General features: G+C 41.3%; 202 protein-coding genes, 3 tRNA genes and 49 pseudogenes (2 of these 254 cut by a window edge). 77 read left to right on the top strand and 177 right to left on the bottom strand.

Annotation, left to right across the window (positions count from 1 at the left end):
* From rfbB to recR, 7 genes and pseudogenes are all read right to left on the bottom strand, one after another.
* Positions 1-378: pseudogene (rfbB, locus tag ACSLFW_RS07600) on the bottom strand (dTDP-glucose 4,6-dehydratase) (it extends 666 nt beyond the left edge of the window).
* A gap of 15 nt (positions 379-393) precedes the next feature.
* Positions 394-1,786: pseudogene (locus ACSLFW_RS07595) on the bottom strand (UDP-glucose 6-dehydrogenase).
* Between the two features lie 31 nt (positions 1,787-1,817).
* Positions 1,818-3,089 (bottom strand): nucleotide sugar dehydrogenase, encoded by a 1,272-nt coding sequence (locus tag ACSLFW_RS07590; RefSeq protein ID WP_436555268.1) that lies wholly within the window; start codon positions 3,087-3,089, stop codon positions 1,818-1,820.
* Positions 3,086-4,082: pseudogene (locus ACSLFW_RS07585) on the bottom strand (SDR family oxidoreductase). Before ACSLFW_RS07585 ends, ACSLFW_RS07590 begins: the two are co-directional and overlap by 4 nt.
* Positions 4,083-4,118: 36 nt before the next feature.
* Positions 4,119-6,596: a polysaccharide biosynthesis tyrosine autokinase gene (locus ACSLFW_RS07580; RefSeq protein WP_436555267.1), complete on the bottom strand. Its 2,478-nt coding sequence runs from the start codon at positions 6,594-6,596 to the stop codon at positions 4,119-4,121.
* Positions 6,597-6,606: 10 nt separating this feature from the next.
* Positions 6,607-7,398, bottom strand: coding sequence for a polysaccharide biosynthesis/export family protein (locus ACSLFW_RS07575; protein ID WP_436555266.1), 792 nt, complete (start codon positions 7,396-7,398; stop codon positions 6,607-6,609).
* A 60-nt stretch (positions 7,399-7,458) separates the two neighbouring features.
* Positions 7,459-8,079, bottom strand: a complete 621-nt coding sequence (recR, locus tag ACSLFW_RS07570; protein ID WP_436555265.1) for a recombination mediator RecR — start codon at positions 8,077-8,079, stop codon at positions 7,459-7,461.
* A 148-nt stretch (positions 8,080-8,227) separates the two neighbouring features.
* On the opposite strand from recR, the pseudogene ACSLFW_RS07565 reads away from it, so the two are divergent.
* Positions 8,228-9,732: pseudogene (locus ACSLFW_RS07565) on the top strand (sodium:solute symporter).
* A 114-nt stretch (positions 9,733-9,846) separates the two neighbouring features.
* Here ACSLFW_RS07565 and ACSLFW_RS07560 read toward each other — a convergent pair.
* A complete protein-coding gene (locus tag ACSLFW_RS07560; RefSeq protein WP_436555264.1) occupies positions 9,847-10,212 on the bottom strand; it encodes a CoA-binding protein in 366 nt (121 codons plus the stop codon).
* Positions 10,213-10,415: 203 nt separating this feature from the next.
* On the opposite strand from ACSLFW_RS07560, the pseudogene ACSLFW_RS07555 reads away from it, so the two are divergent.
* Positions 10,416-11,049 (top strand): annotated as a pseudogene (locus ACSLFW_RS07555) (MarC family protein).
* A 48-nt stretch (positions 11,050-11,097) separates the two neighbouring features.
* On the opposite strand, the gene ACSLFW_RS07550 reads toward ACSLFW_RS07555, so the two are convergent.
* The 4 genes from ACSLFW_RS07550 to ACSLFW_RS07535 form a co-directional block, all read right to left on the bottom strand.
* Complete coding sequence (locus ACSLFW_RS07550; RefSeq protein WP_436555263.1) at positions 11,098-11,562, bottom strand: DoxX protein; 465 nt, start codon at positions 11,560-11,562, stop codon at positions 11,098-11,100.
* The gene (locus ACSLFW_RS07545) at positions 11,562-11,747 is read right to left on the bottom strand and encodes an HmuY family protein (protein WP_436555262.1); all 186 of its coding nucleotides are present in this window, start codon (positions 11,745-11,747) and stop codon (positions 11,562-11,564) included. The genes ACSLFW_RS07550 and ACSLFW_RS07545 overlap by 1 nt, the downstream gene beginning before the upstream one ends.
* Positions 11,748-11,812: 65 nt before the next feature.
* Positions 11,813-12,994: an HmuY family protein gene (locus ACSLFW_RS07540; RefSeq protein ID WP_436555261.1), complete on the bottom strand. Its 1,182-nt coding sequence runs from the start codon at positions 12,992-12,994 to the stop codon at positions 11,813-11,815.
* A 16-nt stretch (positions 12,995-13,010) separates the two neighbouring features.
* Entirely contained in the window at positions 13,011-15,134 is a 2,124-nt protein-coding gene (locus ACSLFW_RS07535) for a TonB-dependent receptor plug domain-containing protein (RefSeq protein WP_436555260.1), read from the bottom strand.
* Positions 15,135-15,240: 106 nt separating this feature from the next.
* Between ACSLFW_RS07535 and ACSLFW_RS07530 the strand changes: the two genes are divergently transcribed.
* A complete protein-coding gene (locus ACSLFW_RS07530; RefSeq protein ID WP_436555259.1) occupies positions 15,241-16,134 on the top strand; it encodes a DUF6607 family protein in 894 nt (297 codons plus the stop codon).
* A 173-nt stretch (positions 16,135-16,307) separates the two neighbouring features.
* On the opposite strand, the gene ctlX is transcribed toward ACSLFW_RS07530, so the two are convergent.
* The 46 genes and pseudogenes from ctlX to rpsL form a co-directional block, all read right to left on the bottom strand.
* Positions 16,308-17,243, bottom strand: coding sequence for a citrulline utilization hydrolase CtlX (ctlX, locus tag ACSLFW_RS07525; RefSeq protein WP_436555258.1), 936 nt, complete (start codon positions 17,241-17,243; stop codon positions 16,308-16,310).
* A 129-nt stretch (positions 17,244-17,372) separates the two neighbouring features.
* A pseudogene (locus ACSLFW_RS07520) lies at positions 17,373-18,292 on the bottom strand (dimethylarginine dimethylaminohydrolase family protein).
* 206 nt (positions 18,293-18,498) lie between these two features.
* A pseudogene (locus ACSLFW_RS07515) lies at positions 18,499-19,779 on the bottom strand (citrate synthase).
* 198 nt (positions 19,780-19,977) lie between these two features.
* Positions 19,978-20,745 carry a T9SS type A sorting domain-containing protein gene (locus ACSLFW_RS07510; protein WP_436555257.1) on the bottom strand — a complete coding sequence of 256 codons (768 nt, stop codon included), beginning with the start codon at positions 20,743-20,745 and terminating at the stop codon, positions 19,978-19,980.
* Positions 20,742-21,293, bottom strand: coding sequence for a hypothetical protein (locus tag ACSLFW_RS07505; protein ID WP_436555256.1), 552 nt, complete (start codon positions 21,291-21,293; stop codon positions 20,742-20,744). Before ACSLFW_RS07505 ends, ACSLFW_RS07510 begins: the two co-directional genes overlap by 4 nt.
* A gap of 233 nt (positions 21,294-21,526) precedes the next feature.
* Positions 21,527-22,750 carry a hypothetical protein gene (locus tag ACSLFW_RS07500; RefSeq protein ID WP_436555255.1) on the bottom strand — a complete coding sequence of 408 codons (1,224 nt, stop codon included), beginning with the start codon at positions 22,748-22,750 and terminating at the stop codon, positions 21,527-21,529.
* Between the two features lie 88 nt (positions 22,751-22,838).
* Positions 22,839-23,600 (bottom strand): LytR/AlgR family response regulator transcription factor, encoded by a 762-nt coding sequence (locus ACSLFW_RS07495; protein WP_436555254.1) that lies wholly within the window; start codon positions 23,598-23,600, stop codon positions 22,839-22,841.
* The gene (locus ACSLFW_RS07490) at positions 23,597-25,570 is read right to left on the bottom strand and encodes a tetratricopeptide repeat-containing sensor histidine kinase (protein ID WP_436555253.1); all 1,974 of its coding nucleotides are present in this window, start codon (positions 25,568-25,570) and stop codon (positions 23,597-23,599) included. The genes ACSLFW_RS07495 and ACSLFW_RS07490 overlap by 4 nt, the downstream gene beginning before the upstream one ends.
* A 150-nt stretch (positions 25,571-25,720) precedes the next feature.
* Positions 25,721-26,494: a T9SS type A sorting domain-containing protein gene (locus ACSLFW_RS07485; RefSeq protein ID WP_436555252.1), complete on the bottom strand. Its 774-nt coding sequence runs from the start codon at positions 26,492-26,494 to the stop codon at positions 25,721-25,723.
* A 3-nt stretch (positions 26,495-26,497) separates the two neighbouring features.
* Complete coding sequence (locus tag ACSLFW_RS07480) at positions 26,498-28,450, bottom strand: leucine-rich repeat domain-containing protein (protein WP_436555251.1); 1,953 nt, start codon at positions 28,448-28,450, stop codon at positions 26,498-26,500.
* Positions 28,451-28,610: 160 nt separating this feature from the next.
* A complete protein-coding gene (eno, locus tag ACSLFW_RS07475; protein ID WP_436555250.1) occupies positions 28,611-29,903 on the bottom strand; it encodes a phosphopyruvate hydratase in 1,293 nt (430 codons plus the stop codon).
* A 181-nt stretch (positions 29,904-30,084) separates the two neighbouring features.
* On the bottom strand, positions 30,085-31,182 hold the full coding sequence (carA, locus tag ACSLFW_RS07470) for a glutamine-hydrolyzing carbamoyl-phosphate synthase small subunit (RefSeq protein WP_436555249.1): 1,098 nt from the start codon (positions 31,180-31,182) through the stop codon (positions 30,085-30,087).
* A gap of 565 nt (positions 31,183-31,747) precedes the next feature.
* Positions 31,748-32,205, bottom strand: a pseudogene (gene rplQ / locus ACSLFW_RS07465) (50S ribosomal protein L17); the annotation flags it as partial.
* A 63-nt stretch (positions 32,206-32,268) separates the two neighbouring features.
* Positions 32,269-33,261, bottom strand: coding sequence for a DNA-directed RNA polymerase subunit alpha (locus tag ACSLFW_RS07460; protein WP_436555248.1), 993 nt, complete (start codon positions 33,259-33,261; stop codon positions 32,269-32,271).
* Positions 33,262-33,281: 20 nt separating this feature from the next.
* Entirely contained in the window at positions 33,282-33,887 is a 606-nt protein-coding gene (gene rpsD / locus ACSLFW_RS07455) for a 30S ribosomal protein S4 (RefSeq protein ID WP_436555247.1), read from the bottom strand.
* A gap of 90 nt (positions 33,888-33,977) precedes the next feature.
* Positions 33,978-34,362: pseudogene (gene rpsK / locus ACSLFW_RS07450) on the bottom strand (30S ribosomal protein S11).
* Positions 34,363-34,370: 8 nt separating this feature from the next.
* Entirely contained in the window at positions 34,371-34,745 is a 375-nt protein-coding gene (gene rpsM / locus ACSLFW_RS07445) for a 30S ribosomal protein S13 (protein WP_436555246.1), read from the bottom strand.
* 2 nt (positions 34,746-34,747) lie between these two features.
* Positions 34,748-34,864, bottom strand: a complete 117-nt coding sequence (gene ykgO / locus ACSLFW_RS07440; RefSeq protein WP_084139925.1) for a type B 50S ribosomal protein L36 — start codon at positions 34,862-34,864, stop codon at positions 34,748-34,750.
* 11 nt (positions 34,865-34,875) lie between these two features.
* Positions 34,876-35,091, bottom strand: coding sequence for a translation initiation factor IF-1 (infA, locus tag ACSLFW_RS07435; protein WP_007136545.1), 216 nt, complete (start codon positions 35,089-35,091; stop codon positions 34,876-34,878).
* A 3-nt stretch (positions 35,092-35,094) separates the two neighbouring features.
* Positions 35,095-36,455, bottom strand: a pseudogene (gene secY / locus ACSLFW_RS07430) (preprotein translocase subunit SecY).
* 11 nt (positions 36,456-36,466) lie between these two features.
* On the bottom strand, positions 36,467-36,919 hold the full coding sequence (rplO, locus tag ACSLFW_RS07425; protein ID WP_436555245.1) for a 50S ribosomal protein L15: 453 nt from the start codon (positions 36,917-36,919) through the stop codon (positions 36,467-36,469).
* A 12-nt stretch (positions 36,920-36,931) separates the two neighbouring features.
* Complete coding sequence (gene rpmD / locus ACSLFW_RS07420; RefSeq protein WP_436555244.1) at positions 36,932-37,114, bottom strand: 50S ribosomal protein L30; 183 nt, start codon at positions 37,112-37,114, stop codon at positions 36,932-36,934.
* Between the two features lie 11 nt (positions 37,115-37,125).
* Positions 37,126-37,644 (bottom strand): 30S ribosomal protein S5, encoded by a 519-nt coding sequence (rpsE, locus tag ACSLFW_RS07415; protein ID WP_436555243.1) that lies wholly within the window; start codon positions 37,642-37,644, stop codon positions 37,126-37,128.
* A gap of 8 nt (positions 37,645-37,652) precedes the next feature.
* Positions 37,653-38,003 (bottom strand): 50S ribosomal protein L18, encoded by a 351-nt coding sequence (gene rplR / locus ACSLFW_RS07410; protein ID WP_436555242.1) that lies wholly within the window; start codon positions 38,001-38,003, stop codon positions 37,653-37,655.
* A 15-nt stretch (positions 38,004-38,018) separates the two neighbouring features.
* A complete protein-coding gene (gene rplF, locus ACSLFW_RS07405) occupies positions 38,019-38,561 on the bottom strand; it encodes a 50S ribosomal protein L6 (RefSeq protein ID WP_436555241.1) in 543 nt (180 codons plus the stop codon).
* An 18-nt stretch (positions 38,562-38,579) separates the two neighbouring features.
* Positions 38,580-38,976, bottom strand: a pseudogene (gene rpsH, locus ACSLFW_RS07400) (30S ribosomal protein S8).
* Positions 38,977-39,135: 159 nt separating this feature from the next.
* Positions 39,136-39,403, bottom strand: a pseudogene (rpsN, locus tag ACSLFW_RS07395) (30S ribosomal protein S14).
* 3 nt (positions 39,404-39,406) lie between these two features.
* On the bottom strand, positions 39,407-39,958 hold the full coding sequence (gene rplE, locus ACSLFW_RS07390; protein WP_436555240.1) for a 50S ribosomal protein L5: 552 nt from the start codon (positions 39,956-39,958) through the stop codon (positions 39,407-39,409).
* Complete coding sequence (gene rplX, locus ACSLFW_RS07385) at positions 39,900-40,244, bottom strand: 50S ribosomal protein L24 (protein WP_436555239.1); 345 nt, start codon at positions 40,242-40,244, stop codon at positions 39,900-39,902. The genes rplE and rplX overlap by 59 nt, the downstream gene beginning before the upstream one ends.
* Before the next feature lie 11 nt (positions 40,245-40,255).
* Positions 40,256-40,623: pseudogene (rplN, locus tag ACSLFW_RS07380) on the bottom strand (50S ribosomal protein L14).
* Between the two features lie 2 nt (positions 40,624-40,625).
* Positions 40,626-40,885: pseudogene (rpsQ, locus tag ACSLFW_RS07375) on the bottom strand (30S ribosomal protein S17).
* Positions 40,886-40,898: 13 nt separating this feature from the next.
* Positions 40,899-41,090 (bottom strand): 50S ribosomal protein L29, encoded by a 192-nt coding sequence (rpmC, locus tag ACSLFW_RS07370; protein WP_436555238.1) that lies wholly within the window; start codon positions 41,088-41,090, stop codon positions 40,899-40,901.
* A gap of 11 nt (positions 41,091-41,101) precedes the next feature.
* Positions 41,102-41,527, bottom strand: coding sequence for a 50S ribosomal protein L16 (gene rplP / locus ACSLFW_RS07365; RefSeq protein WP_436555237.1), 426 nt, complete (start codon positions 41,525-41,527; stop codon positions 41,102-41,104).
* Between the two features lie 22 nt (positions 41,528-41,549).
* Positions 41,550-42,313 (bottom strand): annotated as a pseudogene (gene rpsC / locus ACSLFW_RS07360) (30S ribosomal protein S3).
* 5 nt (positions 42,314-42,318) lie between these two features.
* Positions 42,319-42,729: a 50S ribosomal protein L22 gene (gene rplV / locus ACSLFW_RS07355; RefSeq protein WP_436555236.1), complete on the bottom strand. Its 411-nt coding sequence runs from the start codon at positions 42,727-42,729 to the stop codon at positions 42,319-42,321.
* 6 nt (positions 42,730-42,735) lie between these two features.
* Positions 42,736-43,014, bottom strand: coding sequence for a 30S ribosomal protein S19 (gene rpsS, locus ACSLFW_RS07350; protein WP_436555235.1), 279 nt, complete (start codon positions 43,012-43,014; stop codon positions 42,736-42,738).
* Positions 43,015-43,020: 6 nt separating this feature from the next.
* Complete coding sequence (gene rplB, locus ACSLFW_RS07345; protein WP_436555234.1) at positions 43,021-43,845, bottom strand: 50S ribosomal protein L2; 825 nt, start codon at positions 43,843-43,845, stop codon at positions 43,021-43,023.
* Positions 43,846-43,860: 15 nt separating this feature from the next.
* A pseudogene (gene rplW / locus ACSLFW_RS07340) lies at positions 43,861-44,153 on the bottom strand (50S ribosomal protein L23).
* 7 nt (positions 44,154-44,160) lie between these two features.
* Positions 44,161-44,790, bottom strand: a complete 630-nt coding sequence (rplD, locus tag ACSLFW_RS07335; RefSeq protein ID WP_436557394.1) for a 50S ribosomal protein L4 — start codon at positions 44,788-44,790, stop codon at positions 44,161-44,163.
* Positions 44,790-45,406, bottom strand: a pseudogene (gene rplC, locus ACSLFW_RS07330) (50S ribosomal protein L3). The gene rplD and the pseudogene rplC overlap by 1 nt, the downstream one beginning before the upstream one ends.
* Before the next feature lie 292 nt (positions 45,407-45,698).
* Positions 45,699-46,003, bottom strand: a pseudogene (gene rpsJ, locus ACSLFW_RS07325) (30S ribosomal protein S10).
* An 11-nt stretch (positions 46,004-46,014) separates the two neighbouring features.
* Complete coding sequence (locus tag ACSLFW_RS07320) at positions 46,015-46,401, bottom strand: hypothetical protein (RefSeq protein WP_436555233.1); 387 nt, start codon at positions 46,399-46,401, stop codon at positions 46,015-46,017.
* Positions 46,402-46,417: 16 nt separating this feature from the next.
* Complete coding sequence (locus ACSLFW_RS07315) at positions 46,418-47,680, bottom strand: elongation factor G (RefSeq protein WP_436555232.1); 1,263 nt, start codon at positions 47,678-47,680, stop codon at positions 46,418-46,420.
* Positions 47,674-48,171 (bottom strand): GTP-binding protein, encoded by a 498-nt coding sequence (locus tag ACSLFW_RS07310; protein WP_436555231.1) that lies wholly within the window; start codon positions 48,169-48,171, stop codon positions 47,674-47,676. The genes ACSLFW_RS07315 and ACSLFW_RS07310 overlap by 7 nt, the downstream gene beginning before the upstream one ends.
* A gap of 9 nt (positions 48,172-48,180) precedes the next feature.
* Positions 48,181-48,657 (bottom strand): 30S ribosomal protein S7, encoded by a 477-nt coding sequence (gene rpsG, locus ACSLFW_RS07305; protein ID WP_436555230.1) that lies wholly within the window; start codon positions 48,655-48,657, stop codon positions 48,181-48,183.
* Between the two features lie 89 nt (positions 48,658-48,746).
* Positions 48,747-49,130 carry a 30S ribosomal protein S12 gene (gene rpsL, locus ACSLFW_RS07300; RefSeq protein WP_007136570.1) on the bottom strand — a complete coding sequence of 128 codons (384 nt, stop codon included), beginning with the start codon at positions 49,128-49,130 and terminating at the stop codon, positions 48,747-48,749.
* A 356-nt stretch (positions 49,131-49,486) separates the two neighbouring features.
* Between rpsL and ACSLFW_RS07295 the strand changes: the two genes are divergently transcribed.
* The 4 genes from ACSLFW_RS07295 to rlmB all read left to right on the top strand — a co-directional run bounded on the left by ACSLFW_RS07295 (position 49,487) and on the right by rlmB (position 56,742).
* Positions 49,487-51,124, top strand: a complete 1,638-nt coding sequence (locus ACSLFW_RS07295; RefSeq protein WP_436555229.1) for a hypothetical protein — start codon at positions 49,487-49,489, stop codon at positions 51,122-51,124.
* A gap of 171 nt (positions 51,125-51,295) precedes the next feature.
* Entirely contained in the window at positions 51,296-54,469 is a 3,174-nt protein-coding gene (locus ACSLFW_RS07290; RefSeq protein ID WP_436555228.1) for a SusC/RagA family TonB-linked outer membrane protein, read from the top strand.
* A gap of 179 nt (positions 54,470-54,648) precedes the next feature.
* Positions 54,649-55,941, top strand: coding sequence for a SusD/RagB family nutrient-binding outer membrane lipoprotein (locus ACSLFW_RS07285; protein ID WP_436557393.1), 1,293 nt, complete (start codon positions 54,649-54,651; stop codon positions 55,939-55,941).
* 66 nt (positions 55,942-56,007) lie between these two features.
* Positions 56,008-56,742: a 23S rRNA (guanosine(2251)-2'-O)-methyltransferase RlmB gene (rlmB, locus tag ACSLFW_RS07280; RefSeq protein WP_436555227.1), complete on the top strand. Its 735-nt coding sequence runs from the start codon at positions 56,008-56,010 to the stop codon at positions 56,740-56,742.
* 1 nt (position 56,743) lies between these two features.
* Here the strand turns inward: rlmB and ACSLFW_RS07275 are convergent, their stop codons facing one another.
* Positions 56,744-56,995 (bottom strand): hypothetical protein, encoded by a 252-nt coding sequence (locus tag ACSLFW_RS07275; RefSeq protein WP_436555226.1) that lies wholly within the window; start codon positions 56,993-56,995, stop codon positions 56,744-56,746.
* Entirely contained in the window at positions 56,992-57,558 is a 567-nt protein-coding gene (locus ACSLFW_RS07270) for a rhomboid family intramembrane serine protease (protein WP_436555225.1), read from the bottom strand. Before ACSLFW_RS07270 ends, ACSLFW_RS07275 begins: the two co-directional genes overlap by 4 nt.
* Before the next feature lie 174 nt (positions 57,559-57,732).
* Between ACSLFW_RS07270 and ACSLFW_RS07265 the strand changes: the two genes are divergently transcribed.
* The gene (locus ACSLFW_RS07265; protein WP_436555224.1) at positions 57,733-59,010 is read left to right on the top strand and encodes a replication-associated recombination protein A; all 1,278 of its coding nucleotides are present in this window, start codon (positions 57,733-57,735) and stop codon (positions 59,008-59,010) included.
* Here the strand turns inward: ACSLFW_RS07265 and ACSLFW_RS07260 are convergent.
* The 3 genes and pseudogenes from ACSLFW_RS07260 to radC all read right to left on the bottom strand — a co-directional run bounded on the left by ACSLFW_RS07260 (position 59,007) and on the right by radC (position 61,200).
* Positions 59,007-59,759, bottom strand: coding sequence for a hypothetical protein (locus ACSLFW_RS07260; RefSeq protein WP_436555223.1), 753 nt, complete (start codon positions 59,757-59,759; stop codon positions 59,007-59,009). The two genes, ACSLFW_RS07265 and ACSLFW_RS07260, sit on opposite strands and share 4 nt — an antisense overlap.
* A pseudogene (locus ACSLFW_RS07255) lies at positions 59,760-60,445 on the bottom strand (YjjG family noncanonical pyrimidine nucleotidase). It lies immediately after the preceding gene.
* A 74-nt stretch (positions 60,446-60,519) separates the two neighbouring features.
* Entirely contained in the window at positions 60,520-61,200 is a 681-nt protein-coding gene (radC, locus tag ACSLFW_RS07250) for a RadC family protein (RefSeq protein WP_436555222.1), read from the bottom strand.
* A gap of 104 nt (positions 61,201-61,304) precedes the next feature.
* Here radC and ACSLFW_RS07245 point away from each other — a divergent pair, with 104 nt between their 5' ends.
* Together ACSLFW_RS07245 and ACSLFW_RS07240 are read left to right on the top strand one after the other, a co-directional pair.
* Positions 61,305-61,571, top strand: a complete 267-nt coding sequence (locus tag ACSLFW_RS07245; RefSeq protein WP_436555221.1) for a DUF1287 domain-containing protein — start codon at positions 61,305-61,307, stop codon at positions 61,569-61,571.
* On the top strand, positions 61,465-61,695 hold the full coding sequence (locus tag ACSLFW_RS07240) for a DUF1287 domain-containing protein (protein WP_436555220.1): 231 nt from the start codon (positions 61,465-61,467) through the stop codon (positions 61,693-61,695). The genes ACSLFW_RS07245 and ACSLFW_RS07240 overlap by 107 nt, the downstream gene beginning before the upstream one ends.
* Here ACSLFW_RS07240 and ACSLFW_RS07235 read toward each other — a convergent pair.
* The 10 genes and pseudogenes from ACSLFW_RS07235 to ACSLFW_RS07190 form a co-directional block, all read right to left on the bottom strand.
* Positions 61,647-63,011 carry a UDP-N-acetylmuramate--L-alanine ligase gene (locus tag ACSLFW_RS07235; RefSeq protein WP_436555219.1) on the bottom strand — a complete coding sequence of 455 codons (1,365 nt, stop codon included), beginning with the start codon at positions 63,009-63,011 and terminating at the stop codon, positions 61,647-61,649. The genes ACSLFW_RS07240 and ACSLFW_RS07235 overlap by 49 nt on opposite strands.
* Before the next feature lie 130 nt (positions 63,012-63,141).
* Complete coding sequence (locus ACSLFW_RS07230; RefSeq protein ID WP_436555218.1) at positions 63,142-63,435, bottom strand: T9SS type A sorting domain-containing protein; 294 nt, start codon at positions 63,433-63,435, stop codon at positions 63,142-63,144.
* A gap of 2 nt (positions 63,436-63,437) precedes the next feature.
* Positions 63,438-64,130 (bottom strand): annotated as a pseudogene (locus ACSLFW_RS07225) (S8 family serine peptidase); the annotation flags it as partial.
* A gap of 127 nt (positions 64,131-64,257) precedes the next feature.
* Positions 64,258-64,938: a S8 family serine peptidase gene (locus ACSLFW_RS07220; RefSeq protein ID WP_436555217.1), complete on the bottom strand. Its 681-nt coding sequence runs from the start codon at positions 64,936-64,938 to the stop codon at positions 64,258-64,260.
* 329 nt (positions 64,939-65,267) lie between these two features.
* Entirely contained in the window at positions 65,268-65,444 is a 177-nt protein-coding gene (locus tag ACSLFW_RS07215) for a hypothetical protein (RefSeq protein WP_436555216.1), read from the bottom strand.
* 34 nt (positions 65,445-65,478) lie between these two features.
* Positions 65,479-66,042 (bottom strand): hypothetical protein, encoded by a 564-nt coding sequence (locus tag ACSLFW_RS07210; RefSeq protein WP_436555215.1) that lies wholly within the window; start codon positions 66,040-66,042, stop codon positions 65,479-65,481.
* A 44-nt stretch (positions 66,043-66,086) separates the two neighbouring features.
* Positions 66,087-67,577, bottom strand: a complete 1,491-nt coding sequence (locus ACSLFW_RS07205) for a RagB/SusD family nutrient uptake outer membrane protein (protein ID WP_436555214.1) — start codon at positions 67,575-67,577, stop codon at positions 66,087-66,089.
* Positions 67,578-67,588: 11 nt separating this feature from the next.
* Positions 67,589-68,419 (bottom strand): hypothetical protein, encoded by an 831-nt coding sequence (locus ACSLFW_RS07200; RefSeq protein WP_436555213.1) that lies wholly within the window; start codon positions 68,417-68,419, stop codon positions 67,589-67,591.
* Between the two features lie 10 nt (positions 68,420-68,429).
* On the bottom strand, positions 68,430-70,355 hold the full coding sequence (locus ACSLFW_RS07195) for a SusC/RagA family TonB-linked outer membrane protein (RefSeq protein ID WP_436555212.1): 1,926 nt from the start codon (positions 70,353-70,355) through the stop codon (positions 68,430-68,432).
* Positions 70,321-70,800 carry a carboxypeptidase-like regulatory domain-containing protein gene (locus ACSLFW_RS07190; protein WP_436555211.1) on the bottom strand — a complete coding sequence of 160 codons (480 nt, stop codon included), beginning with the start codon at positions 70,798-70,800 and terminating at the stop codon, positions 70,321-70,323. Before ACSLFW_RS07190 ends, ACSLFW_RS07195 begins: the two co-directional genes overlap by 35 nt.
* Before the next feature lie 317 nt (positions 70,801-71,117).
* Between ACSLFW_RS07190 and ACSLFW_RS07185 the strand changes: the two are divergent.
* Positions 71,118-71,811, top strand: a pseudogene (locus ACSLFW_RS07185) (ribonuclease HII).
* On the opposite strand, the pseudogene lipB reads toward ACSLFW_RS07185, so the two are convergent.
* A pseudogene (gene lipB / locus ACSLFW_RS07180) lies at positions 71,707-72,433 on the bottom strand (lipoyl(octanoyl) transferase LipB). The pseudogenes ACSLFW_RS07185 and lipB sit on opposite strands and share 105 nt — an antisense overlap.
* Positions 72,434-72,555: 122 nt before the next feature.
* Between lipB and lysS the strand changes: the two are divergent.
* The 3 genes and pseudogenes from lysS (at position 72,556) to ACSLFW_RS07165 (ending at position 75,100) form a co-directional block, all read left to right on the top strand.
* Positions 72,556-74,261 (top strand): annotated as a pseudogene (gene lysS / locus ACSLFW_RS07175) (lysine--tRNA ligase).
* A gap of 132 nt (positions 74,262-74,393) precedes the next feature.
* On the top strand, positions 74,394-74,732 hold the full coding sequence (locus ACSLFW_RS07170) for a hypothetical protein (protein WP_436555210.1): 339 nt from the start codon (positions 74,394-74,396) through the stop codon (positions 74,730-74,732).
* Positions 74,618-75,100 carry an STM3941 family protein gene (locus ACSLFW_RS07165; protein WP_436557392.1) on the top strand — a complete coding sequence of 161 codons (483 nt, stop codon included), beginning with the start codon at positions 74,618-74,620 and terminating at the stop codon, positions 75,098-75,100. The genes ACSLFW_RS07170 and ACSLFW_RS07165 overlap by 115 nt, the downstream gene beginning before the upstream one ends.
* A gap of 186 nt (positions 75,101-75,286) precedes the next feature.
* On the opposite strand, the gene ACSLFW_RS07160 is transcribed toward ACSLFW_RS07165, so the two are convergent.
* From ACSLFW_RS07160 to ACSLFW_RS07150, 3 genes are all read right to left on the bottom strand, one after another.
* The gene (locus ACSLFW_RS07160) at positions 75,287-76,225 is read right to left on the bottom strand and encodes a transporter (RefSeq protein WP_436555209.1); all 939 of its coding nucleotides are present in this window, start codon (positions 76,223-76,225) and stop codon (positions 75,287-75,289) included.
* 1 nt (position 76,226) lies between these two features.
* Positions 76,227-77,024: an MbnP family protein gene (locus tag ACSLFW_RS07155; protein ID WP_436555208.1), complete on the bottom strand. Its 798-nt coding sequence runs from the start codon at positions 77,022-77,024 to the stop codon at positions 76,227-76,229.
* Between the two features lie 85 nt (positions 77,025-77,109).
* On the bottom strand, positions 77,110-77,481 hold the full coding sequence (locus ACSLFW_RS07150; protein ID WP_436555207.1) for a hypothetical protein: 372 nt from the start codon (positions 77,479-77,481) through the stop codon (positions 77,110-77,112).
* A gap of 119 nt (positions 77,482-77,600) precedes the next feature.
* Here ACSLFW_RS07150 and ACSLFW_RS07145 point away from each other — a divergent pair, with 119 nt between their 5' ends.
* The 3 genes from ACSLFW_RS07145 (at position 77,601) to ACSLFW_RS07135 (ending at position 78,506) form a co-directional block, all read left to right on the top strand.
* On the top strand, positions 77,601-77,732 hold the full coding sequence (locus tag ACSLFW_RS07145; RefSeq protein ID WP_436555206.1) for a hypothetical protein: 132 nt from the start codon (positions 77,601-77,603) through the stop codon (positions 77,730-77,732).
* Complete coding sequence (locus ACSLFW_RS07140) at positions 77,701-78,039, top strand: hypothetical protein (protein WP_436555205.1); 339 nt, start codon at positions 77,701-77,703, stop codon at positions 78,037-78,039. The genes ACSLFW_RS07145 and ACSLFW_RS07140 overlap by 32 nt, the downstream gene beginning before the upstream one ends.
* Before the next feature lie 89 nt (positions 78,040-78,128).
* Positions 78,129-78,506 carry a hypothetical protein gene (locus tag ACSLFW_RS07135; RefSeq protein WP_436555204.1) on the top strand — a complete coding sequence of 126 codons (378 nt, stop codon included), beginning with the start codon at positions 78,129-78,131 and terminating at the stop codon, positions 78,504-78,506.
* 48 nt (positions 78,507-78,554) lie between these two features.
* Here the strand turns inward: ACSLFW_RS07135 and hemL are convergent.
* The 4 genes and pseudogenes from hemL to ACSLFW_RS07115 all read right to left on the bottom strand — a co-directional run bounded on the left by hemL (position 78,555) and on the right by ACSLFW_RS07115 (position 81,988).
* A pseudogene (gene hemL / locus ACSLFW_RS07130) lies at positions 78,555-79,839 on the bottom strand (glutamate-1-semialdehyde 2,1-aminomutase).
* Between the two features lie 49 nt (positions 79,840-79,888).
* Positions 79,889-80,764 (bottom strand): annotated as a pseudogene (locus ACSLFW_RS07125) (glucosaminidase domain-containing protein).
* Entirely contained in the window at positions 80,757-81,662 is a 906-nt protein-coding gene (locus ACSLFW_RS07120) for a 1-aminocyclopropane-1-carboxylate deaminase/D-cysteine desulfhydrase (protein WP_436555203.1), read from the bottom strand. Before ACSLFW_RS07120 ends, ACSLFW_RS07125 begins: the two are co-directional and overlap by 8 nt.
* A 38-nt stretch (positions 81,663-81,700) precedes the next feature.
* A complete protein-coding gene (locus tag ACSLFW_RS07115) occupies positions 81,701-81,988 on the bottom strand; it encodes a hypothetical protein (RefSeq protein ID WP_436555202.1) in 288 nt (95 codons plus the stop codon).
* Between the two features lie 28 nt (positions 81,989-82,016).
* On the opposite strand from ACSLFW_RS07115, the gene ACSLFW_RS07110 reads away from it, so the two are divergent.
* The 15 genes and pseudogenes from ACSLFW_RS07110 to ACSLFW_RS07040 all read left to right on the top strand — a co-directional run bounded on the left by ACSLFW_RS07110 (position 82,017) and on the right by ACSLFW_RS07040 (position 96,282).
* Positions 82,017-82,202, top strand: coding sequence for a DUF5522 domain-containing protein (locus ACSLFW_RS07110; protein WP_436555201.1), 186 nt, complete (start codon positions 82,017-82,019; stop codon positions 82,200-82,202).
* A 276-nt stretch (positions 82,203-82,478) separates the two neighbouring features.
* Positions 82,479-84,252, top strand: a pseudogene (locus tag ACSLFW_RS07105) (hypothetical protein); the annotation flags it as partial.
* Positions 84,253-84,255: 3 nt separating this feature from the next.
* Entirely contained in the window at positions 84,256-84,423 is a 168-nt protein-coding gene (locus ACSLFW_RS07100; RefSeq protein ID WP_436555200.1) for a hypothetical protein, read from the top strand.
* Positions 84,424-84,530: 107 nt separating this feature from the next.
* Positions 84,531-85,072 (top strand): annotated as a pseudogene (locus ACSLFW_RS07095) (DUF4136 domain-containing protein).
* A gap of 320 nt (positions 85,073-85,392) precedes the next feature.
* Positions 85,393-87,153 carry an aromatic amino acid hydroxylase gene (locus ACSLFW_RS07090; protein ID WP_436555199.1) on the top strand — a complete coding sequence of 587 codons (1,761 nt, stop codon included), beginning with the start codon at positions 85,393-85,395 and terminating at the stop codon, positions 87,151-87,153.
* 130 nt (positions 87,154-87,283) lie between these two features.
* A complete protein-coding gene (locus ACSLFW_RS07085) occupies positions 87,284-87,934 on the top strand; it encodes a PAS domain-containing protein (RefSeq protein WP_436555198.1) in 651 nt (216 codons plus the stop codon).
* 142 nt (positions 87,935-88,076) lie between these two features.
* On the top strand, positions 88,077-89,612 hold the full coding sequence (locus ACSLFW_RS07080; RefSeq protein WP_436555197.1) for a sensor histidine kinase: 1,536 nt from the start codon (positions 88,077-88,079) through the stop codon (positions 89,610-89,612).
* Positions 89,605-89,739: a hypothetical protein gene (locus tag ACSLFW_RS07075; protein WP_436555196.1), complete on the top strand. Its 135-nt coding sequence runs from the start codon at positions 89,605-89,607 to the stop codon at positions 89,737-89,739. Before ACSLFW_RS07080 ends, ACSLFW_RS07075 begins: the two co-directional genes overlap by 8 nt.
* A complete protein-coding gene (locus ACSLFW_RS07070; protein ID WP_436555195.1) occupies positions 89,739-90,233 on the top strand; it encodes a hypothetical protein in 495 nt (164 codons plus the stop codon). The genes ACSLFW_RS07075 and ACSLFW_RS07070 overlap by 1 nt, the downstream gene beginning before the upstream one ends.
* Before the next feature lie 31 nt (positions 90,234-90,264).
* Entirely contained in the window at positions 90,265-90,681 is a 417-nt protein-coding gene (locus ACSLFW_RS07065) for an ester cyclase (RefSeq protein WP_436555194.1), read from the top strand.
* 323 nt (positions 90,682-91,004) lie between these two features.
* The gene (locus ACSLFW_RS07060; protein ID WP_436555193.1) at positions 91,005-92,054 is read left to right on the top strand and encodes a hypothetical protein; all 1,050 of its coding nucleotides are present in this window, start codon (positions 91,005-91,007) and stop codon (positions 92,052-92,054) included.
* A gap of 5 nt (positions 92,055-92,059) precedes the next feature.
* Positions 92,060-93,496, top strand: a complete 1,437-nt coding sequence (locus ACSLFW_RS07055) for a T9SS type B sorting domain-containing protein (protein ID WP_436555192.1) — start codon at positions 92,060-92,062, stop codon at positions 93,494-93,496.
* Positions 93,497-93,650: 154 nt separating this feature from the next.
* Positions 93,651-94,124, top strand: coding sequence for a hypothetical protein (locus ACSLFW_RS07050; RefSeq protein ID WP_436555191.1), 474 nt, complete (start codon positions 93,651-93,653; stop codon positions 94,122-94,124).
* Between the two features lie 20 nt (positions 94,125-94,144).
* Positions 94,145-94,654, top strand: coding sequence for a hypothetical protein (locus ACSLFW_RS07045; protein WP_436555190.1), 510 nt, complete (start codon positions 94,145-94,147; stop codon positions 94,652-94,654).
* 44 nt (positions 94,655-94,698) lie between these two features.
* The gene (locus tag ACSLFW_RS07040; protein WP_436555189.1) at positions 94,699-96,282 is read left to right on the top strand and encodes a T9SS type B sorting domain-containing protein; all 1,584 of its coding nucleotides are present in this window, start codon (positions 94,699-94,701) and stop codon (positions 96,280-96,282) included.
* A 104-nt stretch (positions 96,283-96,386) separates the two neighbouring features.
* Here ACSLFW_RS07040 and ACSLFW_RS07035 read toward each other — a convergent pair whose 3' ends face one another.
* The 32 genes and pseudogenes from ACSLFW_RS07035 to alaS all read right to left on the bottom strand — a co-directional run bounded on the left by ACSLFW_RS07035 (position 96,387) and on the right by alaS (position 124,737).
* Complete coding sequence (locus ACSLFW_RS07035) at positions 96,387-97,217, bottom strand: T9SS type A sorting domain-containing protein (protein ID WP_436555188.1); 831 nt, start codon at positions 97,215-97,217, stop codon at positions 96,387-96,389.
* Positions 97,202-97,486, bottom strand: a complete 285-nt coding sequence (locus ACSLFW_RS07030) for a hypothetical protein (protein WP_436555187.1) — start codon at positions 97,484-97,486, stop codon at positions 97,202-97,204. The genes ACSLFW_RS07035 and ACSLFW_RS07030 overlap by 16 nt, the downstream gene beginning before the upstream one ends.
* Positions 97,444-98,295 (bottom strand): FG-GAP repeat domain-containing protein, encoded by an 852-nt coding sequence (locus tag ACSLFW_RS07025; protein ID WP_436555186.1) that lies wholly within the window; start codon positions 98,293-98,295, stop codon positions 97,444-97,446. The genes ACSLFW_RS07030 and ACSLFW_RS07025 overlap by 43 nt, the downstream gene beginning before the upstream one ends.
* Positions 98,255-99,973 carry an FG-GAP repeat domain-containing protein gene (locus ACSLFW_RS07020; RefSeq protein WP_436555185.1) on the bottom strand — a complete coding sequence of 573 codons (1,719 nt, stop codon included), beginning with the start codon at positions 99,971-99,973 and terminating at the stop codon, positions 98,255-98,257. Before ACSLFW_RS07020 ends, ACSLFW_RS07025 begins: the two co-directional genes overlap by 41 nt.
* Positions 99,974-100,116: 143 nt before the next feature.
* A complete protein-coding gene (locus tag ACSLFW_RS07015) occupies positions 100,117-103,485 on the bottom strand; it encodes a T9SS type A sorting domain-containing protein (RefSeq protein ID WP_436555184.1) in 3,369 nt (1,122 codons plus the stop codon).
* Positions 103,436-105,868: a PKD domain-containing protein gene (locus tag ACSLFW_RS07010; RefSeq protein WP_436555183.1), complete on the bottom strand. Its 2,433-nt coding sequence runs from the start codon at positions 105,866-105,868 to the stop codon at positions 103,436-103,438. The genes ACSLFW_RS07015 and ACSLFW_RS07010 overlap by 50 nt, the downstream gene beginning before the upstream one ends.
* A gap of 72 nt (positions 105,869-105,940) precedes the next feature.
* Complete coding sequence (locus tag ACSLFW_RS07005) at positions 105,941-106,321, bottom strand: hypothetical protein (RefSeq protein WP_436555182.1); 381 nt, start codon at positions 106,319-106,321, stop codon at positions 105,941-105,943.
* Positions 106,276-106,848, bottom strand: coding sequence for an SUMF1/EgtB/PvdO family nonheme iron enzyme (locus tag ACSLFW_RS07000; protein WP_436555181.1), 573 nt, complete (start codon positions 106,846-106,848; stop codon positions 106,276-106,278). Before ACSLFW_RS07000 ends, ACSLFW_RS07005 begins: the two co-directional genes overlap by 46 nt.
* The gene (locus ACSLFW_RS06995; protein WP_436555180.1) at positions 106,793-107,389 is read right to left on the bottom strand and encodes a hypothetical protein; all 597 of its coding nucleotides are present in this window, start codon (positions 107,387-107,389) and stop codon (positions 106,793-106,795) included. The genes ACSLFW_RS07000 and ACSLFW_RS06995 overlap by 56 nt, the downstream gene beginning before the upstream one ends.
* Positions 107,390-107,578: 189 nt before the next feature.
* Positions 107,579-108,235, bottom strand: coding sequence for a response regulator (locus tag ACSLFW_RS06990; protein ID WP_436555179.1), 657 nt, complete (start codon positions 108,233-108,235; stop codon positions 107,579-107,581).
* 18 nt (positions 108,236-108,253) lie between these two features.
* Entirely contained in the window at positions 108,254-108,598 is a 345-nt protein-coding gene (locus ACSLFW_RS06985) for a hypothetical protein (protein ID WP_436555178.1), read from the bottom strand.
* On the bottom strand, positions 108,595-108,726 hold the full coding sequence (locus tag ACSLFW_RS06980) for a hypothetical protein (RefSeq protein ID WP_436555177.1): 132 nt from the start codon (positions 108,724-108,726) through the stop codon (positions 108,595-108,597). Before ACSLFW_RS06980 ends, ACSLFW_RS06985 begins: the two co-directional genes overlap by 4 nt.
* 78 nt (positions 108,727-108,804) lie before the next feature.
* A complete protein-coding gene (locus tag ACSLFW_RS06975; protein ID WP_436555176.1) occupies positions 108,805-110,757 on the bottom strand; it encodes a tetratricopeptide repeat protein in 1,953 nt (650 codons plus the stop codon).
* Entirely contained in the window at positions 110,758-111,405 is a 648-nt protein-coding gene (locus ACSLFW_RS06970) for a response regulator (protein ID WP_436555175.1), read from the bottom strand. It lies immediately after the preceding gene.
* Between the two features lie 10 nt (positions 111,406-111,415).
* Positions 111,416-112,963 (bottom strand): tetratricopeptide repeat-containing sensor histidine kinase, encoded by a 1,548-nt coding sequence (locus tag ACSLFW_RS06965; RefSeq protein WP_436555174.1) that lies wholly within the window; start codon positions 112,961-112,963, stop codon positions 111,416-111,418.
* Between the two features lie 3 nt (positions 112,964-112,966).
* A pseudogene (locus tag ACSLFW_RS06960) lies at positions 112,967-113,071 on the bottom strand (hypothetical protein); the annotation flags it as partial.
* Entirely contained in the window at positions 113,056-113,355 is a 300-nt protein-coding gene (locus ACSLFW_RS06955; protein WP_436555173.1) for a hypothetical protein, read from the bottom strand. The gene ACSLFW_RS06955 and the pseudogene ACSLFW_RS06960, both read right to left, overlap by 16 nt.
* 58 nt (positions 113,356-113,413) lie before the next feature.
* Positions 113,414-113,698, bottom strand: a complete 285-nt coding sequence (locus ACSLFW_RS06950; RefSeq protein WP_436555172.1) for a hypothetical protein — start codon at positions 113,696-113,698, stop codon at positions 113,414-113,416.
* A 158-nt stretch (positions 113,699-113,856) separates the two neighbouring features.
* Positions 113,857-114,387, bottom strand: coding sequence for a DUF6252 family protein (locus ACSLFW_RS06945; protein WP_436555171.1), 531 nt, complete (start codon positions 114,385-114,387; stop codon positions 113,857-113,859).
* An 84-nt stretch (positions 114,388-114,471) separates the two neighbouring features.
* A complete protein-coding gene (locus ACSLFW_RS06940; RefSeq protein ID WP_436555170.1) occupies positions 114,472-115,119 on the bottom strand; it encodes a response regulator in 648 nt (215 codons plus the stop codon).
* Positions 115,120-115,224: 105 nt separating this feature from the next.
* Positions 115,225-116,043, bottom strand: coding sequence for a sensor histidine kinase (locus ACSLFW_RS06935; protein ID WP_436555169.1), 819 nt, complete (start codon positions 116,041-116,043; stop codon positions 115,225-115,227).
* Entirely contained in the window at positions 115,998-117,023 is a 1,026-nt protein-coding gene (locus ACSLFW_RS06930) for a tetratricopeptide repeat protein (RefSeq protein ID WP_436555168.1), read from the bottom strand. The genes ACSLFW_RS06935 and ACSLFW_RS06930 overlap by 46 nt, the downstream gene beginning before the upstream one ends.
* Complete coding sequence (locus ACSLFW_RS06925; protein WP_436555167.1) at positions 117,020-117,838, bottom strand: sensor histidine kinase; 819 nt, start codon at positions 117,836-117,838, stop codon at positions 117,020-117,022. The genes ACSLFW_RS06930 and ACSLFW_RS06925 overlap by 4 nt, the downstream gene beginning before the upstream one ends.
* Entirely contained in the window at positions 117,784-118,386 is a 603-nt protein-coding gene (locus ACSLFW_RS06920) for a tetratricopeptide repeat protein (protein WP_436555166.1), read from the bottom strand. Before ACSLFW_RS06920 ends, ACSLFW_RS06925 begins: the two co-directional genes overlap by 55 nt.
* Positions 118,387-118,442: 56 nt before the next feature.
* Entirely contained in the window at positions 118,443-118,964 is a 522-nt protein-coding gene (locus ACSLFW_RS06915; protein ID WP_436555165.1) for a tetratricopeptide repeat protein, read from the bottom strand.
* Between the two features lie 65 nt (positions 118,965-119,029).
* Positions 119,030-119,317: a hypothetical protein gene (locus ACSLFW_RS06910; protein WP_436555164.1), complete on the bottom strand. Its 288-nt coding sequence runs from the start codon at positions 119,315-119,317 to the stop codon at positions 119,030-119,032.
* 233 nt (positions 119,318-119,550) lie between these two features.
* Entirely contained in the window at positions 119,551-120,105 is a 555-nt protein-coding gene (locus ACSLFW_RS06905) for a hypothetical protein (RefSeq protein ID WP_436555163.1), read from the bottom strand.
* Between the two features lie 159 nt (positions 120,106-120,264).
* Complete coding sequence (locus tag ACSLFW_RS06900; RefSeq protein WP_436557391.1) at positions 120,265-120,891, bottom strand: GSCFA domain-containing protein; 627 nt, start codon at positions 120,889-120,891, stop codon at positions 120,265-120,267.
* The gene (locus tag ACSLFW_RS06895; protein WP_436555162.1) at positions 120,815-121,210 is read right to left on the bottom strand and encodes a GSCFA domain-containing protein; all 396 of its coding nucleotides are present in this window, start codon (positions 121,208-121,210) and stop codon (positions 120,815-120,817) included. Before ACSLFW_RS06895 ends, ACSLFW_RS06900 begins: the two co-directional genes overlap by 77 nt.
* Before the next feature lie 29 nt (positions 121,211-121,239).
* Complete coding sequence (locus ACSLFW_RS06890; RefSeq protein ID WP_436555161.1) at positions 121,240-121,968, bottom strand: hypothetical protein; 729 nt, start codon at positions 121,966-121,968, stop codon at positions 121,240-121,242.
* Between the two features lie 142 nt (positions 121,969-122,110).
* Positions 122,111-123,451 (bottom strand): alanine--tRNA ligase-related protein, encoded by a 1,341-nt coding sequence (locus tag ACSLFW_RS06885; RefSeq protein WP_436555160.1) that lies wholly within the window; start codon positions 123,449-123,451, stop codon positions 122,111-122,113.
* Positions 123,375-124,737: pseudogene (gene alaS, locus ACSLFW_RS06880) on the bottom strand (alanine--tRNA ligase). Before alaS ends, ACSLFW_RS06885 begins: the two are co-directional and overlap by 77 nt.
* Before the next feature lie 176 nt (positions 124,738-124,913).
* Between alaS and ACSLFW_RS06875 the strand changes: the two are divergent.
* The 5 genes and pseudogenes from ACSLFW_RS06875 (at position 124,914) to ACSLFW_RS06855 (ending at position 128,119) form a co-directional block, all read left to right on the top strand.
* Positions 124,914-125,886 (top strand): annotated as a pseudogene (locus ACSLFW_RS06875) (M23 family metallopeptidase).
* Positions 125,886-126,218 (top strand): MerR family transcriptional regulator, encoded by a 333-nt coding sequence (locus tag ACSLFW_RS06870; RefSeq protein ID WP_436555159.1) that lies wholly within the window; start codon positions 125,886-125,888, stop codon positions 126,216-126,218. Before ACSLFW_RS06875 ends, ACSLFW_RS06870 begins: the two are co-directional and overlap by 1 nt.
* 60 nt (positions 126,219-126,278) lie before the next feature.
* A complete protein-coding gene (locus ACSLFW_RS06865) occupies positions 126,279-126,860 on the top strand; it encodes a LemA family protein (RefSeq protein ID WP_436555158.1) in 582 nt (193 codons plus the stop codon).
* A 3-nt stretch (positions 126,861-126,863) separates the two neighbouring features.
* Positions 126,864-127,301 carry a TPM domain-containing protein gene (locus ACSLFW_RS06860; protein ID WP_436555157.1) on the top strand — a complete coding sequence of 146 codons (438 nt, stop codon included), beginning with the start codon at positions 126,864-126,866 and terminating at the stop codon, positions 127,299-127,301.
* Positions 127,298-128,119, top strand: coding sequence for a TPM domain-containing protein (locus ACSLFW_RS06855; protein ID WP_436555156.1), 822 nt, complete (start codon positions 127,298-127,300; stop codon positions 128,117-128,119). The genes ACSLFW_RS06860 and ACSLFW_RS06855 overlap by 4 nt, the downstream gene beginning before the upstream one ends.
* 118 nt (positions 128,120-128,237) lie before the next feature.
* Here the strand turns inward: ACSLFW_RS06855 and ACSLFW_RS06850 are convergent, their stop codons facing one another.
* The 4 genes and pseudogenes from ACSLFW_RS06850 to der all read right to left on the bottom strand — a co-directional run bounded on the left by ACSLFW_RS06850 (position 128,238) and on the right by der (position 134,103).
* A complete protein-coding gene (locus tag ACSLFW_RS06850) occupies positions 128,238-131,027 on the bottom strand; it encodes an outer membrane beta-barrel protein (protein WP_436555155.1) in 2,790 nt (929 codons plus the stop codon).
* 208 nt (positions 131,028-131,235) lie between these two features.
* Positions 131,236-131,907 (bottom strand): alpha/beta hydrolase-fold protein, encoded by a 672-nt coding sequence (locus ACSLFW_RS06845; RefSeq protein WP_436555154.1) that lies wholly within the window; start codon positions 131,905-131,907, stop codon positions 131,236-131,238.
* Positions 131,843-132,604: an alpha/beta hydrolase-fold protein gene (locus ACSLFW_RS06840; protein WP_436555153.1), complete on the bottom strand. Its 762-nt coding sequence runs from the start codon at positions 132,602-132,604 to the stop codon at positions 131,843-131,845. The genes ACSLFW_RS06845 and ACSLFW_RS06840 overlap by 65 nt, the downstream gene beginning before the upstream one ends.
* 189 nt (positions 132,605-132,793) lie before the next feature.
* A pseudogene (der, locus tag ACSLFW_RS06835) lies at positions 132,794-134,103 on the bottom strand (ribosome biogenesis GTPase Der).
* A gap of 260 nt (positions 134,104-134,363) precedes the next feature.
* Here der and ACSLFW_RS06830 point away from each other — a divergent pair.
* Positions 134,364-135,059, top strand: a complete 696-nt coding sequence (locus ACSLFW_RS06830; RefSeq protein WP_436555152.1) for a hypothetical protein — start codon at positions 134,364-134,366, stop codon at positions 135,057-135,059.
* A gap of 70 nt (positions 135,060-135,129) precedes the next feature.
* Here the strand turns inward: ACSLFW_RS06830 and era are convergent, their stop codons facing one another.
* A complete protein-coding gene (gene era, locus ACSLFW_RS06825; protein WP_436555151.1) occupies positions 135,130-136,011 on the bottom strand; it encodes a GTPase Era in 882 nt (293 codons plus the stop codon).
* Between the two features lie 59 nt (positions 136,012-136,070).
* Positions 136,071-136,143, bottom strand: a tRNA-Met gene (locus ACSLFW_RS06820).
* A 239-nt stretch (positions 136,144-136,382) separates the two neighbouring features.
* Between ACSLFW_RS06820 and ACSLFW_RS06815 the strand changes: the two genes are divergently transcribed.
* A complete protein-coding gene (locus ACSLFW_RS06815; protein WP_436555150.1) occupies positions 136,383-136,853 on the top strand; it encodes a DUF1761 domain-containing protein in 471 nt (156 codons plus the stop codon).
* A gap of 67 nt (positions 136,854-136,920) precedes the next feature.
* Positions 136,921-138,069, top strand: coding sequence for an 8-amino-7-oxononanoate synthase (locus ACSLFW_RS06810; RefSeq protein WP_436555149.1), 1,149 nt, complete (start codon positions 136,921-136,923; stop codon positions 138,067-138,069).
* Positions 138,070-138,158: 89 nt separating this feature from the next.
* Here the strand turns inward: ACSLFW_RS06810 and ACSLFW_RS06805 are convergent, their stop codons facing one another.
* The 5 genes from ACSLFW_RS06805 to ACSLFW_RS06785 all read right to left on the bottom strand — a co-directional run bounded on the left by ACSLFW_RS06805 (position 138,159) and on the right by ACSLFW_RS06785 (position 141,772).
* Complete coding sequence (locus tag ACSLFW_RS06805; RefSeq protein ID WP_436555148.1) at positions 138,159-139,292, bottom strand: hypothetical protein; 1,134 nt, start codon at positions 139,290-139,292, stop codon at positions 138,159-138,161.
* Entirely contained in the window at positions 139,243-139,857 is a 615-nt protein-coding gene (locus ACSLFW_RS06800) for a glycosyltransferase (protein ID WP_436557390.1), read from the bottom strand. The genes ACSLFW_RS06805 and ACSLFW_RS06800 overlap by 50 nt, the downstream gene beginning before the upstream one ends.
* A gap of 14 nt (positions 139,858-139,871) precedes the next feature.
* Positions 139,872-140,582 carry a hypothetical protein gene (locus ACSLFW_RS06795; protein ID WP_436555147.1) on the bottom strand — a complete coding sequence of 237 codons (711 nt, stop codon included), beginning with the start codon at positions 140,580-140,582 and terminating at the stop codon, positions 139,872-139,874.
* Between the two features lie 315 nt (positions 140,583-140,897).
* Positions 140,898-141,359, bottom strand: a complete 462-nt coding sequence (locus ACSLFW_RS06790) for a diacylglycerol/lipid kinase family protein (RefSeq protein WP_436555146.1) — start codon at positions 141,357-141,359, stop codon at positions 140,898-140,900.
* Positions 141,360-141,364: 5 nt separating this feature from the next.
* A complete protein-coding gene (locus ACSLFW_RS06785) occupies positions 141,365-141,772 on the bottom strand; it encodes a diacylglycerol/lipid kinase family protein (protein ID WP_436555145.1) in 408 nt (135 codons plus the stop codon).
* A 60-nt stretch (positions 141,773-141,832) separates the two neighbouring features.
* On the opposite strand from ACSLFW_RS06785, the gene ACSLFW_RS06780 reads away from it, so the two are divergent.
* Positions 141,833-142,141, top strand: coding sequence for a hypothetical protein (locus tag ACSLFW_RS06780; RefSeq protein ID WP_436555144.1), 309 nt, complete (start codon positions 141,833-141,835; stop codon positions 142,139-142,141).
* Positions 142,092-142,793 carry a phosphatase domain-containing protein gene (locus tag ACSLFW_RS06775; protein ID WP_436557389.1) on the top strand — a complete coding sequence of 234 codons (702 nt, stop codon included), beginning with the start codon at positions 142,092-142,094 and terminating at the stop codon, positions 142,791-142,793. The genes ACSLFW_RS06780 and ACSLFW_RS06775 overlap by 50 nt, the downstream gene beginning before the upstream one ends.
* Before the next feature lie 65 nt (positions 142,794-142,858).
* On the opposite strand, the pseudogene ACSLFW_RS06770 reads toward ACSLFW_RS06775, so the two are convergent.
* Positions 142,859-144,765: pseudogene (locus ACSLFW_RS06770) on the bottom strand (ABC-F family ATP-binding cassette domain-containing protein).
* A 152-nt stretch (positions 144,766-144,917) separates the two neighbouring features.
* Here ACSLFW_RS06770 and ACSLFW_RS06765 point away from each other — a divergent pair.
* Entirely contained in the window at positions 144,918-145,229 is a 312-nt protein-coding gene (locus ACSLFW_RS06765; protein ID WP_436555143.1) for a DUF983 domain-containing protein, read from the top strand.
* Here ACSLFW_RS06765 and ACSLFW_RS06760 read toward each other — a convergent pair.
* From ACSLFW_RS06760 to topA, 7 genes and pseudogenes are all read right to left on the bottom strand, one after another.
* Positions 145,218-146,276 carry an NAD(P)/FAD-dependent oxidoreductase gene (locus tag ACSLFW_RS06760; RefSeq protein WP_436555142.1) on the bottom strand — a complete coding sequence of 353 codons (1,059 nt, stop codon included), beginning with the start codon at positions 146,274-146,276 and terminating at the stop codon, positions 145,218-145,220. The two genes, ACSLFW_RS06765 and ACSLFW_RS06760, sit on opposite strands and share 12 nt — an antisense overlap.
* Positions 146,277-146,337: 61 nt before the next feature.
* The gene (gene gldN, locus ACSLFW_RS06755) at positions 146,338-147,330 is read right to left on the bottom strand and encodes a gliding motility protein GldN (protein WP_436555141.1); all 993 of its coding nucleotides are present in this window, start codon (positions 147,328-147,330) and stop codon (positions 146,338-146,340) included.
* Positions 147,331-147,377: 47 nt separating this feature from the next.
* Complete coding sequence (gene gldM / locus ACSLFW_RS06750) at positions 147,378-148,913, bottom strand: gliding motility protein GldM (protein WP_436555140.1); 1,536 nt, start codon at positions 148,911-148,913, stop codon at positions 147,378-147,380.
* A gap of 51 nt (positions 148,914-148,964) precedes the next feature.
* Positions 148,965-149,608, bottom strand: a pseudogene (gene gldL / locus ACSLFW_RS06745) (gliding motility protein GldL).
* A gap of 53 nt (positions 149,609-149,661) precedes the next feature.
* The gene (gene gldK, locus ACSLFW_RS06740) at positions 149,662-151,071 is read right to left on the bottom strand and encodes a gliding motility lipoprotein GldK (RefSeq protein ID WP_436555139.1); all 1,410 of its coding nucleotides are present in this window, start codon (positions 151,069-151,071) and stop codon (positions 149,662-149,664) included.
* Positions 151,072-151,215: 144 nt separating this feature from the next.
* Positions 151,216-152,367 carry a formimidoylglutamase gene (locus tag ACSLFW_RS06735; protein ID WP_436555138.1) on the bottom strand — a complete coding sequence of 384 codons (1,152 nt, stop codon included), beginning with the start codon at positions 152,365-152,367 and terminating at the stop codon, positions 151,216-151,218.
* 3 nt (positions 152,368-152,370) lie between these two features.
* A pseudogene (gene topA / locus ACSLFW_RS06730) lies at positions 152,371-154,917 on the bottom strand (type I DNA topoisomerase).
* Between the two features lie 361 nt (positions 154,918-155,278).
* On the opposite strand from topA, the gene ACSLFW_RS06725 reads away from it, so the two are divergent.
* The 9 genes and pseudogenes from ACSLFW_RS06725 to groL all read left to right on the top strand — a co-directional run bounded on the left by ACSLFW_RS06725 (position 155,279) and on the right by groL (position 163,038).
* A complete protein-coding gene (locus tag ACSLFW_RS06725; RefSeq protein ID WP_436555137.1) occupies positions 155,279-155,731 on the top strand; it encodes a hypothetical protein in 453 nt (150 codons plus the stop codon).
* Positions 155,732-155,865: 134 nt separating this feature from the next.
* Positions 155,866-157,312: pseudogene (gene miaB / locus ACSLFW_RS06720) on the top strand (tRNA (N6-isopentenyl adenosine(37)-C2)-methylthiotransferase MiaB).
* Between the two features lie 95 nt (positions 157,313-157,407).
* Positions 157,408-157,794, top strand: coding sequence for a GxxExxY protein (locus ACSLFW_RS06715; RefSeq protein WP_436555136.1), 387 nt, complete (start codon positions 157,408-157,410; stop codon positions 157,792-157,794).
* Positions 157,795-157,854: 60 nt separating this feature from the next.
* Positions 157,855-159,120, top strand: coding sequence for a sigma-54 interaction domain-containing protein (locus tag ACSLFW_RS06710; protein WP_436555135.1), 1,266 nt, complete (start codon positions 157,855-157,857; stop codon positions 159,118-159,120).
* A 36-nt stretch (positions 159,121-159,156) separates the two neighbouring features.
* On the top strand, positions 159,157-159,666 hold the full coding sequence (locus tag ACSLFW_RS06705; protein WP_436555134.1) for an LptE family protein: 510 nt from the start codon (positions 159,157-159,159) through the stop codon (positions 159,664-159,666).
* Between the two features lie 18 nt (positions 159,667-159,684).
* A complete protein-coding gene (locus tag ACSLFW_RS06700; RefSeq protein ID WP_436555133.1) occupies positions 159,685-160,542 on the top strand; it encodes a tetratricopeptide repeat protein in 858 nt (285 codons plus the stop codon).
* Positions 160,543-160,552: 10 nt separating this feature from the next.
* Positions 160,553-160,957, top strand: coding sequence for a preprotein translocase subunit SecG (gene secG / locus ACSLFW_RS06695; RefSeq protein ID WP_436555132.1), 405 nt, complete (start codon positions 160,553-160,555; stop codon positions 160,955-160,957).
* A 143-nt stretch (positions 160,958-161,100) separates the two neighbouring features.
* Entirely contained in the window at positions 161,101-161,376 is a 276-nt protein-coding gene (locus tag ACSLFW_RS06690; RefSeq protein ID WP_436555131.1) for a co-chaperone GroES, read from the top strand.
* A 34-nt stretch (positions 161,377-161,410) separates the two neighbouring features.
* Positions 161,411-163,038 (top strand): annotated as a pseudogene (gene groL / locus ACSLFW_RS06685) (chaperonin GroEL).
* A 100-nt stretch (positions 163,039-163,138) separates the two neighbouring features.
* Here groL and ACSLFW_RS06680 read toward each other — a convergent pair.
* The 6 genes and pseudogenes from ACSLFW_RS06680 to xrtF form a co-directional block, all read right to left on the bottom strand.
* On the bottom strand, positions 163,139-163,828 hold the full coding sequence (locus ACSLFW_RS06680; RefSeq protein WP_436555130.1) for a DedA family protein: 690 nt from the start codon (positions 163,826-163,828) through the stop codon (positions 163,139-163,141).
* A gap of 103 nt (positions 163,829-163,931) precedes the next feature.
* Positions 163,932-164,252, bottom strand: a complete 321-nt coding sequence (locus tag ACSLFW_RS06675) for a heavy-metal-associated domain-containing protein (protein ID WP_436557388.1) — start codon at positions 164,250-164,252, stop codon at positions 163,932-163,934.
* 76 nt (positions 164,253-164,328) lie between these two features.
* Positions 164,329-166,364 (bottom strand): annotated as a pseudogene (locus ACSLFW_RS06670) (TonB-dependent receptor plug domain-containing protein).
* Positions 166,365-166,408: 44 nt separating this feature from the next.
* Entirely contained in the window at positions 166,409-166,834 is a 426-nt protein-coding gene (locus tag ACSLFW_RS06665; protein WP_436555129.1) for an HYC_CC_PP family protein, read from the bottom strand.
* A gap of 45 nt (positions 166,835-166,879) precedes the next feature.
* Positions 166,880-167,329, bottom strand: coding sequence for an exosortase F system-associated membrane protein (locus tag ACSLFW_RS06660; RefSeq protein WP_436555128.1), 450 nt, complete (start codon positions 167,327-167,329; stop codon positions 166,880-166,882).
* Positions 167,304-167,819, bottom strand: coding sequence for an exosortase family protein XrtF (xrtF, locus tag ACSLFW_RS06655; protein ID WP_436555127.1), 516 nt, complete (start codon positions 167,817-167,819; stop codon positions 167,304-167,306). Before xrtF ends, ACSLFW_RS06660 begins: the two co-directional genes overlap by 26 nt.
* 110 nt (positions 167,820-167,929) lie before the next feature.
* Between xrtF and ACSLFW_RS06650 the strand changes: the two genes are divergently transcribed.
* The 3 genes and pseudogenes from ACSLFW_RS06650 (at position 167,930) to ACSLFW_RS06640 (ending at position 171,215) form a co-directional block, all read left to right on the top strand.
* Complete coding sequence (locus ACSLFW_RS06650) at positions 167,930-168,385, top strand: GAF domain-containing protein (RefSeq protein ID WP_436555126.1); 456 nt, start codon at positions 167,930-167,932, stop codon at positions 168,383-168,385.
* A gap of 140 nt (positions 168,386-168,525) precedes the next feature.
* Complete coding sequence (gene rpsO / locus ACSLFW_RS06645; RefSeq protein ID WP_436555125.1) at positions 168,526-168,795, top strand: 30S ribosomal protein S15; 270 nt, start codon at positions 168,526-168,528, stop codon at positions 168,793-168,795.
* A 150-nt stretch (positions 168,796-168,945) separates the two neighbouring features.
* Positions 168,946-171,215: pseudogene (locus ACSLFW_RS06640) on the top strand (polyribonucleotide nucleotidyltransferase).
* A 210-nt stretch (positions 171,216-171,425) separates the two neighbouring features.
* On the opposite strand, the gene ACSLFW_RS06635 reads toward ACSLFW_RS06640, so the two are convergent.
* Together ACSLFW_RS06635 and ACSLFW_RS06630 are read right to left on the bottom strand one after the other, a co-directional pair.
* Complete coding sequence (locus ACSLFW_RS06635; RefSeq protein ID WP_436555124.1) at positions 171,426-171,938, bottom strand: hypothetical protein; 513 nt, start codon at positions 171,936-171,938, stop codon at positions 171,426-171,428.
* Positions 171,939-172,192: 254 nt separating this feature from the next.
* Positions 172,193-173,695, bottom strand: coding sequence for a choice-of-anchor J domain-containing protein (locus ACSLFW_RS06630; RefSeq protein WP_436555123.1), 1,503 nt, complete (start codon positions 173,693-173,695; stop codon positions 172,193-172,195).
* A gap of 263 nt (positions 173,696-173,958) precedes the next feature.
* On the opposite strand from ACSLFW_RS06630, the gene ACSLFW_RS06625 reads away from it, so the two are divergent.
* Both ACSLFW_RS06625 and ACSLFW_RS06620 read left to right on the top strand, forming a co-directional pair.
* Positions 173,959-174,303, top strand: coding sequence for a hypothetical protein (locus ACSLFW_RS06625; protein ID WP_436555122.1), 345 nt, complete (start codon positions 173,959-173,961; stop codon positions 174,301-174,303).
* Complete coding sequence (locus tag ACSLFW_RS06620) at positions 174,258-174,716, top strand: T9SS type A sorting domain-containing protein (RefSeq protein ID WP_436555121.1); 459 nt, start codon at positions 174,258-174,260, stop codon at positions 174,714-174,716. Before ACSLFW_RS06625 ends, ACSLFW_RS06620 begins: the two co-directional genes overlap by 46 nt.
* A gap of 285 nt (positions 174,717-175,001) precedes the next feature.
* Here ACSLFW_RS06620 and ACSLFW_RS06615 read toward each other — a convergent pair whose 3' ends face one another.
* From ACSLFW_RS06615 to ACSLFW_RS06600, 4 genes are all read right to left on the bottom strand, one after another.
* Positions 175,002-175,922, bottom strand: coding sequence for a hypothetical protein (locus ACSLFW_RS06615; RefSeq protein WP_436555120.1), 921 nt, complete (start codon positions 175,920-175,922; stop codon positions 175,002-175,004).
* A gap of 4 nt (positions 175,923-175,926) precedes the next feature.
* Positions 175,927-176,694: an AAA family ATPase gene (locus ACSLFW_RS06610; RefSeq protein WP_436555119.1), complete on the bottom strand. Its 768-nt coding sequence runs from the start codon at positions 176,692-176,694 to the stop codon at positions 175,927-175,929.
* Positions 176,695-176,720: 26 nt separating this feature from the next.
* A complete protein-coding gene (locus ACSLFW_RS06605; RefSeq protein ID WP_436555118.1) occupies positions 176,721-177,665 on the bottom strand; it encodes an AAA family ATPase in 945 nt (314 codons plus the stop codon).
* Positions 177,666-177,754: 89 nt separating this feature from the next.
* On the bottom strand, positions 177,755-178,126 hold the full coding sequence (locus tag ACSLFW_RS06600; protein ID WP_436555117.1) for a helix-turn-helix domain-containing protein: 372 nt from the start codon (positions 178,124-178,126) through the stop codon (positions 177,755-177,757).
* Positions 178,127-178,595: 469 nt separating this feature from the next.
* Here ACSLFW_RS06600 and ACSLFW_RS06595 point away from each other — a divergent pair, with 469 nt between their 5' ends.
* From ACSLFW_RS06595 to rpe, 8 genes and pseudogenes are all read left to right on the top strand, one after another.
* Entirely contained in the window at positions 178,596-179,480 is an 885-nt protein-coding gene (locus ACSLFW_RS06595; protein WP_436555116.1) for a hypothetical protein, read from the top strand.
* Between the two features lie 367 nt (positions 179,481-179,847).
* Positions 179,848-180,726, top strand: coding sequence for a hypothetical protein (locus tag ACSLFW_RS06590; RefSeq protein WP_436555115.1), 879 nt, complete (start codon positions 179,848-179,850; stop codon positions 180,724-180,726).
* Positions 180,692-181,147, top strand: coding sequence for a hypothetical protein (locus ACSLFW_RS06585; protein ID WP_436555114.1), 456 nt, complete (start codon positions 180,692-180,694; stop codon positions 181,145-181,147). Before ACSLFW_RS06590 ends, ACSLFW_RS06585 begins: the two co-directional genes overlap by 35 nt.
* A 48-nt stretch (positions 181,148-181,195) precedes the next feature.
* Positions 181,196-181,744, top strand: a complete 549-nt coding sequence (locus ACSLFW_RS06580; RefSeq protein WP_436555113.1) for an RNA polymerase sigma factor — start codon at positions 181,196-181,198, stop codon at positions 181,742-181,744.
* Positions 181,734-182,528 (top strand): hypothetical protein, encoded by a 795-nt coding sequence (locus tag ACSLFW_RS06575; RefSeq protein ID WP_436555112.1) that lies wholly within the window; start codon positions 181,734-181,736, stop codon positions 182,526-182,528. The genes ACSLFW_RS06580 and ACSLFW_RS06575 overlap by 11 nt, the downstream gene beginning before the upstream one ends.
* A 195-nt stretch (positions 182,529-182,723) precedes the next feature.
* Positions 182,724-183,242, top strand: coding sequence for a hypothetical protein (locus ACSLFW_RS06570; RefSeq protein WP_436555111.1), 519 nt, complete (start codon positions 182,724-182,726; stop codon positions 183,240-183,242).
* A gap of 152 nt (positions 183,243-183,394) precedes the next feature.
* A pseudogene (locus ACSLFW_RS06565) lies at positions 183,395-184,259 on the top strand (sigma-70 family RNA polymerase sigma factor).
* Between the two features lie 694 nt (positions 184,260-184,953).
* Positions 184,954-185,610 carry a ribulose-phosphate 3-epimerase gene (rpe, locus tag ACSLFW_RS06560; RefSeq protein WP_436555110.1) on the top strand — a complete coding sequence of 219 codons (657 nt, stop codon included), beginning with the start codon at positions 184,954-184,956 and terminating at the stop codon, positions 185,608-185,610.
* Positions 185,611-185,657: 47 nt separating this feature from the next.
* Here rpe and ACSLFW_RS06555 read toward each other — a convergent pair whose 3' ends face one another.
* The 17 genes and pseudogenes from ACSLFW_RS06555 to ACSLFW_RS06475 form a co-directional block, all read right to left on the bottom strand.
* Positions 185,658-186,383 (bottom strand): T9SS type A sorting domain-containing protein, encoded by a 726-nt coding sequence (locus tag ACSLFW_RS06555; RefSeq protein ID WP_436555109.1) that lies wholly within the window; start codon positions 186,381-186,383, stop codon positions 185,658-185,660.
* Positions 186,384-186,697: 314 nt separating this feature from the next.
* Positions 186,698-187,327, bottom strand: a pseudogene (locus tag ACSLFW_RS06550) (zinc-dependent peptidase); the annotation flags it as partial.
* 289 nt (positions 187,328-187,616) lie between these two features.
* Positions 187,617-187,688 (bottom strand) — tRNA-Arg (locus ACSLFW_RS06545).
* A gap of 48 nt (positions 187,689-187,736) precedes the next feature.
* Positions 187,737-188,189 carry a GatB/YqeY domain-containing protein gene (locus ACSLFW_RS06540; protein ID WP_436555108.1) on the bottom strand — a complete coding sequence of 151 codons (453 nt, stop codon included), beginning with the start codon at positions 188,187-188,189 and terminating at the stop codon, positions 187,737-187,739.
* Between the two features lie 204 nt (positions 188,190-188,393).
* Positions 188,394-190,325 (bottom strand): annotated as a pseudogene (gene ftsZ / locus ACSLFW_RS06535) (cell division protein FtsZ).
* 92 nt (positions 190,326-190,417) lie between these two features.
* Positions 190,418-191,821, bottom strand: a complete 1,404-nt coding sequence (gene ftsA / locus ACSLFW_RS06530; RefSeq protein ID WP_436555107.1) for a cell division protein FtsA — start codon at positions 191,819-191,821, stop codon at positions 190,418-190,420.
* A 6-nt stretch (positions 191,822-191,827) separates the two neighbouring features.
* The gene (locus tag ACSLFW_RS06525) at positions 191,828-192,562 is read right to left on the bottom strand and encodes a cell division protein FtsQ/DivIB (RefSeq protein ID WP_436555106.1); all 735 of its coding nucleotides are present in this window, start codon (positions 192,560-192,562) and stop codon (positions 191,828-191,830) included.
* On the bottom strand, positions 192,549-193,898 hold the full coding sequence (murC, locus tag ACSLFW_RS06520; RefSeq protein ID WP_436555105.1) for a UDP-N-acetylmuramate--L-alanine ligase: 1,350 nt from the start codon (positions 193,896-193,898) through the stop codon (positions 192,549-192,551). Before murC ends, ACSLFW_RS06525 begins: the two co-directional genes overlap by 14 nt.
* 125 nt (positions 193,899-194,023) lie before the next feature.
* Positions 194,024-195,124 carry an undecaprenyldiphospho-muramoylpentapeptide beta-N-acetylglucosaminyltransferase gene (gene murG, locus ACSLFW_RS06515; protein ID WP_436555104.1) on the bottom strand — a complete coding sequence of 367 codons (1,101 nt, stop codon included), beginning with the start codon at positions 195,122-195,124 and terminating at the stop codon, positions 194,024-194,026.
* Between the two features lie 51 nt (positions 195,125-195,175).
* Complete coding sequence (locus tag ACSLFW_RS06510; RefSeq protein ID WP_436555103.1) at positions 195,176-196,534, bottom strand: FtsW/RodA/SpoVE family cell cycle protein; 1,359 nt, start codon at positions 196,532-196,534, stop codon at positions 195,176-195,178.
* Positions 196,535-196,565: 31 nt separating this feature from the next.
* Positions 196,566-197,901: pseudogene (gene murD, locus ACSLFW_RS06505) on the bottom strand (UDP-N-acetylmuramoyl-L-alanine--D-glutamate ligase).
* Positions 197,901-199,123 (bottom strand): annotated as a pseudogene (mraY, locus tag ACSLFW_RS06500) (phospho-N-acetylmuramoyl-pentapeptide-transferase). The pseudogenes murD and mraY overlap by 1 nt, the downstream one beginning before the upstream one ends.
* A gap of 3 nt (positions 199,124-199,126) precedes the next feature.
* Positions 199,127-200,590: a UDP-N-acetylmuramoyl-L-alanyl-D-glutamate--2,6-diaminopimelate ligase gene (locus ACSLFW_RS06495; protein ID WP_436555102.1), complete on the bottom strand. Its 1,464-nt coding sequence runs from the start codon at positions 200,588-200,590 to the stop codon at positions 199,127-199,129.
* A pseudogene (locus ACSLFW_RS06490) lies at positions 200,587-202,592 on the bottom strand (penicillin-binding protein). Before ACSLFW_RS06490 ends, ACSLFW_RS06495 begins: the two are co-directional and overlap by 4 nt.
* Positions 202,583-202,930 carry an FtsL-like putative cell division protein gene (locus ACSLFW_RS06485; protein ID WP_436555101.1) on the bottom strand — a complete coding sequence of 116 codons (348 nt, stop codon included), beginning with the start codon at positions 202,928-202,930 and terminating at the stop codon, positions 202,583-202,585. Before ACSLFW_RS06485 ends, ACSLFW_RS06490 begins: the two are co-directional and overlap by 10 nt.
* Before the next feature lie 43 nt (positions 202,931-202,973).
* On the bottom strand, positions 202,974-203,882 hold the full coding sequence (rsmH, locus tag ACSLFW_RS06480) for a 16S rRNA (cytosine(1402)-N(4))-methyltransferase RsmH (RefSeq protein ID WP_436555100.1): 909 nt from the start codon (positions 203,880-203,882) through the stop codon (positions 202,974-202,976).
* A complete protein-coding gene (locus ACSLFW_RS06475) occupies positions 203,857-204,330 on the bottom strand; it encodes a division/cell wall cluster transcriptional repressor MraZ (RefSeq protein ID WP_436555099.1) in 474 nt (157 codons plus the stop codon). The genes rsmH and ACSLFW_RS06475 overlap by 26 nt, the downstream gene beginning before the upstream one ends.
* A 435-nt stretch (positions 204,331-204,765) precedes the next feature.
* Here ACSLFW_RS06475 and ACSLFW_RS06470 point away from each other — a divergent pair, with 435 nt between their 5' ends.
* Both ACSLFW_RS06470 and yihA read left to right on the top strand, forming a co-directional pair.
* Positions 204,766-205,530 carry an alpha/beta fold hydrolase gene (locus ACSLFW_RS06470; protein ID WP_436555098.1) on the top strand — a complete coding sequence of 255 codons (765 nt, stop codon included), beginning with the start codon at positions 204,766-204,768 and terminating at the stop codon, positions 205,528-205,530.
* Between the two features lie 83 nt (positions 205,531-205,613).
* Complete coding sequence (yihA, locus tag ACSLFW_RS06465) at positions 205,614-206,234, top strand: ribosome biogenesis GTP-binding protein YihA/YsxC (protein WP_436555097.1); 621 nt, start codon at positions 205,614-205,616, stop codon at positions 206,232-206,234.
* An 82-nt stretch (positions 206,235-206,316) separates the two neighbouring features.
* On the opposite strand, the pseudogene gldC reads toward yihA, so the two are convergent.
* Together gldC and gldB are read right to left on the bottom strand one after the other, a co-directional pair.
* Positions 206,317-206,649 (bottom strand): annotated as a pseudogene (gldC, locus tag ACSLFW_RS06460) (gliding motility protein GldC).
* On the bottom strand, positions 206,646-207,605 hold the full coding sequence (gene gldB / locus ACSLFW_RS06455) for a gliding motility lipoprotein GldB (RefSeq protein ID WP_436555096.1): 960 nt from the start codon (positions 207,603-207,605) through the stop codon (positions 206,646-206,648). Before gldB ends, gldC begins: the two are co-directional and overlap by 4 nt.
* Before the next feature lie 192 nt (positions 207,606-207,797).
* Here gldB and nadE point away from each other — a divergent pair, with 192 nt between their 5' ends.
* On the top strand, positions 207,798-208,595 hold the full coding sequence (gene nadE, locus ACSLFW_RS06450; RefSeq protein WP_436555095.1) for an NAD(+) synthase: 798 nt from the start codon (positions 207,798-207,800) through the stop codon (positions 208,593-208,595).
* 106 nt (positions 208,596-208,701) lie between these two features.
* The gene (locus ACSLFW_RS06445) at positions 208,702-209,331 is read left to right on the top strand and encodes a LuxR C-terminal-related transcriptional regulator (RefSeq protein WP_436555094.1); all 630 of its coding nucleotides are present in this window, start codon (positions 208,702-208,704) and stop codon (positions 209,329-209,331) included.
* On the opposite strand, the pseudogene dnaG reads toward ACSLFW_RS06445, so the two are convergent.
* The 7 genes and pseudogenes from dnaG to rlmN all read right to left on the bottom strand — a co-directional run bounded on the left by dnaG (position 209,328) and on the right by rlmN (position 216,285).
* Positions 209,328-211,304, bottom strand: a pseudogene (gene dnaG, locus ACSLFW_RS06440) (DNA primase). The gene ACSLFW_RS06445 and the pseudogene dnaG overlap by 4 nt on opposite strands.
* A gap of 213 nt (positions 211,305-211,517) precedes the next feature.
* Positions 211,518-212,099, bottom strand: a complete 582-nt coding sequence (locus ACSLFW_RS06435) for a hypothetical protein (protein WP_436555093.1) — start codon at positions 212,097-212,099, stop codon at positions 211,518-211,520.
* Positions 212,071-212,550 (bottom strand): hypothetical protein, encoded by a 480-nt coding sequence (locus tag ACSLFW_RS06430; RefSeq protein ID WP_436555092.1) that lies wholly within the window; start codon positions 212,548-212,550, stop codon positions 212,071-212,073. The genes ACSLFW_RS06435 and ACSLFW_RS06430 overlap by 29 nt, the downstream gene beginning before the upstream one ends.
* A 30-nt stretch (positions 212,551-212,580) precedes the next feature.
* The gene (locus tag ACSLFW_RS06425) at positions 212,581-213,288 is read right to left on the bottom strand and encodes a hypothetical protein (protein ID WP_436555091.1); all 708 of its coding nucleotides are present in this window, start codon (positions 213,286-213,288) and stop codon (positions 212,581-212,583) included.
* Positions 213,275-213,834 (bottom strand): annotated as a pseudogene (locus tag ACSLFW_RS06420) (RNA polymerase sigma factor). Before ACSLFW_RS06420 ends, ACSLFW_RS06425 begins: the two are co-directional and overlap by 14 nt.
* A gap of 311 nt (positions 213,835-214,145) precedes the next feature.
* Positions 214,146-215,123, bottom strand: coding sequence for a polyprenyl synthetase family protein (locus tag ACSLFW_RS06415; protein WP_436555090.1), 978 nt, complete (start codon positions 215,121-215,123; stop codon positions 214,146-214,148).
* A 118-nt stretch (positions 215,124-215,241) separates the two neighbouring features.
* Positions 215,242-216,285, bottom strand: a complete 1,044-nt coding sequence (rlmN, locus tag ACSLFW_RS06410; protein WP_436555089.1) for a 23S rRNA (adenine(2503)-C(2))-methyltransferase RlmN — start codon at positions 216,283-216,285, stop codon at positions 215,242-215,244.
* A gap of 148 nt (positions 216,286-216,433) precedes the next feature.
* On the opposite strand from rlmN, the gene ACSLFW_RS06405 reads away from it, so the two are divergent.
* Positions 216,434-217,075: an O-methyltransferase gene (locus ACSLFW_RS06405; RefSeq protein ID WP_436555088.1), complete on the top strand. Its 642-nt coding sequence runs from the start codon at positions 216,434-216,436 to the stop codon at positions 217,073-217,075.
* On the opposite strand, the gene ACSLFW_RS06400 is transcribed toward ACSLFW_RS06405, so the two are convergent.
* The 5 genes from ACSLFW_RS06400 to ACSLFW_RS06380 form a co-directional block, all read right to left on the bottom strand.
* Positions 217,034-218,086 (bottom strand): phosphatase PAP2 family protein, encoded by a 1,053-nt coding sequence (locus ACSLFW_RS06400; RefSeq protein WP_436555087.1) that lies wholly within the window; start codon positions 218,084-218,086, stop codon positions 217,034-217,036. The two genes, ACSLFW_RS06405 and ACSLFW_RS06400, sit on opposite strands and share 42 nt — an antisense overlap.
* 83 nt (positions 218,087-218,169) lie before the next feature.
* Positions 218,170-218,964 carry a hypothetical protein gene (locus tag ACSLFW_RS06395; protein WP_436555086.1) on the bottom strand — a complete coding sequence of 265 codons (795 nt, stop codon included), beginning with the start codon at positions 218,962-218,964 and terminating at the stop codon, positions 218,170-218,172.
* Positions 218,948-219,706 carry a hypothetical protein gene (locus ACSLFW_RS06390; RefSeq protein WP_436555085.1) on the bottom strand — a complete coding sequence of 253 codons (759 nt, stop codon included), beginning with the start codon at positions 219,704-219,706 and terminating at the stop codon, positions 218,948-218,950. The genes ACSLFW_RS06395 and ACSLFW_RS06390 overlap by 17 nt, the downstream gene beginning before the upstream one ends.
* A 42-nt stretch (positions 219,707-219,748) precedes the next feature.
* A complete protein-coding gene (locus ACSLFW_RS06385) occupies positions 219,749-220,507 on the bottom strand; it encodes a hypothetical protein (protein ID WP_436555084.1) in 759 nt (252 codons plus the stop codon).
* The gene (locus tag ACSLFW_RS06380) at positions 220,504-221,214 is read right to left on the bottom strand and encodes a hypothetical protein (protein ID WP_436555083.1); all 711 of its coding nucleotides are present in this window, start codon (positions 221,212-221,214) and stop codon (positions 220,504-220,506) included. The genes ACSLFW_RS06385 and ACSLFW_RS06380 overlap by 4 nt, the downstream gene beginning before the upstream one ends.
* 170 nt (positions 221,215-221,384) lie before the next feature.
* Here ACSLFW_RS06380 and pepE point away from each other — a divergent pair, with 170 nt between their 5' ends.
* Positions 221,385-222,092: a dipeptidase PepE gene (pepE, locus tag ACSLFW_RS06375; RefSeq protein ID WP_436555082.1), complete on the top strand. Its 708-nt coding sequence runs from the start codon at positions 221,385-221,387 to the stop codon at positions 222,090-222,092.
* Between the two features lie 149 nt (positions 222,093-222,241).
* On the opposite strand, the gene ACSLFW_RS06370 is transcribed toward pepE, so the two are convergent.
* Positions 222,242-222,314 (bottom strand) — tRNA-Gly (locus ACSLFW_RS06370).
* A 168-nt stretch (positions 222,315-222,482) separates the two neighbouring features.
* Between ACSLFW_RS06370 and ACSLFW_RS06365 the strand changes: the two genes are divergently transcribed.
* Positions 222,483-222,923 (top strand): GNAT family N-acetyltransferase, encoded by a 441-nt coding sequence (locus ACSLFW_RS06365; protein WP_436555081.1) that lies wholly within the window; start codon positions 222,483-222,485, stop codon positions 222,921-222,923.
* On the opposite strand, the gene ACSLFW_RS06360 is transcribed toward ACSLFW_RS06365, so the two are convergent.
* Positions 222,907-223,614, bottom strand: coding sequence for a murein L,D-transpeptidase catalytic domain family protein (locus ACSLFW_RS06360; protein ID WP_436555080.1), 708 nt, complete (start codon positions 223,612-223,614; stop codon positions 222,907-222,909). The genes ACSLFW_RS06365 and ACSLFW_RS06360 overlap by 17 nt on opposite strands.
* Positions 223,615-223,802: 188 nt before the next feature.
* On the opposite strand from ACSLFW_RS06360, the pseudogene ACSLFW_RS06355 reads away from it, so the two are divergent.
* The 5 genes and pseudogenes from ACSLFW_RS06355 to ACSLFW_RS06335 all read left to right on the top strand — a co-directional run.
* A pseudogene (locus ACSLFW_RS06355) lies at positions 223,803-226,228 on the top strand (DUF5916 domain-containing protein).
* 147 nt (positions 226,229-226,375) lie between these two features.
* Positions 226,376-227,894, top strand: a pseudogene (gpmI, locus tag ACSLFW_RS06350) (2,3-bisphosphoglycerate-independent phosphoglycerate mutase).
* A 25-nt stretch (positions 227,895-227,919) separates the two neighbouring features.
* Positions 227,920-228,204 carry a hypothetical protein gene (locus ACSLFW_RS06345; protein WP_436555079.1) on the top strand — a complete coding sequence of 95 codons (285 nt, stop codon included), beginning with the start codon at positions 227,920-227,922 and terminating at the stop codon, positions 228,202-228,204.
* Positions 228,205-228,255: 51 nt separating this feature from the next.
* Positions 228,256-229,041 carry a hypothetical protein gene (locus ACSLFW_RS06340; RefSeq protein WP_436555078.1) on the top strand — a complete coding sequence of 262 codons (786 nt, stop codon included), beginning with the start codon at positions 228,256-228,258 and terminating at the stop codon, positions 229,039-229,041.
* A gap of 188 nt (positions 229,042-229,229) precedes the next feature.
* On the top strand, positions 229,230-230,686 hold the 5' portion of the coding sequence (locus ACSLFW_RS06335; RefSeq protein WP_436555077.1) for a T9SS type B sorting domain-containing protein. 814 nt of this gene lie beyond the right edge of the window; only the first 1,457 of its 2,271 coding nucleotides appear in the window; its start codon is at positions 229,230-229,232; the stop codon falls past the right edge of the window.

Genomic DNA, 230,686 nt, shown 5'->3' with positions numbered 1-230,686 from the left:
AAAACGTTTCCCTTCGCTGTTGTCTTTCCATTGCTTTTTAGCGGCATTGAGCAGGTTTACTGTTCCGATGATGTTGGTTTTCACGAACGCTAAAGGATCTTCAATCGAACGGTCAACGTGAGATTCGGCAGCCAGATGAATGACGCCGTGAAATTCATGTGTGCTGAATAATTCATTGATGAATGACTCGTCAACGATATTTCCTTTCACGAAAGTGTAATTCGGGGCGTTTTCAATATCAGCGAGATTTTCAAGATTTCCGGCATAAGTAAGCGCATCAAGATTGAAAATTTCGTAATCCGGATAATTTTTCACAAACCTTCTCACTACATGGGAACCGATAAAACCAGCGCCTCCTGTTATCAATATTTTTTTCATTGTATGGAATTTTTTCTATTTGCCTACCGATTGGAAAATAAATCCGTAAGACTTCATTTCATCTGAATTCAGGATATTGCGGCCATCAAAAATAAAGGCCGGTTTTTGCATATTGTCGTAAATCTTCTGCCAGTCGTACGATTTGAATTCGTCCCATTCGGTAAGAATCGCGATAGCATGAACGCCTTTACAGGCCTCATACGGATCGTTATGTACTGTTACAGCAGCTTTATTTTCCGACTCGCTTCTTGTGCCGAGATAATCTAAATCGGCCAAAACGTTTTTCTCTTTTACCTGCGGATCGAAGACCATCAGGCTCGCCTGTTCATTCAGGAGATAATCTGCTACGTAAATCGCTGCCGATTCGCGTGTATCATTTGTATCTTTCTTGAAAGCCCAACCCAGGAAAGCGATTTTTTTTTCCGGAAACGGTATTGTATAATGTCTGTACGATATTGGCGGCAAACCTTCTCTTCTGGTGGTCATTCATGACAACGACCTGTTCCCAGTAATCGGCAACTTCATTTAGTCCATAAGATTTGGCAATGTACACCAGATTGAGGATGTCTTTCTGAAAACAAGAGCCGCCGAATCCGACTGAGGATTTCAGGAATTTTGGGCCAATTCTGCTGTCCATCCCAATGGCCCGCGCCACTTCGTTAACATCGGCGCCTGTTTTTTCGCACAATTCAGACATCGCATTGATAGAAGAAACCCTTTGTGCGAGAAACGCATTTGCTGTTAATTTTGACAATTCGGAAGACCATAAATTGGTCGTAAGGATTTGTGATTTCGGTACCCAGTTGGCGTAAATTTCCACGAGGGCGTTGATTGCCTCAAGACCGTCGTCAGTTTGATCGCCGCCGACAAGCACGCGATCCGGATTCAAAAGATCTTCGACCGCCGTTCCTTCGGCTAAAAATTCCGGATTGGAAAGGATGCTGAATTTCACGCCGTTTCCTGTGTTTTCAAGAATATTTTTGATGGCTTCAGCTGTCCTTACGGGAAGCGTTGATTTTTCTACTACAATCTTGTCATCTTTGGCGATAGACGCAATTTGTCTGGCGCAAAGTTCAATGTATTTCAAATCGGCGGCCATACCTTTACCCAAACCATAAGTTTTGGTAGGCGTATTCACTGATATGAATATCATCTGGGCTTCGTCGATTGCTTTTTCTACTTCAGTTGAAAAGAAAAGATTCCTGTTCCTGGCTTCCGCAACCAAATCGCTTAATCCCGGTTCATAAATCGGAATGTTTTTGACATCAGCGTCATTCCACGCCGCAATTCTTTCTGCATTCAAATCGACAACCGTCACTTTAATATGCGGGCATTTTTGTGCAATAACTGCCATTGTCGGGCTTCCGACGTATCCTGCACCTATACAGCAAATATTTGTAATTTTCATAATTCGCTTTCGTAGCTTCTGCTAATTGTGTTTATAATTTTCCGTCAGCTTTACTGCCTAAAAATCCTTTGACATCGTAAATAACGGCATTTCCTTTTTTTATTGTTTCGAAATCTAAATCGGCAAACGCCGAATGTGCCACACCAAGAACTATTGCATCGAATTGTTGCTGCGGCAGTTCGTTTATTGTTTTCAATCCGTATTCATGGATTACTTCTTCTGTTTTTGCCCACGGATCAAAAATAGTGACATTCACGCCATAATCCGATAATGAGGCGATTACATCTACAATTTTTGTATTGCGCACATCGGGGCAATTTTCTTTGAATGTAATTCCGAGCATCAATAAATCGGCATTTTTTACTGCGATTTCATTTTTTATCATCAGTTTTACGACTTGTGATGCGACATATTCGCCCATACTGTCATTGAGTTTTCGCCCGGCAAGTATGATTTCCGGATTATATCCTGACTGTTGTGCCTTCTGTGCCAGGTAATACGGATCTACACCAATGCAATGACCGCCTACCAATCCGGGTTTGAACGGAAGAAAATTCCATTTTGTGCCGGCCGCTTCAAGGACATCCTGCGTATCGATTTCAAGGATATTGAATATTTTGGCCAATTCGTTGACAAAAGCAATATTGATATCGCGTTGCGAATTTTCAATTACCTTGGCTGCTTCTGCTACTTTTATGTTTGGTGCCAGATGTGTTCCGGCTGTGATTACAGATTGGTATAACTGGTTAACTTTTTGTCCGGTTTCCGGGGTTGAACCTGCGGTAACTTTAAGGATTTTATCAACTGTGTGTTCCTTGTCTCCCGGATTGATGCGTTCCGGTGAATAACCTGCGAAAAAATCGACGTTAAATTTCAGTCCGCTTATTTTCTCGAGAACCGGAATGCATTCTTCTTCGGTTGCTCCCGGATAAACTGTAGATTCGTAAATCACGATATCGCCTTTTTTCAAAACTTTCCCGACCGTTTCGCTTGCTTTGTAAAGCGGGGTTAAATCGGGTTTGTTGTTTTTATCTACGGGCGTTGGAACGGTTACGATATAAAAATTACAATCTTTTATATCGTTTATTTCTGAAGTACAGAACAATCCTTTCGCTTCATTATTGTTATTAACAAGAACCGATTCGAGTAAGTTTTGTTCGATTTCAAGTGTATTATCAAAACCTGATTGCAGTTCGTTAATCCGGTTTTGGCTGATGTCAAAACCGATGACCGCATATTTCGTCGCAAATAATCTTGCTAACGGAAGCCCGACATATCCCAAACCAATAACCGCTATTTTCATGAATGTTGTGGTTTTAAATTTTCCCAATACCATTTCACGGCCTGGGTTAGTCCGTCGCGCACAGAAAACTGCGGGTCGTAACCCAAAAGATTTTTTGCTTTTTCGATGCTGGCGAGCGAATGCGGAATGTCGCCTTCACGATTCGGTTCCGTAAGTAATTTCTGCTTTTGCAATTTCCGAATCAAATGCTGACAACAATTGCTTCAATATTGAAACCAGTTCATTCAGCGTAGTCGATTCCCCAAAAGCTGTATTGTAAACCGTGTTCAATGCTTCAGGATTTGCAGCATTTATGGCCAACTCATTCATCTGGATTACATTATCGATATAAGTAAAATCGCGTGAATTGCTTCCATCGCCATTAATTTTCGGACTTTCATGCTGCATCAGTTGCATGACGAATTTCGGGATTACGGCTGCATAAGCGCCATTCGGATCCTGTTTCCTTCCGAAAACATTAAAGTAACGCAGGCCGATGGTTTCAATTCCATACGTTTTACTGAAAATACCGGCGTATAATTCGTTGGCATATTTGGTAATGGCGTATGGCGAAAGTGGTTTCCCGATGACATCTTCAACTTTCGGAAGATTTTTGGAATCGCCATAAGTGGAAGAACTCGCCGCATAGATAAATCGTTTGATGCCGGCTTCTTTGGATGCAGAAAGCATATTCAGGAATCCGCCAATGTTCACATCGTTGGTTGTAACAGGATCTTTAATCGAACGCGGAACTGAGCCCAAAGCTGCATGGTGCAGCACGAAATCAGCGCCAGCAACGGCTTTTTGGCAATCTTCAATATTCCGGATATCGCCTTCAATCAGTTCAAAATTAGGATTTTCGGCAATCGATTGGAGGTTGTGGCGGTAACCTGTCGAAAAATTATCGAGGCAAACGACCTTGTAATTTTGGGCAATAAAATAGTCGCACAAATTAGAACCGATAAAGCCCGCACCGCCGGTGATTACAATCTTGATGCTTGATTTTACTGACATTCTTTGATTTTTGAAATGCAAAGGTAAGATTATATTTTAATCGCGGTTGTGCTTTTTCTTCTTAAAAAAGGCCTTATAAATCCGCGTGAAGATACTTTTCGGTTTGTCGTCTTCGTGGTATCCTGCAGAATAAGCACCATAACCGTAACCATAGCCATAGTTATAACCATAACCGTAGCCATATTTGGCTTTACTTTCAAATCCGTTGAGGATGATGCTTACGTTGTCGAGTTCGCCTCTTTCAAGTCGGTTATTTAACAACGAAATCATATCTTTTTTGGTAAAATTCTGTCGTACCACATATAAAGTGACGTCGGCATAATTGGCCAGTTCGAGTGCGTCAGATACGAGTCCGACCGGCGGTGTATCTAGTATTATGTAGTCATATTGCTGCTTTAGCGAGGTAAGCAAATCGTGCATGCCATCACTCATAATCATTTCGGCTGGATTTGGCGGAACGAGCCAGAGGATTACATCTAAATGCGGAATATGCGTTTTCTGGGTGATTTGTTTCAGTGATCTGTCGCCCATAATGTAATTGACCACACCGACTTCGTTGCTGATATTGAAATCTTCAAAGATTCTTGGTTTCCTTAAATCGAGTCCGATGATGAGTGTCTTTTTTTCGCTCAGGGCAAATACGGTCGCGATATTGATGGAACAGAAGGTTTTTCCTTCACCGCTTATCGACGAAGTCAGCATCAGTGTTTTTGCGCCATCGACATGTTGTTTTTTATATAGAAACTGAAGCGACGAACGAATGGCGCGGAACGATTCAGAAAGTGCCGATTTTGGTTTTTCAAAAACGGAAAGATTGCTGTCGTTGTGTTTTTTTCCGATCACCCCGATTAAAGGCAGGCTCGTAAGCTTGGCAATATCATCGGTATTCTGAATGGAATTGTTGATGAAGAAAATTCCGAAAACGAACAATAACGGGAAGAGGAACCCCAAAAACAACGCCATTACATAATTGACACCGGTTTTTGGCCAGACCAATCCGCCGCCGACATCTTTTGCCGGATCGATGAAATGGATATCGGAAACGTTGGATGCTTTTACAATATTCGCCTCACTCTTTTTTTCCATAAAAGTGTTGTAGATATTGTTGCTGAGCTCATATTTCCGTTGGATTTTAATAAGCTCCTGCTTGTCTTCGGGCATCTTTTTAATATCGCCTTGTGCCTTGCTTATATTGGCATTGATCATGTTAAGATCGTACAGCAACCCTTCTTTGGAGGTCTCAATATTCACCAGCAATACATTTTTTACGGCAGTCATTTTACTGTCGAAATCCTTGTATATCTTTTCGCTTTTTACGGCATATTGTTTTTGCGAGCGCTCAATCGACAATGAAATTAATTTTGATACGTTCACCACAATGTTCGGATCGTCAATATTGGCAACAGCCGGCGCTGGTAATTTAGAATAATCGACACTGTTTTTAAGGTATTTTTTCAGATTGTCGTAATAGGCAATTTTGCGTGTCACTTCATCGCGGGCAGCGTCAAATTCGAAAAGTTTCCCTGTAAGCATCGCTCCGCCTTCTTCAATCTGCTGGATATTTTTGTCTTTAACGAAAGCCTTCATTTCACCGCCGGTTTTCTTCAGGCTGTCCGACATTGCTGCCATTGTACTGTCGATGAAATTGATTGTGTTGGTTGCAAATTGGTTTTTTGCCGCAAGCTGGTTGTCTTTCAGCACCTGAACAGTCGTGTTAAGGTATTTGACCATACGGGCTTTGTTGGTACCCTGAAGTGACAATTTCAGTATAGAACTTCCTTTGGCATCAGTATCAACATTGATACCCTGATAGCCGCCAACGACGCCATCAAAACCGTTGAACCTTACGTAATATTCATTGCCTTTGTAGATGCCCGGACTGTCGTTAATTTCAAGCTGCCAGTTCAGGAAAGGCAATACGACATGCTCACCAACATGATACCTGTAGATTTTCTTGGTATTTTTCGGTACTGAAGTTGTCGTAATATTATTATCTGAATAATGGATTAGCGAAGCGGAATCACTTTCAAATTCAACGGTAATCTCATAAATATTTTCGGTTATGAACTTGATCTTCAAAGGAATTCCGGCCAATTGCCCTTCGCGTTTATCGATGGTCACATAAAACGGCACTTCGCCGTAGGCATCGACAAAATTGTATTTTCCCTGTTTCAGATAATCGATATAATAACTCAGCCTTTCCACCACGAGTTCGTTATGGGAACGTGATTTGAGGGTCGAAGCAATAGTTTGCACCTGATCTGAAGTGCCTCCCCAGTTAAAGACAAGACTCGTATTGGAAGTAAAAAAAGGATTGCTTTCTTCTTTAACCGAGATGGTGGTTTCCATCGAATAAATCTTTTCCTTGCGAACGTTTGTCTGATAGGCAATCGTAAAAGCAATAATCCAGCTTACCAGGAACCATTTCCAATAACTTGCCGTTTTTATTAAAAAGCCTTTGAAATCGAAACTGTTCTGATTTTCGAAAAAAGAAAAATCTTTCGTATCAATCATTGTCTACATTTTAGTTTTTGAGCAATAAAAATACAGTTGTGGCAAGTGAAATAAGCGTCACGATAGAACCAATCGACTCGACACCCGTCCTTCCGGTTCCCCAGGATTTCTGCTCCAGCGGTTTTACATAAATATAATCATTGGGCTGAAGATAGTAATAGGGCGATTGCATGGCCTTGATGTCGGTCAGGTCAATATCGTGCATTTCCGTGCCATGCGAGTATTGCCGTATAATGGTTACGTGTTTTCGGTCGCCGGTAATAAGGATATCTCCTGAATTGGCCAAAGCTTCAAGTATGGTAACCTTATCCTGAAATATTGTTTTTGTACCGGGAGCGCCAACTTCGCCATTTGCAGTGAAGCGCAATCCCGCCAGCTTTACACTAACGAAAATATTGGCCTCCTTGGTGAAATATTCGGTGAGCAATTGTTTTTCGATCTTGATCCTGGCTTCGTCAACGGTATAACCGAGCACATTGATTTCGCCGATAATTGGCATCCTGATGTTGCCGTGATCGTCGATTGTGAATCCGTTAAAGTATAAATCCTGTTCTGACTGCGCTTCCTGTCCGCCGCCCGCCTTCGGATTAAATATTTCTGCCAGTGACTGGTCGCTGGCTTTTATCGAAATACTGAGGATGTCATTTGTCTGTAATCTGTAGGGCTTTGAAACAATCGGGTTTACCGGGCTTTCAATCGCATCTTTATCTTTTCGCTGCAGATAGGTCATGTCTTTGGTCGAGATGCACGAGGTTAGCGATAACAAGACCAGGATGGCAGGAAAAACAATGCGTAATTTCATTTCGGGTTTATTAGTAAACAAATATAGTTTTTACTTTAGAATTATAAAAAATTCGGGCTGCTAATTGTTTTTGAATGAATTTTCGAAAGGCACACGCTGCAGGATACTCCTTCCGAGTGTTACCTCATCGGCAAATTCAAGCTCATCACCCACAGAAATCCCGCGTGCAATTGTCGACGTAATGATGTCGCAATCTTTAATCTGCCTGTAGATGTAGAAATTCGTCGTATCACCTTCCATTGTTGAACTTAATGCGAAAATCAGCTCGCGGATATTTCCCGATCTTACTTTATCAACCAACGAATTGATTTTCAGCTGGCTTGGGCAGACGCCGTCAATCGGAGAAATCTTGCCGCCTAAAACGTGGTAAATGCCTTTGAATTGTCTCGTATTTTCAATCGCCATCACATCGCGGATGTCTTCAACAACGCAAATCAGCGCGTGGTCGCGGTTGTGATTGGCGCAGATCTCGCAAACGGCAACGTCGGAAATATTGTGGCAGCTTTCGCAGAATTTGATATCGCCTCGCATATTGACGAGTGCTTCGGCCAAAAATCCGGTTTGCTCTTTGGGTTGCTTCAGCAGGTGCAATACGAGCCGAAGTGCCGTTCGCTTTCCGATTCCGGGCAATTGCGACATTTCGTTTACGGCTTTTTCCAATAATTTTGAAGAGAATTCCATGCTGCAAATGTACTTAATTAGATGATGGGAAAATTAGATAATTAGAAAATGCCAACAGAGCTATTAAACGTAGTTTTTACATTTTCTAATTTTCTCATTACCAAATTTTCTAATTCCTTTTTTGTATTTTGCCGTCAAATAAGCCAACATGAACTCGACCACAATCCTTATCATTATCATTATTTACTTCGGGATTCTTTTCCTGATTTCGCATTTTGTAAGCCGGAAAAACAGCGGAAATGACGCCTTTTTCAAAGCCAATAAAAACTCAAAATGGTATTTGGTGGCTTTCGGAATGATCGGGACGGCGCTTTCGGGCGTTACTTTCATTTCTGTGCCTGGAGAAGTCGGCTCACCCAACGGCGAACAATTCAAGTATTTTCAATTCATTATTGGTAATGCGATTGGGTTTATTATTGTGGCGAAGATGTTGCTGCCGTTATACTATCGCATGAATCTTACTTCGATTTACGGCTATATTGAACAGCGGCTTGGCACAGTCTCTTACAAAACCGCAGCGTTGATTTTCCTGATCAGCCGCACGATTGGCTCGGCTTTCAGGCTGTATCTGGTCGTGATCGTTTTGCAGCGTTTTGTTTTTGATGATTTCGAAATTCCGTTTGCCGTTACGGTGTTGATTTCGCTGGCGCTGATATTTGCTTATACTTATCGCGGCGGACTCAAAACCATCATCATCACTGACACTTTGCAGACATTCTTCCTTGTAACTTCTGTTTTCCTGACGATTTTCTTTATTTGCAGAAGTCTGGATTTAAGTGTTTTCGAAGCTTTCGAACAGGTAAAAAACAGCAATTATTCCAAAGTATTTTTTTATGACGATTTCTTGGGAAGCAAATTCCATTTCGTCAAGCAGATTCTCGGCGGGATTTTCACCACAATCGCCGTTGTCGGGCTTGATCAGGATTTAATGCAGAAAAACCTCAGCTGTAAAAACATCGGCGAAGCCCAGAAAACATGTTCACTTTCACCGGGATTTTTGTCATCATCAATATATTTTTCCTGAGTGTCGGCGCGCTGCTTTACATATACGCCAATAAAAACGGAATCGAAATACCACCAGATTTAGTCACCGGAAAACCGCGAACCGATTTACTTTTCCCTGAAATTGCATTTCATCATCTGGCGATAATTCCGGCAGTAGTTTTTCTTTTAGGATTGACAGCCGCCACATTTGCCACCACAGATTCGGCTTTGACGGCTTTGACCACTTCTTTCTGCGTTGATTTTTTGGGAATGGATAAAACCGAAAATCAAAATAAACCGAATGTCGTCAGGACGCGCCATTTCGTTCACATCGCGTTTTCCTTCCTGATGCTTTTGGTGATTATTATCTTCAATTCGATTAACGACAGTTCTGTAGTCGGAATGATTTTTCGCGTCGCAGGTTATACTTACGGTCCGCTTTTAGGATTATATTGCTTTGGATTATTTATAAAAAAACGTACGGTTCGCGACAATTTCGTGCCAATAATTTGCGTGCTTTCGCCATTACTGACTTTCCTTTTGAGCGAAAATTCAAAAGCACTTTTCAATTATGTTTTTGACAACGAACTCATTATCGCCAACGGACTGATCACGCTTTTGGGATTGCTTTTGATCAGTAAACCGGCAACGCAGCAAACGGAGTTTTAAATTGCAATATCAAAAATCAAATTCAATAGCAAAAAATCAAATCTTGAATCAAAATTTGCAATTGATTTTTTTGGTATTGACATTGAGATTGATTTTTGACATTGAGATTGCCATTTAATATTGTCTGGTTTGCAATAAAACCAACGTACAAGCCACTTCAACTTCAATTCCGTTAAGTTTTAACAACTGATAAAATTCAGGATTTTCAGTTCCCGGATTGAAGATAACGCGTTTTGGCTCAAGTCCGACCACATAATTATAATAATCCCTTTGTCTTTGCGGATTTAAGTATAAAGTCACAGTATCGACATTGGTAAACGGGATTTGCTTGGTTTGTATTTTTACGCCAGCGACTTCGCCTTCCTTTTGTCCGATAGCAACAAGTGAATGTTCCCATTTCGTGAGGCTGTTGATTGCCATAAACGAATATCTCGCCGGATTGGTGGATGCGCCAAGCACTAGTGTCTTCTTATTTTTCATGGATGGATTTTTGGTAAAATTACGGCTTTTGCAGTAAATCGTATCATTTATTAACGGTATCTTAAATATTGAATTTTGGCGATTTGGTCAACTTCCGTTGTTTCAGAAAGATATATTGATTGGAAAATCATCGCTTTTAATGATTATTTATTCCTAAATTTACGAAACGCCTGCGTGCCTAACCTTAACTTTGTAAGAAAATCATGGAGCTTTTCATATATATTTTCGCAGCACTTTTCTCTGTTTTGAATCCGATTGGAACTGTTCCGATTTTTGTCGGATTGACAATGGATGACGACAAAAAAGAATGTTCGCGCGTTTCATTATGGACGGCGATTGACGTTTTCCTGATATTGATCATTTCTTATTTTATCGGGCAATATGTGCTGACGTTTTTCGGCATCAGTATCGACGCATTGCGCATTGCCGGCGGAATGATCATTGTCAGTTCCGGATTTTCGCTGCTTTCCGGAAAATTCAGCAAAGAACGCGGTATCAACAAAAAAGTTGAAACTGAAGTGCAAAACCGCAATGATATCGCCTTAACGCCACTCGCCATTCCGATGCTTGCCTGGACCGGGTTCTATTTCATTGCTGATTGCCTTTTACCAGGAGCACCATGCGACAAACGATATTATTATCGCAGTGCTGGCGATTATGACGGTATCGTTTTCGATTTTTCTGATTTTGAAAAGTGCGCATTACCTCGCCAAGATTCTAGGAAGTTCGGGAATTGTAGCCATTTCGAGAATTATCGGCTTTATTGTTATCGCCATCGGAATTGAATATATCGTAAGGGCCATCATCAACATCATCAAAACCAACCTGATGCAATAAAAAAGACCTTCCGGAGAAGGCCTTTCTAACAAACAATATAAAACAAAATTAACCAAATTTAATGATGGTTTTATCGAAAAGCATTGGTTTCCAGTATTTGTAACCAAAGCTGATGAGCAGCAGGTTGATCACTAAAAGTCCGGTCATTTCAATCAATTCGCTAGTTTCATGCGGTTCGAGATACATGTGAAACAGGAAAATATTAATGGTAAGCGGCAAGGCGATAATGGCGCCAATCAAAGATGCCACCTGGCTGATTAGCAGGATTCCCGCAAGTAATTCTACTATTCCTAAAAACGGCCAGAAATAGTCGGTTTGCTTCATCCCGAAAATGTAATTTTTTATTTTCAGGACTTCGGTGCTTGGCGCTACTTCTTCGCCGCTTTTTACTTTTTCAATGATTTCTGTCGGCGATGGCGTTGGTTTTTCGAATTTCTTGATACCTCCGAAAACCAGCATTCCGCCCAAAATCAAATTGAAAATTATCCTGAGGATTTTAAAGGAAGTGCTCATTATTGCAATAATTTGTATTCAAATGAAACGTGCCCTCTTTCGCCTTCGGCGTTTTGCATGGCGGTGAATTTGAGTTTGTAAACATTTCCGGCAACGTCTTTAATCACATAAAAACGATCTGTTTTTAATGCCAACGGCACTGTCGCTCTCCAGTTCGAGCCGATTACTCTTTGGTCTTTCGCCAAATCCGTAAGGAAATTATCAGCAACAACATTGCTTAGGCTGAAACTATCATAATTGAAATCTGATGTTAAACCTGGTAAGCACGCGTTCCCGCTTTGGTGTTTGTTACTGCAAAATCCGGGTAGAAATAAGCGCCCATCGGCGTCTGTTCCTGAAAGACTTCGTTGGTAAAAGTCGTGATGTTCAAATCCCATTTGTCTTTTTGCGGCTCAGCCTGAACTACAGCATTTGTATCAAAACTGAAGAAAGTAAAGTTGAATGCAGTATTTTTCGAAATCGTAATTTCAGAATGCGTCGTTGCATTGATGTCTGCGTATTGCAATTTGTAGTCATTTCCGCTTCTTAAGATCCTGATTTTTTTCCAGCCTCTTGCATCTCCAGTCAATGCTACTCCGGTTGCAGTTCCCGGCGCTACCGTTGAAACTTTGTTGCCAAGATTTACAAGATATACTTTGTTATCAGCATCTGTTGCAGCAATTTCTGCAATGGCGGTTCCATGGGTAATAGTTGTTGTCGGCGCTAAATTTCCGTAAGGAGAATCAACATACGCTAAATTATTCACGTCAAAATTTCCGGTAGTTACATTTGCATCTTCTGCCTGCACTTCGTCGATATTGGTTGTATTGAGTTGTTTTACTGCGAATTTATTGATAGCTCCGTTAGAAACTACGCGGAATTCTGAACCAGAGTAAAATCCGAAATCCCAGCTTGTTCTCGGCACATTTGTTGTCGCGCCCGAACTCAAATCGATGTACACCTGATTTGGCAGTTTGTTGCCGCCGTTTTCAGGACTTACAGCATTATTTACAATAGCCGTTTCATTGAAATTCAATTGCGTAGCATTAGTCGCTTCCGGAATCGTAATACCGTCAAAAGACACTGAGGCAATAGTGAATTTTACGTTTTTCACCTGTCCTTCAATCGCATCAATCAGTTTTGTAAAAGTGAAAGCCGCAGAAGAAGCACCTGCTTCAAACGGAATCGTAATCGTATTGCTTACAACCGCAGGATTCGTCGTAAAATCAGTTCCGTAAACCAAATCAGTCGTAACAACATTCAAAACCACAGTACCGGCAGCAGTTACAGGAGCAGAGAAAACAACATTTACAGTCGTCTGGGCATCGGTTACATTAACCGTCTGGTTGGCAAAAGCGGCAGCAACTGTTTCGGCAGCCGTGCTATCGTCGTCATTACATGCGCTTACGGCAATAAGAACGAAAGTGAGAAGGAACAAAAGATTTTTTTTCATGATTGTGTTTATTAAATTAAAAATTAAGGTTATACGTGAGTTTTAAAAAGTAGGAGCGGCCGTATCCGAGCAAAATGTCTGTTGTAGCAGTATGTGCGCCACCGGTCGCAATGCCCTGTTGGATATTGGTTACATCGAAAATATTCCTTGCGCCGATTGTGGCATCGAATTGCCTTTTAAAGAAAGACTTCTTCACCGAAGCATCGAGAAAACTATACGATCCGATTTCCGAAAGCTTATAAACCGCTTCATCATTTTCTGTTGTCGCGACAAATTGCTGCTGTTCGCCGTTATATTTGTAATACACAGAAAACTGCAAATCCTGTTTCGAAAAGTTATACGAAACGTTTGCGTTGACCTGAAATCCATAGAGGAATTTATCATCCGAAACCGCTTCGCCATTATCAATCACCCTTGAAATGCCGACCAATGACGCACCAGCCTGAAGCGACCAATTGTTGTATTCGAATTGATTGTTGCTCGCAATATTCCACATTTTATATGAACTGATGTTGATGTATTGGTAAACCGGATCGGTCGTTCCTTCTGCAAAACCGACCAAAGCCATGTCGATTTTGTCGTTGACATCGAGGTAGGCGAGTGAAATCGCGTTGTACAGCTTCTTCCCTTCCCCCAAAATCGAAGTCCGTTTGATATTGAAATCGTAAGACGTACTCGTTTCCGGAATCAGGTTTTCATTGCCATAAAAGTTATGGCCTGAGAATTTGATTTTTGAATAGAGTTCTTCAAAATCAGGTGTACGGTAGGATTTTCCGAGTGATGTTCTGAGTTCGATGTTATTTTCAAGCAAATACCTGAAGCCCAATGACGCTGCATATTGATTGTCGAATTGTGACTGTAATGAAAATCTCGCGCCGGGGCGCACCCAAAATGCATTGGTGACTTTTATTTCACTAGCTGCAAAAAAGTCATAGTTATTAAAGGTTTTTGTAATTGGAACTGATGTTTGATTTTCGCCGTCAACAATTGCAAAGCCTTTATTATTAATTATTTCGTAACCTAGTTGAAGGTCGGCCATTTTATCTTTGAAAAAGTTGGTGACGGTTCCTGTTGAATAGAGGATTTCGGTAGATTGATTCTCGGTTTTTTTATTTTCAGATTCAGATTTTGTATTCAAATCGTATTTGAAATCATCGGTATTTCTCGTTTGTTTTTGATAAGAAAAGGAAACATTGTAATGCAATTGTCCCAGAAATCTTCCGTCTAAATTCAGGTGATTGTACAATCTTTCGGTGATATATCGCTTGTCATACGCAAATCTTTCAGCTTCAAACGGCGGGATGATGGTGACAATCACTGACGGATTATAATAATTGATATTTTCGTTCAGGTAATCGAATTTATAGTAAGCCCTGAAGTTCCCTTTGTTGTAATTAATAGTTGCGTTGCCAAGATATTGCTGCTTCGGAAGCCACGTAAATCCGCGTTTCAAATCGGTATCAGTATAATCTTTTCCTTTTCTTTGATCGAGATAGCCCGAGAAATCATTGCGGTTAAAACCTAACGAGACAAACCAGTTTTCTGAAAGTGTATGCGAAACTTTCAGCGCCTGGATGTGTCTGCCTTTGTTGAACATCGCATATTCCTCGCCTACGGTTTCCTCCTGTAAAGTGGTTGTGATTTCCCATTTGTGCATCGAAGATTTTTTGGTGATGATATTCAGTATTCCCGAAACGGCATTCGCCCCGTGTGTCACGCCCATCGAGCCTTCAATGATTTCAATCTGCTCTATATCGTCAAGATTGATTTGCGTCAAATCAACATTATTCCCAACGCTGTTATCACTTACAACCGGAATATTATCAATCAGGATTTTAAAATATTGCCCGTCAAGTCCGAACATCGAAACCGTTGAACGACCCGTTCCCGAACTTGGCGTAATGGTGATATTGAGGTATTGGTTCAATAAATCCGAAAGATTATTGGCGGCCTGGCGTTCGATGTCCTTCCGTGTAATCTTATTGACATTGAAAACCGACTTTCTGATTGACTGTGGTTCTAATTGTCCTGTAACCACAACTTCCTGTAAAGGATTCGCTACAGAATCTTTTGTAACTTCCTGCGCTGAAACACAGTTTATTAGCAGTAAAAAGGCAATAATGGGTAGTTGTTTTTTCATTATTTAGATTTGTTCTTAATAATTTTCAGCAAATATAAATTGTTATTTTTAATTATTCTAAATAAAAATATTATTATTTTTGCAGCACAATTAAACACCATCAAACATGAAAAACGGAATTTTAGGCCTGCTCCTTTTGGTTGCATTCGGCAGTAACGCGCAGGACAAGAAAAGCGAAGACATTAAATCGATCAAATCAATGTGCGGCTGTTATGAAGTCGAATTTAATTTCGCTGAGACCTTTCAGTATTCAAAAGATCCGAACTACAAACCATCCAAAACCAAATACGAATACGGTCTGGAATGGGTTGAATTGGTTGAAGACACACCGAATAAAATCGCAATGCAGCACTTGCTCATCGTAAGCGATTCGATGATTATCAAACACTGGCGTCAGGACTGGGAATTCGAGAACACCAAATTCTACCAGTTCTACAAAGACAAAACCTGGAAATTCGTAACATTGCCAAAAAGCGCCGTAAAAGGCCAATGGACGCAGCGCGTTTATCAGGTGGATGACAGTCCGCGCTACGAAGGCACTGCGACATGGCTTCACGTTGACGGCCGCAATTACTGGACGAATACCACCGATGCACCGCTTCCGAGAAGAGAATATACGACACGCGATGATTACAACGTTTTGAAACGCACCAACACCCACGAAATCACAAAAGAAGGCTGGATCCACGATCAGGATAACGAAAAACTTATTCGTGATGATGCAGGGAAAGACGTGCTTTTAGCTAAAGAAAAAGGTTACGATGTTTATAAAAAAGTAGCCGATTCAAAATGCAAATCAGCTCAGAAATTCTGGGCAGAAAATGCGCCTTTGTGGAAAAACGTCCGTACGAAATGGGCTTCGGTTTTCGCACGTGATAAAGATTTGAACTTAGAAACTTTAGTTGACAAACAGCAATTGTACGAGCATTTATTCGATTTGAAACCGACTGCATCTAAAGCGGAAAGCGATAAAATTATTGATAGTTTTGTGAAAAAGTGATTTTTTTAAATTCCAAAAATCAAATCATAAATAACAAATAATATCCAAATCTCAAAAATTTGGATTATAAATAAAAATCCCAAATTCTCACATGAAGAGTTTGGGATTTTTTTATCGACACCAAGCTTGGATTTTGGTATTTATTTGTTTTTTGAAATTTAAAATATTGGAATTTATTCTTTCGGCAGAAAGATTTCCGCCATCATACAACGCGCACTTCCACCGCCGCAGGCTTCAATCGTATCAAGGCTGGAACTTAAAATTTCGGCATGTTTTTCGAGTTGTGCGATTTGTTTTTCGGTTAAAGATTGATGCGCCACAGCGCTCATCACGAGATATCTTTTGTCATCAGTTCCGCGCACTTCGAGCATATTCCCCGCGAAATTATTAACCTGGTCTTCTGTAATCAGAATGATTTCCTTGCCATCCTGCTTCAAACTGTCAAGTACCATTTTGCGCTCCTTTTTATCATCGATGCAATCGGCACAAATTACGGCAAAAGTCTCGCCTATGCACATCATTACGTTGGTGTGGTAAATGAGTTTTCTGTCGCCCTCAACGGTTTGGAATGCTTCAAAAATAATCGGATTCAAATCAAAATCTTCACAGAATTCAATGAACAATTCTTCGTCGGCACGCGGCGAAAGCGCACAATAAGCCTTAGAATTGGCGCGGTCTAGGATAATGCTTCCAGTGCCTTCCAAGAAATAATTGTCCGTTTCAGCCTCAGTATAATCAACGATGTTATCAATGCGGAAACCTTTGTCTTCAAGCAAATCGAGAATCTCCTCACGACGCTCCAAACGCCTGTTTTCAGCAAACATCGGATACAAAGCCACATCGCCATTTTCATGAAAAGAAATCCAGTTGTTCGGAAAAATCGAGTCGGGCGTATCAGGATTTAGCGTGTCGTCAACAACAATCACATTCACACCAACAGCCTGTAATTTTTGCACAAACGCATCAAATTCCTGCTGCGCTTTCGCATTTACAGTCGCCGGCAGCAAACCATCCAGCACTTTTTGGTAGTAATTATTTACGGCAGTCTGTTCGTTCATCCGGAATGCAACCGGACGGATCATCAATATCGAATTCGTAGTCTGTTTCATTGTTTTTTATTTTGGGCGTTTCCCTGCGGGTCGGGCTTTCGGCTCAATCTTTTTGTTTGGAACTTTCCTGCTTCAATTCAAATTTTCGCAAAAACAAAAAGGATACCGCCTCAATCCCTAACGCGGCATTTAGTCTCTGATTAATGGTAAAGTGGAACATCGCAACAATCCTTCCTGTTTCGCGATTTCGGCATACGGAATTTCCTCCACCGTAAATCCGTTGTCACGAAGCCAGTTGTTCAATCTCGTGAAATGTTTTTCTGAAACGACAACATCAGGCGCAATCGAAAATACATTTGAGAACATATTGTACATTTCATCTCTTGTAATATGGAATAAATTGTCCATTCCGAATAAATCAACCAATTGCTGGTATTCCTTTTCATCGCGGAATCCGCCTTTGTAAATAATCGCTTTGTCAGTTCCAACCGGTTGAAAACAGCAATCAAGGTGCAGTGCATTGTCGCGCGCATCTTCCCATGATTTCACCAAATCAAACGTCAGCACTTTTTTGTGCGGGAATAAATTTTTGACAAAATCAATTCCGGCCTGATTGGTTCTTGCGGTTTTAATTTGTGGATAATCCGGCGCTTTGTAGGTTCCTATGAAAATATAATCATTCCATAAAAGCACGTCGCCGCCTTCAATATGGATGTTTTCTTTGTCTTCGATACGGACGAATTTCTTAGGATCAATCTGCTCAACGACGTGGCTGATTGCGGGAAATTCCTTGTCGCGTTCGGGTAAAATTCCTGCTTCGATAAAAATATCGTCGATTACGAAAGCAATATCGCGCGTGAAAATCTGGTTTTCGTTATTAATAATCTGCGGACGAAAAACCTTCACATCGTATTTTTCAAAAACTTTATTGAAAGCCTCCATTTCTTCGCACATATCGCATTCCTGCGGATACGTTCCGGCAAGAATGTGTTCTAATGATTTTGGATCGTAAGCATTTTTGCGTCGGGTGTTGGTCCGTTATTTACAGCTGTACCAAGCACAACCGCGCGCAATCTGGAAGTTTCATTCTTAATATTCAATGACAACATAAAATAGTGTTCAGTGTTCAGGGAACAGTCACAGACTGCAGGCTGCAGGCTGCAATCTGTTATCTGAATGCATTTGGGCAAAGATAGAAAAACGGACTTGTATTTTGAAATATTCTTATATTATTACTTCTTAAATTATGGATTAAATAATTATTCACAAAAAAAGCCCCACTAAATTGTGAGGCTTCGTTTAATAAGAATATTGATTATCGCTTATCCATCGGCGTGAAATCACGCAAAGGATGACCGGTATAAATCTGTCTCGGACGCCCGATTGGTTCTTTGTTCTCACGCATTTCCTTCCATTGCGCGATCCAGCCCGGAAGTCTTCCGATGGCGAAAAGAACCGTGAACATATCCGTTGGAATGCCTAATGCGCGGTAAATAATTCCGGAATAGAAATCAACGTTCGGGTATAATTTTCTCGATACGAAATAATCGTCAACCAAAGCAGATTCTTCCAATTTCTTGGCGATTTGCAAAACCGGGTCGTTTACACCTAAAGTATTCAATACCTCATCAGCTGCTTTCTTGATGATTTTTGCACGCGGATCAAAGTTTTTGTAAACACGGTGACCAAAGCCCATCAAACGGAACGGATCGTCTTTGTCTTTTGCTTTCGCTAAATATTTATCGGCATCGCCGCCATTTTCTGGATTTCCTCGAGCATTTCCAAAACCGCCTGATTGGCTCCACCGTGAAGCGGAGCCAAAGCGCAGAAACGCCGGCAGAAATCGAAGCGAACAAACCCGCATGCGACGAACCTACCATTCTCACCGTAGAAGTCGAACAGTTTTGTTCGTGGTCGGCATGAAGGATGAACAATTTATCCAGAGCTTTTACAATCACCGGATTGATTTCGTAAGGACCGGTTGGCAAAGCAAACATCAGGTTCATGAAATTCTCCACGTAACCTTTTGTGTTGTCATAATAATTTAATGGATAACCTGACGATTTGCGGAATGTCCAGGTGGCCAAAACCAGGAATTTACCCATGGTTTTTACAATCGCTTCATACATTTCGTCTTTGTTCTCCACATTCACCACTTTCGGGTTGAAGGCGGTAAGCGCACTTGTCAATGAAGAAAGAACGCCCATCGGATGTGCTGTTTTGGGGAAGCCGTCGATAATATTCTTCATCTCTTCGTTGACTAAAGAATATTTGCGGATATCCTTTTCAAACTGCTCCAACTGCGCTTTGGTTGGCAATTCGCCAAAAATAACGAGATAAGAAACTTCAAGGAAATTGGCTTTTTCGGCCAAATCTTCGATGGCATAACCGCGGTAACGCAAAATTCCTTCCTCACCGTCGAGGAAAGTGATGTCGCTTTTGCAGGAACCCGAATTTTTATAGCCGGGATCCATAGTAATGGCGCTGAAAGGTCGCGTAGTTTGTTGATATCGATGGCGACTTCGTTTTCGGTTCCGACGATTACCGGGAACTCATACTTTTTGCCGTCGAGTTCAAGTATTGCTGTTTTTGACATAATATAACTGGGTAATTAATGCTGAAATAATAATTTAACAAACTTAGGGAATTCCACCTTAATTAAAAAACGAATATTGCAACGAAATGGTTAATTATTGCATAAATCTTTCAAAATTTTCAGCGGTTGTCGTTTTCTTCAAGACACAAAAAAACCGCGAAGTAATTTCGCGGTTTTTTTCAACTAAAAATAACTATCTTATTTTTTGACGATTTTCTCAATTTTGATTCCTTTTTCGGTTATGATTTTCAAGAAATAAATACCGCCTGAATGTTTTGAAATATCCATTATCGTTTCGTTTTCGCGGGAAAGATGCGTTTGCAATAACCTTCCCCGGCCATCGAATAATTGTGCCGATTGAATTGCATTATTGGCTTTGACGTTGATTTTTTCAACAGCCGGGTTCGGGTAAACGCCGATTGAAACATCGAGCGGATTATCACCAATTCCCAAATCCTGAAAAATAGTTGTGGCAATATTGGTCGCAACCGGAAGATTATAATCAAAGAAAATATCGCCTTTCGCAGCAACCGAATTTCCGCTTACCAAAGTATCATCAGATTTAATTTTCAGTAAAACATTACCATGACCGCCCGTGTCGAGGTTGACATTCTGGAAGATGAGTTCGAGGATATTCCCCGTCAGTCTTGCATCTACTGCATGCGAAGCACTTAATAACTGTAAGGATGAAATATTAAATTTCGCCGGATCAATTTCATTTCTGATTACAATATGCTGCGCCGCAGCGGTTCCCGTATTTTCAAAATTGATGATGTAATGCAGGTATTTTCCTATTTCACTCGTGGATACGGTTTCGCCTTGGATACAGGTGATATCGTTCGGGTCGAATGAACCTGTTACGGTTTGATGAAATTGAAAAATATTGTCTGTCGGACTCTCGTCGGTGCCGGTTAACGAAATATTGGCTGTCAATAAAAGCACGTCGCCAATATTTACCGGATTCAAATCTGTTGGCGCGTTGATGTGAAAAGCAGCGTAAATACATCGGGATTCAAACGGAAGCAGGTTTTCATAACTCCACGTAAGCGACCCGAACCGATTGTTTCCGGCGTTATATCAGCTGACACATACGTCATCAGGTTCTGGTCAGTGAACAATGAAACACCATAAGGCTGTGACAGCACCTGATTTCCTTTATTCTTATATGTGATTTTATAAACTGCATCAAAACCCGGACGCGCGGGAACCGTTGGCGCAACAACGATTTCAAGATCAGGATGTACGCCATTGGCCGTAATACATAAATTTTGTGTTGCCACCGAACTATTTTCCAAAGGGAAATTTACTACGGCATTTGCTGGATTAACGGTAAAAAATTCGGCATTTTCAAAATCAGGTGTTAGCGTGAAATTTCCGGTGCCTGTGTAAAAAGTATAATTCCCTGACGAATCTGTAAATGCAGCTCCCTGTGTCGTGCCATCGTTAACGTTAATTCTTAAATACGGGTTAGCATCTGTTGCATCACAGCCGTTATTATCAGCATCGTAAAGCATCGTTCCGGTTATGGTGTTATAATTATTTGCCGGAGTAAAGCTGCAATAGGTATTTACTGAAACATTTTCTGCAAATAACGGTTTTAGTAGCGCAAGTTCATTTTCATCAACGCAAACATATTTCAGCGCCGTAAGTCCTTCAAAATCGGCAGCACTTACGAATGTAATGGGCGCACTGTAGCCAAAACGAGTGCCGTTTTTAAAATTGATGATTTCTAAATTAGGGTTCGGACTTATATTGATATTAAAAAGAACAAGACCCTGGTTAGTAAAGTGTAAAATAACCTAAGGGGGCAATGCGAAAAATCGAGTGTTGTAAACAGATTATTTTTACATGTAAATATCTGAAGACTGCTCAACGTTGATAAATCAATTTCCGTTAGCTGATTGTTCTGGCAAAACACGCGAACAAGACTGGTACAGCCTGATAAGTTTAAAGAAGTGAGCGCACAGAATTGTACTGATAAATATTTCAGATTGGATAAATTTTCGAAATCTAAACCGGTAATCGGGTTTACGGAACAATTTACATCGGTAAGCGCATTGCAACCTGTTACATTCAAAACAGTAATGGCATTACTTTTACAATTGAGCGTTTCAAGATGCACCATTCCACTAACATCCAGTGATGGCAGGTTGTTATTATCTAAATCTAAATTAACGAGGTCAGTCATCCCTTCTATATTTAGGTTGTTCAGCCCGTTATCGTTGAGATTCAGTACTTTCAGCGTAGTAAATGGAGTTGCATCGAATGTGTTGACTGTATTCCCGTTCAAGAGCAACCGCTCAAGCACTGGCAAATTGTTTAAATTCAGTAAAGTTATCTGATTTAAACTGGCATCAATCCACTTTAAAAATGCCAGGCCGCTTATCGTTAATGCCGTAAGGGTATTGCCAGAACAATACAAATATTGAAGCTGGTGCAGCACATTTATGTCTAATGAAGTAAGATTATTGCTCTCGCATTGCAATACCTCAAGTTGCAGGGTTTCGTTCACATTGATGTTTGCCAGGTGATTTGATTTGCAAAAAGCCGTTTTTAGCGATGGAAGTCCGGTCAGGTCTAAAGCCGCAAGTCCGCAAGAAGAACAATCGAGCAAATTTATCAGCGGCAAATCACTTAATGTGAGCGTAACCAGGTTAGGGTTGCCGGTACAGTTGAGTAAAATGAGATTCGGAAAACCCGAAAGTGTAAGGTTTGTAAACGTATTAGACCCACAATACAATTTGCTGATGTTTACAAAAGCCTCGATTCCTGTCATGTCGCTGATATTGCTGCCTGCGACATTAAGATCACCTGAAAAAGCCTGTGCCTCTGACTGCTGAATCTGCCCGTCTGCATTGCTATCAAGCCCGAGGCTGATGAGTTTACTTTTAAGATTCGCGTCGGGAATATTCACAACCTGTGCATGTAAAACCCCGGTAAACATTAGCACTATAAGTAATATTTTTTTCATCTTGTCTGGTTTGGTTGATTAAAAGTAAAACCGGTTTCCCTATTTTTTACGTCGCAATGAGCATTCGCCTGTTTTTAATTAGAATTTGCTACAACGTCTTCAAAAGTTCCTGCAAACGCTCTTTCTTTCGTTGCGAAATAGGCAGGTTACTGTTGTCTGACATAATCACGTAACCGCCGTCTTTCTTTATATAGGATTTCAGATAAGAAAGATTGATCAGATGTGATTGATGGATGCGCTCAAAACCATGTTCGGTCAGTAAATCTTCATATTCCTTGAGCGTTTTTGAAATCAGGACGGGCTTGTTGTTCCTGATGTAAAACTTCGTATAATTGTCTTCGCTTTCGCACCTGATGATGTCGCTGATTTCAAAAAGATGGATGCCTTCGGCGGTGGAAAGTGCAATTCTCTTGAAATTATCGACTTTCTTCCGGATATTTTCGAGCAATAAATCGATATGCGCATAATCACGGGTGGATGCCAAAACGCCATTGATTTTCTCAATCACTTTTTGCAATTCTTCAGGATCGACAGGCTTCAGTAAAAAATCGAGCGCACTAAACCTGAAAGCTTTGATGGCATATTGTTCGTGTGCCGTAATGAAGACGATGTGCGAAGACGATTTCCCGTTTTTCACCGCCATTTGCTCGAGAATATCAAAACCGGTTCCGTCGCCGAGCTGAATGTCGAGAAAAACTACCTGCGGTTGCAGGTTTTGCATTTTTTCAACACCGGTTCTGACGCTGTCGGCTTCACCGATAATTCTGATTTCAGGTGCGTATCTGTCGAGGAAAGACCGCATTCCGGTGCGTAAATTCGCGTCGTCGTCTATTAATATTGCTGTGATCATGATTGTTTTGTAATGTATTGGATGGGTAAATTGACAACAACGCGTGTTCCTGAAACGGCATCAGCGGCAACAATCTCTCCGATGCTTACATTGGCCGTTTTCGAGGTATAGGCTTCCATCATTTCGAGGCGTTTTTTGGTAATATCGAGCGCCATCGATTTGTGCACCGATACCAGGTTTTCTTTAAGTTTTTGCGATTCCATATAACCGATTCCGTTGTCAGTAATTTGGCAAACAAGACTATTGCCTGCCACAGAAAAATCGATATTAAGCGTTCCTTTTTCTGTCTTCGGAATGAGTCCGTGGATGATGGCATTTTCTACAAATGGCTGCAGTAAAAGCGGCGGCAGCGCCATGTCGTCTTCAATTTCATCACTTTTGCAAATACTGAAATCGAATTTCTGGTCGAAACGCAGTTGTTCGAGTTCGAGGTAATTTTGCAAACTTTCAATTTCCTTATCAATCGGGATCAGCGATTCTTTTGAATATTCCAAAGTCAGCCGCATTAATTTTGAGAATTTCGACAGGTATTTGATGGCCGAATCCGTACTGTTCTGTACAATAAAACTCGAGATTGAACCCAGGCAATTAAACACAAAATGCGGATTCATCTGCAAATGCAATGCTTTCTGCTCATATTCTGCCAGTTCCTTCTGCAATGTGAGCGTTTTTTTAAGCTGTCTGCGATTGCTGATCAGGAAGACGATTCCGAAAATAAGCAATATGAAAAGAACAATAAATAGTATTTGCTGCTGGTGTCTTTTGGAAGCTTCGTTAAAAATCAGTTCCCTTTTTTCCTGTTCTTTCTTTTGAAGCGCTTCTTTCTTTTCAAACTCGAAATTCATTTCGGCACGAATGCCATTGCGCATGTTTTCACTATTGTTGATACTGTCTTTGGCAATGTTATACAACTTATAATGCAGCAATGACAACTGCGGATTATTCATTTTTTCATAAATGACGCTCAGGTTCTTTTCGGCATTCCTGATTTGTTCCATTACGCCAATTGCTTTGGCCAGCGCCAGGGATTTATTGGTATTGTCGAGTGCGGCGGCATAATTGCGTTGTTCCAGATAAATTTCGCCGATGAAATAATAAGTGTCGGCAACGCCAAATTTATCATCAATCGAAGCAAAAGAACCGACAGCTTTTGAATATTGCTCCAATGCCTGACTCAGTTTTCCGGTATTTTTGTAGTAAAGCCCGAAATTGTTGTAAAGTTCGCCTTCTCCCCTTGCATCGGGATATTTTTCAAACAACTTTTGTGCTTTCGAATAATTCTCAAAGGCTTTCGGATAGTTTTTCTGATTGAGATAAATATTGCCGATGTTCGTTGTAATCACGCCAATCGTTGCATCACCGGTTTTTTCCTGGATTTTCTGGCATTTTACAAAATATTCAAGCGCCCTGAAATCCTGTCCGAGCGATTTATACACGATGCCGATGTTGTTGTAAAGCCGCGCAGATTTATCTAATTGTCCGGTTGCTTCATAAATTTTCACGGCTTTCAAATCATATTGTAAAGCTTTGCTGTAATTGCTTTGCTCGGAAAATACGATACCAATGCTGCCGTAAGCGCGGGCGAGTCCGTTTTGGATTTCAGCCGTATCAGCCGAAGTATTTCCGGATAATTTTTCGAAAATCAATTGCGCATTGTAGAAATGCTGAAGTGCAACCGCATAATTCCCGAAAATGATGTTACCGTTTCCGAGATTCAGGAATGCGTTTCCTGCTGCAAGTTTATAGCCAATCTTTTGTGACAATTGCAATGCTTTTTGTCCGTATTCCAAAACCAATTCAGGATCAGACGTTTTGTAGCAGTTGGCAATATCGTTGAGCGCTTTTGCTTTGTCAATGTCATTTTTTGCCGCTTTTAAAACAACAACCAGGGTGTCTGCGGTCTTGTTTTGGGAAAAGCACGAAGATGCGCATCCGTAAAAAATAAAAAGACTGATTATTAATTTTTTCATTGGAAAACAATTCCGGGTTATTGCTAAACAAAAATAGGATTTCCTTTCAGGTAAAAAAGTATCTAATTAGAATTCGGCGGTTTCGGATGAGAATTTGAAGCATAAAAAAACCGCAACGTTGGCTGCGGTTTCATTTTGTTGTTATTGGTTTTATTTTTTGAGGATGCGTTCTGTTTTTACGCCTTCGCTGGTCTTGATCTTTACGAAATAAACACCGCTTGAAATTGCTGAAACATCAAAATCAGAATAATTGGTGTCGGCAATTTTCGCAACTAACATCCTTCCCTGTACATCGTATAATTCTACCGATTTTATTATTCCAGCTGCTTTTATGTTTAATACATCGTTTACCGGATTCGGGGAAATTGCAATCGAATTGTCAATTTGAACATCGCCAATTCCAAGGTTTTGGAAAGTTGTAGTTGCATTATTGGTAGCCACCGGAAAATTATAATCAAAATAAATATCGGCTTTGTTGGTAACCGAATTTCCTGTTACCAGGGTATTTTTGGTCTTGATTTTAAAAACAACCCTGCCATGCGCTTCAGGTGCAAGATTGATGTTTGGAAAAATGAACTCTACTTTATTACCGGTAACTTTTGTATTCATAGCGTGAGAACTTTCTAACACCTGCAGCGAGGCCACATCAAATTTAGCACCATCGATTTCGTCTTTAACGACAATGTTTACGGCGGCCGCAGTTCCGGTATTTTCAAAATTGATTACATAATTAAGGTATTTGCCAATTTGCGATGGCACCACTGTAGTGCCATTCAGGCATATTTTATCATTCGGATCGAACGCGCCTGTTACGGTTTGCAGCAAATCAAATGAATTATCTGACGGCATTTCATCTGTTCCAGTGATACTGATCGTACTATTAAAATTGAATATATCATCAATATTGACTGCCGGTGTTTCCATTGGTCAGTTTACGTTTAGTACGATGTCGATAAACCTTGTTTCAAACGGCTGCAGGTTTGTAAAATTCCACTGCAGTAAACCTGTAGCTATGGCGTCTTGCGTCGGTGTGGCACTAACATAATCGAGTCGTGCATCGTCAAATGTAAAAGAAACTGTTCCTGCACTAACCTGATTTCCTTTGTTCTTATAAATCAAATGATAATGTGCATCGAACCCCGGCATGCAGCTTCCGTATGGGACAATCACAATCTCGATATCGTTGTGGATACCATTGGCCGTGATACAAAAATTGCGCGTTTGCGTTGAATTGTTATTTGTGGGGAAATTTACCGTTGCCGTTGCAGGCGTAAAATTAAAATAAGATGGATTTTCAATTGATGGCGTCAGTGTAATGTTAGGCATCTCGACCGGAAACGAATAATTTCCGGAAAGATTGGTATATGTTGCCCCTGAATTCACGCCGTCGCTAATACCAATGCGAATGTTACTGAAAGTGCCGTCAGCATTGTCACAGCCGTTCGCGTTAGCATCGAAACGAACCGTTCCGTTGATGGTATTATAAACATTTCCCGGTGTAAATGAGCAGTAAGAATTGACTTCTACTGGTGGCGGGTCTTCATAAAAATCATTAATTCCTTGCTTTACAAGAGCTATATTTTGCTCATTGGCACAGACATATTGCAGCGCAAGGCCATCTATATGAAAATAAGAAATGTTAGTTCCTCCGTTTTTTATATTCAGGTAGGTCAGGCTCGGCGAATTAATAGAAATATGGTCTAAGAGCGGAGATGCCGAAAGATCTAAAGTGGTAATCGTATTGCTTGACAAGGATATTGCATCCATATTTGTGAAATGACTTAAATCGATGCTAGTTGCGGCGTAGTCAGTAAGGTTTAAAAAATGGATATTCGAAATTGTCCCGAAATTTAACGCCGTTAGTTGCGAGTTGCCGACATACAGAGTCTGAAGTTGAGACAGCGTACTTACATCGAGGCTTGAAAATGTGTTGCCGGTACAATATAATGATGTCAGATTTGTCAATGGAGAAACATTTAATGTAGAAAGATTGTTCTGACTGCATCCTAGTGACTGAAGATTTATAAGGGGCGCTACATCCAGATTGCTTATCATATTAGGGCCACAGTCAAGATCAATCAGGTTTGTCAATGCCGGAACATCGAGAACACTTATCTGATTGTGATGGCATTGCAAACTTGTCAGATTGACCAGATTGGAAACATCCAGTACGGCGATTGTATTATAGGGACAAAAAAGTTTGGTCAGACTGGTCAAAGCCGAAACGTTTAACACACTGATTTGATTTTGTGAGCAGTTCAATTCTGTTAAATTGGTCAGCGCCGATACATCTAAAACAGTAATCTGGTTACCATAACAACTGAGTTTTTCAAGGTTCGTTAATGTGCTTACATCAAGTGCTGAGAGATAATTACCATCACAATTTAAAGTTTCGAGATGTGTCAATCCACTTACGTTTAATTCCAATATCCCAAAATTTTGATTTGTATTGAGATAGGTCAGATTGTTAAGTCCTGAAAGGTTTAATGCCGATAAATGATTGTAGGAACAGTTTAAATATTGCAGATTAGCAAGTCCGTTCACATTTAATGTATTCATTGAAGAGTTATCACTACAATTGAGCGTAATCAGATTACTTAAGGCAGTAACATCTAAAGAAGTAATGTTATTACCGGAACAAATCAGCGTATTAAGGTTCAGAAATGAAGCAATTCCGGTCATATCTGTAATGGAAATTTCGTAAGCCGGTATCGAAATGCTTGTCACTGCCAAAGCTTCCGAATTTTGAATATTACCATCGTTATTGGCATCAACACCAGCACTTATCAATGCCTGCTTAAAACCAGCATCCGGAATATTGACAATCTGCGCTTGTGCGAAAGCGGTCAGGAATAATAATAACAGTGTAATTTTTTTCATATCATTTAGGTTTGATTGATAATTCTGAAATATAAACAAAAATAAACTTTTAAAGCATCTTACAAGGTCTTAATTAGAATTTTGCAGTTTTGAGCGAGAATTTGCAATAAAAAAATCCGCAGTGTGTGCTGCGGATTTGTAATATATAGCTCATTTGAGTTTATTTCTGCTTAAATGCTTTTATGCCCGGAAAATAAGCCGTACTGCCCAATTCCTCCTCAATACGAAGCAACTGATTGTATTTTGCCATACGGTCTGAACGCGATGCCGAACCGGTCTTAATCTGTCCGCAATTCAGCGCTACGGCTAAATCTGCGATAGTATTGTCTTCAGTTTCGCCTGAACGGTGCGACATAACTGAAGTATACCCTGCATTGTGCGCCATGTTTACCGCTGCAATGGTTTCGGTCAAAGTCCCGATTTGGTTTACTTTTACCAGAATGGAATTCGCGATCCCTTTCTCGATTCCGGTTGAAAGACGCTCAACATTGGTTACGAACAAATCGTCTCCTACCAATTGCACTTTATCGCCAATCAGATCTGTAAGGTATTTCCAGCCGTCCCAATCGTCTTCGTACATTCCGTCTTCGATTGAAATAATCGGATATTTAGCCGCTAATTCAGCCAGATATTCTGCTTGTTCTTTAGAGCTTCTGATTTTTCCGCCTTCGCCTTCAAATTTTTTGTAATCGTAATTGCCGTTTACATAGAATTCTGAAGCAGCGCAGTCAAGTGCGACCATTACGTCTTCACCGAATTTATAACCTGCATTTTCAACCGCTTTTTTAATGGAATCTAAAGCATCTTCTGTTCCACCTGCTAGGTTTGGTGCAAATCCGCCTTCATCACCTACTGCTGTTGACAATCCGCGATCGTGTAATACTTTTTTAAGGTTGTGGAAAATCTCTGTTCCCATCTGCATCGCGTGGCTGAAAGTTTTTGCTTTTACCGGCATTACCATAAATTCCTGGAATGCAATTGGCGCATCAGAATGCGAACCGCCGTTAATGATATTCATCATCGGAACCGGCAAAGTATTACCGGAAACGCCGCCAACGTAGCGGTATAAAGGCAATCCAAGTTCATTTGCAGCCGCTTTCGCAACCGCAAGCGAAACGCCAAGAATAGCGTTGGCCCTTAAGTTGCCTTTGTTGTGCGTACCATCCAGCTCGATCATGGTCTGGTCGATTTTATTTTGCTCAAAAACAGAAGTACCAACCAATTCTTCAGCAATTGTAACATTTACATTGTGCACCGCTTTCATAACGCCTTTTCCCATGAATGCTTTTCCGCCGTCGCGAAGTTCAACTGCTTCGTGTTCTCCTGTTGACGCTCCTGACGGAACTGCCGCTCTTCCGAGCACACCGTTTTCGGTAACTACATCCACTTCAATAGTTGGGTTTCCTCTTGAATCCAGGATTTGTCTTGCGTGAATTTTGATAATGATACTCATCGTTTTTTGCTTATTTGTTATTATTTATATGTTGTTTTTTCGAAATTAGGAAATAATATCCTATCTGTAAAGCAGAACTTTATAAAGTTATAAACGCAAACGATTTAGTGCTGCCATTAATTTTAAATCGCTCGTTTTGTTGTATAAAAAAGCCTCATTTTTACAAACAAGGCTTCATTTATTATTTTAATCTTTCGACAAATTCATCAAAAAGATAGCTTGAATCATGCCTGCCCGGACTGGCTTCCGGATGATATTGTACCGAAAAGCAATTCTTCGATTTCATGCGCATTCCGGCGACTGTGCCGTCGTTGATGTGGATGTGTGTAATCTCGAAATCAGGATGTTTTTCAACTTCCTCCCTATTGACTGCGAAACCGTGATTTTGAGAGGTAATTTCACCTTTTCCTGTCAGCAGATTTTTTACAGGATGGTTGATACCGCGATGCCCGCCGAACATTTTGAAGGTTGAAATTCCGTTGGCTAGTCCGATTATTTGGTGACCCAAACAAATTCCGAATAATGGTTTGTTATTGTCTAGGATTTCCTTTGCAACCTGAATTGCGCCCGATAATGGTTTCGGATTGCCAGGGCCATTGGAAAGAAAGTAGCCGTCAGGGTTGAATTCAGCCAAATCTTTATAAGTCGCATCGTATGGAAATACTTTGATGTAGCAATCTCTTTTGGCGAGGTTGCGCAAGATATTTTCTTTGATTCCTAAATCGAGTGCAGAGATTTTATAGGTTGCATTGGCACTTCCGTAGAAGTAAGGCTCTTTTGTGGAAACTTTTGAAGCTAGTTCAAGGCCTTTCATGTCGGGAACGTTTTCTAAAAGTTTTTTGAGTTCTTCTATTGAAGTTCCGTCTGTACAGATTACTGCGTTTTTGGCGCCGTTGTCACGGACGTATGCTGTTAACGCGCGTGTATCAACATCTGAAATGCAAATCAGGTTTTGCTTTTGGAAATAATCTTCTAAACTTCCTGATGCGTCTTCTCTTGAATAGTTGAAACTAAAATTCTTGCAGACGAGTCCGGCGATTTTAACCGAATTGGATTCTACTTCATTGTCATTAACGCCATAGTTCCCGATGTGCGCGTTGGTGGCAATCATGATTTGCCCGAAGTAAGACGGATCGGTGAAGATTTCCTGGTAGCCGGTCATTCCGGTGTTGAAGCAGAGTTCACCGAAAGTTTTGCCTTCTATGCCGATTGATTTTCCGTGAAATATTGTGCCGTCGGAGAGGAGTAAGATTGCTTTTTGTCGTGTTGTGTATTTCATTCGTCGTAGTTATTGTTGTATTTCGGTCTCATGCAGTCGCTTCGCTCGTGTCATATGTTGTAGTAGTTGTGCAAATTTATGTTTTTACCGCAAAGAGCGCAAAGGTTTCGCAAAGTTTCGCAAAGTTTTGTTTGAGAAGGCGAAGTTTCCAAGGTTGTTTTGGAAACGATTCTTACTTCATAGCCCGGATTGAGGCGGTATCCTTTTTGCCGCTTCTTTAGCGGTGAAAAGATTGAGCCGAAAGCCGGAGGATGAGTTGTTATGCTCCGGATGTTATTCGCTTCAAAACAAAAAAAAAGGACAAACTAATAAAAGTTTATCCTTGATTTTTATTTGGATTGGAATACCATTATTCTTCGTCCTTTTTCTCGGTGTCTTCAGCAGGCGTTTCTGGCTCAGCTTCTGCAACCGGAGTTTCGGTTACTTCTTCTGCGGCAGGTGCTTCAACTTCAGCAGTCGGAGTCTCTTCTACTTGTGGTGCTTCAACAACCGGAGTTTCTTCAACTTCAGCAGCCGGAGCCTCGACAGTTGGTTCTTCTACGATAGCTTCAGGAGCGGCAACGGGTGCAGCTTTTGCGGCAGGAGCAGCTGTAGCAGTAGCTTTAGCTTTTCCACCACGACGGCTTCTTGATTTTTTCTCCTCTTTTTACCACCGTCGTAAAGTTCGTTGAAATCTACGAGTTCAATCATCGCCATATCAGCGTTATCTCCCAAACGGTTTCCAACTTTGATGATACGTGTGTAACCACCCGGACGGTCACCCACTTTTGCAGCTACGTCTCTGAACAGGTCAGTTACGGCATATTTGCTACGCAGGTAAGCGAAAACGATACGACGGTTGTGGGTTGTATCTTCTTTTGATTTTGTGATAAGCGGCTCAACGAATTGTTTCAACGCTTTAGCTTTAGCAACAGTAGTATTGATACGTTTGTGCTCGATTAGAGAACAAGCCATATTCGCGAGCATAGCTTTTCTATGTCCGGTCTGTCTGCTTAAGTGGTTATTCTTTTTTCCGTGTCTCATGACGTGTTTTTTAAATCTTCATCTTGCTGCAATCCGCTCTGGAGAGCAAAATATGAAGCAAATTTATTCTTTATCTAATTTGTATTTCGCTAAGTCCATTCCGAAAGTAAGGTTCTTTACAGCAACGAGTTCGTCTAGTTCTGTTAAAGATTTTTTACCGAAGTTACGGAACTTCATTAGGTCATTTTTGTTGAATGATACTAAATCACCAAGTGTTTCAACTTCAGCAGCTTTAAGGCAGTTCAATGCTCTTACTGAAAGATCCATGTCGACAAGTTTGGTTTTAAGCAATTGTCTCATGTGCAATGATTCCTCATCGTATGATTCAGTTTGTGCAATTTCGTCGGCCTCTAAAGTGATTCTTTCGTCAGAAAACAACATGAAGTGGTGGATTAGTACCTTTGCAGCTTCAGTCAAAGCATCTTTCGGATTGATCGAACCATCGGTTTTGATTTCAAAAACCAATTTCTCGTAATCTGTTTTTTGCTCAACACGGAAGTTCTCGATAGCATATTTCACGTTCTTTACCGGAGTAAAGATAGAATCTGTAAAGATGGTTCCTATGGCTGCATTTTGTTTTTTGTTTTCTTCTGCCGGAACGTATCCTCTTCCTTTTTCGATAGTAAGCTCGAAGTTAAGGTTGACTTTACTGTCCAGGTTACAGATTACCAATTCCGGGTTCAACACCTGGAAACCAGAGATGAATTTCTGGAAATCGCCGGCAGTAAGCTGGTCTTTTCCTGAAACAGAAATGGTAACGGATTCGTTATCCACATCTTCGATCTGGCGCTTGAAACGTACTTGTTTCAGGTTAAGGATAATTTCTGTAACGTCTTCAACAACTCCTGAGATAGTAGAAAATTCGTGGTCTACACCTTCAATTCTGACAGATGTTATTGCGTATCCTTCAAGAGCGGACAGCAAAACTCTTCTAAGTGCATTACCGACGGTCAATCCGTAACCAGGTTCTAAAGGGCGGAATTCGAATTTCCCTTCAAAATCGGTTGAATCGATCATGATAACTTTATCGGGCTTCTGAAAATTAAATATTGCCATAATTTCGACTAAGTCAATTATTATTTGTTGTACAATTCGACGATCAATTGTTCTTTAATGTTTTCTGGAATTTGTAGTCTTGCAGGAACACTAACGAACGTACCTTCTTTCAGGTCATTGTTCCATGTAATCCACTCGTAAACGTGAGAAGAATTAGACAAAGAACGCTCAATAGCTTCAACAGATTTAGATTTTTCACGAACAGCAACTTTATCGCCTGGTTTAAGGTGATAAGATGGGATGTTTACCAATTCACCGTTAACAGTGATGTGTCTGTGAGAAACGATTTGACGTGCAGCACGACGGGATGGAGCGATGCCCATTCTGAATACTACGTTGTCTAATCTTGCTTCGCATAATTGCAAAAGGATTTCACCTGTTACACCTTTAGAAGCAGCGGCTTTTTCAAAAAGGTTGCGGAATTGCTTTTCCAAGATACCGTAAGAGTATTTTGCTTTTTGCTTTTCCATCAATTGTACTGCGTACTCTGATTTTTTACCTCTTTTTTTAGCCATCCCGTGTTGTCCGGGTGGGTAATTTCTTTTTTCGAAGGCTTTGTCGTCTCCGAAGATCGCTTCACCGAATTTACGGGCGATTCTTGTTTTTGGACCAGTAGATCTTGCCATTTTAAATTGTTTTGGCCAGCGATTATGAATTCAGGTCAAATCCTTCGATAATCTGAATGCTGTTCCCGGTTATACTTAATATAAAAAAAATTAAACTCTACGTCTTTTTGGAGGACGACATCCGTTGTGCGGCATTGGAGTAACATCGATGATCTCTGTTACTTCGATTCCGCCGTTATGCAAAGAACGGATGGCAGACTCACGCCCGTTTCCTCGTTCCTTTTACATAAACTTTCACTTTCTTCAATCCAGCCTCTAACGCCACTTTGCTGCAATCTTCTGCTGCCATCTGGGCTGCATACGGAGTGTTCTTTTTAGAACCTCTGAAACCCATTTTACCTGCTGAAGACCAAGAGATAACTTCACCTTTTTTGTTGGTCAAAGAAATGATGATGTTATTGAAAGTCGCACTAATATGAGCTTCACCTGTAGACTCAACGATAACTTTACGTTTTTTTGCTGTAGCTTTTGCCATATTATTTATTATTTAGTTGCTTTTTTCTTGTTTGCAACAGTTTTACGTTTACCTTTTCTGGTTCTCGAGTTGTTTTTGGTTCTTTGACCACGTAACGGAAGACCCGCTCTGTGACGGATACCTCTGTAACATCCGATGTCCATCAAACGTTTGATGTTCAAAGAAACTTCAGAACGCAATTCACCTTCAATCTTGAAATAAGACACAGCATCACGGATTGCTCCAATCTGATCGTCATTCCAGTCCTGAACTTTGATATCTTCGCTTACGTTGGCTTTGGCCAATATTTCGCTTGCACGGCTTTTACCAATTCCGAAGATATAGGTCAAAGCGATAACTCCTCTTTTGTTTTTCGGGATGTCTACCCCTGCTATTCTTGCCATAATTATCCTTGTCTTTGTTTAAATCTAGGATTCTTTTTGTTGATTACATACAACCTGCCTTTTCTACGCACGATAACGCACTCGGCACTTCTTTTCTTTACTGATGCTCTTACTTTCATTGTAATATCAATTAATATCTATAAGTAATTCTTGCTTTTGACAAATCGTAAGGACTCATTTCCAGTTTCACTTTATCACCAGGCAAAAGCTTGATGTAGTGCATTCTCATTTTTCCTGAAATATGTGCAATTACAATATGTCCGTTTTCCAACTCTACACGGAACATCGCATTGGATAATGCTTCAATGATGGATCCGTCTTGTTCTATTGCTGATTGTTTCGCCATAAATTAAGCTACCGCTTTTCTGTTTTTACCGCTCTTCATCAAGCCATCATAATGCTTGTTCAATAAGTAAGAATTGATTTGCTGGATCGTATCGATGGCAACACCAACCATAATTATCAAAGAAGTCCCTCCGAAGAACATTGCCCAAGATTGTTGCACACCAAGACTTACGACAATCGCTGGGAACACAGCAATCAGCGCCAGGAATAATGAGCCAGGGAACGTGATCAGAGACATGATTTTGTCTAAGTAGTCAGAAGTTTCAACCCCTGGACGGATGCCCGGGATGAAGCCACCGCTTCTTTTAAGATCGTCTGCCATTTTGTTCGTAGGAACCGTGATGGCCGTATAGAAATACGTGAAAATAATAATCAATAATGCAAATACCAGGCAGTACCAGAATCCGAAGATGTCTTTGAAAGCTGCAGCTACAGACTGTGCTGTTTCTGATTCTTTGTTCAGACCTGCCAAAGCAGCCGGGATGAACATGATGGCCTGTGCGAAGATAATCGGCATTACACCTGAAGCATTAAGCTTCAACGGAATAAATTGTCTGTTACCTCCAAGGGCATCTTGTTCGAATTCACCTGAAACGGTTCTTCTTGCATACTGTACCGGAATTCTTCTTACCGCCATTACAAGCAATACGCAGGCAATGATTACTAACAACCAAACAATGATTTCGATAACCAATTTCATTTGGTCCAGCCGTTATTGTTAGTAATAGTTGAAGCAATTTCCTGGATGAACGCCTGAGGCATTCTGGCCAAGATACCCACCATAATCAATAGGGAGATACCGTTGCCAATTCCTTTGTCAGTAATTTTTTCTCCTAACCACATGGCGAAGATTGTACCGGTAACCAGAACGATTACAGAGCTAATCAAAAACGCCGATTGAGAGATCAATTCAGGGTGCGTAGAAGAAATGATTGCATTTGGTATGGTAGAATACAGGTTATAGATATAACCAGGTACTTGCACCAATGTAATTCCAATAGTCAGCCAACGCGTGATCTGGTTGATTTTCTTTCTGCCGCTTTCCCCGTCTTTTTGTAATTTCTGAAGATACGGAATCGCGATTCCCATCAACTGAACTACAATCGAAGCAGAGATGTAAGGCATGATACCCAATGCAAACACGGAGGCTTTCGAGAAAGCACCTCCGGTAAACATATCGAGAATCGAACCAATACCACTTTTAGTCTGTCCTGCTAAACTTTGTAATTGTGTCGCGTCAATACCTGGCAGCGTAACGTGTGCGCCGAATCGGTAAACTAAAAGCAATCCTAAAGTGAATAAGATCTTGTTTCTTAGTTCTTCAATTTTAAAGACATTGACAAATGATTCAAAAAATTTCTTCATCTTGATAGAAATTATATAGTTACAGCTTCACCACCTGCAGCTTCGATAGCCGCTTTTGCAGTAGCAGTAAATTTGTGAGCAGTTACCTTTAATTTAGCTTTTAGTTCACCACGACCCAAAATCTTAACGATTTCGTTTTTCGTAGCCAAACGATTTGCAACGAATACTGTCATATCAACAGTGTCAGTTACAATTCCGTTGTCAACTAAAGCCTGAATGGTATCCAAATTAACACCTTCGTATTCCTTACGGTTGATGTTAGTGAAACCAAACTTAGGCACACGTCTTTGAAGTGGCATCTGACCTCCTTCAAAACCAATCTTTTTAGAATAACCTGAACGTGATTTCGCTCCTTTGTGTCCTCTTGCAGAAGTACCACCTTTACCGGAACCTTCACCACGGCCCAATCTCTTATTCTGATTGTGCGTAGAACCTTCAGCTGGTTGTAAGTTACTTAAATTCATCACTATAAATTGTTATTTAACTTCCTCAACGGAAACTAAGTGTTTAACTTTGTTTATCATTCCAAGGATGGCAGGATTTGACTCATGCTCCACAACCTGGCCCATTTTACGAAGGCCTAAAGCTTCAAGTCCTCTTTTTTGTGTAAGCGGACAGTTGATTTTGCTTCTAACTTGTTTTACTCTTAACTTTGTCATATTTCCTGAAATTATCCTTTAAAAACTTTCTCTAAAGATACGCCTCTTTGTTTTGCAACAGTGTGTGCGCTTCTCATTTGCAATAAAGCATCGAATGTTGCTTTTACCACGTTGTGCGGGTTGGAAGACCCTTGGGATTTTGACAATACGTCGTGGATTCCAACTGATTCAAGAACCGAACGAACGGCTCCACCAGCAATAACTCCTGTACCATGAGATGCAGGCATTAAGAATACACGTGCTCCGCCAAATTTACCTTTTTGCTCGTGAGGAACAGACTGGCCGCTTAGTGGAATTTTCACTAGGTTTTTCTTAGCATCTTCCACCGCTTTAGCGATTGCTTCAGAAACGTCTTTTGATTTTCCTAAACCATGTCCTACCACACCATTCTCGTCGCCTACCACTACAATTGCAGAGAAACCGAATGCACGACCTCCTTTTGTAACTTTGGTTACACGATTTACACTTACCAGACGGTCTTTAAGTTCCAATCCGCTTGGTTTTACTGCTTCTATATTTCTATTTTTCATAAATATAATTAGAATTTAAGCCCAGCGGTTCTTGCGCCTTCTGCTAATGATTGAATACGTCCATGGTATAAGTAGCCTCCTCTGTCGAAGGTTACTGTATCAATTCCAGCCTTTAACGCTTTCTCTGCAACCAGTTTTCCAACTGCGGCTGCTGTCTCAACGTTTGTGCCTCTGCTTACTTCTTTTTCTCTTGAAGATGCAGCCAATAAAGTTACTCCGTTCACATCATCGATAAGTTGTGCGTAGATTTCTTTATTACTTCTGAATACAGACAATCTTGGTTTAGCAGCAGTACCGCTAACGATTTTTCTGATTCTGAATTTAATTCTCTGTCTTCTCTCAGATTTTGTTAATGACATAATCTTTATCTTTTATTAAGCGGATTTACCGGCTTTTCTTCTTAATACTTCACCTACGAACTTAACTCCTTTTCCTTTGTAAGGCTCAGGACGACGGAAACCGCGGATTTTCGCTGCAACCGCTCCTAAAAGCTGCTTGTCGAAAGAAGTTAATTTTACGATTGGGTTTTTACCTTTTTCAGAGATAGTTTCAACGGTAACTTCTGGAGCTACGTCGATGATGATGTTGTGAGAAAAACCTAAAGCCAAATCTAATTTCTGACCTTGGTTTGAAGCTCTGTAACCTACACCTACTAATTCTAATTCTTTTGTAAAACCTTCAGACACGCCAACAATCATGTTGTTGATTAAAGCTCTGTACAAGCCGTGTTTTGCTCTTTGATCTTTTTGATCAGATGATCTTTCAACCTGAACCTGATCACCTTCAACTGTTACAGTAACATCTGAATATTCCTGTGTAAGCTGACCTTTTTTTCCTTTGACAGTGATGATTCCGTCGGCTACTGAAATAGTAACACCTGCCGGAACAGTCACTGGGTTTTTACCTATTCTTGACATCTCTTCTACTCTTTTTAGTTAGTATACGTAACAAATTACTTCACCACCAACATTCAATTGTTTCGCTTGTTTTCCGGTCATAAGGCCTTTAGAAGTTGAAACGATTGCAATTCCTAATCCGTTAAGGATTCTTGGTAGGTTAGAAGCACCTGCATACTTACGTAACCTGGTTTGCTAATTCTTTGGATATCTTTGATAACTGGCTCCTTAGTATCTTTATCATACTTCAAAGCAATTTTGATGGAACCCTGAACAGAGTTATCCTCAAATTTGTAGCTCAAGATATAACCCTGATCAAATAAGATCTTGGTAATCTCTTTTTCAGATTAGAAGCAGGGATTTCAACAACCTTGTGGTTTGCAGCCACGGCGTTTCTTACCCTTGTCAAATAATCCGCAATTGGATCTGTGTACATATTTATTAAATTGCGGTTTTGGTATTCTTCCGGACCATCCGGTTGAACCTGAAACCATTAAAATTCTATTATAATTTTAACAGACAGTCGTAAGTTGCCCGTTAAAAGCGTGCAAACTTACAACTATCTGTTGAAATATCAAAATGGTAAAAAAATATTTTACCAGCTGGCTTTTTTTACACCCGGAATTAATCCGCTATTGGCCATTTCGCGGAAAGTCACACGTGAGATTCCGAACTGACGCATATAACCTCTTGGTCTTCCTGTGAGTTTGCAACGGTTGTGCATACGAACCGGAGAAGCATTTTCGGAAGCTTTTGCAAACCTTCGTAATCGCCGGCTTCTAATAATGCTTTTCTTTTCTCAGCATATTTTGCAACCGTTTTCTCTCTTTCACCTCACGGGCTTTCATTGATTCTTTAGCCATGTCTTAGTTCTTTTTAAAAGGTAAACCTAGTTCAGCCAATAACGATTTTGCTTCCTTGTCTGTTTTAGCAGTGGTCACAAAAGTAATGTCCATACCAGAAATTTTATTCACTTTATCGATGTCGATTTCCGGGAAGATGATTTGCTCAAGTACTCCTAAGTTGTAGTTTCCTCTTCCGTCAAATCCTGTAGCTTTGATTCCGCTGAAGTCACGAACACGTGGCAATGCAGAAGTAATCAATCTGTCAAGGAACTCGTACATTCTCTCACCACGCAAAGTTACCTTTGCTCCGATTGGCATTCCTTTTCTCAATTTGAAAGACGCAACGTCTTTTTTAGAGATCGTAGAAACTGCTTTCTGTCCGGTGATTTTGGTCATTTCGTCTACTGCATAATCGATCAGTTTCTTATCAGATACTGCTGCACCGACGCCACGGCTTAAAACGATTTTCTCCAATTTTGGAACCTGCATTACGTTTTTATAACCGAATTCTTCTTTAAGAGCAGACACAACGCGGTCTTTGTACTCTTGTTTTAATCTTGGTGTATATGCCATGACTATTATGCTTTAGCTTTTTTGACTCTTTCTTAGCTCCGCCCTTTGCTGGTGCATTACCTTCAACCAAAGAAAGGTTGGAGATATGGATTGGAGCTTCCTTCTTAACGATACCGCCTTGTGGGTTTTTAGCACTTGGTTTCGTGTGTTTCGATACCATGTTCACGCCTTCAACGATCGCTTTGTTTTTCTCTTTGTAAACACGTGTCACTTTTCCTGTTGTACCTTTATGGTCACCAGCAATTACTTTCACGGTGTCGCCAGATTTTATCTTTAGCTTTATCATCTTAAAATAAATTAAAGCACCTCAGGCGCTAATGATACAATTTTCATGAATTGTTTTTCACGCAATTCTCTCGCTACCTGACCAAAAACACGAGTTCCTCTCATTTCGCCGGCCGCATTCAAAAGAACACAAGCATTGTCGTCGAAACGGATGTAAGAACCATCGGCTCTTCTCACTTCTTTTTGGTACGTACAACTACTGCAGTTGAAACAGCTCCTTTTTTTACGTTACCGTTCGGAGTTGCATCTTTGATAGAAACTACAATCTTGTCTCCAACAGAGGCATACCTTCTTTTGGTACCTCCTAAAACACGGATAGTTAAAACTTCTTTTGCTCCCGTGTTATCTGCTACTTTTAGTCTTGATTCCTGTTGTACCATAATTATTTAGCTCTTTCTAAGATTTCAACTAGTCTCCAACATTTGGTTTTACTCAAAGGACGCGTTTCGTGGATCCTTACCGTATCGCCAATGTTACAGTCGTTTGTTTCGTCGTGTGCAACATATTTCTTAGTTTTCAACACGAACTTACCGTATAACGGGTGTTTTACTCTTCTTCTTCAGAAACAACGATAGACTTGTCCATCTTGTTAGAAGTAACCACACCAATTCTTTCTTTTCTTAAATTTCTTTTATCTTCCATTTTAGTAGCAGAATTATTGTTGCGCTCTTTTGCTTATTTCAGTAGCCAGTCTTGCAACTGCTCTTCTTGCGGTTCTGATCTGAAGCGGATTCTCGATTGGAGAAATAGCGTGAGCCATTTTCAGATCGGCATAAGCTTTTTTGCTTTGACTTAATTTCTCCTGCAACTCAGCTACAGAAAGATCTTTAATTTCTTTTTGTTTCATAATACTATAAATTATGCTTCGAAATCTCTAGCGACGATGAATTTGGTTTTTACCGGTAATTTCTGGGCAGCAAGACGCAAAGCTTCTTTTGCAACAGATAGTGGCACGCCACCTACCTCAAACATGATTCTTCCTGGTTTAACAACAGCAGCCCAATATTCAACGGCTCCTTTACCTTTACCCATACGCACCTCAAGAGGTTTTTTGGTGATAGGCTTATCCGGGAAAATTTTGATCCATAATTGACCTTCCCTCTTCATGTAACGGGTTGCAGCGATACGCGCAGCCTCGATTTGACGTGAAGTAAGGAACATTCCATCTTCGTGTACAGATTTGATTCCGAACATTCCGTTTGAAAGTTCATGTCCTCTGTTGGCATTTCCTTTCATTCTACCTTTCTGTACCTTGCGGTATTTTGTTCTTTTAGGCTGTAACATTTTTCTTTACTTTTTAAAAAATTTACTTTCTTTTACGGTCTCCACCAGGTTTTCTGTCCTTGTTGAAAGGCTTGCGATCTCCTCTTGGAGCATCTCCACCTTTACCACCACCTTGACCGGCTTGTTTTTTGTCCATGCCTACAAGTGGAGAAGATCTCTCTTTCCGTAAACTTCACCTTTCATGATCCATACTTTGATACCCATACGACCGTAAGTCGTGTGTGCCTCAGCCAAAGCATAGTCAATATCGGCTCTGAAAGTTGATAGAGGAATACGCCCTTCTTTGAAACCTTCTGAACGCGCCATCTCAGCACCATTCAAACGACCGGAGATTAAAACTTTGATACCTTCAGCGTTCATACGCATAGAGGCAGCAATAGCCATTTTAATTGCTCTTCTGTAAGAAATACGGCTTTCGATCTGACGGGCGATGCTAGTCGCAACTAGATAAGCATCCAATTCAGGTCTTTTAATTTCAAAGATGTTGATTTGAACCTCTTTGTCAGTAACTTTCTTAAGTTCTTCTTTCAACTTGTCTACCTCTTGTCCGCCTTTCCCGATAATGATACCTGGTCTTGCAGTAGTGATAGTAACGGTTACAAGTTTCAAAGTTCTCTCGATGATTACTTTTGATACACTAGCTTTTGATAAACGGGCGTGGATGTACTTTCTGATTTTATAATCTTCGGCGATTTTGTCACCGTAATCATTTCCACCATACCAGTTAGAATCCCAACCTCTGATGATCCCAAGTCTGTTTCCAATCGGATTTGTCTTTTGTCCCATCTTAATTAATTTGCTTGTGTGTTATCATTAGCTCCTAACACGATTGTCACGTGGTTTGAACGTTTTCTAATTCTGTGTGCTCTTCCCTGTGGCGCCGGACGAAGTCTTTTCAACATCATTCCACCGTCAACAGTGATTGTTTTTACGAATAAGCCTGCTTCTGCAACATTTCCGTCTGCATTTTTCTGCTCCCAGTTGTTGATGGCAGATAATAACAGTTTTTCTAATTTGCGTGAAGCTTCTTTAGTGCTGAACCTTAAGATGTTCAACGCTCTTTCAACTTTCTGTCCTCTTACCAAGTCAGCTACTAAGCGCATTTTTCTAGGTGAAGTAGGGCAGTTATTCAACTTTGCGAAAGCAATCTGCTTGTTAGCTTCTTTGATGCCTTCGGCTCTTTCTCTTTTACGAACTCCCATTGCTTCTTATTTTTTACCTTTATTTTTTGCTCCAGCGTGACCTCTAAAAGATCTTGTTGGTGAAAACTCTCCTAATTTGTGACCTACCATGTTTTCTGTTACGTAAACCGGTACGAACTGACGACCATTGTGAACTGCGATAGTTTGACCAACGAAGTCAGGAGTGATCATAGAAGCGCGCGACCATGTCTTAACAACTCCTTTGTTTCCTTTTTCAATATTCTCCTGAACTTTCTTGTCTAACTTATAGTGAACGAAAGGTCCGTTTTTTAATGAACGTGCCATATCTTATTATTTCTTTCTACGTTCTACAATATACTTGTTGCTCGGGTTCTGTTTTGCACGGGTTCTGTAACCTTTCGCCGGCAAACCTTTTCTTGAACGTGGATGACCTCCTGAAGAACGTCCTTCACCACCACCCATCGGGTGATCGACAGGGTTCATCGCTACCGGTCTTGTTCTTGGTCGTCTTCCTAACCATCTTGTTCTACCTGCTTTACCAGATACAACCAATTGGTGGTCTGAATTGGAAACCGCTCCGATAGTTGCTGAACAAGTCAACAAGATCAATCTTGTTTCACCTGACGGCATTTTGATCGTTGCATATTTTCCGTCTCTTGCCATTAACTGAGCGAAAGTACCGGCAGAACGAGCAATAACTGCTCCCTGACCCGGACGTAACTCGATACAAGAGATTACAGTTCCCAAAGGAATTTTACTTAGGGGCAATGTATTTCCGATTTCAGGCTGAGAGTCAGCACCAGAAACTAATTTCTGACCCACTTTCAATCCGTTTTGGGCAATAACATAAGTTTTCTCACCATCAGCATAAGCTAATAAAGCGATAAAAGCAGTTCTGTTCGGATCGTATTCGATTGATTTCACTGTAGCCGGAATTCCGTCTTTAGTTCTTTTGAAATCAATCATACGATAACGCTGCTTGTGACCACCACCCGTATAACGCATGGTCATCTTTCCTTGACTATTTCTACCTCCTGAGTTTTTTATCGGCGCTAACAAAGAGCGTTCCGGCTTATCAGTTGTAATAGCGTCAAAACTATTCACAACTCTAAATCGCTGACCCGGGGTAATAGGTTTTAATTTTCTAACTGACATAATGCTGCCTTATTGTTAAATATTATTGTAAAAATCTATTGTTTCTCCTTCTTGTACTTGTACGATTGCTTTTTTGTAAGCATTCGACTTTCCACTGATCAAACCACTTTTAGTGTATTTGGTAGTTCTGTTCCGGAACGTACATTCATTGTGTTAACAGCAACAATCGTTACTCCGTAAGCAGCTTCAACAGCTTTCTTAATTTGTACTTTGTTTGCCTTTTTGTCAACAACGAATCCGAAACGGTTAGAAACTTCACTTTCTTTGGTTACTTTTTCAGTTACTATGGGCTTAACTATAATGCTCATATCTTAATTATTTGCTTAAATTATCTTCAATTCCTTCTAAAGATCCTTCAAGAAGCACTACATTATTCGCATGTAGAATTGAGTAAGTGCTTAATTCTGAAGAAGTTACAACGCTTGAAGCCTTTAAATTGCGTGACGACAAATATACATTTTTATTTGTATCGCCCAACACGAATAAAGATTTTTTGTTTTCTAACCCTAAAGCTTTCAATACGTTAATGAAATTTTTGGTGTTTGGTGTTTCAAAATTGAAGTCTTCCAACACTACTAAATTTGATTCCTGCGCTTTCAAAGTCAACGCAGATTTTCTCGCTAAACGCTTTAGGTTTTTATTCAATTTGAAAGAATAGCTTCTCGGACGCAGACCAAATACAGTACCTCCGCCTTTGAACAATGGGTTTTTCACAGATCCCGCACGAGCCGTACCTGTACCTTTTTGTTTCTTGATTTTACGGGTAGAACCTGTAACTTCTGCCCTTTCTTTCGCTTTGTGCGTACCTTGTCTCTGGTTGGCCAAATACTGTTTTACGTCAAGGTAAACAGCGTGCTTGTTTGGCTCGATACCGAAAACTGAATCAGACAGCTGAACTGTTCTGCCAGTTTCTTTTCCCTGGATATTTAATACTTTTACTTCCATTACTTCTGAATGATTACGTAAGAGTTTTTGCAACCAGGAACACATCCTTTAACCAAAAGCAGGTTCTTATCAGAAACCACTTTCAAAACTCTTAGATTTTGCACTTTTACATTGTCTCCACCCATTCTTCCTGCCATGCGCATTCCTTTGAATACACGTGAAGGATAAGATGAAGCTCCTACCGATCCCGGCGCTCTCAAACGGTTGTGTTGTCCGTGAGTAGCTTGTCCGACACCACCAAAACCGTGACGCTTAACAACACCCTGGAAACCTTTTCCTTTTGATACACCCTGAACATCTACAAATTCGCCTTCAGCAAAAACATCAACTGTTAATACTTCACCTAATTTGTACTCGTTTTCAAATTGGAATTCAACGACTTTTTTCTTAGCTACAGTTCCAGCCTTTTTAAAGTGACCAACGGCCGCTTGAGTGGAATGTTTCTCGTTTTTGTCATCGAAACCAAGTTGCAACGCTTCGTACCCGTCGACCTCATTGGTTCTGACTTGGGTAACTACGCATCTGCTCAGCCCTCGATTACGGTACAAGGGATGTTTTTCCCGTTCTCGTCGAAGATGCTGGTCATGCCGATTTTTCTGCCAATTAACCCAGACATATAAAATTATTTATAAATTATTAATTTGAGAATAGCGCATACTATTCCCATTCGAGCGTGCAAAAGTAAGATTTTTATTTTGTTATGCAAACAATTGATTATCCTTTTTTTAAGAAATTTTATAAACTTTTTCTGAAAAGGAAAAAATGATCAAAAAACCACAACTTTTAAATCTAATTTATTCAGTTTCAACCCAATCAAAACAGCGATTTATCAGCACAAATAAATCGGGTAAAAACAAAAAAAATCCGCCGGAAAACCCGACGGATTTAGTTATAAAGTGATAAGATACTTATACTTTGATCTCTACTTCAACACCGCTTGGCAACTCTAATTTCATTAAAGCGTCGATGGTTTTTGAAGACGATGAGTAAATGTCGATCAATCTCTTGTATGACATTACCTCAAATTGCTCTCTTGATTTTTTGTTTACGTGCGGAGAACGCAATACAGTGAAAATCTTTTTGTGCGTAGGCAACGGAATTGAACGGTAACTACAGCGCCTGTACTTTTTACAGTTTTTACGATCTTCTCAGAAGATTTGTCAACCAACATGTGATCGTAAGATTTCAATTTTATTCTGATTTTTTGACTCATTTTCTTAAGAATTAAGCGTTACCTTTTGCTTTTTTGATTACAGCTTCCGAAATGTTAGAAGGCGTTTCAGCGTAGTGCGAAAACTCCATTGTAGAAGTTGCACGACCTGAAGACAATGTTCTCAATGTTGTTACATAACCGAACATTTCAGACAATGGCACATCAGCTTTGATGGTTTTTGCACCGTTTCTGTCACCCATGTCATTCACCTGTCCACGACGACGGTTGATATCACCTACGATATCTCCCATGTTCTCTTCCGGAGTGATAACTTCCATTTTCATGATCGGCTCCAAAACGATTGCTCCTGCAGCTTTAGCTACTTCTTTGTAACCCATTTTAGCAGCCAATTCGAAAGAAAGCGCATCAGAATCCACAGGATGGAAAGATCCGTCCAATAAAGTTACTTTCAAGCTATCTACCTGGTAACCTGCAAGAGGCCTCTTGTTTCATCGCTTCGCGGAAACCTTTCTCAACAGATGGGATATATTCTTTAGGAACGTTACCACCTTTTACCTCGTTAACAAACTGCAATCCTACAGGAACTTTACCGTCAACTTCGTCAGCAGGCTCTAAACGGAAAACGATGTCACCGAATTTACCACGACCACCCGATTGTTTCTTGTAAGTCTCTCTGTGTTGTGCAGATTTTGTGAAAGCTTCTTTGTACTCAACCTGAGGCTCACCTTGGTTAACTTCAACTTTGAATTCACGTTTCATACGATCCACAAGGATATCCAAGTGAAGCTCACCCATACCAGAAATAATAGTCTGTCCTGAAGCTTCGTCTGTACGCACTGTAAATGTTGGATCTTCTTCAGCCAATTTAGCCAAAGCCATACCCATTTTATCAACGTCTGCTTTAGTTTTTGGCTCGATAGCGATACCAATTACCGGCGCAGGGAATTTCATCGACTCAAGGATGATAGGATGTTTCTCGTCACACATGGTGTCACCAGTTTTGATATCCTTAAATCCAACAGCCGCACCAATATCACCAGCCTCGATGTACTCGATTGGGTTTTGTTTGTTGGCGTGCATCTGATAAATCCTAGAAATACGCTCTTTGTTACCTGAACGTGTGTTCAAGATGTAAGAACCTGCATCCAAACGCCCTGAATAAGCACGGAAGAAAGCAAGACGACCTACGAATGGGTCAGTAGCAATCTTAAATGCCAAAGCCGCGAAAGGCTCTTTTACATCCGGACGACGTAAGATTTTAGTTTGGTCTTCTTCCAATAAATCAGCATCGTCAGGGTGAATCCCTTGGATACCTTCTTTATCTAACGGAGAAGGCAAATATTTACAAACCGCATCTAGCATGAACTGAACTCCTTTGTTTTTGAAAGAAGAACCAGCGATCATCGGGATGATAGCCATGTCCATAGTAGCAGCGCGCAATGCGTTGTTGATTTCCTCTTCAGTGATTGAATCCGGATCTTCCATGTATTTGTCAAGAAGATTCTCATCGTAATCAGCTACTGCTTCGATAAGGATGTCTCTGTATTCTTTTACTTCGTCAACCATATCCTCAGGAATCGGCACGATATCGAATGTAGCACCTTGCGTTGCATCATGCCATACGATAGCCTGATTCTTCACCAAGTCAACCACACCTTTAAAGTCGATTTCATCACCGATTGGCAACGTAATCGCTACAGCGTTTGATTTCAACATGTCACGAACCTGTTGGCAAACTCCAAGGAAGTTTGAACCTTGACGGTCATTTTATTAACGAATCCCATACGTGGTACACGGTATTGATCCGCAAGTCTCCAGTTGGTTTCTGATTGTGGTTCAACACCATCAACTGCAGAAAACAGGAAAACAAGACCATCCAACACACGAAGTGAACGGTTTACCTCTACGGTAAAATCCACGTGTCCCGGGGTATCGATAATATTAAAGTGGTAAGGAAGACTCTCAGGAGTCAGTTTACCCTGCTCGGTCGGGAAATTCCACTCACATGTCGTAGCCGCCGAAGTAATGGTAATACCACGCTCCTGCTCCTGCGCCATCCAGTCCATTGTTGCAGCACCATCGTGCACTTCACCAATTTTGTGTGATTTTCCGGTATAAAAAAGGATACGCTCAGTAGTTGTCGTTTTACCGGCATCAATGTGAGCTGCAATTCCAATATTTCTTGTGTATTTTAAATCTCTTGCCATTTCTTATGATTAAAATCTAAAGTGAGAGAATGCTTTATTTGCTTCAGCCATTTTGTGAGTATCCATTCTCTTTTTAACTGCTGCACCTTCTTCTTTAGCCGCAGCCAAGATTTCAGAAGCAAGTTTCTGAGCCATAGATTTCTCATTTCTTCTACGCGCGTAAAGGATCATCCATTTCATCGCCATAGAAATTTTACGGTCTGGTCTGATTTGCATCGGAATCTGGAATGTAGCTCCACCAACACGACGGCTACGTACTTCTACGTGCGGCATAACGTTGGTCAATGCATCTTTCCACAATTCTAATGAAGATTTTTCTGCATCTTGCTTTTTAGTTTCGATGATGTCAATGGCATCATAGAATACTTTAAAAGCTGTTGATTTCTTTCCGTCCCACATTAAGTTGTTCACAAAACGGGTTACCAGTTGGTCGTTAAACCTCGGATCTGGTAAAAGGGGTCTTTTTTTGGCCGCTCTTTTTCTCATGTCTTAAAGTTTTAGTCCAAAGTCTAAAGTCTAAAGTCTAAAGATGTTTCTTTCGACTTTCGGCTTGTCACTTTCGACTGTTTAAAAATTTACTTTTTTGCTTCTTTAGGGCGTTTAGCACCGTATTTAGATCTTCTTTGCGTTCTTCCAGCTACACCTGATGTATCAAGCGCACCACGAACGATGTGGTATCTAACTCCCGGTAAATCTTTAACCCTTCCACCCCTAACTAATACTATCGAGTGCTCTTGCAGATTATGTCCTTCACCAGGGATGTAAGCATTTACTTCATTTCCATTGGTCAAACGTACACGCGCTACTTTACGCATCGCAGAGTTTGGTTTTTTTGGAGTTGTAGTGTAAACACGCGTACAAACACCTCTTCTTTGAGGACAAGAATCTAAAGCAACCGATTTACTCTTCTTAGTTATCTGAGTTCTTCCAGTTCTTACTAATTGTTGAATTGTTGGCATAATTAATACTAAAAATTACTAAAATATAAAATTCCCGCTTTTTACGGGGTTGCAAATGTAGTGATTATTTTTAATGAAACAAATCATAATTGATTAATTTTCAAGAAAGACCGTCCGCCGGAAAGAGAAAGACACACGACCGCTGCGCTGCAAGAAGAAAGACAACAGCATTGTGTTATAAAAGTGGCTTTTCTATCCTTTTTGTCTTGCAGCGCAGCGCTCTTGCATCTTTCAGTGAAGCGGTCTTTCAGCGAAGCGGTCAAAATTTCCATAGTCTATATGATTCCGCGCTTTTTTGCGTTATTTTTATCGAAATTATAATTCCGTTGAAACATTTTCTTTCCCTGATTTTTTTGATGATGGCCTGTTCCGAAATATCGGCGCAGCAATTGTACCTGAAAATCAGCGGTAATTCTGAAAAGGAAACCAAAATCATCGATTCGATTTCGTACAACCCGGTTCATCCGGATTTGAAATCAATCCAAACCGAAACTTCTAATTTGTCCGAAAAACTAACGCGGCTTGGTTTTATCGAAAATGAAATCCGCGCCAGCGAAAAAATAAACGACACACTTTTTTCGACCATCATTTCGATTGGCAGCAAAACAAAATCTATTCATATATATATAGGAGAAAATGTAAAATCGAAAACTGCCGGAATTCTTAATTTCAAAAAAGACACTTTGGAAATCGCTTTCGCGGAAACGGAAAATTTCCTTAACGGCACTTTGAGTGAATTGGAACGAAAAGGGTATTCATTGGCAAAACTGCAGCTTTTCAATTTCCGGAAGATGAGAAATTCGCTTTATGCGGAACTCAAACTCGACCTTGGGCAAAAACGACAGGTTAACGATATAGTCATTAATGGTTATGACAAATTTCCAGAAGGCCACAAAGCGAACATCAAAAGACTGTATCGGAATAAAGTTTTCAATCAGGATAACCTGAAGAAAATTCACGATGATTTTGAGCAATTTCGTTTTGTGCGGCAGACAAAATATCCTGAAATCCTTTTTACAAAGGACACGACGAAGGTTTATGTCTATTTAGAAAAAGCAAAGCCAAGTAAATTCGAAGGTTTTGTAGGATTTTCAAACGATGAGGATACGAATGTAAAACTCAATGGTTATTTGGATTTATTGCTTGTGAATGCACTAAATTCAGGTGAAGAATTTACGTTGTACTGGAAAAGCGACGGCAATGACCAGAAGACTTTCAACGTCGGATTGGAATTGCCTTACGTCTTCCGTTCGCGATTCGGACTTAAAACTTCACTCAATATTTTCAAGCAGGACAGTACTTTCCAAAACACGAAAACCGCAATCGACGTTGGTTATTATTTCAATTACAATACGCGTTTGTATCTTGGATATCAGGCAACTGAATCGAGCGATATCCAAAACCAGAATTCATCAAGCATCAGCGATTTCAAGAATTCTTATCTCACTTCGCACTTTGAATTTCTTGATTTCAACACCGATGATTTTCTTTTTCCTGAGAAAACCAGAATTATTTTAAAGGCCGGAACTGGAAAACGTGATTCAAAACTCGATTCTGACAACCAGTATTTCCTGAATTTTGATATCAAACATGCGATTTTTATAAGTGAAAAGAGCAGTTTCAATCTTAGGACACAGAATTATTACCTCAAAAGCAGTCATTACATCATCAATGAGTTGTTCAGATTTGGCGGCATTAATTCGATCCGGGGGTTTAATGAAAACAGCCTGCAGGCGAACGCATTTGCCTCGCTTTTGACGGAATATCGCTATAAAATTACGCCATCGCTTTACGCTCACACCATTTTAGATTACGGATTTTATGATGACAAAACGAGTGATTCCAATGGCAATTTACTCGGAATTGGTGTCGGATTCGGAATTTTAACAAAAAATGGTTTACTCAACCTGATTTATGCCAATGGAAGCGCTAACCGTCAGCAAATCAAACTCTCAAACTCTATTGTTCATATTAGTTTTAAGACGAATTTTTAAAGAATTTCGTTAAACATTGAAGATTTATCAACAATTATTTGGAATGTTAACGAATTATTAAGACTTTTGGGTATAACTAAATCAAATTAATATGAAACCAAAAAAATTAACAAATTACCTGGCACTGCTCTTTGTGCTATTTGTGCAATTAGGTTTTGCACAAGAAGAACCGTGACGGGTACCGTTTCGGACAGTAATGGTTTGCCGCTTCCGGGAGTAAGCATTCTGGTAAAGGGCACATCAACCGGAACGCAAACTGATTTTGACGGGAAATATTCCGTATCCGCATCGCCAACCCAAGTGTTGGTTTTTTCATTTATTGGAATGAGGACGCAGGAAGTAACCGCTTCTTCCAGCACACTAAATGTGAAATTGCTTGACGATGCCGTTGAACTTGAAGGAGTTGTCGTAACAGCACTCGGTATTACAAGAGATAAAAAATCGCTTGGATACGCTGCTCAAAAACTGGATTCCGGAGATGTAAATTCTACTCCTACCAGTAACTTCACTAACAATCTTGCCGGTAAGGTTGCAGGTCTTGAGGTCAGGAAAAATGCAAATTTTGGAGGATCTACCAATATCGTATTGAGGGGTACAAAATCGTTGACAGGTAACAACCAGGCACTTATCGTACTTGATGGTGTGCCGATTACAAATACCAACCTTAACAAGCGTGATGCTGCCAATGGACGTGACGGATTTGACTTTGGTAACTCTGCGGGTGATATCGATCCAAATAACATTGAATCGGTCACTGTACTAAAAGGCGCGGCCGCTACAGCACTTTACGGAAGTCAGGCAGCCAACGGAGCTATTATGATTACTACCAAAAAAGGAAAACAAAATACTGGTTTAGGTGTTTCTTTCAGCTCAACTTCTTCGGTAGGAATGATTGACAAAAAGACATTCCCTAGCTATCAAAATAAATATGGAGAAGGTTATGCCGGAGAAGATAGTTTTATTATCGCCGATGTGAATGGAGATGGTATCGATGACACGATGGCTTCTACGGGGGATGACGCCTCCTACGGACCTGCATTTGATCCCTCTTTAATGGTATACCAGTGGAATTCTTTTGCAGAAGGAAATCCGAATTTTGGTGCTGCAACGCCATGGGTTGCCGCAAAACATACACCGGTTGACTTTTTTGAAAAATCTTTCAGCACAGTTAACAGTGTAAATATCAATGGTGGCGATGAGAAAAACGCTTACAATTTTGGATTTACAAACAACAATGAAAAAGGTACACTTCCAAACAGCCGCCTTAATAAAAATACTATTACAGGAAATTTCACAAGGAATCTTTCAAGTAAAATTAAAACTACAGCATTCTTTACTTTTTCTGATCAAAGTGCGGTTGGCCGTAATAACTTAGGATATGGTGATAACTTTTTAGGAGGTTTCAGACAATGGTGGCCGGTAAACGTTGATATCAAAGAATTAAAGCAAGAATACTTCAGAGACCGTCAAAATGTAACCTGGAATCCTGCTGATCCTTTAGGTTTGGACCAGCTACGCCTGACTTTCGAACCAGCTTATTGGAACAACCCGTATTGGGATCGTTATGAAAACTATTCTTCAGATTCTAGAACCAGAACGATTGCAGGAGCTAATGTAAGCTACGATGTTGCAAAAGGATTCAATGTTTTGGGACGTGTAACAGTTGAAACTTCTAACGACCGTCAGGAAGTAAGAAAAGCAATCGGCAGCCACGCTGAAGAATTCGGATTGACACAGGAAACGATCGGTTCCGGTTACGGACTTTACACCAGAAGATTCCTTCAATCGACTTACGATTTCATCGGGACTTATGATACAGACCTTACCAGCACCATTGGAATGAAACTTTTGGCAGGTAGTACTTATATCAAATCATCAGTAGATGAATTTGAAGGTTCTACAACCGGAGGACTCGCTGCTCCTGGCCTTTACACACTTGCTAATTCTAACGTATTTGTTGCACCTGTAGAAGGCGAATACAAATATGAAAAAATGGGCATCTATGGTTCTGCTTCCTTTGATTTGAAAAACACTTTCTTCCTTGAGGGTTCATATAGAGTTGACGCATCAACGGCATTGCCGCAGAATAACGACACTTACAATTACTTTTCTGTTGGATCAAGCTTAGTATTTTCGGAATTTGTTAAGCAACCATGGTTATCACTTGGAAAAATTCGTGCCAGTTACGCTGAAGTAGGTAATGACCCTGCATATGGAAGACTTGGAGCAAGAGTTAATAACGGGTTAGTAAACGGAAATCCAACTTTCGGCAACTCTTCTGTATTCGTACAGTTTCAAAACTTGAAACCTGAAAAACAAAAAAGTATTGAATTTGGTTTGGAGGCTTCTATGTTCAACAGAAGACTTAATTTTGATATGTCTGTTTACAAAACCAATACTTTCGACCAGATTTTCAACGTTCCTCAATCTACTTCTACTGGTTTTGCAAGCGCCCAGATCAACGCCGGAGAGCTTCAGAATAAAGGTGTGGAAGTTTCGTTATCAGGATATCCAATTAAAACAACAGATTTTTCATGGATGATTGGCGTAAACTGGTCTAAAAATAAAAATGAACTTATTGCACTCGACGCAGGACGTTCAAACCTTCAATTGGCGACTTTCCAGGATGGTGTGTCATTGAATGCAACAGTCGGTCAAGCATACGGAACCCTGAGAGGCACAGACTATTCGTATGATGATAACGGGAATAAGATTGTTGATGCCGATGGTTATTATGTGACCGAGACTGACAAAGTAATCGGAAATATTCAGGCTGATTGGATCGGTGGTATCAACAACAAATTCAGTTATAAAAACCTGTCTTTCAGCTTCCTTATCGATATTAAAAAAGGTGGCGATGTATTTTCGCTTGACCAGGATTATGGACTTTACACCGGAATTTATCCTGAAACTGCAGGACTCAATGATTTAGGAAACCCTGTTAGAAATCCATTAACTGGCGGAGCTGATTCCGGAGGTATAATCTTACCTGGCGTAAATGAAGACACAGGCGCACCCAATACCGTTAGAATCGATGCGTCTCCAGGAGCTGGTTCAGCTTTCGGAAACGGCGTACTGCCGAATAAAGGTTTTATTTATGATGCTTCTTACGTGAAGCTTAGAGAAGTTGCACTTTCCTATTCTTTGCCTTCGAAGTTTTTAGACAGAACTTTCCTGAAATCAGTTACGCTAAGCCTTTTAGGAAACAATTTATGGATCATCCATAAAAACTTACCTTATGCAGATCCTGAAGCCGGAACATCTTCAGGTAACGTTCAGGGATATCAGTCTGGTGTGATGCCGTCTGAAAAAGTTTATTCATTTAACGTTAAAGTAAATTTCTAATATGAAAAAGATAGTGTTCTCAATAGCTTTTATGTCCCTTGTATTCACGGGATGTAATAACAATTCCGATGACTTCAATAACAATCAGGATGCACCATATGAAGTTTCCCCGGAATCTTTACTAACTAATGCGGAAAAAGAACTTGTTGATCAAATGACCACACCTAGCGTAAATTTAAATCCGTTTCGTTTTTTTCTCCCAATATTGGGCTGAAACAACTTACAACGATGAGACACGTTACAGGCTTACGACAAGAGCAGTTCCCGATAATCACTGGAATAATTTATACAGAAATGTTCTAGGAAATCTGGCATCTGCAAGAGACTACATAACTGCCGAGACAAATCCTGGTGATGTTTCGGATGCTGAGTGGACTTTGCAGCAGCAAAACAAGCAGGCAATCATCGAAATTCTGCAAGTGTATACTTTCCAGGTTTTGGTTGATACTTACGGAGACGTACCTTACACAGATGCACTGCAGCCCGCAACGATCAAATTGCCAACTTATGAAGACGATGCAGCAATTTATCCAAAACTAATTACCAGGTTAGATGCTGCACTTGCTCAGCTAACCGACGGAAGCGCTTCTTTTGCGAACGGAGAATACCTGTTTGACGGTGACGTTGCAACCTGGAAAAGATTTGCTAACTCTCTTAAAGTCAAAATCGGAATCAACCTTGCAGATGTAAGTCCGGCATTGGCACAATCGACCGTTGAATCAGGCTTTAACGGTGGCGTTATTACTGATAATAGTCAGAATGCAAGCTTTAACTACCCTGCTGCAGCGCCAAATTACAACCCAATATATGGGGAACTCGTAGCGAGCAACAGAAATGACTTTATCGCCGCAAATACGTTTATAAATGCGCTTGAAGCTATGGGTGACCCTAGAATAGATGTTTATTTCAATCCTGTCGCGGGCAGCTACATCGGTGGAAATTATGGTTTTACCAATAATCCTTATGCGGCGTTTTCACAAATTGACGAAAGATTCAGAAAGCCTGATCTGCCAGGACAGTTATTCGAAGCAACAGAAATGAATTTCTATCTTGCGGAAGCAGCTGCCAGAGGTTATGCTGTAGGAGGTTCTGCAGAAGATTATTATAATGCCGCAATTCGCGCTTCATTTGAATTTTGGGGACTTACACCTGCACAAGCTGATACTTACTTAACTAAGCCAACTGTCGCTTATGCGACCGCTGACGGAGATTTTAAGCAAAAAATTGGCATGCAGGCTTGGTATGCACTTTACAATAGACCTTTTGAATCCTGGACTTCTTACAGAAGACTTAATTATCCAGCACTTGCTGCTCCTTCAAATGCTGTAGCTTTAGCTGATGGGGAAGTTCCGAAAAGGCTAAATTATCCGGTAAACGAAAGGACGGTAAATGGAGACAATTATAATGCAGCTGTTGAGGCCATTGGAGGTACAGACAGACTCAGCGGTCATGTTTTCTGGGATGTAAATTAAAATTCATTGAAAACGTTACATATAAACCACCGGTAAAAACCGGTGGTTTTTTTATATCTTTGCGCCATGGAAAAAGAACATCAAATATTCGGAATCAGGGCCATTTCAGAAGCCATTTTAGCAGGAAAAGCAGTAGATAAGGTATTTATCCAAAAAGATATTTCCGGTGAATTGATGAAAGACCTGATGAAAGTTATGAAACGAAACGACATCAATTTTTCCTACGTTCCGGTCGAAAAACTGAACAGATTGACACCAAATAACCATCAGGGTGCCGTAGCAACCATTTCCCCTATCGGTTTCATGGACTTGGAAACGATGGTCGAAAGCGTTATCGCGACAGGAAAAATCCCATTGTTCCTAATCCTGGACCAGATTTCAGATGCACGGAATTTTGGCGCCATCATTCGAACTGCCGAATGCACAGGCGTCGATGGGATAATCGTTCAAAAAGCTGGCTCTGCCCCAGTAAACGGAGATACTGTAAAAACTTCAGCCGGTGCCGTTTTCAATGTGCCGATCTGTAAAGTAGAGCATATCAAAGATGCCATTTTTTATTTGCAAGGCTCTGGAATCAAAACAGTTGCCGCTACTGAAAAAACCGAACAAGATATTTACGATATCGCACTGAACGAAGGAGTTGCCATCATTATGGGTTCGGAAGATCGGGGCATAAATCCTTCTGTATTGAAAATTGTAGATGAGAAAGCCAAACTTCCAATGTTTGGCTCAATCGGATCCTTGAATGTTTCTGTAGCCTGCGGGGCTTTTTTATACGAAGCAGTGCGCCAGAGAAATTAATTTACTCTGATTTTTCTTCTTTCTTTTCCGGGATAAATTGGTAAACGTACCGAATCTGCGGAATTTCCGTAACCATATCTATTTCCGGTTCAGGTTCCGGCGGCGGTAAATTCACGAAATTTCCATTTTGGTCAAAACGCTGCATGAACTTATCTTCTTCCGGGTTATAATCTGGTTTTTGCCAGTCATATTTGAGGAATTTTTGGTAATCAGGAGTTTTGTAATAAATCGCAAAAGCAAATCCGGTAATCAATCCCGCCAGATGACCTTCCAGGAAATTGTTTTGTCAACTTCAGGAAAAACATACCAAATCATTCCACCATAAATCAAAACAACGGTCAGCGATAATGCCATCAAACGATAATATTTCGCGCGCAATCCTTTGAAAAAAATAAAGGAGACCAATACGTAAATCAGGCTACTCGCGCCAATATGATATGAACTGCGACCGATAACCCATGTAACCAATCCTGATAAAATGATTCCGTAAAACAGAACTTTCAGCGATAAATTGCGGTAGAAATAAATCAGTGCTGTAGTAAGGATAAATAGCGGCAATGTATTGCTTGCAATATGTTTGATGTCACCATGTAAAAACGGACTGAATAAAACACCTTGTAATCCGGATAAAGTTCTCGGGAGAATTCCGTGTTCGGAAAGACTGACGCCGAATTTATTTTCAACGAAGAAAACGCCCCAAATCAACAACAGCAAAAATGTTGGAACGATCCAGACAGAAGGCGTGAATTTAAAATGGTTGGTTTCGTCCATGATTGGTTTTTCCGGAATTATTTCAAAAATGCCGCCAAAAAACAAAACGTGCTATTTTGTCAGATTTTGTTATGGAGATAGGTGCTAGCCCGGATGGGAAGCGTTATCCTTTTGCTGCCTTCTTTAGGCAGCGAAAGATAAAGCGGACAGCCGGAAATAGCTCCTTAAAAAAATACTAATCCCAAAAAAAGCCCGTTCAAAAATTCGTAATTTTACCAAATGGAAGCACCGTTAGCAGAAAGAATCCGCCCAAAAAAATTAGAAGATTACGTCAGCCAGTTGCATTTGGTTGGTCGGCAAGGCTCATTGACGCAGCAAATCGCCAAAGGAATTATTCCGTCATTGATTTTCTGGGACCTGCCCGGGACAGGGAAGACTACGCTGGCGCAAATCATTGCCGAAGAATCGAAACGGCCGTTTTATATCTTAAGTGCTATCAATTCTGGCGTAAAGGATATTCGCGATGTTATTGATAAAGCCAAACAAAGCGGTGGACTTTTCACGGCTAAAAATCCGATTTTATTTATTGATGAGATCCATCGTTTCAGCAAATCACAACAGGATTCGCTACTGGCAGCGGTGGAAAAAGGCTGGATTACTCTGATTGGCGCGACGACCGAAAATCCGAGTTTTGAGGTCATTCCCGCTTTACTGTCGCGTTGTCAGGTTTATATCCTGAATGCGTTCTCAAAAGACGATTTGGAAGTTTTACTGAAGCGTGCAATGAAAGAAGACGTCGTGATGCGCGGCAAGAAAATAAAATTACGCGAAACCGAAGCATTGTTGCGGCTTTCTGGCGGCGATGGCAGAAAGTTACTCAACATCTTCGAACTCGTCGTAAATGCGTCGCCAGAAGGCGAAATTGTGATTACAAATGACCAGATTTTGAAACTGGTGCAACAGAACACAGTTTTATACGATAAAACCGGCGAGCAGCATTATGATATCGTTTCTGCTTTTATCAAATCAATTCGGGGAAGTGATCCGAATGCTGCGGTGTACTGGCTGGCGAGAATGGTTGAAGGCGGCGAAGATGTGAAATTTATTGCGCGCCGGATGCTGATTTTGTCGAGTGAAGATATCGGGAATGCCAATCCGACTGCATTCATCATGGCGAATAATACCTTTCAGGCAGTTTCGACAATCGGTTATCCCGAAAGCCGGATTATCCTGAGCCAATGTGCGGTTTATCTGGCAACTTCTCCGAAAAGCAATTCAAGTTATATCGCGATTGGGCAGGCGCAGCAAATTGTCAAACAGACTGGTGATTTGCCCGTTCCGATGCATTTGCGTAATGCGCCGACGAAATTGATGAAAGAATTGGGTTATGGCGAAGAATATAAATATTCGCACGACTTCCAGAATAATTTTGCAGAGCAGGAATTTTTACCGGATGCGATTTCTGGAACGGCGATTTATAATCCGGGGCAAAATTCGAGGGAAAATGGCACGCGTGAATTCTTAAAAAACCGCTGGAAAGACAAATACGGTTATTAGAATTTGATGTTGAGTTTTTCTGAAATCAATTTGTCGTCTTTGTAATAATCGAAAATCCATTCGCTATTTTTCTTGTATACAACGCCTTGCTTATTGTCACCTGTTGCCATGTAATAATCGGCCTGAGAAGTTTTTGTAAGCCTTAAAACTACTTTTGGCGTGTTGTCGACCAATTGAAATCCGTTAGCAGTTGGCTGCGCAAATAATAAATCCGGATTGACGGTGCTGGTTACTGCAATTGGTTGAGAAACTTCAGTGATTTTTACAGGATTAGTATTCGGTTGCGGAGCTTCCGGCTTCGGCTTCTGACCTGAAAATTGAGTATTGCCATTGTATTTGTAATTTAAAGCCGCGACAGATTTAAAAGCATCTTCAAGCGCCTGTGGGTAGCCTTTTTCGAATTCTTTGTCAATCCCCTTCCCGACTTCACTTGTATAAATCACTTTGCCCCAACAATCTTTAAAAACGATTTGCACTTTTACCTTGAAAGTTGAATTCACTTTCAGCACATCAATAAAAAGCTTGTCGCATTTGTCGCCGGATAATTCTGCCGGAATTGTCGTTTCATAAAAAGACTCGAACCCAAGCTTTGTCAGATAGGATTTTGTAAGCGTACTGAGTTTGTATTGATTTTGCTGTTTCTGAAAATCATATTTAACCGGAATGATGACATATTTGTAATCGTTGACACTTTGCGAAATTCCTGAAAATGTAACAGATAAAAGCAAAAAGAAGAGGATTTTTTTCATTTATAAATAATTTTTTAAAGCCGTCAGATGGCTTATTTGTTTAATTTTTTGGTCAACTTGAATATTTGCGGTATTGAAAAAAATCGCGTCGATACCGAAATTCATAGCGCCTTCAACATCTGCATCAAAACTGTCACCAATCATGATGCTGTTTTCTTTACTGGTTTTTGCAAGTTGCAGCGCATATTCAAAAATCTGCGGATTCGGTTTCTTTACACCTGCCATTTCAGAATTTGTAACCGTTGAAAAATAATGCCCGATTCTGGCATTGTTGATTTTATTGCCCTGAACTTCATGAAAACCGTTTGTAATGATGTGCAGGTTGTATTTTCCTTTCAGGTAATCAAGAATTTCTATTGTTCCTTCAAAAAGATGATTGTTCTGTGGCAGGTAATGAATATAATCCTCAGAAAGCAAATTAATCAATTCGTCTGTAACTGGAAATTCCATCAGGTCAAAAACATCCTTCAACCTTCCGTAACGCAATTCGGCGGTCGTTATTTTTTCGTGCTGGTACAATTGCCAATATTGAAAATTTATCGGATTGTAATGCCCAGGAAAACTTTAATGTCAACATCAATTTTATGTTTTTCAAAGATAGCTTCAAACGCCAATGCTGAATTCTTCTCAAAATCCCAAAGCGTATGATCTAAATCAAAAAAAACATCTGAAATCGTTGGCACCACAGCAAATTAATTTAACGCAAAGGTCGCAAAGTTTTTCTTTCAACCGACACTTCAAATTTAAATTATTGCATTTTTTACAGCAGGCCTTCATCGGCAAAACTGAAATAAGCCGTTTCTGTGACAATAACGTGGTCAAGGTTTTCTCCGGCAGCTTTGAGCTTTCGCGTGATTTGTCTGTCAGCGTCGCTGGCTGTCAAGGCGCCTGAAGGATGATTGTGCGATAAAATGATGCTTGTTGCCCCTATTTCGAGTGCCGTTTTATACACCAAACGAACATCAACCAAAGTTCCGGTTATCCCCCCTTTGCTGAGCTGTGCTTTTGAAATTACTTTATTGGAATTGTTTAAGTAAATGACCCAAAATTCTTCGTGGGGCAATTCGCCAATAACAGGCTGCATGATTTCAAAAATCGATTGGCTTGAATTGATTTTCGTTAATTCAACTGTTTCATGTTGTCGGCGCCGACGGCCTAATTCCAATGCTGCCATGATTGTAATGGCTTTTGCAGCTCCGATTCCTTTAAAATTTGTCAATTGCCTGAGCGAAAGTTTTCCGAGCGCATTGAGGTTATTGTCAACACTGAAAAGGATTCTTTGGCTTAACGCTACAGCGCTTTCGTTGCGGTTTCCCGAGCCGATAAGTATTGCAGTGAGTTCGGCATCGCTAAGGGCGCTTTTGCCTTTGAGGATTAATTTCTCGCGTGGTCTTTCGTCTTCAGACCAATAGCGGATTGAAAATGGTGAATTGTCTTCCATTTGGCGGATATTTTAGTGAATGGCTTGTAAATTTTGATAGAAAATACGATAAACTTTCGCTATGCGTTTCAATATCAAACACTAAAGTAATAAAAACAATTTGCATGCTCTTCATTTTTCTCGGATTTTATACAATTGAAACAGAAAAGAGATTTGAAGATCAATTGTCGGATGCCGCTATCAGTATCACAAATGATGAAGTCGATTATGATGCGAGTTATTTTACGATAAAATATCCGAATGGCGATATTCCGGAAAACAAAGGTGTTTGCACTGACGTTGTCATTCGTTCGTATAGAAAATTTACCACACATCGGGATTGTCACCAACAGAAAATCTGCAGATGGCAAAAGGTTTTTGCTCGTTCATAATGTTGATCGCGGACAAGTCTTGGAAGATTGCTTATTCTCTTACATCATCAAAGGCATTTTCAGTAAGGAAAATAATTATGGATTGATGAGTTGCTTGATTTCGTCAAAATTCAATCCGCCATAATTTCCTGAACTCATTAAAAGCAAGGCGATGCCTTCAGTATCATATTTCAGATGGAAAAGGTATTCCTTAAAGGCAGCAGGATTGGTATAGATAATTAAATCTTCACGGTTAAACGCCTTACCAATCTGCTCGGCAGTAACTTCTTCCAACTGCTTTATTTTAACTGCGTCAGGAGAATAGAATACAACTGCGACATCTGCAGCATCAAGAGCGCCTTGATATTCCTTTAAAAAATCAGGATTGAGACTACTGTATGTATGCAATTCGAGACAGGCAATAAGTTTTCTGTCAGGATATTGTTCTTTTACTGCTTTTGTGGTTGCCGCTACTTTGCTTGGCGAATGTGCGAAATCTTTGTAGGCAACATTGGTTTTATTTTCGGCGATTTTTTCAAGCCTTTTGGAAGCGCCTTTGAAGCTTGCTATGGCTTCGTAGAATTGGGCTTCATCGATTCCCATATTCTGGCAAATCCATTTTGCGCCGGCGAGATTATTGAGGTTATGTGCACCGAAGACCTCAATTGGCATATCACCTTCCGGCGTATTCAATAATGTAACGCCATCTTTTACGGAATATTCCGGCGTATGGTAGGGCAATTTTCTGATTGGATTGGTGGCGGCTTCGGCAATTCGTTTTACTTCCGGATCATCTTCGTTGTAAACCAAAATCCCGCCGTTAGTAATTAATTTGATAAAAGTTTCGAATTGCTCTACATAATTTTCATACGTTGGAAAAACATTGATATGATCCCAGGCAATTCCGGAAATCAATGCAATATTCGGCTGGTACAAATGAAATTTCGGACGCCTGTCGATTGGGGAAGAAAGGTATTCATCGCCTTCTAAAACAATAAAGTCATTTTCTTCGGTAAGATGCACCATCGTATCAAAGCCCTCGAGCTGCGCACCAACCATATAATCGACATCGGCATTGTGATAATGCATGACGTGAAGTATCATAGAAGTTATGGTTGTTTTTCCGTGCGAACCACCAATGACGACGCGTGTTTTATTTTTGGATTGCTCGTAAAGGAATTCTGGATAAGAATAAATTTTCAGGCCTAATTCTTTGGCTTTTACCAACTCGGGATTATCCGCTTTCGCGTGCATCCCAAGAATTACAGCTTCAATATCTGCAGAGATTCTTTCAGGAAACCAACCCATTTCGGCAGGCATCAAGCCTTTTTTTTCGAGTCTTGTTTTAGAAGGTTCGAATATGGCGTCATCGCTTCCTGTAATTTTATATCCTTTATTGTGAAGTGCCAAAGCGAGGTTGTGCATGGCACTTCCTCCGATGGCAATGAAATGTGTGCGCATTTGATTTTATTTTGTTCGAATTTAATCTTTTAATAGTTGCTTGTCAAGCTTTAACGGAAAAAGTAAAATTAAAAAAGCTTCCTTTTCAAGAAGCTTTTTTATAATGATGTTTGTCGGTCAGGCATTTTGCTTAATTCCTTACAAACTTTTTACTGATTTTTTCTGAACCATTATCCATGTTGAGCATATAAACACCTGCTGGTAATTGAGATACATCTACTGAGAAGGTTTTGTTGTTGACATTGTATGATGTGATGTTTTGGCTCGAAAGAATTCTTCCCTGAACATCAACAACATTTACATGCCAGTTATAAGAAGCATCAGAAACTGTAACATTTAAAGTAGATGATGCAGGGTTTGGCCAAAGGCCTAATACTACAGATTCGACTTTATCAACTCCCAACAATAAATTAGTACCTGACAAAATTAATGAATAAGCCTGATGCCGTTTGTTAATGTTCCTTTGTGGCTAACCGTTACTGTATAAGTACCAATTTCAGCTTCGTCGATTTCAACTTTTTCAAGGTTATCAACACTATTATTTCCTTTTATGGCGCCATCTGCAAGGTTTGAAAGGTCATTTTTCCATGGGAAATAGGTTTCATCATTGCGCGTGATTTTTAAATCAAGGTCATTAACAAGCGCAGGCGATGTACTATTGAGAACCCCTGCTTTAGAAGTCCCTTTTGGATCTAACCAACAAAGTGTTGCTTTTATAGGTGTTGTTCCGGTTGACGAAAATGTAAAGCTATACTCTGCTCCATTTGCAAGCGTCGATTCCAAAATGACTGCTTGATTCGAATTAGCTTGTGTAATTACATTTGCTGCGGCCAGTGCATCAACCAATCCGTAACCAAATTTTGAATCAGGGCCTGGAATAGCGCTGTCATCAAACGCAGTATGACATACCAAAGCTTTCAATGTTGAAGACCTCATGTAGTTAGGATGTGAATTCCTGTAATGTTGTTGTAATAAAAGAAGTGTTCCTGCAACATTTGGCGAAGCCATTGACGTGCCTGTCAAACTCATATATTCACCGTTGCCTGTGTTCCAGCTGGAAAAAAGATTTGTACCATCACCAGCAACATCTGGTTTAATCCTACCGTCATCAGATGGCCCTGGCTGCTTGAAGGATTAATAACAAGGGCAGTAAGATTACCTGTAACTGGGTGTACCGTTGGATCAGCGTTGGCTATAACCAAATTGTTTTTAGAATTTTTCTCACCTGTTAGTTTATCAAATCCTGTCAGAGACCGCCTGAGTAAGACTCATTCCCTTCATTACCGGCTGAGCATACCATCAGGTAATATGGATTGTTGTAATGCACAGCGTCCCAATCACGTGCGTCATCATTATAACAACCCGGAGACCAATTCGGCAACTGCATTTCACCATTGGAGAATATAGGTACACCATAAGAGTGATTAGACAATAAAAGTCCGTTTGTGCTGGCTTCAGACGTAACTTCAACAATATCGTCTGTCCAATCATACGATCTGAGGCTCGCTTTTGGGGACATGCCTTTAGCAGAAGCGTTCGCTCCCTTAGCGCAAATTGTGCCGGCAACGTGTGTTGCATGGCCATCTGCATCCGGAGTTGCAACAGGTGCGTCAGGGCAAGTCACCTTGGGAGTTCCTGAATTGTTGAATTCATTATGGTTGCGTAAAACCCAGCCGCCATCCCACATAGCCATGCTCATGCCATCTCCGTCAAGAGAAAGTCCAGCAGAAGCACCTGAATAAAGACGGTTTGTTTTTAGTGCTTTAGCTGCACTTGCGTTGTCAGTAGATACATATACGGGTTTACCTTCTATAATATCAACGATCTGAAATTTTGCACCTTCAGAAAAGAAAATTTCTTTATATGATGGATTTGATGATATAAAATTGTTGATTTTATTACGTCGCAAAACCTCCTTCTGAATCAATTCATTTTTCAGAGTTTGGATTTTAGGCTGATCATAACTATCGGTAATTTTTTTAATATCAGTTAAGCTTTGAGCACTAACCGATACGCTTACCAATAAAAGAAATAATAATTGTTTAAGCATAACTAAAAGAGTTGAAAAATTTAGAGCGTAAAGATATATTTATTTTAATTTAATTGAATGATTTTAACACATATAATGTACTTACGGCAAAAGGATTAAGCAAGTTTTAAACTGCAGTTGTTTGTATTATGACTAAATATATCTATAAACAAAAAAAGCTGTCAGATTTCTCATGACAGCTTTTATTCTTAAAAAATTATGGATATTTAAGGAAGGCTGAATTCAGCTGTATCACTACTTCCAAAAGTACCACCATTTCCTACTACCGTTTGAGTACCGTCAGCAGCAACTTTAGATATTTTATAGAATCCTTGTGTGGTATTGTCATACATACCATCACCAGCACTATCATAAATTACAAAAGTATAAGCTCCATCTGCCAAACAAACTTTTCTGATTTCTCCAGAACCAGCTTCATCATCGTATGGACATTCCGTTTGCAACGATGTTCAAATCCTGATCATACAATTCCCATGTAGTTTCAGAACCATAACTGTCTGTAGAGATTTCTATTAAAACCTTATTCAATGTACAAAGTTCACTTGCTTTAATCACAAATTGAGTACTTGCAGCACCATCCAAAACGTTAAGTGCTCCAATATCAGAAACAACAGCCATATTTGTATCGGCCTGTATTGCTAATCCAATATGGATTTCTTTTCCAGAAGTACCTAAATCAATCGCAGTTATTGCAACTTGAAAGCTCCCTTCGCGACTACCTGCCGGAATAGTAACAGTTGTAGGTACAGTATAATTCTCAGCATCAATAGTTGTAGTAGTTTCATCTACAATAAGTGTGAATGTACGATCCGAAGTAGAAGTATTAGATGCATAAACTTTACCCTCTACAGTTGAACTTGTACCTGCAGCAATTTCCACGTTTGCAAACGCTTGTAAGCCTACAAAGTTAGTTAATGGTGAATCTTTAGAATTATCTTCTTCACAACTCACAAATATCGCAAGAAAAAGCGACAGCGCCAAAAGGCAATATATTTTTGACAATTTCATATTATATCGAATTAAGATTAGTTTTGACTTGTAATGTATGGGTTATTAACCAATTCAAATTGCGGAATCTTAAATGATAGACGCTCATCATTATAAGGAACTGCTACACCAGCCTGAAATAAATGGTTATCTCCTCTGGTAATAGTAGCATGGTTACGTTTCATAGCCAGATAGCTTTTTCCTTCACCCCAAAATTCAATTCTGGTTTGGTGATAAATTTCGTCAATTAACGCTTGCCCTGATAACGGATTAACAAGAGCGTTGGCAGCAGTAGCTCCAGAAGTGTAACGATTCGTCAACACCTCAATCAATCTTGCTTTTGCAGCCGCATCGTCTCCTAATTTAGCAGAAGCTTCAGCATTTAGCATGTACATTTCATCTACACGCATATAAATATAATCCGCAGAAATAAATCTTTGGCCACCCGCAACACGGTTAGCGTCAAAAAACTTATTGACCGGCATGTATCCGGTAGCACCGGTGAATTGAGTTCTTCTGACGTCGCCAGCAGGAATACTAAGACGTAAAGCAGAATCAATAGATTTTTTATCACCTGCCCATGCATAACTGTAAGTAAACTGATCCATCTGACCCCACCATGAGATTAGGTTGATACCAAGAGCAGGAGTCAAATCATAACCCCACATCCATGAAGGGGTTGCAACGTTATTAAATCCGGCAGTTGAAGCACCGGCAGTTTGTCCTGCAGTAGTTAAAGGGTATTCACCTGTATTTATGATTTCATCTGTAATAGTTTTAACCTTAGCATAATCGCCCATTGCAGCATAAGTATAGGCTAAAAGTCCTTGAGCAACTGATTTATTAACCTCATTCTTTTTGGTTCTTTCGAAACCATCCAAGAGACTAATTGCATCAGTCAAATCTTTGGTAATCTGAGCGTAAACATCCGCAGTTGTACTCTTAGGCTGAGCCGGATCCGTTGCGTCAGTGTAGATTGGCAAAATTTCACTAGTTGGGTTATACTCTTTCGCATATAACTGAGCCAGATAGAAGTAAGCATAAGCTCTCAAAGCTTTAGCCTGTCCCATTAAGTAACGATTTTGCTCAAGTTCAGGCACAGCATCATTACCTCCTAAAGGAGCAATAGCTAAATTACAGGATTTGATTATCCCATAATAATAAGTCCATGCAACTTTGTTTTCAATTCTTGTAAAATCTGTAGTTACCTGGTAATTGACAAAATTTCTATACCAGTTATACGAATTGGCAGTTAGTGCCATATCACCACTTAGCATATCAGTCCAAATATCTACTCCCTTTTGACCGAAATCATTATGGTTTGTAGTACCTCCTGACCCATCTACAATCATTTGGGTATAGATACCATTTACGGTACCTGCAATAATAAGCGGATTGTTTTCCGCAGCTTCTCCTAATTGGTCTGTTGACAGCAATTCGGTTGTAGAAACTGGATCCAGGAAATCATCACTACATCCTGAAAGAATGAGTGAGAATGCAACCATTGAATAAATTAATTTTCTTTTCATGTTATTTTTTTTTAAAAATCTAGATGTACACCCAATGTGAATGTAGAAAGCGGAGAATAACGATATGTATTAGAGTTACCGCTTTCAGATGTTGAAGGATTTAAACCTTGTCTTTTACTGAAGAACAATAAGTTGTCTCCAGACAAATAAATATTAAATTTCGTGATATGTAAACTATCGTAAAAACGACTAGGAATTGTATAACCCAATCTAACATTATTTAAACCAAGGTAATCAGCCTTAGTCAGGAATCTTGTAGATGTACTACTGTTATTTGCCTCATTTCCATTTGAAAGTCTTGGCACATTAGTAATGTCACCAGGCTGTTGCCATCTGTTTCTAATGTCTTTATGCCAGTTGTTTGAACCTACTTGGTCATTATCCATTAATCCTGCATAAGTATTGTCATAAACATAACCTCCAATACTATAAGCAAATTGTGCCGTAAGGTCAAAATTCATATAGGCAGTATTAAGGCGGAAAGCACCTCTAACTTTAGGGATACCAGATTTTCCAACGAATCTGTTTGTAGCGTCAGAATAAACAGTAGTAGTAGTTTTTTGGATATTTGCATCAGGATTATTTGCCTGGAAAATAGGCATATCATCGATTTGAACATCGCCAGAATCTAATACACCATTATCATTAACATCATCATAATATTCATTCCATAAAGCAACACCCGTTGCAGGATCCACTCCAGCCCATTCTCTCATGTAAAAATCATAAATTGAATGTCCTTTCGCATAAGTACCGTCCAATGGCTTCTCTTTACCATCGACACCTAAAGGCATTCTTTTGATTTCATTTTTCAATACCTCTCCATTAACACCTAATGACAACGAGAATCCTTCAGGCTGTTTTGGCTCTATAATGCTGGGCCTGCACATCAAATTCTATACCGCTGTTTTCCAAACGTCCAGCATTTTCGTATGTAAATGCAGAACCAGTAGATGTCGGAAGCGCACGTGCAAACAATAGATTATCAGTATATTTGATATAGTAATCTAATGTAACATCAAAGCGTTTAAAGAAAGTTGACTCTAAACCAAACTGAGTAACTTTAGAAGTTTCCCAAGTAAGATTAGGATTCGCTTTTTCATCATCAGCGGTAAATGAATATTCATCTGTCTGGCCGATATTGAATTTTTGACTATTATTTAAAAGTCGGGTACCTTGATCTCCTATGATTCCATAACTAGCTTTAATTTTAAGGAAATCAACAAAACCAGCAGACTCCATGAATGACTCTTTTGAAATAATCCAAGAAGCTCCTACAGAACCAAAAGTTCCCCATTTATCATTTTGGAATCTTGACGTTCCATCACGTCTTCCTGAAGCAGAAAGGAAATATTTTTTATTGTAATCGTAACTAACCTGACCAAAATAACTTTCAGTTGCAACAATCCTTGAGAAAGAGCTTGCCTTACCAGCTGCAGTGGTATACTGGTCTAAGTCATATGTGTTGTAAAGAATTGCATTCTGCTTTGATGCACTAAATTCATTATAACTATTTTGAGTTGACTCATGCGCCACAAATGCTTCCAAACTATGGTTACCAAATTTATTAGTATAACGAAGCAACTGAAGTAAATTTTCATTAATTATACGTGAACGTGTTTTAGACAAAGAACCGAAAGTCTGAGCCGAACCTCCATAGAAAGGATTATTACGGAAATTCACATCAGCATCTTGATATTGAACACCATAACGAGTTTCAAAAGTCAATCCTTTATATAAATTCACTTCTGCAGAAAATGTTCCATTGAAATCGTGCTGATAAGTTCGGTTACTATCGTAAGTAGCATCAGCCACAGAGTTTGTAAGACCTGCAAATCCACGAGAACCAGAAGTTCCGTCACCATAATCAAACTGATATCCTCCGAAGTATGGATCAGCAATTTTATCCCCATTAACATCTCTAAGGAATAATGGATAGATCGAAGGAATGTTATCAGCAAACCAGAAAATACTTCCACTGTCTGCAGACTGCCCGTTCGTTGTATATCTCGACCCGGTATATCCTATATTAGACGACATTTTCAACCAATCTTTAGGCTTGTGTGTCAAACTTAACCTTGTAGAATAACGACGGTAGTTAGAATTGATGATATAACCTTCGTCATCGAGATAACCAAAGCTAGTTGCATAGGTAGTTTTATCACTTCCTCCGCTAAACTGAACGTTGGCTTCCTGACGATAAGATGTCTGGAACGCATAATCTGCCCAATCTTCAGGACTATATTTTCTTGTAACACCAGCACGTACCTTACCCGTTGCAGGATCGATAATCTGAGAAACATCATCAGTGTTATAGAAATTATAACCCGGGCTAATTCCGCTTCCCCCAAATAAATTTGCATTTGCATACCCAACTGGGTCAGAATCGCCAGTTGCAAGAGCCTTGCCATACACAGAACTCCAGGCAGTCTCAATATATTCATCAGGAGATTTTATTACATCATAAGTAGGGATGAGTCTCGAGTTCATACTCGTTTTAAAGTCAACTGATATTGTAGTAGCAGTATTAATTTTCCCTGATTTTGTTGTAATCAATATAACGCCATTCGCACCTCTGGAACCATAAATCGCAGTTGCAGTCGCGTCTTTAAGAATAGTCATCGATTCAATATCATTTGCATTGATTGCAGACAGGTCTCCACCATATGGAGCACCGTCCAATACATACAAAGGGGCACGATTTCCATTGATAGAACCAAAACCACGAATACGAATCGTAGCATCAGTACCCTGGCTGACCCGAAGTCTGAATAACATTCACACCCGCAACCTCACCTTTCAAAGCATTGGTTACGTTTGAGAAAGTTTTTGCCTGTACGTTTGCGGTGCTAATTTTCGCAGCCGTTCCCACATAGGCTTCTTTTGTCGTTTTACCGTAACCTACAACAACAACATCTGCCAAGATAGTCGCGTCGTCTTTCAGTTTGGCGTTGATAACGTTACTGGCACCTACTTTTTGACTAAATGTTGCCATTCCTACTAAGGAAAACTCAAGCGTTTGACCTGTTGAAGCCTGGATAGAGTATTTACCATCTATCCCAGCAGCGGTCGCCACTTTTGTTTCTTTAACGGTGATTGTTGCACTAGGCAACGGATCGCCTTTTTCATCGGTTACAATACCGGTAATCGTTTTTTGAGCAAACGAAGACTGCAGCACTAAAGCGAGCAGCAGTGTAAAAATCCATTTGAACTTAAATCTCATATCTTTAATTTGAATTAGTTATTCCGCAAACTTCTTAATAATTTCTTAATTAAACAAATAATTGTAATTAATATTGAAAAATTAACTTTTGAAAACTGCCATAATAACTTTACAATAATTATGTATTTTAATTATATGATGAAGTATTTTTAAAAAGGTTGCTTTAAAGTTGAATTTTTTTTAAAATTCTATAATTTAGCCATTTGCCGTCCGTCAGATTTTTTTTCGTAAAAAAGTTATTGTTGTGTTAACAGATTTTTCGCATCCGCATTTTACACAAAATAAACTTTACGCATCTTTGCATTTTAATTAATGTAATGCTGCTTTCTAATTTTTCTGCCCTTGTTCTTGAATCCGGCACCGACGAAGCCGGTCGTGGCTGTCTGGCTGGCCCGGTTACAGCTGCTGCGGTAATTCTTCCGCATGATTTCAGGCATGAATTATTGAATGATTCAAAGCAGCTTACCGAGAAAACCCGAACAGAACTGCTGGGCCATAATCGAAAGAGAAGCACTTACATTCGCCGTTACCCACCTCGAACCTTTAGTAATCGATGAGATTAACATCCTGAATGCTTCAATAAGGGCGATGCAGGAATGTGTTTTAAAATTAAATCCGTGTTCCGGAATTTTTAATTGTCGACGGCAACCGGTTCAAGCCAATGACTAATATTCCGCACAGCTGCATTATTAAAGGTGATGAAAAATACCTGAGCATCGCCGCTGCTTCCATTCTCGCGAAAACCTACCGCGATGAATATATGGAGAAAATCCACGAAGAATTTCCACAATATAACTGGAAGAAAAACAAAGGCTATCCGACGAAAGAACACCGCGAGGCCATCCGTGAGCACGGCAGCACCAAATACCACCGCATGTCTTTCAGGCTTCTGCCGAGGAACAATTGTCAATGGAATTTGAGGAAGACCTTAGTTTCCTGGAATTCGGCTTCAAATATTGCCGTAAAATGTTTGAGGATTTTCTGTTTCACTTCTTCGATATCAATTGTTGATACGCCAAGCTCAACATTTAAGGAGGTTACCGCTTTCCCGCGGATTCCACACGGAATGATATTATCAAAATAACCCAAATCAGCATTAACGTTAAGTGCAAATCCGTGCATGGTCACCCAACGCGAAGCCCGCACACCCATGGCGCAAATTTTCCTTGCGAATGGCGTTCCTACATCAAGCCACACACCAGTTTCACCATCGCTTCTTGTGCCTTTCAGTCCGTATTCAGCCAAGACATTGATGATGACTTCTTCAAGAAAACGAAGGTATTTGTGGATGTCTGTGAAAAAATTCTCCAAATCCAGGATCGGATAACCCACAATCTGCCCTGGCCCAGTGATAGGTAATATCGCCGCCACGATTAATCTTATAAAAAGTAGCGCCTTTCGCCTCAAGCTGCTTTTCCGACAAAAGCAAATTATCCAAATCACCGCTTTTTCCCAAAGTATAAACATGCGGATGCTCAACAAACAAAAGGTAATTCGGCGTTTGCAATTCCAGTTCCTCCCTCCTGTTCCTGATTTTCAGATCGAGGATATCCTTAAATAAAGTTTCCTGATAGTCCCATGTATCTTTGTAATCTTTCAGGCCGAGGTCTTGCAGTTGGATGGATTTGTTCAAAACTCGAAGTTTAAAGCTTAAAGTTCGTATGCGAAAAGAACCTTAAACAAATTCCCCACAAAGATACGAAACTTTGCACCTTTACAACTAATCCCTATCTTTGCACCCTTAAAAACACGTTTATGCAACTTTCGGAACAAGAAATCATCAGAAGAGAAAAACTTGACGCCCTGCGCCATCTCGGAATCAACCCTTATCCTGCCAATCTCGTAGAAGTAACACACACTTCAAAGGCAATCAAGGAAAATTTTGAAGAAGGCAGGAAAGTCAAGCTTTCCGGACGAATCATGAGCGTGCGCGACCAGGGAAAAGCCTGTTTGCAGAGTTACAGGACAGCGAAGGACGAATTCAACTTTATCTGAACCGCGATGTAATCTGTCCCGAAGAAGACAAAACCAAATACAACCAAGTCTTTAAAAAACTGACTGACTTAGGCGATTTTATCAGCATTACAGGCGAATTGTTCACTACAAAAGTAGGTGCGCAATGCGTTCGCGTAGACGAATTCGAAATCATCAGCAAAACCCTACGCCCGCTTCCATTGCCGAAAACCGACGAAGAAGGCAATGTGCACGATGCCTTTACCGATGCCGAATTGCGTTACCGTATGCGCTACGTCGATTTGGTCGTAAACCCGCATGTGAAAGAAGTCTTCGTAAAAAGGACAAAATTATTCGCTGCCATGCGCGAATTCTTCAATTCGTATGGTTATATGGAAGTCGAAACGCCGATTTTACAGCCGATTCCCGGCGGTGCGGCCGCGCGTCCGTTCATCACGCACCACAATTCACTCGATATACCTTTATATATGCGTATCGCGAATGAGTTGTACCTGAAAAGATTGATCGTCGGTGGGTTCGAAGGCGTATACGAATTCTCCAAAAACTTCCGCAACGAAGGCATGCGACCGGTACGCACAACCCTGAATTCACCGCAATGGAGATATACGTAGCCTACAAAGACTACAACTGGATGATGGATTTTACCGAAAGAATGCTCGAGCATTGCGCCATCGCCGTCAACGGTACTTCCGAAGCGACTTTTGGCGAGCACAAAGTCAATTTCAAAGCGCCGTATGCAAGGGTGACAATGACCGATGCCATCAAACAATTCACCGGTTTTGACATTTCAGGCAAATCTGAACAGGAATTATTCGACGCGGCAAGAAGCATGAACATCGATGTCGATGCTACGATGGGCAAAGGAAAACTTATCGACGAGATTTTCGGCGCCAAATGCGAAGGCAATTTCATACAGCCAACCTTCATCACCGATTATCCGAAAGAAATGAGCCCGCTTTGCAAACAGCACCGCGACAATCCTGAGTTGACGGAACGTTTCGAATTAATGGTCTGCGGAAAAGAAGTCGCCAACGCCTATTCAGAGTTAAACGACCGAATCGACCAGCGCGAACGTTTCGAGCACCAATTGCTATTGTCTGAAAAAGGCGACGACGAGGCGACGCAGTTTATCGACGAGGATTTCCTTCGTGCGCTCGAATACGGAATGCCGCCAACATCTGGCCTGGGCATCGGAATCGGACCGTCTGATCATGTTCCTGACCAACAACGCCTCAATCCAGGAAGTTTTGTTCTTCCCGCAAATGCGTTCGGAGAAAAAGCAAATACAAATCGAGCTGACCGAAGAGGAAAAGTTAGTCGTTGCCATTTTAAAAACCAATGAAAGCACAATGGAATTGGGATTACTTAAAGTAAAATCAGAACTCAGCGGCAAAAAATGGGACGCCGCGATGAAAGGATTGTCAAAACACAGTCTGGTAAAAGTGGCGGTTGACGGCGATTTGAAAACCGTAACGCTTACACAATAATCTATCTTATTATACCATACAACCAAACCTGTATATTTGTACAGGTTTTTTTATTGCAACAATGAAACGCAACTACCGAAATTTACGCCTTGATATTATTGCCATCATTTTCGTCCTGGAGGCACATTCATTATGTATACTGCATTTCGCGATAAGGCAAATTCAAGTGAACATGCTTTCATGCACGACATTGTTCTGGGAGCCGGCTGCATCTTATTTTTCGGAGGCGGTCGCTTGGTAACGAGAATGCTCACCGCTACAGATGAATCTGTTGTAAAAATTGACGAAAGCCATTATCCAATCATCATCAAAGGTGATTTCAGGAAAAACCTGTTGTTCCTTCTTGGTTCACTAATATTTACACTCGCCGGACTTGTCTTTATATTTTTCCCGAAGAATTCAGGCGTGGAAGTGACGTTTTCAAAATCACCATTGGCATTATCTGCGTATTGTTTTTCGGCGCCATCCTGATTGCTTCAGCAAGCGAATTGCTATTGGGCCGAAACGTACTGAAAATCGATGATAAAAGAATCCATTACACCGTTCCATTCGGAAAATTTACATTTGAATGGAAAGACATCGAAGCATTTTCAGAACGCAACGTAATGAACAACCCCTTCATTGTGGTGCACCTGAAAAATGAGGAAGCCTATCTGCGTAATGTTAGCGGCATCCCGGGTTTCTTTGCCAAAGCGAATGCCAGAAATTTCGGAACGCCGTTTACCATCACTTCCAAAAATTTTAAAATCAGCCACACGCAACTGCTTGATCTTTTAAAGGACAAACTCTCTGAGCACCTGCAAAATGATGGGTCATTAAAATATAAGGAACTCCGCTAAGAGTTCCTTATATTATTTTACCCGAAACCTTCCTCCGCTGCGGAGCTGACCATCGGGTAATACCCGAAACCTTCCTCCAATATGGCGGAGCCCATCTGGTGCCGCCCTGGCACTTCCTCCAATTCGGAGCTTGCCATTGGGTAGCACCCGAAAGCTTCCTCCATATTGGAGGACGTTTTCGGGTAACTATAAACTATAATTCACATTGACGCTCCAGCGGTAATTCGCCTCGACATTGCCGCCTGTTAGATTCTGGTTGATGGGAAGCATGAGGTTCATACCTGCCGAAAATTTTCCATGCCCCGCTTCCAGTCCAATTTTCCCGAAAAGTATATCGCCCGATGTGTTTGGCAATCGCTGCCCGTGCTGGTAATTGGACGCATACACCTCGCCTGCCGCACCTAATTGCGGAACGAAAGTATATTTTCCCTTTTCAACCACATAGAACAAAGTCGACGCATAATTGAACTGGTTGCCGAACTGGTACTCCTTTTTATTTTCGGTTTTGAAAACATAATTCAGCATCGAATTTAATCCCCAGTTCCTGCGGTTGATCACATATTCCGTCGCCAGAAGATAATCCCAGCTTCCGGTGCCGATCTGAAAACTCGGGTTCACCGTGCCTTCAGCCGACGAAGTGCTGTATTTCCCCGTCGGCGATTTGATGCCGCCGCCAATTTGCACCGTATGCCGATATGCCGTCGTGTCTTTATGATTTGTACGGTATAGCGTGTACATTCCCAAAAGCGTGATATCGCCAAGACCATTGATTTTCTGTTCGCCATCCGAAAGCTCACGATTGTGAAAATGATACGGAAGCAAAACCGTCAATTGTATTTTCTTGGAAACCGGAATGCGCGCCCATATCTGAACCGTATTGAAGTTTTCATCAATCCATGGGGAATTGGCGAAAATCCCGTCGCGGCTTGAATAACTTTGGTAGAAATAACGCACACCGACGAAATTCTCGTTGATCATCGAGCTGAAACCCATTCCGCCACCGCTTGCCGAACAACCACAGGCATCGCAATCAAACAGCATCTTCGCAAACGGATTGACGAGACTGTCTTTTTCGACGGCATTTGCGAATTGCGCCACTAATAGCAAGAGCAATAGTTTTCTCATCTTAATCATTGTGAACGTGTGCCACTGTGAAAACGCCGTCGAGATTTTGCGTTACCAATCCGACATTCGCTGCGCCGGTGATGTTGGCAATATTTCCGGTAACATTGCCGGCAAGGCTGATTTTATTGGTGCCATCGATAAGTTTCGATACGTCGGCAATGATGTGGATTTCGGGTGCGATGTTGGTTCGCACCAAAGCTTTTGTCGGCAGATTCAGTGTAATTTCTTTATAATTGTAATTTGCTGCGGTTTTCCCCGTAAGGATATGATAGGGCGTCGCTTCGGGATAATTGGATGCTGTGAAAGTGCCGTCGAAGCTCAAAAAGCCATAACCGTCATTCCACGAAGGCAACAATCCGGCGGTTGCGGCTTGTGCGGCAAAATCTGCCTGCGCGGCTTGCCCGAGATTGTATTGCGCTTCGTCAACGCCGATCCCGAATTTCACTTTCGTGTAATTGGCAGCAGGAACATCGTCAAGGTCGAGCACGAGTGAATTTTCATCCGATTCATCGACGATAAAATAACTTTCGTTCTTCGGATACGTAAAAGTCGTGCCGTCTTCTGCCGTCAGTACAATATTGCTGACGATATATTTCACCTGGCTTATTTTCAGGATTTCGTTGTTGGAAGTCGCGGTGTTTGCTGCGTTCAATATAAGGTCATTGCCACCAAAAGCATTGTCGAATTCGATGCCAAGCGTTCCGGTTCCGGTAATAGTTTCATTGTCGTCGTTGCCGCTGCAGGAATTCAACAGCAAGCCCATGGCCAGGATGGCCGTAATTTTTGTATGTAATTTCATTTTGATTTGTGTATGGATAAATAATTGGCGTGCGCAAAATGTCATCCGGGAACTGCGGACGATTTGCTTTAAATCTAATTTGGATTTATGCCATGCACGTCGGCGGACGACCGGAAGTTTTGTCGTTTAAATAATAATATAAATCAACGGCATAAAAAACACGTTGGCTATTTATAATATTATAAAGCCTGAATGTAAATTCCGGCAACGGTAAAAAGAAGAGGATTTCTGAATCGGAATGTGATGTTTTTTTATCAGAAGAAACGGGCGTTTCCTTTTCGGCGGCTTTGGCAAGTTCCTTCATCAGGTGGCATTTTCCGTTGCAATGCAGCTGTGGTTTTTCCTTGTTGACGCAGAGGACTTTTGAGATATAATCATAATTCGCCGCATATTCAATCACCGGAATGATCGGCTTCAGCAATAAAGTAAGGCAGGTTATGATTATGATTTTTTTCATCAGTCCAAATTTACAAAATAAAATCGGCGGCGCGGTTGTTAAACTTATTCTAAAAAACCAGGTAGGGTTAAACCATTTTTAGCGGTTATTGTCTTATCACTATAACTTTTAAATTATAGATGATGAAAAAATTGATTGCAGCAGCATTACTGATTGTCGGAATGACGGCATTTGCGCAGGAAGTGACCAAAGTGACCGCGAAAAGGAGACAGGGCAGAAATGGCAAAGTTCACTCCGGAACAACGAAATGAACTGCGCCTCAAAACGCTGACGCTGAAACTCGACCTGAATGCTTCACAGCAGAAGGAAATGGGAAAAATTGTTGCCGAAATGGATGCCAAACGCGAAGCCATGAAAGCAGAAAGAGAAGCGAATAAAGACAAAAAGCTGACTTCGGATGAAGTATTCGCCCGAAAAAACAAAATGCTGGATGAAAAGATTGCGATGAAGGAGCGCCTCAAAAAAATCCTGAATGCCGGGCAGCTCGAAAAATTCGAGAAAATGATGCAGCACAGGCAAAAGAAAATGCACGGCGGCAAACCGCATCACAGAAAGTAAAAGAATAGTTAGAAAATTAAAATAATTTGTGATTGTTATCTAAAATAATTAGATTTGACGTAATTAAAAACCATTAATTCTTATATAAAATGAAAAATTTAATCATAGCATTGTCATTATTTTTCGCTTTAGGTGCAAATGCTCAGGCAAAAAAAGCAAAAGCAACTGCAGCTCCTGCTAAAGCAATTCCTGCAACCGTGGCTCCGAAACTCACCGGCGAAGCAGCAGCAAAGAAAAATATTCAGGATTTGGCAGCTTTTGTAACACTGACACCTGAAAAACAGGCAAGCCTGACTGAACTTTTCGTTACCAAACAAAGAATGATGACTGAAGCAGGTGCTTCGGCAGAAAGAAAAGAAGTAGTCTCTGAAATCATCGGACGTAAATTAGAAGCAACGCTTGATGGCGAAACTTTTGCGAAAGTAAAAGCAAATACTACGCTTTATCAGAGTCTTATCAGACAATAAAGATAAAATCCAAATAAAAAGTCCCGCTACAACGGGACTTTTTTTATGCTATAAAGTTTTGGAAACTTTATCTATGGCGTTGATTGTAAAATCTAAATCTTCATAAGTGAGCGCATCTGTGATGAACCATGTTTCGTAAGCTGATGGTGCAATATAGACGCCTTCTGCCAGCAATCCGTGGAAGAATTTGCGGAAAGTTTCGTTATCACCTTTTGCTGCAGACTTAAAATCAGTCACAGGATTTTCATCAAAATGCACCGAAATCATTGAACCGACGCGGTTTATTGTATATACGATATTATTATTTTTTAAAACTTTATGGATTCCTGCTTCCAGATAAGCTGTTTTTCTTCGAGCCGCTTGAAAATTGCTTCATCTTCATTCAGGGCTTTTAACATCGCCAATCCAGCTGCCATTGCAAGTGGATTTCCTGATAAAGTCCCAGCCTGATAAACCTGCCCTAAAGGCGCCAATTGGTTCATGATTTCGGCACGCGCTGCGAAAGCACCAACCGGAAGTCCGCCGCCAATCACTTTTCCGAAGCAAACGATATCTGCTTTGATATTGAATAATTCCTGAACACCGCCTCTTGCCAGGCGGAAACCTGTCATGACTTCATCGAAAATCAATAGAATATCATTCTCTGAACATAATTTTCTTAATCCTTCTAAAAACCCATCTTTTGGCGGAATGCAGCCCATATTTCCCGGAACCGGCTCTACGATTATCGCGGCGATTTCATTTTTATTGGCGTCGATTAACGTGCGTACATTTTCCAAATCATTGTAAGCTGCAAGTAGTGTATCTTTTGCTGTTCCCGCCGTAACACCCGGACTGTTGGGCGATCCGAAAGTTACCGCTCCGCTTCCTGCCTGAATCAAAAATGAATCGGAGTGCCCGTGATAGCAACCGGCGAATTTTATGATTTTGTCTTTCTTTGTAAATCCTCTCGCGAGACGGATTGCACTCATACAAGCCTCTGTACCCGAATTCACAAACCTGATTTTATCAATTCCCGGAACCATGCTGACTGCCAAAGTGGCGATTTGTGTTTCTAATTCTGTTGGCATTCCGAACGAAGTACCGAGTTTGGCCTTTTCAATTACCGCGTCAACGACAGGCTGATAAGCGTGCCCGAGTACCATCGGCCCCATGAATTGATATAATCGATGAGCCTGTTACCGTCTTCGTCATATAAATAAGCACCTTTGGCGCTTTTGGCGAAAATTGGCGTTCCTCCTACTGCACGAAATGCGCGAACCGGCGAATTGACGCCGCCCGGAATTACTTTTTCTGCTTCAACAAAAAGTTGACTGCTTCTTTGGTATAACATTTTTTGGGTTTAAGATATTAGGTTCTATGGTTCTGGGTTTTATATTTCGTTAAACCCTGAGCTTTTGTCCGATGGAGATGGCATTGTCAGAAAGGTTATTTTTCTGACGCAGTTCATCAACGGTTAAATTGAATTTTTTAGAGATAGAATATAAGGTATCACCTTTCTGGACTTCATACGTATTGTCCTGAGAAATCGCGCCTGAACTGGAAGTTTTTACAGGTTGGTCAATCGGCACATATTCGAGTCCGAGTACCTGCGCGTCATACTGATGTAAATTATAGCGCTCAATGTAAGAAATCAATTTGTCCGGATATTTTGGATCGGTCGCGTATCCTGCAGCGCGTAAGCCTTTCGCCCATGCCTGATAATCGCCTTTCGGCAAATTGAAAAGGCCGGCGTAACGATTTCTTGAAGTCAGGAACAATGCGTGATCGCGGTAAGAATCTGCAGGATCTTTGTATTTCCTGAAACATTCCTGCTCAGAGTCATCGTCGTGGGTTACGGTTTCACCGGTTCAGTCGGCGTGGCATTTGATACCGAAATGATTGTTGGCGCTCAAGGCCAGATCGCCTTTCCCTGCACCAGACTCAAGGATTCCCTGCGCCAGAATGATGCTTGCGGGAATGCCGTAAGTTTTCATATTGCCCATCGCGATATCCTTGAATTTACCAACATATCCATTGACAACATCGCTGTAAACGACAGTTTTTGAAGTCGATTCAATCACTTCAGTTGTGCGTGTTTCGGTTTTTGGTGTTTGCTGCGCTACGGAAGTGTTGTTTTTCGTATTCGAAACAGGCTTTGTCCTCACCACTCTGGGTTTTGCAGGCACTTTTTTATAAGTCCTAACTACCGGTTGCGTAGAATGACAAGCCGCGAGTGACAGTAAAAACGTCAGGAGTAACAGTGTTTTTTTAAACATGGGTATTAATTAATGGTAATTTCTTATGCTTCAATTTGATGTTCATGCCTTGAATTCCCTGTAATCCACCGGTGTGGATCATCAGAATTTTTGAATTTTCAGGGAAATAATCTTTTCGGATTAAATCCATAACGCCAAAAACCATCTTTCCCGTATAAACCGGATCAAGCGGAATGTGATATTTTTCAGAAAAATCGTTGATGAACGCAATCAGATTTTCATCGATTTTTCCATAACCACCAAAATGATAGTCGTTTATCAGTTCCCAATTCGAATTTCGCGCAAATTTACAAATTTCATTTTTGAGGAAATCGCCTTTTAACGCCGGAAATCCCAAAACCTTCTGGTTTGGAGATGTGCTGTTGATGATTCCGGAAATCGTTCCGCCTGTTCCGACAGCACAACAGATGAAATCAAAATTGCGGTCGGTTTCAGTCAGGATTTCTTCGCAGCCTTTCACTGCCAAATCATTCGTTCCGCCTTCAGGAATCAGGTAAAAATTACCGAATTCTGCTTTCAGGTTTTCGATGAAATCAGTTTCTTCCTTTTGCCTGTATGCTTCCCTTGTTACAAATTTAAACCGCATTCCGTTTTGTTGCGCAAACGAAAGTGTCGGATTGTCAACAATCTTATCACCAATTTCGTCGCCGCGTATGATGCCGACTGATTCGAAATTATCGGCTTTTGCAGCAAAAGCGACCGCAGCGATGTGGTTGGAAAAAGCGCCTCCGAAAGTCAGCAAAACTTTCTTATTTTCGGCATTTGCCTGAAGCAGATTGTATTTCAGTTTGCGGAATTTATTGCCCGAAACAAACCGATGTATCAAATCTTCACGTTTGATGAAAAGCTCGATATTCGTGTCTTCGTCCCGAAAAATAAATTGGTTATCAGTTGTCATTTAAATGTATTTCAGGAAATTCCAGAATCGTCTTTGTTTTAAAAATTGCGGGTTTTTCTCATTCGCGTAAGCTTCTTTTCGAATGAAATATTGCGGTAGGCCAAATTATGATTTCCAAACCGAATCAATCCAAACAAATATTCCGCAAAATACCATAAAAAGAAAGCAATCACCAACATTTCGAGTTGCTGCCTGATGTGGATTTGTTCATGCTGCATCAAAACCAAATTTTGTTGGCTTTCACTTTCGCGTAAAACTACAAAGGGAAATACCGTCAATGCCGCATATCCTTCCGGAATTAAATATTTCGCAACGACAATATACATTCGTTATAAAGTTTATATTTTTGCTTTCATGTACGAGCAAAATAACGAAAATAAACCAATCGAGGGCGAAGATTTCTATTATACGCCCGAAGGTTACAAGTGTTTCACAGAGAAATTCCACCTCAAACGCGGTTATTGCTGCAAAAGCGGCTGCCGCCATTGCCCGTACGGATTTGACAAAAAAACAAATACAATTAGAAAATCAGATAATTAGAAAATGAGATAATGCAATGCAGCCCTTAATTCTAATCTTTAAATCTTACAATCTTTAAATCTCAACTAATGACTTTCAAAGAACAAATAAAACAAGGAATTCCATCTGTTTTACCACAGCCAAAGCCTTACGAAACCGATATCAACCACGCACCGAAACGAAAGGAAATCCTTTCTGCAGAAGAAAAAAAACTGGCAATCCGCAATGCGCTTCGTTATTTCGATGCCAAAGACCATGCCGAATTGGCTAAGGAATTTTCAGAAGAATTGAACACTTATGGCCGCATTTATATGTACCGTTTGTGTTCCGGATTATAAGATGTATGCGCGCCCGATTGACGAATATCCGGGAAAATGCGAGCAGGCGAAAGCCATCATGCTGATGATACAGAACAACCTTGATTATGCCGTGGCGCAGCATCCGCATGAGTTGATTACGTATGGCGGAAATGGCGCGGTTTTTCAGAACTGGGCGCAGTATTTACTGACGATGCAGTATTTGGCAGAAATGACCGAAGAGCAGACTTTGGCAATGTATTCGGGGCATCCGATGGGATTGTTTCCGTCGCACCGTGACGCGCCAAGGGTTGTGGTTACTAATGGAATGATGATCCCGAATTATTCGAAACCGGATGATTGGGAGAAATTCAACGCGCTTGGCGTTTCGCAATACGGACAGATGACGGCGGGAAGTTATATGTATATTGGGCTGCAAGGCATTGTTCACGGAACGACAATTACAGTTTTGAACGGTTTCAGGAAAATCAGAAAATCTCCATCAGGCTCTTTATTTGTCACATCCGGATTGGGCGGTATGAGTGGCGCGCAGCCAAAAGCCGGAAATATTGCGGGTTGTATTACGGTCTGCGCCGAAGTGAATCCGAAGATTACACACATTCGACATTCCCAAGGTTGGATCAATGAAGTTTTTGAAAACATAGACGAATTGGTGCAACGCGTCAAAAAAGCGCAGGCCGGAAAAGAAGTGATTTCGCTGGCATATCTCGGAAACGTCGTTGATGTCTGGGAACGTTTTGATGAAGAAAATTTACATATTGATTTGGGTTCAGACCAGACTTCGCTGCACAATCCGTGGGCGGGCGGTTATTATCCGGTCGGGATTTCATTTGAGGAATCGAATGAGATGATGGCTGAAAATCGGAATTGTTCCGTGAAAAAGTGCAGGAAAGTTTAAGACGCCACGCTGCAGCCATCAATAAAAATACCGCAAAAGGCACTTATTTCTTTGATTACGGAAACGCCTTTTTGCTTGAAAGTTCACGTGCCGGCGCTGATGTGATGGCTGAAAACGGTATCGATTTCAAATATCCTAGTTATGTACAGGACATTATGGGGCCGATGTGTTTTGATTATGGATTCGGCCTATTCCGGTGGGTTTGTGCATCCGGAAATCCGGAAGATTTACAGAAAACGGATGACATTGCGTGCAAAGTTTTGGAGGATTTGGCTGAAGATGCACCAAATGAAATCCAACAGCAATTAAAAGACAACATCCAATGGATCAAAGGTGCCCAGCAAAATAAACTGGTCGTTGGTTCACAAGCTCGAATTTTATACGCTGACGCTGAAGGCCGCATCAAAATCGCCGAAGCGTTCAACAAGGCAATTGCCAACGGCGAAATAGGTTATGTGATTTTAGGCCGCGATCACCACGATGTTTCGGGAACAGATTCGCCTTACAGGGAGACTTCTAACATTTATGACGGCTCAAGATTTACAGCCGATATGGCGATTCAGAATGTCATCGGCGACAGCTTTCGCGGAGCAACCTGGGTGAGCATCCACAATGGCGGCGGCGTTGGTTGGGCGAGGTCATTAACGGCGGATTTGGTATGGTTCTTGATGGCTCTAAAGAAGCGTCAAGGCGTTTGGAATCAATGCTTTTCTGGGATGTCAACAATGGGATTTCAAGAAGAAGCTGGGCCAGAAACGAAGGCGCGATCTTCGCCATAAAAAGGGCGATGGAAACGCAACCCTTATTGAAAATCACCATCCCGAATATAGTCGACGACACGCTTCTGGATTTTTAAATTATGAAAGCAAACAGCTTATCGTTAATGGTTCTGGGCGCACTGCTTTTGGTTGGCGGGATTTACCTTCCAATCAACATTTATGTAAGATACGCTTTATTGCTGGCTTCGATTATCATAAATGTGGTGGCCGTGGTTCGTAGTTTTCAGGAAAAGAGAAATAAAAATTAATATGATAAATACTATGAAATCGCCACAATAAAGAAATTTGCGCAAGCAAATACCATTAAATAAAAGGCGATAACATATATGATCACTAAAAAATAAATTTTGCATATATGAAAACAAAAACAATCCTATCGGTTCCGCTGATGCTTCTGGTACTTTTAAGCTCCTGCTGTTCGGTTCAGGTGGCACACGATTATGACAAGAAAGTCGATTTTTCGCAATTCAAAACTTATGCTTTTTACAAGGCCGGAGTTGATAAAGTCGAGATTTCCGATTTAGACAAAAAAGAATCTTGCACGCAATTGAAGATGAAATGACCGCAAAAGGTTTTACAAAAAGCGAAAAACCAGACATTCTCGTAAATATTTTCACCAAATCGCGCGAGCAGGTCGACGTGAACCAGTTCAATGCCGGTTGGGGTTATGGCTGGGGCTACGGCTGGAATCCTTATGGTTGGGGCGGACGCACGACTGTAACATCTTCAACGCAGGGAACGCTTTACATTGATTTGATTGACGCGAAGAAAAAAGAACTGGTCTGGCAGGGAGAAGGCACCGGAGAATTGACAAAAGACGTCGATAAAAAAGACAAAGTCGTGAAGGATTTTGTGGCTAAGATACTGGCGCAATATCCTCCGAATTCAAAAAAGTAATTAATAACCCCTTTTACATAGTTTGACCGGAGCAGCAATGTTCCGGTTTTTTTTGTGGTGGTTTTGAGAGACCTAACAGGTTTTGGAAACCTGTTAGGTCTTAACCGGAAATGTCATTATAAACCAGATTGCCCTAGCCCGAGCCCGGATGGCAATAGAAAGCTTTTTGCCGGCAACCCCTATTTTTTGCGGTGGAAAAAAAGCGACGCAGGAGCTCTTTTCCACCGCAAAAAATAGCGGTTGACAAAAAAACTTGGAATGGACAGCCGGAAACAGCTTCAAAAAACTTAACTTTACCATATCATAATTTACCTCAAAATATGGAAGCCGAATTTGAAAGCAACCCACTGATTGACAGATTACCGACACATTTAAAGCAGTTCATCAAGCCACAGGATTACGACGATTATACGCCGATTAATCAGGCGGTTTGGCGGTATGTGATGCGTAAAAATGTGGATTATCTGTCGAAAGTGGCGCACAGTTCGTACCTCGATGGTTTGAAGAAAACCGGACTCGAAGTCGACAATATTCCGAATATGTATGGCATGAACCGCATTTTGAAGGAAATCGGCTGGGCGGCTGTGGCTGTTGACGGGTTTATTCCGCCGAACGCTTTTATGGAATTCCAGGCTTATAATGTACTTGTGATTGCGTCTGACATCCGTCAATTGGAACACATTGAATATACGCCTGCACCGGATATCATCCACGAAGGAGCCGGGCATGCGCCGATTATCGCGAATCCGGAATATGCAGAATATTTGAGACGATTTGGCGAGATTGGCTGCAAGGCGATTTCTTCGCATAAAGATTATGAAATGTATGAGGCGATTCGATTGCTTTCGATTTTAAAGGAAGCAGAAGGCACGCCAAAAGCTGAAATCGACGCAGCAGAAAAAGCCGTTGAAGATCTGCAGAACAATATGGGTGTAATGTCTGAAATGGCGCGCATCAGGAATTTGCATTGGTGGACGGTGGAATATGGTTTGATCGGCGATTTGGAAAACCCGAAAATTTATGGCGCAGGATTGCTTTCATCAATTGGGGAAAGTGCATGGTGCATGACCGATGCCGTGCAAAAACTGCCCTATTCGATTGAAGCCGCAGAGCAGAGTTTTGACATTACAAAACCACAACCGCAACTTTTTGTAACGCCGGATTTTGCTTATCTGAGTCAGGTTCTGGAGGAATTTGCGAATACGATGGCGTTGCGCACAGGCGGGCTTTCAGGCATACAAAAACTGATTGATTCGAACGCTTTGGGTACGATTGAATTGAGTACCGGATTGCAGGTTTCAGGTGTTTTTACGAAAGTGATTGAACATGAAGGCAAACCGATTTACATACAAACAGCAGGAAAAACGGCGCTTTCTTACCGCGAAAAAGAATTGGTCGGGCACGGAACGATTACACACAAAGATGGTTTCGGAAGCCCGGTCGGGAAACTCAAAGGCATTAATCTGGCGATTGAGGATATGAGTCCGCGCGATCTGAAAGCCTACAATATTTACGAAGCCGAAAGCGTGACTTTGGAATTCGAAGGCGATATCACCGTAAAAGGCGAAATCATCACTGGTTCAAGAAATCTGCAAGGCGAAATCATCATCATCAGTTTTAAAAATTGCACTGTCACTCATGGAGAAACTATCTTATTCCAGCCGGAATGGGGCATTTATGATATGGCTGTCGGCAAGAAAGTCGTTTCGGCATTTTCTGGCCCTGCAGACGTTCGCAGTTTTGATTTGATTACGCATGTCCCTTCGAGCAAAACAATCAAAGCAAAGCAATCAGAAGAACGTACCGAACTTGAAAATCTATATAAAGCGGTCAGGAATATCCGCAATGGCGAAGGGACTTCATCTTCTTTAAAAAACATATTTTATTCTGTAAAGATTGACCATCCGAAAGACTGGCTTTTATCACTCGAAATTGCCGAATTACTCAAGGAGCATAATAACACTGAAATCATTCAGGAAGTCCTGATTCACCTGGAGAAATTAAAAGAAACACGCCCGGAAATTGCGCATTTGATTACGAATGGACTGGAATTGATTTTTGAGAATGAAAGCGTGAACTAGTGCCTTCGCATATAATTAAAGTATCCCGTCCGCATCAAAACTGACGGGATTTTTTATTTATTGCAGTTGCAAATCTGCGGCAATTTCGTTAATTTAGCTTATAGCGCTCCCCAGACATAAAATACTGCCAATGGAATTTGCCGAAAACTACGACCTGTTACAAACTGTTTTTGATACCGCACCCAACGGTATCGCTGTAATGCAGCCGGTTCATGATTCAAAAGGAAAAGTTACAGATTTCTCCATTTTACTATTTAATGCGTATACGCGCAATTGGATTGGCGATATTGATTACAAAGGCAAATTGTATGGAGATTTATTTCCTATGGTTAAAGCTACCGGCATCCTTAAAAAATTTATTGCCGTGGCTGAAACAGGTATTGCCGATAATTTTGAGCAATGGTATGATGGCGAAGGCATGAAATACTGGTTCCGATTTACGGCCGTAAAACAAGCGGAATTACTGGTAGTCACGACAGAAGATATTACCGAGCGCAAACAGGCAGAAATTGCATTAGGAGAACAAAAAAGGCTTTACGATTCGATCATTGATACTACTCCTGACTTAGTTTATGTGTTCAGTCCGTCCTACGATTTTGTTTATGCCAATAAGGCGCTGCTCGCTATGTGGGGAAAACTGCAGAAGAAGCCATTGGGAAAGGCCTGCGTGAAAACGGTTATGAAGAATGGCACGCGCTCATGCACGAACGCGAAATTGACGAAGTTGTTACAACGCAAAAAACAATCCGCGGAACAGTTTCGTTTCCGCATGCAGCATTAGGCTCGCGTGTTTATGATTATATTTTGGCCCTGTCATTAATGAAAACGGAGAAGTCGAAGCGATTGCCGGAATAACCCGCGACATCACCGAAATCAAGCAGGCTGAAGAAAAACTGCAGCAAAGCAAAACCAGCCTGAAATCGATGATTGATCAAACACCCGCCGCGACACTGGTACTTATGGGCGATAATCTGGTGATTGAGCAAATCAATATAAAAATGCTCGAATTCATAGGCCGCAGTGACAAAATTATCGGTCAGCCATTGATAGCTGTTTTACCCGAATTAGAAGGACAATACGTCTGGGAGCAGGTAAAAAAAGTATACCACGAAGGCATTGCATTCGACCAGAACGAAGTGCTTGTTCCGCATAACCGCACCGGTACAATAAAAAATTACTATTACAACCTCGCCTACCGCCCTTTGATTGAAAACGGAAAGATAACCGGCATGATACAGGTAGCAATTGACGTCACCGAACAAGTTGAAGGAAGGAAACAACTCGAAGAAAGCGAAAGGCGTTTCCGTGAAATGCTGCTGCAGGCACCAGTTGCGGCAACATTGTTTCAGGGACGGGATTTAATTATCGAAATTGCCAATGAACTTACACTGAAATACTGGGGAAAAGACGCATCAATTATTGGTAAATCCGTAGCCGAAGCTGCGCCAGAGCTGGAAGACCAACAAGTGATTGCGCTTTTGAAGGACAGGTATGAAAAAGGCGGCACGGTTAGTTTCTCAGAAGCACCTATCACATTTATTGAAAACGGTGTTTCAAAAGACGGTTATTACAGCTTTTCGATAAAAGCTTTATATGGAAATGACGGCGAAGTCGAGAGCCTGCTCAGTATCGGCGTTGACGTTTCAGAACAAGTTGAAGCGCGAAAAAAACTCGAAGAAAGTGAAAATCACTTCCGGATATTGTCTGAAACGCTGGAGCAGCAAGTCAACAAGCGTACGAAAGAATTACAACGTTCGAATGAAGATTTGCAACAATTTGCCCACGTCGCTTCGCACGATTTAAAAGAGCCAATCCGTAAAATAAAAACGTTTATCGGACGGCTTGAGCAGGAATTTGACGGCAAACTCAGTGATACGGGAACGCGCTATATTGAAAGAATCCACGTTGCTACGGCCGGCATGTTCAACATGATTGACGGCGTATTGGCTTACTCCACCACAAATGCAAGCACGCATAAGATTGAATCTGTAAACCTGAATGAAGTCATAAAAAACATTGAAACCGATCTGGAACTTGCATTGCAGGAAACCGGCGGAACAATAATGCATTCCGATCTGCCAACACTGGAAGGCGCATTGGTACTGCTTTACCAACTTTTCTACAACCTCATCAACAATTCTATCAAATTCGCGAAAGAAGGTATACCGCCGCAAATAACAATAACGTCAACGAACATTTTTGAGCATGATGAAAGTTTCTCGAAAATCATTTTAGCCGATAACGGAATCGGATTTGAACCCGAGCATGCCAATCGCATATTTGAAACCTTCAGCCGCCTTAATTCTAAAGATTCCTACGAAGGCACCGGTTTGGGATTGTCGCTTTGCAAGAAAATTGTAGAACGCCATGGCGGAAGCATCATTGCTGACGGGAGTTCGGATAAAGGTGCGGCATTCACCATAATACTTCCTTTGCAGCAGAAAGGAACAAGTGTCTGATAATGCTGATAAAACACGCACGATGCGACAACTGATTTTAGAAGAATGGCTCTCGCTTGATGGCTTCGCCGCATACGGAAACGATAAACCTGGTTTTCGTGCCAGACAGTCGCCATATAAATTGTAATGCAAAATCCAATAATTTATATCGCCGCTTATTTTCTTGCATTTTATTTTGGGCTCTTTTGCTATCATTTTTTTAAGAAACGAAACAATAAGATTATCGGGCAAAAAATTTTAAGCTCATTCTCAGACGTTGCTTTAAACCACATTGAAATTAAATTTTCAGAATCATCTTTTAATGGTTTCAGGGCCGAATCGGGCAGGTTTGTTGATGCGACGATGTACTATAATGACGAGATAATACTATTTTTATTAAAAAACAATTCCCGCCGTGGAAGTTTAAATGCTTCATTGACATTTGTCGTTTCCCTTAATAATCAACCATTACCTTATGACACCAATTATTACAGGGCAGAAAATTTATTCATTAAAAGCGATGAATACATTTTGAAGGTCAGCGGAATCAGGCTCAAAAAAGAATTGCAAATTTATTCTGACAGCCTGAATGATGAATTAAAAGCCATATTCAGGCGTTATCAGGATATTTATGGTTTATGAATTATAATAAAAGAAATCCAATCTGTACAAAATGAACAATGAAGTATTGCTGAAGGCATTCATGCAGGAAGTCTGGAATGAGAAAAACATTGCAGCCATTTCAAAATATGTCGCATCGGAATATACGATCTATCTGGATAATTCCAATCCCTGGGAAGGAAAAACAATCAATCATGAGGAATTTAAGAAACGCCTGAATTTTTCCTTTGATTCATTTCCGGATATCCATTTTGAAATAAGATCGGCCATAGCCGACGGAAATCTTGTTGCCATAACATGGATTATGACCGGAACAAATACGGGTTCAATCGGTGAAATTCCGCCCACAAATAAAAATATTGAGGCTGACGGAATAACGCTTTATCATTTCCTGGATGGAAAAATATCGGGACATACGCAGGTTTACGACAGGACAAGAATCATGAAACAATTGGGATTTATTGATTAACCATGATCGCCGGGATATAATTTGCAATGTCATGTGCAGCGGCTTACTTTCCCAAAAGCGCCTTAAAATCAAACATTTCGGCAATAATTCTTTATCTTTATTGACTTAAAGGAAAGCAATTCCCCTGAAAGACAATACGATAACATGCTCAAAATTAAACTTCTGCATGCAATGCTGATTTGCTGCCTTCCTGTAACGCTATGGGACAGGAATTTGAATGGGCGCTCCATCCGGAGAGTATTGTTGATAAAAATTGGGGAAAAGACATTCCGCAAAGCGGTTATATCATCACCACCAATAGCAACAATGAAATTTACGCGATTATGAGCGTTACAGGTTATCAAAAGATGGCATTTGCCAATCAGGTAATCGAAATTGAGCCTAACGAAAATGGACGCGTCAGCCTGCTCGTAAAATTTGACACCAATAAAAATGTAATCTGGACAAGGAAATTTGGCACAGTTGGCAATGTCGATTTTATATCTATTTGCCTGGATGGAAACGAAAACCCGCTCATTACAGGTATGGCGGGAACAGTTTTCCATTCATTATATCTTAACCCTGAGCCAGCAGATCCCAATTTCCCGGAAAATTTAACCCCTACTCAAACCAATATTACTGATGATCAGGAATATGGTTTTTTATTAAGAATGGACAGTGAAGGCCATTACATCGACAGCAGGTTGTTTAGGCGCACGGAGCTCTTTGTGGAGGCGGATCATGCGGATAATATTATCGTTTCAGGAAATTCGTACGATTTGAATGAAGATCACTTCCAGCTTCCTTATGCATTTATTAAAAAATTTGATGCAGATCTGAACCCACTTTGGGAAACATCCTATGCGCAAATTCATAAAAGCCGTTTTTGGAGACCCGCCTTTGACAGCCTGAACAACATTTATCTGCAAGGATCATATCATACGGATTTTTCTTTCGCGAACAACCTGATTGTAAACCCTGACCCGACACATGGAGTACCATTTATCGCCAAAATCATGGCAGACGGGACACAGCAATGGATTATGAATTTGCCCTGGCAAACCTTTTATGGACAGACTACGATAAAGGTAGATGCATCGGATCACATTTATTTTATTGCCAGATTTGGAGACGGACAATCTTTTGCATTTCAGAATGAAACCGTCACTTTAGACCCAGGTGAATTTTCCTCCGGCACGGTATTTTTTAAAATGGATACAAACCGCAACCATATTTGGGCCTTCCAATATTGGGGGCTGAAACAAACATCTGGGATTTTGACCTTAACAGTCACGGAGAAATCATTCTTCCTATCAGTTCAAATCGCAGAGGTGAAGTATTCATCGGAAATCAAAATACTGCCATTAACACTTATGATTCAAGAGGCCTTTTAGTAAAATTGGCTTCAGACAGCACATTGCTCGATATCAAGAGAACAGATGCTGTAAGGGTGCATGTCGATTCAAGCGACAACATATTGATTTCTGGAGGTGTCAATCAGCCAACCGACATTAACCCGCATCCTTTCGATAAGTATTTAGTTGATGTAAATTTATATCCGATTGAAACTGAGGCAGGCACAATGATGAGTCCTGAAAGTATAGGATTCGTGGTAAAATTACGCGAATGCGATACCCAGCCGTTGTTCGACGTCGACTACTATTTTTGTGCCCAGTCGACACCGAATCCTACCATTGCCGACATAGAGCCAAAAGACTTCAATATAAGCTGGTATGGTTCAATGACCGCGACTACATCTTTAGCAGGCGATTTTGCAATAATTCCCGGACAAACCTACTATTACGAAAAAGCGAACCCGGGCTGTCCTGCGCTTGGTCGCTTCCCGGTTGTGATGCTGCTTTCGCAGAAGCCTTCAGCGCCTGTTTTAGACTTGGCACAGCCGTGTTATTATGACGGTATGCGACTGTCGGACGTACTGTTATCCGGTTTGGATTTAACGTTCTACGATCCGGCAACCGGCCAATCAATCAGTTCCTCGACAATCATTGTACCCGGCACGGCATATGCTGTAAGCCAAACCGTCGGCGTATGCGAAAGCGACCGCACCACTTTAAACTCCAGCAGATGGGCACCTGAACCTGAACAAACGGTTGGCTATTGTGACAATGGCGGAGCTGCAACAGTAAAATTGTCGGATTATAACCAGGCATTATTACCCGCAACCGCCGCGCTTTCCAATTATGTTTTCAGTTACCATCATACGGCTGACGGTGCTTTCACTGATACTGACGAGATTGGAAATACCACAACATTTCCGGTAAACAATCAACCTGTTTACGTGCGTGTGACTTCGTTGATGCAATCGTGCTTTGGTGTGGTGGTAATGCATTTTTCACCGTCAACGATTCCGGCCATTGCAGAGGTTGTCGTTACTGATTTGGCGGAAAACAATTCGATTAATGTACTTACAGATGAAACAGGACTTTCCTATTCGCTTGACGGCATCAACTTCCAGCCGGAAAACTTCTTTGAAAATCTTGATACGGGACAATATGATGTTTATGTGAAAAACCAATGGGGCTGTATTGACGCGCCGAAATCGGTTTATGTGCTTGGATATCCGAAATATTTCAGTCCGAATGGTGACGGCATCAATGATATCTGGAAAATTGATTTCGCTATTTTTCAGGACGCATTAGATGTCGAAATCTTCGACCGTTACGGCAAGCTGATTACGCGGTTCAGCAAAGAGGCGCCGGGCTGGGACGGCACTTTAAACAACCGGCCGCTTCCTGCAGATGATTACTGGTTCAGGATTGTTCGGGTGGCTAACAGGGAAACTATCTCTAAAGGGCATTTTGCGCTGTTGCGATAGTTGCAATACAGCACCTTAAGAAAAAATAATTAAAAATTTTGATGTAATTCGTTAACTTTATGACTTTCGGATTTTATCTTTTGTAACGACAATTTATAATGTGGCTGAATAAACTTTCCTACCTAATCCTGATCATAATACTTCCCGCATCAATTTGGGGCAGGAGTTTGAATGGGCGCTTCATCCGGAAAGCGTTGTCAATAAGAATTGGGAAAAAGACATTCCGGCAAGCTACATTGGCCTTACCACCAACAGCAATAATGACATTTATATGCTGATTTACGTTACAGGTTACCAAAAGTTAGCATTTGCCAATCAGGAGATCGAAATCGAGCCAAACGATAACGGATATACGAACCTGCTTATCAAACTTGACACCAATAAAAATTTAATCTGGGCAAGAAAGTTTGGAACAGTTGGAAAGGTAGATCTCAGTTCTATTTGCCTGGATGAAAACGAAAACCTGCTTATTACAGGCATCGCGGGAACAATTTTACATTCATTATACCTCAACCCTGAATCACCAGATCCAAACACGCCCGACGATATTATCCCGACCCATGGGAATCTGACCGACGGCCAGGATTACGGTTTTTTACTCAGAATGGACAGCCAGGGCATTATCTGAGCAGCAAACTGTTTAATCGCATGCAGCTTAATGTGAACACCGATCATGCACATAATATTATTCTTTCGGGGATTTTGTCTTTACTTGACGCCGATCATTTTCAATTGCCTTATGGATTGATTATGAAATTTGATCAAAATCTCAACCTGTTATGGGAACTTTCCTATGCGCAAAATCAAAAATGCTTTTTTCGGAACGTTGCTTTTGACAGCCATAACGATATCTATTTTCAAGGCGTCTATATTTCACAATTCACTTTTGCAAATACAACGCTTGAAAATGATTCGACGCAAACACTTCACAACGGATCATTTTTAGCAAAAATTGAGGCCAACGGAACTCAGGCATGGATTATGGATCTGACTGTTCCGGGTTATGCAATTGGCGGTTCTTCCAATCTGGTTGTTGACTCATCAGATCATATTTATTTAGGAACAGGATTTGGGAATGGACAATCTTTTGCTTTTCAAAATGAAACTGTCACTTTAGACGCCGGTGAATTTAACGGGGCAGCGTGCTATTTAAAATAGATGCCAATAAAAATTTCATTTGGAAGCTTCCTTTTTTCGCAACATTGGGAAATGCCGGCATTTGGAATTTCGACATCAACAGTCATGACGAGCTCATTCTTCCGGTCGATTCAGATCGCAGGAGCAGCGTATTTATAGGAACTCAGAATATTCCGGTAAATACTTACGATTCTGAAGGCCTTTTAATAAAATTGACCACCGACAGCACGCTGCTCGACGTCAAAAGAACGGATGCCACATCAGTACATGTCGATTCCGCAGACAACCTATTGCTTTATGGCAATTTCAATCTGCCAACCGACCTCAACCCGAATCCTTTCGATGAATATATGGTAGATGTAAGTTTATATCCTGTTGAAACCCCGGAAGGCACCATAATGGTTCCCGAAGATAAAGCCTTCCTTGTGAAATTACGCGAATGCGACACCGAGCCATTGTTTGATAACAATTATTATTTTTGTGCGCAGTCGAATCCGAATCCGACTGTTGGCGACATTGAGCCAAACGATTTCAACATTAGCTGGTACAGTTCGATGACATCATCTACTCCACTGCCTGCCGACTTGGTATTGGTTCCCGGGCAAACCTATTATTATGAAAAAACGAACCTTGGTTGCCCTGCTCTTGGTCGTTTTCCGGTTGTGATTTTGCTTTCGCAGAAGCCATCCGCACCTGTACTTGATGTGGCACAGCCTTGTTATTTCGAAGGAATGCGGCTTTCCGACGCGGTGTTGTCAGGTTCAGATTTGACGTTTTACGACCCGACAACAGGAAAACCAATCAGTGCCTCGACAACCATACTGCCCGGCACGAATTATTCTGTAACCCAGACTGTGGGTGCCTGCGAAAGCGACCGTACAACTTTAAACTTCAACAGATGGGAGTTGCAAGCAGAGCAAACCGTCGGATATTGTGATGATGGCGGGCCTGCTACGGTAAATTTGTCAGATTATAATTCGGCATTATTGCCTGCAAATGCTGCGCTTCCCGGTTATGTTTTCAGTTATCACCTCACTGCCGATGGCGCTTTAAACAATACAAACCAGATTGTAAATACCACAACATTCCCGGTAGCCAATCAACCTGTTTATGTGCGGGTTACATCGCTCTCGCAGTCATGCTTTGGTGTAGTGGAAATGCGGTTTACACCGGCAACAATTCCTGCTGTTACTGAAATCGTGGTCAATGATCTGGCTCAAAATAATTCGATTAATGTACTTACAAACGAAACAGGGCTTTCCTATTCAATTGACGGAATCAACTTCCAGCCTGAAAATTTCTTTGGAAATCTTGATACAGGCCAGTACAATGTGTATGTGAAAAACCAATGGGGTTGTGTAGACACGCCGAAGGCTGTTTATGTACTCGCCTACCCGAAATATTTCAGTCCGAATGGCGACGGCATCAATGATATCTGGAAAATTGACTTTGCTATCTTTCAGGACGCACTTGATGTTGAAATTTACGACCGCTATGGCAAGCTGATTACACGATTCAGCAAAGAGGCTCCGGGATGGAACGGCAGTTTAAACAATCGTCCACTTCCGGCAGATGATTACTGGTTTAGGATTGTTCGGGTTGCAAATAAAGAAACTATTTCAAAAGGGCATTTTGCACTGGTAAGATAATATTCGTTCCGGCTTAACTTATTTATTTTCGTAATCCGAAAAGAAAGCAATTAAAAATCCCGACAAGATTGCCGGGATTTTTAATTGTTCCTATTGCCCAAATATTATCTTTTGATAATCTTTTGGTTTGAATATCCTGCCTCAGACTTAATCTTCAACAAGTATATGCCGGTCGTTAAATCTGACAAATCGATTCTCGCAGTGGGTGACGGCGTTTCGAAACGGATTTCTTTTAGAATCCTTCCATTGGTATCAAGCAGCACTATTTCATTAAGCGTAGTTTTGCCTTCAATGTTCAATATTCCATCAACCGGATTTGGATAAAGCGTGAACGAACCCGCTTCGTTTTCGGAAACCGACAATGTTTGCACGAACTGCGTTGTTGCGGTATTGGTCGTTACCGGCGGATTTGAATCGAAAAAAATGCGTGCCGTATTACTCACGATATTTCCAACCATTATGTCCATCGGCTTGACCTTAAAAGCGATGAAACCGTGCGATCCTGCCTCGTTAGTCGTGCTGTCAGGAAGGTTTATATTGTTAAAGGTGAAAGTAACCTCGCCTGCGTTTTTGATTTCTGTTCTTCCGTTATGACTCATGCTTTCAATTTGCATTGTAGGCCAATTCAGCTTATTATCGAGGAGCATCCTTACCGTTACGTTTGCTGCATCAGCGGTACCCGTATTTTGAAAACGAACGAGGTAGTGCAGGTATTCGTTGGCATTTTGTATCGGAACCTGGCTACCTTCAAGGCATGTAATGTCGTTAGGATCCCACGAACCTATAACCGTCTGGTGCAACTCGAAAGTGTTATCGGGTAAGGTAGCGTCTCCTGAAACCGGAGTGATGCTTACCGTAGAAATGACCTGATCGCCCAAAACAGACGCAGGCGGCGGGAAAACATGAAAAACCAGATCTATTATCCTATTTTCCAATGGGCCAAATCTGCGAAATCAAAAGACAGTGTGTTCGGGGTTTGTACGGCAATCGTCTGACTGGCAGTAAGGAAATTGAGCCTGTTATTCTCATATGCAAAACTGATCGTTCCGCTGGCAGGCGCTGTACCCATATTTCGGTAAACAATACGGTAATGCGTGTCGAATCCTGCCCTAAGATTGTTTAACGAAGGATAGGCAGCAACGCTCAGATCGTTGGCGGCTCCTACAGGTGCGACACAAAAATCGGCCTGATAGACATTGCCCATGCCCGAAAAAGTATTGATGTGCTGTGCCGGCGTTGAAACATAGTATTCCGGCAATTGATAGAAGATTGATGTGTAAAACTCGCCTTCTCCCGTTTTTGTATGGAAATTTCCGTTTTCATCGGTAAAAGTGGCCAGGTATTTCCGGCATTTCCTGAAATGACCATAATATTGCTACCCTTTACATCATCGGCGGTACAGCCATTGGCATTGGTATCAAGGGTTACTTTTCCGGTAATTTCGTTGCCTTGCTCACCCAGATTTTCAAATACCGAGACTTTGCTGAGCGTATAGTTGGCGTCGTAACCAAACACCGAAAGAACGTCCATATCATTGTCATTGTCAATATCTGCAACATTTACGCACGAAGGAACAGTATAATCGGCAACCTGCTGGATGATTTTTTGCGGACTAAAACTGCCGTTTCCTGAATTTTCATACCACGCCAACTGGCCGGTTGTGTACGGATGACCATCTGCCGTGAGTACGTCGGTATCACCGTCATTATCCAAATCGGCTGCGATAATTGACTCACCGTGTACTTCTAATGTTGTAATATCATGTTTTTCGGTGAAGTGGCCGTCACTGTTTTCGTACCAGATGACAGCATCGAAACCGCCTCCGCCCAACGCGCTTATTCCGACAATATCCCTGTCGCCATCGCCGTCAATGTCTGCAGGATAAACAGACTGCATTGCACCGAAAACAGACATGTACTGTTGTTCGAATGTTCCCAACCCGTCAGTATTTCTGTAATAAAAAGTGTCCATACTATAGGATGAGGCTATGATATTCCGGATGATCGTCGCCATCCATATCGGCGATTTCCATAGAAGTCAGTGAGCCGTTATTTCCGAAAGGTGCTGCGATTTCTTGTTCAGGGCCGAAGTTTCCATTGCCGAGATTCTTATACCAAGAAATCTTATTTGAATTGTAAACGCCTCTTACGATGTCTGTTTGTCCGTCGCCGTCAAGGTCTTTGCAGCGAATTATCGTCACACCGTCAATGGTGCTTTCGATTGCATGTTCTGTGTCGAAATTTCCATTCCCGTCATTTTCATACCAGAAAAGTACGCCCAATTTAAAGGCCGCGATATCTGTATCGCCATCGCCATCAATATCTGCAGGATATGCAATCGGCGATATATTGCCGACCTCAACACTTTCAGTGATAATATGCTCTTTGCCATAAAAACCGTGTCCGTCTGTATTTTCGAACCAGGTTAGCTTGGCATCGTGGTGCGAATTCACCAATAAATCGATGTCGTTGTCTCCGTCAAAATCAGCAGGGTAGACTTTGTCTGCGAATTTAATCCTGCGCGCAATAACCACCTGTCTTCCGTAATTGCCGTTTCCGTCGAGGTGTTTGTACCACGCCACTTTATCATCATCCTGAGAAGCAGAAATGATGTCTTTTTTTCCGTCGCCGTCAAGATCGGCAGTTATTACCGAGCGTACATTGAAAGCCTTGTTCGTTATAACTTGCGGATTGCTGAAATTTCCTGAACCATCATTGCTGAACCATCCGATTTCGTTGGTTTCTGTATAGACAATGTCATTGGTATTGTCGCCATTGATGTCGGTCACCAAAACGGAATTGGTTTCCTCGGCATTAGAAACGATAACATTCTCATCACTGAAATTTCCGAGTCCGTTTAAATTCTTATACCAAACGATCTGGTTGTCAGTCCTTAACGAAGCGATGATGTCTGTATCGCCATCATTATCCATATCAGAAGTTGTTATCGAGCTGATGCCGCCAGCTGATGAAGATATCGCAATGGCAGCGCTAAAAACACCGTTGCCCATGTTTCTTATCCACGCCACTTTGTTGTAATCTTTGTAACCGATGATGATGTCGCGGTCTCCGTCTCCGTCAAGGTCTTCGGCTTCTAACAGCGAGGTTAGGAATAAAGTTGCATTATCTGTGGTGATTACCTGTTCTGCTCCGAAGCTTCCGTTGTTATTGTTTTCAAACCACACCAATTTTCCTTCGTATGGAGAGCTGTTAAAGGCATACGAACATACGATATCCATGTCGCCATCGCCGTCAATATCTACAGGCACCACAGGTATTGTATTGTAGTTAAAGCCCAAAGTAAAAGTTTGCATCACCTGAAAGTTCCCTAAGCCGTTGGTATTTTTATATACTGTGAGCGTGTTGGCAATTACGCCTAAAATATCATTATCGCCGTCATTGTCAAAATCCATTACATATAATGCGGTGCCGACTGCGCCATTCGATTGTATGCTGACGCTGTTTTTTTCGCCGAAATCTGCTAAACCGTCTTTATTCTCATACCAGTTCAATTGCCTTCCGTAGGTAACGATGTCGAGATCATTATCGCCATCGATGTCAGCCGACCTGACCAACTCCGGACTGTAAGTGGTAAAAGATTCGCCGGTCACTTTACTTTCCAGAAAGCCAATCTGCCCGAATGATTTGACTGAACCTGCCAATAATAAAAACAGGAGTAATTTTGTTCTCATGATTTTGTATAATTTTTGCCCAAATATATAGCTTTTCATCGTTTGTAAGCAATCACTTAAAAAACTTCTCTTTAAGAAATCGTAAATTTTTGAGCAAAAAAAAACCGCCCGAAGGCGGCTTTTCCAAAAAATGGAAACGAAAACTATCGTTTGATCACTTTATAGGTCTTGAACAGATCGTCGGCGGTTACCCTTACAATGTAAGTGCCTTCCGCAAGATTGCTCATATCTACTTTAGTTGCTCCGGCATTGATCAGTTTGTTATACACAACCTGTCCTAACATATTGACTACCTCAACACGCGAAATGTTGGCGGTATATTCAATTGTCAGGATATCCCTGACCGGATTCGGATAAAGTTTAATTTCATTGCGAACGATGTCTTCAGTTCCTAAACAGGTTCCTAAAGTTACCGTTACGGCAAGTCTTGTATCGCTGCCGCAATCGCCGCTGGTCAATGAAGCGTAGTAAGTAGTTCCTGCTACCAATAAGGTGTTTTCTGCTACTTCGTTTCCGCCTGTCGCAGCGTCATACCACGTGATATCGGTTTCTGCTATTACCAGCATTCCTACAGTTTCACCTGAACAGAATTGTTGTGAGGTGCTTCCTGTTGGCGATGCCACATGGTTTACAGTCGCAATTACCGGAGTTCTTGTTACCGAAGTACAATCGCCATTCGATGCCTCAACATAATAAGTTGTTGTTGCATTGATAGAAGGCGTATTGAACGTTGCGCCAGTTGCTAAAGCAGTTCCGCCAGTTGCTGATGCATACCAGCTTAAGCCGGAAGCACTTGTCGCACTCAAGGTAACCGATCCGTTTCCGCAACGGCTGCCAGGTGTCGTCGTCAATACAGTTGCCAAAGTGTTTACGGTTGCAATTACCGGTTGTCTTACAGAGGTACAAGTACCGTTTGAAGACTCCACATAATAAGTGGTCGTTGCACTGATAGATGGCGTAGTGAATGTCGTTCCGGTTGCTAAAGCAGTTCCGCCTGTTGCTACGTTAAACCAGCTCAATGTTCCGGAAGTCGCAGTTGCCCCTAAGACAACAGTACCTGCTCCGCAACGGCTGTTTGGCGTAGTGCCTACAATCGTCGGCGTAAGGTTCACAGTTGCAATAACCGGAGTTCTTACTGATGTACAGCTTCCGTTAACCGATTCAACATAGAACATTGTCGTTGTACTGAGTACCGGAGTTGTGAAAGAACTTCCACTGCCCAATACCGTTCCGCCTGTCGGCACACCATACCAGTTTATTGTTCCTGAGCTGGCTGTCGCCGATAAGGTAAGTGTACCTGAATCACAGCGGCTTGCCGGAGCTGTAGCCGTTATGGCCGGGGTTGCATTTACAGTCGCTGTTACAGCAATTCTTGCCGATGTACAACTTCCGTTAGAAGCCTCTACGTAGTAAGTTGTAGTCGCACTGAGCGATGCCGTCACAAATGTTGTTCCTGTTGCTAAAACAGTGCCGCCTGTTGCTACGTTGTACCAGCTCAATATTCCTGAACTTGCAGTCGCACCTAACGTAACGATTCCTGCATCACATCTGCTGCCCGGAGTTGTTCCTGTAATGGTTGGCGTTGCATTTACAGTCGCTGTTACCGCAGTTCTTGTCGAAGTACAGCTTCCGTTTGATGCTTCTACATAATAAGTGGTAGTTGCACTGATGGATGGCGTTTCCAACGATGTTCCGGTTGCCAGAGCAGTTCCGCCTGTAGCCACGTCGAACCAGCTTAAAGTTCCTGAACTTGCAGTTGCAGTAAGCGTTACCGAACCTGAATCACATCTTGAAGCAGGAGTGGTCGCAGTTATGGTTGGGACTGCATTCACCGTTGCTGTTACTGCAATTCTTGGAGAAATACAGCTTCCGTTTACAGCTTCCACATAATAAGTTGTGGTGGCGCTTAGCGAAATCGTTACAAAACTAGTTCCCGTTCCTAAAATAGTTCCGCCAGTCGCAACATTATACCAGTTAAGCGTACCCGCTGATGCCGTTGCGCCAAGTGTCACAGTACCTGCACCACATCTTGATGACGGAGTTGTACCTGTAATCGTCGGTGTGGCGTTTACAGTCGCTGTTACCGCAGTTCTTGCAGAAGTACAGCTTCCGTTTGATGCTTCTACATAATAAGTGGTAGTTGCACTGATAGATGGCGTTGCGAACGATGTTCCGGTTGCCAGAGCAGTTCCGCCTGTAGCCACGTCGAACCAGCTTAAAGTTCCTGTACTTGCAGTCGCACTAAGTGTTACTGAACCTGAATCACATCTTGAAGCAGGAGTGGTTGCAGTTATGGTTGGAATTGTATTTACCGTTGCTGTTACCGCAACTCTTGCCGATGTACAGCTTCCGTTTACAGCTTCCACATAATAAGTTGTGGTGGTACTGATGGATACAGTCGTAAACGAAGTGCCGCTTCCTAACAAGATTCCGCCAGTTGAAGCGCTGTACCAGTTGAGCGTACCTGCAGAAGTCGTTGCTCCTAGCGTTACAGTACCTGCACCACATCTTGACGCTGGCGTAGTTCCCGTAATCGTTGGTGTGGCATTTACGGTTGCTGTTACCGCAGTTCTTGCAGAAGTACAGCTTCCGTTAGACGCTTCTATGTAGTAAGTTGTGGTCGCGCTAATCGATGGTGTAAGGAATGAAGCTCCGGTTGTCAAAGCAGTTCCGCCAGTTGCTACATCGTACCAACTGATAGTTCCGCCAGTCGCAGTTGCAGTAAGCGTTACCGGCCCTGAATCACATCTTGAAGCAGGCGTTGTTGTAACAATTGATGGTGTCGTATTTACAGTTGCAATAACCGCAGTCCTTCCTGAAGTACAGCTTCCGCTGACAGCTTCTACATAGAAAGTTGTGGTTACGTTGATGTTTCCGGTTACGAATGAAGTTCCGGTGCCTAATACACTTCCGCCTGACGGTAATGCATACCAGTTCAATGTTCCTGCCGAAGCAGTCGCTCCCAAAGTTACACTACCCGCATCGCATCGGCTGGCCGGTGTTGTAGCAGTGATTGTTGGAATATCATTTATCGTTGCCGTTACCGCAGTTCTTGCAGAAGCACAGCTTCCGTTAGCAGACTGTACATAGTAAGTTGCAGTCGCGCTGATGGATGGTGTAAGGAAAGTTGTTCCTGTACCCAAAACCGTTCCGCCTGTAGCCACATTATACCATGTTAAAGTTCCTGAACTTGCAGATGCGCTTAAAGTTACAACACCAGCTCCACAACGGCTGCCCGGAGTTGTCGCTGTTATCGTAGGAGTCGCATTAACAGTTGCCAGAACAGCAATTCTTGCAGACGTACAGCTTCCGTTAGTCACCTCAACATAATAAGTTGTCGAAGTTGAAATGGATGGCGTAATGAATGACGCACCGCTCGCTAAAATACTTCCGCCTGAAGCGACACCGTACCAGTTGATTGTTCCTGCAGAAGCTGTTGCTCCTAAAGTCACGCTTCCTGCGTCACAACGCGTTGCCGGTGTGGTGGCAGTAATTGTAGGTGTGGTATTCACAGTTGCGATGACCAGCCACTCTTGACGATACGCAGCTTCCGTTAGAAGACTCAACATAGTAAGTTGTAGTCGTTGCAATCGTTCCTGTTATGAATGTATTTCCGCTTCCAAGCGAAGTTCCGCCTGAAGAAACGTTATACCAGTTCAATGTTCCTGAAGAAGCAGTTGCTGATAAAGTTACACTTCCCGCGTCGCATCGGCTTGCAGGTGTTGTACCTGTAATCGTCGGCGTAAGGTTTACTGTAGCTGTTACCGCAGTTCTCGGAGAAACACAGCTTCCACTGGTCGACTGAACATAATAAGTCGTAGTCGTACTGATAGATGGCGTTACGAAATTATTGCCGCTTCCAAGCGAAGTTCCGCCTGTAGCCACGTCGAACCAATTGAGTGTTCCTGCGCTTGCAGTGGCGCTTAAAGTAAGCGTACCCGTGTCACATCTCGTTGCCGGAGTTGACGTAAGAATCGTCGGCATAACGCTGATTGTTGCAGTAACCGGAGTTCTTGGTGATGCACATGATCCGTTTACAGCCTCAACATAATAGGTTGTCGTTACTGAAATATTTCCTGTTGCGAATCCGGTTCCTGTTCCTAATACAGTTCCGCCCACGGCAATTCCGTACCAGTTAAGCGTACCCGCACTTGCAGTCGCGCCCAATGTTACCGAACCTGCTCCACATCTGCCCGCAGGCGTTGTAGAAGTTACCGATGGTGTAACAGTTACAGTCGCGATTACCGGCGTCCTTGCAGACACACAGCTTCCGTTGGTGGCGTCAACATAATAAGTTGTCGTAGCACTCAGTGAAGGTGTAAGGAAATTCGTTCCTGTAGCCAATGAAGTTCCGCCTGTCGGTACATTATACCAGTTCAACGTTCCTGCGCTTGAAGTCGCATTCAAAGTAAGTGTTCCCATATCGCATCGGCTGGCCGGAGTAGTACTTGTAATGGCTGGGGTCGGACTGGCTGTTGCCAAAACCGCTGTCCTGGTTGAGGTACAAGTTCCGTTAGTGGCTTCAACATAATAAGTCGTGTTCGCACTGATTGAAGGTGTTACGAAGCTTTCGCCTGTACCTAACACACTTCCGCCTGAAGCGACATTATACCAATTCAAAGTTGCACCTGAACTTGCAGTTGCACCTAAAGTCACACTTCCGGTGTCACATCTTGAACCAGGTGTAGTTGTTGCAACAGTTGGTACCGTATTTACAGTAGCCAAAACTGCAGTCCTAGCAGAAATACAGCTTCCGTTGGCAGCTTGTACATAATAAGTTGTATTGGTACTGATGCTTGGCGTTGCGAAGCTTGTGCCAGTTGCCAAAGCAGTTCCGCCCGTAGCGACGTCAAACCAGCTTAAAGTTCCTGCACTTGCAGTAGCACCTAAAGTCACGCTTCCTGTACCGCATCTCGCACCAGGTGTAGTTGTTGCTACGGTTGGCGTCGTATTAATCGTGGCTATGACAGCGGTTCTTGCCGAAACACAGCTTCCACTGGCAGCTTCCACGTAGAAAGTCGTTGTTGTGCTGATGATTCCTGTCGGGAAGAAGCAGGTACCAAGAATCGATCCACCTGTAGCAACGTTATACCATCTGAGTACACCCGCACTCGCAGTCGCGGCCAATTGCACACTTCCTGCATCACAACGTGAACCTGGTGTAGTCGTAGCTACTGTCGGAACAGCAGTTACGGTGATATAACTTGTTTTGGTTTCTGTATCACCTCCGTTATAGTTGGTTGCGATTAAAGAAACTGCATAAGTTCCCGGCGTATTGTAAACCACTGTCGGGTTTTGCGTCGTAGCTGTAGCAGGCGTTCCACCGGCGAATGTCCAGCTCCATACGAATGGGATATTTGTCGAAGTGTCGGTAAAATCTACCGAACCGCCTACGCAGGTTGCCGTTGCCGAAGCGGTAAAGTCGGCTTCCGGTGGTGTAACCGGGCAGCTTCCGATTTCGTCTCTTGCAAATCCGTCGCCTGATCCTCCGAAATAAGCGTAGAATGATGGCGGGATGCCGCAAGTCGCTGCATCGAGTTGGTCTTTGGCTGCACTGTCATTGATACCGCCCATGTAGGCGAAGAATGACGGCGGTGTGCCGCAGATGGTTGCGCTGAGCTGGTCTGTCGCTGCGCCGTCATTGCTTCCTCCAAAATAGGCGAAGAATGATGGCGGCGGTGCGCTGCAGCTTGTATTCATTAACAAGTCGAAAGTTGCATTGTCTTCACTTCCTCCGAAATAGGCATAAAAATGCGCCGGAATCGAGCAGGAGGTCTGACTTATCGCATCGTATACAGAACCGCGACCGGCTCCGCCATTATACTGTGCGTAAGATGCATTTCCAAAAATGAAAGTAACGAATACAATTATAAAAAATTGGATTGTTTTCTTCATCTTAATTTGATTTAAAAGTTGTTTTCATTTTTCAACATATCCGGGCTATGCGAACATGATCAAATCAGATGATTATCTTACGCCTCTTCCACCGTAAACGTAAGATCTTGCAGCATCGTAAGCAGCTGCAGCCGATCGGTCTGATGTACGTACCTTTCCGGCAGCCTCAACCCAGTCGCCACCTCTATGGCCTGCTCCTGAAGCAGTAGTGAGTGATGGCCAGCTTGATACGTTTGCATCACCGTTAGCCAATATATTTCCATCGCCTAAAGCTCCGGTGAATCCGATACCGGCAGTAGCAGCAGTAATAACGGTCTCAAGCACATTTCCGCCCAATTCCATCACACCATAATAACCTGCACCCGCAGAAGCCCTTCCTGATGAACCTGTTGCAAAAACACCAACTCTTAGTGGCCCCAGCTGGCATTGCTGCTGTTCACACCATAAGCACATGCTCCGTTAACAGCCGGCGTAAGGGTTTCGTTAGGCAAAAATTTATTGATAACGCTACCTGAGTAACTTGGCACGAATGCAATATCTGTAGTTCCCCAAGGGTATTCTCCGGCAACGCGAGGCAGCGGAGCACGACAAGATTTTTCGAATTCCAATTCGGTCATCGGGCGCAAAGCAGACCAGTCAAGGTAAGCAGCCACATCTGACCACGACATATTGTTCATTGCGATATTTGCTCCGTCATCTGTGTTGTTTTCAACGCCTGCAGTCCAGTCATTGGCATAAACAGCTGGAATAGCGGCATTATTTCCAGGTGTAAGGATGATAATTCCGTTGCGATAAGCTTGGCTGTTAAAGATTGGAAATGTTCCTGCAGCACTGATCGGATCACTCACAGTATGCGCTTTTTGCTGGTCGTAAGTAAGAGAATTCAAAAAATCAACATATTGAGATTGGGAAATCTCATTTTCATCATATAAAAAGAGTTGTAACCCATTGGATAAGCAGCCAGTAGAGCGCAGCGCCACCACCTAAAGTTGCAGCAGAAATTCCGCCAGTTTGTGATGTACCCGTTACCGTAATACTGTTGAAGGTAGAAGCCGCAGTTGCATCACCCAATTCGAAAGAGCTTTGCGGGATGTTTACCATTTCAATCCCGAAAACTTTGAAGTTATAGGTTCCTGCCGGAATTGTCATTGTTAAAGTCACTGAGGTCACAGGCACAGTTCCGCCGCCTAAAGCGCTTCTATGGATAAATACGCCTTTTCCGTCTGCTACCGCGTCAACCACTAAAGGGGATGAAGTTGAGTGATCTCCGGAAGAAGTACTCAAGCCTGCATGTGCCCACAAACGGGTGTTACAATCCTGGTATTTAATAAATACCCAAACGGCGTCGTAATTGGCCGGAGCTACGTTGGCGAACCAACTGTTGTCCCACGTGATGTCAAAGGTAATCTGGTTACCTACAACGGTCGTTCCGCTGATCTGAACATTATTTGCATTTGCATTCACTGCAAATACAAACAATAAAAAAGCAATTGCTCTTGAAAATAATTTTTTAGTTTTCATCTTATACATTTTTTAAAAGTTATGAGACAAAGCTAATTTTGAAATGCGTAGTACGAAATACGTAGAATGTCGTATTTTAACTTTTTATTTTGAAAATGAATGAGTTACAAATTATATAAGTCAATTATAGCACAAAAAAAATACGACGAATGTCGTATTTTTCTCATTGGTTAAGTAAAACAGATTTTATCAGATCAACTGATTATTTTTTGCTTTTTGGATTGCTTCAAGTTTGCTATGGACTTGTAATTTCGTATAAATATTTTCGATGTGACGACGAATAGTTTTCGGCGAAAGAAATAAATTATCAGCAATAATCATATAACTCAATCCTTTGCTGAGTTGCTCGAGCACTTCGATTTCGCGTTGCGAAAGACTGATTTCTTCCTTGCTTTTTGCATTTTCAATTGAAAACGGGTTGCGCAGCAATTTCAGTGCTCTTAATGCAATCGACGGATTCATTGCCGCACCGCCGTTGAGTGTTTCAATAATGCCTTTGTACAGCGCATCGTGTTTGACTTCTTTCAGAAAATACCCGTCGGCGCCTGCCTGAATTGCATTAAAGATATTCTCATCATTATCAAAAATCGTGAGCATGATGATCTTGATTCCGGGATATCTTGCCTTGATGATGGCTGTCGCTTCAATCCCATCGATTTCGGGCATTTCAATATCCATCAGAATCAAATTGATATCGGGATTCTTTTCGAGCTTCGCCAGCAAATCCTTGCCGTTGACCGCCTTGATTTTGCAATCGAGGTCGTCAAAGAAAGACAATTTGTCCTGAATCGCCTTGATCAGGAATGTATTGTCGTCGGCAATGGCTATCTTGATGGTTTCGCTCATGATAATTTTCGGTGCGAATTATTTCATTAATTTTTCAGTATCCTTGCTGAGCATCAGGTTGATGGCAGGATTCATCATTTTGTAGGCTTTCAGCATCGATTGTTTGGTGAATCCGCCTTCAGTCCAGAAATAATAATAGACCGAAATCGAATTGCTCGTTTCATTATAATACGATTTCACCATAATGATTTCGTCATTGAATTTATCGACTAATTCGAGTGCTTTTTGTTTCGAAACGCCATCAACGAGCAAAAACGAGCCGCTGAACGATACGAATCTGTTCTGCTTGTCAATGTCGACATAAAAATCAAAAATGTCTTTGGTTTTGATGTAATCATCTTTGGTTTCAACGACAGTAATCAAGGCGTTTCAAAAGTTTCCTTCAGAAATGCAGGTGTCACCTGATCTGCGGTGATAACAGTTTGCGCGTTTCCGCCTGCTGACACAAAAAGTAACAGCAATAGTACCGGGTAAAAGAAAAGTTTTTTCATTGTGCGAAAGGTTTAAAAATTAATTGTTCAAATATCATTCAAATTAAAGCAGTGTGAAATACGACAAATGTCCCATTTTTAAACGGGCATTTCTAAAAGTACGCGCGTGCCTTTTCCGTTTTCTGAAGTCACTTTTACTGAGGCCTTCAGTTCTTTTGCGCGTTTCTGCATATTGTTGAGTCCGTTGCCGGATTCAGCGTTTTCAGTATCGAAACCTTTTCCGTCATCGGTGATTTCAATGTTGATGGAGTTACTTTTTTTCACGATGGCAACCGCAATTTTTTTCGCCTCGGCATATTTCAATGCGTTATTGACAGACTCCTGGATAATCCGGTAAATGTTCATGCCGTCAATCGATGAAAGTGGTTTTTCATTCGTATTTCCTTCAATCGAAAATTCAAAATCGATATGTTCCTGCGATGATTTGGCGCTGTTGATGAAATTCGTAATGCGCGTTTTCAGGTCATCAAAAGTAATGTCATTCTTGTTCATCGCCCAAATCGTATCGCGCAATTCATAGATGGTATCGACTGTAAATTCGCTTACGGCATTAAGCTTTTGGTTGAGTTTCTCCTTCGGAATATCGAGTAATTTCAAAGTGTCGATTGTCGAAATGATGAAAGTCAGCTGTGCCCCGATGTTGTCATGCAAATCGCGTGAAATCTGAAGCCGCTGCTGCTGCAAATGGTTTTGCGTCTCAATTTTCGACATCGCTGCACGCAATTCATTTTCTTTTTTTAACTGGCGGTTTTTGAGTTTCTGCTGGTTGTAAAACAAATAACCAATCAGGATAAAAACCAGACAGGCGATGGCGAGGTAAATGAACTGGCTGTTTTTGCGTTTGATTTCCAACTCCCTTTCGGCAACAATGGCGCGGCTTGAAGCGAGTTCGTGTTCTTTTTTTTCTGTTTCATATTTGACCTCAAGGTCGGCGATTGCACGGGCATTATTCTTTGAAAAAAGGCTGTCCTTCAATGAAATGAATGCATCCGTGAACTTCTTCCCTTTTTCATAATCGCCCAATTGATAACTGCTTTGCGCAGCACTGAGGAAAAGCTCTTCGGAAAAACTCCTGTAATTCGGATTTTTTTTCAGTATTGCAAGTGCTTTGTTGGCATAATTCAAGGCCACTTTCGGTTGGTTCAGTGCGTTGTAAGAAGCACTCGATCCCGAAAAAACGATGAGGCGGCTTCTGTCAGATTCGGTATTTTTATCGACGACTTTCAGTGCTTCCAGATAAGCTTTAATCGATTCGCTGTATTGTTTTTTAATGAAATAAGCGTTGCCGAGATTATCGAGAATTTTCGCATAAACGATATCGTTGCGCGATTCGGCGGCGACTTTAAGTCCTTTTTTATAAGTAGAAATCGCCAGATCAAGTTGCCCAAGATTTTTATAACAATACCCCATATTGTTGAGCGAACCCGATAATTCCTTCATCGATTTGTTCTTTTCGCGAAGCTTATAAGCCTTGATATGACACTCGAGCGCTTTGTCGAACAAGCTCATTTCCTGATAAATCAGTCCGATATTGTTGAGGTTGATGGCAACGTGCTCGCCGTTTGTATCGGTTTTTTCACTGATCTTTAGCGCTTTGAAAAAATACACCAGCGCCTGGTTGAAGTTGCCTTTGTTCCAGTAAAACATGCCGAGATTGTTGATGCAAAAAGATTCGAGTTCGGTGAATTTGCTTTGCTGGCTTAACGTCAATGCCTTGCTGAAATAATATTCAGCCGAATCAGATTTCCCAACCACATCCATCAAAATGCCGTGCGTGTTGATGAGCTTGGCGTAACCAAATTTTGAATTGGCTTTAAGCGCAGCTTTTTCAGCAGTATCGAGAATTTCCTTCGCCTTTTTTACATCATTGAAAGTATAATGAAATGCAATTTTATTATAAGCGATAAACCGAATTGAATCGTTTTTAGCCGTTCTTACCACTTTGTACAAACTGTCAATCTGTTTTTTATCTTGTGCATTACAAAGACTCAAAATCAATAAAAACACCAGTATAAAATGGCTTTTCTTCATCTAAATCAGGTTATTGTTTTTTGCCTTTTGGATGGCTTCAAGTTTGTTGTGCACCTGAAGTTTCGTATAGATATTTTCGATGTGTTTCCGAACCGTACTCGGCGATAAGATGAGGTTGTCGGCGATATTGATGTAATTAAGTCCTTTACTTAAATGCTCCAAAACCTCGATTTCGCGCGTTGACAATTTGATTTCTTCCTGGTTTTCGCGACTGCCGAAATCGACGGGATTCCTGAGTAAATTCAACGCCTTATAAGCAATCGACGGATTCATCGCCGCACCGCCGTTAAACGTTTCCTGAATGCCCTGGAACAAATCTTTCGGATTGATTTCCTTCAGCAAATAACCATCAGCACCGGCTTTGATTGCGTTGAAAATATTCTCGTCATTGTCAAAAACCGTCAGCATGATGATTTTGATCTGCGGATAACGCGATTTGATGATGTTAGTTGCTTCGATACCATTCACGTCAGGCATTTCAATATCCATCAGAATGAGGTCAATATTGTGGTTGTTTTCAAGCTTTTTAATGAGGTCGTTGCCGTCGATGGCGGTAAATTTCACAACAAAATCTTCAAAAAAAGATAATTTCTCCTGAATCGTCTTGATCAGGAAATGGTTGTCGTCGGCAATGGCAATTTTAATCATTTTGAAAAATTTATAGTTCGGTGTCTTTTGGTTTCGCGATAGAAATGGTGATGGTCGTGCCTTTTCCGGCTTCAGAAACAATATCGAATTTCCCATCGATATCGTTCATGCGCTTCCTCATATTATGAAGGCCGTTGCCGGCAATGATGCTTTGCTCGTCAAATCCGTCGCCGTCATCGCTTATTGCAATCTCAATAATTTCACCCAAATCGCGCACATCGATTGCAATTTTACCGGCATTGGCATATTTGATGCTGTTGTTGATGGCTTCCTGGCTCACGCGGTACAAGTTCATTCCGGTTACCGAAGAAAGCTTGATATCATTGAGTTTTTCATCGATTTTGAAACTGAATTCCATGTCTTCGCGGGCAATTTTCGCCTTGTCGATGAAATTCATGATACGCATCTGCAAATCCTCAAAGGCAATCGCACTGCTGTTCATCGCCCAAATCGTGTCGCGCAGTTCAACAATCGTAGATTTGGTGAAATTGCTGATGCTTTGCAGTTTGCTGTCGAGTTTGGTGTTTTCCAAATCAAACGCATATTTGATATTGTCGACTGAGGAAATAATAAAAGTAAGCTGCGAACCGATGTTATCATGCAAATCGCGCGAAATACTAAGCCGCTGTTCCTGCAGTTTGTTCTGGGTTTCGATGACTGCGATGGCCGATTTGAGTTCGAATTCCTGTTCCTGCTGGTGGTTTTTGAGTTTCTGTTGGCGGTAAATGAGGTAACCGATGAAAATTGCAAAGAAAATCGAAATCGAAAGAATCAGCAGCAAAATGTTCTTTTGCTTGGCTTCGGCTTCTTTTTTAATCAATAATTTTTCCTTTTTTTCGGTTTCATATTTGGTTTCGAGTTCGAAAATCGCCTTGGTTTTTTCGGCTACAAAAAGGCTGTCTTTGCCTTTCGCATACAGATTTGAATAGGTGTAAGCCTTATCAAAATGGCCTGATTTTGCATTCGCTTTGGCGAGATTTCCATATGCTTCAACTTCAAGCAGATAAGCATCTGATTTTTTTGCCGCCGCGACGCCTTTGTCTGACATTTTGATGCTTTCGGCATAATTTTTCTGCTTTACGAGGCAATTCGCATAAGCGTTATAAGTATTGGCAACCTCGTACCAATTCTGGTATTGTTCGTGCAGCGCGACCGATTTGATGTAAGCCGCATTCGCTTTGGGAAATTCGTGCAGACTGTCATAAACCATCGCGATATTGGCGATTGGATAAGCCGCATAACTGTCATAACCGAGCTTGCGATAACCTTTCTCGGCCATTTCTGAATAGCGCAGTGATTCTTTATACCTTTTGAAGTTGATTAGCAGCGAACCAAGGTTTCCGGAAGCAATAGTTATCCCGAAATCAGCTTTCGCCTCTACATACAAATCATATGATTTTTGGTAATATTTAAGCGCTTTTGTGTATTCTTTCTGGGTTTTGTAAATGATGCCGATATTGGTGTAAGTCATCGCCAGCTTTTCGATATCCTTCTTTTTATCGTAATAAGTCAGCGCCTTAAAGTAATTCTGAAGCGCAGCATCAAACTGCCCTTTCATATCGTGGGTAATACCGATATTGTTGTAAGAATCGGCAATACCGACTGAGTCTTTTAATTTTTTCCGAACGGAAAGTGATTTGGTGTTGTATGTTAAGGCAGAATCAAGTTCGCTGCTGTTCTGGTAAGTCGTCGCGAGCGAATTGTATGCAACCGCAAGAAAGTGTCGTTCTTAACCGAACGTGCGTTGGTCAGGCATTCCTTCGCATAATAAAGCGCCTTATCCGGATTGTCTTTGCTGTACTCTTCGCAGAGCAGCATCAGGGTTTGGAATCTTCCTTTTTCGGACAGCTTTTTTTTGAGTTGCCCTTGCAGGCTGTCAATTACGGGATTCTTTTGCGAGAAGGCAAATAAAGTCGAAAACACAAAAATCAATACGTATAACTGCTTCATAATTGTACACTTGAATTATAAAAGTAGTTAAATAATGTATTCATCCGATCTTGTAAGTTTATTCCAGTAGATTATTTTTTTTCAGTATTTCAAAAAAGTCGAATTGCAGTGCTACAATATCGCGGCTGAGCTTGGAATTGGAATTCCTGATTGCTTCTTTCAATTCGTCTGCGAGTTTTATTTTTTCGTGCTGTTCCTTCTGGTCGTTGAGCAATTCGATGATCACCGATTGCAGCGACGCAACTTTGCCGGCATGCATCGCCGTAACCTTCCTCTTGTTTACCAGCAGGTAAGCAATGACGGCAGAATTAGCGATAATGATCAGGCAAAGTATAAGAATCATAGTAGATTTGGCAAATTCCCTTTAAATTGGGAAAAGTCCTTTCCAGATTTTTGAAAATGAAGTTTCGCGGAATCATTTTCTTTCTGGAAAGGACGGTAATTAATAAACCCCAAACAAAATTGGTTTTTCCTGCAGTAATACTGCAATTTTTTTATTCCTTAGTTCTGGAAGTTGATGTTGAATCCACCGTTAGTGATTTCTTTAACGTCGCTTTGGTCGCTTTGGTTTTTAGAAGTAAAGTGGAAATTTCCAACGATTTTGGTGTCAGTGATTTCAGTAATTGTTACAGATCCTGCAACGCCACCGCCATCCCACGGAGCAGCATAAATTTTTGTTGCCATTGGGTTGCTCAGGTTTACTTCAGTATAACTTGCAACGATTGCGATCAGGTTATCTCCCCCGATTTCATAAGTTCCTGTAGTTGCACCAATGCCGTTCATTACTATGTTTAGGTTTTTTCCTCCTGAATTGGTTCCGGAAAGTGAAATTGTGAACGCATTGCCATTCGCTACTTTAACTGCAGTTGTTGCTGCCGCCATAGATGTAAATCCTGAACCGCCGATTTTAGCAGTAATTGTGCCGTTTGCTGCCGTTCCGCCGCCGCCATCATCGTCACTGCCGCTGCAAGAGATTACCATAAATGCCAGAGCTAAAAAGCTCATTCTTGTAATTGAGAGAATTGTTTTCATGTTTATTAAATTTTTGTTAGTTTAACTTGGGTTCAAAATTGCGATTATCAGTCAGGCGAATCAATACGACAAATGCCCTATTTTTTAGATTATTTTGTTGTTTTTGGCCTTTTGGATGGCTTCGAGCTTGTTGTGCACCTGAAGTTTAGCGTAAATATTCTCTACGTGTTTGCGCACCGTTCCAAGTGAAAGAATAAGATTGTCGGCGATGTTGTTGTATTTCAAACCTTTGCTGAGTTGCTCGAGCACTTCGATTTCGCGCGTGGTGAGTTTTACCTCATCATTGCAACCGGGATGATCAATTTGGATAGGATTTCGGAAAAGTTTTAACGTTTTGAGCGCAATTGAAGGTGTCATTGTCGCGCCACCGTTGAGCGTTTCAATAATCCCCTGGTTCAAGTCTTTCGGATTGACGTCTTTCAGCAGATAACCATCGGCTCCCGCCTTAATCGATTTAAATATATTCTCATCATTATCAAAAATCGTAAGCATGATGATTTTGATGTGCGGATATCTCGATTTGACGATTCCGGTGGCTTCAATGCCATTCATCTTTGGCATTTCAATATCCATCAGAATAAGGTCGATGTTGTGGTTGAGCTCGAGCTTGTCAATCAGGTCTAAACCGTCATTCGCGGTATATTTGCAGGACAGGTTTTCAAAAAAAGAAAGTTTTTCGGCTACGGCCTTCTGCAAAAAAACATTATCGTCAACGATTACAACTTTGGTCATGACTATTGGTTTGGTGTGTTAGTCTGACAAATGTGGTGATATCATTGGCACGAAAAAATACGGCATATTACGTATTTTAACAAAAAACGACGAAGTTGAGTCTTTTTACAGATTTGAAGTTGGATTTGTTTTTGGTTCCGGAAGTACAATTTTGATGGTAGTTCCTTTACCAATTTCAGAAGAATAAGAGAATTTTCCGCGGATGCCTTCGATGCGTTTTTTCATATTTTGAAGGCCGTTCCCTTTTTCAGTCGTTACTATGTCGAAACCTTGTCCGTCATCGGAAATATAAATTTCAATCGTATTGTCAACGTGTTTGGTGTGGATTGAAATGTTACCCGCATGTGCATATTTAATGGAATTATTCACCGCTTCCTGAATCGCCCGGTAAATGTTCATGCCGACAATCGACGTCATTTTGAGGTTTTGAAAATCCTTGTCGATGTCAAAACTAAAGCTGATTTCCTCTTTGGCGATTTTGGCTTTTTCGATAAAATTCAGCACGCGGTTCTTGAGATCGGTAAACGTAATCGCATTATTGTTCATCGCCCAGATCGTGTCGCGCAGTTCAACAATGGTAGATTGCGCAAAATCGCTGATTGTTTTTAGTTTGTTGTCGAGCTTGCTGTTTTCGGTATTAAATCCGAATTTGAGATTATCCACAGACGAAATGATAAAAGTCAATTGCGCGCCAATATTGTCGTGCAAATCGCGCGAAATCGCCAATCGTTGTTCCTGTAATTTATTCTGGGTTTCAATTTGTGTAATGGCAGATTTGAGTTCAAATTCCTGTTCCTGCTGTTTGTTTTTCAATTTCTGCTGGCGGAAAACCAGATAACCGATCAGCGCAATAAAAAAAGCAAAAACGCCAATGATTATCAGTAAAAATCGCGATTGGCGCACCTGGATGTCTTTCTGCAGCAACTGGTTTTTGTTCTCTGCGAGTTGCTTTTCCTTTTATTGGTTTCAAACTCCACTTCCAATTCGGCGATTTTGGTGTTGGTGTCTTTGTTTAATAAACTGTCTTTAAACTGCGCATAAAGCTTATAATTCCGGAAAGCTTCATTGCCATTACCCAATAATTCATATTGTTCCGACAGCATTTTATGGCTGTTGACCATCAGGTTGATATAACTGAATTGTGTTGCGATATCCAAAGCTTTTTTATACCAAACGATGGCTTCGTTGTGGTTTTGCTGCATCGCATACAAATCGCCAAGACTGGTATAGGTTTCTGCGATTCCGATGTGCGCATTGAGTGATTGCCGGATTTTCAATACTTTTTCATAAATGGGTTTTGCCGCGGCATATTGTTCCCGCATCAGGTAAATTCCCGCAATATTATTAAGGCTGTAAGGAATACCAAGGCTGTCTTTTCCGGCTTCTTTCATAGAAAGCGCTTTGTTGTAGAAAAATAACGCGCTGTCCAACTGGTTTTGCATTTCCTTCAGTACACCGTAATTATCATAGATTTTCATCAGCGCGACATTGAATTTTCGCTTTTCAGAAATACGCATTCCGACCAACATGTATTCCTGCGCTTTTGCCATGTTGCGGCGTTTCATCATATAACCAAGCTCGCCATATTGACCCGCCAGTTTTTCCTGCTGGTTGGTTTGCTCGTAAATTTTTATGGCTTTCAGCGAATATGCAACGTTCTCGTCATATTTTCCCAGATAGTAATAAACAAGGCTCAGGTTGCTGTAACTGTCTGCCAGTTCGGATTTATAATTTATCTTTTGCGCATCGCCGGCATTTTTGAGGAAAACGGATGTCAGGCTTGCCGCTTTTGCAATCTTCACCTCAAACGGAATCCCGTTAACAGAATCAATGGCTGTTTTTGTCTGCGACCACGAAAGGTGCACGAGCAACATTACGAAAAATAAAACAGCTGATTTTTTCATCTTTTAATCTGTATTGATCTTTTCAGGAACGGCAATATCGATTTTGGTCCCGCTGCTGTCAGATTGAAGCGAAAATACTCCGCCGATATCTTCAATTCTCTTTTCATATTGAGCAATCCATTGCCGCCGCCATTGTTTTCAAGGTCGAAACCACTGCCATTGTCGGTAATTTCTATTTCTATTTTGGCATTATTACGCCTTACTTCTATCGAAATTTCACTGGCACGCGCATATTTGATGCTGTTATTGACTGCTTCCTGAATGGTTCGGTAAATATTGATTCCTTGTATGGAACTCAGTTTGATATCGCCAAGATTTTCAGCAATATTGAATTTAAAATGGATGTCTTCTTTCGCGATTTTGGCTTTTTCGATGAAATTGAAAATACGCGCCCTCAAATCCTCAAAAGAAATCTCGTTATTATTCATCGCCCAAATCGTATCGCGAAGCTCGATGATTGTCGATTTCGTAAAATCGCTGATTTTGTCAAGCCGGTTGCCAAGTTTTGTATCTTCATCTACATTAAAGCCATATTTTACGGTATCTACAGAAGATATTATAAAAGTAAGCTGCGCACCAATATTGTCGTGCAAATCCCGTGAAATGCTGAGTCGTTGCTGCTGAAGTTTATTCTGTGTCTCGATTTGTGAGATTGCAGTTTTCAATTGAAATTCCTGTTCGCGCTGGTTGTTCCTGAGCCTTTGCTGGCGCTGGATCATAAAACCGACTACGCCTAAAAATAAAATCAAAAGTGAAAGCATCACGATGGTTGTGGTTTTTTGCTTGGAATCGGCTTCATTCTCGAGCAGCTGCACCTTATTTTCTGCGAGTTGTTTTTCTTTTTCTGGGTATCGTAAACGATTTTATATTCTGCGAGCGAAGCGACTTTCTTTTCGTCAATCAGCAATTTCCATTCGTCATGAAACATCCTGTAGGCGTTGAATGCTTTTTGAAATTCGCCTTGCGATTGATAAATATCGGCTAGAATGTCATACGATTTGGCAAGGTTATGCCGGTTTTTTATCTGCTTGAGTAAATCGATGCTTTTAAAAATCTGCTCTTCGGCGGTCTTGTATTCTTTAGTAAACATTGACAGGTAAGCCAAATTGCTGTAGGAATCTGCGATTTGCTTTTTATTGCCGCTGGCGATATCAATTTTCAGGCATTCATTGAAATAATATTTCGCACTGTCAAGCGAATTGGTATACATATAACAATGCGCTTTGTTATCGAAGAATGGCGATTTTAACCGAGGCGAATTGATTTCATTTGTGATTTTGATGCATTCCTCATCGATTTTGAGAGCGGCTTTAAAATCACCTGACATACCTAGAACGTTGGCGAGGCTGTGTGCAGCGTACAAATAAATATGATTGGTCTTATTATTTTCGAGCGTTTTTAAAGCGATTTTGAGGTTGTCTATGGCCCATCCATGTCACTTCGCTGTTGAAAAACTTCACCGATATGGGCATGTGCGTCGGCAATCCCGATGCGGTCATTTATTTTTTCGTAAATTTTTAATGACTTATAGTAATTCCCGAGCGCCTTTGGGTATTCACCTGTATTTTTATAATAATTTCCTATCCCCAGCAGGCATACGGCTTTGAGCGTATCGGTTTTGGTGTTTTTGACGAGTTGGTAGGCCTTCTCAAAATCTTTGAGCGCCAGTTCGTATGAAGAGGCATATCCATGTGCCGTCCCGCTCATGATTGCGGCCAGAGCTTTGTATTCGTTTGATTCATTAACCGCTGCTTTTTTCATTTTTACGGCGTATGATGTCAGCGAATCCGTTTCCACATTCGAAGCGTCATAACGGTATTTGTACCAGTTGAGGATTTGTTGCTCATTCTGTCCTGAAACTGCGGTTTTGGGCTGTACTTTTTCCTTTTCACACGAAGAAAACAGGAGCAGCAGGGCAAACATTGCTAAAGCATTTTTCATAAGTAATTTGGCATTTAAATACGCCGTCAATTTAACGATATTTAAATTATAAAAGAAAAAAAGCATTATTTGTTGAGCAGGTTGTTGCGCGATAAGATTTCAAACATCTCGTGGTTCAGGTCGAAAATATCATTGCTGAGTGCCGTATTGACCGATTTGATTTTCTCGCGCATATCGTCAGAAAGCTGCAGCTGATTGTTTTGTATCGCGTGCTGTTTGTTAATCTGGAGGATGAAATCTTCGAGTGTTTTTATCCTCGAGTTGAATTTTCGGCGATCCATATAAAACCTGTAGTTCAGGTAAAAAATAACTCCGGTAAGCAATAGCGATAAAAAAATCAGGAAATTAAGCATGGCTCAGACATTTAGTGGATGTAATGTAAGATTCAAATTTGGCTTAAAAAATGAAGGGAACAAATACGCTGTTTTTCGTATTTTGAGAAAGTCGGGAAGATTGGAAGACAGTGAGACCGCAGGATTTTTACACCGAATCTTATATTCTCAAAATCCCAAAGCCTAAAAAAAGGCCACAGAATAAATCTGCAGCCCTTTCCAACTACCAAAACTTATTAGATTTTGATTTCTTCTTAGTTCGCGAAAGTTCCTCTGAAAGAACCATTGGTAACCACTTTCTGTGAACTGCAGTCATTTTCTTTTTTACCTGTAAAACTGAAAGTACCTTCGATTTTGGTATCGCTCAATGAAGTTACAGTCACAGTTCCTGTCGCACCATCGCAATTGTCAGTATCCCATTCAGTGTTATTGTTGCTGCCACCGCCATTGGTATTGATGGTGTAAGCCAAAATACTTTGTGAGGTCGGGCTGATCTGGTAGGTTTGTCCGGCTGCAACCTGCCCGATAAGGATAACCTGCATTCCGTTAAATTCCATATCGCCAACTGCCGAAGCATCTGTGCAGGAAATGGCAATTAACTGTTGGTCTCCGCTTCCTTGCTTGGTTGCGATACCGGCAGATTGTCCGTTGAATGAAGTAGTTTTAAACTGAACGCCGTCAACCTTTGCATTGATGTAAGTCGCCAAAGAGCTTCCGCTACCGCCGTCATCGTCACTGCCGCTACAAGCTGATAATACTAATGCCATGGCTGCGAAAGCCACAAATCCGAATTTTTTTAAATTTTTCATGTTTTTAAATGTTTGAAGTTATAGGGCAAACCTATGGCGAATTCAAACATCAGGAAATACGGCATTATTCGTATTTATCAGTTTTGCGTAGAAATTATCAAATAAAATATTTTAAAAAGCCTTTAGAAATAACGTTTTTTTAAAAAAAGAATTATTTCTTCAAAATGCAATCTGCGGGTATTTTTCCTGAATCGCATTAATTTTCTGTTGCAGTTTCGACAAAAATTGTTGGTGCTGTTCTGTTTCCGGATTGAAAGGGCGATGGAGTAATGATTTTTGGACGGCATCTATCTCGGTCGAAAAAGCCAGCGCTTCCGAAGTAAGATAATTTTCCGAAAACCTTTGCCAGATATAATCAATTGCTGTCTGGTTCGGATGCAGCATGTCTTCGGCATAAAAACGGTAATCGCGCAGTTCATCCATCATGATTTCGTAAGACGGAAAATAGTCAATTTCATCCAATACTTGCCGCGCTTGGTGAACGGCCGTAATCAGGTTGGATTTGCTCCATTGGTTTTCCGTAAAACCATCTTTGATGTGACGCACCGGTGAAACTGTAAAAATAAATCGGCAATTCGAGTTTACAGACTTTACCTTTGCTGTGATATTGACAAGACTATTTTTGATGGTTTCAGGCGAAAGCAATTCTTTGGAAAATTGCTGTTGCGGCACCTTATGGCAATTCGCAACCAGATTTTGGGAATCGATTTTACGATAAGTCCACGCCGTTCCAAGTGTAATGACAATATGAGTAGATTCGGTTATTTGTTGCTTCGCTGCCTGGATTATACGGTTGAGGTTTTCCAGAAGCGACTCTTTTCCGGATGACTGATTTCCGAATGTGCATCGAAGCAATGCCATAATTCGTTGTGAAAAAGATGTCATCTGCGCCGAATTCTTTTCCCGAAAGGGCAAAATCAATCAACTTTTCAATCGCAATCGGGTGGAATAAAATCCCAAAAGGATTGGTCACATTCTGTAATTTAAAATACCGGAATTTCTCGCCGATATTCACCGCAAAACAAGAACCCAAAGACACCACTTTTGAATCATAGCCAATCGGATTGCTACTTCTTGAAATGGGTATTTGGGTTCTGAATTGCATGAAAGTTCGTTTGCACAAACTTACTGATTTTAATAGAAATATTTGGTGGTGTACGTTTCGCCTTCTTCAGTTTCTGTTTCTGTTACCGGAAAATCATGGGAATTGTATGTAAAAGTGCTTGAGTTGTAAAGTGTCCCGTTATATCGTTCCTCAACAATATTATTCATATAATTTAAATTTTGACCGGCTGCAAAAGCGATTTTACCATATCCGGTAATGTTCATGAACGGGTTGTTCTTGCTGTCAAAAACATAAGTTGTAGTTGTGGTTGGCAAATCGGGATCAGTGCTGTATTGCTCTAATTTGTCGGCGTAGATTCTTCCTGAAAACTCAAAGGTATCCTGCGCATTCGCATCGCCGTAAAAACGATCAAAAGAAATTGTGCCGTCGCTGTTGTGCGTATATTCAAATTTTTCGCCGTAACCGTCTTCAAATTCGATATCAGTATAAGTTGTGAGTTGCCCCTGCGCATTGTATTCGAAAGTTTCGCGTTCAACAACCTGATTGCCGAAGAAAGACTCCCATTTCGTAATCAAATCGCCAGTGTAGGTAACAACGGTGTGTGTTCCATCGGAATCAACCGTTCCCGTAATTTTATGGTCATTGTACGAAATTTTCGAAGTAATAGTTGTTTCACCGTCGTTAAATACGATTTTTTTAATCAGGAAATCTTCAGTTGCGGAAGGCCCGTCATCATTGTTGCCGGTACATGATGATACAATGGCTGCGAAGCTGAACAGGTAAAGTAATTTTTTCATTTTGTTTCAGTTATGGTTTTAAGTGAGGCGAAAATAGCAATTATTTTGAATCTTCAGCAAAGTGCAAAAAAATAAAATCCCACATTTACGATTGCCGCAGATATGGGATTTTAAAAATTTATAAAATTTGATTTTGCGTCGGTTATTTTACGAAATCAATTGCTTTTTCCAATGCTTCAGGAATTCCGTCAACATCTTTTCCGCCTGCGGTTGCGAAGAATGGCTGTCCGCCGCCGCCGCCCTGGATGAATTTTCCGAGTTCTCTTACGACAGTCCCTGCATTCAAGCCTTTTGATGCCACTATTTCCTTTGAAATATAACACGTCAACATTGGTTTTTCATCGGTTGAAGTGGCGAAAACAATAAATAAATTATCACCCAAAGTGCCGAGTTCATAAGCTAAATCTTTAGCGCCCGTCGCATCTAAATCAACTTCTGTGGCGAGAAATTTTACGCCGTTGATTTCCTGTAACTGAGAGGCGAATTCACCTTTCATATTTTTAGCTTTCTCTTTGAGCAATTGTTCGATTTGCTTTTTGAGTTTCGTATTTTCATCTTGTAATGAATTCACAGCTTTCACAGCATCCTGCGGGTTTTCGAGGGTTTCCTTGATTTCACCAAGCGTTTTTTCCTGCTGGTTGAAATAATTCTTCACCGCGTCATTCGTAATGGCTTCAATCCTGCGGATTCCGGCAGCAACGGCACCTTCGCTTAAAATCTTGAAATGCCAGATTTCGGCGGTATTTTTTACGTGTGTCCCGCCGCAAAGTTCAATGCTTTCACCAAAACGGATAGCGCGAACCGAATCGCCGTATTTTTCACCGAATAAAGCCATTGCGCCTTCGTCAATTGCTTGCTGCATCGGGATATTTCTTCTCTCTACCAAAGGCAGGTGTTCCTGGATTTTTGCATTTACGAAAGTTTCAACCTGCTTTAATTCCTCATCCGTAACTTTCGCGAAATGCGAAAAGTCGAAACGCAGATAATTTGGCGAAACGAGCGAGCCTTTTTGTTCAACATGTGTACCCAGAATACTTCTTAAAGCCTGGTGCAACAAGTGCGTTGCGGTGTGATTGCTTTGCGAATGCGCTCTTGTCTCTGAATTCACTTTTGCGATAAAGCTGCCATTTAAATTCTCAGGCAATTGTTTTGCAAAATGTAAAATCAGGTTATTTTCTTTTTTTGTATCGGTGATTTCGATGGTTTCGTTAGCAGATGTGAGAATGCCGCGGTCGCCAACCTGCCCTCCTCCTTCCGGATAAAATGGCGTTGCATTCAATACAATCTGGAATAAAACACCGTCTTTTTTACTGTCGATTCTTCTGTAGCGCGTGATTCTGACTTCGTTTTCGAGTTGGTCGTAACCTACGAAAGATTCGGTGTTCCCTTCGACTAAAATCGTCCAGTCATCGGTTGAAACTTCTGATGCGGCACGCGAACGGGTTTTTTCGAGCAGACATTGCCTTATCAAAATCTTCTTCATTGAACGACATGCCTTTTTCCTTCAGAATCAGCGCCGTCAAATCTTTTGGAAAGCCGAATGTATCGTACAATTCGAATGCTTTTTCGCCTGAAACTGCTGTTCCTGAAGTTTGCGAAACGACATTTTCAAGCAGTTGTAATCCCTGCTCTAAAGTTCTTAAAAATGATGTTTCTTCCTCACGGATGACATTCGTAACCAACGATTGCTGCTGACGGATTTCCGGGAAGAAATCGCCCATTTGCTTCGCTAAAACATCAACCAATTCAAAAATGAATGGTTCTTTTTTATCCAAGAAGGTAAATCCGTAACGGATCGCACGGCGTAAAATCCTTCTGATTACATAACCGGCACCCGTATTCGACGGCAATTGTCCATCTGCAATTGCAAAAGCAACCGCACGCACGTGGTCAACGATAACACGGATCGCTATATTGATTTTTTCTTCTGCTTCTGACGCTTTTCCGGGCGTATATTTCGTTCCCGTAATCGCTTCTACTTTCGCGATAAGCGGTGTAAAACATCGGTGTCGTAATTTGATTTTGTGTGCTGCAAAACCATGCAAAGGCGCTCGAAACCCATTCCTGTATCAACGTGCTGTGCCGGTAATTTTTCGAGTGAACCGTCGGCTTTGCGGTTGAATTCCATGAAAACGTTGTTCCAGATTTCAACGACTTGCGGGTGGTCGTTATTCACTAAATCCTTCCCTGAAATTTGTGCTTTTTCTTCCGCAGAGCGGATATCCACGTGGATTTCAGAACAAGGGCAGCGCGCAAGTCGTCGCCCATTTCCCAAAAATTGTCTTTTTTGTTGCCGAGTAAAATGCGGTCTTCTGAAATTAAACTTTTCCAGATATCGTATGCTTCCTGGTCGAACGGCACGTTTTCTTCTTCGCTGCCTTCAAAAACGGTTACATATAAAATATCCTTATCGATTTTGTAGACTTCCGTCAATAATTCCCATGCCCAGTTGATGGCTTCTTTCTTAAAATAATCGCCGAAAGACCAGTTGCCGAGCATTTCGAACATTGTGTGGTGGTAGGTATCAAAACCAACATCTTCAAGGTCATTGTGTTTTCCTGAAACGCGAAGGCATTTTTGCGTATCGGCAATACGTTTACTTTTCGGCGTTCCGTTACCGAGGAAAAATTCCTTGAACTGCGCCATTCCCGAATTGTTGAACATCAGCGTCGGATCGTCTTTTAAAACGATTGGCGCAGACGGCACGATCAGGTGGCCTTTGCTTTCAAAGAATTCTAAAAACTGCTTGCGGATGTCTTGCGATTTCATGTAGTAAAGTTTAAAGTCGAAAGTCGAAAGTCGAAAGTTGCCTGTTTTGCGCAGAAGTTCCCCAACTCAAACCCCGATATTTTAATTTGTTTCCGTAAATTGAAACATTTTATAATTTTGTTCGTATAACCAATGATTGCTTTTAAAGCAGGCACAAAAATAGGACTTTTTAAAATATGTCTAAAGTAAAATATTACTACGATTCTGAAAATCTGGCATACCGGAAAATTACGGTAAAAAAAAGAAAGCGATTTGGTTATATCGCTTTGTTTTTGCTGGCTTCGGCGTTGTTCGGAACTTTGAGTTTCATCGTTTTGCTCAACACGCCATTTTTTGAAACACCGAAAGACCGTTTGCAGGCGCGTGAAATCGACAATTTGCAATACCGTTACAATCTCCTCAATAAAATGGACCAGATTGATGAAGTAATGGCGAATCTCGAAGAGCGAGACAACGATCTATACCGCGTATATTTCAACACATCGGCAATTCCGATGAACAGCGAAAAGCCGGATTTGGCGGCGTCAACCGATATAAGGAACTCGAAGGTTACAACAATTCTGAACTCGTCATCAACACTTCAAAACGCGTTGATGTACTTTCGAAAGAACTCGTCGTACAATCCAAATCGCTTGACGAAATCATGAAACTGGCGAAGGAGAAAGCGAAATTGTTATTGGCGATTCCGGCTATTCAGCCTGTAAGAAATGAAAACCTCAAAGCGATGGCTTCGGGATTCGGTTACAGAAGCGACCCATTTACCAAAATCAGGAAATTTCACGCCGGAATGGATTTTACCGCAAAGACCGGGACTCCGATTTCGCAACCGGAGATGGCGTTGTAGAACGCGCAGATAACACCGCGTCAGGTTACGGCAATCACATCGTCATCAGGCATGGCTTTGGCTATGAGACTTTGTACGGACATTTGAGCAAATACAAAGTGCGCGCCGGAGAAAGCGTCAAACGTGGCGACATCATCGGCTATGTGGGCAGCACCGGAAGATCCGAGGCACCGCATTTGCATTATGAAGTGCACAAAAACGGCGAAGTCGTGAACCCATTGAACTTTTATTACGGAAATATTTCGGCGGCAGAATACATTGCCATCTCTAAATTAGCTCACCAGGAAAACCAAGCACTCGACTAATGCAAATCAACCTTTCACCTGACAAAAGATATTACAGCATTGGCGAACTGGCCAAGGCTTTCGACGTAAATGCCTCATTGATCCGTTTCTGGGACAAGGAATTCGACATCCTGAAACCTAAGAAAAACGCCAAAGGCAACAGGATGTTCACACCTGAAGATGTCAAAAATCTGCAACTGATTTACCATTTGGTAAAAGAACGCGGCTTTACACTCGAAGGCGCAAAAACGCATTTGAAGGAAGGCCAGAAAAAAACACTTGATAAATTCGAAATTATCAGCAAGCTCGAAGGTATTAAAGTACAACTGACTAACATTAAAAATCAGCTGTAAAACTCAATATCAAAAATTCAATTTCAAATATTAAAAACAACCAGTAAATTAAATAAAATCATGAGAAAATTTTTGCCTTGGATTATCGTTGGAGGAATCGTATTAATCCTCGTTTTTTGGGTTATCAGTGTAAAAAACACAGCGTTGCAATACAGTCAGGCGACAGGAAAAGAATGGGGAAATGTTGATGCCGCTTACCAACGACGCAACGACCTCATCGGCAATCTTGTAAATACCGTAAAAGGAGCTGCCGATTTTGAAAAATCTACTTTAACCGCAGTAATCGAAGCGCGTTCTAAAGCGACTTCTGTAACGGTTGACCCAACTAACATTACTCCTGAACAACTGGCACAATACAGCCAGGCACAAAGCGGCGTTACAAGTTCATTGGGAAGGCTTTTAGTCACTGTAGAAAAATATCCTGAATTAAAAGCCAACTCTAATTTCCTGAAATTGCAGGACGAATTGGCCAGTACGGAAAACCAGATTCTTACCGCAAGAACGAGATTCAACGAGTCGGTTGAAGCTTACAACGGCTATGTTCTTAAAACTCCAAATAATCTTGTCTTGGGAAGCTATAAAGAAAAGGCGTTTTTCAAATCTGTTGAAGGTGCCGACAAACCGGTAGAAGTAAAATTCTAAACGATGTCTGAAAACAAATTTCTGACAGAAACCGAAGAATCGGAAATCGTAGCGGCCATTCGTCTTGCTGAAAAAGAAACTTCAGGCGAAATTCGCGTACACATCGAAAAAACCACTTCGATGGACACTTTTGAACGCGCCAAAGAAGTTTTCAGCTTATTGAAGATGGATGAAACTGCACTCAAAAACGGTGTTCTGATTTATCTCGCTGTGGATGACAAAGCATTCGTAGTTTGTGGCGATAAAGGCATTGACGATATTGTAGGTGATGATTTTTGGGACACAACCAAAGAAGTCATGGCCGGGCATTTTAAAAACGGTGATTTCAAGCAAGGTCTTATCGAAGGAATTGCACGTGCCGGTAAAGAATTGCAACGCTATTTTCCTTGTGAGGATGACGATCAGGATGAATTGTCTAACGAAATATCCAGAGGAGAATGATACAAAAACTAAAATATCTGTTGCTGACATTCCTTGTCAGTGCCATTTTTACTCAGGTTGCTCAGGCGCAATTCCAGATTCCTGAAATACCAAAACTACAGACAAGTCTTTATGATTATGCCAATCTGCTAAACGCTGACGAAAAAACAGCTTTGGAAGAAAAGCTGATTCGTTATTCTGATTCAACTACCACGCAAATTGTCGTTATTACTATCGATGACCTCAAAGGCGAAAACATAGATCAGCTTGCAACGAACTGGGGACAAAAATGGGGAATTGGTCAAAAGAATGAAGACAATGGTGTTTTCATACTCGTAGCCAAAAATGACAGAAAAATCGCTCTTCATCCCGGTTATGGTGCAGAGGAAAGACTTACTGCCGGTATTTGTGGTGAAATTATACGAAATACGATTACGCCAGAATTCAAGGCAGGAAGTTATTACAACGGATTGAACAAAGGCGCTGATGCAATTTTTGATGCACTTAAAGGAAAATATAAAGGCGAAAGAAAAAGTGATTCAGGCGGAAAATTCCCGTTTGCGATTTTAATCTTTATCGCGATCATCATTTTTGCAATCATCAGTCGCAACAGACGTGGCGGTGGCGGACGCGGAAATAGTTTCGGAGGGGGAGGTGATTTCCTTACCGGAATGATAATCGGTAGTCTGAAGCAGCCGTGGTTCAGGAGGTTTCGGTGGCGGATTTGGCGGTGGCTCTTCAGGAGGTGGAGGTTTCGGCGGCGGATTTGGCGGCGGAGGTTTTTCCGGCGGCGGTTCGAGCGGAAGCTGGTGATTCAGTGTTCAGTGTTTAATGTTTAATGTTCTAAATAAAAACAACAAAGCCGGAAGTAATATTGCTTCCGGCTTTTCTTTTATAAATTATTTTGAAGGCTGGTTACGGCGCCCTGTCCGATGACTGAGCACTGATTACCGAACACTACTCCTCCCCCATTTCCCAAGGGTTTTTCTTCTTCCCGCCGAATTTTTCAATTTTATACGAAAGCGAAAACATCACATAGCGTTTTAAAACGGTGTTCTGCATATCAGTAATCGCTTCCGGAGAAATGCTGCGTGTGGCATTGGTATTCTGGTTTAATATATCGTAAACCTTCACTTTTGCGAGCAATTTATCTTTGAAGAAGTTATAACCCAGACTTGCATTCAGCAGGTAAAAATCTTTCTTAAATCCGTCCGCAATGTTCGAATTGTAGGTATATCCGAAGTCATTCCCGAATACCACATGGTTCCATTTCACAGTCGTTTCTGCCTTAACAACATGCCTGAAAGTTGAAGATTTATCGATTGAATAATTAGAAAAATGCGTAATGTTATACGTATAATTATAAGATGGCTGAAATGTCAGAATCTCGCCATACTCATATGTAAGATGTGCATTCGGCTCAAAATAAAAGCTCTTTGACTGGAATAAGCTATTGTTGGTAAGGCCTTTACTCAACGTATAACCATCATTCATACCAAAATCATAAGTGAATTTATGCTGCTCTTTCTTGATTGATTTACTAAGGTTGAAACCTAAAAACACATTGAACGTATTGTCAATGTTTTTATAAGTCATCACGTTGACAAGGTTTTGCTCATCGAGTTTACTCGCCATGATGATTTCCTGCTCCTGAAAATTAGCACCTCCGTAAAAATAAGAACCCGATTTTGTCGCCCAGTCATAGTTGTTATAATTGAGGTAAATATTGTGCCTCTTCGCGGGTTTTAAATCTGCACTCCCTAAAATCTGTGACAATGGCTGCGTCTTATCAACAATAAAAAGTTGTTCAACGCTCGGCAATTCCACATCATAGTTATAATAAACATACGCCGATTTAGATTTGTCGATATTGTAATTCAACCATCCGTCTGCATCAGCATAAACATAATTTTTGTCCATCGCCGTTGTATTGCCTTTATAAAGTTGGCTTGTTTTATAAGTCGTAAAAACCGAACCAAGCGTCATTCCGAAACTATATTTTTTCTTCCTCAATGTCAACCCGACTGAAGGCGTGATATTTGTCGACTTCCCATTCAACCCATACGACAGCGTATCGACATAAGTCGTATACTGATTGGTCAAACCATCGCGATTGAACGTATTTTTGTCGACGCTGTTTTTCTTCCAGTTGAATGCCGTCCTGATAGTCACACTTAATGAATCGGTAATCGGTTCAGAGTAGCCGATGCGGCTGTAATATTCATCATGCTTCGTAGCGTCATTAGCCCGCTGGTGGCGAAAATCATCGTCTTTATCCGGATCCTGAAAATAAAATGTCTCAGAATTAATCGTCGAATTAGCATCAGATTTCTTGTTGGTATTGTTAAAAGCAACACCTAAGCTTCTGCCTTTTTTCTTGAATTTTCGGTTCAGGTACATCTCATTTTCAAAACTCTCCGAGTTATTATTCGAATCATTATCGCCGCTGCTTCGGTACACAAGCCCTATGTCATTTGTCGCCGAGCTTGCCGATACACTTTTACTTTGCGCCCTGTTCTTCAATAATTTCGGACGAATGGACAAAGTCGTCAGTGAATCTATTTTATATTGAATATCAAAATTCAGGTTATGCCCGTCGCTGAACCTATCGGAATTACCTTCTGATTCCGATATATAAGATTTAGCAGGTTCTGTTGCTGTTGCAGCAATAAACCTTTGCGTCCGGTTTTTAAAAACGTTGCTGGTTTTGGCATTCGTATAAAAATAACTGCCGCTCGTCTCGATTTTCTTGAGATAGGTGTCTGCGTAATTCAGTCCGACGATACTCGAAAGCGTAATCCCGTTTCCGGAGCCGAATTGCTGCCCGTCAATACTAAAACTGCCGTCGTTGCTCATGTATACGTTCCTTCCGCCACCCATGGAATCAAAAATCTCATCCATCGAAAAGCCGATCGAATTCACATTATTGGAACCGCCGAGAAAACTGAATTTCTGCTCATCTTTAAAATAATTGATAAGGCCACTGGCTTCGTACCGGTCGTTCGACCCTTTTCCGGCGCCGAATTTCCCGAACAATCCTTTGTTCATGTCTTTCTGGATCGTCAGGTTGATGGTTTTCGTATCGGAACTTGCCGCTTGTCCCGAAAGTTCTTCTTCTTTGGTTTTCGTATCTGTGATCTGAACTTTATCAATGATTTCAGAAGGAAGATTTTGCGTCGCAATTTTGCCATCCTTCCCGAAAAATGGCTTTCCGTTCACGAGAATATTGTTGACTTCCTTTCCGTTGACTTTTATCTTGCCTTCAGGCGAAATTTCAACGCCGGGAAGTTGTTTCAGCAAAGCTTCGACATTGGCATCATCGCGCACTTTAAATGACGATGCGTTGAATTCGAGTGTATCCTGCTTGATGCGAATTGGCGGCGCTTCGCTTTTGACAACAACTTCATTGAGGTCTTTCGCGCTTTCTTTTACGGCAATCGTACCGAAATCTTTATCGGCTAAAAGTTCAGTGATTTCCTGTTTGTAATCCTGGAAACCGACGAACGAAACCTTCAGGAAAACCGGCTGTTTGATTTTTTTCGTTGTAAGCTGGAAAGTGCCATTTTTACCCGAAATCGTATAATCAACAATCGTTGAATCCTTCGAAGAAGTGATGTAAATGGTAGCAGATTCTAAAGGGAGTTTCGAATTTTCCTCGATGATTTTCCCTTTGATGGTAATAGAACTCTGTGCGGATGAAGTAAAGGCGAGGAACAAAAATACAAGGCAGAGATAAATTCTGGTCATAGATTGGTTAGGTTTTAGGTTGTAATTATTAACCGCGAAATAAGTGATTTAGTATTTAATGAAATAATTTCTTACAGAAAGATTAACAAATTGATTTTTGCAAAAAAAAGTCGTTGCTTTTTTGTATGGAATTTGGGTTCAGGGTAAAGGGGCAGGGTTCAAGAATGTAGTTTTCCTGAACCCTATGCCTTTTACCCTAAACCAAAACCTATTTTTTTATAACCCGAACAGGTTTAACAGAAGTATTAATTAAAAGATAGCTTCCTTTCGCCAATCCATCCGGCAATTCAGAAAAACCATCAGATAACTGTATTTTTTGTACGGTTTGCCCAAGCATATCCACAATTTGAAATTGTGTTGCAGTTGGAATTCCTTCAACAAATAATTTCCCTGAAACGCTCTGCATAATTTTCGGTGTAATGACTATCGGATTTTCAACTGACAGATTCTCTTCTGCAAAAAGCCATTGGTATAAAGCGCCAAATTCGCCGCGCCAATAACTTTCGGTATGTGTGCCGTAGGTGTCGAATTTCGTATGGGCATTCGATGCAGCCAATCCATCAGCGAGTAAATCATCACGCACTGAATTGATATCAGGAACCATATCTGAATCTTCATTCGTGCCTGCAACAAAATACATACGATGGTTTTCAAGTGCTGCCACATTCGACAAATAACTTTCCATCGATGACAAAGCAAACCAATAGGCCGGACTCATCGACCCCACTTTCCTGAAAGCTTCCGGATGTTCGCACGCGCCGTAAGTCGCAATCAGCGCGCCCATCGAACTTCCAATCAAAGCATTCATCGAAGCCTCAGGTTTTGTACGATAATTTAAATCGATGTAAGGCTTCAGTGTTTCCGCCAGAAAAATCTGCATAATCATCACCGTCACCGCCGCCGTAATTCGGGTTTATCCATGGTGAATATTCGTTGAGCCTTTCGCCGCCGCCATTGTCGATTCCGACTACAATCGCACCATAATCACCGTTGGCAAATAAGGTATTGAGCGTTTCATCAACCTGCCATTCGCCTGCAAAAGACGTCATATTATCAAATAAATTCTGCCCGTCCTGCATGTACAAAACCGGGTATGTTTTGGTGGTCGAATTATAATCAGGTGGCAAATACAGCCAAATCCTGCGATTACGATCAAGTTGCGGCATATAAAAAGCGCTGTTCAGCATTTGTACATTCGAAGCTGCAGTGCTTGTTCCGGTACCGCCCGTATCTTCCCAGGATTGTATCGTAAGGTTGATGGTTTGCGGCGTTCCTGTGAAAGTAAAAGTACGGTTGGGAAGATAGCCGCCTGTCGCATTGCCTTCAACAGTGCCCCAGCTGCCGCGTGTGAATTTGAATTCTGCCGTGCCGCTGCCTTCGGGAATTACAATTTGTCGGTTGCCGAGTCCATCAGGCTGCAATATATAAGACGTATCTTCCGGATTCCACGAATTGATGCTGCCAGCGATATATACATCTGCACCGACCGGCGTATTCGACGGAATCGAAGTCACCTTAATCGTCACCTGTGCCGAAGTTATTAATGGGAAAAGAAACAAAAAGTATAGTTTTTTCATCTGCTGTTTTTTACAAATGTATTGTTTTTAGGTAAGGAAAGAAATTTTGGTTGTGAAAAGCAAAAACACGAATTAAATCTGTGGAAATTAATGCAATTTGTATTAAACAAAAAAACCGGCAATCAAATTACCGGTTTCTATATGTCAATCTGAAAAACTGATCACCGAACACTGACTGAACACCGATCACTACTTCTCCCGAATATAAATATCAATCGGAACGCCCGAAAAATCCCACTGTTCCCGGATCTTATTTTCAAGGAAACGCTTGTAAGGCTCCTTCACATACTGTGGCAAATTTGCAAAAAACACAAATTGTGGCGTTGGCGTTGGCAATTGCATGCAATATTTAATCTTCACGTATTTTCCTTTGAGCGATGGCGGCGGATAGCCCTCAATCACTTTCAGCATAAAGTCGTTGAATTTTGAAGTCGGAATCCTTTGGCTGCGGCTCTCGAAAACTTTTACGGATGCCTCAAGCGCTTTCAGCAAACGTTGTTTCGTAAGTGCAGAAACGAATAAAATCGGCACATCGGTAAACGGCATCAATTCTTCACGGATTTTATTTTCATAATCGCGCGTCGACATCGTATCTTTTTCCACCAGATCCCATTTATTGACGAGGATAACAACGCCTTTGCGGTTCTTTTCAGCCAGCCAGAAAATACTCTGGTCATGCCCTTCAAAACCACGTGTAGCATCAATCACCAGGATACAAACATCAGCGTGCTCAATAGCACGCACCGAACGCATCACCGAATAAAATTCTAAATCCTCTTTCACTTTTGCCTTACGGCGAATTCCCGCAGTATCAACTAAGTTGAATTCGAAACCAAAACGGTCAAATTTTGTATCGATGGCATCGCGCGTCGTTCCTGCAATATCGGTCACGATATAGCGATCCTGCCCAATCAATGCGTTGATGAAACTCGACTTCCCTGCATTCGGACGGCCTACAACGGCAAAACGCGGCAACTCGACTTCTTCCTGAACAGGTTCCGGCTTTACCGGAAAAGCATCAATCAGCGCATCAAGCAATTCACCTGTTCCACTTCCGGAAATACTTGCGAACGTATAATAATCGCCGAGTCCGAGGTTATAAAATTCAACGGCGTCTTTCTCGCGCATTGCATTGTCTACTTTATTCACGGCCAGTAAAACCGGCTTGGTCACTTTGCGCAGTAATTTTGCCACGGCGTCATCCATCGGCGTGATGCCTTCCTCAACGTCAACGACAAAAATAATCACATCGGCCTCGTCAATGGCGAGCTCGACCTGTTTCCTGATTTCGCCTTCGAAAACGTCTTCCGACCCGCGCACATATCCGCCGTATCGATTACCGAAAACTCTTTCCCATTCCATTCGCTCTTGCCGTAATTGCGGTCACGGGTCACCCCTGAAACCGAATCGACAATCGCTTCCCTTCTTTTGATCAGCCTGTTAAACAGCGTTGACTTTCCTACATTCGGACGGCCAACTATGGCTACTATGTTGTTCATTGTATTTTATTTACTTCGTCAGTTCGGCCTTAAATGGCCTCGTGTGGGTGCAAAGGTAGGTTTTTTTGGCGGGAGGTGAAAATTAAGTCTTTTATGAATTTCTACATGCCACAAAATACTTTTGGAAATATTTAGAAATGGACAGATAATTATTCTAAAGCCTGCAATTATTAAGCAAATTTGTTGAACGCTTAATTGTCTTCTGCATATTTACCAAAATAATCCGGCAACTTCAACGTTATAATACAAACCTAAAACCGATGAAACCAATTAAATATACCATACTTTCGACTTGTATGGCACTGCTTTCAGCCCTGCTTTTCAGTTGTTCCGCCGAAAATGACGACACACCGCAAACATTTACGACAACCGTCAAAGGCCATGTCGCCGATATGCAACGGGGTATTCCTGTAGCGAATTACAAAATCGCCGTCGAGAGTTCTAAAATTTGCCAGGGAAGCGACGGCGGTACCTACATCTGTGCCGAAATTGTTGCATCTGTACTGACAGACGCCAATGGAAATTATGAAATTACTTTTGAAGCCGCCGCCGACAAGGAATATGGCATTGACGAAAATTATGATGCACCTTACATTTCCGAAGATTCCGGTATTTCAGGCGCGATGACCAAAGGCGCGCTCAACATCCGCAACATCAACGCTTGGAAGCCCGCAATCCTGAAACTCAACCTGCACATTACCAACAATAACCATTCGCCGCTTCGTGTCGACAACGAAGTTATCGGGACTGATATTTTCGGATGGCAATCTACATTTTCAGAACCTGCACTAGATACGATTATTTATATGCCCACAAAACCTGACGCCGATGTGCAGTTACAGTTTCATTACGTCACAGGTTCGTCGAATGCCGACTTCCACATCCGGAAAGAAATACTGCACTCGAGCCTCGACACACTTAATCTTGAATACAATGTTGATTGCTCCGCTTTCTGACAAAAACAAAACATAATCCATAAAAAAGCCCGGCACAAACCGGGCTATATTATTTTCAAAAACTCAGGCATTACTGATTATACCCAAACCGCTTCAATTGCCGCTCATTGCTGCGCCAGTTCTTATTCACTTTCACATACAATTCAATATGGATTTGCTTGCCGAAGAACTTTTCAAGATCGGCACGCGATTCAATGCCTACTTTCTTCAACGCTGCGCCTTTGTGGCCGATGATGATGCCTTTCTGCGTGTCGCGTTCGACCATAATCAGCGAACGGATCCTGATGATGTCGTCATCTTCAAGGAATTCTTCCGTCTCTACTTCTACCGCATACGGGATTTCTTTGTTGTAGTTTAAGAGGATTTTTTCACGGATAGTTTCATTCACGAAAAAACGTTCGGGCTTGTCGGTCAGTGTATCTTTCGGATAGTAAGGCGGGGAAGCCGGCAACAGTTCAATGATACGGCTGAAAACCTCTGGAACATTAAAATTCTGCAATGCCGATATCGGAAAGATTTCTGCATTCGGCACTTTTTCCGTCCAGAAAGCTACTTGTTCCTCGAGTTGTTCCTGGTTCGAATTGTCAATCTTATTGAGCAACAGCAAAACCGGAATCTTCGCATGAACGATCTTATTGAAAAACGCCTCGTCTTTTAAATCCTTTTCTCCAATTTCGACCATATAAATCAATATGTCTGCATCTTCAAAAGCCGATTTCACGAAATTCATCATGGATTCCTGCATTTCATAAGCAGGCTTGATGATACCGGGCGTATCAGACAAAATTACCTGAAAATCGTCGCCATTGACAATTCCGAGAATCCTGTGGCGCGTCGTTTGCGCCTTTGAAGTGATGATAGACAAGCGCTCGCCAACAAAGGCATTCATTAAAGTTGATTTTCCTACGTTCGGGTTTCCGATGATATTGACGAATCCTGCTTTGTGATCCATAGCAACAGCTTTTAAAGAAAAAAGCCACTCATTTCTGAATGGCTTTAATGTGATTTTAGTAGCGGGAACTGGACTCGAACCAGTGACCTTCGGGTTATGAGCCCGACGAGCTACCTACTGCTCTATCCCGCGATGTTCGGGTGCAAATATACAACCAATATTTGTAAATGCAAGGGTTTTTACGAAAAATTCCAAATGACAAATCACAAACACCAAATAATATCCAAAAAGACAATTTTTAAAACGCCATATATTTGAAGTTTAAGCGTTTGTAATTTGGGATTTAAATTTTGGAATTTAAATTTCCTTAAGAAATTTCGCTACATTTGAGCAACAAACAATAAAAACATATATTATGGAAATCAACTGGATTGCTGTACTGGTTGCAGCGTTGTCAACATTTGTCGTTGGCTTTTTATGGTACGGAACTGCTTTTCGGCAAAGCCTGGATGCGCGAAAACAAATTCACCGAAGAAGAAATGAAAGGCGGTAATATGTTTAAAATCTTCGGATTTACATTCCTTTTCACTTTTATGCTTTCTTTTGTCATGCAAATGCTTACCATTCACCAATTCGGCGCGTTGGGAATGATTGGCGGCGACCCGTCACTTCCGGGCATCAAACCATCATATGCCGCTTTTATGGCTGATTATGGAGACGCCTTCCGTACATTCAAACACGGAGCATTTCACGGAACAATGTCAGGCATTTTCATCGCCTTACCTATTGTAGCTGTTAACGGATTATTTGAAAGAAAATCCTGGACGCACATTTTCATAAATGCCGGTTACTGGATTGCATGTATGATTATTATTGGTGCTATCGTTTGCGGCTGGAAATAATTATTAACGATTCATTTTTACAAAATCAATATAATCGCCCTACTTTTGCAGGGCGATTTTTTTTCATTTGAAAACAACGATTTCCCATAAAATATTTGAAACTGCCGCGGCGCTTCCTGAAAATTGGAACGCCCTATCGGACGGCAACATTTTCCTTACGCGCGATTACCTCGAAGTGCTTGAAAAATCAGCGCCGGTAAATATGACCTGTCATTTTATCGGGTTATTTGAAGAGGAACAGCTTGTTGGCATTGCGCTTTCACAATTTCTCGATTTGAATAAACTCGAATCTTTCGGCGAACGCGACCGCTGCATTCGCACTTCCGTTCGGAATTTCATCTTCAAGACTTTCGCTTCACACGTTTTATTCATCGGAAATAATATGCTGACAGGCCAGAATGCCTTTTCTTTTGATGAAAAAATCAACAAAACCGAGGCGTTATCGGCATTAAAAGCCGCATCGGAATCGGTGAAGAAATTATTCAAAAAAAGAAAACTCACCGTACATATTACGACTTTCAAGGATTTTTTGCCCGAAGAAACAGCAGGTTTCAAAAAAGCCGGATATGCTGATTATTATAAGTTTACAATACAGCCGAATATGGTTTTCACCATCGACCCGAATTGGAAATCAGAACAGGATTACATCAATGCGCTTTCGAAAAAATACCGCGACCAGTACAAACGTGCGCGCAAGAAATCTGAAGGCATCGAAAAACGAAAAATGCACCTTGAAGATATTATCGCTTTTGAGGAAACTATTTATAAATTATACATGCATGTAGCCCGGAATGCGCCATTCAATACGTTTCTGCTTGCGAAAAATCACTTCAGTACTTTCAAGCGATTGCTCAAAGACCAATTTCTTTTTTATGGGTATTTCGTCGAAGAAAAACTAATCGGCTTTAATACACTTATTAAAAACGGCAACACGATGGACACGTATTTTTTGGGGTATGATGATAGCGTGCAAAAAGAAAAAATGCTTTATTTAAATATGTTGTATGACATGATTGCTTATTCTGTCAACAAAGGTTTTTGCCAGGTAATATTTGCCAGGACAGCATTAGAAATCAAAAGCTCTGTTGGTGCACAACCGATTGAAATGTATGGTTTAATTCAACATCGAAACAAGCAAATCAACAAAAGGATTGCCAAAATATTTGATTACTTAGAACCGAAAACGGAATGGAAAGAACGCAATCCTTTTAAATAGTCGAAAGTCCAAAGTCGAAAGATTAAAGTCTATGTGCTCCTTTCGACTTTTGACTTTCAACTTTCGACTCAAATAAAAACCACCGATTCTCACCGATGGTTTTTTCTTTTCAGCGCAATTTTCTTTTTATTCAGATACAAAACATTCTTTTTCATTTTTATGGCACTAAGCGCCGGATTGGATTCAGAATATTCATCATCGTCTTCATCTTCATCGTTGCTCAGGTGTTTATTGATCATCAATCGCGCCATCAGGTAACTTATCGTCGATTCGGCGCCCTGGTTCAGGTTGACGCAATTTTCTTCGAGCCCGTCATAACAGCCTCCCGTACACGGATTGTAAATGATTTGCTGCAGGTGGTTGTTCCCCAAAAACCAATTGAAGGCGATTTCCATTTTATCAACATACATCGGATTTTTGAATATATCGTGGAATTTCCGCAAAGCGATAATCGTATAGGCCACATCAATTGGCTGTTCGCCAAAATCTTCACGTTCTTCGCCTTTCAGCATCCAGCTTCTGTTCGAAATCACTTTTATCGCATTTTCGCTGAAGGTATTTTTAAGCAAGAAATCAAATGACTCTTTTGCAATATCGCGGTAAACGAAATCACCAGTTACGGCATAGGCGCATAAAATTGCTTCCGGAATTACGCTGTTGGCGTAGGTGAGGTAACTTTCGAACCATTTCCAGTCGGCACTACTTTCGTGGCGGTACATCTGCACGATTTTATCAGCCAATACTTTTATGTATTTACGCACTTCTGTATGTTTCTCGTGGCGGTTATAATAATACAACCCTTTGATGATAAAGGCCATCGCGCGTGTTGAGTCGAAGTCGTTGCAACATCCTGAAATAGCTTTATGAAAAACCATTTTCGCTTTTATCAGGATTTCTTCCGGCAGGATGTGGCCTAATGAAATGATATATCCCAATGCCCAAATTGCACGTCCGTTTGAATCTTCTAAGCTGTCGACAGCATTTTGATCGGTGAAATTTTTATTGAAATCCACATAATTCAGGAATTTTCCATCTGCCTGCTGGCAATACTCAATAAAATCAAGATAAATATGGATGTAAGTCAAATCTGATTCTTCGAATGTCAATTTATAATGCTGCCCGATGGCAATCATCGCGCGCGCATTATCGTCAAGCGTATATCCTGAATTTACGTCAGGCTGATTGATTTTCGCAAACTGGAACATCCCGAAGTCGGTTGTCATTTTCTTGAAATGCTCGAGATTGATTTCCGGATTCCTGTAGTGTAAATCTGCTTTCTGTTTCGGAATTCTTCATCAGTTCTTCAAACAATTTCGCATGTGCTACAGCGGCATTTTCCCAAGATGTCGGCGTAATTTTATGCAATCCATTCAGGATGATTTCTTTTTTTCTTTTCACATCGAAAAGCAAAAGATTTACAGCCGCGGCCAATTGGTCGGAGTTATCGAAATCGAATAAAATTCCGGTATCACCATCTAAAACTTCTTTCGCATGCGGAATCGGCGTCGAAATAATCGGGCAGCCGCAGCTCATTGCATAAGAAAAAGTACCACTTACGGCTTGATTCGGATCTTTAGACGTAAAAAGGTAAATGTCTGTAAGTTGTAAATATTCCAACAACTCATTTAACTCGACATATTTATTGATGAACATCACATTATCCTGTAAACCCAAAGATTCTACCATCGTCTCGAGCATATTTCTATAGCTTTCGCCTTGCTCTTTCACAAGTGTCGGATGCGTTTTCCCGATAATCAGGAATAAAACTTCAGGTTTGGTACGAACAATCGCAGGAAGCGCTCTTAAAGTCGTTTCGATACTTTTCCCGGCCCTAATAATCCAAAAGTCGATAATATTTCACGACCTTCAAAACCATATTTCTTTTTCAGTGCATCTTTGTCGGCATGCGCTACTAAGTGCGTTCCGTGTGCGATTACTGTAATTTTATCATTGTCATATCCGTAATCACTTACCAATAAAGACGCTGCGTGGTTGGTCATTACGATTACCGACTGCACGTGTTTTAAAATTTCGATGACGTTTTGCTTGAAGTGCTCGTTCGGATTTGGCAATACCGTATGGAATACGATAGAAATAGGTTTTTCGAGCGCAATCAGGAAGTTGATAAAATCAGCTTCGTTTTTAGCATAAAATCCAAATTCATGCTGGATTACAACCAGCTGGATTTTATCATTCTGGTTGATTTCCGCAGCCAGATCTACAAATGAATTTTCATGTGAAGTATCTAAAATATATTCTACATCATCATTATCATAATGGTGGCGCTCATTTTCATTTTCAAGCGCGCAAATCTTAATATCGAATGAATGATGGAATTTCGCATTCATAGCCGCAATCAAATCTTCAGAATACGTTGCAATGCCACATTGTCGCGGCGGAAAGCTCGTGATGAATAAAACTTGCGGCAATTCACCTTTTCTCAGCGGAAATTTAATCTCGTTTACAGAGCGCACAGTTGAAAGTCGATTCGGTTTTATTAATGTGGTTTTCATAGTTTGCGTATTATCTTTTGTATTAATTTTTAATTGCAAAAACGACATCAACAGCTGCCGTTTTCATAATTGTAAAATTGATTCTTTTACAAAAGACTTTCGTTATACGACTTTCATAATAAGTTACACATAATGCATATTTGTCATGGGTACAGGACGCTTGATTCAGGGTATAGGGTTTGGGAGCCGGAAAAATTCGACTTTCCATGAGAAAGAAAATAATCTTGAACGAAATTTTTTAAAAACCAATTATCGGAGCCCGAAGTAAAGACAAACTTAAAAGTATTCTGACACTCTCAAACAGAGCCCTGAACCCTACTGAACCGCCACCTTCATCTGCTTATGCAAAATGTGAATGTCCAATACAGATTCCTCTCCGCAATATTCTCCGTCAATCTGAAAGCTGACCGGAATTTCTGTAGTAATTTCAGCCTTGTCTGTAGTAATGATTTCGACATCACCGGAATCTAAAGGCATATTGCCGGAAATGATTTTTCCGAAAACAATCAGGTCGAGGTTTTTGAGGATAACGATTTCAAATTTACCGTCGTCCATTTTTCCGGTTGGGTTGATGGTAACGCCGGTTCCGTATTTTTGGGAATTGGCGATGACGACCATTCGCGCAACGCATTCGGTAACAGTTCCGTTGGCTTTAACCTTTACATAAAACGGTGGCTCTGCGTCTTTTAAAGTCGTAATCGCCTGCAACGCATAACCAATCATCCCACGCACATTAGAGTTTTCGTAGTTTTTAACGAGAAGTGCATTCAACCCCAAATCGCTTAAATGCAGGCTTTTTTATTGTTGATAGAAATCATATCAATTTCCATCGCATCACTATGAAAAGCAATCGGCAGGTTTTCTGCAATGGTTGCAGGTAAATTCAAATCGACTGACAATCCGTTTGCAGAACCGGCCGGAATGATTCCGAAAATCACATCCTGATGTTGCAATGCCTCACCTGCCATTTTTATCGTTCCATCACCACCAGCAATTAAAACGCGGTGCGGGCGGTGCTTTTCGAAAAGGTTTTTGAGTGCTGATTCGTCATTTTCACCTGTAGTTTCAAAGGTGACGATTTTGATTCCGGTTTCTTCTGCATATGCTTCAACAGCCGAAATCATCTCGGTTTTATCAACGTCGCCTGAAATCGGATTGACAACAAAGATGTATTTCTTTTGTGCGTTCATAAGCTTATCTGCCGATAATTTCGTAATTTGTTATACCGAAACTCAAATGTATAAAATTTTATGAAGCCAGTTTTAAAATTATACCGCGGCTATGCAAATGAGCAGGAACTGATTGTAATGGGCAGCGTTTTTCGGCCAACGACACAGGAAGATTATGATTTCCAGAAGAAGAAATTCAAAAATGCCCGTTCTGTAATCAGGATGTTTCGGATAAAAACACAAGCAAACGCTGATGTCTATTTAGAGCACGGCGACAAGAAAATACATACCAAAACATTAGACGACGGGTTCTTTAAGTTCTGCATTCCGCTCAGTGAAGATGTCGGTTATGGATGGCACCGATTATCGCGTAAGCATTTTTTACAATAACGAAGAAATCACCGCAAAAGGCAGTTACATACGTCCATACGAAGGCAATTTGGGTTTTATTTCCGATATCGACGACACGTTTTTGGTGTCGCATACGCGGAATGCCTTCAAGAAATTATATATCTTATTGTTCCGAAATGTGAATGACAGGAAGATTTTCGACGACGTTGTGCCGCATTATCAGGCTTTAAGCACCGCCGGAAGAAACAAAAAAGACGAACAGAACGCATTCTTCTATGTCTCAAGCAGCGAATGGAACCTGTACCGTTTCATCATACAATTCACCGAACTCCACCAACTGCCAAGAGCAGTATTGTTATTAAAAGACATCAAAACCAGCCTCACCGATTTTTTTCTTACGGGAAGAGGCGACCACAACCACAAATTCGACAAGATTAAGCACATCCTCGAATTCTACCCACATTTACAATACACTTTACTCGGCGATGATTCGCAGCACGACCCTTTTCTTTACGAAGACATCTGCAAGATTTTTCCCGTAACGGTTAAGGCAGTCTACATCCGCCAGATTGGCGACTACAAAAAGAAAAAGCCATCGAAGCCATCAAAAACATGGAAAGCCTTGGAGTTTTTGCCTGCTATTTTAAAGACAGCAGCGAGGCGATTGCGCATTCTAAGAAGATTGGATTGATTTCTTGATTTCGGGCGTTTCCTGCGGGTCGGGCTTTCGGCTCAATCTGTAAGCAAAAATTAAAATTACTGCGCATCGATTTCCTCCTGCACCGCTTCCCACTCTTCCAGCAACTTATCCAAAGCAGCTTTCTTTTTATTATAAGCCGTAAAGAATGATGCATCCTCAATATGCTTGTCATAATTAGAGGCCAGTAATTTATCATCGTGCTGGATGTCTTTTTCCAGATCGCGAATCTGGTTCTCAACTTTACTCAACCGGTTTTGCAGTGCTTTTCCTTTTTTTTGGTCTTCATAGGAAACCTTGGTGTTTTCCTTTGGCGTTTCTTTCTTAACCACATCTTTCTTCTCAACCTCACGCATATTCTCCAGGTTGCGCTGCTCCAGAAAGAAATTGATATCACCCAGATATTCTTTTATCTTCTGGTCTTTAAATTCATAAACGATATTCGACATTCCCTGAAGAAAATCCCTGTCGTGTGAGACCAGCAGCAAAGTACCTTCATATTTCTGCAATGCCGCTTTCAATACATTTTTCGATTTAATGTCGAGGTGATTTGTCGGCTCATCCATTACTAAAACGTTGATCGGCTGTAGTAACAGTTTACAAAGTGCCAGACGATTTCTCTCGCCTCCTGAGAGTACTTTTACTTTTTCTCGACATCGTCACCACGAAACAGGAAAGAACCCAGCATATCGCGCACTTTCGAGCGGTTGGTGTCTGTAGCGGCGTCTTCCATGGTTTGCAACAATGTGATTTCGCCATCGAGGTATTCTGCCTGATTTTGCGCAAAGTAACCAACCTGGACGTCGTGCCCGAGTTTTATACTGCCTTCAAACGGAAATTCATGCACAATAGCTTTGATGAATGTTGATTTTCCCTGGCCATTCTGGCCAACAAAAGCAATCTTACTGCCGCGTTCCACCAAAAGCGAAATGTCTTTCAGGATGGTTTTGTCTCCGTATTTCTTAGTCACATGATCCGCTTCGATAACCACCCGTCCGGGAACTTTTGAAACCGGAAACGAAATATTCATAACCGAATTGTCGTCTTCATCAACTTCAATCCTTTCAACCTTGTCCAGTTTCTTGATAAGCGACTGTGCCATTGAGGCTTTTGAAGCTTTGGCGCGGAATTTCTCAATCAGCTTTTCGGTTTCCTCAATTTTCTTCTGCTGGTTTTTCTGCGTAGCCAATTGTTTTTCACGGATTTCATGGCGTAATTCTAAATACTGCGAATATGGCTTGTTGAAATCGTATGCCTTTCCAAGAGAAATCTCGATAGTACGGTTCGTTACATTATCGAGGAACATTTTATCGTGCGAAACGATTACGACAACTCCGGGAAAATTGCGCAGGAAACTTTCGAGCCAGATGATACTTTCGATATCGAGGTGGTTCGTCGGCTCATCGAGCAGCAAAATGTCATTCGATTGTAAAAGCAGTTTTGCGAGTTCAATACGCATCCTCCAACCACCTGAAAAAGTTTCGGTCTGGTTGTTGAAATCTTCGCGTTTGAAACCAAGTCCGAGCAGGATTTTCTCGGTATCACCAACATAGTTATAACCTCCTAATAATTCAAAACGGTGCGTCAGATCAGATAAATCTTCAATAATCTGGCTGTATTCTTCGCTTTCATAATCGGTTCTTGTGACAAGTTGGTGGTTGACAACTTCCAGTTTTTTCTCTACTTCTTTTATATCTGTAAATGCCTGGTAAGCTTCCTCGAGCACTGTCCGGCCTTGCTCAAAATCGATATCCTGACGCAGGAAACCGATGCGCACTTCTTTCTCTGTCGCGATGCTTCCGGAATCCGGGGCGAAATCTTTGGCGAGAATTTTCAGCATGGTAGATTTCCCTGCTCCGTTTTTTCCAACAAGTCCGACCCTGTCACCGGCACCTAAACGGAAAGTCACTTCCTCGAACAAATAAGTACCGCCAAAAGAAACCGATAAGTTGTGTATGTTAAGCATTTATTGTGATTTATGTGTAAATGTATTCGTAATTTTGAGCCGCAATCCGGCAACCAAATCCGGCTTAATGAAATTTTTTGCAAATGTTAAAAAAAGGATCCAAACTATATAGCATTTTAACAGGAACTTGTCCCAAATGCCAGAATGAGAGCATGTATGTCAACAAAAATCCGTATGTGCTTTCGGAAACCATGAAGATGCATGAGAATTGCAGCCATTGTGGCACAAAATATAAAATGGAACCGAATTTCTTTTTTGGTGCGATGTTCGTGAGTTATGCTGTTGCCGTTGCGGTTGGAATATTGATTTTTCTTCTTTCGTTTATGGTATTGAAGACAAATCTTAAAATGGCTTTCGTTGCCATATTTGCAGGATTGATTTTATTGATGCCCATGATAACGCGTTTTTCACGCAATATTTACATCAACATCTTCATGCATTACGACCCAAATTCAGGGAAATAAACTGCGCCGTTTCTCATACCGCCTGATGTCGGCTTCTTTATCGATTGTTGTTCCGCATTCAATGTTTTCGAATAATTCTTTTGCCATTTGCGGCCATAACATCACACCTCTTGTACCCAATCCGTTGATGACATGCAAATTGCTATACTCCGGATGCGTTCCTATTAATGGCCTTCTGTCTTTTACCGTCGGACGGATTCCGGCAAAATGCGCTATGATTTCGAAATCACAACTAAGAATTTCTTTAATTCTTTCGATTAATAATTGCTTCCCATCTTCTGTAGGCTCCTGCGTTTTATCAATCGGGTCATATGTTGCGCCAACTTTAAATAAACCATTTCCCAATGGAAGAATGAAAACACTTGTATTGACGATTAAATCGAGTTTTAATTCAGGGGCTTTGATGATGAACAATTCACCTTTTGTCCCATCGACGGGAAGATATCTGAAATACGGGTTGCTGTGTATACCGAAACCTTCAGCAAAAATGATATGTCTTGCTTCAACAAATTGATATTGAATGTAATCTTCCTTAAAAACTATCTCATTATAATCAAAGGCACCATCAATTAAGCAAGATTTATCAATTAGATAATCTTTATATTTTTCGATTAAACTGACTGTATCCACATATCCGGTATGCAATACTTCGCCATAATTAAATGGGGCGTCAATGCCATCTATTTTATCTGTAACGATTTTAGTTGAAAGAAAATCTGATAAATTGGGTTTATCCGATGCAGTGAACCAATCATTTTGTTCTTCTACTGAATAAAATTTTCTTAGGATTGGAAGTTTATAGTTAAACTTAAAATTGAGTTTTTCCTCAATTTTCTGATAAAATCCTTCCAGCAATTGAAGTTGCTCTTTTGCCCGCCAGACCTCACTAAACCTTTTCAGTATAACCGGATTGTATAAACCTCCGGCGATTCGTGAAGAACTGTTTTGATTGTGGTCGAAAACAATGATACTTTTACCTTCATCGAGCGCTTTTTCAGCGAAAGCGATTCCGGCCAATCCGCAGCCAACAATTAAATAATCTGTCATGGGTCAAAAATAAAAAAACTCCTGCCAATCGACAGGAGTTTTTGATATTAATGTTGAACTTTTAGTAATTCCACATGTCTTGTTCGAAATTACGAATCTTTTCTTTTACCCTCTCAGATTCCAGCAATTGCAACTGCGCGTTATCTTTTATATACTGGTCAATCAAACGGTCACCATAAACGTTTTCTTCTTCGTAAATTACAGAATTGAAACGTCTTGAATTCAACAGGTGATCAAAACTGATTGGCATTGCAGAGTTGCGATCATTGAAAGCATTCGCTCCGTGCAGTACATCTCTTGCTGCCGGGAAATAAATCCAGAAGAGTTCAATTACATCAGGATTTTCAGCACCTACTTCTTTAGCCTCAGGGGCTACAGGGCATAATCCTAAAAGTCTGTACTTCATTTCACCCTGGCGTTTGTCAAAATACCAGTAACCTTTGATTTTGTAACCAGAGATATCCTGCGAAGTCAAGAATCTTTCGTCGATATACTCAGCTGAAAGTGTTTTAGAGGCTGGCAAATCCTGCGCCGGAGTGGCAGCCTGGATTACTTTACCTTTTTTGTTTTTCTTTTCTGGCTGTGCTGCAACGTGACGTCCTCTGTATGATTCAGGATCAGAGTTCAATAAGTCTTTTCCAGCATCTGTTGTATCACGAAATTTAAAAGTACTTTCTAAATCACCTAAACTACGTTTTGTATTGAAATACGGGTCTGCATAAACCTCCGTGATTTTTCCTTCTTTGATATTTTTAATAAGAACATCAAACAAAGATCTTCTGTCTTTACCGATATTAGCGGTATCAACAGGGTAATATAACGGGAAGTTAATTCTTTCATCCAAATCGATGATTTCCCAAACAGCTTTACCCATCATGATATCTCTGTCATGCACATATCCATAAGGAAGTGGCTTGTCATTGTCTGAGTTCAACTGGGCAGCCGTTTTCTTACCAATCTCATCCGGAGTCTTAGCATTCAACAGATTCGATTGTGCAAAAGAAGTAAGGCTTCCTGCAAGCAAAATGGCTGATAAAAGATTTTTGCAATTCATATTTGTATATTCAATGTGTCTGACTTTATAACGCCTGACTAAATTTATTATTGTATTTCGTAAACAACGATAGCAGTTTTTCTCAAATCAATATCAGAACCTACTAATTTGGTCTTGATTTCTGAGAAAGTAACCTGGTCACCACGTGTAGTTCTTGCCAGAGCCGCTTTAGCCTGAGCATTCAATTTGTTTCCATTTACGACAACTGTAGGCTGTCCGGTAACTTTCATGCTGAACTGCACTACGTTAAGCTGCACTTCAAAATCAAAGTCTGGTAAAGCAGCACCAATAGTAGAAGCTTCTAATCTTGATCTTTGTCCTTTAACAACGCCAGAGGTTCCTCCGATTGTTCCTTCAGGATTTGGAATACTCTTGATTCTGAATACTTTAGTATCGGCTACACTTTTACCATCAGGCAATTTAGCGGTTACATTAATTTTAACCTCATTACCACTAGCAGGTTTCATATTATATTTACCGTTAGCGCCAGCCTTTACAAGGCCAGGAGCAGAAGCCGTAACATTGTTATCAGAAACACCTGCAAAAGAAACAGTAATAGGGTTTGTAACACCTCGGTAAACAACGTTCATTTTATCTGCAGATATTGTAGCAGAGTTTGGACGCGGTACAACAACATAAGCACCTTCGAATTTCAATGGAATCGTTTTTCCATCTTCAACGAATGTAAACTGACCGTTGATTTTTTGCTCTCCAACTGCACCAGCAGTTAAAGAGATAACAGCTTGACCATTCTCTAATTTACCAGGACCTTGGAATGAAGTTGGTTTAGTATTTTCGTCATAACGACCCAGTACCACTTTACCTTTAACATTTTCACCTTGGAAATATGCATTTTTCTCTAAAACTACAATTGCCTGATAGTTGCTGTAAGAAGCAGCCTGAACCGCAGCTTTACCTAAAGCAGCACTGATTACGTCAGACTCTGCTTTCTTAACATCACTTTGCCATGCAGATAATGTAGACAATGATGCAATCGCAGGAAAACCTTTGAAATGGTAGTTCAGGAATTTGTCCTTGAGACCTTCTTTGTTTGTTACATCAGAGATATCAAAAGCTTTGTTTACTTCAGCTAAAATATTTGCATATTTTTTGTCAGTAAGTGCAGCTTTCATATCAGCCTTATAGGTGTTGATAGCAGCGATAACATCATTACCTCTTTTTGTGTAATCATCACCAATGAACCAGCTCTCATCAAGATTTGCGCCTTTATCCATTTGCTCGTATGGCAATTTACCGTTTTCTCCTACCTCTACGCCTTTTTTAGTTTCTGCTTTACAACCTTCGATAAAATCGTAAAACTTTTTAGACGCAGCTTCCACCTTGTGAGCTGTAGCAGCAGCACCTGCAAATTCTCCTGCAGCCTCTGCAGCTTTTTGGTCTAATGCCGCCAACATTTGCTGGTTAGTCATTTTCGCACCAGCATTCGCTGCTTCAAATTTTTCGTTCATCAATCCAAAAGCCGATAAGACTTCTTTGGACATATTAAGTGCCAACATCGCGATGAAAACCAGGTACATCAGGTTAATCATCTTCTGTCTAGGGGTTAGTTTTCCTCCTGCCATTTTTTTCTAATTAGTTTGTTAGTGTTTAAAATATAGTCAGTCTGAAACTAATTATCCTTTGTTGTTCATTGCAGAAAGCATACCACCGTAAACATTGTTCAAAGAAGCAATGTTAGCAGTCATAGATTGCATTTGGTCTTTTAATTTACTAGCGTTATCAGCGATTTCTTTGTTGGCTTCAGCATTTCTTGAAGCGCTTTCCAACTGTACTTTGTAAAGACTGTTCAATGATTCCATTTGAGCAGCAGCCATAGACAATTCTTCGCTGTATTTTTTTGTAGCAGCAATTCCGTCAGCAGCAGGAGAGATTCCTTTAGCAGCTGATTCGAAATTTTTGATGCTGTTTCCTAAGCTTGCCATCAATTCACCATCAACTTTTGCTTCTTTAAGCATAGCGTCAAGTTTTTGCGACAACATTCCCTGTGCATCTTTAGGATCTTCTTTTTTACCTTTTTCTTTAGCTTGACCACCTGCCAATTCAGGATATACCAATGACCAGTCTAATTCATTATCTACCGGTTCGAATGCAGATAAAGCAAAGATTAATGCCTCAGTTACAAGTCCTATAGTCAACATTACGTTACCGGTTAATGGTCAAGTTCAAAGTGAATGATTTTGAATAATGCTCCTACGATTACAACTGCTGCTCCCATACCGTAAGCGAAATTCATTGCTTTTTTGCTTAAAATTGCCATAATAAAATTGTTTTTTGTTAATTTAAGATAGTTTAATAAAGTTGGTTTAATTTTTATTTTCCAGGCTGATTACCTGTGTTTGAGATTCCCATGTAATCCTGAACGGTTCTGAAACCGATGTAGCTTCTTGCGGTGTCAGCATATTCAAAATCACGTGTACTCACCTGAAGGTAATAAGAAACGTCTTTCCAAGAACCGCCTCTTACCACTTTACGTTGGTTTTTTGAATCCGGTACATTCGGGTTCATTGTAGAAACATATTCGTAAGCACCTGCATCATAAGATGAATCTGTCCACTCGGAAACGTTTCCTGCCATATTATAAAGATTGTATCCGTTTGGATCATATGATTTCGCCTCTACAGTATATAGCGCACCGTCTGCTGCGTAATCTCCTCTGTTTGGTTTAAAGTTAGCCAGGAAACAACCTCTGTCGCTTTTTGCATAATGACCTCCCCATGGATAAGTTGCAGATGCCAGACCACCTCTTGCCGCATATTCCCATTCTGCTTCCGTTGGAAGACGGAATGAATTCACAAGATCCTGGTGTTTCTTTTTAGATTTTACGTAAGTGTTTTTGTTCAAAGTTCTCCAGGCACAAAACGCTTTCGCCTGCTTCCAGTTCACCCCAACTACAGGGTATTCGCTGTAAGCCTGGTGCCAGAAATAATCATTGTGCATTGGCTCATTATAAGAGTAAGCAAAATCTTTGATCCATGTAGTAGTATCAGGGTAAACAGTCACCTGCTCCGTCTTGATGAAATCTTTTCTTTTACCAACTTTAGCCTTAGCCGCTGCGCCAATATCCATCCATGAATAACGGAATTTCAATTTGGAAACATCAATAGTTCTAAGACCGTTATATGATTCTGCAACAGGAATATACATAGAATCCATTACTTCAGTGTAATATTCATCCGGATATTTCGCTGTACTGGCAGCCAATTTAACTTTGTGATTCAATTTTCTTCCGGCATACATATCGTCATCAGTACCTACACTATAGTAGTTCTCATACATATATTTGTCGTAAGGTGTCATTTTCGCAGGGTCAGCATCGTTAAAAGCGTAATCAGCAATACTTCCGCCTGATTTTCCGCTTTTTTTGCCACCTGTTCCAGCCGAAGCACCGCCACCAACTTCATCTGCCAAAATAGCCAGACGAACCCTGATAGTTGAATCTTTAACCCATTCTACAAACTGACGGTATTCACTATTGGTGATTTCGGTTTCATCCATATAGAACGAACGAACAGTAACTGTTTTGGTCGGAGCGTCTCCAATAGCGGCCAAATCATCATCTGATTTACCCATAATAAAGGCACCACCCGGCACTAAAGTCATCCCGAAAGGCTTTTCAGGATGCCATTTCTTTCCTTTAACTCCTACGAGTTCCCCTTTATCGCTTGAACCACAGCTAAACAATAATGATGATAATGCTGCAAATGCAATGAACTTCTTCATATAAATTTGGGTTATAATGTATTCTTAATTTAAGGGCGTAAACCTATTTATTATTTTTCTAAAAAACAATTTTTTTACTAACAAAAAGCTAAATAAATGTGAAATCAAATGTTATAAATCTAATTTTCATATCAATAAGCTGAATTATATTACATTTTTTCTTTGTGCCTTCCACCATCTTTCGGGCAGTTCGTTATTGCAGGCAGCCAGATAATCTTCGTGTGAACAAGGTAATAACGTATTTCTTTTTAGTTTATTATTAACATTTGAAATAAACGGTATTTCTATCCACCAACGCTCCGTTTTATCACTTTTATAAAATACAAGTTCTTCATCTTCAAGCTGAACCATGTATTTCAGGTAGTTATCTTTGCTTCCGAAAGGGTATTCTTTAGACCTGTATTGAAACCCTTCTATGAAATACCAGATGATCTGGGCTACTAAAACGGACTCCTGTTTTGAATTATTGTGATTAAAAATCCCAAATAATGAAACTTTATCACTGATTCCTGCATAACGGGATAAAGAACATATTTCTTTTCCGTTAAATCCGTTGGGCGTAAAAGTAATAAAATTACCTGAATCACAAGATTTTATTGCTGTTAAATCTAGACTTATTATGTCGGCATCCCTGAAAACCGGTTCCGAAATCGATATATTATTGCTTACTTCGCCGAGGCGATATGCATCAAAAAATAACTTTTCTATCAAATCTATCTCTTCCTGTGAATTATAATAGGTCTGGTAACCAATATTACTATAATTGAAAAGGTTATTCGGCTCCTGAATTACGATTTTTGAAAGGTAAGAACCGGCACTTATCGGCTCTTCGGGTTTCCCGAAATCAAACTTGTTATCGATGGCCACTAAATTGACCATTTGCTCGAGTCCGTCGTAGGCGCGGTACATGGCATAAGTTAAGTCTTGTGAACCGCCTATGACTATCGGAATGATTTTTTTCTTAATCAATTCTGCCACTACCATCTGTAAAGCAAAGTAAGTATCTTCGATGGAATTTCCCGCTTCGATATTTCCCAAATCTGCAATCGACGCATCCCAGTTTCCCGGAAAAAGGCTGTAGAATTCCTTGCGGATCTCGGTCAAATCAACTTCTTCAAATTGTGCATTATCACCGCGGTTATCTAAAACACCAACAATTGCCAGGTTGATTTTTTCTGTGTCCGGAAAATCTTTTTCAGAATGCAATACGATTTTACTGCCCAATTGCTGTGATGACAGTCCGGATGTAAAATCGATAAAACCATCTTCTAATGGTGAAAGAAAATCAAATCCCATGCTTTACTTCTTTTTTGCAGTTGCTTTTTTTGCCGGAGTTTTAGCTTCGCCCTGTTCGGCTTTGCCTCGGGTCTTAGCAGCAGGTTTTTTGGCGGCCGCTTTTTTCGCAGGTGCTTTCTTCTCGATCATTTCTTTAACCTGATCAAGTGTCAGTTTTTCTGCATCGACATCTTTGCTGAGCTCAATTTTGATTTTGCCTTTAGTAATGACCGAACGTCCCCAACGGGCTTTCTCAACCAAAATCCCGTCTTCTTTCCAGTCATGGATTACCTTATCGATGTCTTTCTGCAATTTTTCTTCAATCAGCGTTTCTACATCCGATTGCGAAAGATTGTCGAAATTGTATTTCTTATTGACGTTGATGAACAAACCGTTCCATTTGATGAAAGGCCGAAACGCCCAACACCTTTCTGAACCGGTTCATTTTTATAATGAGCGATTGGTGCATCGGCTTTTAATTTTTCATCAATGAGGATTTGTGCGCGTTCCATCGTCACATCCAAAGGCTCCTCACCTCTTGGCAACGAAATAAATACGCTTCCGTGGCGCACATACGTGCCGAAACGCCCGTTATTCACTTCTACTTCTTCTCCTTTATATATACCTAGATTTTTCGGCAGCAAAAATAAGTTCAGCGCTTCCTCCAAAGTAATGGTTCCGATGTTCTGCTCTGTCCTTAAACTGGCGAATTGCTTTACTTCGTCATCGGGTTCACCAATTTGTGCCATCGGACCGAATTTCCCTAAACGGACGCTTACCGGTTTTCCGGTTTTCGGATCAGTCCCGAGGATTCTTTCGCCGCTTTCGCGTTCTGCATTCGCTTCTACTTCCTTTACATTTGGATGGAATTTATCGTAAAACTCCTGCATCATCTTCGCCCAGTTGACATTGCCTTCAGCGATTTCGTCAAAATCCTGCTCGACTTTTGCTGTGAAATTATAGTCGAGGATATTACCGAAGTTTTTCACAAGGAAATCCGTCACAATTGTACCAATGTCGGTAGGGACAGGTTTTCCTTTATCTGAACCGGTATTTTCTTTCAGTATCTTTTCGCCGACTTTACCTGATTGTAAAGTCAGTTGCGTATAATTGCGCTCCTGCCCTTCGAGATTGCCTTTTTCAACATAATTTCTGTTGATGATGGTCGAAATTGTCGGCGCATAAGTCGACGGGCGGCCAATGCCGAGCTCTTCAAGTTTCTTTACCAAAGAAGCTTCGGTATATCTTGCCGACGGACGTGAATATCTTTCAGTTGCGGTAATGTAATTATTCTGTAATCTTTCGCTGACTTTCAATGCCGGAAGCATTCCTTCCTGTTCTTCTTCGTCATCATCATGACCTTCGAGATATACTTTCAGGAAACCTTCAAACAATAAAACTTCGCCGGTCGCCGTGAAGAGTTCGCCGTGATTGTTGGCTTCGATCTTAACATTCGTTCTTTCCAATTCGGCATCACTCATTTGGGATGCCAAGGTTCTCTTCCAGATCAAATCGTACAAACGCGCCTGGTCGCGGTCAATATTCACCGAATGACGTGACATATCCGTCGGGCGGATGGCTTCGTGTGCTTCCTGTGCACCTTTGCTTTTGGTAACGAAATTGCGTGGTTTTGAAAATTCCTTTCCGTAAGACTTCACAATTTCTGCCTGAGCTGCGCCCATTGCTTCCTGTGAAAGGTTGACGCTGTCGGTTCTCATGTAAGTAATCAATCCCGCTTCGTATAATCTTTGCGCCAATTGCATCGTAATTCCAACCGGAAGATACAGCTTTCTCGCCGCTTCCTGCTGCAAAGTCGAAGTCGTAAACGGTGCGGCAGGAGATTTTTTGGTAGGTTTCGTTTCAAGATCCGCTACCTTATATATAGAGCCTATATTTTTTTGAAGAAAATCTTCGGCTTCTTTTTTCGTGTTGAAGTTTTTCGGAAGTTTTGCTTTGAAAGCTTTTCCGGCTTCGTTGGTAAATTCAGCAACGACCGAATAAGTCGCTACGGCATTAAAATTCAGGATTTCACGTTCACGTTCAACAATCAATCTTACTGAAACTGACTGCACACGCCCGGCTGACAATCCGCCTTTTACCTTACGCCATAAAACCGGAGACAATTCGTAACCCACCAATCTGTCAAGAACTCTTCTGGCCTGTTGCGCATTAACCAAATCATAATTAATTTCACGCGGATTGTCAATCGCCTTTAAAATTGCAGTCTTGGTAATTTCGTGGAAGACAATTCTCTTGGTCTTGTTTTTATCGAGCTTTAATTCTTCGGCAAGGTGCCAGGAAATCGCTTCCCCTTCACTGGTTCGTCATCACTTGCGAGCCAAACCATTTCGGCATTTTTGGAAAGTGTTTTGAGTTTGCTTACGAGTGCTTTTTTGTCTGGGAAACTTCGTATTTGGGTTTGAATCCGTTCGTGACATCGACGCCGATTTCTTTTGAAGGAAGATCGGCGATATGGCCGTAACTCGATTCTACCTGATAGTCACTGCCCAGAAATTTCTCAATTGTTTTTGCCTTAGCAGGCGACTCCACTATCACTAAATTCTTTGCCATGTTGCTCTTTTTATGTAGTCGTTCGGGCAGGATGGCCAGTTGCGTTGTGTGTCGCAAAAGTATAGGTTTTTTTTAAAATGCAAGTTTTTTATTTTTTTAACGGAATTTTCTTCAGTCAGAATTGCTGTAATCAGCGCGGATTTTTTATTTTCGCTCGCCCATAAATCACAGACACAGACAACCAGCTTGTCGGTCTTTACAATACATAATAAATGACAACAAAAAGAAATTCACAGATAGTAAAATCTGGAACATTTTATCCATTCTTTTAGCGGTAGTTGCAGTAGTTTCGGGAATCGCTTCCGATAGTTTTGAGCACTGGAATAACGCATACGCCAAAAATGAAAAACATAAAATCAAATTGTCATCTCCTCAACAACGTGAAGTTATTATTCCGGCAGAACAAAATCAGGTCATTCCGGAAACAGCAAATGAAAATGTGATTGAAACCAGTGATACCATCATTCCGCAAAATATTGCACCCTCAATCAATAAAGACACTGTCAAAAGCAAAGATATTGCAGTCGTTTCGCAAACACCATCAGGTTTAACGGAAGAAAACAAAAGTTATATCCTTGATAAAATTGCAGAACTGCAAACGACATGGCCACATTTAAAGTGCGTCGAAGTTTCAACACTCACAGGAAACGAGCAATCATATAAACTGGGAAATGCCGTCTTAAGCCTTCTAAAAAGCGAGCATTTAATCCCAAAAGAAGCTGTAACCGAACAAACTGTTTACGGAAAATCGGTAAAAGGCATCCGCATTGTAGTATCGGGCAACTGCATCGTTGTCGAGATTAATGAGGTATAGTTTTCTTTAATAACAGAATCTTTCAAAAAATCTCTACAGGAAGTGGGTAAAATATTTGTTAAACCCTAACTGCCATCTTGTCAGATTCTACCAAATAGCACTATATTTGCCTTTTGAATGTCCGATAAGAATTTATGGAAAAGGTAATAGAAGAAAGCAAACAAGGTGAAAGCCTTGTTTTAGAACACAATCCCGAAAACAAAAAAAAACTCTTTATAGAAAGTTACGGCTGCGCGATGAATTTTTCTGACAGCGAAGTCGTTGCTTCAATTTTATCCGAAGGCGGTTACAATACGACCAATATCCTGGAAGAAGCCGACCTGGTTTTGGTCAACACTTGTTCCATCCGCGACAAAGCTGAACAAACCGTTCGCAAACGCCTCGAAAAATACAATGCCGTAAAACGCACCGTCAATCCGAAAATGAAAGTCGGCGTTCTCGGCTGCATGGCAGAAAGATTAAAAAGCCAGCTTTTAGAAGAAGAAAAATCGTCGACCTTGTTGTAGGCCCGACGCTTATAAAGATTTACCAAATTTATTACAGGAAGTCGACGAAGGCCGAGACGCCATCAACGTGATTTTATCGAAAGAAGAAACCTATGGTGATATTGCTCCGGTAAGATTAATGAGCAACGGCGTGACCGCTTTTGTTTCGATTACAAGAGGCTGTGATAATATGTGTACATTTTGCGTCGTTCCTTTTACAAGAGGACGCGAACGCAGCCGTGAACCGCAAAGCATAATGGCTGAAATCAAAGATTTGTCTGAAAAAGGATTTAAGGAAATCACGCTTTTAGGGCAAAACGTCGACAGCTATTTATGGTATGGCGGCGGGTTAAAGAAAGATTTCGTCAAAGCCAGCGAAATGCAAAAAGCTACAGCAGTCGATTTTGAACAATTGCTTTCGATGGTTGCTGAGAATTTCCCAAAGATGCGCATTCGCTTTTCAACTTCAAATCCGCAGGATATGCACGAAAGTATCTTACATGTCATTGCTAAATACGACAATATCTGTAATCATATCCATTTGCCGGTACAATCGGGCAGCAATCGCATTTTAAAGGAAATGAATCGTTTGCATACACGTGAAGAATACATGGCTTTGATTGACAAAATTAATAGCATAATTCCGGGTTGTGGGATCACGCAAGATATGATTGCCGGTTTCCCGACAGAAACAGAAGAAGACCACCAGGCTACTTTAGATTTAATGGAATATGTGAAATACAGTTTTGGTTATATGTATTCTTATTCGGAACGTCCGGGAACATTGGCGGGACGTAAGATGGAAGATGATGTTCCGGAATCTGTAAAATTGCGTCGTCTTCAGGAAATCGTCGATTTACAAAGAAAACACAGCGGTTTCAGGACGCAGGAATTCCTCGGACAAACCGTCGAAGTCTTGATTGAAAAAGCTTCCAAAAAATCTGAAGATGATTGGTCTGGCCGCAACTCACAAAGCATCATGGTGGTTTTTCCAAAAGAAAATTACAAGATTGGTGATTTTGTGAATGTAAAAATCACGAGTTGCACAAGTGGCACTTTGATTGGAGAAGCGGTTGGATATAGTGACATGAATTGATTTTTAGCCACGAATTGCACGAATCAGCACGAATTTTTAAGGGAAACATGACATCTGATTTGTAGAAACCCGTAGCGAATAAAATAAAAGCCAAAATGAAAAAATATAAGCCAAATGGAATTATACAAAAAGAAGAATACTACAAAATAGTTGGTATTTGCATGGAAATACATAATATTTTAGGGCCGGGATTATCTGAAGTGATTTATAAGGATGCTTTAGAGTTTGAGTTTAAAAGTAATAGTATTCCGTTTGAAAGAGAGAAAGCTTTCGTTGTTAATTATAAAAACGTGACTCTGGCTCACCAATATTATGCCGATTTTATTGTTTATGATGAAATTATCCTTGAAGTAAAAGCTATAAAAGAAATTTTGAGCGAGCATATTTCACAAACAATAAATTACATAAGGTTAGCCGGAAGCGAGATAGGAATAATTGTTAATTTCAGTAAATCTGTTCAACATAAAAGATTAGTAATTTAATCGCGAAAAAACATTTAGCCGAATTTGTGCTAATTCGTGAAATTCGTGGCAAAAAACAATATGGAATCAGTACAAGCCATAAAACAAAGATTCGAAATCATCGGGAACGACCCGAAACTCAACCGTGCCATAGAAAAAGCCATTCAGGTGGCGCCGACAGATATTTCTGTTCTGGTGGTTGGCGAAAGTGGTGTCGGTAAAGAAAGTATCCCGAAAATCATACATTCCCTTTCTCACCGAAAACACGGAAAATACATCGCCGTAAACTGTGGCGCCATTCCCGAAGGCACAATCGACAGTGAACTTTTTGGCCATGAAAAAGGCGCATTTACCGGTGCAACCGCAACGCGCGAAGGCTATTTTGAAGTCGCGAGCGGCGGAACGATTTTTCTGGATGAAGTCGGTGAATTGCCTTTGACGACACAAGTTCGTTTGTTGCGCGTGCTCGAAAATGGCGAATTCATCAAAGTAGGTTCTTCACAAGTACAGAAAACCGACGTGCGGATTGTCGCTGCCACGAATGTCAATATGTTCGATGCGATTGAAAAAGGAAAATTCCGTGAAGATTTATATTATCGTTTAAGCACCGTCGATATCAACCTGCCGCCATTGCGCGAACGGAAAGACGACATTCATTTGCTGTTTCGGAAATTTGCTGCCGATTTCGCCCATAAATACAAGATGCCGCCGATAAAACTCGATGAAAATGCCGTGCAATTGCTTTTGAAATTCCGCTGGAGCGGAAATATTCGCCAGTTGCGCAACGTCGCTGAACAGATTTCTGTTCTGGAAACCAACCGCGATATTTCGGCGATTACTTTGCAGTCTTACCTTCCGTCAGAAGGAAATAATCTTCCTTCAGTCATTAAGGATAAAAAATCAGAAAGCGATTTTAGTACCGAACGCGAAATTTTATACAAAGTCCTTTTCGATATGAAAAGCGATTTGAACGACCTGAAAAAACTAACGCTCGAGCTGATGAAAAACGGCGCGGCGAAAGTGCAGGAAACCAATCCGAACCTGATTCGGAAAATTTACGGGGCGCACGATGACAATGAGTCTGATTTTGAGGATCCAAGGGAATTGTCTGTGATTCCGGTGCAGAAAGCCAGTATTCCAAAAGATCATTTCGATGATCAGGACGAAGACGATTATCTTTTCGCCGAAACCATCGAGGAAGAAGAAACGCTTAAGCTGGAGCAGAAAGAAATCGAAATGATCAAGAAATCGCTCGAAAAAAACAAAGGCAAACGCAAAGCCGCCGCAGACGAACTTGGCATATCCGAAAGGACATTGTACCGAAAAATAAAACAATTCGACCTATAGCCGCAAATCGCTGAAATTGAATATCTTTAAACCCGCATGAAAAAATTACTTTATATATTGGTGTTCGCTTTGTTTCCGTTGCTCAACGGCTGCGGCATCTACAATTTTACGGGCTCAACGCCGCTTGATCCGAAAATCAAGACATTCCAGGTGAATTATTTCCAGAATAATGCCGATTTGATCCAGCCCGGAATTGAGCGAACTTTCACGAACAGACTTCAGGAATTGATCCAAAACCAGACCAACTTAAGCCTTACGAGTTCCGGCGGCGATTTGGTTTATGAAGGCGAAATCACCGATTTCAGGATTTCACCGATGACCGCAACTGCCGATCAGAAAGCCGCACAAAACAGGTTAACCGTAACGGTGAATGTACGTTATACCAACAAATTCAAAGAGGAAGACGATTTTGAAAAGCCGTTTACCTTTTTCTATGATTATGAAGGGCAAGAGCAGCTCGTCGGTGGACAACTGACCACCGCACTTGATGATATTTTTGAAAGGATAACGCAGGATATTTTTAATGCCTCGCTGGCGAAATGGTAATTTCAATACAAAATTGAAATGAATGCAACAGACTATACCTATATATTAAACAAACCTGCCACCATTCAGGAAAGGCACACTTTGGCTTTAGAGAAAATCATGGATGAATTTCCGTTTTTTCAGAGTGCGCGCGCGTTGCACCTGAAAGGTTTGTATAATGCGGATAGTTTTAAATACAATCAGGCGCTAAAAGTTACTGCGGCGCATACAACCGATAGAAGTGTTTTGTTCGATTTCATTACAGCCGGGCAATTTACCGGATTGCAGCATGCATTTTTAGAAGAGAAGGAAGCGCGTATCAATGCTATTTTGGTCAATGAAAGTGAAGTTGTCGCTGTCGCTGAAAAGCCGGAAGTCAAGGTCAATTCGCTCGAACAATCTATCCTGACTTCGATAAAAGAAGCGACGCCGGAAGTTGAAATTATTACTGAAGAAATTCCTGCCACAACGGAAGCAATCGAAACCAAGCTCGAAATCGGAAAACCGCTTGAATTTTCAAAAGAAGAAACTCATTCTTTCCAGGAATGGCTGCAACTCGCAAGTTTTAAGCCGATTGAGCGCGAAAATATTCCTTCGACTGTTACAGAAATTATTGATGAGAAACAGAAAAAAATCGACCTTATTGATAAATTCATCGAAGCGAACCCGAAAATCCCTCAGATTAAAGATGTTACGCCATTGCCAGTAATTACAAGCAATTCAGAAGACACAAGCTACCTAATGACTGAGACTTTAGCAAAAGTTTATCTCGAGCAAAAAAAATATCAGAAAGCAATTCAGGCTTATGAAATATTAATTTTGAAATATCCGGAAAAAAGTAGTTTATTTGCAGACCGAATTTCGGACATTAAGCTTTTACAACAAAATAACAATTAATTATAGAATTATGTTTACAATTTTTTTAGTGCTGATTGCCATCGTTTGTTTCCTTTTAATCGTTGTGATTATGGTACAAAACCCTAAAGGAGGCGGTTTGTCATCTTCGTTAGGCGGTTCAACGCAAATGGGCGGCGTTCAGAAAACAACTGATTTTCTAGACAAAAGCACCTGGTCACTCGGAATCATGCTAATTGTTTTGATTTTATTTTCAAGCATTAGCTTTCCTTCTACTGCAGTTCCAACTACAGATGAAGAGCAAACTGAAGCACCTGCAACTCCGGCCAAGACTGAAGCGCCTGCTGCAAAACCAGCCGCAACTACAGCTGCTCCGGCGACTGCAACTCCAACAGCAACAACAACGCAAGGTACTCCGGTTCAGGTTACACCTGTTAAAGCACCTGCTGCGAAATAATATTTTTTACAACTTACAAAAATGCCAGCTCTTCAGTTGGCATTTTTTTTACCTTTAAGTCAATATGTCAGTTTTGAGGCGCTGGCACAATTTCTGACTAAAGGAAAACATCGAATTTAATCATAACAGAAAATAATAAAATTATGGCTTTAAACATCACACCGCTTTCAGACCGCGTTCTTATTGAGCCTGTAGCCGCTGAAACGCAAACCGCTTCGGGAATTTTTATCCCGGATACCGCTAAAGAAAAACCACAAAAAGGCACTGTCGTAGCTGTCGGAAAGGGCACAAAAGACCACGATATGACTGTAAAGCCTGGTGATACTGTTCTTTATGGCAAATATGCGGGGACAGAACTTAAGTTAGAGGGAAAAGACTATTTGATCATGCGCGAAGACGACATTCTTGCAATTATATAATTACATATCTGAAACACAAAACAAATAAACCACTATGGCAAAAGAAATAAAATTTGACATCGAGGCACGCGACGGACTAAAACGCGGCGTAGATGCATTGGCAAATGCAGTAAAAGTAACATTAGGCCCAAAGGCCGTAACGTAATCATAGGTAAAGCATTCGGCCTAACCAAATGTTACCAAAGACGGCGTTACCGTTGCAAAAGAAATAGAATTACAAGACCCGCTTGAAAATATGGGCGCCCAGATGGTGAAGGAAGTAGCTTCCAAAACTAATGATTTAGCGGGTGACGGAACTACAACTGCTACAGTTTTGGCACAGGCAATCGTAAAAGAAGGCCTGAAAAACGTAGCTGCCGGCGCCAATCCGATGGATTTGAAAGAGGTATCGATAAAGCTGTTGAGGCTATTGTTGGCGACCTTGCAAAACAATCTAAAGAAGTCGGAAGCGCTTCTGAAAAAATCAAGCAAATCGCATCAATTTCTGCCAACAACGACGAAGTGATTGGCGAATTGATCGCTACCGCTTTCGCAAAAGTTGGAAAAGAAGGCGTTATCACCGTTGAAGAAGCCAAAGGAACTGACACTTACGTGGATGTTGTGGAAGGCATGCAATTCGACCGCGGCTATCTTTCTCCTTATTTCGTGACGAATCCTGAGAAAATGGAAGCGGAACTTGAAAATCCGTACATCCTTTTATATGACAAGAAGGTTTCTTCTTTAAAAGAATTACTTCCGGTTTTAGAACCGGTCGCACAATCAGGGAAACCATTATTGATTATCGCTGAAGATGTTGACGGCGAAGCATTATCGACTTTAGTCGTAAACAAATTGCGTGGTGCGCTCAAAATCGCAGCTGTAAAAGCACCTGGTTTCGGCGACAGAAGAAAAGCAATGCTCGAAGATATCGCCATCTTAACAGGCGGAACCGTAGTTTCTGAAGAAAGAGGTTACACTTTGGAAAATGCCACACTCGAAATGCTCGGAACTGCAAAAAGAGTGACTATCGATAAAGACAATACAACTTTAGTAAGCGGTTCAGGCGAAACTGACATGATCAAAAACCGTGTCAACCAGATCAAAGCGCAAATGGAAGTTACGACTTCTGATTACGATAAAGAAAAACTACAGGAACGCCTTGCGAAACTGGCGGGCGGAGTTGCCGTACTTTACGTTGGTGCTGCATCTGAAGTAGAAATGAAAGAGAAAAAAGATCGTGTTGACGACGCGCTTCATGCGACAAGAGCCGCTGTAGAAGAAGGGATCGTTGCCGGTGGCGGCGTTGCTTTATTAAGAGCAAAAGCTGTATTGAAAGACTTAAAAGCCGACAATGCTGACGAAGCAACCGGAATCCAGATCGTATCGCGTGCTGTTGAAGCGCCATTGCGTACGATCGTTGAAAACGCCGGTCTTGAAGGTTCTGTAGTTGTGGCAAAAGTAGCTGACGGAAGTGGCGATTTTGGTTACAACGCCAAAACCGACGAATATGTAGACATGCTGAAAGCCGGAATCATCGATCCGAAAAAAGTAACGCGTGTAGCTTTGGAAAACGCTGCCTCTGTAGCCGGGATGATCCTGACAACAGAATGCGCATTAGTCGAAATTAAAGAAGAAAATGCAGGCGGAAACCCAATGGGCGGAGGAATGCCTGGCATGATGTAATATTTAGAAAGATTATTTTAAGAAAAGAGTGTTGGAAACAACGCTCTTTTTTTGCATATAAAATGTACATAAAAAAGCCGAAGTGTTTGCTTCGGCTTTTTTATTCCTGGTGTTCGTGTGTAACGGTCTGTTTCGCAAATTTGATGATGACCGGCGATAAAGTTATAACCACCAACCCGATCACGATAAGTTCGATATGGTTTTTCAAATCAATGTTGAATCTTTCCAAAAGAAATCCATACAGATAATGTCCTGCGAAAATCAAACTGAAAGACCACAAAAAAGAGCTCAATATGTTATAAAACATAAATTTCTTTTTATCCATTTCGACGATTCCGGCAACGATTGGGGCAAATGTCCTTACAATCGGTAAAAATCTCGCGAAGATTATCGCACGACCACCATGTTTCTGGAAGAAATCTTTTGATTGAAGCAGGTATTTTTTCTTGAAAAGAAATGTGTCTTTTCTGGTGTAAAGGTAATGCCCGCTTTTCGCGCCAAACCAGTAACCAACCATGTTTCCAATGATTCCTGCCAAGGCAACCAAAGAAGAAAGGATTAGCAGGTTTACAAAATCGTATGGAATAAAAACAATATTCTGCACCAACTCGCTGCTGTAAATTCCGGCGAGGAAAAGCAAACTGTCGCCCGGTAAAAAGAAACCTGCAAATAGTCCGGTTTCGGCAAACACAATGAACAAAACGATGTACAATCCGATTTTCACGCCGTCAAGGTCAAAGTTGATGTAAAAAAGCGGATCCAGTAAATTTTTCCAGTCGAAATTGTTCATTCTATTGGTTTTTATGCTAAAAATTAAAGTCTGTGAAATTAAGTATAATTTGGCTTAACCGCAATTTATTACGGTTAAATTAACGGTTAAGCCATTAAGGTTTTTACTGTTTTCTTTCGTATTGGCAGCAGCTGTGAAGCTTATTGTAATCTTCGTTAGAGGCTTTGATTTCGTCGGTATCGTGACCCACTTTTGCGACTGCTTTTTTCACTTCTTCGACAGTAGTTTTCTCTTCATTTAAGATCAAATGCAGGCTGTGGTCTTCGATTCCCCAAGCTGCTGATTTTACGCCGGAAACTGAATAAGCGGCTTTTTCAATGCGCTTTTTACATTGCTCGCAACTGCCGTTCACTTCGATGTCGTATTTGGCATTTTTATTTTTTTTCTCCTGTGCATTTCCCGTAAATCCGGCGAAAGCAATCATCATTATTAAAAGTATATTTTTCATTTTAATTGATTTTTGAATTTGAATTTGATATTGAAATTTGATATTGATATTGTTATTTAATTTTAAACCTGATTCCCGCATAATACATCTGCCCGAAAACCGGCGCATACACAATCGATGCATCAAAATTCGGCCAAACGGATTGCCGCTGCCTAAAATCGCTTTGTCTTGTTTGTAGTTCCCGATGTTTTCACCTCCCAGATACATTTCAAAAGTACTTGAAAAAGTGCGCGTAACCTGCATATTCATCAGTAAAAATGCCGCCGAATAATCCGGAAGCCTTTCTTCTACAGGATTCGTCGCCGTAAACGGAAGCTTCTGTTTGCCTAGCCAATTGTAAGTGAAATCAAATTTCCACTGCTCGCCTTTGTCATTGATATGCGTCGCATACGCCAGATTGGCAAAAAATCTATGTTTCGCCTGCAGCGGGCGCTCGTTCGTACCCGAAATGAAATCAGTTTGAATGTCGTAATATTTATAAGCCGTCCTTAAATCGAAATGCTTTTTCAATTCAATATTGAATTCAACCTGAAAACTATTGGCAAAAGATTTTCCGTCGAGGTTATAAAATGAAACCTGTTGCGGACTTCCATACAAATCTACAACGGCCTGGTTTTGAAAATCCGTACGGTAGAAATCAAATCCGATGTCGGCAGATTTACCGAAAAGCGTAAAATGCTGAAGGAAACCCATGCCGTAATTCCACGCGATTTCAGGGTCGAGTCCGTAAATTTTTCCTGAATTATTAAGGATTTCAAAACTTCTCGAACTCGCAAAAAGCTGTTGGTTTTCTGCAAAAATATTCGCCGCGCGTTTGCCTCTTCCGGCAGAAAAACGCAAAACGCCTTTCTCCCACGGATTGTAACGGATGTGCAATCTTGGCGTAACAAATGCGCCCAAACGATTGTGCTTATCGAACCTTCCACCGGCAACCAGGCTGAAATTGTCGGTGTTGTCATAGGTATATTCGAAGAACGCGCCAACGGAATTATCGATCCGGTCAAAATCCCTTCCGATGCCAGGAACCAATACAAATTCATCGTATTTGTCATAAGTGAAATTGAGCCCGGCCGCGAATTTATTCATCGTATTATTGATAATCGAATTGAAAATCAGGTTCGAATAATAGCTGCTCTGGCGGATGTTATATTGGTTCAATCCGAAATATGAATCCTGGTCGTGAACATTGAAAGCATTTTGGAAACCGATGCTTTGAAACGGCATTTCCGGAAAAACATAGCCGACTTTCGTAGCGATATCAAGCCGTTGCGTCTTAATTTCAGAACCCCAGAAATTGGTTGTGCCACGGTCGCGGTCCTTATCGAAATTGAGTTGCCCGGTTTGTTTTTCGTCGTTCATGTAACGCAGGTTGATGAAACTCACCCAGCCTTTTTCGGCATCACTGTATTGCCAGCGATTCAAAACATTGATTTGCTTGCCGAGCGGATTATCGAGAAAACCATCGTCATTCATATCGTTTTTGGCGACTCTTGCATTGCCGTGAATGAAAAGACTGCTGCTCCATTTATCGGAAATTTTGCGGTTGAAATGCGTGTTGGCTTCGAAACGTGAATCTGTCGAACCGTAAACATTCAGGAAAAACGGAATGTCATTGAGGGGCTTTAACAATTCCGTATTAATTTGTTCGGAGATGCTTTCGTAACCGTTAACGACCGAACCCGCGCCTTTGGTAATCTGGATGCTTTCGATCCAGGTTCCGGGTGTGAAAGACAATCCGTAAGCCTGCGAAGCGCCGCGCACTGAAGGAATGTTTTCCTCAGTAATCATCAGGTACGGACTCGTCAATCCGAGCATTTTGATTTGTTTGGTTCCGGTAAGCGCGTCTGGAAAATTAACGTCGACTGACGGATTGGTTTCGAAACTTTCCGCCAGGTTGCAACAAGCCGCTTTGAGCAATTCCTTGCTGGTCAAAGTCGTAACATTGGCGGTTGTCGTCAGGGATTTTTTCAGGCTTTTGCTTCTTGATTCGATTTTCACAGTCTTCAAAGTGTCCTGGCAGATGAAAATATCGAAAACAAAAGCAGCAAAAGCAATGCTGATTTTTTCATATATAAATTTTAATGTCATAAAAGATTTTCTTCGCAAGAGCGAAATCAGTTAAAACATTAAAATCAGGCGTAAAAAATGTATTGGGAATAGAGTTTGAAAAGTGGCGGTGGATGCGCATCACAGTAATAGTCGTTGATTGACGCCATTTTCACAAGAGGGATCGTCCTGAAAACAACAGGTTTCCATTCGGCAATCACAAATGCAACTGTCGACTGAAAAGAAAAAGTTTTGTTCAGACTTTGGTCGGTTTTCGACTTGATTGTAACGACTTTGTCTTTGCAGCATTTGCTGTGTTTGACGACGATTTTCTTTTTACAGCATGATTTTTCGACGACCACTTTATCCATTTCGCAGGCTTTTCCGTCGGCAAAAACAGAAGTAACGGAAGCGATTTTTCCACCGCAATAATGCACATTAAAAGCGAGGCCAGCGTTGGAAACCAACAGCAGCAGGGCTAAAATAAGGGATGTGCATTTTTTAAGATTCATGTTGCAAAAGTATTTAAAAATAAACCGATTACACTTAAGAGATTGTTATTTTTTAGCCATCCGGTTTTGGTAATAAAACGCAGGAACGAATAAAATCACGAGTAAAGGCTGGATCAGGAACCTTCGCACATAAAAAAGCACGAGGTTATTATCGGCGCCTGAAAAATGAATGATTGCGAAAAAAGCAATAATCAGCAAAATGAAAAATATGGCGTACAAAACTGCTGAAAATTTCACCAAATCCAAATCTTTAAAAACCGTATAAATGATGCCCAGCGAAACAATCGTATTTAGAAAATAGCGAAATAAAAGGCTTCCAATAAGCCGCGACACATCGAATTCCGGCAATGGCAAATTCTCATATTCAATCCGGAAAAAATTCAGGAACGGATCATAAAACAAAGTCTCTTCAAAATTGCGGATGACCGCCAAAAGTGCCACCAGCATTACAAAAGCCACAACCTGCAGTTTATGATTGAGGAGTTTTTTTAGCATAAAAAGAAAATTTATTGATCCAGATTACCCAAAGCGCAAAAACGACTCCGTATATAAATAAAGGAAAAACGATGTCGTGCAAAACATGGCTGTACTGCGGATAATACAGCAATCCGAGACACAGCAGACCGATCCGCATGATATTTAAAATGTGTATTAGTAAAATTCCTGAAATGATGAAAAGCACTGTTTTTTTGAATGTTCCGCTGAAAGCAATTACAAATGCAGCGAATAAAATCATGACGCTGACCGCGTTGCAGCCTTCGATAATCCGCACGAGAAAATCCTGATTGACTGCCATTTTTATCGCGGATTCTGTTGTTCTCGGTGTCAGTGTCACATCATAATTAAAGATTTCGAGGAAGAATTTTGAGTGCCTGGCAACCATATTTGTAGCGCCGTCAACCTCGAAAGTTCTGGCATCGAACTGATTGAGGTACCATTGGTACAAAACGATTAATACGATATACGAAAGCAGGAACTTGCCCAAAAACAACAAAACGGCCGAAATCTGACAAAGTAATTTTTCAAGGAATAATTTTTAACAAATTTATACAATTTAAAGTTGGCGCAAATGGTACTTTTGCAAAAAAAATCGCCATGACTTTCGAAGCACTGCAACCAAAAGTAACTGAAATTACAACCAATATAAACTTTTCCAGAGAAGAAAAATTGCTTAAAATATGTGAATTGCTGGAAGCTAATGTCGATTATTATAATTGGGTTGGGTTTTATTTCCGAAACGGCGATAAAGAAGAGTTAGTGCTCGGGCCATACATTGGTGCGCCGACTGACCATACCGTTATCCCTTTCGGGAAAGGCATTTGCGGACAAGTAGCGGTTTCGAACCAGAATTTCGTTGTGCCGGATGTGAGTGCGCAGGACAATTATATTGCGTGCAGTTTTACCGTGAAATCAGAAATTGTCGTACCGCTTTTCGTCAATGGCGAAAACATTGGGCAGATTGATATCGACAGTAATGTGCTGGATCCGTTTACGGAAGCTGACGAAAGATTCCTGGAATTTGTGAATGCGGAAGTGGCGAAACTTTACTAAGCAAATTTCAATTTTATCACTTTACGATACGCATTTGTTATTTGGAATTTAATAATTGGAAATTAAAAATAAATTGTTACTTTTGCACCTCGAATAAGAGAAACTTATTCACTACATAATAATCATTAAATAATATTAGCATGTACTTAACTAAAGAAGTTAAAGAAGAAATCTTCGCTAAACACGGAGGATCAGCAACCAACACAGGAAAAGCAGAAGGCCAAATCGCCCTTTTCACTTACAGGATCTCTCACTTAACTGAGCACCTGAAAAAAAATCGCCACGATTTCAACACCGAGCGTTCCCTTGTATTGTTGGTAGGTAAAAGAAGAGCTTTGTTGGATTACCTTAAGAAAACAGAAATCAACAGATACCGTGAGATTATCAAAGAATTGAATATCAGAAAATAATCAATTGGAAAAGAGGTGCTCACGCGCCTCTTTTTTTTATACATATTGCAGAAAAAAAGTTTTGGTTTTTCATTGGGTTTTAGATAACTACACACAACAACAACACTACAACACAACTAAAACCCATTGTTTAACTTAGAGAATTAATTTATGATTCCACAATTATTTGTAGAAAGCATCGATTTAGGTGATGGCAGAAGCATCACAATCGAGACAGGGCGTCTGGCCAAACAAGCCGACGGTTCTGTAGTAGTAAGAATTGGAAAAACTGTTATCCTTGGTACAGTTGTTTCCGCAAGAAAAGCAAGTCCGGGCATCGATTTCTTACCGTTAACGGTAGATTATCGCGAAAAATTCGCCGCGGCAGGCCGTTTCCCGGGAGGTTTCTTCAAAAGAGAAGCACGTCCGAGTGACAGCGAAGTATTAACGATGAGATTGGTTGACCGTGTGTTGCGTCCGCTTTTCCCAAGTGATTATCACGCAGAAGTGCAGGTGATGATCCAATTGATGTCACACGACGAAGAAGTAATGCCGGATGCATTGGCTGGTTTGGCCGCATCAGCAGCTTTGGCTTTGTCTGACATTCCGTTTGAAACATTGATTTCTGAAGCAAGAGTTGGCCGTATCAACGGTGAATTCATCATCAACCCGTCACGCGCACAATTAGAAGAATCAGACATCGATATGATGATTGGTGCTTCACGCGATTCTATCGCGATGGTAGAAGGCGAGATGAAAGAAATTTCAGAAAAAGAAATGGTCGAAGCCATTAAATTCGCCCACGAGCATATCAAAGTACAAATCGACGCACAGGAAAGACTTGCTGCCGCTTTTGGAAAGAAAGAAGTGCGTGAGTACGAGCAGGAAAAATCAGACGAGGCGATTTATGCTAAGGTAAAAGAACTGGCTTACGACAAGATCTACGCGATTGCGAGCAAAGGTTCTGCAAAGCAAGAACGTGGTGCTGCATTCGACGCGGTGAAAGAAGAAGTAAAAGCTGCCTTTACAGAAGAAGAATTGCTTGAAAACGGTGATTTGGTAGGGAAATATTTCTACAAAGTCAACAAAGAAGCCGTTCGTAACGTAACCTTAGACTTAGGTACGCGTCTGGATGGAAGAAAAACAACTGAAATCCGCCCAATCTGGTGCGAAGTTGATTATTTGCCATCGGTTCACGGTTCTGCATTGTTCACCCGTGGAGAAACACAAGCTTTGGCAACAGCGACTTTGGGGACCTCAAAGAGAAGCGAACCAAATCGATTCGCCGTCTGAGCAAGGAGAAGAAAAATTCTACTTACACTATAATTTCCCGCCATTTTCTACCGGAGAAGCGCGTCCGTTAAGAGGCACATCCCGTAGAGAAGTTGGTCACGGAAACCTGGCACAACGTGCGCTGAAAAACATGATCCCTGCTGAAAATCCATACACAATCCGTGTGGTTTCTGAAGTATTGGAATCTAACGGTTCGTCTTCTATGGCAACGGTTTGTTCAGGCACTTTGGCTTTGATGGATGCAGGTGTTCAGATGATCCGTCCGGTTTCGGGAATCGCGATGGGATTGATCACTGACGGAGACCGTTTCGCTGTATTGTCTGATATCTTAGGTGATGAAGATCACTTAGGTGACATGGACTTTAAAGTAACCGGAACATCCGAAGGTATCACCGCTTGTCAAATGGACATCAAGATTGACGGATTGAAATACGAAATCATGGAACAGGCTTTGGCTCAGGCTCGTGACGGTCGTTTGCATATCCTTGAGAAATTATTGGAAGCACAGGCTGCTCCTAGACCTGATGTGAAAGACCATGCTCCGAAAATCATCATGCGTACCATTCCTGGTGCTTACATCGGTGCCTTAATCGGAACCTGGAGGAAAAGTAATCCAGGAATTGCAGAAAGCTACCGGAACAACTATCGTGATCAACGAAGTAAACGAAGAAGGTATCGTGGAAATCTTGGGTACAGACCCGGCAGGAATCGCAGCAGTATTGGCGAAAATCGATTCTATCATTTTCAAACCTGTTGTTGGTGAGGCTTACGAAGTGAAAGTAATTAAGTTACTTGACTTTGGTGCAGTGGTAGAATATACCGAAGCGCCGGGCAACGAAGTATTGCTTCACGTATCTGAATTGGATTGGGCACGTACAGAAAACGTTACCGACGTTGTGAATATGGGCGATGTTTTCCAGGTAAAATACCTCGGAATCGATCCAAAAACAAGAAAAGAGAAAGTTTCAAGAAAAGCTTTGATGCCAAGACCTCCAAGAGACGAAAACGCTCCGAGAGAAGACCGTGGCCCGCGCCCTGAAAGACGTGACGACCGTCGCCCAAGAAGAGATGACAGACGCGACAACCGTGGCCCACGCCCGGAAAAACGTGAAAACAACTCTGGTAGCGGAGAAGCACCACAAGAATAATAAGGTTATTAATTCATAAAGAACCCCGAAGCAGCTTGTTTCGGGGTTTTTTGGTTTACTATTTCAGTTGAATTAAAATCGTGGATTCCCTTCCTCCGAAGGGGTGGCCGAAGGCCGGGGTGGTAAAATGGGAACGTGGATTAAAACTGATCGTCGCAGATTTGCGCGGATTTGATCGCTTTGTTGAAATGTTGTGTAAAGAATTTGCTATTATTTTCGCAAATAAGCACCAACCACCTTCGTTTGGTCGAAAACCATTTTGCCTTTTTCAAGTTTGAAGTAGGTGGTGACGCCCAATCCAAAGTCTGCCCAGTCCAAATCATTTTTGCTGCCTGAAGTGGCAAGCTCCTGTATGATATGGATCTTGAATTTTCCATCTTCGAAAGTCAGTGGCAGCAGGTCGAGAACGATGAGCTTGTTATTGTTCTTCTTGACATATTTCTCCTGATCGTTCGGCCAAAGTACAAAAACTTTATAGCCGTTGATCATCTCTGGCATGTCGAATAAATAAGTACATCGTGCGAGATATAATGTTTTGGGCTCAACATTCTCACCGACAGAACGGCGGGGTTCCCGCTCCAGCGCTTTCGTATATTCGGTTAGGGCTTTGATATATAAGGAGTCATTGGCACTTGGTCTGACTTCATTGCAACATTGGGAATAAGCCAGCCCCTGCAAAAAAAGCAAGGCGATAAAAATCGAGAGTTTGTTTGGTTTTTTCATGGTCTTTTAATCGCTTATTTGAACTGCAAGATAAAGATTTTTAACGTTAATCGGTACGGATTATTGCTCCGGAAGCTTCAGAATCGCACCAAAATGATACGTATTCCCCTACTTTCGAGGGATGGCCGCAGGCCGCAGCGGTTAAAATGGGAATACAGATGAAACGGAATCAACGCAGATTTTCGCAAATTATCCCCATAAAAAAACTGCAGGCCAAAGACCTGCAGTTTCAATTTCCGGAAATCCGGTGAGTTTTATTGTTTTACAATTTTAACTGTCTTAACATCGGAACCCGAAGTCAATTTCACAGTGTAAGTGCCTGTTGTCAATGCAGAAAGATCCAATTGTGCATCTGTAGCATTAACGGCTTTAGAATATACCTGCTGCCCCAGCATGTTGAACACTTCAGCAGATTTAATTTCTTGCTTGTAAGAAATGTTCATCACATCCTTAACCGGATTTGGATACACCTGTAATCCCGAAAGTTGGTTATTGTCAACTGAAAGCAAATCGGCATAAGCGGCAATCCTGAACGCGCCTGTCAATAACGGGTCTCCGAAAAGGTCGAAATAATATTGCCATACCGCAACATATATTGTTGAGTTAGGCTCAAGCCCGGTAAGTGATAATTTTGAGAAGTAACCATCCGGAGCATCTTCGTTGTCATCATTACAATCAATTGGCGTAAGGCTGCCACATGTGCCTGAAAATGCCTGGATGATAGTATCATCATTGTCTGAGCCGTCTGCCTGCTGCGTCTCGATGGTAAGATTACCGTCGGCTGGTACTACTACTGAAAACCAAACGTCGTTTGTATAAAAAGAAGCACACTCAGGTGTAACCGCATCATCAGTCGTTGCGCCTGTGTCTGTGTATTCTGCAGCGCCCGATTCAAAATCACCGCCTACAGTCAACGGAATCGCATCGGCACAGAAATCGTTTGTTGGTGGCACAGCAACCGTACGGAAACTCAAATCAACAGCAGTGCTGTAATCGCCTCCGCCGCAATTGTTCCTGATATAAACATCGTAATCTGTTTCCGGTGTAAGGCCGGTTAATGTGTATGGTGAACTGGCTACCGTAACCACTGTTCCTGTTCCCGGAGCAAATCCTGCCGGGCCGTATTCGATTTCAAATGAAGTTCCGGCTGAATTCCATTCCAATCCAACGCTGTCAGAACCAATCTCAGTAATAGCGAAATTTTCAGGCTCGAAACAGCTCGGGATACCTGTACTTACCACATCGTCCACTTCAAAAACATCCATATTCTCTGTAGTTGAATAGAAAGCGATATAAATGGTCTGTCCGACATACGCAGATAAATCATAAGCATATTTGTAGTAATTGTCTCCGCTTTCAGGCGCTACATTAGCTGCCAGTGTAATGGTGAAATCGGCTGCATTGAGTCCGGTTGTTGAGATTTTCACATCAATTTGCTCCGGATATTGAACATCAAGACTGCGTGCCCAGAATGTAAAATAGTCGCTTACACCAGCGGTAACCGTAATGGCCGGTGTTATCAGGTAGTCGTCGTGTGCCACTTCGGAATAAAAAATCGTAGCAGCATTAAAGCCGCTGTGCGCTTCCAGGTCGTATTCAGAGAAATCTGTGATGACCCATGAATTTTCTTCGTCACCTCCGTCAATTACCGTCCATCCTGCGGGAATGTCGGTACTTCCATCAAAATTCTCAGAAAACTGGGCGAACCCGGCATTTGAGAAGATCAACAATAATAATAGCAAAGTAATTTTTTTCATAAGATAAGGTTTTAATTAATAATCGTAAAATTAGTTGAAGCGCCTGCGTTTACGGTTTCGCATTAAGAATATATTATGGAAATTTTAATATTTGCGTAATGCGCAAGGCCACAGCAAAATATAAACAGGCAAAACAGGATTTACCCTAATCTGGCAGCTATTTGCAGGGCAGCCATCGGCTAAAACTTTTTCAAAACCAAACTTTATCGCCGGATTTATGGGATATTATCGCATTACATTTGCGCCTCACTAATCCAAAACCAATGAAACAACTTTTCCTTAGCGCCATCGCGTTAACTACATCTGCACTATCGGCACAGGTGACCCTTGAACACAATTATGTTACCACCGGCGGTTACAACGACACCCAGAAGTCATACGCATTTTTTACCGACAACGGCATCAATTATTATACGACCAATGACACCCAGGTGATGCTTTACAACGCTTCGCACGTTTTGTACAAAACCATAACGCTGCCTTTGGGCGAGAGCTACGAGATTACAAAAGTCATACTGGTTACCGACAGGTTCTTCAATTCAATGCAAAAATTGAATTCCTTGTGGTCTCTAACAACTATTCCGGAAACGACTGGCTGCAAAAAATGACGCTTTATAATGAAGACGGGACGAACCTGCAGGAATTCGGTGACCGCTACACAGCAGATGCCATCAAGGTATCTGACAGTGCTTTTAAACTGATTGTCAGCCAGGATAAATCAGGGGAGAATCTTTATGACATCTACGCTGTTTCAGGATTCCTGTCTGCAGAACAGCAGGAAATGCTGACTGTGGGAAGCAAAGTTTACCCGAATCCTGCAACAAACCGCATCAATATTACCAATTCTCTACCGGCAGGCGAAAACGGCACGGTGCAGATCTACACGCTTGGCGGCGCTAAAGTGCTTGAACAGGCAGTGAGCGGCAATAATCCGACGATTGCTTTGGATATTGAATCGCTGAGCAGCGGCACTTATGTTTATAAGCTTAACAATCGTGCGGAGAAGTTTATTAAGAAGTAAATTTATTGGATGAAATATGAAAGCCTTTCGATTGAAAGGCTTTTTTGTTGGAAATTCTATCGGCTCTTCTTATCGCTGCCGCGCGAATCCCTTCGCGTGGTAATATTATTCTGGACAGCTTTTTATTTTATAGCACCACGCGAAAGGATTCGCGCGGCAGCGTGGGAATCCCTTCGCGTGGTAATATTATTCTGGACAGCTATTTTATTTTATAGCACCACGCGAAAGGATTCGCGCGGCAGCGTGGGGCTGGTTGGAAACATCCGAGCTATCGGGACTATTGAGCTATGGCTTAAATACTTTAAAAGTTTCAACTGAAATTTTCCTGACAGAATCACTGTCTAAGTATGGGGCAAAAAAAGTTTCAAAATTTTTAGAGTTAAGCACCAGAAATTTCCTTAATAGTGTATGAGTAAGCGAAATATCCGTTGATTGTTTCTCAAAACCCTTATATAATACAACCAAACAATCACTTAATTTATCATTAGGAATATAACCGTCTGCGTTCATCTCAAAAATACGATTAATTTCATGTTTCATATGATAATAAACGTCTTTCAGACGTTTCAGTCTTAAATCTTCTCTATTTAGATTACAAATTTCGATTGTTTTTTTACCACGCCCTTTATCGTCAATACCAAGAATTGATACACCATTTTTATCGTCACTTGGTTCAAAAGAAAGGTATGCCTCGGGATGTTTGTCAATTTCAGGATGTAATAGATATGGCTCCTCGTCGAGTAAAGGAGAAGCTGAAGCTTGGCATTTAGCAATATCAAGTTTTCCGAACGAAAAAGGAGGGCTCGATACTCTTCTACTTGCGTTTATAATTGGAAATTTATTTCCTTTTCCTCCTTCTGTATTACAATATCTACACGAAGGCACTAAATTTGACCAAGAGTAACATAACCAATAATATCCATTATGAGCAGCGTCGTCAGAGATAGCTTTTTTCGGTCTATAATGTTCTATTTCTGCTTTGCATATCGCTTCACAATAAGCACATTTAAGCAAATAATATTTGTTCAGAAAATCTCTCACTTGAGACCGAGTCTTACCATCTGAGCCTTTGTAAACACCTTTATATATTGAATCATTTATGTTTACCGAAGTATCTCTAAGAGCTATTTTTTCTATATCATTTAGTGCGATTGAAGAAATCAATGACGGCGGTATATCCATTAAATCCTTTTCAACATATCTCATTGTCCTATTTTTTACTTAAGATTTTTAATATAGCATTGGTTGTTTCCTTATCCAAATACTGTTCAATCTTCTTTCCTTGCTCATTATTTCGCATTACCTCCTCATATGTTGTTTCTACACGGACAAATTCATCATCATTCTTGTTTTCAGGGAAAATATTTTGAAATCCGAAGATTGGTGAAGTAAGGATAGTATTTGGCAACAAATTTGGAAAATCTATAATCTCATCTAATCTTTCCAAGGTCACTCCATCCTTTTTATTCCTATTAACTTTTAATATAATCGAATTTTTTTCAGCCGCTAACAATGGAATAGGACTATGAGTAGTTGCAATGAATTGTATTTTTGGGAAAACACTTGACAGCGCAACCGGTATTTGCCGTTGCAAAACTGGATGAAGGTGATTTTCAATCTCATCTATTAGGACAATTCCGAAAAAATCACGATATGGAATATTTCGATGTATTTGTTTTAAACGCAAATAAATATCAATGACAATATTAATTACACTTCTAAATCCGGCGGCCAATTTATTTAAGGGCAGAGACTCTAGAACTTCACCATTTGAAAGAGTTTCTTCAAATAGAACCTGTCGTTGATACACCTTTATTTCTGAAATTCTATTTTCAGTCACCTTTTTAATTATTTGCTCTAATTCACTAAATATATTTTTTTCTGCATAGTTAGTTGCAAATAGTTCATAATTAATATTCTTTAGCAAAGTATCATTCTCAAATAAGCTCAAGACGTGATTTTTACTCCTATCTTCCATATTTTCTGAAGATTTAGACTGAATATTCAATCTGGCTGGGCAGCATATCCAATAATATATTGGCCATAATCATATGATTCAATCGAATTTAAAACCCCTTTCGTTCTTACCGGGAAAGCCTTTTCATTATTTGATGATAATTCGAGACTGATTCTACTTTTTTCGTCTAAATATTTTTCAAGCTCTGGATCGATACTTGCACCAAGTGCAATAGCTTGGAGAATGGTAGTTTTACCGTACCCATTTTCGCCGGCAATAAATATCCAACGTGCATCAGGATTTAAATCATCAATGTTCGCAGACTTAATTCCTTGAAAATTTTGAATATTGATTCCGAGTAATGCATAAGGCAATTTTGGATTGCTAATAAACTCTTGATGTTTATTATACTCATTGACTTTGATCAAATCTCTTTGCTTGAGTACGCGAGAACACATGTTATCAAAATCTTTAGGGTTTATAAATCCAAATCTTGACACAAATTCCTCATAGTCTATTAGTTCATTATTACTAATATACTCGTCAATTCTTCTTTTGTCATTAATAATAAAAAGACCTAGATTTTCCTCCCAACGATCCCACTTATTAGATAAATGCTTTATCCAAACTTTAGTCTTTTTATTTAAACCATAATTGTTATTATTAATCTCATCCAATTCGGTGACAATCTTTTCGAAATATTCGTATTTAGCCTCAGAGTCTTTAGCAACTATTACAATCCGGCATCCAAATTTTTCATTGATTTCAAAATAGATATTAGGTGTTTTGTTATTGGAATCACCGCCAGCCCAAAATGACAGGCATATATATGAGTCGTTCCCTGGAAACCAATAACCTTTCTTAAATCTCTCATCCCTAACACTGCGCATATAAAAATATGGATTGATTTCGTTATTACTTGTACGACTTCTTTCGCTCCAATTATTTAAATAAATAAAAACCTCTTCATGGAGTTTTTCTATATTCTTCATCTTTTAAAATTTATAATTATAAAAACAATTATGGTAATTCCTACTTTAATAGGATTTGACTATTGTTTCTCAAATATACTTAATTATCCTCACCCCTCCAACATCTTCCGAACCTCCCCCACACTCATCCCTTGTAGGTATTCCTCCACCGTTTTCATCTCCTCAACAGGTTTCAGCTTCTCAATCGCATGCAGCGCATGCTTCGGTGGCAGCTCCATATCACGCAGTGCAAACAGGTCGTTGGGCGTGCAGTTCAGGTGAAAGCAAAGCTTCGTAATCTGGTTCAGCCCAATCTGGATGGCCTCGCCTCTAAGGAGCTTGGTGGCAGAAAAAGAACTGATGCCAATCTTCTTTAAATAGGCATCTGGAAATTTTACACCCCGTGCCCGCAGCACAGGCATGATGTTAATGACAATACAACTTTGTTCAGGCGTGAGATCGCCCCGCTTAGGTCTCCTCATAGGTTGAGTTTTTATATGTTAAGTGGGGGTTATTCAAATCTATAAAAAAATTTCATTGCTGCTACTCGCAGATTTAAATTTTTCTTACAAATTATTGATTCTTATGATGGCTTAGTGTAAGCATGATGAAAAATATTGTTCTAAAAATGACAATTTAGCCTGTTTTGCAGGCTAATAAATTTGTTTTGAAGTTTCAAACGCGTGTTTTGATTGCGCAGATGAATGTTTTGAAGGTGCGATAGCAGGTTTTGAAGGCGTCAAAAAGCGTTTTGCTATCCGATTAAAGTGTTTTGAAGGTAGTGTAGATTGTTTTAAAGGCGTCGAAGCTTGTTACAAACTCCAAAACCGTATAACCACTCTAAATTAACCCCTCAAACCGCCCCTTTTTTGGATTGTAGCATCGCTTATCCCTACATTTCGGTTTATAACTACCCCCGGCTTTAACTTGTAACCTTTAAACATTACTTATATGAACAGAGAACAAGAAGCTTTTTTCGCCATGGCGCTGAAAGTAAAGAATTACGGAACCAAAAATGCGGCTGCCATGACCGCCGTGCCAGCCGTTAACGCGGTTTACACGCAATTGGGCACTTACATCACCCAATTGATCGCCGCCGATTCGGGCAGCCGTGCCGACCTGACCGGCTATGCCGTTGCGAAGCTCGCCAAAAGGCAGGCCGTTGAGACGCTTGCCTTTAAGGTCAGCAATGCCATTACGTCGTATGCCGTGATGAACGACGACCCGGTGCTGCGCAAGCGTGCCGACTTTGCCGCAAGCAAATGGCGGGGCATGAGCGAAGATGAACTCGTCACGCAGGCCAGTATTATCGAGAACCTCGCGCCTGCCGGTGCCGCACTTGCCCCCTATGGTGCTGCCGCCGCAGATGTTACGGCTTTGAACACCGCCATTACGAATTACCTCGACGCGATTTCAGACCCGACACTCGCCATCGACCAGCGCAAGAGCGATAACAAGCAGGTGATTGCCATCATTGGCAGCGTCCGCGCGTTGTTTGAAGACAAGCTCGACGTGCTGATGCGCAGCTTTGCCGTGAACAGTCCCGTGGTTTATAATTTGTACGAATCGGCGCGCGCGATTGATATCAACGGGAGTGTCGAAGGAGCTTTGGTGACCGTCAGTGTTCCGCCAGCAACAACGATGACGGTACATACGGCAACGGCTTATGATGCGGATACTTTTTATACGGTGGAGAGCCAGGGCCAGGTGCGGTGCAGTTCAGCCTTTCGGCGGCGACAGACCATGAAGGGCCTGATCCGGTGCTTTTGGCGGCGGGTGAAACGCGGTCGAGGCTGGCGTCTAACCTGGCGGAGACGGGTACTTTTCTGGTGGTGAGTAATCCGGGACTGCGGCGGTCGGTTTGAAAGTTTGGGTGGAATGATTTTCAGCCACGCATTACACAAATTTCCACGAATTAAATTTTTTTAAAGTACTGTTTGTTACATGGCAAGATAAAAAATTCGTGAAAATTTGTGCAATTCGTGGCAAAACAAAAATCTTAATCCTATCTGGTTTTGGCATTCCCCTCCTCTGGAGGGGTGGCCGAAGGCCGGGGTGGTTAAAAGGGAATGCCGATGACGTAAATTTTTGCGCAGGGTCTTGGATTTCCATGACCGGGTTAAGGCTGCCATGAGATTGATTAAGCTGACGCAACCTTTTATTTTTTTGCTGACTATAAGATATAACCGCAAAAGAATACATTATGAAAACGCTGAAATCCCTACGCCTGTTGCTGTTGTTTTTGGCCGCAATGATAACCAACAGTTGCACCGATATGGATGACAACATCAAAACCGTTACTGCAGAAGACGTAATCGCCAAAAATTCAGCACTATTTCATATGCTGCAAAATGTGACGACCGATAGTGATGATCCTCTTGTAAAAATTACCTGTATTGATTTTATTTATCCTTTCGTGCTACAGGTTTACAACGAACAGCTCCAGGTGATTGGCACGGTGACTTTGACCGGCGATGCCCAGCTGAGCGCATTTCTCGGCAACCTGCCCGACAACCAATCCATCAGCCTCAGTTATCCGATCCAAACGACATTGGGCGACGGCACTGTTTTTAGCGTGACAAATAATACCGAACTCAAAATCGCGATTGACAGCTGTTCTAAGGAAGACATTCTGCTTTTCTATGGCAGTTTGTTTGGCGGCAGTCCGCATTGCGTATGGGTAGTCCCTTATTTTAAAGATGCTGACAACAAATATGCCGGTGGCGTTTTCGATACGAATTTCGATGGGACACTGCATTTTACTTTTGAAGGCGAAACGTATAACGGCACATGGACATTCCTGTATGTTGGTGAAGAATTCCACATGAACATCAATCTCGAAGGCGATTCTGAAGTCGCCAACGATTGGAATATAGACCGCCCGGCGCAGTTTTATAACGACAAGATTATCATTACCAATACACCTCGGAATTATGTCATCCAAAGAAAATGTAAGGAAACGGCGCCTTACGCGATTGGCGATGAAGGTCAGTGCCGGCGGCATCGTGTTTTACGACAAAGGCTTTTACAGCAACGGTTGGCGGTATATGGAGATCAGCAAAACCGATTTGGGATTCTTTGAATGGGGTTGTCTGGGTTCTGATATCGCGCACGCTGATGCGACAGCGGTTGGCAGCGGTATTGCGAACAGCGCGGCGATAGCGGGTTTCCATGACAGATTAGCCGATTATTACACCAACCCTTCCATCTGCAACGCTGCGAATGATGGTACTGTCGTTGCGCAGCGGGCTTTGGCTTTTCATGCCTTCAACTATCAAAATGCTGACGATTGGTTTTTGCCTTCGCAGGAAGAGTTGCTGCTCGCTTACCAGAATCTGAATGTGATATTTTTAGGCGATTTTTATCAGGCACCTTACTGGACATCGACTGAATCTGACGCAGATCATGCCATAGTTGTTGACTTTTTTGACGGAAGCGTGAATGCAATTTCTAAAATTCCGCCGCCAATTGCCATTAGTGCAAGAGCCATCAGGTATTTTTAGTCGTTTTGACGGAAATTAAGTGTAGTTTTAAATCGTAATAGATCCACTTTGAGTTTAGACCAAATCATAAAAGGTTGCATCAGGCAAAACCGCAAGGAACAGGAGCAGTTGTACAATTTGTACAAGAACACGCTGTTTGCCCTGAGCCTCAAGTATTGCCGCAATACCGCTGAGGCGGAAGACAATTTGCACAATGCCTTTATTGCGATTTTTACGAACATCAAAAGATACAACAACAGCGGTTCTTTTGAAGGCTGGATGAAGCGGATTACGATTTTTAAGGCGATTGACAGTTATAAGAAAAGTTTTCAGCTGGCGCCGATTAAGGATGATATCCCTGACACGGAAATAGCGGGTGATGAAATGAATTTCTCACTCGATGAAATCCTGTCATTTGTGCAGGAATTGCCAAATCAGTACCGACTGGTGTTCTGCCTGTATGAGCTCGACGATTATTCGCACCAGGAAATTGCGGCGATGCTTTCAATCTCTGAAGGCACTTCGAAATCGAACCTGCACCGCGCCAAACAAATCCTTAAGGAAAAAATTAAAGCAAAAGACAACTTCCATAATTACAATACGAAACATGGAAAATAAGAAAGATATCGGGCACCTTTTCAGGGAAAAACTCAATGCTTTGGATAAGACTCCGGATGATGCGGTGTGGCGTTCCATCAGTGCCGACCTTGACAAACGAAGGAAGAAAAGAGTATTGTTCTGGCTCACGGCAGCCGCGGCGGTTTTGCTTACCGGGTTTTCTGTATGGATAATCGCGGGACGTTTTTCTTCTGTTGAAGCAGCGGTTGAAACAAAATCGCCAGTTCAAAAAGCGACTACAAATACTGTCGTTACAGGCGAAGAACAACAAACCGAAATACAAACCGACACCACTTTCAAAAACAAAAAGGCAACCAAATCTAAAGTTACGGTCACGCGAAAACTCATCAAATCTAACGATGAAATCGATGAATATGAAGTAGTGACGCGGTATAAGGTTTATGTCAAAAAAACAAAAACCGCGACGGTGACGACGAAGAAAACTTCTTCTGCGAAAGGAAAAGCATCCAAGAATAATGTTGACGCGAAAAAACCTGTTGCTTCAAAAACAAATACAGTTACGTCAAAAAAAGCAATTTCGAAGAAAAGAGTTGTTACAAAATCGTCACAATCAAAAAACAAAAATTTCATTGCTTCCAAAGGAAAGAAAAAGCACAATTCGAAATCAACAAAAGGGAAAAGATTATCGGTCAGGAAGAAAAGACCCTTGCTTCCAAAACGCCGGAAACCTTACCTGAAAAAGAATATCCCGTTTTTAAAAAAGATACAACAGCAACCGCAATCGACTCATCAGCCGTCGCCCTTCAACCCATCGACACTATAAAAAGAAAAAACCAAAAAGAGAATACAAACCGCAACCGCCCAAAGAAGATGAAAAGAAATTCCAAAGCTACGCCAGCATTTATATCGGGCCTGACTACTATAATTCATTTTCAAAAGCATCATCGCTCATAAAAACCGGAGATGATTTTGAGAAAAAGGCGGCGTCGCATTTACTTACGGCATCAACGGGCGCATCATGTTCAATGAAAAAATCGGATTGCGGATTGGCTTTGCATCGACAACTGCGGCTTATACTACAGCTGTTCCTTATGAAAAGCTGTACAACACTACTTATGTCAATTTCAGCAGCGGAACCGGCCATGAAGCGCTTGATGCTTATTATGAAGCCGGGCAGAAAGTAAATTTGCTGCAAAAGACCCAATATTTTGAAATTCCCGTTGATTTGTATTATGTTGTTGATAATGAATCCAAAATCGGAACTGATATTTTCGTGGGTTTCAGCGGCAGTTTCCTCGGAAAAAATTCCGTCAGTACCAAAGTCGGCGAAAAAAACCTAGACCTTGGAAAAGCATCCAACCTGAAACAATTTGTGCCAGGCGTTATTTTCGGCGCACTTTTCAATTACAGGCTTACTCAGAAATGGCAGGCAGATTTGTCGCCTGTGGTCAAATACCAGATCAGTCCGTTCAGCAGTGATACGGCATTCAAGCCTTTGCTGTTCGCGCTTCAGGCGGGCGTCACTTACAAATTATAATTTAGATTTAGTTGTTTGGAAAATTCCCGTTTCGGTTTGCTGAAGCGGGTTTTTTATACTTCAAAAAAAATATCCGCGCCCTCTGTAACTTTTTCCCGTTTCATTACGTATAAGATATTGTACACTTAATATAACAATAGGAGGAAATTTAAATGAGACAGCTGAAAATTACAAAGCAGGTAACGAATCGTGAAACTGCTTCCCTGGACAAGTACTTACAGGAAATCGGAAAAGTTGACCTTATCACCGCTGACGAAGAGGTGGAATTGGCGCAGAAGATAAAAGCCGGTGACCAGCGCGCATTAGAAAAATTGACGAAAGCCAATTTGCGTTTCGTGGTTTCCGTAGCAAAACAATACCAGAATCAAGGGCTTACACTTCCCGATTTGATCAACGAAGGAAATTTAGGACTCATCAAAGCCGCACAAAGATTTGACGAAACCCGTGGTTTCAAATTCATTTCTTATGCAGTTTGGTGGATCCGTCAGTCGATTTTGCAGGCTTTGGCAGAACAATCGCGTATCGTTCGTTTGCCATTGAACAAAATCGGTTCTATTAATAAGATCAACAAGATGTATGCGTTGTTGGAGCAATCTAATGAGCGTCCGCCATCTGCCGAAGAAATTGCAAAAGAGCTTGACATGACCGTCAATGACGTAAAAGAGAGCATGAAAAACTCTGGCCGTCACCTGTCAATGGATGCGCCGCTTGTTGAAGGAGAAGATTCTAACCTTTACGACGTTTTGCGTTCGGGCGAATCTCCGAATCTGGACCTGCGAGCTGATCCACGAGTCATTGCGTACGGAAATCGAGCGTTCTTTGGAAACATTGACGCCAAGAGAAGCAGACGTTGTGCGTTTGTATTTCGGTTTGGGCGACCAGCATCCGATGACACTTGAAGAAATTGGCGAGACTTTTGATTTAACAAGAGAAAGAGTGCGTCAAATCAAGGAAAAAGCCATCAGGAGATTGAAACATACTTCAAGAAGCAAAATCCTTAAAACGTATTTAGGTTAATCAAATCATAATTGTATCGTAACAAAGATTTGGTTTTTAAAAAATAATTTGTACTTTGCGGTGTCCAATATGTTATCCGTTATTGAAAATATTTAAAGTAACAACAGTCTGATTAACTGTTCGTTTTTTGATTGATGATTGAAACTCCGGCTGATTACCGGAGTTTTGTTTTTTAAACAAAAATTCCGGTCAGTTCGCGCAAGCGCTCGGGTATTCGGAGTTTTGTTTTTCATTAAGCAAGTAAGTATTTGAACCATTAAGGTATTTAGTTTCATTAAGCAGCAGTCTTAATGTTTCTTAATCTCTTAATGGTTTTTTTATGGCGTACCACAAGGGTCGGGCTTTCGGCTAAATCTTTTTATCAGGCCCAGAAATTTTTGTCTTCACCCCGAGCGTAGTCGAGGGCCTAATAAAACGGATACCGCCTCACAAGGGCTTTGCGACTGCCGAAGGAATCCCTCACGCAGCTGTAAAATTAGCTACAACCATAGAAATACCTGACAGCCACTGGCTGTCCTCCTCTTAATATCAAATCTCACGCAAGCAAAATTTCAACACAATCAAAGAAATCCTCGAAAATCTGCATCATTCGTGTCATCCGTGTTCCATATTCCACAACACTTACATTGTGGCCTTTGCGAAAAACTTTGCCCCTTTGCGTTTAAAAAACTACTTTTGCCAAAACAACTACACAATGAACACATTAATAGCCCCATCAGTCCTCGCCGCAGATTTTGCCAACTTACAACGCGACATCGAAATGATCAACAACAGCCAGGCCGACTGGTTCCACATCGACATCATGGACGGCGTTTTCGTTCCGAATATATCTTTTGGAATGCCCGTTCTCGAAGCCATTACACGCCACGCCAAAAAAACCATCGACGTGCATTTGATGATTGTCGATCCGAACCGTTACATCAAAACTTTCGCCGATTTGGGCGCTAACAATCTGACCGTTCATTACGAAGCCTGTCCGCACCTGCACAGAACACTTCAGGCAATAAAAGCTGAAGGCATGAAAGCCGGCGTCGCCATCAATCCGCACACCAATATTGATTTATTGGAAGATATCATCAACGACATTGACCTCGTTTGCATCATGAGCGTGAATCCAGGATTTGGCGGACAATCGTTCATCGAAAACACATATACCAAGATTAAAAAACTCAAAGACCTGATCACCCGCAAAAATGCTTCCACGCTGATTGAAATTGACGGCGGCGTTTCTGACAAGAATGCATTACAATTAAAAGAAGCCGGAGCAGATGTGCTCGTCGCAGGAAATTTCGTTTTCCGATCAGAGAATCCCACACAAACAATAGTCGATTTAAAGACTTTATTACAATAAAAAAAGCCGGGCAAAATTGTCCGGCTTTTTTATAAAATGTTAAACGGTCAGTTTTTCATCATTTTGAAAGTCTGTGTTTTGTTTCCGGCAGTTGCTTTCACGAAATAACTTCCATTCGGGAGATTTGACAGATTCAGTTGTGCATTTTCCAATGCTTGCTTTTGACTGAAAACCAATTGCCCTAAAGTGTTGTAAATCAAAATTCCGTCAAGAACTTCGTTCGATTTTATCCGCACCGTATCATGAAACGGATTCGGACCGAATTCCAGCCCGGCAATCGTATGGTCGTTTGTATTTAAATAATCTACTGCAAAACACTGCGCATACGATTGGCAATCTCCGTAGGAAATCAATACGCTGTAATCGCCATTTTCAGTCGGCACAAAAATCTGGTTTGTCTCGCCTTGGATAACAATCGCGGGATCGCTGCAGATTACCCATTGATAAGTAGCGTCGGATTGATTCGCATGATAACCGGCTCCGTCAAATGAAAGACTTATATCGACAGAATTTATGCCTACATAAAAAGAAGTGGAATCACTGGGACAAGCTCCTGCAGCAGGCGCTTGCACTTGCACCAGCTGAGACGTTGTTATCACGTCGCCGGAATTATGGCCTGAATAGTAACCTTCCGACAATTCCGGCAAAATATAAAAGTTGCAGGCAGCCACATCTGGAATAGGTTGCAATTGTATCGGAGCAGAGATTGTAACTACAGTGGTAGTGACGTAATTGGGCTCTCCTCCTATTCCCAGTAAAGAATAGGAAATCACATAAGTTCCGGGAGCACTGGCGCCAAAATTAATTTCGCCTGTAATCGGATCTACTAAAATTCCGATAGAGCTGGAAGTAAATATACCTCCGCTATCAGTTCCGGGCCGAATACCGGTATAGCATTTGGCGAAGACACGCAGTATACCGTCTCAGAATAATAGAATGACGGCGCGTCCGAATTCCAATCGGTTTTTTGCAAACGAAAATTGAAATCCGATAACAGCAATAAAAAGAAAGTAGATTTTTCATACAGGTTTTAGTTTTGCCCAAAAGTAGTATTATAAATCACATTTCATCAATTTAGGGTGTAAAATTAATCATGTGCTGCACTTTTAGATAAAGTTTCCGGAAATTCAGCTTTAAAAATTTCCGGCGTTTCGAAAAAATGCTCCATGATAACAGCAAGAAATTCATAATCATTGGTGAATGCATAAATCCGGAAATAATGCGAATTCAGTAGCCGTTGCGCATTTGCCGGCCGTTTTACATCTGCCCTGATCTGCTCATACATTTGCGAAAAAATCGCCGCGCTGCTGTTCTGGTTGTTCATCCCGTAATTGTGCAGGGCATGAGAGAATTCGTGAATACCAAGATTTAAATTATCAGCATCGGTTTCATAACCTTCTTTGAAATGCTGCCACGAAAAGGCAATCAATTTGTATTTTGGGTTGAATTCGCCGTTATGCATTTCATCACTGACGCTGGAATAATAGGAAGTCGGGTAAACGAGGATTTTATCAAAAACGTCAATGAGGTAATTGCGCATTCCGAAAGTCAGCATTACATAAGAAGCGGCAATGGTAGTTTTCATTTCGTCATTGATGGTTAAATCCTGTCCGTGAAATTCGTAGGTTATGAGAAATTCGTATGTTCTGTGTTCGAAATATTTCTTTTTCTTATCTGAGAGTTTTTTGTAAAAAGCGACTTGCTGCTCAAGGATTTCTTTTTTGTGACGGAGGCAATTTCTTCAACACCGGATAAAAAAATACGTAAACAGGTTTTTTGTAAATCTGAAAATACAACGGCTCGACAATCAGGTTGAAGATTCCGATCGCAAAGACAATTGCGACAACTAATGCCAGAAAAATGATGATAAAAAAGAATAGCATTATTGGTTGGGTTTGTGCTGCAAGAAACGAAAAATGCGGGAATTTTGTTTTGTTTCGTGATAATGATTTGTATAGATTGTAAACAAAAAAGCAAGCCTGTATTTGACTTGCCTTATATTAAAGTGACCACGAGAGGACTCGAACCTCCATCATCAGAACCGGAATCTGACATTCTATCCATTGAACTACGCAGCCGAAATTTCAGATAACAGACGGCAGACCGCAGTTTTCTGAAATGTAGTTTTATTGCGTCAATAGTTTTTTAACGATAGTCGAAATGGTTTTACCTTCAGCTGTTCCGCCCAATTGCGCAGATGCCAAACCCATAACTTTGCCCATTGATGCAATGCCTGACGCGCCGGTTTCGGCGATGATTTTGGCAATGACTGCCTCAACTTCTGCTTCGGATAATTGCGCCGGAAGGAATTTTTCGATAACTGCAACCTGCGCCAATTCTGGTTCAGCCAGGTCAGGACGGTTTTGTTCGGTGAAGATTTTCGCGCTTTCTTTGCGGGTTTTTACCAAACGCTGTAATAATTTGATTTCTTCGTCTTCAGTGATTTCTTCTTTTGAACCTGAAGCAGTCTGCGCAAGTAAAAGCTCTGATTTAATTGACCTTAGGGCTTCTAAAGCGACGGTATCTTTGGCTCTCATGGCGTTTTTGATTTCGTCCATGATTTGTGTTGATAAACTCATAGTTGTTGTTTTAGCGGATGCCTGGCCCGGATAGTAGTGGAAATCCTTTAGTTTTTTGGCAGCAAAAAACTAAAGATTGCAACGGATAGCCGGAAACAGCCCCAAATTTTCTGACGCGAATTTAAGCATTTTACGTTAATTCGATGGCAAAAAATAACCCGAAAATCAGAAGACTTTCGGGTTAAGGAAATTGGTTTGAGTTAGCTAATCCACGTTGTCATGCAGAAACGAGTTGTTCGAACGCAATTGCATGTCGTCGTTACTGTCGGTTCCAATCGAGTGTCCGGGATTTGTTATTGTTCAATGGCGCACTGCTGATGTCGACGCCCATCCTTTTATAAGCGGGTTCTTTTTCGAATTCCTCTAATCTTGACGGGTTGTTATGGAATTTGTAATTGAACTCTTTTAATTTTCTTCTTCTTTCGTCTGCACGCAATCTTGATGCTTCTTCGAGAGACATTTCTGTTGGGGAAATGTTTTCGTAAGTATTGAATTCAGGCGCCAAATCGACTTTCTTCATCGTGATTTTCAACGCTTCGCTTTCAGGCTCGGCCACTTTTACAACCGGTTTTGAATCAAGCAATGAATTCTCCACTTCCATATATTCTTCGAGTGAATAACGGATGATGCCGTTTTCGTTCAATTCAGTTACCGGAACCATTTGCACTGGTTCGTGCACCTGGATTTCACGGGTTTCGTGCGTTAATTCGAAAAGGATTTTTTCTTCTCTTGTTTCCACTACAGGCGCAGCTTTTGCGATTGGAAGGTCGAAAGAGAATGTGATTTGCTCTTCTTCTTTTACGATGAATTGCGGCTCGCGCACCTCGATTTCGCGCACGGCTGGCGAAGTGAAATAGAAATCCTGTTCAGCTGGCGGCGCAACGATTTCGAAAGTCACATCGATATTTTTAATGAATTCTGTTGTCGGAACCAAATTGTATTCGAAGTCGATTGCCTCAACACGAACCGCTTCTTCAATGGTGATTTCCTCCATTAAATTGTGTACGATTTTTTCTTCGTGTGATGAAGACTGTACTTCCGTGAAATCGAAAGAAGCAACAACTTTCGGCGTCAGGTTATGGGTGATTTTTTGCTCGTCTTCAAGTGCGTGGATAATTTTTTTTGGCTCGGTATTGACGATTTCGTTTTGCTGTTCAACGTTAAATCCCGTAGCGATAATCGTAACAGCAACTGCATCGCCCAAAGATTCGTCTTCGCCGACACCCATGATGATATTGGCGTTGAAGCCCGCTTCAGCCTGAATGTGGTCGTTGATTTCTCCGATTTCATCAATCGTGATTTCACTGGTTCCTGAAACGATAAGCAACAATACGTTTTTGGCTCCTGTGATTTTATTGTCATTCAAAAGTGGCGAGTCCAAAGCAGAAATAATCGCTTCTTTCGCGCGGTTGTCGCCAGTTGAAATTGCCGATCCCATGATGGCAGTCCCGCTGTTTGACAAGACGGTTTTGGCGTCTTTTAAGTCGATATTCTGGGTGTAGTGGTGCGTGATGACTTCAGCAATTCCGCGGGAAGCGGTTGCCAAAACTTCATCAGCTTTCGAGAATCCGGCTTTGAAACCAAGATTTCCGTATACTTCACGCAGTTTGTTGTTGTTGATCACGATAAGAGAATCAACTTGTTTTCTTAATTTTTCAACGCCGAGCAAAGCCTGGTCATGACGAACCTTTCCTTCAAATTGGAAAGGAATGGTCACGATTCCGACTGTAAGGATATCGCGTTCTTTCGCCAATTGCGCGATTACAGGAGCAGCTCCGGTTCCGGTTCCGCCGCCCATTCCGGCAGTGATGAATACCATTTTGGTATTGCTGTCGAGCATTTTCTCGATTTCAGAAATACTTTCGATGGCTGATTGCTGGCCTACTTCAGGGTTTGCACCGGCACCAAGTCCTTCTGTCAGGTGAACACCCAACTGGATCTTATTTGGCACAGCGCTGTTCTGCAACGCCTGCGAATCGGTATTACAAACGATAAAATCGACCCCTTTATCCCTTGCTTGAACATGTGATTGATGGCGTTACTTCCGCCGCCGCCAACACCGATCACTTTAATCACATTTGATTGGTTTTTTGGTAAATCAAATGAAATGCTTCCAAAATCTGAGTTGCTTGTCATATTATTTGGTATTTAATTCTTTTATTTAGTCTAAAGTCGAATGTCGAATGTCTAAAGTCCGCTTCTTTCGGCTTTTGACTTTTCTCCTTCGACTACTCTGCGTTATCAAGGAAATCCCTGATTTTGTCTACGTATTTATCAAAGAAGGAACGTTTGATTTTATTCTCTGTCGATTCGACTTCTTTGATTGGTTTTGGTGTTGATTCGGCGTAAACCATTTCGCGAACCTCTTCAACAGGCGTTTCTGCTTTTGGCGCTTCCTGGATTGGCTCCGGCTGTCTGTAAACAACTTTTACTTCTTCCTTCACTGGCACCATTGGCGTTGCGCTTTTGGTATTGTTCTGGATGCTGTTCATGACCAAGCCAACCGCTGTCGCGTAAAGCGGACTTGAGATTTCCTCATCGGAATTGCCGGCCAAATGCTCATTCGGATAACCGATTCTTGTGTCCATTCCTGTGATGTATTCAACCAATTGCTTGATGTGCTGTAATTGCGCACCACCTCCGGTTAATACGATTCCAGCGATGAGTTTCCTTCTTGGATCTTCGTGCCCGTATGCTTTGATCTCTGCAAAAACCTGCTCGATAATTTCCACAACTCTTGCGTGGATGATTTTCGAAAGGTTTTTCAAGGATATTTCTTTTGGCTCTCTTCCTCTTAATCCCGGAATCGAAACAATTTCGTTGTCTTTATTTTCACCAGGCCATGCCGACCCGAATTTTACTTTTAAAAGTTCCGCCTGCTTTTCGATGATGGAACAGCCTTCTTTGATGTCTTCCGTAATGACATTTCCTCCGAATGGAATCACTGCCGTGTGACGGATGATGCCATCTTTGAAAATCGCCAAATCAGTAGTTCCGCCACCGATATCGATCAAAGCCACACCGGCTTCTTTTTCTTCCTGGCTCAAAACCGCATCGGCAGAAGCCAACGGCTCTAATGTCAATCCGGATAATTCAATACCTGAACTTTGGATGCATCTTCCGACATTTCTGATAGACGAAGCCTGTCCGACAACTACGTGGAAACTTGATTCGAGTCTTCCGCCGTACATGCCGATGGGTTCCTTGATTTCAGATTGCCCGTCAATCTTGAATTCCTGTGGCAAAACGTGGATGATTTCTTCGCCCGGAAGCATCGCCAGTTTGTGCACCTGATTGATTAACAAGTCGATGTCTTTGTCGCCGATTACTTCTTCCGGATTGCTCCTCGAGATGTAATCGCTGTGCTGGATCGAGCGGATGTGCTGCCCTGCAATCCCGACCACACAATCGTTGATTTTGTAGCCTGAATTGTTTTCAGCTTCAATCACCGCCTGCTGGATCGACTGGATGGTTTGCGTGATGTTGTTCACGACACCTCTTGCCACACCAAGGCTTTTGGATTTTCCGACACCTAAAATTTCCAGTTTCCCGTACTCATTTTTCTTGCCAATCATGGCGACAATTTTGGTTGTCCCGATGTCTAAACCGACAGCAATGTTTTCTTTTTCCATAATCTCTTATTTTGTGCACACTACCTGTTGCGTGAACTTCAGGTTTATTGACTTGTACTTGTTAATTGAACTATCCTGAACTGTTTTTTGAAAAAATGCTTTATAATTATTAAACTTCTGCTCTACGTTGATGGTTTTGCCGAATTCGATGGTGTAATCGAAGTTGCGGTTCCACATCAAAAGGCTCCCGCTTGGCAAAATCTGCATACCGATGATGTTCTTTTTCAAAAAATCATCGTCATAGACAAATCGCAATAACTTGCTTATTTCTTTGCTGTTTTTGGCGTTAATTTCACCCGAAACAAGCGGAACTCTTGCAGCATGAATCTCCGATAACGGCATTGTATGTCCTTCGTAATCAATATAAAAAGAACCCGTCTCGTTGTTCACGCGCGCAATTGGCGTTTTTTGTTTCACAACAGCTTTCAGGACACCATCTATACTCACAAATACTTCCGATTTCTCGATCATATCGTTTGAACTGATGGATTTTTCCAACTTATTCAAATCTAACCCATCTTTACGGATTGTTTTTGCATCCTGATTATTTTCTATTAACAATTTATTAACCGCCTCGCGGGTTACAAAACCGTTGTCGCCTTTTGTAAATTCGACGATTGATTTGGTAATTTTTCGTGCTTCATTCCGTTGCAGCGTAAACGAATATAAAAAGCACAATCCCACTAAAATCAATAGCAGGCGCACATTTTGCCAGATATTTGTCCAGTTAAATTTTCTCATGAAGTGCTTCTTTTACATCATCAACCAATTCTCCGATATCGCCTGCTCCGATGGTAACGAAAATGTTAGCATCGCTGTTTAAAATTTCTTTTATCAAATTTTCTTTTGAGACGATTTTTTTATTCGGATTTGTCATTTTCTGCATCAAAAATTCGGAAGAAATACCTTCCATCGGCAATTCCCTCGCCGGATAAATATCGAGTAAAATCACATCGTCAAAAGCGGACAAACTTTTGGCAAAATCATCTGCAAAATCTCTCGTTCTGCTGAACAAATGCGGCTGGAAAATCGCCAGCACTTTTTTGTCCGGGTACAATTCTGAAACCGCCTGGTGCACCGCATTGATTTCCGTCGGATGATGCGCATAATCATCAATGTAAACGAGATTTTCGGTCTTTATCTGATACGAAAAACGTCTTTTAACACCGCGAAATGATAATAATGCTTTGACAATGCCTTCAGTTGGGGAACCGAAGCTCTTTGCCATTGCCAAAGCCATTATCGCATTCATTAAATTGTGCTTTCCGGGCAAGCCGAATTGGATATTTTGTATGGTTTCCGACGGCGTTTGCACGTCAAAAACGTAATTGCTGTTTTCAATCCTGATGTTGATTGCTTTGTAATCGGCGTCTTCATTAACGGCAACGGTCATTCCGTTTAACGGCAGACCTTTCGCAATGAACAGATTCGATTTCTCGTCGATTTTATCCGCGAATTCTACGAATGATGCTTCGATGTGCGCTTTGTCTCCGTAAATATCCAAATGATCCGCATCCATCGAAGTAATGCAGGCGAGATTTGGATGAAGATGTAAGAACGAACGGTCGAATTCATCGGCTTCGACAACTGTTACGGTTTTTCCGTTTCCTACTAAATTCGAATTATAATTTTCTACGATTCCACCCAAAAACGATGTAACATCTGCGCCGGTTTCGTATAAAATATGGGCGAGGATACTTGAAGTCGTGGTTTTTCCGTGTGTTCCTGCAACGGCGAAGCAGAAAGTGTCTTTCGTGATAATGCCCAAAACTTCTGCGCGTTTTTTAATTTCAAAGCCTCTTTCGATGAAATAATTCCATTCGGAATGCGTAACAGGAACTGCCGGCGTTACGACAACCAATGTATTTTCTGTGTAAAAATCTTTCGGGATTTGATTGATATCGTCTTCGAAATGAATGGCAATCCCGCTTTCAATCAACTCTGAAGTCAGCGTTGTCGGCGTTTTGTCGTAACCGCATACATTTTTACCGAGGGTTTTGAAATGGCGTGCCAAAGCACTCATCCCGATTCCGCCGATGCCTATGAAATAGACGTTATGTATTTGGTTCATGTTCATTTTAGTCGAAAGTTGAAAGTCGAAAGTCTGAAAGTCAATCTCCTTTGTTTATAATATTTCTTTTATAATTTGTTATTCTTTTTTAATTTTTTTATCCCTTCGAATTGGTCTTTCGACTTTGGACTTTAGCCTTTCAACTCTACCAGTTTGACGATTTCGTCGACGATTTCTTTTGTCGCGTTGACTTTCGCCAGGTCTTTTATATTTTTTGACAATTCTGATTGGAGGTTTTCGTCTGAAATCAGGTTATTGAACATATTGGTGAATTGTGTATCCAGATTCACTTCTTTCATCATCAAAGCGCCTTTATGGTCAACAATCGCCTGGGCATTTTTGGTTTGATGGTCTTCGGCCACATTTGGTGACGGAATGAAAATCACCGGTTTTCCGACGATGCACAATTCTGAAACCGATGATGCTCCGGAACGCGAAATCACGAAATCCGCGGCAGCGTAAACCAAATCCATTCTGTCGATGAAAGACAAAACATGGACGTTTTCATGTTCGCCGAAATGTTTGTATTCTTCGTGATAAAATTTCCCGCATTGCCAGACGACCTGCACATTTTGCGCGGTGAAATTCACCAATTCTTTTGCAATTAACTGGTTGATTCTTCTTGAACCAAGGCTTCCGCCGAGAACAAGCAAAACCTTTTTGTTTGAATCGAGTTTGAAATAATCGAGTGCTTCTTTTTTATTGGCGTGGATGTGGATCAAATCTTCACGCACCGGATTTCCGGTCAATACGATTTTATCTTTCGGGAAAAATCTTTCTAAATTTTTATAGGCGACGCAAATCGCTTTTGCTTTTTTACTCAATAATTTATTTGTGATTCCCGGATAGGAATTTTGTTCCTGAATTACAGTTGGAATATTCAAACCATTCGCAACCTGTAAAAGTCGGCCGCTTGCAAATCCGCCAGTTCCAATCGCAACATCAGGCCTGAAATTTTTAATGATCGCTCTTGATTTTGCAAGACTGCTCATTAATTTCAGCGGAAACATGGCGTTTTGGAAAGTCAGTTTTCTTTGTAATCCGGCAATCCACAAACCTTCGATTTTGTAACCTGCTTGCGGCACTTTCTGCATTTCCATTTTGTCTTTGGCACCTACGAATAGGATTTCGCAGTCGGGGAAACGCGACTTTAATTCATCGGCAATTGCAATCGCAGGGTAAATGTGCCCTCCGGTTCCGCCGCCGCTTAGTATGAATTTTAAGTTTGCCATTTTTATTTTTTTAACCGCTAAGGCGCAAAGGCTCAAAGTCGCTAAGTTTTTTTAATATCTGTTTTTTACTGCGTTCATTGGGTTGCTCGCTTTGTCTTCAATTGAATAGTTGTCGGTTGCAAAAGCGGCTGATAATTTTTCGGCTTCGGCCAATTCTGCTTCTGCTTCGTCTTCTGCGAGTTGTTTGTCGATTAATTTTTGTAAAGCGACTTCGCGTTGTTCTTTTTCTTCTAGTTCGGCGGCGATCTCTTCTTCTTTTTTGGTTACGCTCAGGATAATTCCGATGGCGACACAAGTCATCCAGATCGAGCTTCCTCCACTACTTACCAATGGTAAAGTCTGTCCTGTGACCGGGAGCAATTGCACCGCAACACCCATATTAATCAATGCCTGGAAGATGATTGGAAATCCGAGTCCGACGACCAAAAGCCTGCCGAATGGCGAATTGGCTTTGTGCGCCGCGACAATGAAACGGAAGAACAATAAAAGATAAAGTACCAAAACGCCGATGCCGCCTACGAGTCCGTATTCTTCGACGATGATGGCAAAAATAAAATCGGAGGATGATTGCGGCAGGAAGTTTTTCTGCACGCTTTTTCCCGGCCCAAGCCCATAAACACCGCCAGATGCGATAGCTGTTTTTGCTTTTTCAATCTGGTAATTATCGTCTTTTGAACTTTCGGTTTCTTCGTTGCTGAAAAAGCTTTCGACACGATTTTCCCAGGTTTTCACCCTTTGGAAAATTTTTGGTGTATGATCGGGATTTGTTTTTTCGACGACTTTTGCTACCAGAATGAACATCATGAAAAGCATGATACCCGAACCAACGATAATTCCGATGTATTTGAGCGGATAATTTCCGATGAACGTCAACATCAGTACCATTGCGAAAATCAGGGCTGCGGTGGAGAAGTTATTCGGCAAAATCAACATCAGCGTAATTCCGACCGGAACCCATAATTGCAGAAACGACGTTTTAAACGACATTGGTTCTGTCTGCGTTTTCGATAAAAATCTGGCTACGAAAATCATTAAAACGATAAATGCGAGTGATGAAGTCTGGAACGAAATTCCTACGAACGGCACCTGGATCCAGCGCGTTGCACTGCCCTGCTCAATTCCGAAGAATAATGTGTATGCTAAAAGCAGCCACACCAACGGCAACAACACTTTTGACAAGCCGCGGAAATAATGGTAAGGCACTTTTTGTATGTTGTACAAAATGACAAATCCGAAGACGACGTGAACGAAATGTTTCAGCAGATAACCGAGCGTATTTCCGGTTCCGTGATTCATATACGCCAAATTGCTGCTCGCACTAAAAACAGGCATAAATGAGAACATGCCAAGCAGGGCCACGAATGACCAGATGCCTTTGTCTCCTTTTAAGCTTGTTAGAATGCTTTTCATTTATTTTAGATTTTGCAATTGAAATTGCTATTTACAAATTTTGTACTGCTTGTTTAAACTGTCTTCCCCTGTCTTCATAATTCTCGAACAAATCAAAACTCGCACACGCCGGTGACAATAAAACCGCGTCGCCTTTTTCAGCAACATGCTGTGCCGTTCTCACCGCATCCACCATGCTTTCAACTTCCACCATAATGTCGACGACGTTTCCGAAAGCGTCGATGATTTTTTTGTTGTCGATACCAAGGCAGATGATGGCTTTTACTTTTCACGCACCAATGACATCAATTCAGAGTAATCATTTCCTTTATCGACACCACCGACAATCCAGACCGTTGGCACCGTCATGCTGTCCAGGGCAAAGAAAGTCGCGTTAACATTGGTCGCTTTAGAATCGTTGATGTATTGCACATTCTGGATCTTCAGCACTTTCTCCAAACGATGCTCTACGCCCTGGAAATTCGACAAGCTTTCGCGAATGGTCTGCTTCCTGATTTTCATCAGTTGTGCTACCGAAGCAGCTGCCATTGCGTTTTTCATATTGTGTTTTCCTTCTAGGGCTAAGTGGCTGGTATCCATTGTGAATTCTTCGTCTGTGATGTTAATTTTCATTGTTTTGTCTTTTATGGTGGCTCCGTAATCTTCTTCTTTTGAAATCGAAAATGGAATTTTCTGTGCTTTTGTTCTGTTGTGCTGAAACCATTCGGTTATCGCTTCGTCGTCATCATCATAAATCAGGAAATCGCCTTCCGTCTGGTTCATCGTAATCCTGAATTTCGCTGCGATGTAATTTTCATATTTGTAATCATAGCGGTCGAGATAGTCCAGGACTGATGTTCGTAATCACGGCGATGTGCGGCCTGAAAGTGAAACTTCCGTCGAGCTGGAAACTGCTTAATTCAAGCACATACACATCGAATTGTCCTTCGGCAACCTGCCAGGCGAAACTTTTTCCGATGTTGCCGCCGAGTCCGACATTCAATCCGGCAGATTTGAGCAAATGATGCGTTAACATCGTTGTTGTCGTTTTGCCGTTGCTTCCTGTGATGCCGATGATGGTTGCATTGGTGAATTGTACGGCGAATTCAATTTCAGAAATCACCGGAATTTTCCTTTCGTGCAACTTTTTCACGATGGCAGCTTTATCCGGAATTCCGGGACTTTTCATCACCACATCTGCATTTAAAATCAATGCTTCCGTGTGCGTTTCATCTTCCCAGGCTATCTCATTAATCGTAAGAACTTCTTTGTAATTTTCCTTTATTTTGCCGAAATCGGACACGAAAACATCATAGCCTTTCTTTTTGCCGAAGAATCGCTGTTCCGACGCCGCTTTCGCCTCCTCCGAAGACAGCTAATCTTTGCATTACCTTAATTTCAGTGTTACGATTGAGAGGATTGCCAACAGAATGCCGCAAACCCAAAAACGCGTCACGATTTTACTTTCGTGATAGCCTTTTTTCTGGTAATGGTGGTGCAATGGCGACATCAGGAAAATCCTGCGGCCTTCGCCGAAACGTTTTTTCGTGTATTTGAAATAAGAAACCTGCAAAACCACTGAGAAATTTTCGACTAAAAATATCCCGCACAATAAAGGAATCAGCATTTCTTTGCGGACAGAAATTGCCAGAACCGCGATAATGCCACCGATTGTCAAACTTCCTGTATCGCCCATGAATACTGACGCCGGATACGAATTGTACCAAAGAAATCCAATCAACGCGCCGACAAAAGCGGCGATAAAAACGGTCATTTCTCCCGAATTCGGGATGTACATGATATTGAGGTAATTCGAGAAAATGATATTTCCGGATACGAAAGTGAAAATCCCGAGCGCGACTACTGAAATCGCGGAAGTCCCGGCTGCGAGTCCGTCGATGCCGTCGGTTAAATTCGCTCCGTTTGAAACTGCCGTGATGATGAAAATCACGATTGGGATGAAGACAATCCACGCCCAGTTTTCGTAGCCATCGCCCGTCCAGGCAATCAGTTCTGCATAATCGAATTCGTTATTTTTGAAAAACGGAATGGTCGTTGCCGTCGATTTTTCGTAAACCGGCGCTTGCGAAATCACCGTTTCAGTAGACTTGAAATTGTAAGTTGCACCTTTGTCTGTTCTTATAGTAACGCCCGGATTCAGATACAAAACCGAACCTACAATAATCCCTAATCCAACCTGTCCGATAACTTTGAATTTCCCTTTGAGGCCTTCTTTATCTTTCTTGAAAATCTTGATGTAATCGTCTATAAAACCGATTGTTCCCATCCATAACGTGGTCGCAATCAATAGCACAACATAAATATTATTGAGTTTCGTGAACAGTAAAACCGGAATCAAAGTCGCAAAAATAATAATGAGCCCGCCCATCGTTGGCGTTCCGGCTTTCTCTTTTGCCCTTCCAGACCTAACTCGCGAACTGTTTCACCAACTTGCTGTCTTCTCAGGAAATTGATGATTCTCTTACCGAAAATCGTCGATAATCCCAATGAAGTCAGTATCGCCAGTGCAGAACGAAATGTAATGTACTGGAAAACGCCGGCGCCCGGAAAGTTCAGTTTGTGCAGGTATTCAAATAAATAATACAGCATACTCTATTTATTTAATTGTTCTAAAAGTTCTTTTACGATGGCCATGTCGTCAAAATCGTGACGAACGCCCATAATTTCCTGGTAGGTTTCGTGGCCTTTTCCTGCGATGAGGATAATATCATTTGGGTTGGCCAACTGGCACGCGGTTTTAATCGCCTGCCTGCGGTCGGTAATTGCCATTGTTTTTTTGTAATTCTGCGGTTCAACACCGGCTTCCATTTCGGCGATAATCGTTTCCGGATTTTCGGTTCTCGGATTGTCAGAAGTGATGATGGTTTTATCACTTAAAGTGGATGCGATGTTCGCCATTACCGGGCGTTTCGTTTTATCGCGGTCGCCACCACAGCCAACAACGGTAATCAGTTGCTCGTTTTTGGTACGGATGTCGTTGATGGTTTTCAGGACATTTTCGAGTGCATCCGGCGTATGTGCATAATCGACGATTGCCGTGATTTTTTCGTTGGAAATGATAAATTGGAATCTTCCCGAAACACTTTCTAATTCTGATAATAATCGTAAAACTTCGAAATGATCGAGTCCCAATTCTACCGCCGTTCCATAAATAGCGAGTAAATTATAGGCGTTGAAAGTGCCTATCAATCTTACCCAAACTTCGTTATCATTGATTTTCAACAATAATCCTGACAGTTGGTTTTCAAGAATCTGCGCTTTGTAATCGGCGTAAGATTTTAAGGCGTATGTTTTCTTCGAAGCGTAGGTGTTCTGCAACATCACCAATCCGTTCTTATCATCGATGTTAGTCAATGCGAAAGCGGTTCTTGGCAAATGATCGAAAAATGATTTCTTTACGTCGCGGTATTCAGCGAAAGTCGGATGATAATCGAGATGGTCGTGTGATAAATTTGTAAAAACACCGCCCGTAAAATGCAAAGCTTCAGTGCGTTTTTGATGTACGCCGTGCGAGCTCACTTCCATGAAACAATAATCGACGCCTTCGTCAATCATTTTTTTGAGGAAACTATTGATGGTCAACGAATCCGGAGTTGTGTGCGTCGCTTTATATTCGGTTTCATCGACAAGGATTTTTACGGTAGAAAGCAATCCGACCTTAAAACCTGCTTTTTTAAACAATTGGTACAATAAAGAAGCGATTGTCGTTTTTCCGTTCGTTCCTGTAATACCAACCAATTTTAAATTTTGCGATGGGTTATCAAAATAATTCGCAGCCATAAAAGCCAGCGCACTATTCGTATCTTTCACTTTGATGTAAGTCACGCCCGTAACGATGATTTCCGGGAAAGTGTCACATACTATAACCGTCGCGCCTTTGTTGATGGCGGTTTCGATAAATTCATGCCCGTCGGAAACAGCACCACGAATCGCTACGAAAATATCGTTCTCTTCAATCTTTCTTGAATCGAATTCGATTTTGCCAATAGTGATGTCTGTGAGGCCTTTTACGGCTTCAAGGCTGACTTTGTATAATATGTCTTTGAGCACGATCACGATAATTCAAGTGTTATGGTTTTGGTTGGTGTCGAGTCTTTCACCCGGGTTTAACGATTGGGTTTTGACTTTTCCGAGACCGATTACTTTTACTTTTATGCCGAGATTTTCAAGTAATGCAACGGCATCCATTCCGGCCATTCCTTTTACATTCGGAATTGTTGTCGTACGATTGCCGTCAACTTCTGCGTAAGCGTTGTAATTGCGTTCCTGACCTGGTTTTCTTTTTCAGGTTTTTGATTTCGTTGGTCGTAGGCGAATCGGTGAATATTTTCTGGGCGATTCTTTTAAAAACCGGCCCTGAAACATCTGCGCCATAATATCCTTTGGCCACATTTGGTTTGTGGATGATGACGATGCAGGAATATTTCGGGTTTTCGGCAGGGAAATAACCTACAAATGAAGAAGCGTAATACAATTTCCCGTCACCTTTGTTATAATCAACCTGCGCCGTTCCGGTTTTTCCGGCCATTGAAAAGTCTTTTGAATACAGCGATTTTCCGGTGCCGCGTTTTACGACATTCGCCAGAACTGCTTTGACTTTAAGCAAAGTTTCATCGGAACAAATCTTAGGATTGATAACTTGTTTATCGAATTTTTTAATGGTTTTGTTCCATTCTTTTACTTCGGTAACGAACATCGGTTTTACCATTTCGCCGTTGTTGGCAATTGCGTTGTAAAGCGAAAGCGTTTGTAAAGGCGTAACGGCAACGCCGTATCCGAATGCCATCCACGGCAGTGAAATAGCCGACCATGTTTTTTCAGATGGCTGTGGAATATAAGGCCTTCCTTCGCCTGCGAAAGGCAATCCTAATTTTTTATTCAAGCCATAACTGTTGATACGGTTCACGAATTTTTCCGGTTCGGATTTATAATTATCGTAAACCGCCTGTACCATCACAGTATTGGATGATTTTTCGAATCCTTTTGCTAAAGAAATTATTCCGTAACCGCCTTCGTGCGAATCGTTTACGGCGTGACCACGGTACATTATGCGTCCGCCATGACTGTCGTAAACCGCACTTGTATCGACTTTTTTATCATCAAGTAAAGCAATCAGGTCGAGCAATTTGAAAGTAGAACCCGGCTCGTGCGCTTCGGTCACCGCATAATTCACCGTTTCATAATAAGCCCCGTCTTCAGAATCGCGTCCTAAATTTGAAATGGCTTTGATGGCGCCGGTTTTGGTTTCCATTACCACTACGCAACCGTGATCTGCCGAATAATATTCGAGTTGTTTCAAAAGCGCATGGTGTGCAATGTCCTGAATGTAAACGTCAATCGTAGAAATCACGTCATAACCGTCCTGCGGATCGACTTCGTTCTCGTCGCGCAAAGGCTTCCACTGCCCTTTTGCGATTTTCTGTTTCATGATTTTACCGTTCTTGCCGTTCAGGTATTTGCTGTAGGCTTGTTCGATTCCCTTTCCTTTTCCGTCAGGTTTTCCGTTTTCGTCGACGCGTTCGTAGCCGATGGTTCTTCCTGCGATGTTGCCGATTGGATATTTGCGGACAGTTTTTTGTTCAGTGATTACGCCGCCTTTGAACGCGCCTTTATTAAAAAGCGGAAATGATTTGATGCGGATGTATTCAGTGTAGCTCAATCCGCGCGCGACTAAAAAGTAACGGTTTTTGTTGTTTCTGGCTTTTGTCAATTCGAGCTGGAATTCGCTTTTCGGTTTTCCGAACATGATGGAAAGCGAATCACATAAAGCTGAAATATTATCTTTGAAATCGTCGTTTTTCGGAGCAATCGCATCAAAACGGATGTCATAATTTGGAATCGAAGTCGCCAGTAAACTTCCGTCAGCAGAATATAAATTGCCTTTATTGGCGGGAATCACGAAGCTTTTCACGCTTTTTTCCTTTGCAATCTTGCGGTAATAATCGCCTTCAACCCACTGGATGTTCGTCAGTTTTACGACAACAGCGCACGCCATGATCACGATCACAAATGCGACCAGATAAATCCTGTAAGCGATTGTTTTTTCTTCTACTGCCATACTTTGCTGAAAAATCCTTTTTCTTCTTCTTTTTTAACCTTTATTTTCACCGGCGGTACCGATGACGGCAAAATGCCTTTATCTGCTACTTTTTCTGAAACTGTCGATTCCATTCTGAGTTTCATCAGTTCTGAACGGCGGTCAACGAATTCTGAACGCAATTCTTTCACTTCATTGGTCAATGTTATGATTTCAAAAGATTTCTGGTCATAACGGTTGCTGTTTTCAATCATGATCATCGCCAGCAAAACAAGGAAAACAATGAATCGCCAGTTTTTGACTGCGTCTTCGTTGACTAAAAACCTTGCTTTTAATAAGCTGTAGACTCCGTTTTTCATATTGCTTTGCCACGAAGGCGATAAAACGCAAAGGCGCTAAGTTTTATATTTTTTCGGCGATGCGTAATTTGGCACTTCTCGCGCGATTGTTGATCTTGATTTCGGCATTATCGGGAACGATTAATTTTCCGATGGTTTTAAACGGAACCGAGAAATTCCCGAAGAAATCGCGTTCCGGTTCGCCTTCAAACATCCCGTTTTTGATATATCTTTTGACCAGCCTGTCTTCGAGCGAATGGTAAGAAATCACGCTTAATCTTCCGTTTGGGTTTAAAATTTCAAGCGATTGTTCGAGGAATTCCTTCAAAACTTCCATTTCCTGGTTGACTTCTATCCTGATAGCCTGGTACATCTGGGCTAAAATCTTATGGCTTTTGTGTGCCGGTAAAAATCGGCTTAACACATATTTTAATTGTTCTGTATTTCGGATTTCGTCGTGTTCGCGGGCTTCTAAAATGACTCTTGCAATTGCCGGGGCGTTTTTTAATTCTCCGTAATCGAGAAAAACACGGCGCAAATTGGTTTCGTCATATTCATTCACAACACGAAAAGCACTCAAATCATTCTTCCGGCTCATTCTCATGTCGAGTTCGGCATCGAATCTTGTAGAAAACCCACGTTCGGCAACGTCGAATTGGTGTGATGAAACGCCTAAATCTGCCAGAATTCCATCGACGCTTTTTATACCGTAAAACCTTAAGAACCTTTTGATGAACCTGAAGTTTTCGTTGATGAGCGTAAATCTTTCATCGTCAATGGCATTTTCCAAAGCATCTTCGTCCTGATCGAAAGCGAATAATTTTCCGTTCGGCCAGAGTCTGCTCAGGATTTCGCGCGAATGTCCGCCGCCGCCAAAAGTCACGTCGACATAAACACCGTCAGGCTTGATGTTCAGCCCGTCAACGGTTTCGCGCAGCAATACCGGATTATGATAGTCCATTGTCATCATCATTTATACCGCCCATTACTTCTTCGGCCAGATCGGCAAAATCGATGTCACCGCCCGAAATTGATTTTTCATACAAATCTTTATCCCAGATCTCCACAATATTCACTTTGGAAGACAGTACGACATTTTTGTCGATTTGCCCAAAAACCATTAAATCTTTCGGAATCAACAGTCGCCCGGCATCGTCAATTTCAATCATCTTCACACCTGCCATGAATTTGCGTATGAAGTCGTTGTTCTTTTTGTTGAAACGATTGAGTTTGTTGATTTTGAGCATCATCAGGTTCCACTCAGACATCGGCCACAATTCGAGGCAAGTGTCGAAAACAGAGCGCTTAAGGACGAATCCATCCTGCACGGAATCGTTGAGTTGCTTCTTCAAAGGAGAAGGCAGCATCAACCTCGACTTGCCGTCGGTCTTGCATTCGTATGTCCCGATAATTGCGTTCAATGTGAGATTTTTGTATGATTTAGAGCAAAAGTAAAGAAACTTTTACCACATTTTACCATTTTATCCCACTTTGTTGATAAGTTTTACCATTCTATAACCTTATGATTACTTTCTCAAAATTTCACGAAACCGATTTTATTAACTTTTATTTAAGAAAAATTAGAATTTGCAGTAAAATCTGCATTGAAATAGTTTTTATGATTATCAAATTTGAATTTTACGCAACTATCTCATTTTTCAAAAATGAAGTAAGCTTTTTGAATTTATTGACAATTAGGCATTTACAGAAAATGATTGTTAAAATAATTTCTGTGTGTAAAAATGCTGGATTTTAAAGCAGATTTAATGTTAAAATAAATTGCGCAAAACTGCCATTTTACTGATAAAATCCTATATTTGTGTTCCCGACCACACGGGAGAGAAATGCCCTGACCAATGGACAAAGACCTGAAAAAAGAAGGAAAATATAAGTATTACGAAGCCGGAGAAGGCACGCCAATCATCATCCTGCACGGCCTTATGGGTGGCCTCAGCAATTTCGATGGCGTTGCTGAATTTTTTCCTAAGCAAGGCTACAAAGTCGTGATTCCTGAATTGCCGATTTATACCCAAAGTATCCTCAAAACCAACGTGAAAGCTTTCGCGAGATATGTAAAGGATTTTATCACTTACAAAGGCTTCGACCGCGTCATTTTGCTGGGAAATTCCCTTGGCGGGCACATCGCTTTGTACCATACGAAAATGTATCCTGAAAAAATGTTAGGTTTGGTAATCACAGGAAGTTCAGGACTTTATGAAAACGCCATGGGCGACAGTTATCCGCGCCGCGGCGACCGTGATTACATCAGGAAAAAAGCAGAAGATGTCTTTTATGACCCGAAAATCGCCACTGAAGAAATCATTGAAGAGGTTTATGCGATGGCGAATGACCGTATCAAACTCATCAAAACTTTAACAATTGCCAAAAGCGCTATTCGTCACAATATGGCGAAGGACTTGCCGAAGATGCATGTACCAACCTGCATTATCTGGGGGAAAAACGATCAGGTAACGCCACCTGATGTTGCCGTCGAATTTGATAAATTATTGCCGAATTCTTCATTGTACTGGATTGACAAATGCGGTCACGCTGCAATGATGGAGCATCCTGATGAATTTAACGAGATCATGCTTTCATGGCTCAAGGAAAAGCATTTATAATTCAAAATAAACAAACCGCTGCAAGAAGGAAATCCTGAAAACAGCGGTTCTTTTTTGTCTATCTTTGCCAAAATCTTCATGCCATGAAAATCAATACTGCCGAATTCATCATCAGCAACTCTGAAGTCGATAAATGCCCAAAGGAAATGCTGCCTGAATATGCTTTTATTGGGCGTTCCAACGTGGGAAAATCTTCGCTGATCAATATGCTGACGAACCACAAAAATCTGGCAAAAACCTCGGGAAGGCCCGGAAAAACGCAGTTAATCAATCACTTTAAGATTAATAATAATTGGTTCTTGGTGGATTTGCCGGGTTATGGCTACGCGAAAGTTTCCAAAAAGACAAAGTCGGTTTTCCAGCAATTCATCACTGATTATTTTGAAAAACGCGAGCAGTTGGTCTGTGCATTTGTGCTGATTGACATTCGCCATGAAGCGCAGAATATCGACATCGAATTCATGTCATATATGGGCGAAAGCGAGATTCCGTTCTGCATCATTTTTACAAAAGCGGATAAAATCAGTAAAGTGAAAATCGATTCGCATGTTGCTGCTTACAAGAAATCAATGCTAGCTAACAACTGGGCAGAAATGCCGCAATATTTCGTGACTTCTTCTACAGAAGGCACCGGAAAAGAAGATTTGCTTTCTTATATTGAAGAAGTAAATGAAGAAATATTCAAAAACCAGAATGAATTTTAAATAAGTTATTCGCCACGAATTTCACGAATTAGCACGAATTAAATTTGTGGAAATTTGAGAAATTCGTGGCTATCACTTCAAATTACTTGGTCAATTCCAGTTTCTCTGCAAAATAATCACAGAAATCCTTCATCGTATCGGCCATTTTCTCATCGTCAGTAGCACGTCTGAAAGTATCGGTCATTGCTACTAAAGTCTGATGAAAAAACAATTTCATCTCATCCACAGGCATATCTTTCGTCCATAAGTCAATGCGGAGCGTTTCCTGCGCGTTGCTGTCCCAGATGGATAACATCATCGCTTTTGCTTCTTCTGCTTCAACGCCGCCGTCTTCTGCGGTTCACATTAGTTTTTCGGGAACTCGGTTTTCGTCGAGTTCTACAAGGAATTTTATTTCGGAAGTTATATTGCTCATTTTTTTGGTTTGTATTTAGATTTATTGAAGATTTCTACCGGATCGGTCAACAGCATTTTCTGCAACGTCACGTCATTTTCTTTCATGTAAGCGCGTACGATTTGCCAACCTACCCAGGTACCGATGCGTCCCGGCGTTTCGTTATCGATTTCTAAGTAGAATTTGGAAAACGGCGCCGGATCGATGAATTGTTTTTCGAGTTTGGAATCGGTGCTGAACAAATATTTTTCTTCAACGAAACGGCTCCACATTTCGCCCTCATTTTCCTGGCAGAATGCAATTTGCTCGGGCGTATATCCGATTTTATCTGCGTCGGAATAGTCGGGCAGCAACAAATCTTTCATGTACAATTCCTTTCCGGCTGTTACCATAAACGAAATCAGCGATTTGTCCTGTGGCTGCGGAATGCGGTTCGCTGCAAAAGCGGTAACGATGTCGGGCATCATTTGCTTTTCGGTAAAATTTTGTTTCAGGTAAGCCGGATAATCGTAGAATTTGTGGTCTTTCCCGAGGTACATTTCAAGCGAAATCAGGATATTGTTGCCTGAATATAAAGCTTTCGCATAATTGTCCATGTCGTTGATGAGTGTATAGACTTTTGGCAGCGGCTCGTTCGGATAATAATATTTGATGTGGCGGTAGAGTTCCTCGATTTCCTTTTTCTGCGGTTCGAAGTTGCTGTATTTTTTTTCGACTTCATTGTACAGTTCGCGCCAAAGCGGTTGCGTGAGTTTGTCGACGTAAACGGAATCTGAAAAGCCCGGCGGAAAGAATTCAGGATATTGTGCTTTTAGTTTTGGTAAATCTTCAGGTTTTGTGGCGAAGAATGCTTTTTCGTAGCGCACGACTTCGATTTTGCCGACAGGAATCTCGTCAATCGCTTTTTCTACTTTGGAGCGCTTGTCGCACGAACTTATGAAAACGACTAATAACAGGAATGCGATAATTTTTCTCATGGATTGCGGTGTGTTTTAGCCCGGATGGGAAGCGGTATCCTTTTGCTGCCTGCTGCCAGGCAGTAAAAGATTTAGCGGACAGCCGGAATAGCTTCAAAAAAATAATAATTTTGCGAAAATGAATCCTTAAATTTACAACTGTTGAAAGCTGCTGCAAATATACGTTCGCAGTTTTAAAAACTTCCAAATACTATGCAAAAAAAGAAAATTTTTCCCGTCGAAAGCGCGAACGAACAAATTGTAAGCTGGCTCAAGGCGTATGCTGATAACGCAAAAGTGAACGGTTTTGTTGTCGGGATTTCGGGCGGCGTTGATTCGGCGGTGACCTCAACTTTGTGCGCGCAGACCGGCTTGCCCGTTTTATGCGTGGAAATGCCGATTCATCAGGCGCCGAGCCATGTGAGCCGTGCGAAAGAACATATTGCGCAGTTGCAGGCGCGTTTTCCGAATGTTTCGAACGCCGTGGCAGATTTGACGGAAACTTTTGAAACTTTTAAAAAAGCAGTTCCAACATCAGAGAATGAAACCAAACTCAATTTATCGCTGGCCAATACGCGTGCGCGTTTGCGGATGACGACTTTGTATTATTTTGCCGGCATTCACGGATTGCTGGTTGCAGGAACCGGAAATAAAGTCGAGGATTTCGGGGTTGGATTTTTCACGAAATACGGCGACGGCGGCGTTGATTTGAGTCCGATAGCAGATTTGGTGAAATCTGAAGTTTTTCAACTCGCCGCCTATCTGAAAGTCCCGGAATCAATTCTAACAGCCAAACCCACCGACGGATTATTCGGCGACGACCGCAGCGACGAAGACCAGATCGGCGCTTCTTATGATGAACTCGAATGGGCGATGCAGGAAGATGAAAATGGCAAAACTTCAGATGCATTTTCAGGGCGTGAAAAAGTAGTTTTCGACATCTACAAACGCTTAAACCGCATCAATCAGCACAAAATGGAACCGATTCCGGTTTGTAAGCTAAACCTTTAAAAAAATCATAATTTATTGGCGAAAATCAGCAAGTCAGTTTTTTAAATCGTAAATTTATATAGATACACCTCTATAATACACGTTAATATTTAAAAAAACTACAGTCATGATTAAAGTTAGTATAGCAGATAACCAGCCGGTCGTGCACTTCGGTATAAAATCCTATTTTAACAACAATAAAGACATCAGCATTGTTGGGAATGCGCAGCATTACGAAGAAGTACAGGATTTGATGAAATCCAAGTCCTTTGATATTTTAGTGATTGACCTGGAGCTCGACGGACTTGTAAGCATCAATTTCGTCAAGCAGATGATTAAGGATTTTCCGAAAGTCAAAATTATCATTTACAGCAATTTGTCGGAACAGATTTACACGCCGAATGCGATAAAAGCCGGTGTTGCTGCGTATGTGCACAAGAACAGTTCTCTCGAAGATTTAGAAGCGACGATCAAAAAAGTTGCCGAAGGCGAAATCATTTTCAGCGAAGACGTCAAGAAAAAACTCGCCTTGATTGCCAAGCAGAATAAAAGCGAAAGGTTGTACCGGAAGTTGTCTTCACGCGAAATCGAGGTTTTGCGGTATTTAAGCGACGGCAAAAAGAACAACGAAATTTCGAAGATTTTAGGATTGAATGAGAAAACCATCAGTACTTATAAATTAAGGCTGCTGACGAAGCTGAATGTGACGAATCTCGTTGATTTGGTCAATAAGGCGAAAACTTTGGAAATCGTTTAGTGGTAACGCGACATTACGCGCCCTAATTTCTTTGAAAAAGAATTGATGAGCTTGTAATAATCCATTGCCATTGACAGCGTTTCTGAGTTGTCAGATTCGGGTTCCGGCTTGATTTCCGATTTTAATTCTTCGATAATTTTATCAACTAAAAACCACCTCATGGTCAATATTGTTTCTGAAACATATTGGGTTATGGATTGGTTTTTTTGTTTTACGATGATGTTCTGCGCTTCCCAGTTGTGCAGTGAGAGCTTTTCGTCTTCCATTAGAATATCGGTAACTTCCTGCGCGAATTCGGGTTGTAAATGCATCAGGTAATGCTCTGTGTTGAACGTTTCATTCTGATGAAAATACGCAATCAAATCGTTGTAAATGTCGCGGAATAGTGGATTGGCGAGTTCAACCTCATCTTCCTGAAGGCTTAAAAATATGCGCTGGTAGACTTTTGAAGTTGTTTTTTCTGTGATGGTTACGACTTCACCTTCCTCGTTGGTTTTCATCAGATCGTCTTCGAATTCTTCTTCTACGTTGCCGTAAAGCAAGAGAATTTCGATGATCTTGCGTTCGAGTTCGTAGAGAATATCGATTTTTTCAAGCTGGATTTGCTCTTCATTTTTGACAACTTCGAAAGCTTTCTGGTCATGCTTTACTTTTTTCTCAATCTCAGCAACATCTTTTTTGACGAGTTGCGCCAACGTACTGACCAAAACCTGCTCGGAAATATCCATGATCCTTGAACATTCCCTGGATGTAAATTTCTCTTTGAATGCGATCCGGAATTTTGGAAATACTCGTGACCATATCGCGAATCAAATCGGCTTTCTTGATCGGATCATTCTTCGCTTCGTCCATCAAAAGTGAGGCTTTGAACTGGATGAAATCTTTAGCATTGTTTTCCAAATAAGCGACTAAATCTTCATACGAAGTTTTTTTGGCGAAAGAATCCGGGTCGTCGCCATCGGGAAAAGTGCAGACTTTTACATTCATGCCTTCTTCGAGAATCAAATCGATTCCGCGGATCGAAGCGCGCAAACCGGCGGCATCACCGTCAAAAAGTACTGTGATATTTTTCGTCAACCGATTGATCAATCGGATTTGATCAGGCGTTAAAGCCGTTCCCGATGAAGCGACGACATTTTCAATTCCGGATTGGTGGAATTGGATCACATCGGTATACCCTTCAACCAAATAACAATTATTCTGTTTGGCAATCGATTGTTTTGCCTGGAAAATCCCGTAAAGGACTTTGCTTTTATGGTAAATCTCGCTTTCTGGTGAATTGAGGTATTTCGCGGCTTTTTTGTCGTTGGTCAGGATTCTCCCGCCGAAACCAAGTGTTCTTCCCGACATACTTTGAATCGGAAACATTACACGACCTTTGAAACGATCAAATTGTTTGTCTTCCCTGACGATTGTTAAGCCCGTACTTTCTAGAAACTCGAGTTTGTAACCTTTTCCGAGCGCTTCTTTAGTGAATGGATCCCAGGAATCAGGAGAATAACCGAGTGCGAATTTTTTGATGGTTTCGTTGGTAAATCCGCGTTCTTTAAAGTAGGAATGCCCGATGGCTTTGCCTTCTTCAGAATTTAATAATGTTTCGTGGAAATATTTTTTGGCGAATTCTGAAACCAGGTACATGCTTTCGCGAACGTCAGTGTTGGCTTTTTCAGCTTCTGTCTGCTCGGTTTCCTCGATTTCGATATTGTATTTTTTGGCGAGGTAACGGATGGCTTCCGGATAGGTGAAATGCTCGTGTTCCATCAGGAATGCTACGGAATTTCCGCCTTTCCCGAACTGAAATCCTTCCAGATCTGCTTGACAGGCGACACCATAAACGACGGAGAACGCTCATCTGAAAACGGGCTGAGTCCCTTGAAATTACTGCCGGCGCGTTTTAACTGCACGAAATCGCCGATCACCTCTTCTACGCGGGCGGTTTCGAAAACGGTGTCTATGGTGGCTTTTGAGATCAAGATTCAGAGTTGCAAAGGTTCAAAGGTACAAAGTTTTGTGCGTAAAATTTAACCGCAAAGTACGCTAAGATTTTCGCAAAGAAAAGGAGAAAAGCTATGTGCTTAAACTTTGCGTACTTTGCGCTAAACTTTGCGTCTTTGCGGTAAAACAAAAAAAGCGCTTCTTTCGAAACGCTTTCCCAATCAAATTTATATAACTAACGCAACAAATTTTTATAGTAAGTCCCAACGAACGCCGAATGAAATGTTGTTCTGGTCGATGGCATTGTCTTTAAACAGCGGATTCAAATCGTATTTCATATAAAGGCTCATGTCCTTATAGCCCACATAAGCGCTCACGCCGTAGATGAAATCGTTGACATTAAAACTGCCTTTGGTAACATCTCTGTTTTTGTAACCATCTTCATCGGTTTTCAGGATTTGCTTTGATTTTACGTTCACTCCCGCATAACCACCAACGCCGAGACGGAAACTTTGGTGTGTTTTGAAAGTAGTATTGCCATCGACGGTTTTACTTCCTGAAAAGTCGAATTCGAGGTGCACCGGCACTGCGATGTATACGTTCCTGAAACGGGAATCTTTTAAGTCAATTGCTGAAGTTTCAAGCGTGGTTTCATTGCCATTATCAACAAAATAACGGTTGTCGGTTGGACGCAGGTTGTTGTACATTACGGAAATTCCGTACTTGGCGTGCAACAGGTTGTTGTTTTTCATGATTCTGGTATTCCAGGTAGTTCCCCATTCGTAGAAGTGCGAACCAGCATATTTATAATCGGAATGGGCCAGCTGCGCCATCGGTCACAAGGTTGTTGGCTCCGAACGCGAAAACGAATTGGGAAGTCGTTCTTGACTCGCCTTTGTGTTTCCTTTTGATGGAATCATTTTTCACATTCCAGCGGAAAGTATAAGATCTTTTGCCGTCATCCTGCAATTTGCCATCGACTTTTTGTTGTACCAAATCCCTTAATTCGGTTTCGTATTCGTTGACTTTAGTCTCGATGTTTTTGGCGCGCATTTCTGCAAGTTGGAGTTTTTTCTCGTCGGCTTGCTTGTCGGTAATTGTGCCGGCTTCGAGTTCCTTGTTGACAGCGTCGACTTCGGTTTTAAGCGTTGCTTTTTCCTGTTTTGTAACCGATTCGATTTTGTCGGAAATGGCTTTTGCCTTGTCTTCAAAAGTTTCCTGTGCCATCATTTTGCCTGCGAAAAGGCATAGAAGTAGTGCTAAGTAAATGGTGAAATTTCTCATGGTGTCTTGATTTAAATTGTTTTTTGATTGTTACTCTTTGTTTCTGTTGGCGATTGCCGTTTTAATTGATTTGTAGTTTTTGTTGGCTTTGACCAGAACCCTTTCGGTGAAGGAAAGGTCAGGCTGGTCGCCGTCGACTTCTGAAAGCAGGTAGTTGGCATCGACTTTCACGGTCGGTCTGGACTTTGCGGTTTCCTTCTTTTCAACAGCAGCGATCAGCTCGTCAGCGTTGTTGCTGTTGGTTTTGATGTTACCGTTTTGTTCCGTTTTTTGATTGTTGATTGAAACTGATGACTGATTTTGTGCGATTTGATTTTGATTGTTTTCAATAACCGGAAGCGCTTCCTTAATTACTGATTTTGATTGATAATGATGATTTTTGATTATTTTGATTGACTCCTTTTCTGTTACTGCGATATTCGTATTCTCGGATTTTGGATTTACATTTTCCGGCATTTCGATTGTTTCAACACTTGTATTTAAAGGCGCTTTGTCTTCAATTACGATGCCATTGCTTTTATCAATTACTTCTTCTGTCTGGCTGAAAAATATCGTTCCAATCAATATAAACCCCAAAAAACTTGCAGCGATGTACAACCAGCCGTAGCCGCGCTTTGCTTTTTTCTCTTCGGCCACCGTAAGCATGGCGTCAAGTCTGTCCCAGGCTATCGGCGATGGTTCGATGGTGCGCTGTTCGAGCTGCTGTTTTATGTTTTTTTCGAATTTATTCGGTTCCATTGCTGTAATTATTTAATTTATTAACCTGGTCCTGCAACATTTTGCGGGCATGTGACAACTGCGATTTCGATGTGCCTTCGTTAATACCGAGCATGTCTGCAATTTCCTTGTGTTTGTATCCTTCAATGGCATAAAGGTTGAAAACCATCTTATAACCGTCGGGAAGATTGTCAATTAGGAATTGGATGTCTTCCACCGAAAATTTGCTTTCGGTGTTGTTGAAGCCGTCTTCCTCATAATATTCATCTTCGAGGAAACTCACTTTTTCTGTACCCTGATAAACGAAATGCATTCGTTCACCATTATCCGTCGTATCCAGCCTTCAAAACTGCCTTTGTGCTCAAAATTTTTCAGGTTGGTGAACACTTTCATAAAAGCCGTAATCATGATGTCTTCCGCCTGTTGTAAATCTTTGATGTACTGGCGGCAAACACTTAACATTTTCGGCGAAAATTTCGTGTAAATCTTCTGCTGTGCGTGTCGGTTGTTCTCGACGGCCAGTTGGATGATTTCGTTTTCTTCCTGATGTAAGCTGATTACTTTCATTTTAAAGCTTCAAGTTCAGTCAAATTTCAATTTTAAGCTCAATATCAAATTTCAATCTGAAAGACGTCAATTTATTCATTATTGTTTTTTGAACTTGCCATTGATTTTGCAATTGTAACAGTGTTCTATTAGCATAGACGAGAATGGTTGGAAAAACGTTGCATAGGGAATTTGAAAATTTGAAAATTAGATAATGAGATAATTAAAATCCCTGCAATCATAAGGCCTAAAGAAATAATTTTTTTCTTTAAAAAAATTATTTTCTGCGCAAACCAGACATTTTCTAATTACCTGATTGACCAATTATCTAATTATTTCTTCCTTTCAATAACATAATTCACCATCAAAGTTAACGCTTCTTTATAAGGCGAATCAGGATAATGCTGCAAAAGCTGCAGCGCTTCCTGTTGGAATTCGGTCATTTTCTTCTCGGCGTAAGCCAGGCCATTATTATTGATGACAAACGCAATGACTTCTTTAACGCGCTTTTTATCCTTGTTGTGGTTTTTAACGGAGTTGATGACCCAGCTTTTTTCTTTCGGCGTACAATTATTGAGTACGTGAATCAGCGGCAAAGTCATTTTTTGTTCTTTGATGTCGATCCCTGTAGGTTTGCCGATGGCGTCGTCGGTATAATCGAATAAATCGTCTTTTATTTGAAATGCCATTCCGATGAGTTCGCCGAATTTGCGCATATTCTCAACTTCGGCTTCATCTTCAATCATCGATTTGGCGCCAAGTGCACAACAGGCTGCAATCAAAGTCGCGGTTTTCTGGCGGATGATTTCGTAATAAACAGCTTCTGAAATATCAAGCCTCCTCGCCTTTTCTATCTGCAATAATTCGCCTTCACTCATTTCGCGTACGGCGACAGAAATAATCTTGAGCAAATCGAAATCACCATTATCGATGGAAAGCAACAATCCTTTCGACAGTAAATAATCGCCGACGAGCACTGCAATTTTATTCTTCCAAAGTGCGTTAATGGAGAAAAATCCGCGACGGCGGTTGCTGTCATCGACAACGTCGTCGTGCACTAAAGTTGCGGTATGAATGAGTTCAATCACCGAAGCGCCGCGATAAGTACGTTCATTTACAGTGCCGCCTGAAACCATTTTTGCTGTCAAAAACACGAACATCGGGCGCATCTGCTTGCCTTTTCGGTTGACAATATAATAAGTGATGCGGTTGAGCAAAGCCACTTTGGAGGACATGGCATCGTGAAACTTCTTCTCGAAAAGTTCCATTTCCTGAAATATGGGCTGTTTGATCTGCTCGGTGATTTTCATTGTCCCAAAAGTACGAAAGTAATATCAATGGCAAGTTCAATATCAAAAATCAATGGCGAATAAACCAACAATTGTTTTTAAGATTGAAATTTGACATTGAGCTTGAAATTGAAATTTTCTAAGCTTCTTTATTAGCGAGTTGCCCGCAAGCCGCATCGATATCCTTTCCGCGGCTGCGACGCACTTTAGCTACGATTCCGTTAGCTTCGAGTGCTTTGATGTAAGCCATGATTGATTCTTCCGAAGCTTGCTGGAATTCGCCGTCGTCAATCGGGTTGTATTCGATTAAATTGACTTTACACGGCACGTATTTGCAGAATTTCACAAGTGCATCGATTGACGCTTTGTTATCGTTGATGTCTTTCCAGACCACATATTCGTAAGTAATTTTACTGCGGGTTTTGCTGTACCAGTATTCGAGTGATTCGCGCAAATCTGCCAAAGGAAAGTTTTTGCTGAAGGGCATAATTCGCGAACGGATGTCGTCGATGGCAGAATGTAAAGAAACCGCAAGCTTGAATTTTACTTCGTCATCAGCTAATTTCTTTATCATTTTAGGCACACCGGAAGTCGAAACTGTAATCCGTTTTGGTGACATTCCCAAGCCTTCAGGCGACGTGATCATATCAATCGCCTTAATGACGTTGTTGTAATTCATCAACGGCTCACCCATTCCCATAAAAACGATATTCGACAGCGGATGGTTGTGATACAATCTACTTTCTTTGTCAATTGCGATTACCTGATCGTAAATCTCATCGGGATTTAAATTGCGCATTCTCTTTAATCTTGCCGTTGCACAGAAATTACAATCAAGACTGCAGCCAACCTGACTTGAAACGCAAGCTGTAGTTCTGGTAATCGTCGGAATTAAAACTGATTCAACTACCAATCCGTCATGCAAACGAACCGCGTTTTTGACTGTTCCGTCTGAACTGCGCTGCATTTGGTCGACCTTAATATGGTTGATCACGAAGTTTTCCTCGAGCATCGCACGCGTCGTTTTGGCTACATTGGTCATGTCGTCAAAACTGTGCGCGCCTTTGCTCCAAAGCCATTCATATACCTGGTTGCCGCGAAAAGCCTGGTCGCCATTGGCGGTGAAAAATTCACGCAATTGGTCTTTGGACAAGGAACGGATGTCTTTCTTGTGGATTTCCATGGTGCAAATTTAGGGTTTTTAAATTTACCGCAAAGGCGCAAAGATTTTCGCATAGTTCGCAAAGAAAAAAATACGCATAAAGCTTTGCGAAAATCTTTGCGCTTTTGCGGTTTAAAAAAATCGATAACTTTGAAGAAAAATAAACCACATGCACTTCCTATCCGAAGATTTAGAAGATTATATCGAGCAACATTCCGAAAATGAGCCGGAATTATTGGCAAAATTAAACAAGGAAACCTACCAGAAAATCCTGTTGCCAAGAATGCTCAGCGGGCATTTTCAGGGACGCGTGCTGAGCATGCTGTCCAAATTAATCCGTCCGGTAAACATTCTCGAAATCGGCACTTATACCGGTTATGCCACTTTATGCCTTTGCGAAGGTATGCGGGAAAACGGGCAAATCCATACAATTGATATAAAGGAAGAACTGGTTGACTTCCAACGGAAATATTTCGATTTATCACCTTGGGGAAAGCAGATTTTCCAGCATTTGGATGAAGCGACAAACGTAATTCCGAAATTAGATTTGAAATTCGACCTCGTTTTTATCGACGCCGACAAGGAAAATTACATCAACTATTATGAAATGATTGTTCCGAAAATGAACAAAGGCGGCATCATTTTATCCGATAATGTCTTATGGAGCGGGAAAGTCGTTCAGGAAGTCGATCCGAAAGATGTAAGTACAAATATTTTATTGCAATACAACCAGCTTTTAAAAGACGATCCAAGAGTTGAAACCGTCTTGTTACCCATTCGTGACGGGCTCACTGTTAGTCGGGTGATCTAAATTTTCCTTCTGTTTCGGGAAGAAGCGGTCGCGCAGGTAAGCGTACAATCTTATCATTAAATAACCCGTAAACAATCCCCAAAGGTAACCGGCCAATATGTCTCCGGGATAATGCAATCCGAGGTAAATCCTGCTGTAAGCGAAAATCAGCGGCCACAGGAAAATCAATCCCATATATTTTAAATACGGTTTTAAAACGGTATATAGGAAGAATGCTGCCGCCATCGAATTCGATGCATGCCCTGAAATAAAACTAAACGACGGACTCGTTTTCACCGCGCGAATCATTCCGTCAAGCGAAGGATCGCTTCCCGGACGCAGTCGCATAAAACGGTATTTGAAAAGATGGTTGGTGGTTTGATCTGTAATCGTAATCAACAACGCCATCAACAAGATAATCATCAACGCGTGCTTCCAACCTAAATGTTTAAAAACGAGATAAGCAATAATCAGGAAAATCGGTATCCAGTTGATTTGTTTGGTGATGAAAAGCCAGAACCCGTCATAAGGCTCAGAACCCAATCCGTTCAGGAAAATAAAAACGTTGCGGTCTAATTGCAGCAAATAATCGAGCATTACATTTGTCTTTTGATTGCAACTTGTCGCGATATCCTCGATATTTTCTTTGGCTTTGATGATTTCAGTATCGATATCGGCCGTAATCTCTTTAATATTCATCGGATCTGCTGAAATTTCAACATCGGTCAGTTTCCTGAAATTCTGCTGAATGTCGTCGAGTTCTTTGTTGATTCCCGAATTTTCAGTCATTTTTTTGATATTTTGTTTGACACTCAGGATTTCTTCGTTGAGTCCGCCCGTAAGTGAATTCATATCAAGGCCATTTTCTTCAGCACTTTTAGTGATTTCTGATTTTATATCGTTGGTCGCGTTCTTGAGCTGGTTGATGCCTTTTGCCAGATTGCGCGCCACTTCAGGAATATTTTTCGAACCGAAAAGCATTATTGCCACGATAATGATTAAAAAAAGTTCGCTTCCGTCAATTCCAAACATAGTGATTGTTTTAGGTAATTATGAGTAACAAAGTTACGCTTTATTAGGGAATTTATCTAGACTTTAAGTAAGACTTAAGAGATTTACTTTTGCACCGCCAAATCGTATTCCTTCTTTTTTTCAAGCAGGAATGTAATGAGTTCGAGTTCTTTTTTGACTTCGAGCAGGGATTTTGCCCGTGCGTCATTTTCGCAAAAACTAAGAAAAAGGCCTATATCATCTTTTTTCAGCTGCAATGTTTCGAGAAAGAAACCCTCCGGAAGCCTCTGTCTCGCCGCCACAGGAAAAATCTCATCTGAAGTGAAAATGATTTTTTTAGGTTTCGGATCGCCTTTGATCAACTTCACCAATTTGCCGCCAATTTTCATAAAATCCATCATGAATCTCGAATCAACATAGCCCGGCATCAGCGTGTTGGTGGGCGATGTCTGTGTGTCGGCTGTATAAATTGCGATTGGAGAAAGATTTGCTTTGATCTCTGGCTGTTGCATGGCTTTAAAGTTCTTTTCATCCTTTTCGAGATTGCCGGTCAAAGAATGCATTCCAACTTTAACCTCGTCAAGCGGATTGACATATTGCTGCAATTTGACGCGGATTACTTTTACAAGAAAATCGCCTTTGCCCACAACTACTCTCTTAGAATCGAAGGTCTGGCTGGTAAAAAGCAGCGTGTCTTTTTCGCGGGCATGGATAAAGAATTCGCCTTTATCATCTGAAAGCACCACTTTTCCGGAACTGATGTTGGTAATATTTACATTGCCGACGCCCAATGAATCTGCAACAATTTCACCCCGGATAAGCTCACGCGGAATCTGCTGCGCGAAACAAAACTGCACCAGGAAAAGTAAAAAAACAGCGGATTTATTTATTTTCTTCATTGATTAATGATAAGTAGGTTATGGCCAGTTCGGCAGCTGTAAAAGCGACCAGTTCTGCGTTTTTGGAATTGATTGCTTCAGTCATCTTTTCGTCTTCAACACAGTAATATTCAAATCCGATGACATATTCGGGCGGGATTTTGAGGATTTCCGTGAAATATTTTTCCTCGAACATATCGGATAATTTCCTCAGCAGGATTTCCTTTTTTTCTACTTCGAGTTCCGCTCTTAATAATTTAGTTCTTCCCGAAATCCAGTTGATTACCGGATCAATCGTGAGTGCGGCGCCAATCATTCCGCCAACGCCCATCGACGGATCGAATGAAGAAGCCGCTTTCAAACGGCGTTCTGCGGGTGTATAACTTTTCGGCAATTTCTTCAAAATTCCCAAATCGACAGCATTGATGTTTTTGTAGGTGTTGATTTCGACAACATCCAATTCAGTGACTTTTGACGTCATTTCGACAATCATATTGGCGATTTTGTAATCTTCTTCGCTGATAATCCGCCGCATCAAATCGAGATGCATCGCAGAAAAAACCAAAACGTCGTCAGGTTTGCCCATGATGCTGAAATGGCCTTTGTTGTTTGAAACCGCTTCTTTTTCATTGACGAGATTGATGATGTGCACACCTTCCGGACTCGCATCTTTCACGACGATTTTGCCGCTGAGGAGCTTGTCTTCCTGTGCAAAAAGCATCTGCGCCAACAATGCAAAAAATAATATCGCGGTTTTACTCATCACTATTGCGTTTGGTTAATTCACAACACTCCCGTACCAAAATTACTTTTTTTCGTCTAAAGCCAGCATTTTATTGTAGGTTTCTGCGAGGCGGCTTAATATAAACTCAGTATTGATGATGTCAGTTCCCTTAATCGCATTCGCAAAACCTGAATCTTCGATAATGTAATATTTGAATCCGCCCACATTATCACGCGGAATTTTTAACTTTTCTGTAAAATATTCCGACTTGAACTGCTCATCAATTTTTCGCAGCAAATGCTCGTTGTTTTCGATCTGCAGTTCCTTTTTCTTTTGTTTGGTACGCCCTGAAATTTTGTTGAAAATCGGATCAAGTTCCATTCCGCCCGCAACGATTCTCAGCAAATGCCACGCTTTGAAATCGCCGGTTGTCCTGAGTCGCCTTTCTGCAGGAGTTTTACTTTCGATGGCCGTTGGAATGATGCGCAAATCGACAGCTTTAAGCGGATTGATTACCACTTCATCGAGTTCGTTGATTTTGGCAATCATCCTGATTGATATCTTCCCTGAACTGTAATCGCTTTCGCTGACTGTCTTTTTGTTGAAATTCAGATGCACAGCCCAACACATCAATGTATCACCGGGTTTAGCCGAAATTATAAAAGCTCCTTTTGCATCGGCAACGACCAATTCCTTACTGGTCATATTAATAATTTCCACACCTTTTCGTGTGGCATCATTCACGACAATTTCACCGCTGATGCTCTTGCGCTCCTGCGAAAAAACCATCGTGGGCAACAACATAAAAAACGCAAATGAAAGTGTAGTTTTCTGTCTCACAGGCTGCTCAGGAGTTTGTATTTGGTTGCCAGTTCGCCCATCATAAATCGCGTCAGTTCTTTTTTATTGGTATCGAGTACGTCTGTAAAATGCTTGTCTTCGATGATATAATATTGGAATGCCTTTACAAAATCGGCAGGAATTTTCAATTCATCTGTAAATAGCGCGTCTTCATACCATTCCCTGATTTTTTCAAGCCAGAATTCTCGTTTCTCTGTTGCAAGATCGCGCTTGAGCTGTGCGGTTCTGCCGGAAATGGCGTTCAATAACGGATCCAGCGCCATAGCACCTTTAGTCCCCGCTTTGAGTCGTCTTTCAGCCGGCGTATAACTTTTAATCTTATTTGGAATAATGCCCAATGAAACGGCGTTGATGTTTTTGTATTGCTTGACGACGACTTCACTCAGTTGGTTGACGACAGGCTCCATTTTTACGAAAAGTATTTCTTTTTGAAAATCTTCTTCTTTAATACCGACTTTCAATGCATTGAATTGTACTGCCGAAAACATCAAAGTATCACCAGCCTGAACCGCAATGGAAAAGTAACCTTCTTCATCAGAAACCGTATATTTTTCTGTTTGTATGTTGACAATATTAATATCAGATGCATTGGAAACGCCGGCAATGATTTTTCCTTTGAGTAATTTACGCTGGTTTTCCTGTGACCACGAAGCCGCTGCAATCATTACGAAGAAGAAAAGAAACAATTGCCCTGGTCATTTTTGGGTAAATTTTATTGGATTGGTAATCGCGTAACTGTGGTAAAAGTATCCTATTGTACTCTAAATTAATTACTAACGCTTTTGTAAAATTGTGTTAATTAAAAAACCAAACGCCATCAGAAGATTTTTTATCTTTAAGCCACAAATTCATTCTTATGAAAAACATGATCATTGCGAGCACTTCGACACTTCACGGCGGCGGTTACCTCGACTATATATTGCCGGAACTTTCGGTGCTTTTTAAAGATTGCAAAACAGTTCTTTTTATTCCGTATGCAAGGCCGGGCGGGATTTCACATGATATTTATACAGATAAAGTGCGCGGGGCTTTCGCCAAAATCAACATCAAAGTAAACGGGCTTCACGAATTTGAATCGCCGGTTGATGCCGTCCGTCAGGCGGAAGGGATTTTTACCGGCGGCGGCAATACTTTCCTGCTTGTTACGCAATTGTATAAATATAAGGTGATGGATGTACTGGCGGAAGTCGTAAAAACCGGAACGCCGTATTTAGGATCAAGTGCCGGCAGCAACATCACCGGATTGACGATGCAGACGACTAATGATATGCCGATTATTTACCCGCCGGATTTCCGTACTTTGGGATTGATTCCGTTCAACCTGAACCCGCATTATCTCGATGCCGATTTGCAATCGAAGCATATGGGCGAAACGCGCGAAACGCGGATTAAGGAATTCCACCAATTCAATTCAATACCGGTTTTAGGATTGCGTGAAGGCAGTTGGCTCGAAGTGAAAGGTGAAAAAATAACGCTTAAAGGCGATTTGAAAGCACGGCTTTTCAGGCAAGGCAAGGAGGCTGAGGAATTGGAAAGCGGGAGTGATCTTGGATTTATAAACTGATTTTAACCGCAAAGAGCGCAAGGTTTTTCGCAAAGGCCGCTAATTGACAATCTTTATAGACAAAGCTTTGCGAACTTCGAGGAAACTTAGCGCCTTTTCGGTAATTTTAAACCAAAAAAAAATCCCGAACCGAAGTTCAGGATTCAAAGAGCGGAAGACGAGGCTCGAACTCGCGACAACCAGCTTGGAAGGCTGGAGCTCTACCAACTGAGCTACTTCCGCATTATTACGGTGCAAATATAAACAATAAGTTTTTTTAGATGCAAGTTTTTTTTGAAAAATAACGCCGACTGTTGTTTTCTGCGAACGTCAGAAAATTATCAGCAGCCGTAATCGTTTTACTTTTAAAAAGTTATAAATTTATTCAAGCCCAATAATTTTAAAAATCTTATGTTTTTTATAAAAGAAATCAGCGCTTCTGAGACCATTCCGTTGCGACATATCGTGCTCAGAGCCGGAAAACCTGTCGAAAGTTGCCGGTTTGATGGCGATGAATTGCCTTCAACTTTTCATTTGGGTTATTTTGAAGAAGATAATTTAATCGGAATTATATCCGTTTTCGAAAATAAGAATTCAGAATTTCCTGAAGAAAAACAATTCCAAATCCGCGGCATGGCGGTTTCTCCTTTACACCAAAAACTCGGCATCGGTCAAAAACTAGTCCAATACGCCGAGACAGCAATCATAAAAAAAAGAGGCGAAATCATCTGGTTCAACGCCAGGATTGCTGCCTCTGAATTTTATAGCAAAATGAACTACCACGTTTCAGGAAATGAGTTCGAAATTCCTGATGTGGGTTTGCATTTTTTGATGTTTAAGAAATCATCTTAGCCGCCAACTTCTTGCAGTGACAAGGATGATAAATATAAAGACACGATTTGTCTTTTATCGCATTGATAATCGTCGAAGTCATTTCAACAGGAATCGCAGGGCAGCCTAAACTTCTTCCCAAGCGGTGGTTTTGTTTGATGAAAGATTCCGATACATAATCAGCACCGTGCATAACTACAGAACGATTGCGTGCATTGTCATTTACACCTTTTTCTAATCCGTTAAGATATAAAGAAGCACCGTGTTTGCCGTTATAAATCGAACCTGTAACATAAAATCCGAGGCTGCTTTTGTATGATTCCGCTGCATTTGAGAACGATTTGGCATATTCATCACCCGTATTTCGACCGTGGGCGACAAGTGTATTGTACAAAATCGTATTGGTCGACAAATCAATTACCCAAAGCCTTTTCTGGTTAGAAGACATGCTGAAATCAATCAATGTAAGAATGTCACGAGAAACTTGCCCTTTCGCTTTCAAATCGTAAAAACCTTCCAATGCATTGGTGAAGCTTTCAAGGTTTGGCATCGCGAAATTATTGGCATTAAGCTGTTGATAAACAGCAGTAGCGCGGGCTTCGGCAGTAATTTCAGTTTTGGCAGCGATAAATTGGCGGGTTGTAGGTTTTGTTCCTTCCGAAGAAAATACCGACAAAAAGAACATTAGAAGTGGAATTGCGTTGTAAATCATTGAATATCTTTAAGTTAAAACGTGCGCAAAAATACAAAAAGCATGCCCAAAAGCAAGTGTTACACAATTTTTAACAGTTATTAAACTTTTATACGATAATTATGTAACGCTGGTTTTTAAAATTAATTGTATCTGGGTTGCGATTGCCATTGAAATTTATATTTTTGTGCTGTCAACCAAAACCTCCTATGTCTCAGATTGCTAAGTTATTTTGTGCGCTATTGTTGCTGATTTCGTCGGCGATGCTTGCGCAGAAAAAAACACTCCAGGCGAAAATTGCGGCAGAAAAAATTACCATCGACGGGAATTTCAACGAACCGATCTGGCAAACAGCCCCTCTTGCGACAGATTTTGTGATGTACCAGCCCAACATCGGGCAACCCGCGCCCCAAGACAAGAAAACCGAAGTCAGGGTTTTATATGATAACGAAGCGGTTTACATTGCCGCCACTTTATACGACAGCGAACCCTCGAAAATCTTAAAGGAAATCACGCAGCGCGACAACATCGGAACCGCTGACATGTTTGGCGTTTTCATCAACGGATTCAACGACGGGCAACAGGATTTCCAGTTTTTCGTGAGTGCTTCAGGCGTTCAGATGGACAGGCTTGCCACTGAAGACGGACAAATTACACCCAACAATTACGACCAGGATTTTTCATGGGATGCGATTTGGGACAGTGAAGTAAAAATTACTGATACCGGCTGGAGCGTCGAAATGAAAATCCCGTATGCGGCATTGCGCTTTTCTGATGCGAATGTGCAGACATGGGGATTGAATTTCTTTCGCGGCATTCGCCGTGACCGTCATTTTTTTACATGGAATCCCATCAACACGCAGGTGGAATCAGTGCGCAACCAGAATGGATTACTTGAAGGTATCGAAAATATCAAACCTCCGACGCGGCTTTTCTTCATTCCTTATTCTTCTTATTATTATGAGAAAAATGAATACGGTTCGGCCAATAAATTCAAGGCGGGAATGGACATCAAATACGGCATCAACGATTCCTTTACCCTTGACGCCATCCTGGTTCCAGACTTCGGGCAAACGAAGTTCGACAACGTGATTTTGAATTTGAGTCCGTATGAACAACAGTTCACCGAAAACCGCCCGTTCTTCACCGAAGGGACAGATTTATTCAACAAGGCGAATCTTTTGTACACAAGAAGAATCGGCGCAGCACCGAAATTTGCTCCGGAAAATTTCGATTCATCGACTGAAGCAATTATCGACCAGCCGGCAACCGTAAATCTTTTAAATGCGCTAAAAATTTCAGGACGCACCAGAAGCGGTCTCGGCGTTGGCTTCCTGAATGCAGTAACTGAAAAAACATTCGGAACAATCCAGAATACCGCAACAGGCGAAAAACGAAAAGGCGTTGTTGAGCCGCTTACCAATTATAACGTATTGGTACTCGACCAGCGTTTCAACGGCAATTCGTCTGTGTCATTGACCAATACAAATGTTATCAGGAACGGGCATTACCGCGATGCGAATGCAACTGCTTTTCTATTCGATTTGAATACGAAAGACAATGGTTATAATCTTTCGGGTGATTTTAAATACAGCCAGGTTTATACTGCGAACGATTATAATGGCTTCAAGACTTCGCTGAATTTTGAAAAGACAAAAGGAAAATACCGTTATACTGTTTTCGGGAAATACATTTCGGGTGAATATGATATTAACGATCTCGGAATTGCCTTCCAGAACAATTACCACAATGTGTATGCCGACGCAAGTTACAGGATTTTAAAAGCAACAAAATGGTTCAACACATTCAGGATGGATTTGAAATCGAGCGTCGAAATACAAAATACGACGGGAAAATCCAGGATAATTTTTACAATATCGGTGCAGAAGGAAATTCTGTCAACAACGATTATTACAAGGCGTTTTTACAAATCAATCCGCTTGAAACATTTGATTTTTACCAGCCGCAGGTTACCGGAAGGTATTCTTATGTACCGAGAAGTTTCAGTTCTTTTTTGGTTTTTTCATCGAATTACAACCGTGCATTTGCTATTGATATTCAGCCTTCTGTCAAAATTTATGATGAAAGCAGAAGAATGGATTATGGGATTTTCGTAAGTCCGCGCTACCGTGTCAACGACAAAATCCTGTTGATTTATGCGTTTAATTATCTCAGGAACCTCAACGACCGCGGTTCGGTTTATGTAGAAAATCCGCTAAACGATATTTATTACACACAGCGCAACGTAAAAACGATCACGAACGAACTCAGCGGAAAACTCGCGCTCAACAACAAGATGACCATCAACCTGACAGCGCGTTATTACTGGCTGGCGTTGCAGAACAAGCGCAATTTTATTCTTCAGGACAACGGCTATCTGGCCGACACGGCTTTCGTCCCAAACCTTGACGACAATTTTAATGCATGGAATTTCGATTTATCATATTCCTGGTGGTTTGCGCCGGCGAGTCAGATTTCAGTTCTGTACCGCAACAATGCTCAGGATTATGCGCATATTATCAACCATAATTTCGCGAAAAACTTCGGGAATTTATTTGATGAAAACCTCAACAATATCTTCTCGGTAAGCTTCAGGTATTATATTGATTATAATGCGGCGAAGCACTGGTTCTGATTTAGTAACCAGTGTTCGGTGATCAGTGACCAGACTGAATACTGAACACCGACCACTGAACACTTTCAACAGTATTTTTAATTAAATTTTAGGGATTCGCGCCAATCGGCGGTTTCATAAATGATTATCTTTGCGAAAAACACTGTCATGCATAAAAAAGTAATACTCATGATATTAGACGGCTGGGAAAATCTCCTGACCCGAAAGTATCAGCTCCTGATAATGCCCATATTCCTTTCATCAATAGTTTGTATCAAAAATACCCAACAGCGCAGCTCAGGACAGACGGTCTCAATGTGGGTTTGCCTGAAGGCCAGATGGGCAATTCTGAAGTCGGCCACATGAACCTCGGAGCAGGTCGTATCATCTATCAGGACTTGGTGAAAATCAATCTCGCTGTGGCGGAAAAAACACTCAACAATGAGCCGGTTTTGAAAGCCGCATTTCAATATGCAAAAGACAATAATAAGAACGTTCATATTTTAGGATTGGTTTCTGACGGAGGCGTGCATTCGCATACTTCGCATTTGCGCGGGTTGGTAGATGCTTCGAAAGATTTCGGATTGCAGAACGTTTTCATCCATGCTTTTACTGACGGTCGCGACGTTGACCCGAAATCCGGAAAATCATACCTACAGGATTTACAAAATTACCTCGCCAATACGCCGGCGAAACTCGCTTCTGTCATCGGTCGTTATTATGCAACTGGACTGCGACAAACGTTGGGAACGCGTCAAAAAAGCTTATGATTTATTGGTAAATGGTGTCGGAACACATTCTAAAAATGCCGTTGCAAGCATTGAAGAAAGTTACAGCAAAAATATCACCGACGAATTCATCGATCCGATTGTGATGGTGGACGATTCGGATAAGCCTTTAGCGACAATACACGAAGACGACGTCGTGATTTTCTTCAACTTCATGAACCGATCGCGGCAGGCAGTTGACGGAAGCGCTTTCACAGTCTGATTTTCACGAGCAGAACATGCATAAAATGAAATTGTATTATGTTACGATGACCAATTATGACGAAAGCTATCAGAATGTCAACGTGATTTACAACAAAGACAACATTACCGAAACGCTGGGCGAAGTGCTTGAAAAAAACCATAAAAAGCAAATCCGCATTGCCGAAACTGAAAAATATCCGCACGTAACTTTTTTCTTTTCTGGCGGAAGGGAATTGCCGTTTGAAGGCGAAACCCGCATTCTGCGCGCTTCACCAAAAGTAGCCACTTACGATTTACAACCTGAAATGAGCGCTTTTGAACTCACCGATGCCTTGGTTCCGGAGCTCAATAAAGGGGAAGTGGATTTCGTCTGCCTCAATTTTGCCAATGGCGATATGGTTGGGCATACCGGTGTAATGGAAGCTGCCATCAAAGCCTGCGAAGCGGTTGACCAGTGCGTTGAAAAAGTCATTAATGCCGCTTTGGCCAATGATTACACAACAATTGTAATCGCAGATCACGGCAATTGCGAAACGATGATCAATTCGGATGGAAGTCCGAATACCGCGCACACTACCAATCCTGTTCCAATTACATTAGTCGACAATGAACTGAAAACCATCCACGACGGTGTTCTTGGTGATATTGCGCCTACAATTTTAGCGTTAATGGGAATTGAACAACCTGAAGCCATGACGCGTCATTCGCTTTTGTAACTGGAATTTCATTACTTTTAATCTCATGAAACCATTTTACAAGACAGTTCTCTTCATTGCGCTGCTCCTTTCTGTAAGTTCCTATGCCCAGGAAGGTGCGCCATCATGCGCAGAACTTCAAGCGCATTTTGAATTGTACCAGTCATGCGCAACGAATATCCCGTTTCAAAATTCTACCGGAAATACGAGTGGCGAAACGCTCAATATGCAAACTTCCTGCATTCCTACTAATTTTCACTGGTCGATTCTGGTTTTTCATGCAGATCAAGAATTCAGGCGATATCAGATTGGAGATTTCGCAGGTCAGTAATTCAGGCAACGGCACCGATGTTGATTTTGCACTTTGGTGCCATTTACCGATATGAGTAATATTTGCAATTTACTGGCGGTTCAAACCGAGGTAGATTGCAGTTATTCGAACGCCAGCGTTGAGCAGGTTTACATACCGAATGCCACAACCGGCGAGTATTATGTCCTTTTAGTGGATAATTTTGACAACCTGCCCGGGAATATTTCCATCCAGCAAATCGGAGGTTCGGGTAGTTCTGACTGCGGATTTCTTTCCTCCGTAGCAATTACAGACGCGGCAGGAAATGACATTACGCAATTTGATTATTGTAATCCTGCTACTAAAGACCTTATAGCAACCGTTGACACGTCAGATTTTGACGGCAATCCTATTGATTTACGATTTAATTACAAATGGTACAAAGATGATGTTCTTATTGTAGATCTTCCTGCCCAGGTGCAGAGCACCAACCAAATCACAGTGAGTGAATCTGGTGTTTACAGAATAGAACTTACTGCTTATGACAGCACCGATCCTGATGTTGTTCAATCAGAATTACCAGTGAGTACTGATGATGTTACGCTCACTATTTACAATACGCCGAGCTTTACGGTTGCCATGCCGGCTTCGCAATGCCTTAATGACAATCCGGTGCTTCAGGTTACAGATACGAGTACGCCACCTCAGACTTACAGCTACCAATGGTACAGAAATAATACAGCTATCCCGGGCAGACAAACGTTTTCATTAACCCGACACAGTCCGGCGATTACAAGGTCAGGGTTTCAAATCCCGGATGCACGCCGGTTGACTCTTCTATCATCACCATCTACGAGAAACCTTCGCCGGCGATTTTAGACAACCAGACTATTTGCGCGAACCAGTCTTACCAGATTTTATCGGGACTTATCAATTCGGCACAAATTACCTCACCGACTTACCAATGGCTTAAAGATGGCAATCCGATAAGTGGCGCGACCGCTTCAAGTTATGTTGTGAATTCGGGCAATCAAGCGGTTAATACTACTTCAATTTACTCGGTAGTCGTGACGGAACATAATATTTGTTCCGCCACTTCTAATACAGTTTCAATTACTATAAACCCACAACCGAACATTAATACTACTCCGGTTTCATTGCACCAGTGCGATTACATTGGCTCCAATACTGACGGAATTTCAAAAACCGACCTCACTCAGGTATATGGCGCCATCACAAACGGAGACAACGCACTTGCATTGAATTACTTTACAGATGCAGGACTTACGCAGCCAATTGCCAATCCGCAGGATTTTACCAACACAACCGCCTTTAACCAAAATATCTACGTAACCGGATTCTATCCCGGACAAACGCCGCCTTGTACTTCTGCAACTGCTACAATTGCCTTGACGGTAGACCCAACAACTATTGCGAATTATCCTAATATGGCTCCGGTTTGTCCAATCGTTAACACCAATTCGGGAACCGCAGATTTCGATTCGCAACGCGTGCTGATTAAAAATACGTATTACCCGACATCAAATGTTGATATTGTTTTTTATGCGAATGCGAATGATGCGGCGATAGAGCAAAATCCGCTGACGAACAGTTCGTTGATCCCTGTTGGCATCAATACGATTTATACACGGATTGAAACCAACAACAACTGCCAGGGTGTTGGAATCTTCCAGCTTGAAGTCACAACTGCGCCTTTGCAAAACACCGTCTCACCGATTGATGCCTGTAAAAGTGAAAATATTATTTTATCAGGTAAAGATTCCGAAGCGCTTGCGGGTCAGGCGGCTTCCGTGCAGACTTCTTATTTTTATTCGTTTGACAACGCAAAAAACAATACAAGTGTAATCAATAAAAACACCCCTGTAAATTTTTCTGTAGGAACGACGCCGGTTTTCATACGATTGACGGATACTGTTAACCAATGCTTTTCTATCGTTAGTTTCAACACTAATGTATATCCGAATCCGGTCATTACCGCACCTGATGCCCTTACATTATGCGGAACCGGAACCGCAATTTTCAACCTGAACATCAGGAAAGCACAAATTGTTAATGGCAATGCCAATTATCAGGTTGTTTTTTATGAGACCCAGGCTGATTTGAACGCCAATAATCCAATTGCGGCGCCTGAAGCTTATGAATCTGCTCCGCGGACGATTGTTGTAAATGTCACCGATCCGACCAATAACAACTGTACTTCAATAACGACTTTACAACTAAAAGTTACCGAAAACCCGGGAAGCCCGAACAATCCGAATTTACTCGAAGGATGTGACGACAGTGGTTTTTTTACTTTTGATTTGACGGAGCGCGAATTCCCTATGACCGGCAGCACACCTCCGGGACAACTCGGCTTTAAATATTACATCAATCTGGCTGATGCCGAAAGCAACAACGGCAATAATATTACCAATCCGGAAGCATTTACCAATACAGTCGCGTCACATCAGATTATTTACGTCCGCATCAACAGCACCGTGAACTTTGACAGTGAAACCGGAAT

It is taken from the genome of Flavobacterium sp. 3HN19-14 (assembly GCF_051373205.1).
In the GTDB taxonomy this organism is placed as follows: Bacteria; Bacteroidota; Bacteroidia; order Flavobacteriales; family Flavobacteriaceae; genus Flavobacterium.
This window is presented reverse-complemented; position numbering and strand designations above follow the sequence as displayed.

What these genes read in the sequence shown, in the direction of transcription:
- rpsS (WP_436555235.1), bottom strand. Translation starts at nt 43,014, where the DNA reads ATGGCACGTTCATTAAAAAACGGACCTTTCGTTCACTATAAGTTAGAC.
- rplP (WP_436555237.1), bottom strand. Translation starts at nt 41,527, where the DNA reads ATGTTACAGCCTAAAAGAACAAAATACCGCAAGGTACAGAAAGGTAGA.
- ACSLFW_RS06735 (WP_436555138.1), bottom strand. Translation starts at nt 152,367, where the DNA reads ATGGGATTTGATTTTCTTTCACCATTAGAAGATGGTTTTATCGATTTT.
- ACSLFW_RS07140 (WP_436555205.1), top strand. Translation starts at nt 77,701, where the DNA reads ATGGCAAAGTTCACTCCGGAACAACGAAATGAACTGCGCCTCAAAACG.
- ACSLFW_RS06600 (WP_436555117.1), bottom strand. Translation starts at nt 178,126, where the DNA reads ATGAGGAGACCTAAGCGGGGCGATCTCACGCCTGAACAAAGTTGTATT.
- ACSLFW_RS06425 (WP_436555091.1), bottom strand. Translation starts at nt 213,288, where the DNA reads ATGGAACCGAATAAATTCGAAAAAAACATAAAACAGCAGCTCGAACAG.
- ACSLFW_RS06345 (WP_436555079.1), top strand. Translation starts at nt 227,920, where the DNA reads ATGAAACCATTTTACAAGACAGTTCTCTTCATTGCGCTGCTCCTTTCT.
- rpmD (WP_436555244.1), bottom strand. Translation starts at nt 37,114, where the DNA reads ATGACAAAGTTAAGAGTAAAACAAGTTAGAAGCAAAATCAACTGTCCG.
- ACSLFW_RS06795 (WP_436555147.1), bottom strand. Translation starts at nt 140,582, where the DNA reads ATGAAAACCACATTAATAAAACCGAATCGACTTTCAACTGTGCGCTCT.
- ACSLFW_RS06630 (WP_436555123.1), bottom strand. Translation starts at nt 173,695, where the DNA reads ATGAAAAAAATTACTTTGCTATTATTATTGTTGATCTTCTCAAATGCC.
- rplX (WP_436555239.1), bottom strand. Translation starts at nt 40,244, where the DNA reads ATGATAAAGCTAAAGATAAAATCTGGCGACACCGTGAAAGTAATTGCT.
- ACSLFW_RS06610 (WP_436555119.1), bottom strand. Translation starts at nt 176,694, where the DNA reads ATGGAAGATAGGAGTAAAAATCACGTCTTGAGCTTATTTGAGAATGAT.
- infA (WP_007136545.1), bottom strand. Translation starts at nt 35,091, where the DNA reads ATGGCGAAACAATCAGCAATAGAACAAGACGGATCCATCATTGAAGCA.
- yihA (WP_436555097.1), top strand. Translation starts at nt 205,614, where the DNA reads ATGAAAATCAATACTGCCGAATTCATCATCAGCAACTCTGAAGTCGAT.
- gldM (WP_436555140.1), bottom strand. Translation starts at nt 148,913, where the DNA reads ATGGCAGGAGGAAAACTAACCCCTAGACAGAAGATGATTAACCTGATG.
- ACSLFW_RS07590 (WP_436555268.1), bottom strand. Translation starts at nt 3,089, where the DNA reads ATGAAAATAGCGGTTATTGGTTTGGGATATGTCGGGCTTCCGTTAGCA.
- ACSLFW_RS07065 (WP_436555194.1), top strand. Translation starts at nt 90,265, where the DNA reads ATGAACAATGAAGTATTGCTGAAGGCATTCATGCAGGAAGTCTGGAAT.
- ACSLFW_RS07025 (WP_436555186.1), bottom strand. Translation starts at nt 98,295, where the DNA reads ATGGCGACGATCATCCGGAATATCATAGCCTCATCCTATAGTATGGAC.
- rpmC (WP_436555238.1), bottom strand. Translation starts at nt 41,090, where the DNA reads ATGAAACAAAAAGAAATTAAAGATCTTTCTGTAGCTGAGTTGCAGGAG.
- ACSLFW_RS07310 (WP_436555231.1), bottom strand. Translation starts at nt 48,171, where the DNA reads ATGGCAAGAGATTTAAAATACACAAGAAATATTGGAATTGCAGCTCAC.
- ACSLFW_RS06910 (WP_436555164.1), bottom strand. Translation starts at nt 119,317, where the DNA reads ATGCTTAATTTCCTGATTTTTTTATCGCTATTGCTTACCGGAGTTATT.
- ACSLFW_RS06680 (WP_436555130.1), bottom strand. Translation starts at nt 163,828, where the DNA reads ATGAACAATTTCGACTGGAAAAATTTACTGGATCCGCTTTTTTACATC.
- ACSLFW_RS06540 (WP_436555108.1), bottom strand. Translation starts at nt 188,189, where the DNA reads ATGAGTTTATCAACACAAATCATGGACGAAATCAAAAACGCCATGAGA.
- ACSLFW_RS06940 (WP_436555170.1), bottom strand. Translation starts at nt 115,119, where the DNA reads ATGACCAAAGTTGTAATCGTTGACGATAATGTTTTTTTGCAGAAGGCC.
- ACSLFW_RS06605 (WP_436555118.1), bottom strand. Translation starts at nt 177,665, where the DNA reads ATGAAGAATATAGAAAAACTCCATGAAGAGGTTTTTATTTATTTAAAT.
- ACSLFW_RS06865 (WP_436555158.1), top strand. Translation starts at nt 126,279, where the DNA reads ATGAGAAAATTTTTGCCTTGGATTATCGTTGGAGGAATCGTATTAATC.
- ACSLFW_RS07265 (WP_436555224.1), top strand. Translation starts at nt 57,733, where the DNA reads ATGGAAGCACCGTTAGCAGAAAGAATCCGCCCAAAAAAATTAGAAGAT.
- ACSLFW_RS06870 (WP_436555159.1), top strand. Translation starts at nt 125,886, where the DNA reads ATGCAAATCAACCTTTCACCTGACAAAAGATATTACAGCATTGGCGAA.
- ACSLFW_RS07110 (WP_436555201.1), top strand. Translation starts at nt 82,017, where the DNA reads ATGTACGAGCAAAATAACGAAAATAAACCAATCGAGGGCGAAGATTTC.
- rplD (WP_436557394.1), bottom strand. Translation starts at nt 44,790, where the DNA reads ATGGAAGTAAAAGTATTAAATATCCAGGGAAAAGAAACTGGCAGAACA.
- ACSLFW_RS06980 (WP_436555177.1), bottom strand. Translation starts at nt 108,726, where the DNA reads ATGAAAAAACTTTTCTTTTACCCGGTACTATTGCTGTTACTTTTTGTG.
- ACSLFW_RS06675 (WP_436557388.1), bottom strand. Translation starts at nt 164,252, where the DNA reads ATGATTGCTTTCGCCGGATTTACGGGAAATGCACAGGAGAAAAAAAAT.
- ACSLFW_RS06595 (WP_436555116.1), top strand. Translation starts at nt 178,596, where the DNA reads ATGAACAGAGAACAAGAAGCTTTTTTCGCCATGGCGCTGAAAGTAAAG.
- recR (WP_436555265.1), bottom strand. Translation starts at nt 8,079, where the DNA reads ATGGAATTCTCTTCAAAATTATTGGAAAAAGCCGTAAACGAAATGTCG.
- ACSLFW_RS07480 (WP_436555251.1), bottom strand. Translation starts at nt 28,450, where the DNA reads ATGAAAAAAATTACACTGTTATTATTATTCCTGACCGCTTTCGCACAA.
- ACSLFW_RS07115 (WP_436555202.1), bottom strand. Translation starts at nt 81,988, where the DNA reads ATGTATATTGTCGTTGCGAAATATTTAATTCCGGAAGGATATGCGGCA.
- rsmH (WP_436555100.1), bottom strand. Translation starts at nt 203,882, where the DNA reads ATGATGATGACAATGGACTATCATAATCCGGTATTGCTGCGCGAAACC.
- ACSLFW_RS06855 (WP_436555156.1), top strand. Translation starts at nt 127,298, where the DNA reads ATGATACAAAAACTAAAATATCTGTTGCTGACATTCCTTGTCAGTGCC.
- rpsL (WP_007136570.1), bottom strand. Translation starts at nt 49,130, where the DNA reads ATGCCAACAATTCAACAATTAGTAAGAACTGGAAGAACTCAGATAACT.
- gldN (WP_436555141.1), bottom strand. Translation starts at nt 147,330, where the DNA reads ATGAATTGCAAAAATCTTTTATCAGCCATTTTGCTTGCAGGAAGCCTT.
- rpsO (WP_436555125.1), top strand. Translation starts at nt 168,526, where the DNA reads ATGTACTTAACTAAAGAAGTTAAAGAAGAAATCTTCGCTAAACACGGA.
- ACSLFW_RS07560 (WP_436555264.1), bottom strand. Translation starts at nt 10,212, where the DNA reads ATGAAAAATAAGAAGACACTAGTGCTTGGCGCATCCACCAATCCGGCG.
- ACSLFW_RS07060 (WP_436555193.1), top strand. Translation starts at nt 91,005, where the DNA reads ATGAGCGTTACAGGTTATCAAAAGATGGCATTTGCCAATCAGGTAATC.
- ACSLFW_RS06950 (WP_436555172.1), bottom strand. Translation starts at nt 113,698, where the DNA reads ATGATTCTTATACTTTGCCTGATCATTATCGCTAATTCTGCCGTCATT.
- ACSLFW_RS07205 (WP_436555214.1), bottom strand. Translation starts at nt 67,577, where the DNA reads ATGAAAAGAAAATTAATTTATTCAATGGTTGCATTCTCACTCATTCTT.
- ACSLFW_RS06955 (WP_436555173.1), bottom strand. Translation starts at nt 113,355, where the DNA reads ATGAAGCAGTTATACGTATTGATTTTTGTGTTTTCGACTTTATTTGCC.
- ACSLFW_RS07540 (WP_436555261.1), bottom strand. Translation starts at nt 12,994, where the DNA reads ATGAAAAAAAATCTTTTGTTCCTTCTCACTTTCGTTCTTATTGCCGTA.
- ACSLFW_RS06570 (WP_436555111.1), top strand. Translation starts at nt 182,724, where the DNA reads ATGTTCAATGAAAAAATCGGATTGCGGATTGGCTTTGCATCGACAACT.
- eno (WP_436555250.1), bottom strand. Translation starts at nt 29,903, where the DNA reads ATGAGTATCATTATCAAAATTCACGCAAGACAAATCCTGGATTCAAGA.
- ACSLFW_RS07495 (WP_436555254.1), bottom strand. Translation starts at nt 23,600, where the DNA reads ATGATCACAGCAATATTAATAGACGACGACGCGAATTTACGCACCGGA.
- ACSLFW_RS06690 (WP_436555131.1), top strand. Translation starts at nt 161,101, where the DNA reads ATGGCTTTAAACATCACACCGCTTTCAGACCGCGTTCTTATTGAGCCT.
- ACSLFW_RS06700 (WP_436555133.1), top strand. Translation starts at nt 159,685, where the DNA reads ATGAATGCAACAGACTATACCTATATATTAAACAAACCTGCCACCATT.
- ACSLFW_RS06840 (WP_436555153.1), bottom strand. Translation starts at nt 132,604, where the DNA reads ATGAAAAAACTATACTTTTTGTTTCTTTTCCCATTAATAACTTCGGCA.
- rplE (WP_436555240.1), bottom strand. Translation starts at nt 39,958, where the DNA reads ATGGCATATACACCAAGATTAAAACAAGAGTACAAAGACCGCGTTGTG.
- ACSLFW_RS06390 (WP_436555085.1), bottom strand. Translation starts at nt 219,706, where the DNA reads ATGAGTAAAACCGCGATATTATTTTTTGCATTGTTGGCGCAGATGCTT.
- ACSLFW_RS07235 (WP_436555219.1), bottom strand. Translation starts at nt 63,011, where the DNA reads ATGCGCACACATTTCATTGCCATCGGAGGAAGTGCCATGCACAACCTC.
- ACSLFW_RS07070 (WP_436555195.1), top strand. Translation starts at nt 89,739, where the DNA reads ATGCAAAATCCAATAATTTATATCGCCGCTTATTTTCTTGCATTTTAT.
- nadE (WP_436555095.1), top strand. Translation starts at nt 207,798, where the DNA reads ATGCAAAAAAAGAAAATTTTTCCCGTCGAAAGCGCGAACGAACAAATT.
- ACSLFW_RS06590 (WP_436555115.1), top strand. Translation starts at nt 179,848, where the DNA reads ATGAAAACGCTGAAATCCCTACGCCTGTTGCTGTTGTTTTTGGCCGCA.
- carA (WP_436555249.1), bottom strand. Translation starts at nt 31,182, where the DNA reads ATGAAATACACAACACGACAAAAAGCAATCTTACTCCTCTCCGACGGC.
- murC (WP_436555105.1), bottom strand. Translation starts at nt 193,898, where the DNA reads ATGAACATGAACCAAATACATAACGTCTATTTCATAGGCATCGGCGGA.
- ACSLFW_RS07150 (WP_436555207.1), bottom strand. Translation starts at nt 77,481, where the DNA reads ATGAAAAAAATCATAATCATAACCTGCCTTACTTTATTGCTGAAGCCG.
- ACSLFW_RS06445 (WP_436555094.1), top strand. Translation starts at nt 208,702, where the DNA reads ATGATTAAAGTTAGTATAGCAGATAACCAGCCGGTCGTGCACTTCGGT.
- ACSLFW_RS06615 (WP_436555120.1), bottom strand. Translation starts at nt 175,922, where the DNA reads ATGAGATATGTTGAAAAGGATTTAATGGATATACCGCCGTCATTGATT.
- ACSLFW_RS06760 (WP_436555142.1), bottom strand. Translation starts at nt 146,276, where the DNA reads ATGACAGATTATTTAATTGTTGGCTGCGGATTGGCCGGAATCGCTTTC.
- murG (WP_436555104.1), bottom strand. Translation starts at nt 195,124, where the DNA reads ATGGCAAACTTAAAATTCATACTAAGCGGCGGCGGAACCGGAGGGCAC.
- ACSLFW_RS07085 (WP_436555198.1), top strand. Translation starts at nt 87,284, where the DNA reads ATGGAATTTGCCGAAAACTACGACCTGTTACAAACTGTTTTTGATACC.
- ACSLFW_RS06805 (WP_436555148.1), bottom strand. Translation starts at nt 139,292, where the DNA reads ATGACAACCGACTTCGGGATGTTCCAGTTTGCGAAAATCAATCAGCCT.
- radC (WP_436555222.1), bottom strand. Translation starts at nt 61,200, where the DNA reads ATGGAAGACAATTCACCATTTTCAATCCGCTATTGGTCTGAAGACGAA.
- pepE (WP_436555082.1), top strand. Translation starts at nt 221,385, where the DNA reads ATGAAAAACATGATCATTGCGAGCACTTCGACACTTCACGGCGGCGGT.
- ACSLFW_RS07535 (WP_436555260.1), bottom strand. Translation starts at nt 15,134, where the DNA reads ATGAAAAAACAACTACCCATTATTGCCTTTTTACTGCTAATAAACTGT.
- ACSLFW_RS06405 (WP_436555088.1), top strand. Translation starts at nt 216,434, where the DNA reads ATGCACTTCCTATCCGAAGATTTAGAAGATTATATCGAGCAACATTCC.
- ACSLFW_RS07100 (WP_436555200.1), top strand. Translation starts at nt 84,256, where the DNA reads ATGAAAGCAAACAGCTTATCGTTAATGGTTCTGGGCGCACTGCTTTTG.
- gldK (WP_436555139.1), bottom strand. Translation starts at nt 151,071, where the DNA reads ATGAAGAAGTTCATTGCATTTGCAGCATTATCATCATTATTGTTTAGC.
- ACSLFW_RS07170 (WP_436555210.1), top strand. Translation starts at nt 74,394, where the DNA reads ATGTATACTGCATTTCGCGATAAGGCAAATTCAAGTGAACATGCTTTC.
- ACSLFW_RS06585 (WP_436555114.1), top strand. Translation starts at nt 180,692, where the DNA reads ATGGAGATCAGCAAAACCGATTTGGGATTCTTTGAATGGGGTTGTCTG.
- ACSLFW_RS06470 (WP_436555098.1), top strand. Translation starts at nt 204,766, where the DNA reads ATGGACAAAGACCTGAAAAAAGAAGGAAAATATAAGTATTACGAAGCC.
- ACSLFW_RS07155 (WP_436555208.1), bottom strand. Translation starts at nt 77,024, where the DNA reads ATGAAATTACATACAAAAATTACGGCCATCCTGGCCATGGGCTTGCTG.
- ACSLFW_RS07315 (WP_436555232.1), bottom strand. Translation starts at nt 47,680, where the DNA reads ATGTTGAAATCAAACGCTGTAGCGATTACGTTGCCAATCGGTGATGAA.
- rplO (WP_436555245.1), bottom strand. Translation starts at nt 36,919, where the DNA reads ATGAATTTAAGTAACTTACAACCAGCTGAAGGTTCTACGCACAATCAG.
- ACSLFW_RS06435 (WP_436555093.1), bottom strand. Translation starts at nt 212,099, where the DNA reads ATGGCGCAGCTGGCCCATTCCGATTATAAATATGCTGGTTCGCACTTC.
- ACSLFW_RS06365 (WP_436555081.1), top strand. Translation starts at nt 222,483, where the DNA reads ATGTTTTTTATAAAAGAAATCAGCGCTTCTGAGACCATTCCGTTGCGA.
- ACSLFW_RS06785 (WP_436555145.1), bottom strand. Translation starts at nt 141,772, where the DNA reads ATGAACGCACAAAAGAAATACATCTTTGTTGTCAATCCGATTTCAGGC.
- ACSLFW_RS06860 (WP_436555157.1), top strand. Translation starts at nt 126,864, where the DNA reads ATGTCTGAAAACAAATTTCTGACAGAAACCGAAGAATCGGAAATCGTA.
- ACSLFW_RS07120 (WP_436555203.1), bottom strand. Translation starts at nt 81,662, where the DNA reads ATGACAACTGATAACCAATTTATTTTTCGGGACGAAGACACGAATATC.
- rpsG (WP_436555230.1), bottom strand. Translation starts at nt 48,657, where the DNA reads ATGAGAAAAAGAGCGGCCAAAAAAAGACCCCTTTTACCAGATCCGAGG.
- ACSLFW_RS06990 (WP_436555179.1), bottom strand. Translation starts at nt 108,235, where the DNA reads ATGAGCGAAACCATCAAGATAGCCATTGCCGACGACAATACATTCCTG.
- ACSLFW_RS06715 (WP_436555136.1), top strand. Translation starts at nt 157,408, where the DNA reads ATGAAAAAATATAAGCCAAATGGAATTATACAAAAAGAAGAATACTAC.
- ACSLFW_RS06775 (WP_436557389.1), top strand. Translation starts at nt 142,092, where the DNA reads ATGTCGGTTATGGATGGCACCGATTATCGCGTAAGCATTTTTTACAAT.
- rlmB (WP_436555227.1), top strand. Translation starts at nt 56,008, where the DNA reads ATGGAAAAAGAACATCAAATATTCGGAATCAGGGCCATTTCAGAAGCC.
- secG (WP_436555132.1), top strand. Translation starts at nt 160,553, where the DNA reads ATGTTTACAATTTTTTTAGTGCTGATTGCCATCGTTTGTTTCCTTTTA.
- rplB (WP_436555234.1), bottom strand. Translation starts at nt 43,845, where the DNA reads ATGTCAGTTAGAAAATTAAAACCTATTACCCCGGGTCAGCGATTTAGA.
- ACSLFW_RS07005 (WP_436555182.1), bottom strand. Translation starts at nt 106,321, where the DNA reads ATGTGCTTATGGTGTGAACAGCAGCAATGCCAGCTGGGGCCACTAAGA.
- ACSLFW_RS07260 (WP_436555223.1), bottom strand. Translation starts at nt 59,759, where the DNA reads ATGAAAAAAATCCTCTTCTTTTTGCTTTTATCTGTTACATTTTCAGGA.
- ACSLFW_RS07195 (WP_436555212.1), bottom strand. Translation starts at nt 70,355, where the DNA reads ATGTTATTCAGACTTCGGGTCAGCCAGGGTACTGATGCTACGATTCGT.
- rpsM (WP_436555246.1), bottom strand. Translation starts at nt 34,745, where the DNA reads ATGGCAAGAATAGCAGGGGTAGACATCCCGAAAAACAAAAGAGGAGTT.
- ACSLFW_RS07485 (WP_436555252.1), bottom strand. Translation starts at nt 26,494, where the DNA reads ATGGAAACACCGGCAGTCAATATTGATGATATATTCAATTTTAATAGT.
- ACSLFW_RS06635 (WP_436555124.1), bottom strand. Translation starts at nt 171,938, where the DNA reads ATGAAAAAACCAAACAAACTCTCGATTTTTATCGCCTTGCTTTTTTTG.
- ACSLFW_RS07550 (WP_436555263.1), bottom strand. Translation starts at nt 11,562, where the DNA reads ATGAGCACTTCCTTTAAAATCCTCAGGATAATTTTCAATTTGATTTTG.
- ctlX (WP_436555258.1), bottom strand. Translation starts at nt 17,243, where the DNA reads ATGAAACAGACTACGAATTCGATATTGATGATCCGTCCGGTTGCATTC.
- rplF (WP_436555241.1), bottom strand. Translation starts at nt 38,561, where the DNA reads ATGTCAAGAATAGGTAAAAACCCAGTGACTGTTCCGGCAGGTGTTACT.
- rpe (WP_436555110.1), top strand. Translation starts at nt 184,954, where the DNA reads ATGAACACATTAATAGCCCCATCAGTCCTCGCCGCAGATTTTGCCAAC.
- ACSLFW_RS07090 (WP_436555199.1), top strand. Translation starts at nt 85,393, where the DNA reads ATGGAAGCCGAATTTGAAAGCAACCCACTGATTGACAGATTACCGACA.
- ACSLFW_RS06885 (WP_436555160.1), bottom strand. Translation starts at nt 123,451, where the DNA reads ATGAAGAAGATTTTGATAAGGCAATGTCTGCTCGAAAAAACCCGTTCG.
- ACSLFW_RS06765 (WP_436555143.1), top strand. Translation starts at nt 144,918, where the DNA reads ATGTATGTCAACAAAAATCCGTATGTGCTTTCGGAAACCATGAAGATG.
- ACSLFW_RS06895 (WP_436555162.1), bottom strand. Translation starts at nt 121,210, where the DNA reads ATGCAATTCAGAACCCAAATACCCATTTCAAGAAGTAGCAATCCGATT.
- ACSLFW_RS07045 (WP_436555190.1), top strand. Translation starts at nt 94,145, where the DNA reads ATGCAGCTTAATGTGAACACCGATCATGCACATAATATTATTCTTTCG.
- ACSLFW_RS07295 (WP_436555229.1), top strand. Translation starts at nt 49,487, where the DNA reads ATGATGGCCTGTTCCGAAATATCGGCGCAGCAATTGTACCTGAAAATC.
- rpsE (WP_436555243.1), bottom strand. Translation starts at nt 37,644, where the DNA reads ATGAAAAATAGAAATATAGAAGCAGTAAAACCAAGCGGATTGGAACTT.
- rlmN (WP_436555089.1), bottom strand. Translation starts at nt 216,285, where the DNA reads ATGGAAATCCACAAGAAAGACATCCGTTCCTTGTCCAAAGACCAATTG.
- ACSLFW_RS07020 (WP_436555185.1), bottom strand. Translation starts at nt 99,973, where the DNA reads ATGAGAACAAAATTACTCCTGTTTTTATTATTGGCAGGTTCAGTCAAA.
- ACSLFW_RS07145 (WP_436555206.1), top strand. Translation starts at nt 77,601, where the DNA reads ATGATGAAAAAATTGATTGCAGCAGCATTACTGATTGTCGGAATGACG.
- ACSLFW_RS07245 (WP_436555221.1), top strand. Translation starts at nt 61,305, where the DNA reads ATGCTCTTCATTTTTCTCGGATTTTATACAATTGAAACAGAAAAGAGA.
- ACSLFW_RS06710 (WP_436555135.1), top strand. Translation starts at nt 157,855, where the DNA reads ATGGAATCAGTACAAGCCATAAAACAAAGATTCGAAATCATCGGGAAC.
- ACSLFW_RS07160 (WP_436555209.1), bottom strand. Translation starts at nt 76,225, where the DNA reads ATGAGAAAACTATTGCTCTTGCTATTAGTGGCGCAATTCGCAAATGCC.
- ACSLFW_RS06525 (WP_436555106.1), bottom strand. Translation starts at nt 192,562, where the DNA reads ATGAGAAAATTTAACTGGACAAATATCTGGCAAAATGTGCGCCTGCTA.
- ACSLFW_RS06780 (WP_436555144.1), top strand. Translation starts at nt 141,833, where the DNA reads ATGAAGCCAGTTTTAAAATTATACCGCGGCTATGCAAATGAGCAGGAA.
- ACSLFW_RS07575 (WP_436555266.1), bottom strand. Translation starts at nt 7,398, where the DNA reads ATGAAATTACGCATTGTTTTTCCTGCCATCCTGGTCTTGTTATCGCTA.
- ACSLFW_RS06340 (WP_436555078.1), top strand. Translation starts at nt 228,256, where the DNA reads ATGAGTAATATTTGCAATTTACTGGCGGTTCAAACCGAGGTAGATTGC.
- ACSLFW_RS06845 (WP_436555154.1), bottom strand. Translation starts at nt 131,907, where the DNA reads ATGCAGATTTTTCTGGCGGAAACACTGAAGCCTTACATCGATTTAAAT.
- ACSLFW_RS06665 (WP_436555129.1), bottom strand. Translation starts at nt 166,834, where the DNA reads ATGAATCTTAAAAAATGCACATCCCTTATTTTAGCCCTGCTGCTGTTG.
- era (WP_436555151.1), bottom strand. Translation starts at nt 136,011, where the DNA reads ATGGATCACAAAGCAGGATTCGTCAATATCATCGGAAACCCGAACGTA.
- ACSLFW_RS07010 (WP_436555183.1), bottom strand. Translation starts at nt 105,868, where the DNA reads ATGAAGAAAACAATCCAATTTTTTATAATTGTATTCGTTACTTTCATT.
- ACSLFW_RS06975 (WP_436555176.1), bottom strand. Translation starts at nt 110,757, where the DNA reads ATGAAGAAAAGCCATTTTATACTGGTGTTTTTATTGATTTTGAGTCTT.
- ACSLFW_RS07030 (WP_436555187.1), bottom strand. Translation starts at nt 97,486, where the DNA reads ATGGGCAATGTCTATCAGGCCGATTTTTGTGTCGCACCTGTAGGAGCC.
- ACSLFW_RS06995 (WP_436555180.1), bottom strand. Translation starts at nt 107,389, where the DNA reads ATGAAAACTAAAAAATTATTTTCAAGAGCAATTGCTTTTTTATTGTTT.
- ACSLFW_RS06625 (WP_436555122.1), top strand. Translation starts at nt 173,959, where the DNA reads ATGAAACAACTTTTCCTTAGCGCCATCGCGTTAACTACATCTGCACTA.
- ftsA (WP_436555107.1), bottom strand. Translation starts at nt 191,821, where the DNA reads ATGGAAAAAGAAAACATTGCTGTCGGTTTAGACATCGGGACAACCAAA.
- ACSLFW_RS07460 (WP_436555248.1), bottom strand. Translation starts at nt 33,261, where the DNA reads ATGGCAATATTTAATTTTCAGAAGCCCGATAAAGTTATCATGATCGAT.
- ACSLFW_RS06905 (WP_436555163.1), bottom strand. Translation starts at nt 120,105, where the DNA reads ATGAAAAATTTAAAAAAATTCGGATTTGTGGCTTTCGCAGCCATGGCA.
- ACSLFW_RS07505 (WP_436555256.1), bottom strand. Translation starts at nt 21,293, where the DNA reads ATGCTTTACGATGCTGATAATAACGGCTGTGATGCAACAGATGCTAAC.
- rpsD (WP_436555247.1), bottom strand. Translation starts at nt 33,887, where the DNA reads ATGGCAAGATCTACTGGTCCAAAAACAAGAATCGCCCGTAAATTCGGT.
- ACSLFW_RS07580 (WP_436555267.1), bottom strand. Translation starts at nt 6,596, where the DNA reads ATGATTGATACGAAAGATTTTTCTTTTTTCGAAAATCAGAACAGTTTC.
- ACSLFW_RS06965 (WP_436555174.1), bottom strand. Translation starts at nt 112,963, where the DNA reads ATGAAAGGGCAGTTTGATGCTGCGCTTCAGAATTACTTTAAGGCGCTG.
- ACSLFW_RS06915 (WP_436555165.1), bottom strand. Translation starts at nt 118,964, where the DNA reads ATGAAAAATGCTTTAGCAATGTTTGCCCTGCTGCTCCTGTTTTCTTCG.
- ACSLFW_RS06485 (WP_436555101.1), bottom strand. Translation starts at nt 202,930, where the DNA reads ATGAAAAACGGAGTCTACAGCTTATTAAAAGCAAGGTTTTTAGTCAAC.
- ACSLFW_RS06360 (WP_436555080.1), bottom strand. Translation starts at nt 223,614, where the DNA reads ATGATTTACAACGCAATTCCACTTCTAATGTTCTTTTTGTCGGTATTT.
- ACSLFW_RS06510 (WP_436555103.1), bottom strand. Translation starts at nt 196,534, where the DNA reads ATGAAAAGCATTCTAACAAGCTTAAAAGGAGACAAAGGCATCTGGTCA.
- ACSLFW_RS06660 (WP_436555128.1), bottom strand. Translation starts at nt 167,329, where the DNA reads ATGCTAAAAAAACTCCTCAATCATAAACTGCAGGTTGTGGCTTTTGTA.
- ACSLFW_RS06650 (WP_436555126.1), top strand. Translation starts at nt 167,930, where the DNA reads ATGACTTTCGAAGCACTGCAACCAAAAGTAACTGAAATTACAACCAAT.
- ACSLFW_RS06575 (WP_436555112.1), top strand. Translation starts at nt 181,734, where the DNA reads ATGGAAAATAAGAAAGATATCGGGCACCTTTTCAGGGAAAAACTCAAT.
- ACSLFW_RS07135 (WP_436555204.1), top strand. Translation starts at nt 78,129, where the DNA reads ATGAAAAATTTAATCATAGCATTGTCATTATTTTTCGCTTTAGGTGCA.
- ACSLFW_RS07190 (WP_436555211.1), bottom strand. Translation starts at nt 70,800, where the DNA reads ATGAGATTTAAGTTCAAATGGATTTTTACACTGCTGCTCGCTTTAGTG.
- ACSLFW_RS06850 (WP_436555155.1), bottom strand. Translation starts at nt 131,027, where the DNA reads ATGACCAGAATTTATCTCTGCCTTGTATTTTTGTTCCTCGCCTTTACT.
- ACSLFW_RS06970 (WP_436555175.1), bottom strand. Translation starts at nt 111,405, where the DNA reads ATGATTAAAATTGCCATTGCCGACGACAACCATTTCCTGATCAAGACG.
- gldB (WP_436555096.1), bottom strand. Translation starts at nt 207,605, where the DNA reads ATGAGAAAAATTATCGCATTCCTGTTATTAGTCGTTTTCATAAGTTCG.
- ACSLFW_RS07530 (WP_436555259.1), top strand. Translation starts at nt 15,241, where the DNA reads ATGAAAAACGGAATTTTAGGCCTGCTCCTTTTGGTTGCATTCGGCAGT.
- rplV (WP_436555236.1), bottom strand. Translation starts at nt 42,729, where the DNA reads ATGGGAGTTCGTAAAAGAGAAAGAGCCGAAGGCATCAAAGAAGCTAAC.
- ACSLFW_RS06830 (WP_436555152.1), top strand. Translation starts at nt 134,364, where the DNA reads ATGAAACCAATTAAATATACCATACTTTCGACTTGTATGGCACTGCTT.
- ACSLFW_RS06395 (WP_436555086.1), bottom strand. Translation starts at nt 218,964, where the DNA reads ATGAAGAAAATAAATAAATCCGCTGTTTTTTTACTTTTCCTGGTGCAG.
- ACSLFW_RS07500 (WP_436555255.1), bottom strand. Translation starts at nt 22,750, where the DNA reads ATGAAAAAAATATTACTTATAGTGCTAATGTTTACCGGGGTTTTACAT.
- ACSLFW_RS06400 (WP_436555087.1), bottom strand. Translation starts at nt 218,086, where the DNA reads ATGTTTGGAATTGACGGAAGCGAACTTTTTTTAATCATTATCGTGGCA.
- ACSLFW_RS06415 (WP_436555090.1), bottom strand. Translation starts at nt 215,123, where the DNA reads ATGAAAATCACCGAGCAGATCAAACAGCCCATATTTCAGGAAATGGAA.
- ACSLFW_RS06890 (WP_436555161.1), bottom strand. Translation starts at nt 121,968, where the DNA reads ATGAAAAAATTACTTTACCTGTTCAGCTTCGCAGCCATTGTATCATCA.
- ACSLFW_RS06705 (WP_436555134.1), top strand. Translation starts at nt 159,157, where the DNA reads ATGAAAAAATTACTTTATATATTGGTGTTCGCTTTGTTTCCGTTGCTC.
- ACSLFW_RS06430 (WP_436555092.1), bottom strand. Translation starts at nt 212,550, where the DNA reads ATGAGAAATTTCACCATTTACTTAGCACTACTTCTATGCCTTTTCGCA.
- ykgO (WP_084139925.1), bottom strand. Translation starts at nt 34,864, where the DNA reads ATGAAAGTAAGAGCATCAGTAAAGAAAAGAAGTGCCGAGTGCGTTATC.
- ACSLFW_RS06945 (WP_436555171.1), bottom strand. Translation starts at nt 114,387, where the DNA reads ATGAAAACAATTCTCTCAATTACAAGAATGAGCTTTTTAGCTCTGGCA.
- ACSLFW_RS07490 (WP_436555253.1), bottom strand. Translation starts at nt 25,570, where the DNA reads ATGAAAAAATTAATAATCAGTCTTTTTATTTTTTACGGATGCGCATCT.
- ACSLFW_RS06930 (WP_436555168.1), bottom strand. Translation starts at nt 117,023, where the DNA reads ATGAAAAAATCAGCTGTTTTATTTTTCGTAATGTTGCTCGTGCACCTT.
- ACSLFW_RS07080 (WP_436555197.1), top strand. Translation starts at nt 88,077, where the DNA reads ATGATTGATCAAACACCCGCCGCGACACTGGTACTTATGGGCGATAAT.
- rplR (WP_436555242.1), bottom strand. Translation starts at nt 38,003, where the DNA reads ATGTCATTAACAAAATCTGAGAGAAGACAGAGAATTAAATTCAGAATC.